We start from the raw sequence: 230,686 nt of genomic DNA on the forward strand, positions 1-230,686 counted from the left end.
CCAAAACGGATCGTTGATCGCCAAAGAACCGGGAACGACTTTCGCCTACGCCCTGAACAAACTGCAAGACCGTGGTAAATTCTTCATTGGACCACAAACTGAAGTTTACGAAGGTATGGTGATTGGCGAAAACAGCCGTGCCGACGATATCGTTGTTAACGTAACCCAGTCGAAAAAGCTGACCAACATGCGTGCATCTGGTTCTGACGACAAAGTGAAACTGGCTCCTCCAATCGTATTTAGCTTGGAAGAAGCGCTGGAATACATCGGTAACGACGAGTACCTGGAAGTAACACCGGAATCCCTTCGTATGCGGAAAATCTTCCTGAAAGAAGCGGAACGTAAACGCGGTGGTAAAATCAATTTCTAAGAATTGAAACTGAATCATATAGAAAAACACTCTGCAGCATTTGCAGGGTGTTTTTTGTTTTAGGCGGACAGCAACTTCAATTCGCCTCAAAAGTTTCTGCAGTTTCTTGTAAACTTTTGAAATGAATATCGTAAATTGATTATACGTTGACTAAACGTAATGCGCCCGCCGCATTGTAATCTGTGGTATTCTCTAAAAAAGCAGACCCGACTGAGCGAATCAGACGGGCCTGTGTTTTTTATTCGTTTTCATCAATCTCTCCATCTGCGATCGGAGGATCATCATCGAAGTTCTCGTCTTCGTCAAACTCTTCGGTTTCTTCAAATTCTTCCGACGCCAATAAGTCTTCAGTCGTTTCCCGAACCTCTTTTATCGGTTTCAAATGTGGTGGAATATCTTGTGGTTGGTCATCCGAGAAATACGGGAAAACGTCAACAATCGGGCTCAGTGCCATCGAAGTCGTGTGGTAAGGAACCAGGATATAAGAAAGCCCTTCCTCCAAACGTTGGAAAGCTTCTTTGAAATCATCAGCCGCTACCAGAAAGTAGTTGTTAATCTTCTTCTCTTTACCGGCTTTCTCGTCAATTGTCACAATCGCGATACGCGCTTTGTACCAAAACTCACCGCTCTCGGCCGGGAAGATTTCAATGACATTTGATTTCTTGATATTGTCGATCTGGAACTCACCGCGGATAATCTGCTGCATTTGCTGAATGATCCGGGCTTCCGCATCGGTGAACGACACGGCATCAACCAAAAAGGACTCGCCCACTTTCTTCTCGCGACCATCCTGGTCGACTTTCACGTATTTAACTTTTACTTCAAACCAAGTTTGCATGCTATTCTTTTTAAATCAGCTCACAAAGATATTTTCTTTGCCGACTAAGCTCCGTTTTTTCGCCATTAATTCTCCAAAAAGTTGAAGATTCTCTAAGCCCAATTCACTCAAAATTGTGTCGCGCAAAAATAAGTAGCTGAACAGCAGATCAAAAGATTTGCCTGCTTCTGAGGGTTCAGTAAATTAGTAAGGCCATACAGCAACGGACACTGACTATCAACCTAAATACACGACTTATGATTATTGGAGTCCTGAAAGATGCCGAGCCCGAACACCGGGTGGCGCTGATCCCCGAAAACGTGAAATCACTGCTCGCGCGGAAAGTCTCGGTGCTGTTGGAACAAGGCGCCGGAACCAATGCTTTTTACCCTGACGAAAGCTACATCGAAGCAGGTGCAACAATCCTGACGAGAACAGAAGTACTCGAAAAATCGGACCTGCTCGTTCAAATTTCAGAGCCCGACGAAACATTGATTGCCACGCTGAAAACAAACCAGGTTTGGCTGAGCGAGTTCAAACCGCTGTGGCATAAAAATCTTGTCAACGCATTTCTGCGAGCGGGAATTTCGAGCTTCAGCATGGATGCCGTTCCGCGGACGACCCGCGCACAGGCCATGGATGTGCTTTCGTCGATGGCAACCATTGCCGGCTACAAAGCAGTTTTGGATGCAGCCAGCCACCTCCCCTCTTTTTTCCCCATGTTTATGTCGGCCGCAGGTACCATTCGCCCGGCCAATGTATTGATTTTGGGAGCCGGAGTTGCCGGTCTGCAAGCGATTGCCATTGCCCGAAAATTGGGAGCGCAGGTCGAAGCCTTCGATGTTCGCTCTGCCGTAAAAGAAGAAGTGATGAGTTTGGGCGCCCGTTTCGTGGAAGTGGAAGGCGCCAAAGAAGATGCCGCGGCCGGAGGATACGCCATTGAACAAACCGAAGAATATAAACGCAAACAACAGGAAGCCATCGACCAGCATGCTGCAAAAGCAAACGTGGTAATCTGTACGGCTCAAATCCCGGGTCGAAAAGCCCCACTGCTAATTTCGAAAGAAGTCGTTGCACGCATGCAACCGGGTTCAGTCATCATCGATCTGGCTTCATCAACAGGCGGCAATTGCGAACTGAGCGAGGACAACAAATCCGTCGTTCATCATGGTGTCACCATTATCGGCCAATCCAATTACCCGGCACAAATGCCCAAAGATGCCAGCAAAATGTTTGGCAAAAACGTCTCCAATTTCCTCGACCTGCTAATCACCGAAGACGGACAGATGAGCCTCAACTTCGACGACGAAATTGTCCGCGGAACCTGTATCACCCACCAGGGAGAAATCATCAACGAACGTGTCAAATCAGTAATCGACTAAATCATGGAAGCCATATTACAGTTTTTCTTTACTTACAAAGAAGCCATTTTCATTATCGCCCTCTCCGTTTTTTTGGGTATTGAAGTCATTTCCAATGTACCCTCTGTCTTGCACACTCCCCTCATGTCGGGCGCTAACGCTATCAGCGGTGTCATCATCATTGGAGGAATTATTTTGGTTGGACACGCCGATGCCTCGCGCCTTTCGCTCGAACTGGTTCTCGGAATTCTGGCTGTCATCTTCGGCACCCTCAACGTAGTTGGTGGTTTTGTGGTGACCGACCGGATGCTGGAAATGTTTAAAAAGAAGAAAAAATAGGAGGGCACATGAATCAGGTAATCGGAACGCTAAACGGAGCGCCCTTCACGATGGGCGAAACTTTACTGGAACTAAGCTATTTGGTCGCTGCTCTTTTATTTGTTTTTGGGTTGAAGTTGCTTAGCCATCCGGAAACGGCCCGCCGCGGAAACCTTTGGGCTGCCGGGGGAATGTTCCTGGGGATGCTCACGACCTTGCTTCTGCATAAAACCGATAGCGGAACTCCCATTCCCATGGCCAATGTCTGGATTATTTTAGCGGCTATTGGCGTTGGCTCCGTGGTAGGATGGATTGTGGCCCGAAAGATTAAAATGACGGCCATGCCACAGCTGGTTTCGTTTTACAATGCAACCGGTGGTGCCGCCTCCATGCTGGTCGCCCTGCTCGAATTCCCCAACGCGAATATGAGCAACAAAGGATCGGTTTTAGTCACACTGCTGGGGATGATTATCGGCGCCGTTGCATTCAGCGGGAGTATGATAGCTTACGGCAAGCTGGACGGCAAAGTCGGCGACATTCGCTCCGGATTGATGAAATACGTCAATATACTCTTGATGCTCGTCACCTTTGGGCTGGCCATCTGGATGCTCTTCTCTGGCCAAACACCCGCCGACCTGAATTGGGCCATTTACCTGTTGATGGTTCTATCGCTCCTTTACGGTGTTCTCTTTGTTATGCCCATTGGCGGTGCCGACATGCCCGTTGTCATTTCCCTACTAAACAGTTTTACCGGTATTGCTGCGGCCATGGCGGGTTTCATTTACCACAACCAGGCCATGATTTTGGGCGGTATTTTAGTTGGTGCCGCCGGAACAATTTTAACCGTTTTGATGTGTCGTGCGATGAACCGCTCATTGCTGAATGTGATCATTGGAGCATTTGGCGGCGGACCATCATCAGCAGCCAAAGAACAGGGTGAAATGAAAGAAATGACCTTGAGCGATGCTGCCATCCTGATGAGTTATTCTCAGTCTGTAGTGATCGTTCCCGGTTACGGCTTAGCGGTTGCGCAGGCACAGCACGTTTGCCACGAGCTGGACACACTGCTATCCAACAAAGGCGTCAACGTTCGCTACGCCATCCACCCGGTTGCCGGACGCATGCCGGGGCACATGAATGTTTTGCTGGCCGAGGCCGACGTTCCTTACGGACAACTGGTGGAAATGGACGCCATCAACCCCGACATGCCCAATACCGATGTGGTAGTCGTTATCGGAGCCAACGACGTAGTCAACCCAGCGGCCATTACCGATCCGGGGAGCCCCATCGCCGGGATGCCGATTATAAAAGCGCATGAGGCTAAAAACATTATCGTCATGAAGCGGGGACGCGGAAAAGGCTATGCGGGTATCGAAAACGAACTTTTCTTCGGAGAAAAGACGCGTTTGCTATTTGGTAATGCCAAAGACACCCTGCAAAAATTGGTAACCGAAATTAAAAGCTTATAATTGATGCAGCATTTCCATCTTAGTCGATGGAAATGCTGCCTATCAATCAATCTCATCCTATGAAATGTATCCTTCAAACGCCGACAAACAAACTGGACAACAGCATCGATTTTTACTCCAGGTTGAACTTCGAACTGATCGAGCTCAACGAAAAAACCTTGTTTTCCGACGGGAAAGTCATCATTCAGGTGAACCCCGAGCGACATGCACGAGCAGGCCTGAAAATCTGTGCTGAAAGCTGGCGCTCGGTTGCCGATGAGTTGGAAGAACTAACGAATGTCATTCAAACCCCAACAGGTTTTCTGTTAGCCGATCCATCGGGTTGCAAAATCTATTTAGAAGAATGCTACACGCCCCTCAACTACGATTTGTCGTCCATCCCACCTTCAGTGCTGGGCAACTTCTCTGGCCTGAGTCTTGAAACAACTGATTTCAAAAAGTCGGCTGCCATTTGGCTGAAACTGGGTTTCAAAATTGTCGCCGGATCACCCGAACACGATTGGATTAGCTTGATCGGGCACGATGGATTTGTTGTATCGATCCTAAAAATCCTGAGTTGTCCGCACCTTTTCTATAATCCATCAGTCAGTTATTTCAACGGAACCGAAAACCCGAAAATCATTCAAAGGATACGCGATCTCGGTGTTCCTATCCAGGAAGAAATCACCGTTTTTAACGACCAGGGAATTGTCGACAACATTATCATTGTCGATCCCGGTGGCGTGGGCTTCTTCATTTTTAGCGACTAAAGAGGGTAAAAAAAGCCCAATGAAATCATTGGGCTGAATATTTCCTTTCGAATAAGCTACTTACTGTATAACGGACTTCTCTTAATCAGATATTGCAAGGTGGCCTGGTAAGCATCTTCTGTTTGCCAAAACGACCGTCGCGCCTGAGACGAGATGTTCTGTCCGTCGCTGGTGTATATTTTCACATCAACCTGCGTTTCGAACTGCTCAGTTGACGAACTGGAACTGCTGGAATAAGTACTTTTCTTGTTTTTTTCATCATTCTTCTTGGTTTCCGTACTCGTACTACCATAGTTTGTAGTGCCTTTGTAATCAACCAATATTGATCCCACAACAACGTATTCAGCACCTAAAATCTGGCAAAGTTCCTCCGGCAAAAATCCATCTATATTGCTGTGATCAATCCCTTGGCGAGCCAAATATGCATTGGTTTTCAACGGATCCTGAAGCGTGAAACGCGGGGCAAATTTGAGCAACAGGTTGTAACAATCAGACTGGACCTTTTTACTCAGCTTTTCATCCTTAGCGCCACCTTCACCGATGTACGAAAATGGCAACACTGCAACCAAATTTCGCTGAATATCCATCCCTCCTTGATCTGGCGCCGCAGCTTCTACAGTACTCACTTCATTGAATACCTGTGTTCGGCCGCTCGCAAATTGAATCTTGTTGATATCTGCCTTCTTCACGGAATAAGTCAACGTCTCGCCTTCGTATACGAATTTAACTTCGTCTCCTTCAATCGCTGTGACTTTCCCTTTCATTTCCTCGCCATTCAACTTCGTAATAATGTCTACAGATGACTGTGCAGAAACGGTCGCGGTAAAACCAGCGACCAAAACGAAAATAAAAAATATCAGAATCGCATTTTTCTTCATGTCTTTCATTTTAATAATTTCATATTCCTCAGTAAATTACAAAATTAGCGACAACAAGTCAACGCTTTTCGACGTAGCAAGATCAAAAAGTATCTATTAAACGACTACTAATTTTCATTTTAACGCTAACTGTAAAAAACGAATTATGAAACAAAACATGGGTGTTGCGGACAGATTGATCCGCGTAGTTATTGCAGCAATCATTGCTGTACTTTATTTCACAGGAACGATCTCCGGCACAATTGGTATTATTTTATTGATTCTGGCGGCAGTTTTCGTCCTAACGAGTTTAGTTCGTTTTTGCCCCCTTTATAAGCCAATGGGAATAAACACATCAAAAAAGAAAGCATAAACGCCACGCTGTAAAAGAAAAGATCCGGCACTTTGAAAAGGCCGGATCTTCTGTTCGGATATTTTTGTAATCGATCTAATTCTCGGAAACAGACTCGTCAGCGACAGGTGCTTCTTCAACAACTGCTTCTTTTACCGGAACGTTCTTGAGGGTCTCAACCATGAAATCCCAGAATTTCGCAACCGATGGGATATTTACTTTCTCATCAGGCGAGTGCGGGAAGCGAATTGTCGGACCGAAAGAAATCATATCCCACTTCGGATAAGTACCTCCCAAGATTCCACATTCCAGCCCGGCATGAATGGCTTTAATCTCCGGGATTTTACCATACTTCTGCTCGTAAACCGCTTGCATGGTTTTCAGAATTGGTGATTCCATATTCGGGTTCCAGCCCGGGTAAGCTCCGCTGAATTTCACCTTAGCACCAGCCATTGAGAAGAGGGCTTTCATGCGTTGTCCGAAATCAGCTTTCACACTGTCGATGGAACTACGCATCAGGAAAGCCAATCTGATTGTTTTGTGTTTCGCGTCGGATTTCACAACGGCCAGATTAGACGAGGTTTCCACCAGCCCCGGCATACTGTCTGACATCCGAATGACACCGTTCGGGCAAGCCAAAATCGATTTGGTCAGACGCAACTGCGTGCGCTTGTCAATCAACTTCGAGATCACATCTTCCGGCTCAAGGACAATCTTCATATCCGGTTCTCTCAGCTCAAATTCAGCCTTGATTTCCTTTTCGAGTTTTGCCACCAACTTGGTCAGCTTGTCCCATTTCTTCTTTTTCACTGCCAATAAGCCAAATGCCTCACGAGGGATCGCATTCCGAAGGCTTCCGCCATCAATGCTGATCAGTCGGGCACCGCACTTCTCAAAGGCCATGTTCAGGATACGGAAAAATACTTTATTGGCATTTGCCCGTTGCAGGATGATATCCATACCCGAGTGGCCGCCTTTCAGACCAGTCACGCTCAACCGGCCACCGATGAAATTCTTCGGCATTTCCTTCTTCTTGAATTCAAACTCGACTGTCAGGTCTTCACCGCCGGCACAGCCAACGTACAATTCGCCTTCGTCTTCCGAGTCGGTATTCAGCATGATTTCACCTTTCATGACACCGGCTTTCAGCCCTTCGGCACCGTCCATGCCGGTCTCTTCGGTTGCAGTAAACAAAGCCTCAATCGGCCCGTGTTCCAACGATGTGGAAGCCAATACGCCCATAACAGCCGCTGCACCAATCCCATTGTCGGCACCAAGCGTTGTGCCATTGGCTTTCACCCAATCCTCGTCGATGTAAGTCTCGATTGGATCGGTTACAAAGTCGTGTTCCTTATCGCTGTTTTTCTGCGGCACCATATCCAGGTGAGCTTGAAGAATCACACCTTTTTTGTCCTCGAAACCGGGAGTTGCCGGCTTGCGGATGATGATGTTTCCTGCTTTATCTTTCGTTGTTTCCAACCCCAGGTTCACGCCAAAGTTGTAGACGTATTCCTGTACTTTTTCTTCGTGATGCGATGGACGCGGAATTTGCGTCAGCGCATAGAAATTTTCCCAAAGCGCCGTGGGCTCGAGCTTGCTAATTTCGTTACTCATTGGGTTTCAAATTATTTTATATTTTCAGACTGCCAGATTCTCAGATTACCGGACAAGACTTATCACCATCTTCCAAACTGGCTCAACAATTTAGTTCCGTACATTCGGAACTAACAATTCAACATTTTCACTCAAATCCGGTTCAGATTATTTTGTGCTTATACTTTTAATCGCACCTGTTTCGGGGTGAAAGAGGATATGATGGGTTCCATCGAGCAATTCTTCGGGAACGGATAAAACAGTTCCATACTGCGCAATATCCAAACGGGTGAAGGCCATCAGGCTGACACCATTCATCAGTCGCAGCTCAGCCTTGCCTGGTGTTCGGTAATAAACTTCGCTCGAACTTGCCGCTGTCGACTTCAATTTGCTTTGCGATGCAGCCAAGCCATCCAGTTTTTTCAGCTCAATTTGCATCGGCTTTCCACTTAAATCGGTTTTTGGAAGCACCCCTTTGGTATCCGAGAAACGGAAAACCACCTCTCCCGAGGCCGAATTATTGTCGGGAATGAAATCGAAGGTATAGTGATAAGTCCCGGTGTAGCTTTTTCCAATGAACAGCGAAACGTATTCGTCTTCGAGCTTGCCCAGTTCTTCAACCATCACATTGTAGGCTTTGCCATCAGGTAATTGCTCATCGTATCCGTTCGCCAATGTTTTGAAACGACGTTTGCGCAACTTTGTTACCGTGTGGGCAGCTTCCTGCGCTTTTTCCTGCAAAGTTTTCGCAACCAGCACATTTCTGGAAGTCGAGTCCGGTTTCTCGAAGAACGGATTCATCGACAAATCTTTAAATGGGAAATCAGGCACAGGTTGATCTTCCAGGAACGTTGTTACGGGGGCAGCCATCGCTGTCGATTCTGACTGTGCATTAATTCCGGCAATGACTCCTTCCGGCGTTAAGCTAACCAAAGCTCCGGCCCAACCTTTGGCTTTGTAAACGCAATCCGGATCCGGCTCGCTGAAAGTTTCCACCTCCACTCCGGTAATTGTCCATTGTTCGCGATCGGCCATCGGCGCATTCTTCAATCCCAGCATCGCTTCGGCAAATTGGGCATATGGCCCGGCAAAAAGCTTCTCCCGGGTTGCCGTTACGTGTATCCGGATTCCTGTTCGCGGGAGGCTGTAAACGACTCCGTCAGTCATTGCGGGAGCCGTATTCTTATCGCTTCTTTGTGCCTCGGTTTGCAGGCAAATACCAGCGAGCAGAAAAAATAAAATGAATCTGAATTTCATGGTCTTCGTGTTTAATTTCATGGTTCTGTTCTCTTTGTTTTCGATCAAGAGAAATTTGAAAAAGGATTTTTAATCTCAGAATACTAAAATTTTCATTTTAACATTCGGCGAACCCAAAAGTAATGAATCGGGAATCAAATGCGCTATCAATTGATTTAAAATTGTCGGTCATTCGCTTTCGCCTATCAGCGAAAATCCTGTCAATCGTCATCCCCTGCCCTTTTACAATCTAATTTATTCAAAAGTCTTTTAGTTGACAGAACGCCTTCCCTAGGTTTTCAGTGATGTCTCCCGCGATCAACGACTCGTATCCATACGATTGGGCTGCCAGGTCACCAGCAAGGCCGTGCAACCAGACCGCCAATAAAGTAGCTTCCACCGCCGTGTAGCCTTGCGCCAACAGCCCCAAAACAATACCGGTCAGCACATCACCGCTACCGGCGGTGGCCATTCCCGGGTTGCCGGTAGTGTTGAAACAAACGTTACCATCCGGAAAGCTCACACTGGTAAATGCGCCTTTCAACGCGACTACGACTTTGTATTTTTGAGAAAACTCCCGCTGCAATTGCAATCGCGTGTACGAATCGGCAAAAGGCCCGACCAGCCGCTCAAACTCTTTTGGGTGTGGTGTCAGCACGGTATGTTCGGGCAACAGCTCGTACCATTCCGGGTGAGCAGCCAGAATATTGATCGCATCGGCATCGATCACCAATGCCCCAGGTTTTGCCAACAACAATTCACGCAACGCCCGCTGCGAGTTTGGCTTTGTGCCGATTCCGGGCCCAATACCAACTGCCGAAAACTGCTCTAACTTCGGAAACTCGGTGAACATCAAATCCGAAGCGTCGATGGAGCACATGGCTTCCGGAACGGCCGTCTGGAGAATCGGCGCACCCGAGTGCGGCACATGCGTGGTCAGTAAACCCGTACCGGAGCGCAAGCAAGCTTTTGATGCCAACACGGCGGCTCCCATTTTTCCGTAGGCTCCGGCAATCAACAAAGCATGCCCGTAGGTTCCTTTGTGCGAAAAGCGCGCGCGACTCTTCAGCTTCCCCGCTACAAAACCAGCGGAAGCAAAACCATAGGGCGTTTCGAATTTGGATATGGCTTCGGGGTGAAGACCAATCGGCAGCACCTCCCATTCGCCCAAAATGGCTTCGTGTTCAGGAAAGAAGAAACTGAGTTTCGGGAACTGGAAAGTGAGCGTGAAGTTGGCCCGGATAACATGATCCAGATTATTGCTTGAATTGTCTTCTGCAAACAAACCACTCGGGATATCGATTGCCAGAATTTCGGCCGAAGAATGATTCAAATAAGCAACGAGTTCAGCGGCAACTCCCTCCAACGGCCGATTTAAGCCAGAGCCAAATAAACCATCAATGATCAAAGCGCCGGATTCAACTTCAGGGAAATCGCTTTCAACCTGCATATACGAAACCCCAACTTTGCCTTGTTCTTTCAAACGCTCTTCATTTACCTCCGGTGATCCTTTCAGCGGCTTTCCAAAGTCGAGTATGAAAACGGAGCAGGAATAATCGTATTCAGCCATGAGACGCGCAATGGCCAGTGCATCGCCGCCATTGTTGCCTGGACCAACGAAAAACAAAAGCTTCCGTTCGTTCGAAATGCGCTGAATCATCCAGTTCACGATTTGCAGCGATGCCCGTTCCATTAAATCGATATCTGCAATGGGTTCATTTTGGATGGTAAATTCATCAATCGAAGCAATCTGTTTACTTGAAAATATCTTATTCATAAAATCTCGCTTTAAACTTTTTTGCAGCCTTTCTGCGTCCTGTTGATCTGAATCCCAATTGCTGAAACCCCGAAGAATAAAACCGAATATTTCTATCAAAATTCAGAAAATTATCTCGAAATTCGAACATTATACGGCAGAAGAATGTCAAAAGCATGACAAGATTCAACAAATTGTTTATCGATAATTGATACTTTTGCTGGCTATAAAACAAAATTATTCGGAAAATATGAGTGTAGATAAGAACAAAGCTTTCTTTGGACATCCACTTGGTTTGTCAACGCTGTTCGCCAGTGAGATGTGGGAACGGTTCAGTTACTATGGCATGCGTGCCTTGCTGGTACTTTTCCTGACTGCAACATTCGCCTCCGGCGGATTTGGAATGAACGAACAGGATGCCTTCACCATTTATGGTATTTTCACCGGTTTGGTTTATGTGACTCCAATTATCGGCGGTATTCTGGCCGACAAGGTTTTGGGGCAACGTAAGTCGATTTACATCGGTGGCTTGACAATGGCAACCGGACAGTTCCTGCTGTCGGCAAGTGCGTGGATCCACGGAAGCGATGTTGATTTGGAATTCCGACAAACTTTATTTTATGCAGGTTTGGGTATTCTGATTGCCGGTAACGGCTTTTTCAAACCCAACATCTCGACGATGGTTGGTGAATTATACGACAACAACGACCCACGCAAAGATGGTGGTTTCACCATTTTCTACATGGGGATTAACCTTGGAGCATTCCTGTCGCCGCTGGTAGCAGGTAAGCTGGGGGAGCAAGTTGCATGGCAATACGGGTTCCTTTCAGCCGGTGTCGGTATGGTGATCGGAACCATTTGGTTTTTCCTGCGCAGTCATACGCTGGGGCACATTGGTATGCCTCCGAAAGTAAAAGCTGAACGCGTTCGTTTGGTTGTGAAAGACTGGTTCGGCATTCTCACTTACTGGGGATGTGTTGTCGCACTGATTTTCGGTGTAATCCTCGGATGGAGCGCACTTCCATCAATGGTAACAACCATCATTATCTACGTACTTGCGATCGGTGGTGTCCTCATTCTGGCAACAAATATCTTCAAAGGCACATCGGGTAAAGCTGAATGGTCAAGAATTGGTGTAATCCTCATCCTGGCTTTGTTCAACATTTTCTTCTGGGCCGGATTCGAACAAGCTGGTACAACATTTAATATTTTTGCCCGCGACAATACTCAGCGTATGATCGGTAGCTGGGAAATCCCGGCAACCTGGTTCCAATCGATCAACGCGATCTACATCGTTATTTTTGCACCAATCTTCAGCGTGCTTTGGACTATTCTGGACAAACGCAAACTGAATCCGAATACACCGATGAAATTTGCCTGGGGTATGATTTTCCTCGCAACCGGTTTTGTGGTAATGGCTTTAGCCTTTACTCGTTCAACACATGGCGACGCTGTTCGTTTGGTTAGCCCGCTTTGGTTATGCCTGGTTTATATGCTACACACATTCGGCGAACTTTGTCTTTCTCCAATCGGACTTTCAATGGTGACCAAATTATCGCCTCCGAAACTTGTATCTACCATGATGGGAATCTGGATGGGATCGTTTGCTGCAGGTAACTTCGTGGCTTCGCAAATGAAAGCAATCTCGCTTAAATTGCAAGAAGCGATGGGTGCTGACATCCAGGTATTCTGGATGATTGCCATCCAGTCGGCTATCATCGCTGTTATCCTCGTTATTTTATCACCGTGGCTGAAGCGCATGATGCACGGTATCAAATAAGAAATCGCTCAACACACTGCATACAAACCCGGTCCAATTCGACCGGGTTTTCTTTTTCCACTAAACCTGATCTACAACAGCATAAGTCGAACAAGTAGATTTTTCGCGTATATTTATTTCAAACATTTGTCCGTTTAATCTAAAATTAAGACTTATGGCAAAAGTGGTTGTTCTCGGTGCCGGAATCTCGGGCCACACCGCCGCATCGTTCCTCAAAAAGATGTTGGGAAAAAAGCACGAGGTTGTTGTTATTTCGCCAAACAGTTATTACCAGTGGGTTCCTTCAAACATATGGGTGGGCGTTGGCCGAATGACTGTTGAACAGGTTCGGTTTCCGCTAAAAAAAGTATACGACAAATGGGGTATAATCTTCAAGCAAGCCAAAGCATTGGAGTTTTATCCGGAAGGCGATTCGCAGTCCGAGTCTCCCTTTGTTACGATTGAATATGTTGCAAACGAACAAAAAGGTCAACACGAAAAGGTAACATACGATTACCTGGTCAACGCCACTGGCCCAAAATTGAACTTCGATGCAACGCCGGGACTAGGCCCCGGAAAGTTCTCATATTCCGTTTGTGCATACGATCATGCAGCCCATGCCTGGGAAGCGTTGCACAAAGCGATGGAGGCCATGAAAGCCGGTAAAAAGCAGCGCCTGCTAATCGGAACCGGGCACCCAATGGCCACTTGTCAGGGTGCAGCGTTTGAGTATGCGCTGAATATTGCTTTCGAACTGAAACGTGCAAAACTAAGCCATATGGCTGAAATCACCTGGATTTCCAACGAATACGAATTGGGCGATTTCGGCATGGGTGGCGCCTTTATCAAACGCGGCGGATACGTCACTCCAACCAAGGTCTTTACGGAATCCGTGCTAACCGAAAATAACATTAAATGGATCAAACGGGCTGGCGTAACAAAACTGGAAGAGGGCGTGGCACATTACGAGACTCTGAACGGCGAACAAAAAACCGCGGAGTTTGATTTTGCCATGTTAATTCCGGCATTCAAAGGACAGGATTTCAAAGCATTCTCGAAAACCGGCGACGACATCACGTCGAAGGTATTTGCCGCAAACGGATTCATGAAAGTAGACGCCGATTACACCCCTCGGGACTATGAAGACTGGAGCATCGCAGACTGGCCCCAAACCTACCAAAGTCCCGCTTACCCGAACATGTACGCCACCGGCATTGCTTTTGCGCCTCCTCATGGAATCTCAAAACCTATGAAAAGCCCTTCAGGTCTTGCCATCACTCCAGCACCTCCAAGAACCGGCATGCCATCGGGTGTTACAGGCAAGATTGTCGCTCAAAATATCTCACACTTCATCAAGCACGGCGGAACAGAACACAAACATACCGCGAGCATGGGACGGATGGGTGCTGCCTGTATTGTCTCGGCGGGCTACAGCATGACAAAAGGCCTGGGTGCTACGATGACCGTTTCACCGATTGTGCCCGACTGGCAGCGATTCCCCGACTGGGGACGCGATATAAAAGCAACTGTGGGTGAAGTTGGTCTGGCCGGCCACTGGATCAAACTTTTCCTGCACTACATGTTTATTCACAAAGCCAAAGGCTACCCGTTCTGGTGGCTTCTTCCAGAATAATTAAAACAGACAACCATGGAAAATAAAAAAGAAATAAAAGCTTACAAAGACGAGTTTTACCCTCCGGTTCCGACCAAAGCAACTAAATACTGGCGTACGAATTTCATCTACCAGATATACAAGTTTTTGAGGCTGAACTACAAGATTATGAGAATTGTAGTGAAAGGCCATTCTTAGTTTTATGGATTTATACTGAAAAAGGGGCATCAGATTTCTGATGTCCTTTTTTCCGGGGAAAATCAGTCCACGCAAAGCCGCGAAGCAGCAAAGCTGTTCGTTACTATTCTATTGAGCAGCTACGAATTGAAAACCTGACAAATTGTGACAACAGCACAACAGTCTTCCGGAAAACATGCAACTTTCATCCCTTTTGGTATCCTGCCAGAATCATGATCTTTTTTTCTAAAACCCATTGATGGAATTATAAAAACGCAACTGCTTTTCGAGCACTTCTACTTTTTCCATTTTGAATCCCTTTTTTGCAGCATGCTGCAAGGGTTGGCTGTAAATCGCATCAATCTCCATCGGGCGTTTGAAGTCGTAATCCAGTTTCATACTCGGTGCGTAGGGTGTCATTTTCGCCGTCATTTCGATCATCTTATCAGCGAACTCCCGCTTCAGCGAAACACCGCAAGCATTGGCTGCATCAATCACCTCGTACATCATCTCATGGGCCAGTTTCCGGCTCGAGTCCACGTTCATGATTCGATCTGTTGTTGAATTCAGAACAACCGTCAATCCGTTGAAAGGAACATTCCATACCAACTTCTGCCAGCGGGCAAAATACAGATCTTCTGCAATCTGGCAAGGCACTCCTGCCTGTTTAAAATCTTCTCCAACCTTTTCCAACACCGACTTGTCTTTCAAATTATAGGATCCTAAGATTAGTTTACCCAAATCGAGGTGATGAATGTGGCCGGGACCAATTTTATTGGAACAAATGAAAGCCAGGCCACCTGCAATTTGAATATCCGGCATCATCTCTCTCAGTTCATCTTCAATCCCCAAACCGTTTTGGATCAAAATGACGACACTATTCTCATGCAGCAAAGGCTGAAGAAGCGACTTCAGAAGCCCGTTATTGGTTGTTTTCAGACATACCAAAACTACGTCTGCTTTCGGCATTGAGCTGGTCGAATTGTAGGCTGCGACCGGCTTGAGCAAAAAATCACCGGAAACGGAATCCACACGCAAACCCTGCTGTTTTACCTGCTCATAATCCGAATTAAAAAGGAAGTCAACCTGTTTACCTGCTTCAGCAAGTTTCCCGCCATAGAAACCTCCTAAGGCCCCTGTTCCAACTACTGCATAACGAAGATCCATCATGTCATTTAATTTTACACAAAATTAGTCGCCACCTGTCGCAATGCCCAACCACAAACTGCAAAATTAATGGTTCGTAACACAAACTTATCGCCATAAAAAAAGGGAGCCCATCGGACTCCCTTTCATATATCTCAAATTAATCGAAATTAATCAGCAATAGGTTTCATCGGATCTGCACCTAACGAACCTTTCAATTCATCCAGGTATGAAGGGCTACTAACCGATTCCAGTTTCGTTTTGGCCAACGCTAATTTTGAAGGCAAGTCCAAACGAACAGCTGTTGCGGCGAAGTTTTTGCGGCTCAAAATATCTTCGATATAAGCCACGTTTTTCGTCCACAATGCAACATCGCGTTTTTGTTTTTCAACCAGGCGAGCTTTGTACCAGTCACTGCTCAAAACAGCTTCAGGTGTAAACATTTCGCGAATTTCCGGATCATTGCGGTCTTTTCCTTTGTAAGTTCCGTCGATCATGATGTGTACCAACGCTTTCAACGGTGGGCACAACAGCTCAACAGATCCGTCCTTGATCAAACCTTCGGCCACACGTTTTTGAGTGATTGAAAGGTTGTCGATTGACGCAACGAACATTTCCATATCCTGCAATTCAGGACGCAACATGTCTTCGCTGAATACAGCATCCGGTTTACTGAAGATACGAGCCATGAAGTTCTTCACGAATTTCACGGTAATCCGGTAACCCAACAAGCTGGCGTCTACTTTGCGACCTTTGTAGTCAAAGTCTTCCACTTTTTCCATGTAACCGTTTTCGATCAGGAATTTCGGATCGCGTTCTTCAACAGACATACGACACCAGATTTCCGGGATCAACAAGCTCACGTCGTGATCAACTTTGTATTTTGGTCCAACGTAACCGGCAGCAGTACTGAAACCACCGTATCCGGTCAGGATGTACGACAGGAACGCGTTGTTCAGGTCGGTTGACGGCAACAGGTTGTTGAACGGTCCTTTGGTCAAAGCACCTTCTGAACCGAAACCGGTTGTAGATGGAGATTTACCAGTGATTGAACACATGAAATCGATGAACAATTCTGGTAATTCCTGGTAGTGGATCGGGCTGTAAACGGCCAACGGCGGAACGTTGTTCTCAGGCTCGGCCGGGTTATTCCGACGTCCTGGCAATACAGCGTTAACCGGTTGGTACAACGGTTGATCCAGCGGAATTTTGCGGAAGATACGTGAAGTAATCTCACCAACATATTTTTCCATCGGGTCTACCAGGTCAGGACGCGTTTGCAGGTATCGTGGGTTTTTCGACGGCTTACCATTCACCAAACGCGGTTCAGACGGAACCACCAAATATTCAGGAGAATCACTCTCCAGGAAGTTATTGATAATATCTTTTACAGGCTGTGTGTACAATTCGAAACCAATCGCATCGTCCTTGATTGCTTGTACTTCAGCGCGAGTCAACGGTTGGAAGTTCGATGTAAATGTACCCGGGCTCGACAGGTCTTTTTCGCCTTGTTTGTCGTATCCTTTGATGATACAGTCATCAGGACGCTGGAACAAACGAGCCTCACAGTTTTTCACGATTTTAACGCTCGGGTTTTTGTATTCCGGGTTCAGTTTCGGAAGTTTCGCCGCACTCAATACAATTGAAGCAGTGATGTCATCTTCAACCTGAACTTTTGCTGATGGGTTGAAATCCTGACGCATCAGGAAGATCCGCCATGAACCATCTTCTTCGTGACCAACACGTAAGTAGTTCGACAGCAATTTGCTGCTTTGGAACTTCAACTCGTTACCCGGTGTACCATTGATTTTGTCAACCGAGAAAAATTTACGCCAGTCAGCATCCCATTCTTCTGTAAAGTTACCTTTGATAACGTAAATCAACACTTTGATACGTTGTGGCAACGAAGTCAACCAGTCGTTGTATTCGTCTGTATAAAGTTCTGACGGAGTCAACAATTTGATTACAGATCCCAATGAACGACGCGGGCTCAAAATGTGACGTGGTTTGTTAACCGAATAGTCTGCAGGAACTTTAAAACGTTTTGAAAAGTCGTGAGCCATGATTTTTTCAACCATGTCCAGGTCTTCGTTCAAATCGCCAACGATGTACGATCCTTGAATCATCGCATCTTTGATCGATTTTGAAATTTCCGATTTACCACCACCAGAAACGGTACATGGCTTGTGGCACAAAGTTCCTTCAGCGTATGTTCCGGTCAGGTGCCACTTCGGTCCTTCCAAACGTTTTTTCATTTCAATCCGATAACCGTTCGGATAGATATAGTATTTGTATGGCAACAGTTTGATTGACTTTTTCTCTCCACCTTGTTTCCAGCTGATAGACTGGCTTGACAGGTCGAAAACAGCATCTTCCGGCACATACAGTACATTCGAGTGATTTTTATCGATCGCATAACCTTCCGGTTGCAGATCGATCAGGTCGGCAAACTGGTAAATGAACGAAGCGAAGTTCATTCCGTTTGCAGGAATACGTTCGTCCAGGTAGCATTTTTCACCCAGGTTGTAGCTACGGTAAGCAATCGCACCACCAGCGTGTTCTTCTTCAGCGTAACCAAACAGGTTAGCCGAGTAGCTGATCATGGTTTTCACTTCTTTTTTACAGTAACCGTAGTAGTTGTCGGCGATGATCGTGATAACAACACCACGCTCGTCACGGCAAGTAATTTTGAATGCGCTGCCGTCGTTGTATTTTTCGTCTTCCGACTTCCAGCACATGCTGTCGCGACGTTGACGTTCGGTTGCATTGTCGTAATGCGGCAGACCCAATTCTTTCTTCGTCAACTGAGTCAGGTGAGTCGCCAGGATCACACAGCCAGTGTGGCCGGTCCAGTTTTCAGGAGCCAGAGCTGCATCGTTTTCCGGCAAGAAAGGATCGCCAGCGTTTCCGAAGATAGACTCAACGAAATCGAGGTTAGAAACCAGTGAACCCGGTGCAAGGAAAGCAACTTCCATAGATTTTTCGCGGATGACTCCCGGCACTTCAGGCACAACGATCGGACGCAACATCAGGCTTACAAACAATTCAGCCGGTTGTTCCAGATTTGCAGTAAATGGCAAACGCATTAAATCTTTAGGTGGATTCAAAGCAGCTTGCAACAACTTTGTGAACGTTGCTTTTGGCACTGCTTTTTTATCATCAGGAATTGGCAAACCGCCTTCGACCACGTGGAAAACACCTTTCGTAGTACGACGGTCTTCCTTCGGGTTGTTCAAAACTCCCTGAGCTGTACGGTAAGTTTTAATGATGTCGGTCTCGTGATAATCTGCTCCCGGAGGAATAGAAATGATACGAGCCAAACCGTAACGGTCAAGGATGAAAGGATTCTCAGGCCAGTTGATGGAATTATCACCCGGAACATCACTTAGGTACGAATCCAGGAATTCCCGGATACGCGTGCCCATCGGCGACGTATTATTGGATAACAAACGTGATTTGATGTTATAGTTATTCAATAAGGGTTTTGCAATTTCGATTAAATCTGTTTTGATTCCGGTATTGCAAGTGGGATAACCATCGGCTGCCAGTTTCAGGTTGATGTATTGGATCTTCTTTTTCTCTGACACCTCTGGCTCATTCAGTTCCAAGCCAATTCCAAAGGTTCTGTTTACAGTCATGGTTTTTGTTTTATAATGATTGATATGATTTGTATCATCAGGAATAATGTCCAACTCAGTACTTACTTCAGAATTCCGGGGTGAAACCTAGTATTTGAACTACGTTTTCGAATTGGATAAGTTCCTAATGAGTGAATGAAAGCCATTTTTACTTTCGCCCACCAAAAATAGCTGAAAAAAAATGCCACGGGAGGTTTGTCTCCCTCCCGCAAATAAGCTTAACACAAAAATTACACCGCCCTAACAGTTGTAATTATATACCTATTAATAGCTTTCGGCGTGCGTCTCAGTGCTTCACATCGACCAATGCCGAATCGATTATTTTTCCAACAATATCTTCGTCGAGCAGGGTACTGATGTCGCCTAAATTGGTGGCATCTCCCTCGGCGATTTTACGCAGAATTCGACGCATGATTTTTCCACTTCTGGTTTTGGGCAAACCGGGAACCAATTGAACCAAATCGGGTCGGGCAATAGGCCCGATGATTTTGCTAACCCCTTCTTTGATACTTTTACGAATCCCTTCTTCACCACCGGTGGATAGAATGGGACAGACAACGAAAGCGTAAATTCCTTGTCCTTTAATGGCGTGCGGATAACCCACAACTGCCGACTCGTTAACAAGCGGGTGCTCATTGATGGCATTTTCAATTTCGGCGGTACCCAAGCGGTGACCGGAAACATTGATTACATCGTCAACGCGTCCCAAAATCCGATAATAACCATCTTCATCCCGACGAACGCCATCGCCGGTGAAGTAATAGTTTTTGAAACTGGTGAAGTAAGTATCCCGAAACCGATCGTGATCTCCCCAAATTGTCCGTGCCATTCCCGGCCACGGAAACTTGATACACAAATTTCCTTCAACCGAATTTCCTTTCAACTCCTTGCCTTCATTATCGACAATAACAGGAAAAACTCCGGGCAGTGGCAACGTAGCAAAAGATGGTTTTGTTGGAGTAATCCCTGCTAATGGAGAAATCAGCACACCTCCGGTTTCGGTTTGCCACCATGTGTCAACAATCGGGCACCGGTTTTTCCCAACATGGTCGTGATACCAGTGCCAGGCGTCTTCATTAATTGGTTCACCGACCGTTCCGAGTACTTTCAGCGAGTCCAGCCTCTTCCCTGCCAAATACTCGTTACCAAGCGATAATAATGAGCGGATTGCTGTTGGAGCCGTGTAAAACTGATTCACTTGGTGCTTGTCCACAATATCCCAAAAACGACCGGCATCGGGCCAGGTAGGAATACCCTCAAACATGAGCGTTTGAGCACCGTTCAGCAACGGGCCATAAACAATGTAGGAATGGCCGGTAATCCAGCCAATATCGGCGGTGCAGAAATATACATCGCCGCGACTGTACTGAAAAACATTGCGGAACGTATAGGCCGTGTAAACCATGTAACCTCCAATGGTATGTAAAATACCTTTTGGTTTACCGGTTGATCCCGATGTATATAAAATGAAAAGCGGATCTTCTGCATCCATTTCCTCAGCCGGGCAATATTCATCCTGTCCATCGATGATGTCGTGCCACCAAATGTCGCGGCCCCCGACCATTTGAATATCGCATTTCGTGCGTTTTAACACAACAACCGATTCAACAACCGGGCATTGTTCGATCGCTTCATCAGCTATTTCTTTCAAAGGTGTGATTTTGGATCCACGATAGCCACCATCTGAAACCAATACGACTTTAGCACCTGCATCGTTGATACGATCGGCCAGCGACTGCGCCGAGAACCCGGCAAAGATGACGGAATGAATGGCGCCAATCCGGGCACACGCAAGCAACGCAATGGCCAGCTCGGGAACCATTGGCATGTACAAAGCCACCCGGTCGCCTTTCTTCACGCCCAAACTTTTCAAGGCATTTGCAAACTTATTGACCTCGACGTAAAGCTGCCTGTACGTAAGCGAAATAGCCTGCTCATCTGCATCATTGGGCTCCCAAATGATCGCCGTATTGTCGCCATGGGTGTATAAATTCTTTTCAAAAATACTCTCTGTAATATTCAGCTTCGCACCAACAAACCAGTTGATCCGGGGTTCTTCAAAATTCCAATCGATTACCTTATCCCAGCGTTTCCGCCAATACAGACATTCAGCCTGTTGTTCCCAAAAATCTTCCGGATTTGAATAACTCTTTTGGTACTCGTGAAAATACCCCCCCAAAGTGTGAATTTTGTTGATCATTTTATTTCTGTTTATTGGTTTGAATTCATGCTGAAAGAAAATCTACACTTTCCTCTTCTAATTTAAACTTAATAAAAATAAGAAAAAAGCAACAATAATAATCTCCTCGTTAAGAACGGTTTTTAGCCTTTGGCATATGTCCTTCAACAATTTTACACTTCAGTGATTAGCTTTCTGAAACGATGAATTCATGCGATACCTCTCGGGCCCGAAATGGCACCGAGAGGTATCGCGAGAGCCTGTTTCCTATTGCACAGCATCAAAAGATTTCGGAACTTGGATAAAATAAACTCCGCTATCTGCTAGTTTATTTAAGAAATAACCGCGTGAATGAGGGACAACTGAAACGTTAGACTAATGATGCTATGAGAAACATTGATCGTTCCAAACCTGTATTGGTTACAGGCGGCACCGGTTATCTTGCTTCATGGATTGTAAAAATGCTTTTGGAAGAAGGCATGACAGTTCACACAACCGTGCGAAGCCTGAGAGATGAGAACAAGTTCAAACATCTCCAAAAAATCCAGCACCAGTCTCCAGGACGTCTAAAACTGTTCGAAGCCGATTTGTTAATCGACGGATCGTTCGAAGATGCCATTGATGGCTGCGAACTGATTATTCACACTGCTTCCCCATTTCAACTAACCGGGGTTAAAAACCCGGAAAAAGAACTCATCCAACCGGCTGTGCAGGGCGTGAGAAACCTTTTCTTCTCAGCCGGCGAATCAAAATCGGTGAAAAAAATCGTGTTGACTTCGAGTATTGTAGCCATGGTTGGCGACACCATCGAAATCAACAATCTTCCCGATAAAAAAATAGACGAGTCATGCTGGAACACCAGCAGCAGCCCCGAATATCAACCCTACCCTTACTCAAAAACCATTGCCGAGCAGGAAGCCTGGCGACTGGCCGAAAAACTGAATAACTTTGATTTGGTAGTCATTAACCCTGGCCTGATTTTGGGGCCATCTCTAAGCCAACGAAGTGACTCAACAAGTATTTCGTTGATGATTCAGCTTTGTTCCGGCAAATTCAAAAGAGGAGTACCTTCGGGAGCACAGGCTTTTGTTGATGTTCGGGATGCGGCAAGAGCACACATCAAAGCTGGATTCTTGCCCGACGCGACTGGCCGCCACCTGGCAGCTGCTCACCTGAAAGATTTCCTCGACGTGGCAGAAGTTATTCGGGAACAAAATCCGGATTACCCGCTACCCGACAAATATGTACCGAAGTGGTTGTTCAAAGTAGTGGGACCTTTCCTTGGATATTCCCGTAGATTTGTCTCTCGGAATACCGGGTTCGACTTTGCATTCGATAATTCGTACGCAAGACATGATCTTAAAATTGATTTTATGCCTTTTGAGCAAACCGTTCGCGATCACTTCAGCCAGCTGGTAGGAGACGGATTGATCCCGCATAAAAATTAAATTCGGATGAAAGCTTTGGTTATTGGCGCAACAGGATTGGTAGGTGGTGAATTAGTAAAGGCTTTACTGACCAAAGACGAATTCAGCGAAGTTGTTGTTTTCGGGCGAAGGGAAACCGGTTTGAAGCACCCAAAACTCCGGGAAGAAATCGTCAATTTTAACCAACCTGAGAATTGGGCTTCCAAAGTAAAAGGCGACGTCCTGTTTTCCTGCCTGGGAACAACAATAAAAAAAGCTGGCAGTCAGGAAAACCAGTTTAAAATTGACTACACTTTTCAATACACAACGGCCGAAGCAGCTGCGAAAAACAACGTCGCCCAGTACATTCTGGTTTCGTCAAGCGGAGCAAAAGCGAATTCGTCCATCTTTTACAGCCGTATTAAGGGCCAGTTGGAAGAAGCCATTCTGCAACTTCCTTTCCGTAAAATTACGATTCTTCGACCATCGTTATTATTAGGCGAACGCAATGAAAAACGCGGCAGCGAAGCCTTTGCGCAAAAAATCATGCCTGCAATTACCCGTTTTATTTTCAAAAAATACCGCCCAATCCCGGGTGCAACTGTTGCCCGGGCCATGATCCAAGCGGCTCTCCACCCAAGCAAACAAATCGTTTTTGAGCTCGACGAAATATTCCGACTCGCGGAATAATTCAGCTCAAATACAACCGGCCATTTGTGCAGAACTTACCCAATTGACAAATATTAACAGATAGAAAGTTTATCTTCGTACACGGTATATCAACCAAACACCCGATTGTGCGTTGTTAAACTAGAACAAATCATACTCATCATGTACATTGGATTACTACATCTTCACAACACGTTACGCTGGATCATTTTACTGGCCGCATTAATTACTTTATTAAAATATTTTATAGGCTGGTTTAGTCAAAAACCCTGGGAAAAGTCGGACAACATATTGGGAGCCGTTTTTACCGGCCTCATGGATCTTCAGTTCCTGACTGGTATTATCCTGTACGCTTTCGTTAGCCCGGTTACACAAGCCGCCTTCCAGGACTTTGGAGCCGCTATGAAAAATGCTGATTTGCGATTTTACGCCGTCGAACATTCGGTCATGATGCTTATTGCTGTAGTGCTCGTTCATATTGGCCGCATTAAAAGCAAAAAAGCGGCATCAAGCAAATCGAAGTTCGCCAGTTCGCTACTCTTCTTCGGCATCGCTTACATTATCATTCTCGCCGCAATCCCCTGGCAACGGGTGGTCGGTTAAAAAAATACGAAAGGCTGTCAACTTCCATCGACAGCCTTTTCTTTTTGCTATTCTGGTTCAGTTAAAATTTCAGCCTGATTCCCGCATTGGCGTAAAAGGAGCGTTGCTTACCAACATCAATTGCCTGTACATCCTTGCTGACATCGGTCAACGACCATTCGTAGGAAAGATCCAGGAATAGAATCCAGACGTCAACTCCTGCCCCTGCAAAAACGCCCCAGCTCGTTTTTTCAATACTATCTTTATCGATATCATCACTCGTGCCGGTGACAAAGAAACCAGACGCGCCTCCAAATACCCGAACATTAGCCAGCGACTCATTGTTCCCCAGCACTCCAAGTCCAACAGCAACAGGAACCCGGATTCCTTTAATTTTTGCTTCCACATCTTCGTCCGTCAATGTAGCATTGCTTGCAATCGGCAATCTCACAGATTTTGTAAAACCGGCACTCGCCGCAGCATCAGTATTTCCGTTATCAATCAAATCGCCACTGCTGTCAAACGTTAGTTCAGTCGATTTTGTCACATAGTATATGCCGGGCTCAAAATAGAATTTATCGCCAAAAACGATACTTCCCCCGAACTGTCCGCCAACTTTTCCTTTTGAGTCACCACCATCTATTTTACTAAAATCCGTTGCCGCCAAACCAAGCCCTAACTTCAGCTCCTGTGCGTCGCACCAGCCAGTCATGGCCACAGTCGCAAGGATTAAAAAAATAACATTTTTCATAATCGTCAATTTTAAAGTTTGCATTGAAAATCCTGTTTACAGATTCAATTTACGATAAAAATGTCCGAAATTAAATACTTTTTGATAAGCAACAAGAACACAACAAACACGTATTCAATAATTAAAACTAACTCAATACTAAATAATTTAGATCAACACCAACAACAACCGAAGAGTTCCAGACGCTTTTAAGATCCGCTCTTTGTTTTGTGATTCGCTTTATTATCACTAAAATTACCCGGCTAAACTGTACGAAATGAAAATAGTTCTTGTCGCTCTTTTGGTATTTTTGATTAACCTTCCTTTTGGCGCACTAAGGGGTCGCGAAAAGAAATATTCGTTTAAATGGTTCCTCTACATCCACCTTCCGATTCCGTTTGTCGTCTTGCTTCGGATCTACAGCGACATTGGTTTTGCACTTTACACCTACCCGATCCTGATTGGTGCATTTTTCGGTGGACAAATGATCGGACGTAAGTACATACGACTGACACCCAAGGGAAAAATCCTCGACACAAATAAAGAATAGTGACCATAACAACTATCCGACACTAACTCAATTCGGTATTGGTAGGCTTACTTTTTCTTTTTGATCTCCTCAATTCGCCCGGAATAAGACATCGTTTGGCGATTTGTACTGTTGATATCAAGCGAAGTGGAGCCATTTTCGAAAATCAGGAAGCGATAGGTCAGGTTATCCGAGCCTTGTTTCACCTCCAACTCAATTTGGTGCCCCTTCTTGACATCCGGCTCCTTGTAGCTGTCAATAGTTGATGTGAAATTGAATGGCGACGAGGTAGAGCCGTAATCGGCCACATAGGCGCGCCCATAAAAAGGCAAGTATGAAACGATGGTGTCTCCCTTTAGCTCAACACTATAACTAGTTATCGAAACAGATTTTCCACGCGCTGTGTATGCTCTGTCGGGAATGAATTCAAATCGCTTGGTTTCAATCATTTTCTGAGTCAGCTCAACCTGCAAAGCTTCCCGTTCCGCCTTCAGCTCTTTCCGACTTTTTTTCTCCGCTTCCTGCGCATTTACCACAAAGGCCGAGAATAATATCACGAGTAATAGTACCACATTTTTCATCGTCAATATTTTTAATTGTTTACTCCGAAATAACACTTCAATCTTTTAACAGACCTTCCTTCTGAAGCTGTTCCACAATCAGGCTTTCGTAACCTTTAAACCAGCTATCCAAATCTGTCGGTTCGAAAGCGCTGGATTGAATTGACCACAGCAAATCCTCACTCGCCGTGTCGTAAAAGTTCGTTTCAAAAAAATAGGTCGTTTCCTGCGTCACATAACCGGGATCATAAATCTGACTGTAACGGTAATTGTAATAAGGATAATAGCTACCGTAATAACGGAACCGATAAGGTGGCAACGGCGCAACAACCGTTCCCTGAACATAGTGCGACTCCGTTTTAGTATCCAATTGCGACAAAGTCAGGATGCCATCGCAACCTGCCTTTTTAATAATCGCCAGCTGCGCCTCTTTCGACAACTCCTCATCGGCCGTAAAACCGGATGGGAACCAATCTGAACTTTTCTCGGCCATGTGTCCCTTTTGCCGAATAGCCTGAACCATCTTTTCTTCAACTGCAAACCGCTGTGCTTTATTCGGAACCAGGGCTACCACAAAAACAGACTTATAAATTTCGGCCGGCATTCCACCATCTTTCATCCAAGTACTGGTTATTTTCTGAGAGCTCGAACAGCCAAGCATGAAAAAAGAAACAAACAAAAAAGTCATTAGTGAGCGTATCGCTCTGAAAGGGTTTTCTTTTTCACTAATCGTTGTCAAGTTTAAATATTGAAGTTAAGATTCGATTTATTCAAGCTGATATTCTCATCCCAGCTCTTTTCGGGAAGCAGACAATTCCTTACATTTAGTAAGCAATTCAGAACACGACTATTGCAATTCCCGAATGGGACCATTTTGAATTTCACGTTACTAGTGAGTCACCTAGTAAATTTATGAAATGTTAAGCTCTTAGAAAAGAGCCAGAAAGAAGAAAAGGAATCTTTAATCGTGCTTCAATCTATTTTAGCCTCGAAACTTAAATTCAACCGTCTTGAAAACAAAACGCGTATTACTAAAAATCACCTTCACCTTACTCCTGCAGCTTGGTGTTTGGGGAATTTGTTCTGGTCAAGTCGCCATCTTACTGCTTCTGTTTGGCGATCAATTAGCGTCAGAAGAACTTCACCTTAGTGTTGATGGAGCAATCAATATCTCAAACATATCCAATCTCGACCAGGGATCTACATTTTACGGACTAAATTTCGGTTTGGGCCTACATGCCAAGCTTAGCGATCGTTGGCAACTAAATCCGCAGTTCAGACCCCTCTCGCAGAAAGGAGCCCGAAACACGCAGCCTCTTGTCGATCTCCCAACGGAGTTCTCGGAACACAAGACGAAAGTCAAATTAAACTATATCGAAATCCCGGTGATGATCCGATATTCCGTGACACCAGACTTTTTTATTGCAATTGGCCCTCAAATTAGCTTCCTAACCTCCGCCAATCAGTTCACCGATGGCAGCTACAACAACGGATCAGATGCTACGCTACGAATAAATGTGCAAAAGTTTTTTAAAACAATCGATTACTCGTTTCCGATCGAAGCTGGCTATTGGCTGGAGTTGAAAAGCAAAAATTCGACCTCAACAATGAACGTGAACCTATTTGCGCGATACTGCCCGGGCTTAATGGCAATAAACAAAAACGACAAACTTGGGATGGATTCAAAAGTTTCGACCTTTCAAATCGGGGTGAGCTTCCCGTTTATTAAAACACAGGCATCAATACAATAGCACAGACAAAAACTTAACCGCGAAACCCGGTAAAACAGAACAATGGGCAAAAAGCAACTCCTATTATTGATTTCTCTTTTGTTACTCTGTTTGTTTAAAGTAGAAGCACAGGACGGGCACCAATGGACGCAACAATTTGGCTCCGGCTCTATGTTTCTTGGAGGCTCTGTAATTGGCAGCGTTAGCGACTTGGGAGCCGTCTATTACAATCCGGGACGGCTATCTGAAATTGACGAGCAAATTATTGTGTACTCCGGCAATATATACGAAATCAGCGTCCTCAAAGTCAAGGACCTTATCGGATCGCAGGGGTACAACGAGAAAAAATTCAGAGGAGTCCCCAACCTCACGGCCGGTACTTTTAAACTCCCTTTTTTAAATGGCCACAACTTCGCCTGGGCGGTGCTGTCCAAAAGCGATTCTGAACTCGACATGGAACTGAAAGATGATCAATTTGGTGATGTTTTTACGTCGATCCCCGGCGATGAATACTTCAACGCCACCTTGAACATCAAAAACAAACTACGGGATACCTGGAGCTGCTTAAGCTGGTCGCACCCGCTGGATGACAAAACAAGTATTGGCGTAACCGCTGTCTACAAACACCTTTCCTCAACCAAAGGCCTTTCATCGGACATGGCTGCTATGGACGAAAACACAACAACTGCAACCTACGCTTACAGCAGTCGGGTCGATTTTAAATTCAACGGGCTACTCTGGAAAGCCGGTATAGCCCGAAACTTCAAAAATGGCCATGTCGGCCTGACGATCCTCACTCCTACCCTCAAGATAAGCGGGAAAGGAAAATACCGTTACGAAAACTTTGCATCCGGATTGGAGAATTATACCGAAATCGATGACATTTACGGACTAAGTAACCAAAAAGATCTTCCGGTAACCTACCGATCTCCCTGGGCAATTGGCTTTGGAATCTCCCAAAACATCAAACAAAACCGGGTTCATTTCGGAATGGAATGGTATAGCCACATCGCAGAATACAGCATCCTTCGGGCGAATCCATTTACCATTCAAAGCTCCGGACAAAATATGGATTTTGAATTAATCGATCAGCATAAAAGCATTGTCAACTTTGGCCTCGGGCTTGAGCTGTATGTTTCAGAGAAGTTGAAGTCCTTCGCGAGCTTTTTCACCGATTTTAATAGTTTGAAACCACTCGATGAAAGCTCTTTACAACAGTCACTATTCAATCCAATACGAGCCAATTATTATCACCTGGGAGGCGGATTTCTGCTAAAACTAAAAGGAACAAGTATTTCCCTCGGATTATCACACTCGGGAACGAGAAGCAAATTGAGTCGGCCGATTACCTTCCCCGAATTTAGCTCGGCCAATTACGATCACGAAAACAACACACGCATTATCTGGAACCGATGGCGAATCATGTTTAGTTTATCGGTACCTATCTTCAAAGACATTCAGCAAAGATTAGGCTTTTAGGCAACAAGCAAGTCTCCTTCTGGGAATATTCAAAAACAAAAAGAGGAACACTTTTCAAGTATTCCTCTTCGATGTGGGCGGTGAGGGAGTCGAACCCCCGAACACTCCCGATATAAAATCGGGATGCTCTGAACCAACTGAACTAACCACTCATCAACCTACTTTAGTCGACTTGAACAAAGCCGTTCAATCATCTTTCTGCTTTTCCACTTTTTTAGTTGTCGCTCCCTACTGAAGGCAGTTTCCTTATCTGAATATTCTTCAAAATAAACAATCCGCCATGGCTGACCTTTTGATGTGAAACCAGAATGTGCAGCATTATGACGCGTCAAACGTCCTTCTAGATCTGAGCTAGCCCCAACATAATACCGGTCCAAGCTTTCCGAATAAAGAATATAACAGTAACACATCAACTAAAAATACAAAAAGGAAATCTATTTCAAGTATTCCTATTTGCCAGCGACTTACATGGGAATCGCCACTAAAATACTTCAAATTGAGAATCAGGATACAATGAACTGTTTTGACAAAACGGTTCTTCTTAGCTTCAAACGTTCCGATACATTACAAATATCAGAACAGTTGTTTCGACCAATCACAAAACAAAAAGAGGAACACTTTTTCAAGTATTCCTCTTCGACGTGGGCGGTGAGGGAGTCGAACCCCCGAACACTCCCGATATAAAATCGGGATGCTCTGAACCAACTGAACTAACCACTCATCAACCTACTTTTGTCGACTTAAACAAAGCTGTTCAATCATCTTTCGGCTTTTCCACTTTTTTAGTTGTCGCTCCCTACTGAAGGCAGTTTCTTTATCTGAATATTCTTCAAAATAAGCAATCCGCCATGGCTGACCTTTTGATGTGAAACCAGAATGTGCAGCATTATGACGCGTCAAACGTCCTTCTAGCTCTGAGCTAGCCCCAACATAATACCGATCCAAGCTTTCCGAATAAAGAATACAACAGTAATACATCAACTAAAAATACAAAAAGGAACTCTATTTCATGTATTCCCTTTTGCCAGCGACTTACATGGGAATCGTCACTAAAATACTTCAAATTGAGAATCAGGACACAATGAACTGTTTTGACAAAACGGTCCTGCTTAGCTTCAAACGTTTCGATACATTACAAATATCAGAACAGTTGTTTCGACCAATCACAAAACAAAAAGAGGAACACTTTTTCAAGTATTCCTCTTCGATGTGGGCGGTGAGGGAGTCGAACCCCCGACCCTCTGGGTGTAAACCAGATGCTCTGAACCAACTGAGCTAACCGCCCGATTTTGTTTTGAACGTTTTCCTTTTTAGCCGGAAAAGGCTTGGTTCTTATCTCAACTTTCGCTGGATAAACTTTGGGAAAACTAACGAAAGTTTTCCTCGATGGTGGGCGGTGAGGGAGTCGAACCCCCGACCCTCTGGGTGTAAACCAGATGCTCTGAACCAACTGAGCTAACCGCCCGATTTCCTAGAACTGACGCCCTTTTCAGAAAGGCGTTGCAAATATATATCCTTTTTTGATCTTCCAAAAAAAAATTGCAAAAAAATTAAGAAAAATAATCGGCCACCACAAAGGTACTACCCCCAACAAACACGAGATCATGCGGTTGAGCCACCTCTAAAATTTCGGCAACCGCAGCCTTCACATCGGGAATTACCTTCCCTCGCAGCCCGGCAGCTTCAGCTTTGCCCGCAAGCTCGTGTGCATCGAGTGCCCGAGGGATGCTGGCCTGGGTAAAAACATAATGCGCTTCAGACGGCAAAAGCGCCAACACGTCATCAATGCTTTTATCGTTAACCATCCCGATAACCATGTACAATTCTTTCCAGGCAGTCAGACGGATCTGCTCCACAATCTGACGAATGCCCGCTTCATTGTGCCCCGTATCGCAAACAACCATCGGATTTGTACCTACAATCTCCCAACGGCCACGCAGCCCCGTATTGATCACCACCTGTTTCAAGCCGGCATAAATTGCTTCAGTCGAAATGTTCCAATCCGCGTCATTCAAAAGCTCAATCGCCTTTAACACGCCTGCCACATTTCGTCGTTGATAGTTGCCCAGCAAATCTGCTTCCAGCTTTTCGAGGTGCAACTCGCCATTCCTGTGAAAATTGAAACGCTGTTTACCATCCGTTGTCAACATGCTGTAATCAGCCGAATATTCCTTATCGGCAAAATAAATCGGGGCTCCGACTTCCGATGCTTTCCGGGAAAACACCTCGTTGTATTCATCGTTGCTTTCGGAAATAACAACCGGAATATTGGATTTAATCACCCCTGCTTTCTCGGCTGCAATCAGCGGTATCGAATTTCCCAAAAGCGCTGTATGATCCAGACTGATATTGGTTATCACCGCTAGCTCGGGGGTGATGATATTGGTTGAATCCAAACGACCTCCCAATCCAACTTCAATCACAGCCACGTCAACTTTGGCTTGCTGAAAATACCAGAAAGCCATGGCTACCGTAATTTCAAAGAAAGAAGGCTCGAGTTTTGCTGTTCGGTTAAGCTCTTCAAACTGCCCAACAAAATCAACTACGCTTCCTTCCGGAATCACCGCACCATCCACCCGAATGCGCTCCCGGAAATCAACCAGGTGCGGCGAGGTATACAGGCCGACTTTATAGCCGGCTTCCTGCAATACAGAAGCTAACATGTGCGACACAGAACCTTTTCCATTGGTTCCGGCAACATGGATGGTTTTAAACGATCGGTGCGGATGTCCGTAGATTTCATCCAGTACAAGCGTATTTCCCAAGGTGTTTTTATAGGCCGCTGCTCCGGTGCGTTGGAACATCGGCAGTTGACTGTATAAATAGTCTAATGTTTCGCTGTAAGTTTTCATTTTCTCAATCAATCACTTAAAGATTCGTTATCCACAACTGTCAATAACTACTTAGCATCTTTTGACATTTATCACGGAACGAATCATCGATTTTTTCTACATTGTAAGCACAGACACTAAATTGTTAGCTTATGGCAGGCCGCAAACAAACAAAGATCTTCGTGCTTGACACGAATGTGATCTTACACGATCACAACTGCATTTACCAGTTCAAAGATAATGATATCGTTATTCCGTTAACGGTATTGGAAGAACTGGACAAATTTAAGAAGGGGAACGATCCGATCAACTTCCAGGCGCGTGAATTTGTGCGAGTGTTGGACGACATTGTCGGTGAGAAGTTGTTTAATGGCGGCATAAAGCTCGGCGCTGAGTCGGGAAAACTGATTATCGCTACCGGGAAACCATTCTCGGACACCTTGAAACAATCGTTCAAGGAAGACATTCCTGACCACCGGATTTTGGCTGTCGCCGATTTCTATACCAAAGACAACCCCAAACGACCTACAATTCTCGTAACCAAGGACATTAACCTGCGCATGAAAGCCAAGTCGCTCGGTATTATGTCTGAAGACTACGAGAATGACAAAATCAAGGACCCGCAGGTTTTTGAAAAGTCGATCACCGAGATTGAAGGCTACAAAGACAATTTGATTGACAGCCTGTACAATGAAGGCTACTTCCCGTTCTCCGAATCGGGTTTGGAACCGGCTCCGGTACCGAATGAATACTACATTTTAAAAGGAAACAAGTCGAGTGTTTTGGCGCGCTACGAAGCTGCCAACGACCGCATTGTACGTGTCGAAAAGAAAGTGGCTTACGGCATCAAGCCTCGAAATGCAGAGCAGACATTCAGCTTGAATTCGCTGCTGAACCCGGACATTAAGCTGGTTTCGCTAAGTGGTAAAGCCGGAACAGGTAAAACTCTACTTGCCCTGGCTGCTGCATTGGAACAGCACAAAATGTACGAGCAAATTTTACTAGCTCGTCCAATTGTTGCGCTGAGTAACCGCGACCTGGGTTATTTGCCTGGCGACGCGACTGAGAAAATCAGCCCCTACATGCAACCGCTGTTCGACAACCTTACGGTCATCAAGCACGCATTCAACCCGCGCAGCCAGGAATACCAAAAGATTGAGGAATTGCTAAAAGAAGAACGGCTGATCATCACGCCGCTAGCATACATCCGTGGACGTAGTTTGTCGAATGCTTTCTTTATTGTTGATGAAGCACAGAACCTCACGCCGCACGAGATTAAAACAATCATCACCCGTGCAGGCGAAGGTACCAAAATGGTTTTCACCGGCGATTTGCAGCAGATTGACTCTCCTTACTTGGACATGAAGTCGAACGGTTTGGCTTACATGACCGACCGCATGCGCAAGCAGGAATTGTTCTCGCATGTAAACCTGATCAAAGGGGAACGAAGCTACTTGGCGGAATTAGCCAGCGACTTGTTATAGAAAAAATCCACTCAAATAATTTTACACAAAAAAGCCCGGCCAAAAGCCGGGCTTTATCAATCTATGCTACAATCAGGATACTTAATTTCTCCTGCTTCTTTCTGTCCTGCTATCACTTCGTGAGCTTGTTCTGCTCGAACTAGCTTTGGCTTCCTTGGGTTTCGAAGAAGACTTCCTGGAAACGGATTGTCCCGAAGAACTGCTACTTCTACTTACGTTTGCGTTGTTACTTCTGCTACTTGATGTGGATTCAACTTTCCGAGTTGACCGGGAAGATGAATAACCTGAGTTCGTTGAAGACGAAGTTCTTGAATTCGTTTGTTTTTTCACGCCTGAATTACCGGAACCGGAATTAGTTGTTTTCGTCTCGCTGCGCTGATAAGTCGAACGACTTTGCCCGGTTGTAGCAGGCTGAGTGCGGCTGGAATTACCATTTCCGGAACTACTGCTCTGATAAGTTCTTTTTTGCTGACTACTTGATGATGGTGTCGCAGTAGTCGAACGTGTACTCTTCGTGCTCGTAGCTGTTTTGTTGCTCGTTCCGGGTGAGGTACTATTTCTTTGCGAATAACTTGGACGCGAATTACTTGTTGTACCTGATGAATTTCCCCGGGCGCGTTGTTCATTCACCGACCGATTCCGGTTCATCTCATACTTATTGGAATAACCCGAATTGCGGGACGAGAATGAACGATCGGGGTGCTGCTGTCCGTAATCGTTACGGCGAACAGAGTGCTGAATCTCAATCGCTCTCGGACTGCGACGACTTTGACTGTAATGGTACGTATTCACATGATAGTCGACATGGACATGTAAATGTTTGTGATACCTATATGTTGGCAAACAGGCATAACTGCGGTAACGTGTCGGGTAATATCCCCAGTAGTAAGGCGAATGCCACACAACGTACGATGGACGGAAGAACCAGGCAAAAATCAACGGTGTATTCAGGTACACAGGTTCAACAATGTAGTGCGGACCATACAAATACGGATCTCCGACTACCTGAACATAGAGTGTATTACCCGTTTGACGGCCGACATCAATTGTGGCCACATCCTGAAATATGTTACGTCCCAAAACAGCCTGAATTGTTACCGAATGAATTCCGTATTCATAGAGCTCAACAACCCGCAGGTAGTCAACATATCCGTCGTTATTCAAATCGAGGTTCGAAACCTGTATGCGCGGATCATTCAACTTCTCTTCAAACTCCTCCAAATTTCGCGACTCTCCAAAAAGATAAGAAACTGCTTCCAGATCCAGATTGTCGCTTATGTCGTAGCCAACTGAGCTAACACGGTAGTTTTGGGCTGAAGATCCCAATGCGGCGAAAACGCCGGCAATTACGAGGATTATTAATTTTGTTTTCATGGCCTTCAGAATTTGGTTTGACTTTGTTTAACTTTTTGTTCTCTTTCACTTACTCTGAAAGTAAGGCTTATAACTTTTCAACATTATCTTAAGAACTCGGTCGATAATTATCTTCTGATATCAAACTGACAAATATCATACCTTTTCCTCAGCCACACATACTCACCGTCAAAAAACAGCCTAATACAGGCACTCAATACACTGATTACATTCATTTTGAATGACAATAAAAATTTAACACGAATTCAAAAAAACTAGATGTCACTATTATCAATATTCGTAAAACGAGAATATAAAGCTAGAATATTCTATTCCGGAAATATTGCATTTTAATTAACTATACATAAATTTGAGTAAAACTAATTTACCTCTATACATCACGACCCGAATGAAAAAGAATACTTGTGTGCTGCTTTTTATGATCCTTGCGATTTTCCCCAAACACGGGTGGAGCCAAACTGAATCAACCTTCGAAATCAAAGGGAAAACGCGTGTAGTTGTTGGAATGAATGATGTTCAAGAACGAACCGTTGATGCAGATTCGATCTTGATTGACCATTTGATCATTCGGGAATTTCGCAAAAACGGAAGTCTGTTCACCTCATCATCGTATCGATTTTCAGGGCGTTCATTCAGTTTATCCAAACTGTACACCTACCGTGAAAATCGCTCATTAGAATTAGATGGCGAAAGTCGTCTGTATTCACCCGAAGGTTCACTAATATATCTGCAAACCTACCGGGCTGACACACTAAACGCTCAAACATTCTTTTATGAAGACGGGAACAAATGGGCGCTGATTTCGGGCAATCAATATGTCAGAAACGGATTACTCGTGATGTGGTATCCGAATGGAATCCCCAGTTTCAAAGGCCACTATAAAAACAATTTGAAAGACGGCTTTTTTCAGAGCTATGATGAAAACGGAACACTTCTAAAGGAAGGAACTTACAAATCCGGCAAACTAATCGATGGTGAGCCAGTGGTTCAGGACATTGTTTATGAATATCCCGACACCAAAGCCACATTTGAAGGTGGAGTCGGGAAATTAAATGACTATTTGATCGAGAAAACCCGGGATTGGCCGGAAATCAAACAATTAGATTCATCAACCCGTTACAACAAAAATGTTTCCATCAATATTGGTAAAAAAGGGGAAATACTTTCAATCGACTTTTCAGGCCTTCCGACGGAATTCTCCGACTTGTTACTGAAAGCATTAGCCGACCTACCAGCTTTTAATCCTGCTACGGTTGAAAATGTTCCTGTTAAAAGTATTGAAAAGTTCGCTTTCGAGATGGACACAAGCGGAATAAGTTTAGGCTTACCGTATCATTTTAGAATCGTCACCGAGAAAACCGCTACCGGTCAAAAAGGTGACGTTTACTTTCTTGTTGAAGAAATGCCGGAATTCCCGGGGGGAGATCTGGGAGTGCGAAAATTCATCGCGCAAAATTTGAGGTATCCGGTAGAAGCTCAAGAAAGAGGCATACAAGGGAAAGTGTATGTTAGTTTCATTGTCGACGAATCCGGCAAGGTTTGCAGCATTAGTGTCGCCAAAAGCGTTCACCCAATTTTGGATGAGGAAGCAATGCGGGTTGTAAGCGAAATGCCGCTTTGGAAACCCGGATATCAAAAAGGCGAACCAGTCAAGGTTAGCTATACGATACCAATCACCTTTTTACTGCAATAATCCTTCAAAATAAAATAACAGTAGAAATTTGGGCATCACGCTGCTTTAACCGATTTTCGGGAAAACTATTTTTTCGATTTATGGATTTACAACATATCTGCTCCGAGATCGGCGATTTGGCTCGCCAAGCCGGTCAATTTATCCGCGAACAACGTTCACAAATCACCAACGACGATATTGAACTGAAGGGCAAAGCCAGCCTGGTAACTTACGTTGACAAAGAAGCTGAAAAAATGATTGTCAGCCGACTGCGCGAGTTATTACCCGAAGCCGGGTTCATTACTGAAGAAGGAACAGCCACAGAAAGCGGCGAAGCGTACAAATGGATCATCGACCCGCTGGATGGAACAACCAACTTTATCCACGGCATTTTTCCGCATTCGGTATCCATCGCGCTCACCAAAGACAATGTTCCGGTTGCCGGCGTGGTTTATGAAATCGGTCAGAATGAATTGTTTTCGGCCTGGGCAAATGGCGGTGCTTATCTCAACGGTCAACCCATTTCGGTTTCTAAATCGGCGAAACACGAAGACGTGCTTTTGGCCACCGGATTCCCCTACTACAATTTCGAAAAGCTGAACGAATACCTAAAGGTGCTCGAGTTTTTCATGATTGAAACAAGAGGCATGCGTCGCATGGGATCAGCAGCAGTCGATTTGGCTTATGTGGCTTGCGGACGATTCGATGGCTTCTTCGAACATGCGCTTCACGCCTGGGACGTTGCTGCCGGTGTATTATTGGTGCAGGAAGCGGGCGGAAAAGTGACCGATTTTAAAGGCGGCGACAATTTCCTGTTTGGAAAAGAATTGGTTTCGGCCAACAGCAATTATTTCCCGGCTTTCTTTGCAAAAATAAACGAACAGCTGGGCTAAATTTTCCGTTGCTCTGCTTGGGCATACTGCCGCAATCACCTAAATTGCAGGAAAAAGCAAATCATGGCCGACAAGGAAATTGCACTGCTTAAAGCACAGGTCGAAAAGCTAAATCAGAAAAGCTTCGACCTGGAAGCATGGAAAAACCAAACCCTGTTGTTTCTGAACCGGATTTTCGGGGCCTCTCATCCGATCGTGAAAATGATTCTGGATCTCCGCTACGATTATTCCAGCTGGCATTTGCGTGATGCTACCGGCAACGAGAAGTCGGACGATCCCGTGAAAATGCAGGCCCGCGAAATTCTGGATGCCGCCATCATGGAACTGGAAACACTGGGACTTCCGGGCCAGGCCGGGAACGCAGACAAAGCAACAGAACTGTTACAACAGGAAATGACCGGCAAGCAATGGAAAGAACTGGCCGACATTTTAGCGGACAAAACAGAAAATCAGACGGCAGAGATAAAAGAAAAACTGGGACAGCTTAGCAAGGAACAACTCATTGACATTGTTGCCGGAATTTTGAATTCCTGACTATCTTTGGCGGAATGGAACACGCGCAAATTGCAATTGTCATTTTAAACTGGAACGGGGAAAAGCTACTTCCTCAATTTTTGCCATCGGTCATCCAATACAGCCAACTGGAAGGTGCTGAGATCATTGTTGCCGACAATGGTTCTACAGATCAATCGATGACACTGCTTGAAGAGCAATTCCCCGAAGTTACCAGACTTCAACTTCCCGAGAATTACGGTTTCGCCCGTGGCTATAACGAAGCACTGCGCCAAATCGACGCCAAATATTACATCCTGCTAAACTCGGATGTGGAAGTTACCGAAGGCTGGCTGGAACCGATGATTTCGATTTTTGAGAAAGACAATACGGTCGCTGCTGTTCAACCCAAAATTTTAAGCTGGCACAACAAAGATGAATTCGAATACGGCGGTGCTGCCGGAGGTTTCATCGACAAGCTCGGCTTCCCGTTTTGCCGCGGTCGCGTGCTGAATGTCGTTGAAAAAGACAAAGGTCAGTACAATGACGAAGCCAATATTTTTTGGGCGAGTGGTGCCTGCCTGGCAATTCGCGCAAGCCTCTACCACAAAGCAGGGGGCTTCGATTCCGACTTTTGGGCACACATGGAAGAAATCGACCTTTGCTGGCGCCTGAAAAACTTCGGCTATCAAATTCGGTACACCCCTTACAGCCAGGTTTATCACCTGGGTGGTGGAAGTTTGCCTTACAACAACCCGCGCAAACTGTTCCTAAACTTCCGCAATAGTTTGTTCATGCTTTACAAGAATTGTCCGCCCAACAAACTAGTTAAAGTACTGTTTGTCCGCATGATATTGGATGGCATTGCTGCTTTCAAGTTGTTGACTGAGGGGAATCTAAAAGGGATTTCGGCGGTCTTCAAAGCACACTGGGCTTTATATAAAAACTGGACCCAATTGAAAGCGAAACGCCGGCGACTAAAAACCGAAGCAGCACCCAGTTGGCACCCCGAAATTTTATACAAAAGTATCATCTGGAAATTCTATATCGAGAAGAAACGCACCTTCACCGAATTGGTGAAATAGGCGTTAGGAATGCCGGATACTCGGATAGCTGGATAAAAAGAAAAAGAGCCTTTTCCGAAACTGTCTCCCAAGAACGTCTTCTTGATCTGACAATCCGAAAATCCAACAATCCGAAAATCCATCTTTTGTAAATTCAGCAGACAGATTGTATATTCAGTAAAATTTTCAATCGCATGAAACAAGCGGTCATTAATGCCTTCTACGTCGATTCGAGTGCCAAAAAGGTTGATAAGATCGACGCCTACGCCATCCCCGCCTTAAAAAAGGACACCGACTATATTTGGCTTCAACTGGATTTCAGTGCCACGGAAACCCGGAGCTTAGTTGAAAGTCTGCATGTCAATGAATTTTGGATTTCAGCCTTGGTAAAAGACGATTCGCGCCCAAGGGTGGAAATTGCGCCCGAGGAACTGTTACTGATCGTTCGCGGCATTAACCTGATAAAAGGTGAAAAGCCCGAAAATATGATCTCGGTACGCATCATGGCCAGCAAAAACCTGATCATCACAACCCAAAAGAAAAAGCTGAATGCCATCCAGTCGATTTTGGAAGACATGGAGCAGAACAATCCACCCAAAAACACAGGCGATTTTATTGTCCGGTTGAACGAGCGCCTGGTTTTCAACATGAGCGATGTGATGGAAGATATTGAGGAAGCGGCCATCTCGATGGAAGAGTTGGTGATGGAAGAAGATGGTAACGACGACCAAAGCAAAGCCGAATTGTACAATCTTCGCCGGCAAATCATCCAGATCAAACGATTCCTGATTCCACAGCGCGATGCTTTAAATAAATTGCAGATTGAGAAAACCAGATGGATGACCAGTAAACAACAATTGCGATTGCGAGAGGTGAGCGACTACCTGATGCGCTACCTCGAGATGCTGGAGGCCGCGCGAGAACTGGCTTCCGTCAGCCAGGAAACGCTGATCAACCGTTCCAACGAGCAGATTAACAACCGCATGTACCTGCTTTCTATCATTGCGGCACTGTTCCTGCCGTTGAGCTTTTTCACCGGTTTGCTCGGGGTCAACCTTTCCGGTATTCCCCATGCCGAGAATCATTATGCTTTTTCAGCTTTCGTGGTCATTTTATTGGTGGTGGTAGCCTTTCAATTTTGGTTTTTCCGAAAAAATAAATGGCTATAAAACGAAAAACCCTGCCACACAACAGGCAGGGTCTTCAACTAACTAAACCTAAACTAAAACCAAATTTGAAAATTTACTAATGTCTTTTACGTCAATTCATTTAATGAATTTCAATCATTCGTGGTTCGTGCGATTTATACTCCTCTCGTTTTGGCAAACTAACGGTTAAAACGCCATTTTTGTGGTTTGCTTCAATCTTGTTCGCATCAACGCCGTCAGGCAATTGGAATGAACGGCTGAATTTGGAATAATTAAACTCACAGAATACCACCTTGCTGTCTTTTTCTTCTTTTTTCTCTTCTTGTTTTTCCGAAGAAATGGTCAGCAAATTATCTTTTAAATCGATATGGAAGTCTTTTTTGTCCAAACCAGGAGCGGCCAGCTCAATTTCGTAATGGTCTTTTTTGTCATACACATTCACATTTGGACTGCTGTTCCATCCTGATTTTTCAAAAAAATCGTTCCATACATCTTTACCGAAAAACTCATCAAATAAACTTGGTGTGTTTCTGTTTGATCTTACAAATGGTAACATAACTTTGTCCTCCTATCAATTAGTTAAACATTGATTTTTTGTTTTCTGACTATCAACTATCAAAGGTTGCTCCAAAGTAGTTTTACGCAGTTTCAGGCTGAAAATTTGCAAAATCCAATGTCATTTTGACGGAGAAAAAGACATTTTTTCAGAATTCAACTTACTGATAATGACATACTTTCCGAACAGATCATTTTCAGCATGTCGAAATTTGTTTGAATATTCGATGATTTTTGTTTTAACTTTGCCCCCTATATGCAATGGGGTGTCCTAATATTACGGACTGAGATCATACCCAAAGAACCTGATCCGGGTAATGCCGGCGTAGGGAGGGCGCAAGAAGGGAACACGTATTCCTACCTCATTGGTTATTTATTAACCAAACTTTCACTCAAAAAATGAAAAAAGTATTTTTTCTGCTGGTCATGTTGAGTCTGACCACCTTCACTTTCGCACAGTATTCGATTTCCGGTGTGGTGATGAATGAGAAACGCGAAGTATTGCCAGGAGCCAATGTTGTTTTGGCCGGAACGTACACCGGAACCGTTGCCGACTCGAACGGAAAATTCGCAATCACCAATTTGCATTCGGGAAGTTACGAGCTTCTGATCTCATTTATTGGCTACGAGAAAACAAGCCAACCCGTCAAGTTGGAGAAAAGCAACCAAACGATCACAGCTATACTGAAACAGTCCGGCATTATGACGGAAGAAGTCATGGTTTCGGCAACACGTGCCGGCGACAAAACGCCGGTGGCCAAAACTTCGGTCGACCGAACAACTATCGAAAACCGAAACATGGGCCAGGACATTCCCTACTTGCTGACGATGACACCTTCGTACGTGGCAAGCTCGGATGCCGGAGCCGGCGTTGGTTATACTGACTTCCGTATTCGTGGTACTTCAGCCAACCGTATCAATGTAACGGTAAACGGCATCCCGATGAACGATGCCGAGTCGCACGGAACTTACTTTGTGGATATTCCCGACCTGGCTGGTTCAATCGACAACATCCAGGTGCAACGTGGTGTGGGAACATCTACTAACGGTGCTGCTGCTTTTGGCGCAACCATCAACCTGCAAACCACAACACTGAACAAACAAGCGTATGCCGAAGTAAAAAGCTCTGCCGGCTCTTTTGGTACCTTCAAAAACTCGGTTGCTGCCGGTACCGGACTGATGGGTAAATTCGCTTTCGACGTGCGTTTGTCCAAAGTTTCTTCCGATGGCTTTATCGACCGCGCCACTTCTGACCTCAAATCGTTCTTCGTTTCGGGTGGCTACTATTCCGAAAACACCATTCTGAAAGTGAATATTTTCTCGGGATTTGAGGAAACGTACCAAGCCTGGTATGGCGTACCTTCTGTCAAACTGAATAATGACACCGAAGGAATGCAACGCTACCTGGATCACTGGCTGTGGTCGGGATCGGAGCGCGAAAACCAAAAACGTTACGATGATCTGATCAACTCAGACGCTCGCACCTACAACTTTTACACTTACGAAAACGCTGTTGACCACTACCAACAGGATCATTACCAACTGCACTTCTCGCACAAGTTCAATGAATACCTGAACTTGAACGCGGCACTGCACTATACCTACGGACGTGGCTATTACGAAAACTACGAGTACGACCAGGATTATGCCGATTACCAAATGACAGCTCCGGAGGGTATTGATGTCACCGACATGGTTGTGCGTAAGTGGTTGGATAATGACTTTTACGGTTCAACTTACTCGTTAAACTACGACGACGGGAAAAATGCCTTCACCTTTGGCGGTGGTTACAACGAGTACGACGGTCGTCACTTTGGCCGGGTAATTTGGGCTCAATACATGGGCGACAACCTGACAGTAACCGATTGGTATGGTGGCACCAGTGTTGACAGTGAATTTGAATGGTACCGTGGAAAAGGCATCAAAAAAGACTTCAACCTATTTGGAAAATACAATCTGCAACTGAACGAAGCGTTGAGTTTCTACGCCGACCTTCAATACCGCCACATTGATTACAAGATTACCGGCATTGAAGATGATTTACGCGACATCAGTCAAAAGCACAAATTCGATTTCTTCAACCCGAAAGTAGGCCTTTATTACAAACCGAACGCCGGAAACGAAGCCTACATCAGCTTTGCCCGTGCGAACCGCGAACCCAACCGCAGCAACTTTGTCGACGCCGATGAAAACCACATGCCGGTGGCAGAAACACTGAATGATTTCGAGGCTGGCTACACCCACCGCACCCGCAACTACTCGATTGGCGCCAACCTTTATTATATGCTTTACAAAGATCAGCTGATCCAAACCGGAGAACTAAACGATGTGGGTTCGGCGATTATGGTGAATGTTGACGACAGCTACCGCGCCGGTATCGAACTGATGGGAGGACTGAAAATTACCCGCAGTTTGAAGTGGGATGTGAACGCCACCTTCAGCCAAAACAAGATTAAAAACTTTACCGAGTACGTGGACAACTGGGACTACTGGTACGACATGGACAACGAGCCCTATCAATATGTTACCGACCTTGGAAGAACCGACCTGGCTTTTTCACCCAACGTGATTGTGAACAGCCAGCTGAGTTTTCTCCCCGTCAAGGATTTATCAATCAGCCTGCTGTCAAACTACGTGAGCGACCAATACATCGACAATTCATCGAGTGAAGATCGCAAGCTGAACGCGTGGTTTGTGAACAACCTGAAGATAGATTACACGATAAAAGGAAACTTATTTCAGGAAATTAAATTACACCTGATGGTGAATAACCTGTTCGACGCGGAATACGAAAGTAACGCATGGGTTTACTCGTATTACACGGGCGGAACCCGTTATAAAATGGACGGTTATTTCCCGCAGGCGGGAATCAACTTTTTTGCCGGAATTGATTTCAAGTTTTAATTAGAGATGCAACCCTCGGAATTACTCCGGGGGTCGCTTTTGATATATCGAATTGTCAATAATGTGCGGGAAATTTGACGAAAAATTCCGGGAACTATTTATCCGGAACGACCTGAAGGATTTTGCTTTCTTCGACGTCGAAAAACAGCGGTGCGACGACTACTTTCGGGTAGCGTTTCCGAAGTCGTTCAACCTCGCACAACAAAAACTCAACAGCGTCGCCGATCTCAAAAAACGGCGATAAGTTATCGAAATGCGAGCTGGCATTCTCCGCTTTCCACCCGGCATTTTTCACCATTCCGGCAACAAAAGCGTCTTTCTGATCGTCGAGTTTTGCCATTCCACAATGGCTGTGACCAATGAGTGCAATCGCGCGAACACCGCCAACTCCGATGGCATACGAAACCTGGAATTCGTGAAAAAACAGGTTTGCTCCCCCCGATCGAATCACGTAAGCAAAGTTCTCGGGAATCCACAAACTTTTTCGGTTGTCCATACACATTCCAATCAGCAGCTGCGCCTGGTCGTAATTACAAAAAGTCTTGTTCAGGTTATGGTACTCCAACAGCAGGCTGATCGCCGTATTCCGATATTCCGGCAGAATATCCTGCTTTGAATTAACCTCAATTAGTCTCGCCATTTCTTTTTAATGCTTGGTCCCCTTTCAAACCCGCGAGCCCAAGTAAAAGTTCATGTCAACCTCAATTTTCCAATTCTTAAAAACAGCTTTTTATATTATTTTTGAAAAAAACTTCGAGATGGCACAAGACTGGAAAGATAAGTTGGGGATGGCTTTTTCAATTTCCCCGGATTCGCAAAACGAAAACAAGGAAGAAAAGCAGGAAAAAACACCTTCTATCCCGGCGAACAAACAAACGTTATATGTTGAATTGGACAAGAAGGGCCGCAACGGGAAATCGGCAACGCTTGTTACCGGATTTGAGGGAACTGATGACGAATTGAAGGAATTAGCGCGCAGGCTAAAAACACAATGTGGCGTCGGTGGCTCAACCCGCGACGGCGAAATCCTGATTCAGGGAAACTTTCGCGATAAAGTTATTCAAATGCTGCAAGCTGAAGGCTACAAAACCAAGCGAATCGGCGGATAAAAACTATTGGCTAATCATGGATGTTGCCATGGTATTTTCGGCTACAATTTTGACCTGCTTGGGCTGAAGTTCGTCTTCCATCGTGGGTGCCTGAATATAATCGGCGCTTTCGGAAACGCGCACCCGAACCGAATCGGAGATCGCAAATTTAGCTGAAGCCATTTGCTTAAATTCCTGGTCGCTGTACAACTCCTTGAAAAAATTGGCCCAAACCGGCAAAGCGGTGTAAGCACCTTGCCCGTATCGCAAACTACGGAAATGAACTGCCGGGTATTCGGCGCCCACCCAAACTCCGGCAACCAAATCGGGGGTAAATCCAACAAACCAACCGTCGGCCTGATTCTGTGTAGTTCCGGTTTTTCCGGCAATCTCGCCTTTCAATCCGTAACGATATCGCAATGATCTGGCAGTTCCGCGATCGACCACATTCTTCATCATCTCAACAATCGTCTCCATACTTTCGCGTGATGCAATGGAGTCTCCCTTTGCTGTTGTGTTGGTATTTGCTGCGTACAATAACTCACCATTCCGATCGGCAACCGATTTAATCAACTGCGGTTTAACCGGTACGCCCATATTGGCAAACGACTGGTAAGCCCGAACCAGCTCAAACAATGACAACTCTGCCGTGCCTAAAGCCAGCGAAGGAACATGCGGCAAACGCGTTTCGATACCAGCGTGCTGAGCTAACTGGCAAACGTTGGAAATACCTGTTTTCAGAATCAGGTTGGCGCTGACCGTATTCACCGAATGTGTCAATGCCCCTTTCAGCGTGTACATGCCGCCATATTGATTATCCGCATTTTTCGGGGTCCAGTTGTCGTAAGCTGCATACGAAACCGTGTCGTTTACAAACAGATCATCCGGGCCGTAGCCATGCTCCAGTGCTGATAAATAAACAAATGGTTTAAAGGTAGAACCGACCTGACGTTTCGCCAACACGTGGTCGTACTGAAAATGCTTGTAGTTGATCCCGCCCACCCAGGCTTTGATTTCTCCGGTACGACTGTCCATCGCCATAAAACCGGCGTTCAGCATCCGCAGGTTATGCAGCACAAGTTCTTTCGGCGACATCAAACTGTCTTTTTCGCCGTTCCAGTCGAAAACCCGAACCATCTTCTTTGTTTCCTGTTCCTCTTTTGACATTCCTTTCAACTTTTGCTCAGCCAGACGTTCCAAATCCGATTTGCGATTCCAGCTATCTCTCGCCAGTTCCCGGTTCAGCACTTTCTGAATTGAAGCCAAATGCTTGTGCACCGCATTTTCTGCATAAAACTGCATCTTTGAATTGATGGTTGTGTAAATTTTCAGGCCATCGGCCTCCAGGTTGTATGAAGCATCTTGCGAATTATTTACTTCTTTAATAATGTCCTGCAATTCTGTTTTTAAGTGAGCTCTCAAATAAGGTGCGATCCCGTTCGAGTTGCTCAGCAAGGTGTAGTTTAATTCGACCGGCAATTCCGACAGCGAATCTTTCTCTGCCTCACTCAAAATGTCGTATTTGGCCATCTGCCCCAGCACTACGTTGCGGCGTTCCATTGCCCGATCTCCATGAAGGCGGGGACTGTAATAACTCGGCCCTTTCAACATCCCTATTAAAAGTGCGGCCTCCTGTGCATTCAATTTTTCCGGCGATTTGCCGAAATAGCGGAATGCACCAGCCTTCAACCCATAAGTGTCTTCCCCGAAAGGAACGGTATTTAAATAAAGTACCAGTAGTTCTCGTTTGGTGTAAATGCGTTCCAACTCGTAGGCCAAAACCATCTCGCGCAATTTATTGATAACGATGGAGCCAAACATGTAATCCTGACGCGGATAAAGGTTTTTGGCCAACTGCTGCGTGATGGTACTTCCTCCCCCGGAATTTGGGTCACCCATCAAAATGCTTTTCACAAAAACGCGTCCCAAACTTCGAAAGTCGATCCCATGGTGACTGTAGAACCGAATATCCTCAGTTGCTAAAAGTGCCTGAATGATACTTTCGGGGATTTCATTTGGATACATATCCAAACGGTTCTGAATATAGAACTTGCCCATCAAAACGGAGTCTGCGGTGTACAGCTCTGTCGCAAGAGGATGATCAATGGTCATCAATTCCCGTTTGTCGGGCATCGGACCAAAAACTTCAAGTTCAATTAAAGCAATGGTGACAAAAAATGCCAAACTTGAAGTTACCAGGAGAGCCAAAAAGAAACCGGCTGTGATCGTCAACAATTTGTTGTTCCGTCTGATCAGGTAACGCCAACGGATACTCAATTTTCGGAGAATAGGATGGGATGTTTTCATAGCAGGGGGTGTTTATTCGTTGTAGTATTCCAATGCTTTCGGTAAATGTTCGTTCAGTGCTTTAATCCGGTTTTTAGGATCCGGGTGAGTTGATAAGAATTCGGGGACGCCCGATTGAGAAGATTGCAACATGCGCTCCCAGAACTTCGGTGCTTCCCGCGGGTCGTAACCGGCCATCGCCATAAAATAGAGGCCCATTTCATCGGCTTCGCTTTCGTGACTACGGCTGTACGGTAGAATCACACCCAATTGTGCCCCCGTCCCGTAAGCCAGCATTGCCAGGCTCGTGGTTTCAGTTTTCTGCGTGGCAAGCGCTTCTGAAAGCGCGACTCCTCCCATTTGTAATGCCATTTCCTGAGACATGCGTTCGTTTCCATGCTGAGCAATGGCATGCGCAATTTCATGCGACATTACGACGGCAATCCCATTCTCATCTTCACAAACAGGCAAAATTCCGGTGTAAAAAGCTATTTTTCCACCAGGCATACACCAGGCATTTACTTGGGGGCTCTCGATCAGGTTGAACTCCCAGGCGTAACCTTCGATTAAATCTTCACGACCAATCTTTTTCAAATAATCCTGAACTGCCGAGGCAATTTCGGAGCCGACATCGCGAATAGAGTTGATTGCTTCTGTGTTGTTTGATAATTGTGAACTGTCGAGCACGGCATTGTAGTTTTCAGCAGCCAGCGATTGCATCTCCTCGGCTGGGATGAGCGACAGTTGTTTGCGGTTGGTAAGCGGGACGGTACTGCAGGCCATCATGAAACCCGCCAGCACCACAAGTAAAATTGTTTTCATAGGTGTTTGTTTCTGTTTCCGCTTTCCAATAAGCGAAGGTTGTGCCACACTGTGTTCGCACAACCCACAAAAGCCCAAAACACCTTTATTTACAACCAATTAAGAGATACACCTTCTATCCGAATGAGAACTGAGGAAAACAAGCATTCCTCAAAAAACTGACGACAACGATACACATGTTGTAGAAAACCGAAAATATGCGAGGAGGACACCACAACTGGGTATGATTTTTGTAATTTAACCTAATCATTCTTTTCATTAAAGTATAAACTATGAAAATAAAACTACTTTTTCTCTTCCTACTATGCTCCGCCGCGGTGCTGGGGCAAACTTCGAAACTGGAGCAAGAAGTACTCATCAAGGAATACGAACAATCCAAAAGACAAGAGAAAATTGCCTCCAAAATGCAGGACTGGGCTTCAAAACTGGATCGTTTCGGTGCATACCCTGATCTACCGATCACGCCCGAGGGAGATGTTTATTACTCCCTACTTGGCGAATTCCCGGCCATAAAAAAAGCCGATATTTTTGACCGGGCACTCGAGTGGATGGCCATCCACAACGAACTTTACCCAAATTCAATTTATCAAAATCCGGGAAATGGAAAGATCATTTTTCACTACAGCCTGCCTCTTTCCAATTTGACTTCGCTCAACTACACCTGCATCATCACCATTAAGGACTATAAATTGTTATTCGAAGTACTTGATATCTCTTTCCAAGAGTTTGTCCCGGGTCACTATGCCGGAGAAGAGTGGATTGCAGACCGAACCGTTACCAAAAAAATAACTGAATTCTACCCGATCACGATGAAAGATGAATCAGAGTGGTCAAAAACACTGAACATGTTTAAAGCATTCAACGATCATGTGAGTGAAAACATGAATAGCCTTTACGATTATATTTCGAATGCAAACGCGACTGATTTTTAGAAATAGAAAAAGCCACCCGATGGGTGGCTTCTCTGCATATATTGGTTGGTTTTTTACTTGAAACGCTTGGTCAACGCGTTTAGGTCGAAACGTAAATTCAACTTTGAACCCCCTCCGTTTCCGTTTTTGGTAACAGCATAAATATCGTCGATCAAATGCTGGTATTTCTTCACCACATAATTCCGTTTCAGTTTTAGAGTTGGTGACAACTCACCGTTTTGCGGCGACCATTCTTCACAAACCAGCTTGAAACGTTTAATTTCTTCGTGCTCGCCCAGGGTCTTGTTAATTACAGCAACTTCTTTTTTGTACTGCGCAACTACCTCGGGCACCTGCACCAACTCCTGGTTATCGCGGAAGTGAATTTTATGCTGCGAGCACCAATCGTGCAAATAGTCAAAGTTGGGCGAAATCAGCGCGCTGGCAAACTTCTCATTTTCACCAATCACCATCGCCTGTTCAATAAAGAAAGACTCCTTCAGTTTGTTCTCAATCATCTGTGGCGCAATGTATTTTCCACCCGACATTTTGAACATCTCTTTTTTGCGATCAGTAATTTTCAGGTATTTGCCTTCATCCAAAAAACCGATATCACCGGTATGGAACCAGCCTTCTTCATCGATTACCTCGGCCGTCAGTTCAGGTGCTTTGTAATAGCCCAACATCACCGATGGTCCTTTACACAGAATCTCGCCGTCGTCGGCAATTTTCACGGTGACTCCATCCAGAATCGGGCCGACAGTACCTATTTTCATTTCGCCACTCGCCGGGTTGTTCACCGCAATAACCGGCGAAGTTTCGGTCAGCCCGTACCCTTCCAAAGTGTACATGCCTGCCATACCCAACACCCGGGCAATCCGAGGTTGCAGCGCAGCTCCGCCCGACACAATGTAGGTGATGTTATTCCCCAAAGCTTCGCGCCACTTAGAGTAAACCAGTTTATCAGCCAGTTTGATCTGTGCCGCCACAATGGGGTTGTATCGCTTGTTGAATTCAAAATGACGCGTGAGGTGCAAGGCCCAGAAATAAATACGTTTTTTCATGCCGGTCAAGTCGTTTCCTTTCGAAACGAAACCGTCGTACACACGCTCCAAAAGACGTGGAACCGAGTTAAACATGTGCGGCTTGATTTCTTTGATCGCATTCACAATCTGCCCCAGGTTACCGACGTAATAAATTCCCATTCCTTTATATTGAAAATGGTAATTTACACTACGTTCGTAAACGTGGCACAGCGGCAAAAAGCTAATTACGCGGTGATCTTTACCCAAATCGTGCATGGTTGCGTGGGAAGAAAAATTCGCAACCAGGTTTTCGTGCGAAAGCATTACTCCTTTAGGCACACCGGTTGTTCCCGATGTGTAAATCAGTGTTGCAACATCCTGCGGACGAACCGACTGGCGAATTTCAGCTAAGGCTGATAATAATTCCTTTTCAGCTTGTTTACCCAACTCCAGGATTTCGTTGAAGTTCCGACAGCCGGCAACATCGTCAAATGAAAAGAGGGATTTTATTCCGCCGATCTCTTTTGCGATCGGCTGCAGCTTTTCGAAAAGCTTTTTATCGCCCACGATTAAACACTGCACTTCGGCATGTTCCAGAATGTATCGATATTCATCATCGCCAATGGTGGGATAAATCGGCACATGCACCATTCCGGCCATCCCCAGTCCCATATCGGCAAAATTCCATTCGGGGCGGTTGCTTGTTACGGTGGCAACTTTATCTCCGGTTTTCAATCCCAGGGACATCACCCCAAGCGCAAATAACTTCGAGTTTTCAGCATATTCTGCGGTCGAGTAGGTATACCAACCCGATTCATTTTTTCCGGCCAAAGCATCTTTGCGCGGAAAATCCTGCACGATGCGATCCAGTATATCAAAAGTCCGTGTAACCTGAAATGTCATTATTTCAATCTAAATTAATCCCTTAAATAACCGGGCAAAGATAACATTTCAGTTTAACGGAAAAATTGATTTTGTGCTGTTATACACCAGCTAGCATCGTTTCCGGGGCAAAAATGCCGTCCTAATTGGTCTCCGTTTCGTATTTCTTATGCTTGCCGTAGGCTACAAGTATCAGTAAAATGAGTGCCAGGGCAGAGGCGTAAACCGCCCAATGTACACCATCAACACTCCCCTTTCCGTACGAGTGCATCCCGCTGAGGAAATAGTTAACACCGAAGTAGGTCATAAGTACTGAGCTGAAACCGATCACCGTTGCCACGTTGAAATTGAACCGCCCGCGCAACCCGGGTATAAACCGCATGTGAACGATGAAAGCGAAGATAATCACGGTAATCAAAGCCCAGGTTTCTTTCGGATCCCAGCCCCAATAACGGCCCCAGCTTTCGTTGGCCCAAACACCTCCGAGAAAAGTACCAATGGTCAACATATATAAGCCAAGTGTTGCCGACAATTCGCCTATTGTGGAAAGCTGGTCGGTAAAATGAAGGACATTCTTTTTGTTCTGTTCCCGCAGCAAAGCGTACAAAATGAGCACCAGCATGCCCAGGAACGAACTAAGCCCGATAAAACCGTAACTGGCCGTAATGACCGCGACATGGATAAGCAGCCAATACGATTTCAAAACCGGAACCAAATGCGTGATTTCGGGATTCATCCAATTCAAATGAGCCACAAACAGTGTAATCCCGGTCAGGAACGCGGCAGTCCCCAGCACCATCGGGTATTTGCGGCCAAAAATGATCCCGGCCAACATCGCCGCCCAGGCCACATAAATCATGGACTCGTAGCCGTTGCTCCACGGTGCATGCCCCGAAATGTACCAGCGAACAATTAGCCCGACGGTGTGTACCAGAAAAGCTAAAAAGATCAATCCACCAAAAGTGTATTTTACCGGATTGCTCACCGCCTTCTGTCTGAAAATATTCACCAAGAGGATGGTCAGCAAACCAATTCCCAACAGCAAATACCAGGGAAATACTCTCTTGAATGGCTGATATTGATTGTAAAATAATTCGACTTCTTTTTTGCTATCGGAAGGCAGAATCTCTGCGCCGAACTTCTGCTGGAAATTGGCAATGGTTGCCATGATCTGCCGTGGCTGAATATCGCCACCGGGATTCAACGACTCGCGCAACAATTTGAAACTGTTCGCTACAAACAGCGAATCCCCCCGCGGGTAGCCGGTTGGATTGCTGCCAACGGCATACCAGGCATCAGCGTGATTAACCGGCGGAAAGAAGGTGAAAAACTCGCCATTGAAGACCATAAAACAGATATTCACCCGCTCGTCGACAGCCAAATAATCTTTATCCAGCTGCGTGCGGAAAGCCGGCATTTTATTGTAAGCAGCCTGTACCTGATCCAGAATCCGGTAATGACCTCCTTCGTCGAAAAAATCGACCACCGTTGCAAATTTATTGCCAATTCCCAACTCTGCTACCACTGACTTCTCCACCTTGACGATTGGAATCGTACGCCAAAAATCGGGATACAGGTTCATGCTCAACACAACTTCATCTGCCGATTTTCCTTCAAATGAAGATTTGCGGGTCAGTTTGCGCAGAATTTCATTGTTCAAAGTCGACATCGGCTCAATCCGACCGTCGTTACCGTGCACCCACAATTCGGAGAAATCGCTCACCAAATCTTTGTCCAGTCCCGGAAGACCATTCAATGTCGCATTTTCCGCGCGGGCTGGTGAAGTAACAAACATCATCAAAACCACGATACCAGCGACACCCGCTTTATTTAAATCTTTCAGGTGACGAACCAAATATTGGAAATAAGAATGCTTGGCAAACAAGGCGATAATCATACCGATTGCCATCAGCAAATAGCCCAAGTACGTAATTGCAGTTCCCCAAAAGTCTTTGTTTACCGAGAGCACGGTTCCCATCTCGTCCTGATCATAGGACGACTGGTAAAAGCGATACCCCCGGTATTTCAGGGTATTATTCATAAAAATCCGATAATTCTCATTCACCCCCTTTGTCTCATCTATCAACTTTATTTCGCTGGCAAACGATGAAGGGCTGTCGGAACCAATGTAACGATCCAACTGAAAATCGTCGAGGTAAAGCGAAAATGGCAGTTTAATCAATTCAGACCCGTAGGAGATTTTCAAAGGCGTGTTCCCCACCTTGTAAGTCAACGGATCGCCAACTTGTCCCGAACGTCCAAACACATTCAAGGTCGCCATCCGATCGCCGTCAGAAACTTCTAAAATCACCACATCTTCTGTCGAATTCCCCTGGCTATCCTTGCTAACGCGAACCAAGGCATGCGGGTAAAATTTCTTCACCAACATTAAGTAATTGTCGAACGCATAGAGGTGCATCGGCAAAACCGGCTGCCGGCTTCCGGCGGCCATTGGGATGGGCTCCGATCCGGTCATGCTACGAATCTCCAAATCGCGATCTGTTGTAATATATAAATCATCACCATCCTGATCAAAATGGATGTTCGCTTCGGGGCTGAAACCAACCGTCATTCCCCCGAGATTCACCGTTTCGCCGGGCTTGAACAAAAAAGGTTGCATGCCCTGCCCCGCCGAAACAACAAAATCAACCATCGGCTCGCCCGACGGATGATCGACCGGTGTTTTCACCGCATTCTTTACAAAGCCTACTGATTTTAGTTTAATCCTGTGCCCTTCAACCTCAACCGACTGGCTGTAATTCCCCGACCGAAGTTCCGAAAACAACACCTTCGTTTTCAACTTCTTATCCGGCGTTTCAATGGTCAGGTAAGTATCAGTAGACACGATCGAGTTGGAACTGTGTCCCTCGCGGATGTGCATCACGCCCTCGAAACTAATATAGCGGGTAATGGCTGCACCAATCACAATTATGACAAAGGAAATATGAAAAAGCCCGACTACAATTTTGCGCCGGGTATACATTTTATAGCGAAGAAAATTCACCAGGAGGCTGAAGCCGAGTAGCAACAAAACCAACTCGAACCAATGCGTATTGTAAATAATGCTTTTGGCAGCCTCGGTTCCGTAGCTACTTTCGGTAAACGTAGCCACCGCCATAGAGATCGCAAAAACCAACAGCAAAAATCCCATAAACGGCATGGACGTCAGGAACTGATAGATTTTTTTCATAAGGGTTGATATTTATTGGGATGAAAATAACATTTTTGATTTCAACATAAAAAAGCGGGCAGTTCAGCACGCTTCAAGTTAAACAGTTTTTTACCGCTTTAGTTGACAAGCTTTTTTAGTTCACAGCCCAAAAGCTTTTCCGTCATACATAGAAACCGGCAACAGCCTTGTTCCAATGCCTATCAGCTATTCAGAAAACCGAGTCCTTATGTTTTAAAACTTGTAAACAGAAGGAAACAGGCAAACCAATTTTCAGAAATTTGCTTTTATTGTACCTTTTTATTGTCAATGTAGAATTGGCGTGAAAGACAAAATGAAAAACCATGAGACTTACATTTAATCTGCACTACTATACCACCCTTGGTCAACAGATTTTTTTATCCGGTTCGTATGATGAATTGGGCGCTTGGGATCCTTTCAAAACAATCCCGCTGGAAAGCAAGCCCAATGGGTTCTGGGAAATTTCCCTAGATTTGCAACCGTCGGACGAACGGCTGGAATACAAATACTTCATGCTCGACACCAGTGGTAACAAACACTGGGAATGGGGCAACAACCATTTTATCGACTTAAAAAGTCATCCCCAACACGATTTTTACATTGCGGATAAGTGGAACAACCCTTCGCCGGCAGAAAAAATCCTGTACAAAGCCTCGTTTCAGAACGTCATCATGAAACCGGGAAAAAACAAAGCGCCGATTGCTGATTTGGAAGATGACCGCATTTTTCAACTCCGCATCCGTGTTCCGCGAATCGGAGGCAACTACAAAGTATGTGTTCTCGGAAATCAGAATCAAATGGGGAACTGGGACCGGGCCAAACCGCTGATACTTGAATGCGGCGATGATTTCCCGGTCTGGTCGGGCCAAATCAATCTGGATGAACTGCACTTTCCGATTCACTATAAATTTGGCATTTGGGATGTCAGGGAAGAGAAAATCGCAACTTTGGAAGAAGGTTTTGACCGGGAACTTGCCGGAATACCGGAGTTACCAGGCCGGGTTGTTTTCGTGAAAACCGACCGGAATTTTCGCTACCCTTTGGGAAACTGGAAGGGTGCCGGTGTGGCCGTTCCGGTATTTTCGCTTCGAAGCGGAAATAGTTTTGGATCCGGCGATTTTACCGACCTGATCGACTTTATCGACTGGGCAAAATCAGTCGGCATGAAGATGGTTCAGGTGCTGCCCGTCAACGAAACGGTAGCCTCACACAACTGGCTCGACTCCTACCCTTACAAATCGATTTCCGTGATGGCTCTTCATCCGATCTACCTGAACCTGGATAAAATCGGGCGTCTCAACGATCCCAAATTGATGGAGGAATTTGCAGCCCATCAGGAGCAGTTGAATCAGGAGATCCATGTTGATTATCCGGAAGTACACCGCCTAAAATCGCGCTACTACAAACTGATTTTTGATCAGGATGGCGAGAAGCTTTTCAACTCGAACAGTTTCAAACAATTCTTCCGCGCCAATAAAGACTGGCTGGTTCCTTACGCTGCTTTTGTTTATTTGCGCGATCAGTTCAAAACACCGGATTTCCGCCAATGGGGGGACTTCCGACGATATGACCGCTATAAAATTGAGGCACTGAGTGAGCCCGGTGCTCCGACCCGCGACGATGTTGTTGTGCACTATTTCATTCAATACCACCTGGACAAACAATTGAAAGAAGCGGCCAACCACGCCCGGAAAAACGGCATTATCTTGAAAGGCGATATCCCGATTGGCATCAGTCCGAACAGTGTTGAAGCCTGGACGGAGCCACACCTTTTCAACCTGGACTCGCAAGCCGGTGCCCCCCCGGACGATTTTGCCGTGAAAGGACAAAACTGGGGATTCCCAACCTACAACTGGGAGGAAATGGCGAAAGACAATTACAGCTGGTGGGTTCGTAGAATGCAAAAAATGACGGATTATTTCGACACCTACCGCATTGACCACATCCTCGGATTCTTCCGAATTTGGGAAGTACCAAGCGATTCAGTTGAAGCGCTGCTGGGACATTTCAACCCGGCCCTGCCATTATCGGCTGAAGAAATTGAAAGCCACGGCATCCGATTCGATTACGAACGTTTCACCCAACCGTACATCCGCCATCATTTGCTGGTTGAGCGATTTGGCGAAGAAACAGAACAAATTATCGCGCAATATCTCGATGATTTGAACAATCAGAAATACCGGTTAAAAGAACAATTCGATACGCAACAAAAAATCAACACTCATTTCCTGAAGGGGATTGAAGAAGAAGATCTGGACGATGAGAAACGGAAAATCCGCGACGGGCTTTTCGACCTGGCAGCCAACGTTATTTTGGTGAGTACGGGCTACAACCAGTGGCACCCAAGAATCTCCATGACCAAAACCAGCTCGTTTGATGAATTGGATTACTGGACCAAGGAGCGATTGACAGAAATCTACAACAACTATTTCTACAAACGCCACGAGGAATTTTGGTACGCTAAAGGCATGGAAAAACTACCAGCGATAACAACGGTTGGCGACCTGTTGGTTTGCGGCGAAGATTTGGGCATGATCCCGGCCTGCGTACCGAAAGCAATGGACGAGTTAAATATCCTGAGCCTGGAGATACAGCGAATGCCCAAAGACCCGAATAAAAAGTTCGCGCATCCGGCCGATGCTCCGTACCTGTCGGTTTGCACAACGTCGACCCACGACATGTCGACCATCCGCGGATGGTGGGAAGAGGATCGTGCCAAAACACAACTTTTCTACAACCAGGAACTGGGCAACTGGGGAGCAGCTCCCTACTTTGCCGAGCCCGAGATTTGCCAGCAAATCGTCACCCAGCATTTGTATTCACCGGCCATGTGGGTCACCCTTCCTATTCAGGATTTGTTGGCAATGGACAGTGAATTGCGCTGGGACGAAACGCAGCAGGAACAAATCAACCTGCCGGCCAACGTTCGGCACAAGTGGCGCTTCCGCATGAAGCAAAGCATTGACGAACTGAAAAAGGCGGACAAGTTCAACGAATTGCTCCGTTCGTTAATTAAATCAACCGGTAGAAATTCAGACTATTAACCGACTTAAAATAAACAGAGGGCCTTGCCAACGCGAAGCCCTCTGTTCTTATAATGATTCAGGGATTTACACCCGAAAAGATTTATTCTTCAATCTCGCCGATAAAGACACCAGACACATTCCAGGCACTGAACATGTTCCCTTCTCTTTCCCCTAACGGGATGTACACTTTGATACTGTGTTTTCCGGGAGTCAAGTTATCCACCGGCGTAAAATACGGGTGCGAAACTGTTCCGGGACACCAACCAGAGCGGCTATAATCAGACGATGACAAACCGTTCCAGAAATTACCCGAAGCCGGGTTTGAAGCGCGGTAAGTTCCACAATCAACTCGCCAGGGCGTGAAACTGAAGAACGGCTGATTATCGATGAAAAGCTCATTCTTTTTAGGCACAAACTCGTCGCCGCCACCCCAGCCACCATGACCGGTTGTGATGTAACGGAAAGTCACATTTTTAACTCCCGCAGGAACTTCGAAGTCCACCGTAAGCGTATCGCTGGCAAACATGGTTCCATATTCCTGACCTGCCATTTCCATCACGTTGGTTGTATTGAAAACCGGCTGCACCCAATATTTTTTAGCAGGCTTTTCCGAAACTTCCTGTTCATTCAGGTAATATTTCAGATTCAGGCTCACTTTGTGCCCGCCACCGTCGTAGTTGCCAACAAACACACCTATCCAGCATTCGTTTTGAAGCACCGGCAGGAAGTCGCTCACATCTTCTTTGTAAGTCACCGAGTCCGCCCAGGCAATACCAACATCACGCTTGTCATTAAAATGATGAACACCAAAAGGTGTAAAGAAACGCATCAGTTCGATCAGCGGATCAAAGTCATTGGTTTCGACGACACCCTGATAAACTTTACCTTCTTTGCTGGTGTATTTCGGCAGCGAATCAACGCCGTATTTCAATCCATCGAGGAAGCTTTGCGTTTTGTCAACAGGAACAACAAAAACAGATCCCGTACGGTCGTAGGCATCACCATTCGATTGCTCGGTCACTTCGGCAAAGATAGACGTGCCATCCGGTACCTGTGGCAGTTTCACGCGTTTCAACACAACCGTACCACCTGCAAAACGATACAGGGAATCAGTGTATTCCCCTTCTGGATTTTCAATTTTACCACCCCAATTAATTTGTTGCTTTTTGAAAACCGGCACTTCTTTTACGAAAGCATCTGCTAACCGACGGCTGAATTCGACGTCATCAACACCAATTCCCATATCAGCAGGTATCATTTCGGGAACTTTCTTTTTTCGATAAAAATCGATGTTTGTTGCTTCCCATCCCGAATTGCCGTTGCGAACATACCGCATGACCACCGCTCCCGGGAAAGGGAAATACAGCATCGGTGTTGCCTGCAAACCAGTCTTGGTGGTTACCCACAATTCAATTTTATTGGAAAATGAAGTGCCAACATACTTTTGGCATTTGTAACCCAAAATTTTCACCGGGTCTCCTTCGGGCTCAAAGCCTTTGAGCGATCGAAAACGATTCGTTGTAAAATAGCTTTGGCCATCCATGAAGGTAGCCTGACGAATGATAACTGAATCCGGATATGCCAGGTAATTCACCTGTTGGGGTACTTCCGGGATCAAATTCTTCCCCGACTGATCGACCCAACTTTTGGCAATACTATCCGTGTATTCGACAATCAATTTGTCGCTGTTTGAATCAACCTCGCCATTGCGCCAGGCGGAATATTCAATTCGTCCACTCTTATCAACTGTTATGCCCATCGCATAGCCGAGGGTACAAACCCCAATCAGCAGCAATAAAATTCCTTTTCTGTACATCGTATTTAATTTGTTCGCTCTAAAAATAACTGAAAGCTTGCAAACATTCAATTACAAAAAAAGGAGAAGTCGGACATTATTGAAATGATCAGCAAAAAAGCGAGTTCTATTGAGCGCTCTATTGAGATTCATTTAAGGTGACACACTCAATAGCTAAAGGTTGAAAATATAGCCCAAAGAAATCCGGAAGTAGGAAGAATTGGAGTACGATTCGCCGTCGCCGATGGTTTGCGGCAGGTTGTAATTATAGGAAACTTCGAGGTCGAAGCTCTTCCAGCTCAGGCTTACAGGCAACTGCAGCTGGATATTCAGCAGACCAAACACATCCTTGTAATAAGTTGAAACTTCCGTTTGGGTAATTTCGTCAACATAAGCCTCGTTCAGCAAAAACTCAGCAGCTTCGGATCCCCAAAACAAACTGACCTCCGGCTCCAGTCGCAGGTAGTCGTAACGGCTAAATTTGATTAAATTCAGATAGGCATAAACATCCCAGGACAGTTGTTGTCCGAATTCCTGGCCCATCAATAACGAACCATCCAGGCGGGTTCCCAATGATTTCGATTTAAGCGTGATGCCCGCATTCAGACTTGAATTGTACAAGGCATCGAAATCGGGATCGTCAACATTAAACAGGAAATAATCCAGGGAAGCGCGATAGCGTAAAAACTTGATTTTTTTGAATCCTTTGCCAAAGCCGGCGCTGAAAACTGTTGTTCGGTAACCGGGATCGAGCTGACTGTACCAACTACCGGAAACCCCGGCAAAAAAACCGATTGAGTGCATGTAGTACAATTGTCCGGAAAAGTTATACTGATCGGTCCCGATTTCGCGTCCAGCGAAATACGTTTTGCTGTTGTAGTTAGCACCGGCGTACAGAAACTGGAAATTCTTTTTCCCGCTAAAAAGATCGTACAATTCATCGTCGCCGAACAGCACATCACTTAAAAGAGAATCGATCCTTGTAAACCGATCCTTCTCCAGAATATCTGTTCGTTGGGCGATTGCCGGCAACACCAGTACAAATACTAACCCGATCAATAAACCAATTCGTTTCATCTCGCCTACTGTTTAAATGTCATCCCACATTTCGATATGTTGATTCCTTAGGAGCCTCAAAAAGTCTGCGTCCCGGCAGACTCATTCTTCATAGTAATTCAACATTGAAAAAAGATGAAGCCACCAATCGGCGGCTCCATCATCAGTAAAGATTAGTTTCCCCCTTTACCGTTGCCATTACCACTGCCGCTTCCCCCGGCATTTTCAGATCCCTGTTGCTTCGCTTCTTGTTGTGCTGCCTCTTGAGCTTGTTCCTGAGCCTGTTCCTGACTTTGTTGTCCTATCTGCTGACGAACTTGTTCCTGAGCAGCTGTCGCATTCTCGCAAGTTTCGCTTTGTCTCAGCTGTTGACGAGCTTGTTTCATTTGCTCGCTGCTGATGCTACTGCGGAATTGCTGACGATTTTCTTCACGAATTTGCTGTTGCGCTTGTACCATTTCCAATTGTTCTTCGGAAAGCGTTGCCATCAGCGCTTCGCGTTTTTGTTCGCGGGTCATTTCTGTGTTTTCCAGAATCGCCATTTGTTCTTCGGTCAGGGTTGCCCTGAACGAATTGCGAAACTGTTGTGCACTTTCCTGATTTGCCTCCATCAGAGTCACCTGTTCGTCGGTCAGGTTAACATTCAAACGATCACGGGTTTGAAGTTTATCCTGGTCTTGATCCTGATCTGGTTTCGTCTCATCACAAGATCCGTCTTTCAACTGGTCTTTTGTCTGCAGTTTAGTTTGATCCTGGATGGGTGTTTCGGTTTGAGCAAAAGCTGCGGGAGCAGTAAACATGATTGCTAAAACCAATGATGCGATTGTGCGTGCGATTGTTTTCATAACTTATTCCTTTTAATATTTTACTGATTCAATTCCGAATGCTAACCGCACAAAAGTTCGTTTACCCTACCTTTGGTTAAAAATTTTGCAAAATTTTATTTTTGAGTGGGTGAGAAGGCTGAAAATGAGATGGGAAGATTCGACTGGGCGGAATTTATGCAACGATTAGACTTCAGGAAAACACATCCTAAAGATTTGTCTAACGTCATCCCGAATTCGTTTCGGAATCTTTCTCTAAAATGGAAGAGATGCAGAAACCGTGTCTGACGCCAGGCAGGAAGTCCAGCATGACGAAACAGAGCTGACTAAAACGCCAGTTTCAGAAACATTACAGGAGTAAACGGAACGGCTTCGGCCGATACATTTAAAGTGGCATCCTGATCGTCGGGGATGCGCACAAAGTTGTCGTATTTTAGATTCTCATAGTTAAAGACATTCAACACCGAAACACCAAATTCCAAACCATATCTCTGTCGGGTCACCCGATAACTCAGAGCAACATCAAGGCGGTGATAATCCCTACCGTCAACCGAAGGATCGTCGAGCAAGTCGGGAAAACCGGATCCAAACACATAGTTTGCGGAGAAATAAATAGGTTTGAAATTGATTAAAGCAGCCGCTTTCAGTTCGTGTCGCTGGTCGTGCAAAGCCCGCAAATAAACCTCGGGATCGAAATACGAAAAGTGTTCTTTCGTCTCGCTCAGTGTATAAGCCAACCAAAACGAATGCCCTTTCCAATCTTTTTTTAGGAATAAATCAAGCCCCGAAGTCTTTGCATCTCCCTGGAAAAGCCCGGTTCCCTCTTGTGTTTCCACAAAGCGACTCAAACCCTTGGTATGTTTTCGGTAAGCTTCAATGCTAAACAGGTACCCGTTTTTATGCCAGCTCAGCCCCAAAATCGATTGCTGCGACCAAAGCACCGGAATATCATCATCGTTGCAAATCGTCCATAGATAGCGGAAGTTTCCGAGAGGATCGACCACCGAGGTATGTGAAATATACTGCCGGTAAGTTCCCCACGAAGCACTCAGCTTCCAGGCGTCAGTCAATTCGTAGCCTGCTGAAATCCGGGGTTGAATATCGACCCGATTCAAGTCAAAAGGTAGATCAGCCCGAACACCTGCTGTTAACCTTAGCTTTTGAGTAATCGAAAGATGATCTTCCAGATAAGCATTCAGGCGGGATAGTGAGTATTTTTCGTGTGCCAGGTTAACCGCAAACGAGTCCTCCTGAAAATGAATATCGTTTTGAACAACTCCCATTCCAAATCCAAGCCGGTGAACCGGTGAAAGCGACAGGTGGTTTTGTAGTTCCAGCCGAAATTCATCAATCTTGTTTTGGTTGTAATCGTCGGTATCTGTAATCCAACTGGTTGAAGAACTTGAGCCGGAGCTACTGGTGCTGCCACCTTGTCCATTGCCATTCCCGCCGCTGCCACCACTACCATCGCTCCCGCCATTCTGTCCGGCCGATTCGCGTAAATTCGTGACCTGCGTTTCCAGCGACGAGTAAGCAGCTGTTAACTCCGACCGTAGTCCGCCATTCCAGGCCTTGCTGTAGCGAGCCGAAGCACCGTATTGCTGGTTCTGTTCCTCATCCTCATAAGACAGCTGATTGCGCTGGCTTTGGGTTTCGTACTCCAAGCCGTAAACGTAGCGGTCGCGTCCGGTAAACAGGCTCAGACTGTAAAAATCGGCATCTCCGGTACGTCCCGAGAATTTGACATTGAAATCCCTGAAATTGTAATCAGGATAAACGTACCGGTCAATCGAACTTCCACGCCCGGAATTGCCGCTGGTTCCCAAAGTCAGCTGGTTTTTATCGTAAAGCTCGTAATAGGTTTGCCGCATCGCTACGACCAGTGAATTCTTTGTTCCCAACGGTAAACTGAGCCAACCATTCATCGTCATATTGTTTACGCTGAGCTGCAGCTGCAAATCCTCGGTGCTTCCATTCACACCGGTTATCTGCACAATTCCGCCCACGCGCCCTCCGTACTCGGCCGAAAATCCACCTTTCATCACACGAATGTCCTTCGCCATAAAGGGGTTCACCGCACTGATGTTGTCGTTGAAGTTCTTCATGCCAAACAGCGTGAAACCATCGAATAACACCTGGCTTTGCCCGGCATAACTTCCGCGTATAATCAGGTCGTTGGATTGCTCGCCAGCCGCCAGAATCCCCGGTTGCAAGCGCAACAGGTTGAAAACTGAATTATCGCCGTAACCCGGCAAGCTCCCGGCCACCTGGTGATTCAAGCGAATTTCACCGGCTTCCTGCCCGATTTGTTCCGACCGAACTACGGAGAGCCCTTCAACCCGGATTTCCTTCAACTTGAATAATGATGGATTTAACTTGAAAACCTGATTATCGGCTGCTGCAACAGTGGTATCCTGTGGAAAAAATCCCAAATAAGTGAGACGAACCTGAAAGATACTGTCACTCAGCGAGCGAAAGGAAAAAGTACCGTTGTGGTCGGTACTCATCCCTTTCCCGTTGAGATAAATGTGCGTGTATGGTAAGGTTTCTCCTGTGGTGGCATCCTGAACAACTCCTGAAATATGAAAGGCCTTTATGCTCCTGTCCTGCTGCGAACTGTAAATCAGAAAAACATCTCCCGACTTTTCGTAGGCCAGCGGAAGATCCTTCAGCAGGTAATCCAATGCTTGCGGCAACCCTGAAAACGATTGGTGAACGGTGATTTTGTAACTCGACAACCTGGCATCATCAAACGAAAACTGAAAATCGTACCGATCGCGCAAATCCAACAAAACCTCGTTCAGGGCTGTTTCCCTGTACTGCAAATCGAGCTGCTGACTGTAAGCGAATATGCCCGACAGCAAAAGACATAGCAGAAGGACAAATGTTTTCAATTCAGGTTAGTTGCTTTTTTCAATCCGGAACACGCCCGGTTGTTCTTCTGTAAATTTAAGACTAAACGGCCGACAAACATAGCCAAGAACCTGTTTCACATCAGTTTGCTTCTCAAAATTACCGCTATATGTGAAATTAATTCCGTTATCTACATGAAAGGTAACCTTATATTGACGTTCAATTTCATCAAACACTTCCTGAATTGGTCTGCCTGCGAAAACAAACCGGTTAGTAATCCAGGCAATCGATTCCGAAGCTACTACCGTTGACTTTGTCAATTCAGCACCTAACAATTCTGCCTTTTCGTTGGGCGACAAAACAACTTGTTTCTTTTCATCCGTTGTTGAAACCTGAACTTTGCCGGTCAAACAAGTAACGCGGTAAGCATCATCGCGTGCAAAGATGTTGAAGCTTGTGCCCAGTACTGCTGTATTTCCTTTTTCAGAAGCAACCACAAAACGACTTCCTTTTTGCACCTCGAAATAAGCTTCTCCGTCCAGCTCTACTTCACGTGAAACCTGCCACCAATACGGATGCCAAGTTAGTTCAGATCCGGCGTTCAACTGCACTTTCGACTGATCAGGCAGTTCAACCAACCGATGCTCACCAGCCGAAACGATTGCTGATTCGGTGTAGAAACGCATAAAGGCAGTTGTTCCCAAGAGTAAAACAAACACCGCAGCAACGGCCCATTGCCAAGTCGAACGATTCAAAGCGATCACTTTCGCCGGTCGCTTCTGTTCCGTCAACTGACTTTCCATCTTCGTCCAAATATCTTCTGCCGATGATTCCCATTTGACGGTCACCTTCGAATTCAGCTCCTCCAGTTTTTGCCAGTTCGGGCTCGATGAATCACTATGTTTTGAATTTGTTTTCATGATCAACTCAATTTCATTTTTAATTGGCTTAAAGCCGCGCTCATTCGTTTCTCAACCGCTTTAACACTTAGCTCCAGTCGCTCAGCTATTTCGTGGTATTTCAGCCCATCCAGCCGGCTCATGAGAAAAACAGTTCGTTGTTTGTCCGACAGCCCGGCGAGTGCTTCCTCGTAGCGACTCTTCAACTCGTCGTATTCCAATTGTTCATCGGGAGACTCTTCTGTGAAATCCAGCTTTAGCTTTTTCTGGTACTCCCACTCGACCTGCTGGTGGCGGTATCGGCTAACAAACAGATCGGAGGCCATTTTGTACAGTAAGCCGGAGTTTTCTTTGGGCTGATAAGCAACCTGCTTTTCCCAGAGTTTCATAAACGCTTCCTGAGCAATATCGGTCGCCAACTCCCGATCACCCGAGCGGTAATAAATGTACCGCCGTATGGCATCGAAATACTCGTCGAACACTAATTTAAATTCTTGCGCTGTCAACTTTCAAAACGTTTTGTCATAAAAACAGATCCTTGTAAAACTCTCCTGAAATTCAAGTGAATAATTTAAGGAATTCTCTGTTCTTTTCATGCGGATACCGCTCCAAAATCTGTTTACCCTACCTGCACGACGATAATTTTTGTAATTTCCCAACTCCAACAGAAAAAAAGATTGACCATGAAAATATTTCCGACAGTTGTACTATTGCTTCTAGTATGCCAAATAACCACCGCATGGGCAAACAGCCCTGTTGAGCACCAATCATCACAACCTTTGTGCAGCAACGATAGTGTATTGGTGGAAACCAAGCTCACTGAATTTGCGGAGGTCAAAAACCTGCCGTCGGGCGAATTGCTTGAGAAAATCGGACAAAGCTTTTTGGGAACGCCATATGTTGCCCAAACACTGGAAACCGGCAAGGACGAAAAGCTGATTGTCAACCTGCGCGAACTTGACTGTACCACTTTCGACGAAACCTGCCTGGCACTGATGCTGACGGTGAAATCGGGAGCGACCGATTTTACAGCTTACAAAAAGCAATTGGAAAAGGTTCGGTACCGAAACGGGGTTCGGGAGGGCTACTTATCTCGGCTGCATTATTTCTCGGAATGGCTTTACAACAATACTGAAAAAGGTCTGGTTACACCGTTGGACAACAGCTTTCAAACTAAAGTTGAAAAACCAATCAACTTCATGTCCTCCCACCCGGACAGTTATCCGGTTTTGAAAGAAAACCCGGAGCTGGTACCTCAAATCGCTCAGCAGGAAGAATTGATCAGCGAGCGCACACGCTATTTCATTCCCAAAGAAAAACTTCAGGCGAACGAGAAACATTTGAAGGACGGTGATATTGTAGGGCTGACGACCAGTATCGCCGGGCTGGATATTGCCCATGTAGGGTTAGTGATTTGGGTTGATGGACGCGTTCACCTGCTGCATGCCTCTTCTGCATTAGAAAAAGTAGTCATCTCCGATGTTCCGCTAGCCGATTACCTGGGAGCTAAAAAATCGTTTACCGGTATCATGGTTGTACGCCCCAATTGAATATCAAACATTTTGTAAAAAAGTTCTACTTTTGGAGCCTGAAAAGAGTTACCCATGAAAACTTTTGGTCAAAAACTTACCGTCCTCCTTTTAAAAGGAATCGCTTATCTGCCCTTTTGGGTTTTGTACGCCTTATCCGATTTCTTTTTTGTACTGATTTTTCACCTTGTGGGCTACCGCAAAAAGGTAGTCTACCAAAACCTTCGGAATTCGTTTCCTGAAAAATCAGCGGAGGAAATTGACAAGATTGCCCGAAAATACTACCGCCATTTCTGCGACCTGTTCATGGAAACAGCGAAATTCGATCGTCTCTCGGCCAAAGAACTCGACAAACACATTCGGTACGAACACCTTGAACGTTTAAATGATGTTTTCGATCAGGGCAAGGGAATGTTGTTAATCTGTTTCCACTACAACAACTGGGAATGGAATGCAAGCATGATACAATTCCTCAAGCATGATTTCCTGATGGTATTCAGCCCTATGAAAAACAACCCGTCCATGGAAAACTATGTCACCAAGATGCGCACTAAATTTGGAGCATTGAAGGTTCCCATGCAGAATGCCCCCAGGGCATCGTTCAGCTTAAATCAAGGGCCAAACTATGGCATCATGTGGCTGGCTGCTGACCAAACACCTCCTGCTGCATCGCAATATTGGACGACTTTTCTAAATCAGGAAACTCCTTTTTTCAGTGGCCCACAGAAAATTGCACTAAAAACAAACGTCCCGGTATTCTTCCACTACATCCATAAAGTGAAACGAGGGCAGTATGTGGTCGACTTCTTCGAAATGACCCCGCATCCGGTTCAGGACGGAGAACATGCTGTTCTACTGGATTATGTCGACATTGTTGAGAAACTAATCCAACTTAGACCTGAGTTTTGGCTGTGGTCTCACCGCCGCTGGAAACACAAGCGCTCGGAAGGCCAGGAATTGATTCCAAGAAACAAAACAAACCGCTTCGACAAACAAATTGATGAGATGTTTGAACGACTCAATCAAATCAAATCACTTTAAATAACGCGAAGATGAAACAGCTGTTGAAAATCCTCCTTTTACTGATATCATTTTTGGCTTGCCACACGACTGATGCACAGTCAGAAACAACTGGAAACCTGGGAAAAACGCAAGCTTATGTTGACGATGCCTGGTTTTGGGGACAGGAAACAGCAACTACACTTGAATTCAACAACAGTGCTACAAACCTGGAGGACATCCGTCGCAATTGTTTCGAAGCACTCTCGGCCATGGACAGCATCGACATGAAATTACAGCTGGCTACCTACAGTTTGGATGACGCATACTACGAAGCCAAGGATCAAGGGCAAGGCGACGCAGCAGCCAGCATCCGAAAAATAAAACCCGATTTGACCGCAGCAGCAGAGTCACTCGTTGAATCACGAAAAAACCTGGACGCCGTGTTGGACGAAACCGATTTGACAGCCATCAGCCAAAAGCTGTTCGATGCAGTTGAACGGCTGCAGGATTGCCGTCAATCGGTAAAAAACGCACAAAAGAACCTAAAAAATATCCGGAAGCAGAAAAACTAAAAGCGATCGGAAGCACCACCACTTCGCCCTTAAAACGGATATATTAATCATCTCGAAATCAAGCAACTCCTATTCCACCGGCGCCGCGAATCAAAAATGGGCATACAAATTGATTGCATGATCGGGATCGCTGCATTCTGTTTCAACAGCAACGATCATGAAACAATCATCTAAAAACAGAACACATGATACGTATTTTCATTTTTATGCTTCTCGTGGCATTGACTGCCATCTCGTGCAAACATGGCGAAAAACTCACTAAAGCAGAACAGTCTCAACAAGCAACAATAGTCGAACTGTCGCAACTACAAGGACAATGGCTCCTGAAAACCATTGACGATGAGCCGATCCAAATGCCAGAGCAAAAAGAAGCATTCCTCGAGTTCCACAGCACAGAGAGCCGTTTCTCCGGATACGCCGGCTGCAATCGTTTTGGAGGGCAAGTTGAAATGACCAACAGCGAACTATCCGTTGGAATGATTATGGCAACAAAGATGTATTGCCCGGGTATTGATTTGGAAAGCCGTCTAATGGCAATGCTTCAAAAGAGTAGCTGGAAAGTAAATCTGCTTAATGATGTTCTTGTGCTGAAAAACGAACAGCATTCGATCGAACTACAACGAAAATAACACCGCTAGAAAAAAAGAAATCCCGGCCTAAACCGGGATTTTCTTTTCCATTTTGTTATGCTAAAAAACTAAATATACAGATTATGGTAGCACGGTGTCGCCCATCAGATAGCGGTCAACTTCGCGAGCAACTGCACGTCCCTCGTTAATTGCCCATACCACCAATGATTGTCCGCGACGAGAGTCACCGGCCGCAAATACTTTCTTCAAGCTGGTTTTAAACTCACCGTACTCTGCTTTGTAGTTTGAACGGCCATCACGCTCGAATTCCAGTTCTTCAGCGATTTTGTCTTCCGGTCCAAGGAAACCCATTGCCAGAAGAACCAAGTCCGCTTCCAAACGACGTTCTGTTCCCGCAATTTCTTTCGGGTACATGCCGCCTTCTTCCGTGCGAGCCCATTCAATATTTACCGTGTGAATAGCAACCAAATTACCATTTTCGTCGCCTTCAAATTTTTTGGTCATCACCAAATACTCGCGAGGATCTTCGCCTTGTTTGTAGATCGCTTCGTGCTGACCATAGTCAACTTTCAGCGATGCCGGCCATTCGGGCCAAGGATTCACGTCGCGGTTACGATCGTTCGCTGGACGAGGCATGATTTCAAACTGTTTCACGTTCGCGCATCCGTGACGCAACGATGTTGCTACACAGTCGGTACCGGTATCACCACCACCAATTACGATCACGTTTTTACCTTCAGCTGAAATGTAGTTGCCATCTTTCAGTGCGCTATCCAGCAAGCTCTTGGTGTTAGCACGCAGGAACTCCATGGCGAAATGAACGCCTTTCAACTCGCGGCCCGGAACTTTCAGGTCACGCGGTTTGGTAGCACCATTAGCCAATACTACAGCATCGAAATCTTTGTGCAATTTCTTCGCGCTGATGTCTTTTCCAACTTCAACACCTGTTTTGAAAGTCACCCCTTCGGCAGCCAACAAATCAACACGACGCTGAACGACTTCTTTGTCGAGTTTCATATTTGGAATACCGTACATGAGCAAACCACCAACACGGTCGTCGCGCTCGAATACGGTTACCAGGTGACCGGCTTTGTTCAACTGCGCAGCGGCAGCCAAACCGGCAGGTCCTGATCCGACAACGGCAACTGTTTTACCCGTACGGTATTCAGGCGGCTCAGGTAACACCCAGCCGTTTTTGAAACCAAAATCGATGATCGTACGCTCGTTATCGTGAATGGTCACAGCTGGTTCGTTGATTCCCAATACACAACCCGCTTCACAAGGAGCCGGGCAAACGCGGCCTGTAAACTCCGGGAAATTGTTGGTATGGTGCAAACGCTCCAGCGCTTCACGCCAACGACCACGATAGATCAGGTCGTTCCATTCCGGAATCAGGTTGTAAACCGGACATCCGGAAGCACCGTTGTGCATCAATTCACCGCGGTGGCAGAAAGGAATACCGCAATCCATGCAGCGTGATCCCTGCGTTTCGCAAGTTTCCTGATCGCGCAGAACGTACACTTCGTTCCAATCTTTCAGACGTTCTGCTATCGGGCGAGTTGGATTGGCAACTCTTTTATATTCTAAAAATCCTGTAGGCTTTCCCATTTTTTCTATTCAAAAATTGAATTACTTTTCCAAAGACATATCGAACGCTGCGTCGATAATATCGTCTTCTTTTTCATATTTACCGGTGCTGCGGGCTTTTTCAATGAAGCCAAGCATGCGTTTGTAATCGACTGGAAGAACTTTCACAAATTTCGACAAGCTGTAGTCCCAGTCAGACAGAATGTACTCTGCTACGGCAGACCCTGTTTTCTCCAGGTGCTTTTCGATCATTGCTTTCAATTCAGCTTGTTCAGCAGCATCGTCTACTTTCTCCAAACCGATCATTTCCATGTTACACTTCGCGGGGAAGGTTCCGTCGGCATCAAGTACGTAAGCGATACCACCCGACATACCTGCACCGAAGTTGCGACCTGTTTTACCCAGGATCACGGCCTTACCGCCAGTCATGTATTCGCAACCATGGTCTCCGATACCTTCTACCACTACCTTCGCTCCCGAGTTACGAACACAGAAACGCTCACCGGCAATACCACGGATATAAGCCTCGCCTCCAGTTGCCCCGTAGAAACAAACGTTACCTACAATGATGTTTTTCTCGGGAACAAACTGTGCATTTTTAACCGGGTAGATGGACAAGTGACCGCCTGACAAACCTTTTCCAAAGTAGTCGTTTGCATCACCTTCTACTTCCAATTCTATCCCTTTACACATAAAGGCTCCGAATGATTGACCTGCAGAACCAGTCAGTTTGAAGTGAATTGTTCCGTCGGGCAGACCTTCGCCTTTATAAACCTTAGTTACTTCGTGCGAAAGAACAGTACCAGCACTACGGTCGGTGTTCACAACAGGGAACTCACCGTAAACTTTTTCACCTGTTTTGATGGCATTCTGTGCTGCTTCAACAAATTTCCAGTCCAGAATTTCTTCCAGTTGGTGATTTTGTTCTTTCGTTTTGTACAAGCCTTGATCGGCACCGATTGTCTCTTTGAACAAGATCGGGCTCAGATCCAGGTTTTTATATTTCCAGTGGTCCACATCGTCTTTAAATTTCAGACATTGTGACTGACCAATCATTTCTTGAATCGAACGGAATCCTAGCTCGGCCATAATTTCACGTAAACCACCTACCAGGAAGGTAAAGAAGTTCACCACATGGTCGGGATTACCGGTGAATTTGGCGCGAAGATCTTCGTTTTGCGTAGCCACACCTACCGGGCAGGTATTGCTGTGACACTGACGCATCATGATACAACCTTCAACAACCAGCGCGGCAGTTGCACATCCCCATTCTTCGGCACCCAACAAAGTTGCGATCGCCAAGTCGCGAGATGTTTTCATCTGACCGTCAGCCTGCACCGTGATCCGATTACGCAAGCGGTTGCGCACCAACGTCTGGTGAGTTTCGGCCAAACCAAGCTCCCAAGGCAAACCAGCGTGTTTGATCGAGCTTAGCGGCGATGCACCTGTACCACCGTCATATCCGGAGATCAGAACAGCATCGGCTTTTGCTTTACAAACACCGGCAGCAACAGTACCAACACCTGTTTCAGAAACCAGCTTCACATTGATACGGGCGTCGCGGTTACTGTTTTTCAGGTCGAAGATCAATTGTGCCAAGTCTTCGATTGAATAGATATCGTGGTGTGGCGGAGGAGAAATCAAACCTACCCCCGGGGTTGAACCACGCACCCGGCCAATCCAACCGTTTACTTTGTGTCCCGGAAGCTGACCACCTTCACCAGGTTTTGCGCCCTGAGCCATTTTAATCTGAAGCTCTTTGGCCTGACTCAGGTAGTAGCTGTTCACACCAAAACGTCCTGAAGCAATCTGCTTGGTAGCCGAACACATGTCGTCGCCGTTTGGCAATTTGGTGTAACGAATCGGGTCTTCACCACCTTCACCTGAGTTAGACTTGGAACCAATACGGTTCATCGCAATCGCCAGGGTCGTGTGTGCTTCCCACGAAATAGAACCGAATGACATCGCTCCAGTTGCGAAACGCTTCAGGATGCTGTCTGCCGACTCAACTTCGTCAATCGAAATAGACTCGCGATCAGAGTTGAAATCCATCAAACCACGCAAGGTGTAAGCTGCCTTGGTTTGATCATCAACAAGCTGACAATATTGTTTGAATGTTTTGTAGTCGTTTGTGCGAGTTGCCTTTTGCAACAGGTTTACTGCTTTCGGAGACAACAAGTGACGTTCGCCACCAACTCTCCATTTGTATTCACCACCAGGTTCAAGCACTTTCGAGCCACCCAAGCGAATCGGGAATCCCTGACGGTGACGCATCAAAGCTTCTTTGGCAATATCATCCAATGACAGACCTTCGATACGGCTAACAGTTCCGGTGAAGTATTTGTCGACAACTTCTGAATTGATTCCCAAAATTTCGAAGATCTGTGCACCTTGGTATGAAGCCAAAGTTGAGATACCCATTTTGGAGAAGATTTTCAACAAGCCGCCATTAACAGCCTTGATGTAATTTTTAACCGCTTTCTCTGCCGTAACAGCACCCAACTTGCCATCGTTTGCCATTTGTTTGATGGTGTCGATTGCCATGTAAGGATTCACTGCAGAAACGCCGTAGCCCAGCAAAGTTGCCAAGTGGTGTACTTCGCGAACATCACCAACCTCCATGATGATATCAGCTTTACCACGTTTACCGATACGAATCAGGTGGTGGTGTACAGCTGAAGCGACCAATACCGAAGGAATCGGCGCATGGTCGGTACTTACAGAGAAGTCAGACAACAGGATTATTGAGTAACCTTCGTCGATGGCGTCTTCAACGTAAACACACAAACGTTCCAGCTTTTTCTCCAAAGTGCCTGGTTTTCCATCGGCGTGGAAAACGATGCTGATTTTCTTGGTTTGGAAGTGCGCATGGTCAACATACGACAACTTTACCAATTGTTCGTTGGTCAGAACCGGCTGCTCAATCGCAATACGACGGCAGTGTTCCGGAGATTCTGTCAGAATATTTTTGAATCCACCGACATAGGTACGCAAGTCCATAACGATACGCTCACGAATCGGGTCAATCGGCGGGTTGGTTACCTGGGCAAACAACTGTTTGAAGTAGTTCGACAGCAATACCGGACGATCAGAAAGCACAGCCAACGGGTTATCAGCCCCCATCGAACCAATTGCTTCTTTACCGGTTTCAGCCATCGGCTTCAACAGTACTTCCAACTCTTCATGCGTAAAACCAAATGCTTTTTGACGCTTGAACAGTGTTTTCTGATCCGGCTCTTTCAATTCCAAATCAGGAATAGAAGGCAGATCATCCAGGTAAGTCATATTTTCTTTTACCCAATCACCATAAGGTTGACGGGAAATAATTTCAGCTTTAACTTCTTCATCGGAGATAATGCGACCTTGTTCCAAATCGGCCACAAACATTTTACCCGGCTGCAGACGACCGCGAACTTTTACGCTGGCGTGGTCTACATCCAATGCTCCCGATTCTGATGCCATGATCAGCATATCGTCGTCAGTTACGCAGTAGCGTGAAGGACGCAATCCGTTACGGTCGAGTGTTGCTCCAACTAAAACACCATCTGTGAAACAAACAGACGCCGGACCATCCCACGGTTCTGTCATGGCAGAATAGAATTCGTAGAACTCTTTTTTCTTTGGATCCATGTGTGGGTCGTTTTGCCAAGCTTCCGGAATCAGCATCATCAGCACATGAGGCAATGAGCGTCCGCTCAACACCAACATTTCGATGGCCATATCCAGGTTCGCGCTATCTGATGCTTTCAAATCGCAGATCGGGAAAATCATTTCCAGTTCTTCACGAGTGAACAGCGTTGATTCCAGCAGTGCTTCGCGGGCACGCATCCAGTTCACGTTACCTTTGTTGGTGTTAATCTCGCCGTTGTGAGCGATATAACGGAAAGGCTGCGCCAATTTCCAACTTGGGAACGTATTGGTTGAGAAACGAGAGTGAACCAAGGCGATAGCACTAACAGCTAACGGGTTGGTCAAATCTTTAAAATAAAGTGAAACCTGTTCTGTTGTCAACTGACCTTTATAAATAATGGTCTTGTATGAACAGGAGATAATATTTAAACCGTCGTATCCGATGCCGGCAACCGATTCACGAACCAGACGTTCTGTATATTTTCTGAAAACGAAAAGCTTACGATCGAACTCTTCAACCGTCATATCATCGGGTTTGCCGATGAATAATTGTTGCACGTAAGGTTCAGTCGCGCGCGAGTCACGACCAAGGTCAGAGTTGTCTACCGGAACTTTGCGGTATCCCAAAAACGGCAAGCCAAATTTGGTCAGGTTTCTTGAAATAATATCCTTGCATTCCGAGCGTTTTCGATCATCCATTGGAAAGAAAATCATGGCCACGCCATACTCGCCGAAAGTCGGAAGTTTGATTCCGTCCTTTGGGCATTCTTCCATGAATAGTTCATGGGGAATCTGAATTAAAATCCCAGCTCCATCCCCACTTTTAATATCATATCCGGTACCGCCCCTATGTTCCATCCGAGCCAACATAGCTAAAGCGTCAGAAATAACCCGATGTTGTTTCCGACCTTTCAGGTTAGCTACGAATCCGATCCCACAGCTACCATGTTCAAATTCAGAGCGATAAAGACCCTGTTGTTTGGGAGTTTCTAACTGCATCTTTTATACATTTATATTTTAATCACCTAAGTCTCGGGTATGCCCCCAAGACACAACAAAATCACTGAAATAGCAACAGTGATTTAAAACTATAAGCAAAACCCGCGAAAATCTTACGAAGTGAAAGCAAAAATAGCCATAAAACGAATATAATCCAACGTCGGATTTGAAAAAAGCTGTTCGAGAACATAGACCACCCCCTTTACTTTTACCTCTCAATTTCATAATAGGGTGAAATCGAACAACTTACACTACACCATTAAATAGTGTCTAAATTTGAAAAAAAATGAAATATAACGTTTTATTAACAGGATGACACTATTTCAGCAACTTAGCAATCGAATCATCGACCTTTTTAAAGTTAAATTGGGCAAGAATTGCTTTCATTTTTGCATCAATTTCAGGAAGGCACAAATTGCCTAAACTTCCTTCATGTGTATGCTTAATTTCACGACTTGGATTGTAATTCCCAGCCTGAATTTCAAGACCTACTTTTTTATAAGCATCGCGGAACGGAACGCCGTCAATCACCAACCGATTGACATCTTCTACACTATAAACGTACTTATAGCGCTCATCGTTCAAAATATTCTCTTTAACTGCGATTTCAGTCAATGCAAAATTGGCAATCTCCAGGCAATTCTTCAGATCCTGGAAGGATGGCAGGAATACTTCTTTTACAATCTGAAGGTCTCTGAAATAGCCACTTGGCAGGTTATTAACCATCAGCATAATCTCAGTCGGCATGGCTTGAATTTTATTGCAGTGCGAGCGCAACAATTCAAAAACATCCGGATTTTTTTTGTGCGGCATGATACTCGACCCGGTTGTGAGTTCATCTGGCAAACTTACAAATCCGAAGTTTTGACTCATAAAAAGGCACACATCGTAAGCAAGTTTGGAAAGTGTGGCAGCAATCGACGAAAGTGCGAAACCAACAATCTTCTCCATTTTGCCACGTCCCATTTGGGCATAAACAACATTGTAGTTCATTTGCTCAAATCCGAGCAAATCGGTTGTCATTTGGCGATCGAGTGGAAAAGACGAGCCGTAACCGGCTGCTGATCCCAGCGGATTCTGATTGGCAATCCGATAAGCAGCGTGCAATAGCAGGAAGTCGTCAGCCAAACTTTCGGCATAAGCACTAAACCACAAACCAAACGACGAAGGCATCGCCACCTGTAAGTGGGTATACCCTGGCATCAGCACATCCTTGTATTTATCGGCTTGTTTCAGCAACGTTTGGAAGAGCTGCTCACCAAGAACAACAACCTCGCGAATTTCGTGGCGGGCAAATAATTTGAGGTCCAGCAAAACCTGGTCGTTTCGCGAGCGGCCACTGTGAATTTTCTTACCAATGTCGCCCAGCTTACGGGTCAACATCGTTTCAACCTGGGAATGGACATCTTCAACGCCTTCTTCAATCTGAAATTCTCCTTTTTGAATCAGCGCGTAAATTGCCTTCAATTCACTCAACAACAACGCAAGTTCATCCTTCGGCAACAAATTGATTTCCGACAACATGGTACCGTGAGCCATCGAGCCCAACACATCAAACGGAGCCAGGTATAAATCCAGCTCGCGATCTTTACCAACAGTAAAATCTTCAATCAGTTTATTTACAGAGTAACCTTTGTCCCAGAGTTTCATTTTCGAAAATTTTGCCCAAATATACTTATTTATATTATTACAAAACCGTTTATTTTCCTTTACAAAGCTCCTTCAGGACGCGAGCCATTGAGAAAAAAGCTCAATTTTGCAGGGATATTCAAACAATCGAATGAAACAGAAGGCAGAAACAGAAAACATGAAGCAAACGTTAATTATTGCGTTTGCAATCCTGCTCGCATTAACCGCTTATTATTTCGGACTATTCATTGATCTGACAGGCGACTCTGGAAAATACGCTGCTATAGCACGCCATGTGTTCGAAAGCGGCGACTGCATCAATCTGAGAATCCACGCTGAACCTTACGACCAAAAACCACCGCTCCTTTTCTGGCTTTCGGCCCTCGGCTTCGAACTTTGGGGACTTCACAACTGGAGCTTCAAAATCTTCCCCCTGCTTTACGGCTTCCTGAGTATTTTCTTCACGTACCAGCTGGGCAAGACGCTTTACGGAAAACAGACAGGCACCTTGGCCGCCATTTTTCTTTCCACATCCGAAATCTACTTTTTGTACACTATGGATGTGCACACCGACCTGATTCTCGTCACCAACGTCACATTGGCAATCTGGCAACTGGCAGCCTACCTGAAAACCCAAAAGACTTCAAATTTCATTTTTGCGTTTGTCGCCATCGGGCTGGCCATGATGAGCAAAGGAGCCATTGGAGCAGCCATTCCTGCTTTTGCGCTGGGAACCCATTTAATTGCCAAAAGAGATTTCAAACAACTCTTCCACCCAAAATGGATCCCGGGGATCCTCATAGCTCTGCTGACTGCAACGCCGGCATTTCTGGGATTAATCAACCAATTCGGACTGGAGGGGATAAAATTCTTCTTCATCACCAACAATGTTGGCCGAATAACCGGTGAATATGCCGGAAGCAACAGCGATCCGTTCTTTTATCTTCACAGCAGCCTCTACCTCTTTTTGCCATGGACTTTCTTTTTAATCAGAGGCGTGGTTCTTGAATTTCGTCAAATTTTGAGAGAAGGGAAAGATAAATCCGAATACCTCACTACCGGGGGGATTTGGATATTCTTCATAATTGCCTCTCTCTCGAAAGGAAAAGCTCCACATTACATTTTTATGCTTATCCCGATGTTCATGGTGATTACTGCCAAATGGCTTGTCGAAGCACTTGAAAAAGGATCGCCCAAAAGAATCAAACAACTCCTTTTTGCGCAAAATACACTCAACACATTACTGCTGCTTTTCATCGGAATAGCGATGTTTTACTTGTTCCCCACACAAAAAATAATCTATCCGATACTACTAATACTTTCCCTGGCTGCCTGCCTACTCGTTTTAAAAAGCGGTTTCGGAAAAAACTACAAACTAATTTTACCCGGAGCCATCTTAATTTCCACACTAGCCGTTTTCCTCAACTCAAGCGCACTACCGAAAGCTTTCAGCTACCAGGCATCAACGAAGGCAGCAAAAATTTACAACGAAAATGCAGCACCAGCCGAAAAGATCTTTAGCTACCACTACCCGCAATACGAAATCTTCTTCTACGCCAAGTCCGATGCGATTCAACTTTATTCCTTGCATGACCTTCCAAAACTACTGCCCGAAGAAAAGTTTTGGTTACTCACAACCGAAGCCGGCAAGGATAGCATTCAATCGAATCCGGATTTAAAAATTATTGCAGAACACCCCCTAAAAAACAGGGGTATGAATCGCGCAGGTCTCCAATTTATCCTTCCGTCCTCCCGCGAACGCTCGCTGGATACCGTTTATTTAATTGAAGCCAAAACGAACGAACAGATCCAATGAATGTGAATTAATTTACCATATTTATTTTACAATACACAAATAAATAACCCAACTAGTACACGCCTTTAAATTGTACCCCCTGCGCTGTTAAACTGTCGCTATTTCAGCAACAAAAAGCACTTCGTCTACAAACGCACACAGGTCACTATTGAAAACCAAAATGATTTGCGCTATGAAAGAAAAAGACGAATTGTCTACAAAAAGGCGATTAAAAATGAAAGAAATACAGAATTAACCCCACATTTCTACTTTTAGACAACCGATTGCCTTTTCAAACTATTTTCCAAATTCCGGAGGAGCAGTTTCTACAAAAACATTACAAATTATCACAATACCCCTTCACAGAGACACCTTTTGTAGTAATTTGACACTTTTCATGCTGTTTTGCCATCTTTTTATAAGGGTTCGAATGTTAATTTTTTATTAATTTGGGGAACACCCCCTGTTTTTTACAACCACCGTATCAAAATATCGATACTTTTGAACTCGGAGACAAAAATAAAAGGGGCCCTTTCAAAAATTCGAGCATTTTAAGAGATCACACGTTAAAGCAAAACCAAACAAAATTTTTTATCTAAAAAGTTCAGTTAAACCCTTAAATTTTCACATCATGAAAAAGACTTTCAAAACACTTTTAGTTTTTGGACTTGCTGTTATTTTTGCTTTAAACGTTCAGGCACAAGACGAAGAATCAAAATGGAGTCTTGGTTTGGATTTGACCAGTACATACGTATGGCGTGGTACGTCTTATAGCGGACCATCTATCCAGCCTTACGTTGAGTATTCATCAGGTATTTTCACCATGGGTGCATGGGGTTCTCAAGGTTTCGACGGATTCCAAGAGATGGATCTTTATGCTTCTTTGGGATTTGACTTCGGTTTAAGCCTTGGCGTTACTGACTATTATTACCCGGGAACAGACTACGGTAATAAAATGTCACACTCCTTCGAGTTAAATGCAGGTTATTCTATTGGCGCACTTAGCCTTTCAGGTAACTACATTTTCGCAGGCGAAGGATCTGTTGGTGATGACCTTTATTTCGAAGCAGGTGTTACAGTTGGTAAAGTTGACTTATTCGTGGGTGCAGGAGACGGCTGGCACACTACAGACACTGAGTTCAACCTGTGTAACGTTGGTATTTCTTCATCTAAAGAAATCAAAATCACTGATTCATTCTCACTTCCAGTTTCAGGTTCTTGTATCTGGAATCCGGATTCAGAACAATTCTACATCGTAGGTACTATTTCTTTCTAAGAAAACAAATTACAGATTTTAATGAAATGACCATGATTGGACTACCAATCTGGGGGAGCTACCAATCATGGGCATTCCATGTGACACAAAAAATATAAACTAATATCACATGAAAAAGATTGAGGCAATTATTAGAAAAACCAAATTCGACGAGGTAGTTGAAGCACTTCACGAAGCTAATATCGAATTTTTCTCCTATTGGGATGTGCGCGGTGTAGGCCAGACACGTCAAGGACGTGTTTACCGCGGTGTTGCTTACGACACAAGCTCTATTGAAAGAACAATGATTTCTCTTGTTGTGCGTGACAAAAATGTTGAGAAAACAGTTTTGGCAATTATGAAAGCCGGTAGAACCGGAGAAATCGGTGATGGTAAAATTTTCATCTCAAGCATGGATGAATCTTACCGAATCCGTACGGGAGAATTTGGAGACGAGTCATTATTCATTAAAGGTAAAGAAGAATAAAAATATTAGATCATGGAAGATACTTTACAAGGCCTACAAATAGGTATAGACAACATGTGGTTGCTGATTGCGGCATTCATGGTAATGTTCATGCAACCTGGTTTTGCGATGGTAGAGGCTGGTTTTACCCGCTCTAAGAACACCGCAAACATCTTAATGAAAAACATGATGGACTTCTGTATTGGTTCATTGTTGTATTGGGCAATTGGTTTCACCCTGATGTATGGTGATTCAATTGGCGGAATCATTGGTACTCCGGATTTGTTCTTCATCAGCGAAGGTTTCGGAGACAACTACTCTGATTATGCTGACCTGTTCTTCCAAACTGTGTTTGCTGCAACTGCTGCAACAATTGTTTCGGGAGCTATGGCAGAACGTACAGAGTTCATTTCATACCTTATTTTCTCAATCTTCATCACGTTGTTCGTGTACCCAATTTCAGGTCACTGGACATGGGGTGGTGGCTGGTTGAGCGAGCTTGGCTTCCACGACTTCGCCGGTTCATCAATCGTACACTCTTGTGGTGGATGGCTTGGTTTGGCTGGTGCTGCGATCATCGGACCTCGTATCGGAAAATACAAGAAAGACGGAACTCCAAACGCGATTCCTGGTCACAACCTGGCATTAGGTGCCTTGGGTGTGTTCATCCTGTGGTTCGGATGGTTCGGATTTAACCCTGGTTCTCAGTTGGCTGCTGCTGGTACTGACAACGCTGTTGCTATTGGTCACATCGCTGTTACTACTAACCTGGCTGCTGCTGCCGGAGCCGTTACTGCAATGATCGTTGCTTGGGTTCGTTACAAACGTCCTACTTTGTCACTGACATTGAACGGTGCATTGGCTGGCTTGGTTGCCATTACCGCTGGTTGTGATGCTGTTGACCCGATCGGTGCCGTATTCATTGGTATCATCGCTGGTTTCGCATTGCCATTTGCTGTTGAATTCTTCGATAAAGTATTGAAAATCGACGACCCTGTAGGTGCTGTATCAGTACACGGTGTTTGTGGTGCTATCGGTACTTTACTGGTTGGTGTATTCTCAACTTCAGAAGGTCTGGCATACGGTCACGGTGTTCACGCACTGGGAATCCAGGCAATTGGCGTATTAACATTCTTCGTTTGGGCATTCGGTACAGGTGTTATCCTCTTCACAATTTTGAAGAAAATCGGTATCCTGCGCGTTTCAGCTCGCATCGAAGAAGAAGGATTGGATATTTACGAGCATGGAGAAAGTGCCTACAATTAATAATTTCTTCAGCCTTTAAGTCTGTAGCTTTCTCAAGGGTCTGCCATTGGCAGACCCTTTCTGCTATATATGAAATAACAAAAAAGGATGTCAACCGATTCGCTGACATCCTTTTTCTATTTTTAACGGGTTGAAAATTCTACGCTGTAATCTGAAGATCTTTCAATAGTGCAACGTAAGTTTCAAAACCGTGCTCAATTTCTGAAATCAAAATGTATTCGTCCGCCGTGTGGGAACGGGCACTGTCACCAGGACCAATTTTAATTGAAGGGAACGGCATCACGGCCTGATCCGATGTTGTTGGCGATCCGTAGTAAGTCCGTCCAAGACTTAATCCACGCTGAACAATCGGGTGTGCTACCGGTATTCCGGACGAATTCAAACGGGTTGAACGAGGCGTTACATCAGCCTGAACCAATTCGCGAATAATCTCGCAAGCCCGCTGATTCGAATAAAACTCATTCGTCCGAACATCAACAACAAACGAACAATTGTCGGGCACGACATTGTGCTGATAGCCGGCCTGAATTTGCGTGATCGACATTTTCACTTCGCCCAGAACCTCTGAGACTTTCTCGAATTTGTAATTCCGAAGAATCGTGATATCGTCGATTGCTTTGTAAAGTGCATTTTCACCTTCATTACGGGCAGCATGTCCTGCACGACCGTGTGCCACACAATCCAGCACCATCAAACCTTTTTCGGCAATAGCCATCTGCATCTGCGTTGGCTCCCCAACGATGGCCAAATCTATCTGCTCCAGTTCTTCAATTAAACACTCCATACCGTTTGGGCCGGAGATTTCCTCCTCAGCCGAAGCAGCAAACATTAAATTGTAGGGTAAATCGTCCGATGCATAAAAATGAACGAACACAGCAAGCAACGTCACCAGCGAAGCACCGGCATCATTGCTCCCCAATCCGGTCAGTTTTCCATCAATCAACTCGGCTCCAAACGGATCCTTGGTCCAGTTTTTTACCGGCTTCACGGTGTCGATATGCGAATTCAACAAGATGACTGGCTTGCCTTCTTCCCAATATTTATTCCTGGCCCAGGTATTCATTCCCTTAACCTGGTAAGTAACAGACTTCGATGTCAAAAAATTGCGGACCAAACGAGCAACCGGCTCTTCTTCCTTGCTAAAAGAAGGCGTTTGAATCATCGTCCGCAGCAGTTGAATATATTCTTCCATCCAATTAAGTTAAAGTAACAAATGTAATAATGTTTGCGAAAGTAATGCCCGAAGCGTCGGCATCGCCTCCGAAACGATTAAATAACCATCACATTTCATAAAAGTTTCGATTTGGAGAACCATTCGCTTTCCAAAATTGATTTCGATCCGAAAATAAACTTTATCTTTGTTCGTAATTTACCGAACAGAAATATAAGGTCGATGAGCTATTCCGTATTTACAGATGAACAACAACAAGCAGCCCGGTTTGCCAAGGCAATGGGACACCCGGTGCGCATGTATGTATTGGAATTGCTCAATAAACAAAGCTGTTGTTACAGTGGCGACTTGTCGGACATTCTGCCAATTGCCAAATCGACGCTCTCGCAACACCTGAAAGAACTGAAAGACGCAGGACTGATCCAGGGTGAAATAGAAGCGCCCAAAGTGAAGTATTGCATCAACAAAGAAAACTGGGCTAAAGCTCAGCAGTTATTCAAAAATTTTTTGGACTACTAAAAAAATTTTAACCTACTTGTTCGTATTTCTGCGAACAACGAATAAAAACCAAAGATCATGGAAATCAAAGTACTTGGAACCGGCTGCAAAAAATGTAAAACGCTGGAAGAAATCACCAAACAAGCAGTCATTGAAGTCGGCATAGACGCGAAAGTCGTTAAAGTTGAAGACATGCTCGAGATTATGAAATTGGGCGTCCTGACAACACCGGCACTGGTGATCGACGGCAAGGTTGTACTGAAAGGACGAGTTCCTTCAATTATGGAAGTGAAAGAACTAATCACAAAATAAACCGACCATGAAAAAGACCTTCATCACTCTTGCAATCATTTTTATCGCTCAGTACGTTAGTTACGCACAATGTTGCGATAAGACATCCGAAACAAAATCAGCGACAAAAACATGTTGCTCTAGCGACTCAGTCGCAACCGAAGCGGCCGTTACAACCTACTATTTTCACACAACGCGCCGATGCGAGACCTGTATTGCCGTTGAAGCCGTCAGCAAAGAAGCTATTCAGGAATACACCAAACTGAAAGTGCCGTTCACCTCAATCAATATTGAAGACGAAAGCCAGAAAGCGTTAATTGAAAAGTACAAGGCTAGCGGCCCAACTTTAGTAATTGTAGGTAACGGAAAGACTGTCGACCTTACAACTGTCGCATTTATGAATGCCGGCACCAATCCGGAAAAACTAAAAGCAAAGATTAAAGAAACGATTGATTCCATGCTGTAAATGGAAACGCTGCAAAACATACTCGAGAATTCGCAAATCCACCTGTTATCGGCATTTATCTTGGGGCTCATGACGGCTATCAGCCCATGTCCGTTAGCGACCAACATTACGGCAATCGGCTTTATCAGCAAAGACATCAAAAGCCGGAAACGGGTATTGTTTAACGGAATGACCTATACCGTTGGCAGAGCGGTTTCGTACTCTACAATCGGCTTGCTCTTTTTCTTTGGAGCCAACCAATTTAAACTTTCCGGTTTTTTGCAGCAATGGGGCGAAAAGCTACTGAGCCCGCTTTTAATTGTCATCGGTCTGTTTATGCTTGGCGTGTTCTCCATCACGATTCCCGGCGTGAACAAACTCACAGAGAAAGTCGAATCGCAGGCACAAAAAGGTTATTGGGGAGCTTTCCTGCTGGGCCTTGTATTTGCACTGGCTTTTTGTCCCTACAGCGGCGTGCTGTATTTTGGCATGCTCATCCCAATGACGATCAGCAGCCCGCAAGGCCTTTTTCTACCCATGATTTTTGCCCTGGCAACCGGTATTCCAGTTATCTTATTCTCATGGATCATCGCCTTCAGCATGAATTCGATCGGAAAAATCTACGACCGAGTGAAGCTCGTCGAACAGTGGTTCCGCAAAACAGTCGCCTTCGTTTTTATTGCCGTCGGTATTTACTATTTCGTTTCAATTTATCTTTAAAATTCAGTCGATGAATATTAAACAACTCAGTCACACCGAAAATACAAACAATTGGCTCATACCAATCTTACTGCTGCCGGTATGGCTGTTGCTATATTTCAACTTGCAGCCAATCGCCGACTTCCTGATTGATCGACTTTTCCAGATGAATCCGGGGACGCACCTGACCGAGTCAATCCGCTTTTTCGTGTTTGAGGTGCCGAAAGTAATGTTGTTGTTGGTGCTCATCATTTTTATCGTTGGTGTTGTTCGAAGCTATTTTTCGCCTGAAAAGACACGAAAATTACTGGAAGGAAAATCGCTTTTCACCGGCAATATCATGGCGGCTGCATTGGGGATCGTTACCCCATTCTGTTCGTGTTCGGCCATTCCGCTGTTCCTCGGGTTTGTAGAAGCAGGTATTCCTATCGGCGTCACCTTTTCATTTCTGATTGCCGCTCCTTTGGTAAACGAAGTAGCCTTGGTTTTACTAATCGGGCTATTTGGCTGGAAAGTAGCGCTAATCTATGTTTCAACAGGTTTGCTCATCGCCATTTTTTCGGGCTGGATTATTGGTAAACTGAAGCTGGAAAAATATGTGGAAGAATGGGTATTCCAGGTAAAAACCAACCGCGAAGACTCGGGAAACGAACGAATTCCCTTCTCCGAACGCATTAAAACCGGCATTGAAACGGTCAAAGAAATTCTTGGAAAAATCTGGATATACATCCTCATCGGTATTGCCGTGGGCGCCGGAGCACACGGTTATGTACCCGAAGATTTGATGGGCTCCATCCTTGGAAAAGGAAACTGGTACAGTGTTCCTTTAGCAATCCTTGTTGGCGTCCCGATGTACTCAAACGCTGCAGGAATCATCCCCATTGTCAGTGTGCTCATCGAAAAAGGCGTTTCGCTCGGAACGGCACTCGCCTTCATGATGTCGGTTATTGCGCTTTCGCTGCCCGAAATCATTATCCTGAAAAAAGTACTGAAATGGCAATTAATTCTGACCTTTGTCGGTATCGTTGCCACCGGCATTTTAATAGTCGGATTCCTCTTCAATTTGTTGATTTGATCAGCAATAAATGTTCTAACCACGCTCACTCAAAACCAAAAACGAACCAACATGAAATCCGTATCAATGGGCTTTATCGGTGCCGGAAGGATAACCCGGATTTTTCTCCAGGCATTCAGCAACCGATCAATCAGTCTAAAGAACATCACCGTTTGCGACACCAGCGAATTGGTGCTGCATGAACTTCAAAACCAGTTTCCGGAGATTTGCGTAACCAGGCACCCACAAGACTGCACCAAACAGGATATTATTTTCCTTGCACTTCATCCGCCTCATGTCATGGGCGCTTTGGAATCGATTAGAATGATCGTTAATACCAGCAAATGTATCGTGTCGCTGGCCCCGAAAATCAGTATGGCAAAGATGTCAGAACTCCTTTCAACCCTCAACTTGGCACGAATGATCCCGAACGCAACCTCGTTTATCAACAGTGGCTTCAACCCTATTTGCTTTCACCCCGATTTCGAGGAGACTAAAAAGGAAGAACTGTTGGATTTATTCTCCGCTCTGGGCAAGACCTTCGAAACCGACGAGCAAAAACTAGAAAGCTACGCCCTGGTTTCGGCCATGCTTCCAACTTATTTTTGGTTTCAATGGAACGAGCTACAAGTCATTGCCCAGCAATTGGGGCTCAGTGAAGATGAAACAAACCGAGCACTTCATGAAACAATTGCTGCAGCCAACGACCTGTATTTTGATTCAGGGCTGACCAGCAAAGAAGTCATCGATTTAATACCGGTGAAACCGATTGCTGAAAACGAGGATTACATCAAAAACTGTCTGCGCGAAAAAATAATCGCTCTCTTCGAGAAGATCAAAGCATAAAAAAATGTCCGGGAGGCTCATCCTAACGGGCCTTCCGGACATTTAGTTTGTTACAACGGATCCGCTAACTTACTTCTTTGCAACCAGTGGTTTTCCGCTTTTCAGAATCTCGCGACCAGCCAGGTCATTCAGAATGGCAGCTGCCATCATATACCAGGCCGATAAAGCACATACGATCAACACAACCGCAGCAACGGTATTCATTACCGGAAAGCCAAAATGGCCCAGATCAAGCAAAATAAATCCAGCCAGCAGTGTTGTGAAAGTCACAAACATGGCTGTGTGGATAAAGAATGATCCAACCCAGAAAATCGCCGTAATCAGCGTCCAGGCAACCAGGTAAAAACCAACATCGCTATGTGTTGAAGGGTAAACATTCAAATGATTCAGAATCCAGATAATTCCCAAACCAATCCAGAATGAGCCATAAGCAGAGAAAGCAGCAAAACCAAAGTTATTGCCCATTTTGTGTTCCAAAAATCCGGCAATCAACTGTGCTGTGCCACCAAAAATAATTCCCATTGCCAAAATAGGACCAAGACCTACCCAGCCCAAATTGTGGAATTGTAATAACAGGGTTGTCAAACCGAAACCTCCGAGTCCAACAACTGCTGGATTACCTAACTTAGTGTTTTGCATACGTTTATGTGTTTACTAAAAATGAGAGCGCAAAAATAAATATATTTTCGTGCGCGCAAACGGGTAAGCAAAATATTCGTTGATTCGAAAGTCAATTTAGTTTCATTATAAAGTAAAAAATCAATAGACTACAAAACACAACCAAACCTGACCTATTTGTTAACTTAAACCCCACTAATCAATCATTACTCTATTTATTCGGCCAGCGACGAAGAAATCTGTCTATATTCGGATAAAAATCAAAAATCCATCACCATGACAGAAGCAGACATCAAGGTAATCCAAAAATCATATACCGAGATTAAAAATACCTTACCCCGACTGGGAAAATACTTTTACAACCGCGCGAACGACATCGGTTCCGACTTAGATCCGCTTTTCGCGGAGGACAGAGCAAATCACGGTGCTGCATTTGCCGCTATTTTCGCTAAAGCAGTCGATTCGCTTGAGAATCCGGAAGCGATGCTCCCAGAAATTGAAAGAATGGAAGCCAAACTGAAATACTTCAATTTTAAAGCTGATGCGCTGAACACGATCGGTGTTATTTTTATTGATACGCTGTCGTTCGGTTTCGGAAATAACTTTACTCAAGACATCATCGACCCTTGGGTGAAGGCCTACAAAACATACGCTGCGATGTTCTTCACCAAATAACTCGACCGGCGACTCTACTGTTGAGATTTTAATCAAATTTTAATGACGCATTTATACGTCCAATACTTTTATGACGTATTTTTGCGTCATTATTATTTGATCATGACATCACCCAAACTGGAATTATTCGACGAAGAGCTGCAGACTGCTGCAGGCTACTTTAAAGCACTCGCCCACCCTGCCCGACTGGCTATTTTGAAATACCTGGCCGAGTCGAAAGTGTGTATTTCCGGCGATATTTCCAATGAACTCCCACTCAGTCGCACCACGGTCAACCAACATTTGGCCGAGCTAAAAAACATGGGCCTGATAAAAGGAACAATCGATGGTGTGAAAGTAAACTACTGCCTCAATCCGCAGAAAATAGAAGAACTCAAAACCGTCATGAACGACTTTCTTTCCGGAATTGAATTGCCAAAGAATTTCTCGTGCAAATAATAATCATCAACGCAATTCAAAAACAAGTGTAAACACATCTAATAAGCATACAAAATGAAAGTTTTAATTCTGTGTACCGGCAATAGCTGCCGCAGCCAAATGGCTCATGGTTTCCTGCAGTCGTTCGATCCGAACATCACTGTTTGTTCTGCCGGAACTGAAGCCTCAGGAAAATTGAACACCAAAGCTGTTCAGGTGATGAAAGAAGCCGGAATCGACATCAGTGGACATACTTCTGATTCTGTATCGAAATACCTGAACGACGAATGGGATTATGTGATTACCGTTTGCGGCGGAGCCAATGAAAGCTGCCCGGCCTTCATCGGTAAAGTTAAACACCGTCTGCACATTGGCTTCGACGATCCTTCGCACGCTGTTGGTACCGACGAATTTATCATGAGCGAATTTTACCGCGTGCGCGACGAAATTAAAGCAGGCTTTTACGATTTCTATTTGAAAAACATCAAGAATGAGCAGTAACAAGCGACTTTCTTTTCTAGATCGTTACCTCACGTTTTGGATCTTGACAACCATGCTCGCCGGCGTGGTCATCGGTTACCTTTCACCAGAGATCAGCAACTTTTGGAACAGTTTCCAAAGTGGTTCTACCAATGTGCCACTGGCTATCGGTTTGATCCTGATGATGTACCCGCCATTGGCCAAGGTTCGCTACGAGGAATTGGGACGTGTATTCCGAAACGTGAAACTGCTGGGAATATCGCTGGTGCAAAACTGGGTGATCGGGCCGCTACTGATGTTTGCGCTCGCCGTTCTTTTTCTGCGTGATTACCCTGAATACATGGCCGGAGTGATCCTGATTGGACTGGCGCGTTGCATTGCCATGGTGATTGTTTGGAACGACCTCGCTGGCGGAAACCGCGAATACGCAGCCGGATTGGTGGCTTTCAACTCGATCTTCCAAATCCTGTTTTTCTCGGTATATGCGTGGGTATTTTTGGGAATCCTGCCCGACCTGCTTGGCATGCAAACCTTCCAGGTTAACATTACCATCGGTCAAATTGCAGAGTCGGTGTTGATTTACCTCGGCATTCCGTTTGCCGCCGGTTTCCTCACCCGGTTCAGCCTGATCCGCATCAAAGGAGAAGAGTGGTACAAAGAGAAATTTATCCCAAAGATTAGCCCAATTACCCTGATTGCGCTACTATTCACCATCTTTGTGATGTTCTCCCTGAAAGGCGAATACATTGTGAAAATCCCGATGGATGTGGTGCGCATCGCTATTCCGCTGGTGATTTACTTCGTTATCATGTTCGTGGTTTCTTTCTTTATGGGTAAGAATTCGGGCGCCGACTACGAGAAAACAGCGACGATCTCGTTCACTGCTGCCTCCAATAACTTCGAGCTGGCTATCGCCGTGGCAGTTGCCGTATTCGGCATCAACTCTGGTGAAGCTTTTGCTGCAGTCATTGGGCCACTGGTAGAAGTTCCGGTCTTAATCTCGCTGGTCAACCTGGCCTTCTGGTTTAAGAAAAGATACTTTGCGACCGCATAGAAAAATCAAAACGATACAGAAAAGCTGCTTTTACGAAGGCAGCTTTTTTTGTTTCCGACCGCCCTACCCCGCAATGAGTAAGAGGCGCATTCATCTTGTATGAAAAGTGAAAACTAATCTGAGGCATCTCGCAACAGCAAGTAACCTCAATCCTAAACCACAAACAAAATGAATAAACGAAACTCGTTGCTTTTACTACTCTCCCTGTTTGCAGCTTTGGTAACACATGCCCAAGACTGGCGCCCGAAACAAGCGCAGTTGATGACTTCCTTTGCAAACGATGTCAACCCGGAGCAGGTGCTACCGGAATACCCGCGCCCCCAACTCGTTCGCCAAGAATGGTTAAACCTGAACGGCCTGTGGCAATACCAACCAGGCACAGGACAATCGGAACCGCTTCCTTCAGGTCAACTCTCCGGTACCATACTGGTCCCTTTTGCTGTCGAATCAGCACTATCCGGAGTCATGGAACACCATCCCCGTTTATGGTACAAACGAAATTTCAGCATTCCGACCGAATGGAGCGGTATGCGACTCATTTTACACTTTGGCGCTGTGGATTATGAAGCTGAAGTCTTTGTAAACGGACAAAGCATCGGCACCCACCACGGCGGTTACGACGCTTTCAGCTTCGACATTACCGATTATCTGTCTGACGAAACAGACCAGAAACTGGCTGTTCGGGTGTATGACCCAACCGACTCTGGGGGCTTCCCTCGAGGAAAGCAAACCTGGTATCCCGGCGGAATCATGTACACCTCTACAACCGGTATCTGGCAAACAGTTTGGCTTGAACCGGTTACAGAAACACATATCGAAACCATCAGGCTGACTCCTGATATCGATCAGTCTATTCTAAAATTGACAGTCAATACAAAAGGGAATGCTAGCGGCCTTTCCATCTCTGCAAGAGTTGAAGATCAGGGAAGCCCGGTAACAACAATTGCAAGCAATGCTAACCAGGAAATTTCGATTGAAGTACCAAATGCCAAACTTTGGTCCCCTGATAGTCCATTCCTTTACGATTTGAAAATAACTTTATCAAAAGACGGAGAACCAATTGACTACGTTGGCAGCTACTTTGGCATGCGAAAGATATCGGTTGAGTCGGAAGATGGGTACCGCAAATTGTACCTTAACAACGAATTTTTATTCCAGATGGGCCCACTGGATCAAGGTTTTTGGCCCGATGGATTATATACCGCCCCAACTGACGAAGCTTTACGCTACGATTTGGAGAAAGCCAAAGCCTTTGGGTTCAATATGGTTCGGAAACATATCAAAGTTGAACCGCAACGCTGGTACTATTGGGCCGACAAGCTGGGCTTGATGGTTTGGCAGGACATGCCGTCGGTCAACTCATACACCAGCAATCCACAGCCCATCGACCAATATGCTTACGAAAGCGAATTGACTGAACTTGTTCAGGAACACTGGAACGCTCCATCGATTGTTATGTGGGTGGTGTTTAATGAAGGTCAAGGGCAACATCACACGCCTGAACTGGTGCAAAAAGTAAAGAACCTTGATCCTTCGAGGTTGGTAAACCAGGCAAGCGGTGGCAACTTCTTCGGTGTTGGGGATGTGCTCGATGTACACAGCTATCCGCCGCCTGCTTGTCCCAAAAGTTCAACTCAGACGCTGGCATGTGGCGAGTACGGCGGTGTTGGCTACAAGATTCCGGGGCATATCTGGGATGGTAGCTTCTCATACGTCATGGCAAATACGGAGGAAGAACTCCTGACCTACTACGAAGATTTCATTGACCAACTCACGATCTTCAAATCCAACTCAGGTCTAAGCGCTGCTGTTTACACGGAGATTACCGACGTTGAAATCGAGTTGAACGGCCTGATGACCTACGACCGAATCATCAAATCAGATGTTGATCGCATTTACCAGGCCAATCGGAAAGTAATTGAAGAAGATCTCTTTTTAACCGAAGTCGTTCCGAATTCATCAAACAGTGCTCAAAGCTGGAAATACACTTTCAACCCTCCCGCAAGCAACTGGAACCAATCCGATTTCGACGATAGCAACTGGTCCAGCGGTTCTGCCGGTTTCGGAACGGAGGGTACACCAGGCGCAGTGATCAGAACGCTTTGGAGCAGCGATGATATCTGGCTCCGTAAGGAAGTGCAAATAGGTGATCTGTCGGCCAAGAATCAGGAAAATCTGGTACTCACCATTCACCACGATGAAGATTGTGAGGTTTACATCAACGGAGTTTGGGCTGCCAGTTTAAGCGGCTGGACAACAAGCTACGTCACGACCCCCATTTCAGCAGAAGCTAAAAACGCGATTGTCAGTGGCACCAACACCATCGCCATCCACTGCAAACAAACCGCCGGAGGTCAATACATCGACGCGGGAATCAGCATCCTGAGCTCCGAGAAGATCGGGTCGATCTCGACATCAACGAACGATATGAAACAAGAATCAGGGCAATATTTATTCCCGAACCCAACCCTGAATACGGTTCATTTCTCGCAACAATTGCCAGCCGAATCACAAATATCAGTCTATAATAATCAGGGCAGTGTGCTCAAACAATTAAGCGGCGCACTCAGTCAAATTGATGTTTCCACTTTTCGCCCGGGTTATTACCTGATTAAAGTGAACGACAATTGCCAGCAACAGCGGTTCCGTTTTCTGAAGTTGTAGTTGAATCCAAACAAAAGACAAAAGCTTTTAGAAACAGATTGCCCGGGTGACCATTGTCGCCCGGGCAATCTTACAAATATCCTGGTTGGTCTATCCCTTTACTTTAGAGTTTCCGCTTGGCAACTCCTTCAAAAGTAATCTTCACCGGTTTGATAAAACCATCTGAGTCAAATTCAACTTTGTCGATACAAGTAACACGGTGGTCTCGCCCGGTATCGCCGAGCGGTCGACGGTGATAAACAATGTACCAATCATCGGTTCCGGGAACATTGATCATCGAGTGATGACCGGCCCCCGTGGCCACCTCCGGGTCTTGCTTCAGAATTTTTCCAATCCGCTTAAACGGACCAAAAGGCGAGTCGGCAATTGCGTAGGCTACGCTATAGTCCGGGCCGCCCCAGCCGCCTTCCGACCACATGAAATAATATTTTCCATTCCGGATAAACATAAAGGGCCCCTCAACATATCCTTCGGGCGTAATTTCCTTGAAGTAGCTTCCGTCAGCGTAAGGCTCGAAACCTGTAAAATCATCCTTCAACCTGACGATATTGCAGTGTTGCCATCCACCGTAGATCATGTAATACTGACCGTCTTTATCGTGAAATACAAACTGGTCAATCGGCTGTGCCCCGTTGTAAAACTTATCCAGCAAAGGTTTGCCCAGGTAATCTTTATACGGACCTTCGGGCTTATCAGCCACGCCAATGCCAATACCGCCTTCCTGCTGGTCGTTCTGAATATCGTTAGCCGCAAAAAAAAGGAAATACTTGCCGTCCTTCTGCACAATAGCCGGCGCCCACATCGCACGATTCGCCCACTTCACGGCCGTCGTGTCAATCACATGCTCATGCTTCGTCCACTTTATCAGGTCAGGCGAAGAATAGCAATCCAGAAACACCTGCTCCTCGTAAAGTGCCGAGTAAGTTGGAAATATCCAATATTTGTTTTCAAATATTGCTCCTTCCGGATCGGCATACCAGCCCGGAAAAACGGGGTTACCGGATGTTTTCTTTCCCTGCGAAAACGCTGTAGCCGAGAGTACCATCAGCAAAATATATAAAATGTTTTTTTTCATCTTCTTTAAGTTTGATTTTCAGAAATGTGAGATCATGGATTCAAATAGACCGTCTTCCCGGTTTTTGCAGACTCGCGCGCTGCATCCAGAATTTCAACGACCTGAACATTATTCTTCAGGCTGTACAAGCCAAATTCTTCCGGCTTTATTTTCCCGTGAATGACGTCGGCGAAATAGGCAAACGGATCTTCAGAAACAGCCACATCTTCGGATGTCACGGTCACTTCTTCTGCCTTTTTCATGCCTTGGGTTCGAATGTTCATCTCGTAGTTATCGCTTGTTTTAATGTAGCCGCTGACACCGTAAATTTCCATGTCTTTCCGGTTGAAGGGCCAGTTCCACGATGCCTGAATAATGCACTGCGATTCGGGATACGAAACAATAATCGTTGCCTCGTCATCCACCTTCGGATACACCTCCGGTTTAAACTGCCGCGTGACTGCTGTAACTGAAACCGGTTTTTCGCCCTTTGTCAGGGCTGTCATGATATTTGCCCCGTAGCAACCAAAATCGACCAGCGCACCGCCACCATTCAACACAGGGTCGGTCAGCCAACTCAGGAAAATAGAGTCACAGCCAATCTCCGCCGGCCCCTGGTGCCCATCATGAATAACGACCTTTCGCATCAGACCGGTGACTTCTCCCTCACGAACTAACTCGATCGATTTGGCCGTGGTTGGATACCAGGATGTTTCGTAATCCGTTAATAAATGAATCTTGTACTTTTCGGCCAGTTCCTCCATGCGTGTGGCGTGTTCCATGCTCACAGCCAGCGGCTTTTCAACCATCACGTCGATACCGCGGGGAGCACAAGCCTCCACAACTGCCAGGTGATCGTATACCGAGCCAAAAGCAACTACAGCGTCGGGCTTGGTTTCATCCAGCATTTTCCCCAAATCGGCATAAATTAAGTCTGTGGAAACTTTAAAATGATTGGCCAGATTGACGGCTAACTCCTGGTTGGGGTCACAAATTCCGACCAATTCAAAGTCTCCCTTGTCCGGTCTTCCGAGTATGAACGAAATGTGACCGTGCGTCATTCCGGCAACAGCCAGTTTGATCGGCTTTTGTGCACTCAATCCTTCGGAAAACAGCAGCGCAAAAACGATCAGTAGATATTTAATTTTCATGTGATCGGTACTGGGTTATTTGGCAACAAATGATAAAAAAAACAGTCTGGCAGCTGAGACTTTACCTCAAATTGCCAGACTGCTTGTATTCTTATTGTTTTTCTTTCGAGAACGAATAAGGGAAGTCTTCGTCTTTCGTCCCTCGTTCCTTGTTCGGTTCGTCTCCCATTTCATAGGAGATCTTCGCTCCCTTCATCAGGTCTTCGTATTTCAGGAAGTTCTTGTCGTAAGTCTTTCCATTCATTTGCATCGACTCCACATAGCGGTTTTTGCTGCTGTTATCCGGTGCATCGATTTCTACGGTTTTACCATTTTCGAGCGTTACCGTGATCTTCTTGAAGAGCGGTGCTCCGAGCACATACTCGTCAACAGCAGGCGTTACCGGGTAGAAACCCATGGCCGAGAACACATACCAGGCCGATGTTTGCCCGTTATCCTCGTCTCCGCAATAACCGTCAGATTGAGGTGTGTACAAACGATCCATCACTTCGCGTACCCAATACTGGGTTTTCCAAGGCTGGCCGGCATAATTGTACAGGTAAATCATATGCTGAATGGGCTGGTTACCGTGTGCATAGTTGCCCATATTCATGATCTGCATCTCACGGATTTCGTGGATCACCTGACCATAGTATGAATCGTCGAAAATTGGCGGAACCACAAAGACTGAATCCAACATGCTGGTAAACTCTTTCTTGCCTCCCATCAGGTCAATCAGTCCCTGCACGTCGTGGAAAACCGACCAGGTGTAATGCCAGCTATTTCCTTCTGTAAAGGCATCACCCCATTTAAACGGGCTGAATGGCGACTGGAAGGTACCGTCTTCGTTTTTACCACGCATCAGTTTCGACTCCGGATCGAACACATTCTTATAGTTCATGGCACGCTTAGCAAAGATGGCAATTTCCTTTTTCGGTTTTCCCAACTCTTTACCCAGCTCGTAAATACAGTAATCAGCAAAAGCATATTCCAGCGTGCGGGCTACGTTCTCGTTGATGCCTACATTGTAAGGCACATAACCCAGCTTATTGTAATAATCGTAACCGTAACGGCCAACTGAATGTACAGGCCCCTCGTGAGTCGTATTTTTCACCACGGCATCCCATAATGCATCAATATCATAACCGCGCAGGCCTTTCAAGTAAGCGTCGGCGACAATCGTTGCCGAGTTCGAGCCGATCATACAATCGCGGTGGCCCGGGCTAGCCCATTCCGGCAAGAAACCACTTTCCTTGTAGGCATTTGCCAATCCCTCCTGAATTTTCTCGTTCAACGATGGGTACATCAGGTTGAAGAAGGGGAATACAGCTCGGAAGGTATCCCAAAAACCATTGTCGGTAAACATGTAGCCCGGCAGAACTTCGCCGTTATAAGGGCTGTAATGAACGACTTTACCATCAGCATCAAACTCGTAAAACTTACGCGGAAAAAGCATCACACGATAAAGACACGAGTAAAAAGTTTTCATTTGGTCATCTGTTCCACCGGAAACTGCAATACGGGATAATTCCTTATTCCAAATGTCAGCACCTTTTGCTTTCACCTGGTCAAACGAGTCATCACCCAATTCTTTCAGGTTCAATTCAGCTTGTTCGTAGCTAATAAACGACGAAGCCACACGAGCACAAACCTGCTCACCTTTTTTCGTTTTAAATTGAAGTGCGGCACCAACATGATTGTCTTTCAATTCGCTCACACCTTCAATAATCTTGTCGGTGCTCCAAACATCACTTTCAGTGAAAGGTTTGTCGAAGACAATCACAAAATAGTTTTTGAAGTTATCGGGTACACCGCCGCTGTTTCGGGTGGTATAACCGATGATTTTTTGCTCTTCAGGGATGATTTTCACATACGATCCACGGTCGAAAGCATCAACAATCACCCGTGATTCATCTGTTTCGGGAAAAGTGAAACGGAACATCGCAGCCCGTTCGGTTGGTGTAATTTCCGTCACCACATCATAGTCCGCCAGATACACTTTGTAGTAATTTGGCTTCGCAATCTCCGCTTTGTGCGAAAACCAACTGGCGCGTTCCTCGCCTTTAATTTTCAGTTCGCCGGTCATTGGGAACAGCGAGAACTGGCCGTAATCGTTGATCCACGGGCTGGGCTGATGGGTTTGTTTGAATCCCTGGATTTTATCAGCATCGTAGCCGTAAACCCAACCATCTCCCATGTTGCCGGTTTGAGGGGTCCAAAAGTTCATACCCCACGGCAAGGCAATTGCCGGGTAAGTGTTTCCATTCGAAAGCTTGAATTCCGAATCCGTTCCCATCAAAATATTCACATAATCGAGGGGAGTAGTATCCTCCGCACGCGCGGTGTGTCCGCACACAGCGAGAATTACAAGCATAAACATTGATAACTTTCTGATCATAGCTAATAGCGTTTTATAAATAATTGATTTAGGTTAAAAAGACGTTGCCGAAGTTCAGGTGTCCGATACTCGTTCAGGCAGAATACAATAATAGCACAATTCGAGTAATTTATAAAGCACAAATTGTCATTTACTGAGATTCATACCATCATCTACTACCACTTAATTCAACCTCCTTTTATTTCGTCAACTATTACTGTTTAAAATCATTTTATGTACTAAAAAATAAGTGCTTTAGCCGAGCAGGTCGACTTTTCCTTCGTTAACCAGTTTCAGAATCAGTTCGCCAAACAGGGTATTGGCCCAGGCAAACCAGCTTCGCGAGAAATTGGTCGGATCGTCTTTATGGAACGTCTCGTGCATAAAACCGGTGTCAGCGTCCGTATCTCGTAGTGTTTTCACACACCAGGCAATTTCAGCATCATCGTCGCTGGTCATTGCCCGCATGATGATGCTCATCGGCCAAACCATATCGTAGCCCACATGCGGGCCACCGATGCCTTCTGCAGCCTTCCCTTTAAAGAAGTAAGGATTGTCTTCACTCCACACCAGCTTCCGTGTATTTTTGTAAATCGAGTCATTTTCCTCAACGCATCCCAGGTAGGGCAATGCCAGCAAACTCGGCACATTGGCATCGTCCATAAACGTATGGTTGCCAAAACCGTCCACTTCAAAAGCATACACTTTGCCGTACTTCGGGTGTTTCACAATCGCATATTTCCGAATGGCGGCCTCAACCTCGTCAGCCAAAGTCAAACAACCAGCGGCAAAGCTCGAGTCGCCGGTAACTTTGTTGCTGATTTCTGCCAATTGCCGTAACGAGGTTACTGCAAACAAGTTCGATGGAATCAGGAATCCGTAAGTTACTGCATCGTCCGACGGACGAAATGAAGAATTGATTAAACCGACCGGTTTCAATGGACGACCGTAGCCATGGTTGGAAAGCGTATCGAGCTGACGGGTTGTTTCGCGCTCAAACTTGTAAGGTCCCAAACCGCTTTTCCGCTGCTGCACTTTAAAGGTATCAACAATGCTCGCAGCCGCTTTTTGCCAATCGGCATCAAAAACCGTATCGTCGCCCGTCGTTTTCCAGTAATGGTAGGCCAAGCGAACGGTGTAGCAAAGCGAGTCGATTTCCCACTTGCGCTCGTGCAAACCTTGTTTCATATCAGTTTGGTCGCTCATCCATTCTACCTTTTCTTCTTTTGTTTTATTGAAGGCATTCGCATAAGGATCGAGCAAAACGCACTGTGTTTGCCTGTAAATAACTCCAGCCAGCAGTTTTTTCAATTCCGCATCTTTGTTTGCCAATGGCAGGTAGGGCCAAACCTGGGCCGACGAGTCACGCAGCCACATAGCGTGAATATCGCCGGTAATCACAAATGTATCGGGCTTGCCGTTCAGCATTCCAAACTCGACCGTGGTATCAAGGGTATTCGGGAAACAGTTCTCGAACATCCAGGCCAGCTTCGGATCCTTCAGTTTTGCTTTGGTGGCTGTAATCGCATCTTCTACAGCCTTCGAACTAAAATTTCGTTTCGCGAGCGGTGGCCGGTTCGAAACATAGTCAGTTTTCGACGTTGTTCCCCAAACGCTCCCGGTTCCGGCAATCGCCAGCCCAGCAACAGTTAATCCGCTGGCTTTCAAAAAATTTCTTCTACTTGTCATTTGTCAATATTTTCTGGTTTGAATGGTCTGTTTTGTTGACTGAAATTTTCAGTGTCCCTCCTTTTTTCAACTCATTGTAGGAGATAAAATAGCCTTTGATTTCTTTGTCATCATAAGTAATTCGACTGATTTTTAGCCCAGTTCCTTCTTTCGCAATAGTACACACGTTTTCGCCCAAGGTCAGTTCTGTTTTGTCAAACAAGGGAACCGCAACCAGGTAATCCGGATCAGCCGGGGAATACGAGTAAATTCCTATTGCTGAGAGAACATACCACGACGACATTTCGCCGGCATCGTCCATGCCGCACAAAGCCAGACCGTGTTCACCCATGCCGTAAAAATGGCTCATGATGCTATCGAGTATGGCCTGCGATTTTTCCTGTTTATCGACGAAATAATACAGAAACGGGAAACTGTGGTCGGGTTGATTGCCGTGGCAATATTGCCCGATGAACGACGACACATTTCGTGCGATGTAATTGTCATTCCAGGGAATTGAGAACAGCGAATCGAGCTTGTTCTCAAAGGCGGCTTTGCTCGAGTACAAAGCAATCAAACCGGGCGTGTCGTGCGGTGCAAAAAACGACGACTGCCAGGCATTAGCCTCGCGGTACATATACTCGTAGTAAGGATATTGCGGGTTGAAGTTAGACACAAAATCGCCGTTTTCGAGCTTTCCGCGCATCAGCCCGGTCGAAGGGTCGAACATGTTTTTATAGTTTGAAGTGCACTTCATCAGCATCCGATAATTGACAGTATCTCCCAATTCTTTGGCCAGCAAAGCCACCGCGTAATCGTCGTAAGCGTACTCCAAGGTTTTGGTCACCCCTGCTTTCGCTTTTGTTTCCACATGCGGCTTTTCAACCTTGGGGGTAGAAATGTATCCCTTCTCCATGTATTCGGTAATGTAAGGTCGTGTTCCGCCTTCGACCGTAGCGTTTCGGAGCAGCAGATTATAAGCGCTTTTCACATCGTAACCGCGTAATCCACGCAAGTACGATCCAGCAATAAACGCTGCCGCATGGTCGCCGTGGAAGAAAGTGGGCATAAAACCGCTTTTCTCGCCGCGATCAATCATCGACTGAATCACGTCATTCGTCACATCAGGCTCCAACATACTCAGCAAAACCAACTTATTGCGATAAGTGTCCCAAATTGACGGGAGTGTATAATAACGGAAATCTTTTTTAACAACCTCGTGGTTTTCATCGGTAAACTCGCCGTTGACATCACTGCGTAACGCAGGCCACAGGAACGAGCGGTACAAACTCGAATAGAACAGCATCTTCTCTCGCTCCGTTCCGCCGGTTACCCGAACTTTCGAAAGCAACTGCTCCCAGGTTTCCGACGCTGCTTGCCGCACTTCGTCAAAGCTTTTCCCCGCAAGTTCGGCATCCAGGTTCATTTTTGCATTTTCGGAACTTACAAACGATAAGCCGATTTTCAGTTCCAGCGGCTCATCCGAGTCTTCGAACGAAACAACAGAAATCTCCTTTTCTCCTTCTTTCAGCGTTTCGATAGTTGTAATCGCCAGGTTCGTTTCGGCATAAAAACACACCTTATCACCCGTTTGTTGAAAGCCTTTGAAAGCATTCGTGCCGGCTTGTTCCAACTGCCAATCACGAATATGTTCGTTCGAACGGGCTAGGTTCAAAACCAGTTTCTTCGCCCCTCCTTTCGCATAGGTGTATTTGTGGTAACCACAATGCGTAGTTGAAGTCAATTCTGCATTCACCTGGTAGCGTTTGAGGAAAACCCGGTAGTACCCGGGATGCGCCTCTTCGTTATCGTGACTAAAACCCGACCCAAAATTCGTAGCCGTAAAATCGCCGGTAACCGGGAGAATAGGTATGTGACACAGATTCCAGTGCCCTTTATTGGTATGGGTGAACGCGTAAATGACGGTATCCTCGTACTCGTAACCGGCACCGCTTCCGAACTCCGTAATCGGGCTCAACTGCACCATAGCATTCGGTAGGGCTGCTCCGGGATAGGTCAGTCCTGCCCAGACGCGCCAATCTCGAGGCGGCTTATAGCCAACATCCACACTATCCGCTAAAGGGGCAGTCCCTAAGAACGGGTTCACACAATCCGTTAATTGTTTGGGTGATTTCGTGCAACTAATAAAAATTAGCAGCGACAAAACCACTCCAATTCTGAAATTTATTGTTTTTGTTCTTCTCATTGATTCTGGTATTAAAAAAGAAAAGAGCACGTCACGAAGCCATACTCTTTCCCTTAATATTGATCAGCTTGAGATTTCGAATCCAAAATAGAAACCCTTACCGTTAAGAGTGAACCTCACTTGATCAGTATTGCGAACTACTACACTTAAACTACTACCAGTAATACCTGCAAAGGGCATGAATTACTCACGCCCTCGCGGAAAAATATCAATTGCCTTCGCTTTCTTCAAGCACAACTTCTCCAGAGGGTCGGGAAATTTGCTTTCCGGCTGGAATGGCGATACCAAAATTTGGGGTTCCATCGGCTTTCCAACTAAAGGGTTGCATCCGCACATCGCGTTCCCAACCGGGCGTTGTACTTTTTTTCGAGTGATAGACAATCCAGTCTTCTGTCCCATCAGGAGATTTTACGAAAGAACAGTGTCCTACTCCGTAAACCAAATCGTTTCCTTCGAATACGGGTCCTTGCTTTTTCCAGTTTGACGGATCCAATAAGTTTCCATCGGGATTGATCAGTTGTAACATCCCCTGGCGGTATTCAACCAACCACGATTCGCGGCAGGAATAGACGATAAAGACTTGGCCTTTGTGAATCAAAGCCTCCGGACCTTCGTTCAGATTGAGAGGCCCGCCAGTTTCCCAGCTTTCTTCCGGCGACGAAAGTAAAACCCGGGTCCCTTTCAATGTCCATGGATTTTCCATCTCCTGGATGAACAGATGTTGCGGTGTTGCATCGGTGTCCATCTGCTCTTTCCAGCCCGACCAAACAGCATACAGCTTACTGTTATGCTCAAATACCGTCATATCAATTGCCCAAACATTGCTGGCCGGATCATCCGGATTATCGCCCGTATAAAGCATCCCCATGTCTTCGTAATTACTGAACGGATCATCGGTTTGGGAGCGCAACACGCCGGTACGCTGGTGAATGAACGGAGGGCCCGAAACACCAGCCGCATAATACACATACCAATGTCCATCAACGAAATGAACTTCAGGCGCCCAAACACAATTGCGATTCCAACCGCTTGAAGGAGCCGTCCAAATGGCTTTCTTTTCACCTAATTTCGTCATGTATTTTGAACGCGAAAGAACGATGCTGTTATTTTGCGAGTAACAGTAAATGTATTCGTCGCCTTGCTTCACCATCCAGGGATCGGCTCCGTCCCAAACGGGATTGATAAAAGTGGTTTTCACCTGGCTTTCCGGTTCGCCTGCTTCAGCAGACTCGCTGCTGCAAGCGAACGACAAACCAACTAATAGCGCGACTGTTCCGAGGTATTTTTTCATTTTATGCTGTTTTTAAGTTTAGTTAGTCAATGCGGGAAAAGCTGAAATCCGCAGACGAGCTGCCCCCATGGGAATCAGTATAATATCCACCGTTTTCTCGTTCGTCTTTGCAGGATACAGCGGGAGCACATCAACCAAACCATATTGATCAATTCCCCACCCCGGGATTATCTTCCCTTTGGCCTCGATTTCAATCGGTACATTTCCCACGGAGAATGGGTAATTATCGGCCGGCCACGCTTTCTTCACAACTTTCAACGAAGAAGTCAAATTGTCTTCATCCAGTAATAAGCCGTAGTTCCAGTCCGACTTTGGCTCGATCTTGAAAGCCGGCCATTTCTCGGGATCAGCATTTTTCTGCCACTTTGAATCATTAATCGCCGAAGCCGTACTGCTGATTTTTTCGTAATCTTCATCAATCTTCAAGGAAAAGGTTAGCGGACCGTAATCGACAGAAATGCTGTTCTGATTGGCCTGCCAGTTTCGGCTATTTAGTTCCATTGGCAAATCTAAAGTCAGTTGGTCACCATCTTTCCATTCGCGATCAATCTTCAGGTAAGCACCGGGCTGAGATCCGACATTCAACTTTTTACCGTTCAAAATCACCGATGCATTTTTGCACCATGCCGGGATACGCAGATAAAGCGGGAATTGTACTTTTGACTTCATGCTTAAGTTGAAGCGAACCCGCTCCTCAAACGGATAGTTTGTTTCCTCAAGGAGAGTCACTTCCGTTCCGTCACCGACTTTCGCAGTTGTTTTGCACGAATTGTACATCACAGCAGCCAAACCATTGTCATTACTAGCCATCACCAGGTTTTGAATGTAGTACGGAATCGCATGCCCATGGTTGTGCTGGCAACACCGGCTGCTAAACGGGTTCATCGTTAGGAAAGGTCCTTCGTTAGCAATGCCCGGCGCATGGTTCTGGTCATCGGCTGTTACGCCGTTGGGGCAAGTAATGTAGCGCAGCGCTTTCATATCGGGCGTGAAAGCTGCCGGGAAGCTGTTGAACAGAACATCCTCGCAGTTGTCGGCCCAAAGCGGATCGCCAGTTAGCCGCATTAAGATTCCATCCGAGGTCATCTGCTCGGCAAAGCCGCAAGTTTCTGTGCCTTGTCGAGGGTCGATGTAGCCCATTCGGGCATTTTCGTCCGAGCCAAACATGCCACCGGGAACCTGTCCAAAGGTGCGTCGAATCAGATAATAGTCATTGTAAGTCGCCTGCAAATCGGTCGAATCAGCCGACTGTAAAAACCAGGTTGCCGGCTCGCGGAAACATTCAGCGATATTCACATTGTGCCAGTTGGGCAAAGTCGATTTTTGCGTCCAGTCAGCCGTATTTCGGTGAATCTTTTCAGCCAGTTCCAGCAAAAACTGATCACCTGTGATATTGTACAACCAGTAAACGCTGTAGAGATTGTCGCCGCCACGACTATTTTCCCAGTAACTGGACAAAAACTGATCATCGGGAACGTCAAATTCAAATTGAAAATATTTTTTCATGAAATCGAGTACACGGGCATCTTTGGTGTATTCGTAATAATTCTGTAGGGTGAATAAAACGACCATGTTCGACCAAAAATCGAGGTTTCCGTTCCCGGACCGTACTTCAGGCCCAAACCAGCCATTTTCACGTTGGCTGTTTAAAATACCTTCGATCCAAACCATAGCCTCTTTTTTCATATCGGCATCGTCCAGCATAAAAGCCATGTCCGAATACCCACGTAACCAGTAGGGAACTTCCTCCCACCCGTGGTCGCCACCTTCCGACAACCAGGCATTGTTGTCTTTTTCAAGCCAGGCACTTATCTCGCCTAAATGACCACATAAGCCGTCTTTTTGCAACTCCAGCATTTTCAAAATCCAGCCTTTGGGCTGAATACTTCCGAGCGGTAGTTTGATGAAATGCGCGGGTTGCAATGGAGACCGATTACTCAAATAAAACTCGTTTTGTCGGTTTATATCCGGACGCTCAACCGAGCTCACTTCATCTTTGCTCGTTTGAAAGGCTGTTAACATGACAAGTAGACCGCCAACGATGAAAAGGAGATATCTTTTTTGAAACATGTAGTTTAGGTTTAGGAAATGGTTTAGGTTCAGAATTGCGATAATCAGTCCGGTAACGACCGACTATCGCAATTCAGGATATACATTGGGAGTACAGGTTTATTCCAACAGTTTAATGAAATAACCACCAACAACAGAGCGCGCCTGAAAACCAACTTGCTTGGCATCCGGGGTTTCGTACCAGTCGCTCATCGGCACGCGATCCGGCGTGTCGGTCACATATTGATGAACCGGATCAATAAACTTCTCAAAAGTTTCTTGGTCACCAGCCAAAGTTGCTGTCCAAACAATCCAGTCAGATTTGGTGTACGTTCTGCGATTATCCAGTGGCAGGCCATATTTATTTTGCTTGGTCAAATAATACGCAATTTCTGTCTCCGCTACTTCCGGCGGGAAAATACCAAGATTCATCAGCTTGTCCCAAACCAGGTTGTACTTTTGGCTCCAGGTTCCCGGCTGGTCAAAAGTCAGGCGGTAGTGATCGCCGTCTTTCGCCATGTCAACCCATTTCGCCGCCATGCTTTTCGCTTCCGACGTATATTTTTCGGCCATCTCTTCTTTACCCAACATTCTGGCCATTTTACCGTAGCTTGCAATCCCCATAATCGCTTTTACCGAAAGGTTAACGTTGTGGGCAAAGTGTCCGGCAAAGTCATCGGTACACAATTGGTTTTCCGGATCGAGTCCATTCTCCAATAGGTAGTTCGCCCAAACGGTCAGTACATCCCAATGTTTAGCTGCATAGTCGGCATTGCCTTCCATCTCGGCAATTGCGGCCGTGAGGATAACCATGTTGCCACACTCTTCAACCGGCATATCGCCGCCATAGGTCTGGCCATTTGCCAGCGGGTATGTACCAACATCGTGCGCTGCAAAAGGCTTCGCCCATTTGCCACTTTCCGAATAATAGAAAATCGGGTTGAGCATGCCTTTCAGCAAGTCAGGATTGTATTTCAGGAATAAGGGAGCCGACGGGTAAGTTACGTCAACAGTACCAATCGATCCGTTACTGAAGTTTTCTTTCGAAAGGAACAAAATGTTGCCCTCGGTATCTTTCACCAATTTGTGAGCTGCTATCGACTGACGGAAAGCCAACACACACAAATCAGCATAATTTTTACCACCGGCAGCCAGCGTTTCATTCCACAAACCATTGTCAAAATCCACGCAGCGTTTCATCACCTTGTCATGTTCGGCTGATGCTGCCTGCAATGCATCGTTAATTGTTTTTGTGCCGTTTTCAGTCCACCAGGCTTTCAGGTTGTTGCCAAAATATTGAATCGATTCCAAATCATCGTAAGCAATCATGACGTAGCCGGTAGACGCATCTTGTCCAACTGATCCCAATTTTTCAATGCACACCATTGCCGGCATCTTTTTAGTCATTTTGGCTGTCATAGTCTCAGGACCTTCCAGCGTTCCGTTTTTAATAAAGGTCGCTTTGGAATCGAAATAATCTCCTATCGCCAGTGTTGTGTTCTCCGTTTTTTTGGCAGCCAAATACACATAGCCCCAGTCAATGCGAACGTTGTCGCCTTTCTTCTGCAGGACGGGTTGCTCGGTTGTCCCCGCTTTTACAAAACCGATATTTCCGGTTTCGCCCTTGCTTACTTCTACCTCCTGGCTCACTTCGTTAACAGCCCATTGGGGAGTCGTTTCAAAATAGACTTGCACATCGTGTTTGGCCCCATCATTCGAGTTCACCTGATAGTTGATGTAATTTACCGGACGCGAAAGAAGATTCAAATCATCGGGCAGCAATGGAGATACAAATTGAAGTTTCAAATCAACCGGCCCGCAGGTAAAGCTGTAATTGGTTTGTGTTGCTGAAAGAGCAACTTTGTTTTGCACGGCTGTTTGGGCAAAGATGTCTTTCTTTTCGCTTTCCTGGAACAATCCAAAATCGACATAACCGCCGCCTGTCCTGTTATGACAATGAGCTGCGATCACATTCGCTTCGCCCTCGTTCAACAACGAGCGATCAATTTTTAATACCACATTGTTATGCCACTCATATTGGGTTGCAACCAATTGGGTACCGTTCAGATATAATTCAAAAATATCATCGTGCGAATATATCAAATAGATATCGCCGCCTGGCAAATCAGTCGGCAAGTCGAATGTCCGGCGCACCCAAATATCTTTTGTATCCCAAACTGTTTTTAACGATGGCATCTCAGGCGTTCCAAATGCACCTTCGCCTGTCTCCCATTTTTTGTCGTTGAAGCCTGGCTTCTCCCAACCTTCTTTGGGTTCGCTAAACGTATATTGTCCCTCCCAACTCTCGTAATTGGCCGATGGCAAAACAGGTACCCAAGGCACATCAATCTGGCCTAGGAACCGATAAACTTCTCCATCCACGCGAATCGCACCAATCAGCGAATGCGTTTTACCGGTCCAGTGCCGAACGGGCGAATCGTACAAGTTGTCGCTTTCTGACCAGGCGCTCGTATACGGATCGATGGTAATTAACGGATAAGCAGGTGCCCGCAGCTCTGTGGTCTGGCTTTCAATCAACTCCTGCGAATTCGAGCACGAGAAAAAAGCCAATAGGCTGACCACTAACAAGAATAGCGGACAAAAAATGTTTCTTTTTTGCATGATATTTTTGAGTTAAAAAGCTTTCTCCGGCTGTCTCGGCAGAAAGCGAAGTGAATAATTCTGTTTTCTATTTTATTTGATCAACCTGTTGAAGCAACAGCAACAGGTCATCCGAATTGTCGAATTTTATTTTATTTGCTTTCACAAACGGCTTTAAGTTCTTATCCGGAAATATTTTCTGGGCCTCCTTCAAACTGTTTATCCGCCCGTACTTTTCATTAACCAAAGTCCAAAACGAATCGTCTGATAACACACGATAGTCCTTTCCAATTTCCAATTCGTAAACTTTACCGCTTGAATACACATTCGAAATGTTATCCACGGCGGTGGTCTGGGAGTTTCCGAAACCCGTCGACTTTCCGGCGGAAATCAACTTGCTTTTATATTGTACAAACAAGGGATATTTTTCCCCACCCTCACATTCGAAAAAAATGCCATCGACCGGAATAAACTTACGCTGAGCAATCAGAATGCTGTCGATACTCGTTACATTAGCTATGGCTAAAAACTTTCCGTTTTCAACAAAAACCATTTCTTCAGTCAACTTATTGAAATTCAAATCCGACTTTTGCTGCAAACCAGTTTTAAAGAAGATCGTTGCCGACTTGAATTCCGGAAACAAATAGTGTCCATCGTTTTGGGCTGCCCACGAAAATGAAAGCACCGCTAGAAGAAAAAGCGTCAGGAGCATTCTAAATTTAACCATGAGCGTTTCCTTTTTTAGTAAAAAAGGCGTGCTGTCCAATTGCACAACACGCCTTTAAGACAAACTTCTATTTTATATTTTGAACCAATGAATAAATTGCCTCGCGACCGGAGATTTTAACACCAACACGGGCGTTCAAAGTCGCATTGCTTAAGACATCATCCGAGAGAGTCATTGTCATGGTGATCTGTCCCGTTCCGGGGTCAGTCAGGTCGACACGCTGGATTTGCGCTGTTTCATCAACAAAACTCGTCTTGTTGACAACCAGTATAGCTCTTTCTACAGATTGCGAACCGGAAACCTGCGCCACATTAAAGGTAGCCGTAAGGGTACTCCCTGATAAACTGAAGTTTTCGTTGGAAACGGTATAGAACGGAGTCACCGGGTAATCCACCGTTGTACTTCCCTTTACAGTTACCACAACTGTGTCCTGAGCACTAACCCAGGGGCCGTTTCCGCTTTTGGACACCAGTTTGTAAGTGCCATCAAACAGACTTGCACTAAAGCTTCCGTCCTGCGTCAGGTACACCGGAATTGAAGTATACAAATCGTAACCATCCTGCCACAATTCGAGCTGCACGGCACTACCGGTTCCTTTTACACCGATCGCCTCGCCGTTGTACACAACCTTTCCCATTAACATGGATGAAGGTTCGTCGTAGTTGTCTTTACCACACCCTGCAACCAAAACAGCCAGAGCGAAAATGAGAATATAGAATTTATTTAATCGCATAATCGTTTCAATTTTAGGTTTATTGATATGGGTTTTTAACCAATTGCGGGTTACGGTTAATCCAATCCTGATCGATGAAGTTATAGTAGTTCTTCATCTGGAAATACCTCGGATAAACGCTCATGTGAGCTTTTTGCTTATCGAACACCCACTTGCCGTCGTTAGGGTTACCCGGTTCATTAATCAAATAAGGGAACAGTGCATAATGTGTAGCTGTAGGATCACCTTCGATACCATTCCAAAGAATGTGTGCTTTACGCCAGCGTTTCAAATCCCAGTAACGGTGATTTTCAAATGCAAACTCAACCCGGTTTTCATTGATGATATCATCCAGAGTCACCGACGAAAGCGACTGAATGCCTGCGCGAGTGCGGATCTGGTTGATGTACTTAACGGCATTGGTTTGATCACCCAACTCCATAGCAGCTTCAGCAGCAATCAATACTGACTCGGCATAGCGGAAGTTCACAAACCACATTTCGCTACCGCGACCACGCGTACCTGCGCCAACTGTTTCATCCAAAAACTTACGAATACAGAAGCCTGTTTTGTTCACGTTCTGATCGTTGCTGGTTGTTGGTCCGTCCTCTGCTGTAATCACCAGGCCGTCATCATCTTTCGAACCGATATTATCAACAATATCTGTCCACACACCGTCAACCAGATGCTTTTGTCCTGCCTGGAAAACAATGTCTTTTCCTTTAAAAGAAGAACCGCCATAGATTACAGTTCCCCACAAACGAGCATCCTTGTTTGCGTAAATATCCTGTGGTTTGTCGTAGAAAACATAGTCTCCTTCTGTATCCATGGTTGCCAATTCTCCGTCCCGATCATTGGTGTATTCATACGCTTCGACCAAATTCAGAATCGGCGTAATAATGGTCCCGTCCATATCTTCACGAATTGAACGCGGAATATTGCGTGTCGTAAACTGGGTAGTCTGCCCCGGATAGATGTAATCGTTGGTCCACATTACTTCCACATTGTTGTCCTTCACACTGGTTGTTTCGTAGAAATTGCGGGCTTTGTCGTCCAATTGGTCCTGCAACATGTAAGGACTCTCGTCGATAATTTGCTTAGCCGTGTTGTAGGCTATCTGATAGTATCCTTCAGACAAAGAAGCAGGAATTCCGACTTCATTACCTGATGTCATAATCGGATCAGCTAACTCGTTGTTGTATTTAGACAAAGACGCTGCATAGATGGCAGCACGAGCTTTCAAGGCCAAAGCCGTCCATTTATTTACACGTGCCGAATTCGTTGTTTTATCTCCTGGTAGCAAGTCAAAAATAGCATCACACTCACTGATTACATAATCGTAACTTTCTGCTTCAGTCGAACGTGGAATTTGAAGCGGTGCTACATCCATCCCCTGGTTGTACTCGAATACTTCGTCGCCAACAATTGGCATACCTCCCATGCAACGCACCATGTTGAAATAGGTCCAGGCTCTCAGGAAACGAGCTTCTCCCTCAATCTGACTGCGTTGATCTGTTGTAAGATCAGCCGCCGCATCAGAGCGAATTCCTTCCAAAAACTGGTTGATGTTACGGATCAGGCCGTAATCAAAAACCCGCCAATGCGCGTCACCAAAATTTTGGGTGTAGTCCGGGCCACCGCTCGAATTACAAGCTTCGTCCAGGTAAATGTATTGCCAATCGTCGCCAATACGTTGTCCCCATTTTACGCGTCCGTAGTAGTTCGCCAAAACCGACTGAATCATGTTCCAGTCTTTGAACACTTCTTCGTTGGTTAAGATATTATCCGGACTTTGATCCAACATATCACTGCAACTGGAGAAGAACCCCAGCCCAAGTCCGATGATTAGAATTATTGAATATATTTTTTTCATGTCAATCTCCTTTTTTAGAATGTCACATTAACACCTACGCTAACCACTCGGTTAGTAGGATATGTTACGCCTGAACCACTAGTAATCTCTGGATCAATCCCGTTCAGATTATCAATTGAGAATACGTTTTGAGCCATCGTATAAACTCTCGCTTTCGATAACCCAACTTTCGATAGAACATTTTTTGGAATATTGTAGCCAAATTCAACGTTCTTCAACTTGACATAGCGACCATTAATTTTCCAGAAATCACTGTTCCAGTAATTGCTGTGACCTCCGTTTCCAACAATCAATGTCGGGTATTTCCCGGGGATCAATTCACTATCCGGGTTTGTCGGATCTGACAATCTCCACTGATCTTCCATGTAGAATTGCGGGTTGTTACCGCCATCGTGGAATGGGTTTTTCGCTTCCCAGTTATATTCGAAGGTATATCCCGTGGCACCGGTAAAGTCAAGTGCTAAATCGAAGTTTTTCCAGGCAAAAGCGAAATTTATACCGAAGTTCAAAATCGGAGTCGATCCCTGACGGAAACCAATTGGACGTTCGTCCATACCGTTAATCATTTGGTCACCATTCACGTCCTCGTATTTCAAGTCACCTGGGCGAAGCGTTTTGTTTCCTTGTCCGTCAATATCAACATCGTAGCTTGCAATCTCTTCCCAGCTTTGGAACTGGCCAATGCAATGGTATCCCCAGTTGATGTATCCGAAACGTTCGTTGATTGTACTGCGGTACTGGTTCCAGGAGTTCCCGAAGCGGGGTTTATACTGATGCCAGTCGTACATACGTGCATAAGTAAAGTTACCACCAACACTGTAGTCAAACTCGCCTATCTTGCTGCTGAATTTAATAAAGCCGTCCATACCGCGTGTTTTGTCTGAATTGAGGTTCTCGTTTGGTAGAGAATATCCTGCTTCAGCCGGAATCAGCACATCATAGCGGGCTGCTGGCAAACCATCACGCTGGCGGTCGAAATAGTCGAGACTACCAACCAACTTGTTATTAAACAAACCAAAGTCAACACCAATATCCAGGATTTTTGCTTTAATCCAGGACAAACTGGTTACCGGCAAACCGCGAGGCTGAGCACCATTGTAATAAGCACCATCCAGAGTGGCACCACCACTTCCGTAGTTGTAACCGCTCATATAATCGAAAGCACTGTAGCCGTCTACATTATCATCTCCTAATAAACCATAGGAAGCACGAAGCTTGAAGTCGCTCACTTTACTCATCACCGAAGAGGATTTCCAGAAGTTCTCTTCAGACATACGCCATCCCACAGATCCGGATGGGAAAAATCCCCAACGGTCATTCGGAGGGAACTTCCAGGAACCATCGTAACGGGCTGAAAATTCGAATAGGTACTTTTGCTGGAAATTGTAGTTGAAACGACCAACGTAACCTAAACGAGCCTCGGTGTTATCGCCGTCGTCATTGAAAGTATCCATTGTTTCGTAATCCAACAGATGCAGCGAATTTGATTCCGGACGGGTATGAATCCAGAAGCCCGGCGTTTTACGTTTATAGGATTCGGCAGCCACAACAGCATTCACGCTGTGATCGCCAAATATTTTGGCGTAGGTAAGCTGCCCCTGCGCCATGATTTCTTCAACCTGACGGATATCCCGCTCCCTCCAGGGATTGTCCATACTGAAAATGACAGGATAAGTATCAGTAGCCTCATCGTAATCATAAAGCTTGTACGTGTATTCCTGGTTATCCATCCACTTTGAAGCAAAGTAGTAACCGAAAACACCTTTGGCACTCAATCCGTCGGCAATTTCATATTCGGCATCAAAGTTCAACTGCATGACACGCCAGGTTTCTTTGTATTGACCAGCCAAATCATAAGTCAGCATACCAAAGTTCGTCTCGTTCAGCGCTGATGTTTTGGTTGGATATTTCGGGTTGTCGTTTGCAAAAGGACGGGCGGTCGGCAAGTTGCGGTAGATCGCAAACAAGGCTTGCCAAGTATCGTCACCACCAGGCACACCAGGGTGTTTGCGGGTTTCGATACGGCCGTTCATTGAACCACCAACTTTAAAGCGGTCGGTGATATTGGCATCAATATTCATCTGGATGTTGGTACGGTAGAAACCACCGTAATTCAAAATCGCAGCTTTTTGCGACAAGTGGTTCAGCGACAGGTAATAGTTAATCTTCTCAGATCCACCAGTCGTGTTCACACCTACATAATCCTGCGGAGCAGTAATCAATACATAGTCGTACCAATCCCATGGGCGATAGCCTTTTTCTGTTCCTTCTTTCCATTTGGCCAAATCCTCCATGGTATATTTGGGAGTACTTCCGGTAATCGCGTCCGACTGGATATAACTGCGAATGTAGGTTTCAACATTGGCCGGACGTGGAAATTTGAACATCTTCTGCCATCCGTGGTAAGCATTAACATTCACTGTATTTTTCGTATTGCGACGACCTTTTTTGGTAGTCACCACAACCACACCATTCGCCGCTTTTACCCCGTAGATTGAAGCAGATGCATCTTTCAATACCGAGATACTTTCAATATCGTTAAAGTCGAGGTTGTTAAACTGACCTTCATCTTTTTGCACACCATCGATCACGTACAAAGGCGTTCCCATGTTACGGATCTGGATGCTGGTGCTGCTACCGGGACGACCATCAGACTGGCGGCTGTTAACCCCGGCAATCTTTCCAACCAGTGCTCCTGAAGTTGTTGGTGACTGTGAGCGTTTCAAATCTTCAGCACCAACAGACGAGATCGCACTGGTCAGGGATTCTTTCTTCTGGATACCAAAACCAACGGCAACCACTTCTTCGAGCCCGATTGAACTTTCCTGCATCACCACATCAATGACCTCCTGGTTACCGATTGGCATCTCGACTGTTTCCATTCCGACAAACGAAAAGACCAAGGTTTTCACTCCCGGCTTCAGGGTCAGGCTGTATTTACCATCAGCATCGGTAATGGTTCCAATCGTAGCTTCCTTGGCAGCAATGGCAACTCCCGGCAAGGGAACGCCACTTTTGTCGGTGACCGTACCCAAAACCACGCCAACCTGTTGATAGGCCGCTTGCTTTCCGGTGGTCGTTAGCACAACCAAATCATTGTCTAAAATTTTGTATTGGATATCGGTTCCGTCGAAAAGACGTTCCAAAATAGCTTCCACATCGTCATCCTTCACCGTAAAGTCGACCTTTTGATCAATATCAATCAGATCGTCGTTGAAGAAGAAGCGAAACCGACTTTCATTTTCAATGGTCGTAAAAACTTGTCGAATACTCTTGCCCCGATAGTCCCCGCTGAACTTGGTGTTCTGCGAGTAAACCGACGCGTTGACCTGAAAAAGCAAAGCCAGTATAAATACGGCAGTTAGTTTCATTACAAGCAGTGTTTTTTTAAGCTTCCCCCTTGCAGGGAAAACAAATCCATTTAGATTTTTTTTCATACATTTGGTTTGTTAAATGATTCACAATTCAATGCTTGCAATAGCCGTCACACTTTGCAGCATTGATAAAATTTAACTCGAACATTTTTCAACGAAGGGATCTGATGGGCAAATCAGGTCCCTTTTTTTTAGGTTTACTTTTTGCTTATAAAAACGGTTTTTCCTTTTATGCTGTAACTAATCGGCGAAGAAATCCGAATCACTTCCATCACCTGGTCAATGCTCTCGTCTTCGAGCACACCCGTAAAGTGATAATTCAGGATCTCGCTTTGTTCCAGTTTGATTTGAACATCATATTTCCGCTCCAGAATCTTAACCAGGTCTTTAAACGTCACTTTTTTAAAGACAAGCCGGTCATCTTTCCATGAAGTGTATAATAGGGGGTCGTTGTTGGGGCTAATTGTTAAACGGGGCTGACCATTTTCGCGAGCTACGTCCCTGCTCTTGTAAAAAGTCGACATGAATTTCGGATTCAGGTAAGTATCGTCAGCGATGTTCACATCCCGATGTTCCAGCTTCACTTTACCTTCCACTAAAATGGTTTCAATGGTCTCTTCATCCGGGTAGGCTTTTACATTGAATTCGGTGCCTACGGCTCGAACCTGGAAACCATAGGCGTCAACAACAAAGGGTAGTTTCTTATTTTTAGCAACTTTAAAATACCCCTCGCCTTCCAGACTCAAATCCCGGTTATCCACATTAAAACGCGTAGAATACTTCAACTTACTTCCGGCGTTCAACCAAACAACCGAACTGTCGGGAAGAGTAAGCTGAGAAATAGAGCCAAGTGGTGCTGAAACCTCGCAATAAGAAGCCAATTCAAGATGTCCTTTTTCCTCTTTGCTCAAGAAGTAAGTGACAACACCTCCAAAAACAAATGCCAGTACTACCGAGGCGGCTACCTGAATCCAGTTGAATTGGATCTTCCTGATTTTTTTCTCTTCTGAACGTTGGGACTTCTGCTTTAGAATCTGAAGATTAAGCTTCGCAAAGAGTTGATCACCATCAAAGTTTTCAATACTCGGAAATTCATCTTCTTCCAACTCCGCCATCATTCGATCCCGTAGCATCTCCGAACTGGCTCGGCCGTCTAAATACGACTGCAACTCATACAACTCTTCCAGTGAACAGTCGTTTGAATTGAACCGATCGAGCAGTTCATAAAATCGTTTTGCTATGTTCTCGTCTTTCCTCATTTGCTACTTATACAACCATCGAACAGTACCTACTCACACAAATTCCATTTTTTTCAAAAAATATTCTCGCTCAAAATGAACAATATGATTTCTAACTACTTTGCCTTGAAAAGCACAAACATTGCCAACAGGTATTCTTCTCTTAGATTCTCCTTGAGAAATTTGCTGGCCCGGTAAATCTGGTTTTCAACTGTTCGGATAGATAAGTCCAGCTTTTCTGCAATTTCACCATTCGACAGGCCTTCTTCACGACTTAGCTTAAACACGTTACGCTGCTGCTCCGGCATCTTGTCCATGAGGCCGGCTATCTTGTCCCGCAATTCGGCAAAATGAACTGCAGCTTCCGGGCTTGCAGAAAAATCGTGATTGAAATTCACCAGGTATTTTTCGTATTTCTGTCGAACAACCTGGTGTTTCAAATGATTCAGCACCTTGTTGACAGCCATGGTGTAAAGAAAACTTTTGAATGATTTATTTTCGTCGATCTCATCCCGCATCTCCCAAATACGCAGGAAAACATCCTGAACGATTTCCTCCGCCTCCGCAGTATCCTTCAGGTATGAGCATGTAAAATGAAATAGCTTTTCACTATACGCAACAAAGACTTTCTGAAAAGCCACCATATCCCCTGCCTTCAGCCGCAGAATCATTTGTTGGTCGATATGCTCAGTTCTCGTTGTCAATTAGATTAGTTTAGTCTTCTTTAAAATCCGCTTGACTTTTTTATCAAAAGTCGAAAAACACAAAAAGGAACCCACTCTCAGAACAGGTTCTCTTTATCCCTCTATTTTAGTATTTACGCTCATTCGTTCTGCTCCGATCCCACCTGGTTTAATTCAACACCGGTAATATCTACGTATTGGTCCTGTGAGCCGAGCGAGGTTACTCCCCAACGAAATCCCATGCCCCAGGGAACATAGGGAGAAGCATCGATTGAATCGGCAATCAGTTCCCAGTTTTTGCCTTTTGAAACATAGAACTGCAGTTGATCCCCGTTTCGGACACGCATTTTCAAGGAAATTAAATCGCCATAATCGCTCGATGGAACTGCTTCATATATTTTCTTCTCATTCGCCGATGTGATCCAGACTTCAATTAAATCGTGCCCGGCCGAGATTCCCACTCCCGCCATGGGTGCACCAAAACTATTATTAGTGGCGCCAATCAGCAAAATTCCACCTTGAACGTCGGTGCCGCTCATGGCCAAATCAACGGTTGCTGTCACATCAAAATCCTGCGACTTAACAGGCTGTGCCAATAAACTCCCCAACAGATCATTCTCCGTCGATGCCGCCAGCATCAGGCCGTCATCACCTGTTGCGTAACTCAGCTTTTGGGTGGCTCTCCACTGCCAATCAGGCTCTAATGCTCCGTTAAATTTGTCGCTAAAGTTGATGCGGCTATTGGTTGGATCCAAATTTTCATCTGGTTCCAGATATGGCCAGTCGTCGTCAGTCCATTGTATTTTTGCCAAAAGCCCTTCGCGCCCGATGTAATCGCCACCTACTGTTTCGTAGGCGTGGTACAATAAGTAATAATCGCCCTGCTCGTTCAGAACATCTCCCGTACCCGGGCATTTCCAATACGGTGTATCTTTCAGTATTGGGTTGGCCGGATTCTTTTCCCACGGGCCAAGGAGCCCTTTCGCCCTGGCCACTCCAATTTTATAATTACAGGCTTTATCGCAGCATGCTCCGGCGGAATACAACAAATAGAAATATTCGCCCCGACGGAAAATCGCAGGCCCTTCCGTAATCGCTTCTTCCCATTCCTGGTCATTCCGGATCAGTTCATGTTTGGGGCCGCTAACGGTTTGCCGATCTTCTGATATGGACTGAGCATAAATCACAGACGGTTTGCCGGGGAAATAAACTTCTTTCCAAATCAGGAACAGGTTACCATCCTCATCGCGCATCTCAAAGGCATCAATTGTTTCACAATCGTTGAATGTTAACGGGCCATGATCAACAAAAGGTCCTTCCGGACTTTCGGCGCTGGCAACGGCAATGGTCAGTTTGTTGTTCGACTTGATTCGGCTGGTGTAGTAAACGTATAATTTCTGCTGTTCTTCGTCGTACGAAAGTTCCGGTGCAAAAAAGTTATTCTCTGCCCAATCAGGCGCACCTCCCGGGAATACATAGGAAACCAGCTTCCAATCAATCAAATTATCCGATTTATAAATTGGGAACAATGGAGACCATTCATTACTGGTCGTCGACGCATAGTAGCTGTCGCCAATCTTGGTGATGGTGGGATTTGGATTATCACCGGGTAATACCGGATTTGCAATTTCATACGCCTTCAGATTTATCTTGCCCTGGGTACAGGCAATTAATCCTATCGTTATAAAGCTATAAAATATGAACCAGGTAAATTGGCGTTTCATCATCTCGTTATTTCCATACAATACAACAAATCGGGACGTTGACGCAAGCTAATCATTCTGTTTTATTATCCCTAAACCGTCAATCGAAAATCGATAAGGCCATAAGTCAGGATCAGTTTGGCTTAGCTAAGCTCTCGTTTTGTATTTCATACAACTTTCCGAGTCGATGTACTCACGCGGCCTACGATTTTTTTCAAATTCTTCTTTTCGACCAAAATTTCACTCCGCTAACATGAGCAAATTCCGGCCCGATCTTGTATTACAGATATCAGGAAACAGAAACCTGTAAAGCTTAATTTGAAAACCAACAAAATTTAAGAACATGAAAAGACCAACTTTGGCCTTCTTCTTCAGTCTCGTTTTAAGCTGTGCTTTTGCGCAATGGCAACCGGCAGGCGACAAAATTAAAACAAAATGGGCTGAAGAGATTGATGTAAACAATGTTTTGCCTGAGTATCCCAGGCCCCTGATCGAACGTGACCAATGGCAAAATTTGAACGGATTATGGGAATATGCCATCCTACCCGCAGGAAAAGCTGAGCCTGGCAATTTCGATGGAAAGATATTGGTTCCATTTGCGGTGGAATCGAGTCTGTCGGGCGTGCAAAAGCGCGTTGATGAAAAACAGGAATTGTGGTACAAACGCAGCTTCACCGTTCCTTCGGCATGGAAAGGAAAACAAGTGCTGCTCCACTTTGGTGCCGTCGACTGGAGAGCGGAAGTTTTTGTGAACGACATAAAAGTTGGCTCTCACCAGGGAGGTTACACCCCATTCTCATTCGACATCACCTCATTCCTCAACAAATCGAGTAATCAGAAAGTGGTTGTCAAAGTGTGGGATCCGAGCGACAAAGGTTATCAACCACGCGGAAAACAAACCAGTAATCCGGAAGGAATCTGGTACACGCCTGTTAGCGGTATCTGGCAAACGGTATGGCTCGAACCGGTGAGCTCGAAATTTATTTCGTCGGTTCGCCCAACAGCAGATATTGATCACAACCGCTTGTCAATAAACGTACTTACGGACGGAGCTGAAAAAGGCGATTATTATGAAGTTGATTTGTTCGACGGCAATCAAAAACTGCAAACGGTTAAAGCCGCAGCTGGTCTGGAAGCGACTTTGTCAATTCCAGAAGCCAAACTTTGGAGCCCGGATTCGCCGTTCCTCTATGACCTTCAAATCCGACTAATGAGCAACGGTAAAGTTGTGGACGAGGTGAAAAGCTATGCTGCCATGCGTAAAGTTTCAACCCACCGGGACGAAAATGGCATTGTACGACTGCAACTCAACAATAAGGATTTGTTCCAGTTTGGCCCGCTCGACCAGGGATGGTGGCCCGACGGTTTGTACACCGCGCCAACCGACGAGGCCCTGAAATACGACATTGAAAAAACCAAAGAATGGGGCTTCAACATGATTCGGAAGCACGTGAAAGTGGAGCCGGCACGTTGGTACACGCACTGCGACCAACTGGGAATATTGGTTTGGCAGGACATGCCTAGCGGCGACCATTCTCCTCAATGGCAACCACGCCAATATTTCGACGGAACAGAGAACAAACGTAGTGCCGAGTCGGAAGCCAACTACCGCACTGAATGGAAAGGCATCATGGATTACTTGTATGCCAATCCATCGGTTGTTTGTTGGGTGCCATTTAACGAAGCCTGGGGACAGTTTAAAACTCCGGAAATTGTGGAGTGGACGAAAAATTACGATCCAAGCCGAATCGTCAATCCAGCCAGTGGTGGTAACCATTACCAGGTTGGCGACATGCTGGATTTACATCATTATCCGGGTCCGAACATGTTCCTGTACGACGCTCAACGGGCAACAGTTTTGGGTGAATACGGTGGAATTGGCCTGGCATTGGAAGACCATTTGTGGACTCCAGACCGTAACTGGGGCTATGTACAGTTTAAAACATCAAAAGAAGTCACCGATCAATATGTGGAATACGGTGAGCAACTTTTGAAATTAATTAAAGCAGGCTTCTCTGCAGCTGTTTACACACAAACAACTGACGTTGAAGTTGAAGTAAACGGACTGATGACATACGACCGAAAAGTGATTAAAATTGAAGAAAAACGTGTAAGTGACATCAACAAAAAAATATGTAACGCACTGGATTAGTTAGTTTTTTTAGTTAGTAGAATTTGACGTTTGAAAAAGGCTGTCCGAACTGGATAGCCTTTTATCGTATGTATACGATACGTAATACGTAAGTCCAGGCAAACTAATGATCTACGAGTGACCTGTGAATGTCATATTACTGACACACGAATGACACACTGACAAAGAAAACATTGCGCTAATTTCAAATCAAAATTCAAAACCAAATTATGGATTCCCAAAACTTTTCGAAAGAAATCAAAGAGCTCAGACTTAAGAAAGGATTATCACAGGAAGAACTGGCAAGCTTGTCTGGCTTGAGTTTAAGAACAATTCAACGAATTGAAAAAGGAGAAACTAATCCGCACGGAGATACAAAAAGAAAGATTATCAATATTCTGGAAACGTACCCTGATGCCGAATTCTCCAGATCGGATGTAAGAACGAATAAAAGTAGCTTGTTAAGGAGGTTCGCAACAAATTTGGAATACTTGCTTCTCATCTTCATGTTTTCGCTGTTATCAGTTCTATTGGGCATGTTTGCCTTAAATCCTTTGTTTTTGATCTCCGGTTTTTTCATCGGGTTTATTTGCGTTATTGCCTTGGCAATTTCCTCTGCACGCGCTGTCTGGACCGATGGATGGAAAAAGGGGCTGAAATATTTTTCAATCACAGTGGGCTGTGCTTTAATCTATCTCCTTCCACTGATGCACATGACACTTGCAAGATCCGTGTCCACACAGACAATCAACGACGTAACAACAAGAATCGAGACAAACTTAATTACCGGAAAATCTGATACGACGATTACAATTACTGGCAACAAAGAAAGGATAAACGATATCAACTAACTGATGTCAGCTATCGTTTGAAGCGGTCTTTCCTTTCTTCCAATTACGAATCGATTAGTACCAAAAAAAGCTCCCAATTGGGAGCTCTTCGAAATAATTGGTTTAGTTGTACAAATACAGGTTAGTTCGTAAGCGAAAAGTCGTTCTGTAAAAATTCTCCACGCTTTGCTTCCTGCTCGGCGTAGAGAATCGGTTTTAAACGAGTAATCGTTATTTGGACGTTGTTGTTTGTGGCGTCATTTTACCGTCCAGCATTTTGATGAAATATCCGCCAACAACCGAGCGAGCCTGGAAGCCGCGGTGTTTATCGCTGTCGGTAAACACCCAGTCGGACATCGGGATTCGATCCGAAGTTTCGTTCATAAACAGATGAATGGGCGAAATAAATTTCTCGAATGTTGCCTTGTCATCGGCCAGCGTTGCTGTCCACACGATCCAGTCTGTTTTCGTGTAGGTTTCGCGGTTGTCGAGCGGAAGCCCGTATTTGTTTTGTTTACCCAGGTAGTACTGAATTTCCTTGGGAGCAATTTCTTTCGGGTAAATGTCCATGCCCATCAGCTTGTCCCAAACCAGGTTGTACTTCTGGCTCCAGGTATCCGGCTTGTCAAAAGTTAAGCGGTAATGATCGCCGGCATTCGCCATCTGTTCCCATTTGGTGGCCATTTCCCTGGCGATGTTTTTGTATTTCGCGGCCACTGTCGTCAGCCCCTGCAGTTCGGCCAAATATGAGTAGGACGCAATAGCCAGGGTCGCTTTGACGGAAAGATTGGCATTGTGTGCAAAATGACCGGCAAAGTCGTCGGTACAAAGTTGGTTTTCCGGATCCAAACCATTTTCCACCAAATAATTTACCCAGGTGGTTAACACATTCCAGTGGCGGGCACCATACTCAGCATTGCCTTCCATTGCCGCGATCGCTGCTGTCAAGATCAACATGTTTCCACTTTCTTCAACAGGCATATCACCACCATAGGTTTGACTGTTCGCCAACGGGTAGGTGCCGACATCGTGAGCAGCAAAAGGCTTGGTCCATTTTCCACTTTCGCTGTAATAGAAAATCGCGTTAAGAAGTCCCTTCGCCAAGTCTGGATTATACAGTAAGAATAACGGAGCGGAAGGATAAGTAACGTCCACCGTGCCAATAGAGCCGTTGCTGAAGTTTTCTTTCGACAAGAACAGTAAGTCACCATTCGGCGCTTCCACCAGTTTGTGAGCAGCAATCGCTTGGCGATAAGCCAATGCACACAATTCGGCATAGTCTTTACCACCAGCTGCCGTTGCTTGTTTCATCATTTGCTGATCAAATTCGGCACATCTGGTCATCAAGCTTTCGTACTCGTTATTTGCCTTAGCAAACTGACCTTCGATTGTTTGATCTTCAGCCCGGTTCCAATAAGGGCGCAGGTTTGTTCCAAAATATTGAATCGAATAGATGTCGTCGTATCCAACCATCACTTTACCAGAGGCTGAGCTCACAGATCCCAATGAACGCGTGACCGACAATACATCGTTAAGTCCATTAACTTTCGACTTCTTGCCGGAACTATTTACAAAATTGTTTCTTAAAGTTGATTCGCCTCCAATCCCGTAGGCCGTGTTTTCTTTTTCCGACACCAGGTAAAAATAGCCCCAGTCAATACGCAAGTCATCACCGCGCTTTGCCAGCACATCTTGAGTCTTGCTTCCGGATTTCAAGTAAACCAGACCATCTTTCTCAAAGCTCTCCGCTTCGGTCTCTTGTGTTGGCTGATCAACGGCCCAGTTTGGTGAGGCTTCGAAATAGAGCTGAACGTTATGCTTTTTGCCATCGGTTGAATTGACATCGTATGAAATGTAATTCACCGGGCGTGAAACAAGATCCAGATCTTCCATCAGCAAAGGTGCCGTAAATGTCAGATTCAACTCCACCCCGCCACAGGTAAATGCATAATGAGTTTGAGTGGCCTGTACATCAACCGATGTTTGAACCGCAGTATTCGGAAAATACTTTTTCGATTCTTTTTCAACCAGCAAACCGAAGTCTAACAATCCATTTCCAACACGGTTATAGCAATAGCCTGCAATAAGGTTATCGCCTTTTTTCAACGAAGCAACCATTTCGTCCGAAAGCTTGATCCGGGCATTCTTTTGGCAAGCATTCCCGGTGTTCACTACCTCTATGCCATTGACATAGATGATGGCGTCATCGTCATGCGAATATTCCAGGTAGACATTTTTACCGCTGAAGTTTTTGTCCAGCGTTACATGCCGGCGAACCCAAATGTATTCACTATCCCAATTGGTGCGGGCAGATGGTTCATTTTGAGTCGTTCCGAAAGCCCCCGTTGCAGAATTCCAAGCGGAGTCGTCAAAGCTTTTCTGATACCAATTTTCTCCAGGTTCATTTGTCACATACTTACCGTCCCAGCCTGACTCGATGGAAGTGCTCGCAATTGATAGCAACTCCACTTCTTCGGTTCCCATAAAACGGTACAGTTCGTTGTCGACCTTGATGACACCCAACAGCGGAAACTTCTTGCCGGTCCAGTGTTTCACCGGCTCATCGTACAAATGATCTGCAAACGACCAACCGCTTGTGTAAGGGTCGATGGTGATTAGCGGAACGGCGGGTGGCCGAATTGAGTTCGACAAAGCTGACTTCTTTGTTTGTGAAAATCCGTTGACTGCTAACAGGATGAGAAGCATCCATGCAAATGATATTTTTGTCATTGTTTCTAATTATGAATGAATAATTTTCAAATTGTCTCTATTTCGCAGGTGCAATAACCTGCATCATTGCCGGGCAAGCACTCGCATCGTAAACTTCTATTGCCCCTGTTGGACAGGGATTGCCGAAATCCTTAAAAGTGAGATTCCGATCCTTATCCCGGTTTTGCCAGGCGTGGATGATATTCTTCCGAATCCACTTCAAATATTGCGGCTGATCGCAATCAATCAGTTCCGAGATGTACTGAGCAAAAATTGCGGCATACACACCTTGCTCAATCCCGTTTTCAAAAGGTAAAAACCCATGTTCGTCACACATTTCGGTTTTCACATAGTCGGCAGCCAACTTTGCATTATCCAAGCAGGAACTGTCTCGGGTGATTTTATACAGAATAACTCCCGCCCCGATACAAGTTGCCTGGTTGTACAAATGCATTTTCCAATGTGGCTCACCATCACCATGCTTCGAATCAGCCACTGCCCCCGTCGATTTATTAAGCAAATTGTTGTTCGCCCAGCCGTAAATCTCTTTCGCCTTATTCAGGTAATCTTCTTGCTGCGTGATTTGGTACAAAAGAGCCGCTGCAATTACCGTGGGATAATTAATACAAGACATCTTGCCTTTCCACTCATCGCGTTTCCATCCCCATCTCATTCCACCTTGCTCTTTATCGAACGATCCGCGCTCGTCGATCCCCTCTGATCCGTACCAAACCCGATCGAAACCCGATATGGCGAGCTCCAGGTAATGCTCATCTCCGGTCATCACATGCGCCCGACAAAGCGAAATAATCCACCACATAATGTCGTCGTAGATAAACCATTCTGTTGTGTTGTTCCAGTTAAAATTATCGTACTGCCCGCAAGCTCCCTGGTATATTTCGTCCATCAATTGCAAATACTGGGGATCGTTTGTGCGCTTGTAGGCATTCATGATCATATCCCAATAGATAGCTTGGGTCCAAATGGCAGCACGGCCTGGCCTGTCCGACAGGGCGTTGTAAACTTTAGTGTCTTTGTTGTAGAAAATCCGGTTGAAAGCATCCAGAGCCACTGTTGCGTCCCGGGATGTGTAATTCTTTACTTTTTTCCTGCTGTCTTTGCCTCCCGCATAAACCGGACTTAATGAAACACAGAAGAACAGCAATACAAACATGTACTTCATGAATTCAACTAACTAAATGCTGCTTTTGATAACAGTACTCCGTACAGCTATCCGCACCAGCGATTAAACTTTGTAATTGTGTAAAAAAGCGAAAGGAAAGACCTGAGAAAACTTAAACTGAACAAATTCACACAGCCCCAAGGAAATATTTATGTTATTTTTAAAAATTCGAGGAGACTCTATTTTACTGATTTGATGATGATAATATCTCAAACCACGTTCAGTATCCGGATGCAATATAAAGAAAAATCAGAAGGTGCAAAAACTTCAAATGAAAAAATAAAAAACCTATCCGTCAATAACGGAGAAATCTCGAAACATTTCCAACTAATGTCTTCCTCCTCCAAATCACAACAATAAAAAACTGTATAACAGAAAAATACAATAAATAAAACCTGAAAAGACGATCATTCAACTTTTCCATTCATCGGCAAAAACGCAAATGTTTACGCAAGCGTGTGAGTAGTAATCAGCAACATGTTGTAATAATTCCAAAGCAAAGAGAAAGACCTGACGATTAAATGAAACAAACAACTAATTCTAAACATCTTAATCTAAATTATGAGTAAAAATCAAACGTGTCCTATTTCAACCCAAACGGTTGAGCTAAGGCCAGAATTTTGTTTTGAAGAAAAACAGACTGGTCTCCTATTCTCTCCCTCTAACTTTTCGCGGCAAAGCGTATTTCGGAACGAAAACCTTTGCATAAAATAAACTAAACCTCTGTGTATGAATATGAAAAAATTTGCGATCAAAAGTCGTATGGCTACTTATTGGGTCATCTTAGCGTTAACTGCTTTGTGTTTCCAAAATTGTAGCGACGACGATCCAGCAGATCTGGTATCAAAACCTTACGATCCTTCCCGACCTGTCGTAGTTACAGACTTCACTCCAAAGACAGGCAGTGTGGGGCAACGATTGGTAATTTACGGTGAAAACTTCGGGAATGACCCGGAGTATATTCACGTTTTTATTGGCGGCAAAGAGGCCAAAGTGATTGGTGTTAAAGGCGAAGCGCTCTATTGCCTCGTGCCCGAAAAGGCTTATTCCGGTGAAATTGAAATTTTCATGGGTGACCTCTCGGAACCTTTGGCTATTGCTGAAAATCCATTTGAGTACGAACGCAAAATGGTCGTCAGTACACTTTGTGGCTATAAGAATGAAAGAGACGATCAGGGTTGGATCGATGGAAAATTCGACGAAGTAGCCGGATTCAGAGAACCAAGCTATATGAATTTTGACCCCGTCAATCCAAAACATCTTTACATGGCCTACGATTTTGGCCCCGGTATTTACCTGGTCAATTTTGAAGACAGCACCGTATCTCAACACTTAACTTCAGCCGCCGGAAACTGGAACCGACTGCGAAGCCTGGAATTCTCAAAAGGCGGCGATTATATGATCGTTGCGCATGACCAATGGGATCCGAACGGCATCAGCACATCAATCATGTCTCGTGAAAACGGCTTCAAAGACCCACAGATTCTAACGCAATCGCGGGCTGCCAACGGGGCATCGGTCCACCCGGTTAATGGCGAAATGTATTTCAACGGGTACGAAAAAGGAGAATTTTACCGCTTCGACCTGGAAAATTCCGTCCCGGTAGTAGGCAATACGGGCATCGGTCCGAAAGACTACGAAACACTGTTCCTGGTTCAGGACAATGGCTGGGAGTTTCGCGTTCACATTCACCCCTCCGGCAACTACGCCTATATCGTTGTGGTGAACCAGCACTACATCTTGCGCACCGACTACAACTGGACAACTAAAAAATTTACTCAACCTTACGTGGTTTGCGGCGAGCCGCGAGCTGCTGCGTGGGTTGATGGAGTGGGTTCTAAAGCCCGCTTGGATAGTCCCTATCAGGGTGTGTTTGTGAAAAACCCGGATTACGAAGGACAGGAGGATGAATACGACTTCTACTTTACAGAACAGTACAACCATGACATCCGCATTCTGACGCCAGAGGGTAAAGTGACCACTTTCGCCGGACGCGGAAGTTCCAGCATCAATTCGAACCCTTATGGCTATGTTGACGGTGATCTACGCATGGAAGCCCGTTTCGACAGACCTTCCGGAATTGCCTACAACGAAACTGAAAAGGCTTTTTATGTACTCGACCAGATGAATCGTCGCATCCGGAAAATCGCCTTGGAAGGGAATTAACCAATTAAGTAAACACACTGAATTTATGAACAAGTTTATTATCATATGCATGTTATTCTTCGGCTTTTCACTAGGTGCATTTGCCCAGGAAACCGTTGAGATAACAGGTGTCGTGACTGATACCAACAAAGAACCGCTGGTCGGGGTAAGTATCTATGTTGCTGAAGTTCCGGGCTTGGGTACGATTACAGATGGGGATGGAAATTACAAGATTAAAATTCCCGAATATCAACGATTGACCTTCTCGTACATCGGCTACGACAAAGTTGAAATACAAATTAAAGATCAACGCGTGGTCAATATTGTATTGGAGGAATCTGAAAACAGTGTTTTGGACGAGGTGGTTGTAACCGGTGCCGGGGTTCAGAAAAAACTCACCGTAACGGGCGCTATCACCACCATTGACACGAAAGATCTGAAATCCGTTCCTTCGTCAAACCTTTCGAACGCACTGGCCGGTAACGTTCCGGGGATTATGGCGATGACCACCTCGGGACAACCCGGCAAGAATGTTTCGGAATTCTGGATTCGCGGTATTTCAACCTTTGGAGCCAGTTCCGGCGCCTACGTTTTGGTTGACGGATTTGAGCGCGACCTGAATGAGTTGAACATTGAAGATATCGAGTCTTTCTCAGTCTTGAAGGACGCTTCAGCAACGGCCATTTATGGTTCGAAAGGTGCGAACGGCGTTGTTCTCATCACCACCAAAAGAGGTAAAGCCGGCAAGATCAACATCGATGCAAAAGTTGAAACATCGTACAACACACGCACAATTACCCCCGATTTCGTTGACGGGATCACTTATGCCAACTTACTGAATGAATCTCGTTTGACCCGTAACCAGGCGCCAATCTACCAACCCGAAGAACTGGAAATCCTGCGTTTAGGCCTGGACCCCGATTTGTATCCGAATGTCAACTGGAAAGACCTGTTGCTAAGAGACGGCGCCATGAGCTACCGCGCAAACCTGAACATTAACGGTGGTGGTTCAACCGCTCGTTATTACGTTTCGGCCAGCTATGTGCAAGAGCAAGGAATGTACAACACCGACTCCTCGCTGAAGGACGACTACGATACAAACGCCAACTACGAACGCTGGAACTACCGTTTGAACACCGATATGAATATTACCAAAACAACCTTGCTGAAAGTTGGAGTTTCAGGCTCTTTGGCCAAACGCAACAGTCCGGGATTGGGTGATGATGATGTATGGGGTGAACTTTTCGGCTATTCGCCAATTAGCACTCCTATTCTGTATTCGAATGGATATGTTCCGGCTCTTGGAACCGGCAACAGAACGAACCCATGGGTAGCCGCTACACAAACCGGCTTCAACGAAAACTGGGAAAATAAAATTCAAACGAACGTTTCGTTGGAGCAAAATTTAGACTTTGTTACCAAGGGACTTCGCTTTACCGGCCGATTCGGTTACGACACCAACAACTACAACACCATCAATCGCCGGAAATGGCCGGAACAATGGAAAGCCGAGCGTGCCCGGAATTCGGAAGGCGAACTCGTTTTCACCCATATCTCCGATCCTCAGATTATGACTCAGTCGAGCAGTTCGGCCGGCGACAGAAGAGAGTTTCTGGATTTGATGTTCAATTACGATCGCGCTCTTGACGAACACCATTTCAGCGCAACGTTGAAATATACCCAGGACGCTTTTATCAGAACTCAGAATTTGGGCGACGACCTGAAGAACGGCGTTTCAAAACGCAACATGGGGCTCGCCGGACGGGTAGCATACAACTGGAAACTCCGCTACTTTGCTGACTTCAACTTTGGTTACACCGGCTCTGAAAACTTCGCAATCGGGAACCAGTTCGGATTCTTCCCGGCCTACTCATTCGCATGGAACGTGGCAGAAGAAGGTTTTGTGAAGAACAACCTGAAATGGGTAAATATGCTCAAAATTCGTTTCTCTCACGGTAAAGTGGGTAACGACAACCTCGGCGATGAACGTTTCCCTTATCTCTACACGATGGGAAACATCAAAGGATATGACAGCGATGGAAATCCTATTTACTTCTCCGGCTATCAATGGGCCGACTACACATTCGATCGCTCCTACACCGGCATGGGATTCTCGCAAGTAGCTTCGGCAAATGTGACCTGGGAAGTCGCCACCAAAAATGACCTCGGTATCGACCTGTCGCTTTTCAATGATAAATTCATCGCCAATGTGGATTACTTTGAGGAAAAACGCGAAGGCATTTACATGACTCGAGAGTTCCTTCCAGCGATGGTTGGCCTCGAAAGTAACCCGAAAGCCAACGTTGGTGCCGTTCGTTCGGAAGGGTTTGACGGCCGCGTAGAATACAAACAAAAAGTCAGTTCCGTTGACCTGACCGTCAGAGGAAATATTACCTATAGCAAGAACGAAATCCTGGAACGTGACGAAGAGAACAATGTATATCCTTATCAAATGCAAAAAGGCTACCGGGTTGACCAAACCCGCGGACTTATCGCCCTCGGCTTATTCGAAGACTACGACGATATCCGCAACAGTCCTGAGCAACAGTTTGGCGAGTACCAACCCGGGGATATTAAATACAAGGATGTCAACGGTGATGGTGTTATCAATGATGGCGACCGCGTAGCTATCGGTTCAACCCGCAGACCAAACCTCATTTACGGTATGGGTGTATCGGGTAAATGGAAAGGTTTGGACATCAACATTCACTTCCAGGGAGCTGGCAAATCATCCTTCTTTATCGAAGGAAAAACGGTGTACACCTTCAGTGAAGGAGAATGGGGAGTTCCGCTGAAAGAAATGATGAATTCCAATCGTTGGATTGCTGCCGATATTTCGGGAGACCCGGCTACTGAAAATCCAAACGCTGAATACCCGCGCCTGAGCTTCGGTGGAAATGCCAACAACTACCGCCAATCCACTTACTGGCTAAGAAATGGTGCTTACCTCCGCCTCAAAACAGTGGATGTTGGCTACACTTTGCCTAAAAAATTCGTCAACAAATTCCGTTGCAACAGCCTCCGCATTTTTGTGGTTGGAACCAACTTACTCACCTGGTCTGATTTCAAATTGTGGGATCCGGAAATGGGAAGCAATAACGGAGAAAAGTACCCACTGGCGAAATCCATTACGCTTGGGCTAAACATTAATCTGTAAAATCGAAAAAATGAAAAGAAATATGAAGAAGACGATATCTCTTCTGTTATTCGTTGCAATCGGAACTGGATTCCTTTCTTCTTGTTCAGATTACCTGGAGTCCGACCAATACTTCAAAGACCGGATGAACATCGAGAAAGCATTCTCCAGCAAGCAATATTCTGAAGAATGGCTGGCACACACCTTTTCCGATCTGGAAAACGAATGTGCCGATGTAGCCAGTAAAGGTTACACGCCACATTGTTTTGCCGACGACATGTACTATGGCGACCGCGATGGTGATTACGACACCAAGGACATCGCTTCGCTTTCCTATAATGAATTTCATACCGGCCTGTATTCTGAAAACGACAAACAGGATACCTGGACGCAATGTTACCGAGGTATCCGCAATGCCACAACATTCATTCAGAATATTGACATCAACAAGGAAATGACTGCGGAGGAAATCGCCGACTACAAAGCACAGGCTCGTTTTGTAAGAGCTTACTATTACTGGTTGCTTTTACGCAAATACGGACCGATTCCACTATTGCCGGAAGACGGGATTGACTATACTGAGAGTTACGACGACGTGGCGACTCCCAGAAGTAGCTACGAAGAATGTGCCGATTACATCGCCAGCGAGCTGGTACTTGCAGCCAAAGATTTGGCTCAAGGCAGGGACCGCTTGTCGATTGCACGCCCAACCCGTGGAGCTGCTTTAGCTACCCGCGCCAAAGTTCTTTTGTATGCAGCTTCGCCCCTGGCTAACGGAAATACCGACTCTTATGCCATGGAACTGGTCGATGATGAAGGACGTCAACTTTTATCGACAAACTACGACGAGGAAAAATGGGCCAAAGCTGCAGCTGCCGCCAAAGATGTGATGGAACTGGGCGTGTATGAACTGTACACCGCAAGTTTCCGTGCTACTGGAAACTCTTCATACCCGGCGACAATTGTTCCACCTTACTATGCTGATTTTTCTGAAAACAACTGGCCTGAAGGATGGAAAGATATCGATCCATTCGAGTCTTACCGTTCTGTCTTCAACGGCACTGTTGGAGCCGACAACCCGGAGCTAATTTTTACCCGCGGAAACAACGGCGGAGAAAAAGGGCAAGCAATGGTTGCACACCAATTACCTCGTGTTGCCAATGGCTGGAACACCCACGGGATTACTCAAAAACAGTGTGATGCTTACTACATGAACGATGGTACAGACTGCCCCGGCAAAGACAAGGAAATTGGGCGAGGCGACGGCAGTGATCGCTTAAGCGGCTATGTAACACAGGAAGATCTTGATGCGGGTATGTACAAACCACTGGCAACAGGCGTATCTCTTCAGTACGCCGACCGCGAACCTCGTTTCTATGCGTCGGTTGCCTACAACGGTAGCGTATGGCACCTGGAAAACGAGCCGGATAGCTGGAATAAAGAAAAACAAGTATTCTACTACCGCGGCGACGGTAACGGCTATACCAATACCATGTTCTGGCTTCGCACAGGTATTGGCGTAATGAAGTTTGTCCACCCGCGCGATACATACCGAGATGGCGCCATTGGCCTCATTGTTCCGAAACTGGAACCAGCAATCCGTTACGCTGAAGTACTTCTGATTTATGCTGAAGCGTTGAACGAGCTAACCGGCACCTACAATATTCCGGCATGGGATGGTTCTGCCACTTACGCCATTAGTCGTGATGTGACTGAAATGAAGAAAGGTATTCGTCCAATTCGTATCCGGAGCGGTGTGCCTGACTACACAGCCGATGTTTATGCCGATCAGGATTTGTTCCGCACGAAACTGAAACGCGAACGCCAGATTGAATTGATGGGTGAAGGTCACCGCTACTACGATCTGAGACGCTGGAAAGATGCTCCGGTTGAGGAGTCGCTGCCAATTTATGGTTGCAATATTCTGATGACCAGCGAGCAAAAAGACCTGTTCCATACCCCGGTGGCAGAGTTCTCGCTTCAATCTACATTTTCCCGCAAAATGTGGTTCTGGCCAATCAAACACAGCGAACTGAAGCGCAACAAACGCTTGACTCAGAACCCGGGATGGACTTATAATGATTAATCAAAATCCGAAAGTGTATATGAAAAAAATATATCGAATGCTGCTTTTCGTGCTGGCCGGACTATCCTTGTTCAGCTCATGCAACGAAGAATGGAAAGACGAGCAATACGAACACTACGTGTCTTTTAAAGCCCCTTTAAACAGCGAAGGTGTAACACGTATTTACGTGCGATACAAACACGACGAAAGTACCAACTTCAAACTTCCGGTAATTGTCAGCGGATCGACCACAAACGACAAAGCGATAACCGTGAACGTCGCCGTTGACCCCGACACACTGGCTACGCTGAACATCGAACAATTCCAAAGCCGTACCGATCTTTATTACGAAGAATTGGAAAGCAGTTATTTTTCGATGCCTTCAACTGTCGATATCGTAGCCGGCGAAAATACTGGTCTGCTGGATATCGATTTTACCCTGCAGGACATTGACCTGGTCGACAAATGGCTACTGCCGCTGACGATCGTTGAAGATCCATCGAACAGTTACGTCCCACACCCTCGCAAGAACTACAAGAAAGCGCTGCTGCGTGTGATGCCTTTTAACGATTACTCTGGGACTTACAGTGGTACAGCACTGAAAACATTCCTCAGAGGTTTCGAGGGAGATGCAGCTATTGTGAAAAGTGATGTTCCGGTTTATGTTGTCGATGATAACACAGTTTTCTTTTATGCCGGCACAATTGACGAAAAGCGTACCGATCGTCGTAATTACAAGATTTACGCATCGTTCGACGAGCAAACCAAGCAAGTAACGTTAACATCTGACAATCCGGATATGGAATTCCAGGTCAACGGCACTCCCGTATTTACGGTTGAAGAAACAATGGATGCCACCCGCCCCTACTTGTTGCACCGCTACGTTACAATTAGCAAAATCGATTATTACTTTACCGACTACACATCGGTTCCGAATGCGACAATTGGCTATACCGTGCGGGGATCATTGATCCTCGAGCGCAAGATCAACACACAGATCCCTGACGAAGATCAGGCTATCGAGTGGTAGTCGAATCTTTATCGAACAGAAAAAGCGTTGCAACAAACTTGATGCAGCGCTTTTTTATTGGATGGAGGTCAAACAAAAAGAGGGGTTCATCGTTTGATGAGCCCCTCTTCGATATAATTTTGAAAGCTTAGTTCGCTGCCGTTTCAGCCGGACTCATCAACACCTCAACAGTTGTTGGATTATCCAAAACCTTTTTGGCCAGTGCTGCCACTTTTTCAGGGGTAACACCATCAAGCAAAGCTTTATACTCGTCGTCGTTGTAAATTTTATCTCCTGTTTGCAGGTAGTCCATAATGTCGCGCAACCAGTAACGGTTTGTTTTCACTCCCTGCTCACGCATACTCATGATCGAAGCTTTTACCTCGTTGAATTCCTTCATGTCGATCTTACCTTCTTTCAACGCTTCAATTTCCTGAAAAACAACCTCCATGATGCGATTTGCTTTTTCCGGATTGGTATCAAAGCTGATGGTTACTGCAAAACGGTTTTCAGGTAGCGTTGAGAAACCGCCACTTGCGCTAACACCGTAACTTCCGCCTTCTTCCTCGCGAACGGTTACCAGGTAACGTTTCGACAACAATTGACCGATATAATACATAGTCAACTTCGTATCAGCCTCTTGGTCTAATTCGCCTGACATTTTCAGGTAAACAGTCGTTTTGGGCGTATTCATTGGGCGAACCACGTTGCGAGTTGTCTCGCCTTCCTTCGGATTCATGTGATGATCAACATAGGCTTCCTGCTTACCGGTACTTGGAATATTACCAATGTAAGTTTGAATAGCAGGCAACATACTTTCGTTCACATTTCCAACAAACACGAAAGTGAAGTCGGCCGCATTCGAGAAACGTTCCTTGAAAATTTCACCGGCACGGTTCATATTCAACATGTCCACATACGACTGATTCATCAGCAAAGTACGCGGGTTGTAATTGGTTGAAACCAGTGAAATGGTATCGCGCATCGCCTTGTTGTTATCCGCAGCTGCATTTTTCAGATATGCTTCGTACTGGTTGATAATGTTGTTATAAGCGTTCTCATCAACACGAGCATGTGTGAAGTACAAGTAGATCAACTGCGTCAACGTTTCGAAATCTTTCTGATTTGTCGATCCGCCAAATCCTTCAGTCAACTCACCAATCGATGGTTGAATGCTGACGATTTTACCAGCCAGTTTTTTGCTCAGGTCGGTTGCTTTAAAATCGCCCAAACCTGAAGACTCAATCAGGTCAACGGACAAACCGGCAGAAGCCAGATCTGCCTGGTCAACCAATGAAGAACCTCCCCAGCTGTACGCTGAAAACAGGATTTCATCCTTTGCCAAATCTGTTGGGTACAGCACAACGCGCGCACCGTTAGCCAACACATAGCCGGTTGCTCCTTCCAAACCTTCAACCGCGAAAGTTTCATTCACCGGAACCAGTTTCAAATCTTCAGCTACCAATGGTTTACCGGCATCTGCCTCAACGTAAGGTTCCAGTTTCTCAGCATTGACTTCGGCAATCACTTTTTCAAAATCTTCCAGACCAGGATAAACAGCTCCTTCAGTTTCAGGACCGGTTACCGTGATCACCTGGTTTTTCCCGGTTTGAATTTTCTTGATCGCTGCATTCACATCTTCCAACGTAATACCGGCCAAAATCTCTTTTTGCGTTGCCAGCTCTGTTTCCGGCGTTACAAACGGCTCTGCTTCCAGGAAGTAGTTGTACAACTGCTCTGCCCAATCGTTATTTTCAACTTTGTCTTTATTCGCTACAAAGTTTTCGTATTGGCTTAACGTATTTTCTTTCGAACGGTCAAGTTCCGACTGTGTAAAGCCGAAGCGGTAAGCACGTTGCCATTCTGTGTACACCTCGCGGAAACCATTCACTTCCTGACCCGGTTTTGGTGCAAGGAAAAGGATGAAATTTCGTTGCAAGCGAGCTACATCCGAGTACAGGGTTTGTGCACCCAACACATTTGTTTGGTTGTTCTGTACGTATTCATTCAAACGGTTATTTACCATCGAGAATATCAGCGAATTAATGCGTTCGTCGCGCAGGTACTTTTCGTCTTTCACCGCTGGTTTATCCGATGTTTCGTAGTACATGATACGAACGTACTTTTCTTCTTTATCGGTTGCCAAACAGAAGTAAGGCTCTTTGTGATCGGGGATGCGATCATAAGTGCGTTCGGCACGATCTTTCTTCAACGGAATTTCAGAGAAAATTGCTTTCACTTTCTTCTCCATTTCCAATGGGTCGATGTCGCCAACAATTACAACAGCCTGCAGGTCGGGACGATACCATTTGTTGTAATAGTCGCGCAAAACCTGGTATTCAAAGTTGTTGACAATATCGATATCACCGATCGGCATGCGTTCGGCATATTTTGAACCTTTAAACAAGGTTTGCGAAGTTTGTTCGTGAATGCGATAAGAAGGAGTTCTGCGTGTTCTCCACTCTTCGCGAATAACGCCACGCTCAGCGTCGATCTCGTCCTCCTGCAACGACAAAGCACCAGACCAGTCGTGCAGAACGTACAAACATGAGTCGATCAACCAAGGTTCTTCATTGGTTGGAACATTGCTCAGGTTGTACACCGTTTCATCATATGCGGTGTAGGCATTAATGTCGGCACCAAAGCGCACGCCGTATTTCTGAAGCATATCCAGAAAACCCTTTCCCGCAAAGTGTTCCGTACCGTTGAAGGCCATGTGCTCCAGGAAGTGCGCCAAACCTTTCTGGCTGTCATTTTCCTGCATCGACCCAACGTTTTGGGGGAAATAAAAACTTACCCGGTCTTTCGGGAACTCGTTATGCATGATGTAGTAGTGCATTTTATTGGGCAACACACCACTCACCACGTTTTCATTCAACGGAATGGTTGTACTCATTTGCGCCTGCGAGGCCAAACTAAAGCACAACAGAAAAAGAAACATAAAAGAGAATCGGATCAATTTCATTTTAAATGTTTTATATTCAAAATACTACAATAAAAAACTACTTAGATTGCTTGTTTTCGCGAATGATAGGTATCGGCAGTTGACAGAATATTACAACCTGAAACGTAAATAAATCTTAAATTTCTTCGAAATCAGATTCGATTGATCGGACTGAAATGGCGAACAAAACCCGTTAAATCTGCGAATTCAGCCCAAACCTATTTTTATATTGATCTGACTTGAATTTCAACAATGATTTTCCTTAACTTCAATCCGTTAAAAAAAAGCGACGCTTATTGAAAAAAACTATCTTTGGCGCGCAATTAAAATTAACCCTATTAAGAACTCTTATTGACCAGTTAGAAGAATGAGAAAATGGCGCATTGAGGACACCGAAGAACTCTACAACATCAATGGTTGGGGAATCAACTATTTCTCTGTTAACGAGAATGGGAACGTGGTTGTAACACCACAAAAAGGAGGACCTCAGGTAGATTTAAAAGAATTAATTGACGAGTTGCAACTGCGTGATGTTGCCTTGCCGGTACTAATTCGCTTTCCGGACATCCTGAATAGCCGGATTGAAAAAATGACAAACTGCTTCAAAATTGCAGCAAAAGAGTACGACTACCAAGCGAACAGTTACCTGATTTACCCGATTAAGGTAAACCAGATGCGCCCCGTTGTGGAAGAGATCGTCAGTCATGGTCAAAAATTTAACATTGGCTTGGAGGCCGGTTCAAAACCCGAGCTTCACGCAGTAATTGCCATCAACACCGACAGCGACTCGCTGATTATTTGCAACGGTTACAAAGATGAGGACTACGTTGAACTGGCTCTGCTGGCTCAAAAGATGGGACGTCGGATTTTTATCGTTGTTGAAAAGCTAAACGAGCTGAAGCTGATCGCTAAAATCGCTAAGCGACTTAAAATAAAGCCCAATTTAGGTATTCGTATTAAGCTGGCCAGCAGTGGTAGCGGGAAATGGGAAAGCTCGGGCGGCGATGGCAGCAAATTCGGGCTGACGTCTTCTGAAATTTTGGAAGCGTTGGACTATCTGGAACGCAACAACCTGAAGGATTGCCTGAAACTGGTTCACTTCCATATTGGTAGCCAGGTGAATAAAATTCGCCGCATCAAAATTGCTTTGCGCGAAGCATCGCAGTTCTACGTGCAGCTTGCCAAACTGGGCTTCAGTGTTGAGTTTGTCGATATTGGCGGTGGCTTGGGAGTTGACTACGACGGTACCCGATCGGCCAACCGCGAAAGCAGCGTAAACTACAGTATCCAGGAATATGTGAACGACGCCATTTCTGCTGTTGTTGATGCTGCCAATAAAAACGGCATTCCGCATCCGAACATCATTACCGAATCCGGACGTTCGTTGACAGCCCATCACTCGGTGCTGATTTTCGAAGTGCTGGAATCAGCAACTCTTCCGACTTGGGACGAAGAGGTTGAATTGAAAGATACTGACCACGAATTGGTAAAAGAGCTGTACGACATTTGGGATAACCTGAATGGCCCAAGAATGTTGGAGGCCTGGCACGACGCGCAGCAGATCCGCGAAGAAGCGCTCGACCGTTTCAGCCTTGGCTTGCTCGATCTGATTACCCGTGCCCAAGTAGAACGTTTGTTCTGGTCGATTGCTCTTGACATCGATAAAATGGTGACCAAAATGCGTCACTATCCGGAAGAGTTGGGATCGTTGTCGAAGCTGCTTTCCGACAAATATTTCTGCAACTTCTCATTGTTCCAGTCGTTACCCGACAGTTGGGCCATCGACCAGTTGTTCCCGATCATGCCGATTCACCGGTTGGATGAAAAACCGGATCGTTCGGCAACTCTGCAGGATATCACCTGCGACTCGGATGGAAAGATCGACAACTTCATCTCAACCCGAAATATTTCGTACGATTTACCTGTACATACCCTGAAGGCAAAAGATCCCTATTACATCGGTGTCTTCCTCGTTGGTGCTTACCAGGAAATTCTGGGTGACTTGCACAACCTGTTCGGTGATACCAACGCGGTGCACGTTTCGGTTGACGACAAGACCTACAACATCGACCAGGTGATTGACGGGGAAACTGTTGCCGAAGTACTCGACTACGTACAGTACAACCCGAAAAAGATGGTTCGCCAGGTAGAAACATGGGTGACAACATCTGTTAAATCAGGCAAGATCTCGGCAGAAGAAGGAAAAGAATTCCTTTCGAACTATCGTTCCGGCCTGTACGGATACACATACCTTGAATAAAACTGAATACAAACCAGTTATACCAACAAAGGCCGTTCAAAATTGAATGGCCTTTTCTTTTGACTTTTCGCATTAAATATTGGTCAAATTTGATTCGAATCTAACCTATTTCGGACCTGGTTGTTATACCTTTTATGCAGAAAAAGAAATCCCGAGCAATGAAAACAAAATTACTTCTGTTCTTCGCCATTCTGATATTGAATTTTTCCGGCAGCACCCGTTCGCATGCAACCGGATTGAAAACCCTGTGTCGGCTGCCTGAAAAAGTGCAGGAAACCAGTGGTATTGAATTAACCGGCAAAAACGAAGTGTGGACTCTAAACGACAGCGGCGGAGCAGCAGAACTGTACCTTTGCGATACCTTGGGAAATTTGGTTAGAACAGTAAAAATAAACGATGCGGAAAACCATGACTGGGAAGATATAACCCAGGATGACCAGGGGAATTTCTACATCGGCGACATGGGAAACAACAACAACGACCGGGAGAATCTTCGAATTTATAAAATTCCGAACCCATCATCGACTACTGCGTCTTCAGTGGACGCTGAGAAGATAAAATTCACCTATGAAGATCAAACCAAATTTCCTCCGGGCGATGACAATCTGAATTATGATTGCGAGGCTATTATCTGGTACAACAGCAATATTTATCTTTTCACAAAAAACAGGTCAATACCGATCAAAACATCGGTATACAGAATTCCGGATCAGCCGGGCGAATATGTTGCCAAAAAACTGGCCACCTTCGATACCGCAGGGTCGAATACGAACGAAACAGATATTTACAGTTACTGGATCACTTCGGCTGATATTAGTCCGAACGGGAAACAGCTGGCATTGCTGTCGCACGACCGGATTTGGGTTTTCTACAATTTCTCGGACGATAATTTTTTCGGTGGCGACTACAAAGTTTACGAGCTGGAAACCAGTACGCAAAAAGAATCTATCTGCTTTGCCGATAACTCAACATTATACTTGACTGACGAATACTGGAGCACTTTCGATATTGGCCGAAACTTGTATGTTTTAACCATCAGCACCCCGTTTAGCACCAGCACTTCCGACCTGTCGAACTCGACCGAAGAGAAGTTCAGCATTACCCCTAATCCTTTCACTCAAACCCTGAAAATCGCCGGCACCGAACTTCCCGGCTATCGTCTGCAATTAATGGATCCCCAAGGACGCTTGTACCGAACACTGACCCCGGATGACGTTAGCCTGACCGTTAATTTGGGCAACCTACCCAACGGGCCATATTTGCTCAAATTCACAGATAAAACAACCGGCTATTGCTGGGCCGAGAAGCTTCTGAAACAAGAATAAACACGTGCCGCAAGACGGTCACTCTCAAGATAAATATCTAATTTGGTACTTTCCAGAACAACCGGTTGCGACCGAATAAAGTCAATGAAAACATGGAAGAAATTGAAAATATAGAATTAACCTATCTGACGCTGGATGACTACGATGAGCTGAAGCAAGCCATGATCGAGGCTTACAAGAAAATGGAGGATTCTTATTGGGATAAGAAGCAAATTTCGATGCTCATTAAAAAGTTTCCGGAGGGTCAGATAGCAATCAAAATTAACGGGCAATTTGCAGGTTGCGCATTGTCAATTATAGTTGATTACCAGAAATTTGAGAACGGGCACTCGTACAACCAGATTACCGGCAATTATTCGTTCAATACGCACGACCCGTCGGGCGATATGCTCTACGGGATTGAGATTTTTATCCGCCCACGGTACCGGGGTTTGCGCCTGGGACGTCGCCTTTACGATTACCGTAAAGAATTGTGTGAACGACTCAATCTGAGAGGAATTGCCTTTGGCGGCCGAATCCCGAATTACCACAAGTACTCGAAAGAGATGACTCCGAAGCAATACATCGAAAAGGTACGTCGAAAAGAAATTCACGACCCGGTACTGGATTTCCAAATATCGAACGACTTCCACCCTGCCCGAATTTTAACCAACTACCTGGTGGGCGACAAAGAATCGAAAGATTACGCCGTATTGCTGGAATGGGATAACATTTACTATGAGAAGCCCTCAACCAAAGCAACGACCATCAAGAAAGTGGTTCGCCTGGGATTGGTGCAATGGCAGATGCGCCCTTATAAAGACATGGAAGAAGTGATGCAGCAAGCCGAGTATTTCATCGATGCGGTGTCGGGCTACCGGTCTGATTTTGCGCTCTTCCCCGAGTTTTTCAATGCCCCGCTGATGGCTGAGAACAACCATTTGTCGGAACCTGAAGCCATCCGCGAGCTTGCCAAATACACTGAAACGCTGGTTTTGCGGTTTTCGGAATTAGCCATCTCCTACAATATCAACATTATTACCGGCAGTATGCCCGAGTTGGTCGACGGTGTCCTCTACAACGTGGGCTACCTCTGTAAACGCGACGGTGCTGTCGAGCGTTTTGAGAAACTGCACGTAACACCCGACGAAGCCAAAGTATGGGGATTGCAGGGCGGCAGCCAGCTGCGCACTTTCGACACCGACTGCGGCAAAATCGGCATCCTGATTTGTTACGACGTGGAGTTCCCCGAGTTGAGTCGCCTGTTGGCACTTGATGGCATGGACATCCTTTTTGTGCCCTACCTCACCGACACGCAAAACGGTTATTCTCGGGTTCGATTCTGCGCGCAGGCCCGTGCTATCGAGAACGAATGTTATGTGGCAATAACCGGTAGCGTTGGTAACTTACCCAAAGTTCACAACATGGATATTCAGTATGGCCAGTCGATGGTATTCACGCCTTGCGACTTTTCGTTCCCGGCCAACGGAATTAAGGCAGAAGCAACGCCGAACACCGAAATGATCCTCATTGCCGATGTCGACATTGATATGCTGCGTGAGTTGAACCAGTTTGGAGCGGTTCGCAATCTTCGGGATCGCCGTACCGACATTTACCAACTGAAGATGAAATAGACCGGGCACATGGGGTGAGGGATGACATCTCTTGTACAGATGTCATCCCTCAACACTTCGTCTACCCTCTCAATGCAAACGGTGACCATGACCTTCGAACAAAATTCCTCTTAGTTTTGTATTTTGGAGAATCAAAAACTCCAAACTCAACCATGGAACCAATTATCGACCACATTCAGATTACCGTAAAAGATTTGGCAAAAGCCGAAGTGTTTTACGATGCCCTGTTTCCTTTGCTGGGCTTCGACCCGAAACGGAAAGTAAAAGCCCACATTGCAGAACACGATTTCGATGTTATCGAATACAGCCACCCGAAGCTGGCTTTTGCGATTACTTCGCCACGGCAAGCTTTTAAAGATGAAGCTGTTCACCGCCGTAAACCCGGAGCACTGCATCATTTAGCGTTTAAAGCCGAAACACGTGCCGAAATAAACCAATTATACCAGGCTCTTCTCCGCATGCAAGCAACCGTTGTGACTGCTCCCCAATTGTACCCCGAATACAGCCCGGATTACTACGCTGTCTTTTTTAAAGATCCCGACGGAATTAAGTACGAACTGGTGTGTACCAAAAACGAAAGCTGAAGAATCGCGCCCTTTCAGCAAACTTCTGTACATTCGCGCTTGTTACAAACTGCAAAAATAGATTCATGCGAAAACTGACAGCTTTTGTTTTTACAACGCTCAACGGATATTACAAAGGAGAAGGCGATAATATTGACTGGCACAGCAACGGCCTCGAGGAAATTGAATTTGCGCAACACAAACTGCAGGAAGGGAAAACCTTGCTGTTTGGACGCAAAACCTTCGAAATGATGCGCAACTTTTGGGTAAGCCCGATGGCCTACGAATTGTTTCCAACGATTGCCTTGCGCATCAACCAGACCGAAAAACTCGTTTGCAGCAACAGCCTTGAAAAAACCGACTGGAACAATACCACGATTATCAATGGCGATATGATTGAAAAGCTGAAAGCATTGAAAGAAACCGAAGGTGAAGACATAACCCTGATGGGAAGTGGAAGCCTTTTGTCGCAGTTAGCCGAAGAAGATCTGATTGATGAATACGAACTGATGATTGACCCGGTACTGATCGGCAAAGGGGATACCCTTTTCGATGGCCTGACTCGTGAATTGCATCTGCAAATGACCGACGCCCGCCTTTTCCGCGAGAGCGGTACTTTATTGTTGTACTATAAAAAAGTGTAATCCAGTTGAGAGTTGACGGTTGACAGTTAGGAGTTTCAAGTTCGGCTCTTTACCCTTCGCTCTCTGCCCTTATCCCTTTGCCCATGAAAAAATACAAAACCTTCGAAACCGAACGACTACGGATGCGTCCGACAACCGAAGCCGATGCTGATTTCATCTTCGAGTTGATGACCTCCCCGAAATGGCTGACTAACATTGGTAGCCGTGGATTGGAAACGCCCGATGATGCGGCAAAATATGTTCGCGAACGCATGCTGGCTCAGCTCGAACGACTGGGCTTTGGCAATTACACCATCCTGCGTAAAACCGATGGGGTGAGAATCGGGGTTTGTGGTTTGCATGATCGCGAGGGTTTGGAAGGAGTTGATATCGGCTATGCATTCCTGGAAGAATACGAAGGAAAAGGATACGCCACCGAAGCAGCTCTACGAATCAAACAGGCGGCTTTTGAAGATTTTCTGATAACCGTTCTGTACGCCATTACTACGCACAAAAATGTGGCATCGCAACGCGTACTCGAAAAGCTGGGCATGCATTGGGAGAAAACCGTTAACATGCCCAACGATCCGGAAGAGCTGCGACTGTACGAATTATCCGTAGAGGAATACTCGAAGTAAAGAGGCTCGTGCAAACTTGTTTTAAATCTTCTTCTAGTTGTTTGCCAACAAAGTGCAGAAAGGTAACCCTCAGTTAGTTTAGTCGGTAAAATAGCGCATGATCACCAAATTTATTCTATTGGCTGTTTTCGGAATTGCAATGGCTCATGTTGAGGGTGTTGTTGTGGTGTACTTGCGAAAGGCTGTCGGTCTGCTGGAGCCTGAGGCTGATTCACCCAAAGTCCTCGAGCAAATACCTAAAAGATTAGTAAAAATCGAAATGACGCGGGAGGCGGCAACGATTGTTATGCTGGTTAGCTTGGCTATTTTAACAGGAGAAGGCTGGCTTGAACAACTGATGATTTTCCTTTGGACTTTCGCGTTCTGGGATATGTTCTATTACGTCTCTCTGTACGCTGTCATCAAATGGCCACCCAGTTTAAAAACAACGGATGTGTTGTTTCTCATTCCCCGCCCTTGGATTGCGCCAGTTTGGTTCCCGGTGACGATTTCATCGTTAACGACCTTATTAATTGGTGCATTATATCTGTTTCCTTTTCTTTAAAAATAAAGCCGACTCTTAAACGAGCGAGTCCTTAAAGCTTCCCTGGTCAATCCTGATCGCATTTTTCTCAAAACACCCCTAAATAATCTCAACTCCAAATAGGACTTTCGTCGCTATTCGGTGTCATTAACTTGAAAAACCAGTAACAAGAGTGCCCGAATTGAAAATCGGCCTGGTATTACTGACCGGACAAATCGAATTACCAAGCTAAACCCGATACAATGAAAAAATATTTCAGTCTGTTCGCCTTGCTTTTTTGCATCCAGCTCGCATTAATTGCACAGTCCGAAAGTGGAACTGTAATAACCGATTCCATTTTTTCTCAAAATCTGGAAAATAACTATGGTGAAAACCCAACGCGAGCGGTATCAGTATACCTTCCGCCGGGCTACAATGAAAGTACAAAGCATTACCCGGTTATCTATTTCCTTCATGGTTTCACGGGCGATAACAAGGTGATGGACTACATCTCCGGCTTGCTGGATCAAGCCATTGCCACCCATCGCATAAGACCTTGCATTATGGTGATTCCTGATGAAAAGACCACCTATGACGGGAGTTTTTACAGCAATAGCGAACTCTTTGGAAACTGGGAAGATTTCACGGCCTTCGACCTCGTTAGCTACGTGGATAAAAACTACCGGACGATTGCCAACAAAGACAGTCGCGGGATCACAGGGCACAGCATGGGCGGTTATGGAGCACTAAAAATAGCGATGCTCCATCCCGAAATTTTCAGCAGCGTTTATGCCCTCAGCCCTGGAGTCCTGACAATCGTGCGAGAGTACGGTCCCAACAGCGATACCTACAGGGAACTGTCAACCGTTAAAACACAAGAAGAACTCGATAAAACCTACTTCGGGAAAGTTATTATCGCCTTCGGAAAATCTTGGACACCAAATCCCAACAATCCGCCCTTTTTCTGCGACCTGCCTTTCACCTATGAAGGTGATGAACTCATCGTTCACAAGGACATTCTTGAAAAATGGTATGCCAATATGCCTTTGTATATGATCGACGACTACCTTGATAACCTTAAAAAATTGAAAGCCATTAAGCTGGATTGGGGAAGAAATGCAGGTGATCGGTTCACCATCATGTGCAGTATGTTCAGCCAGCGTTTAGAGAATGTGGGGATCAAGCATTTTGCAGAAGAATATATCGGCACACATGTCAACAATATCTACACCCCCGATGGACGTATTCCGAACCAGATGTTGCCTTTCTTCAATTACTACCTGAACTTTGAAGAGTAAAATAAGCATATAAAAAAGCTCCGTCTCTAGTGAGAACGGAGCCTTTTCAGATTGTATTTAAAAAACTTATTTGTTCTTGATTATTCGGGTAACAAAGTTGTTCCGCCGATTTGCAATCCCGGGATATTGGTAATGCGGATTTTTGAAACACCGCGTTTAATGGCGGCAAAACTGTTGTCTAGTTTTGGAATCATTCCGGCATGAATAGCGCCGCTTTCCTGCAAGGCTTTAAATTGCGTGTGGTTCAGCGAGGCAATCACCGAGCTATCGTCTTCCGAATCTTCCAGCACACCTGGTTTCTCGAAACAGAACACCAATTCCACATCGAAATGTTCGGCAAAAGCCACGGCCGCTTCGGCAGCAATGGTATCTGCATTTACATTCAACAGGCTGCCCTGCTTATCATGCGACAAGGGTGCCAGCACCGGAATCACCTGCTTATCCAGCAGTAGGTTCAACTCTTCCACATTCACGGCAACAATGTCGCCCACATAACCATAGTCAATATCTTTCACCGGTCGTTTTACCGCCTGCATGTAATTCAGATCGGCACCGGTAATGCCAATGGCATTTAGGCCCAGCGCCTGTAATTGGGCCACAATATTTTTGTTGACGAGTCCACCATAAACCATGGTCACAACCTCCAGCATCGCCTGATCGGTAATGCGGCGGCCATCCACCATCTTGGTTTCAATCCCGAGGCGTTCCGCCATCGCGGTTGCAGAGCGTCCACCTCCGTGCACCAATGCTTTTATTCCTTCGAGTTTCGAAAAGCGGTCAAGCAAATCAGCCAATGAGTCTTTCTCTTCAACCACTTTACCACCAACTTTTACGAGAGTGAGTTTTTGCTTAGTCATAAAATGTAAAATATCGAATTCCTAAAATGTACAATATTGAATAACCAATATCCAAGTTTGAATCTTCTTCCTTGGATATTTTAAATTGGATATTCGATATTTTTTATTTCTTATCGCCGATTTGGTCCAACAATATCTTCAGTACAGCCTGAGCTGAGAAGAGGCGATTTCCGGCTTCTTCTACAACAATCGAGTTCGGGCCATCGATCACTGAGTCGGCCACTATCATGTTCCGGCGAACTGGCAAACAGTGCATGAACTTCGCATTGTTGGTCACTGCCATCTGGCGATCACTCACGGTCCAATCACGATCTTTCGATAGGATTTTTCCATAGTCGTTGTAAGCCGCCCAGTTTTTCGCGTAGATGAAATCTGCACCTTCAAACGCTTTCATTTGGTCGTATTCCGGTTTTAGGTCGCCCATGAACTCCGGAGCCAGTTCGTAGCCTTCCGGGTGAGTCACCACCAATTCGTAATCGGTCTCGCGCATCCACTCCACAAACGAGTTCGGCACAGCCTGCGGCAAAGCGCGTGGGTGCGGCGCCCAGGTCATCACAACCTTCGGACGGGCTTTGGTTTTGTGCTCTTCAATAGTCAGGTGGTCGGCAAACGACTGCAGCGGATGGCGGGTTGCCGCCTCCATGCTCACCACCGGCACTCCAGCATAGTCGATAAACTGCTGGATAATTTTTTCCTCATAATCGTCAGCTCTGTTTTCAAAGCGGGCGAACGAACGCACACCGATGATGTCGCAATATTTCCCGATTACCGGCACAGCTTCGCGGATATGTTCCGGCTTGTCACCGTCCATAATCACACCCAGCTCGGTTTCCAGCTTCCAGCCACCTTCGTTAATATCAAACACAATCACGTTCATGCCCAGATTCAATCCGGCCTTTTGCGTGCTCAAACGAGTTCGCAAACTGGAGTTAAAAAAGACGAGCAAAAGCGTCTTGTTCTTCCCTAACGATTGGTATTTGTAAGGATCTTTTTTTAATTCCAAAGCCAATTTCAAGGCTTCATCCAGGTTGTCTAAATCGTGAACCGAAGTGAAATGTTTCATATCTGTTGTTAGTTGAATTTTCTGTTAAAATGTTTTTTTTGTTGATCTGTTGAATCGTAGAACTGCCCCACCAAATTATCCCTGTCTTACTTTCAGGATGACGATTCTCGCTAATAATTAATCAATAATTATTATCAATTTCGAACTTGTCCCTCACCGTCGATCAGCCATTTGTAGCTGGTTAGTTCTTCTAAAGCCATTGGGCCGCGGGCGTGCAATTTTTGGGTTGAAATGCCAATTTCGGCGCCCAAACCAAACTGCGCTCCATCGGTAAAAGCAGTGGAAACATTGCAGTACACCGAAGAAGCGTCCACCAATTTGCGAAACAAATCCTGGAGTTGTTCATTCTCGGTAACAATGCACTCGCTGTGTTTCGAACTGTACTCGGCAATGTGATCGAGCGCCTCATCGAAACTGGATACCGTCTTCACCGACATTTTATAATCGAGGAACTCGGTTCCGAATGATTCTTCGTTAGCCCATTCCAATAAGGTTGAAGGGTAATTTCCTTCCAATGCATTGTGAGCTTGCTCGTCTGCATAAACCACCACATTGCACTCGGGCAATTTGCTGCAGATTTCAGCCAAATCACCCAACCGACTTTCGTGGATCACCAGGCAGTCGAGCGAGTTGCATACGCTTGGACGCCGGGTTTTCGAATTGAAAACAATCTCTTTGCCTTTGGCCGTATCGCCAAATTCATCGAAATAAGTGTGGCAAATTCCCGCCCCTGTCTCAATAACCGGGATGGTTGCATTTTTGCGCACAAATTCAATCAATCCTTGCGAACCGCGGGGGATAATCAAATCAACAAATCCGCGGGCATTCAGAATCTGAGCAGTCGCCTCGCGGTCTGCCGGTAGCAAAGCCAGAATATTTTTATCGATCCCATGCTTTTCCAAGACACCGTGGATCACCTTTACAATCGCCGTATTGGAGTCGATGGCGTCGCTTCCGCCTTTCAACACACAGGCATTACCCGATTTCAGGCAAAGCGAGAACACATCGAAGGTCACATTCGGACGCGCTTCGTAAATGATACCGATGACGCCAAAAGCAACCGATACCTTTTTGATGCGCATGCCATTAGGGCGAACAGTTTCGCTGAGCACGCGTCCAACCGGAGACGGCAATGAAGCTACATTGCGAATATCATCTGCGATACCGACAATACGCTCTGCCGTCAATTTCAGACGATCGTATTTCGGGTCAGCCGGGTCCATCCGTGCCAAATCTTTTTGGTTTTCAGCCAAAATTGCTTCTGTGTTTGCAACAGCAGCATCGGCGACATCCAACAAAATAGCATTGATGTTTTCGACTGACAGCAGATTCAATTTCCTGCTGGCTTTCAATGTAAGTTCCAGTTGTTTTTTAACCTCCATAATGCAAGTTTACAAAATTAAAAGTCCCCTTCCCTGGGGGAGGAAGGGGACAACTCAGAATATCTTATTAGAATTTGTTGTAGTCAACAAAAGGGGGTTATTAGAAAAGGGTATATTGAGTTATTCTGAGCTTATATATCTTTAGTTTTGGTTCAAAATTTTCTCCCCCAAAAATAAGCAATGAACGTCAATTTATCACAATACAGCTCGATTTTATTTAAAAAATTAACCTGAAATCAAACCGTGCTTTCAATCTTCAATTAAATACAAATAATCGTAGTGTACAATTGGCTTTTTATACTTGGTTCCGGCCTCCGTCTCTGCCTTCTCAGATTCGAACTGGGCTTTACCCCAACCGACCAAATTTCCTTGCTCATCGACAATCTTTACAATGTCTCCTTTTTCAAAGCTTCCTTTCACATCAACGACGCCAATCAGCAACAAACTGGTCGCCATTTCCGAGTAAAGTGCGTCGCGGGCTCCCTGGTTGATCACCAACTCGCCTTTGGCAAAACTGTCAGAATAAGCAATCCATTTTTTGACGTTGGAAGCCTTGCGTGCTTCGGCTTTGAACAAAGTGTGTTTCGCCTGCCGGTCCACCCGCAAAATATCCGTCAGAATATGGTCTTTCAAGCCACTGGCAATATGAACCTCAATTCCTTCTTTGGCTACTTTACGTGCGATCGAACTTTTCGTTAACATACCTCCGCGTCCAAAACCGGATTTCTGCTTCGAAACATTTTTCATCCAGTCCTTGTCTTTCGCGTCGATCTCTTCAATGATGTTTGACGTGGGCAACGAAGGGTCACCATCGTAAATACCCTCAACATTACTCAATATAATCAGCGCTTCCGAATTCTGCATGGATGCGATCAAGCCCGAAAGCTCGTCGTTATCGGTGAACATCAACTCTGAAACTGAAATGGTATCATTCTCATTGACAATCGGGAGAACCCGGTTCTCCAGCAAAGTAGTGATACAATTTTTCATGTTCAGGTAGTGGTCCCTGTCCGCAAAATTATCTTTGGTCGTCAACACCTGCGCGCAAACGATCCCGTGTTCGCGGAAGAAATCGGCGTAGCGATTTATCAGCTTCACCTGCCCTACCGCCGAGCACAACTGCCGGGCAGAAACGGTATCCAGCTTTTTTTGCAGTTTCAGTTCGCTGCGACCGGCGGCCACAGCACCCGATGACACCAAAATAACCTCAACTCCTTTTTGATGAAGCCAGGCAAGCTGATCGACCAAATGCGCGATGCGGGCCACATTCAATGTCCCGTCAGACTTGGTTAGAACGTTACTACCGACCTTTACGGTAACTTTTTTATAGCGTAAGCTCATAGTGCATCAGGGCTTAACCGATTTTATTATACGATGCAATCAACCCCTGAATAACAGACGAGCTAAAACCTTGATGTTCCATCTCGTTGATCCCGGTAATGGTCACCCCGCGCGGCGTCGTTACTTTGTCGATTTCGCGCTCCGGGTGATTTCCGGTATCCATAATTAACTGCACAGCTCCTTTTACAGTCTGTGCGGTAATAAATTGAGCCATCTCTGCACCAAAGCCCATCTCGATTCCGCCTTGCATGGCAGCGCGTACATAACGTAGCGCGAAAGCAGTTCCGCAAGAAGCCAAAACCGTTGCAGCTCCCATCAGCTCTTCCGAGATAATAACAGTCTCTCCCAATTGGTCGAACAACTCTTTTACCATTTCCAGGCAATCTTTCGTGTTACCATTTCCGGCAATACAAGTCATTGATTCCTGAATAGAGATCGCCGTATTTGGCATCACACGAAGAATCTTCTTATCGGCACCTGCCATTTCGGCCAGGTCCTTTAAGTTGACGCCTGCGACAATCGACACCAGAATTTTATCTGGAGTCAGCACGTCCTTCAACAGCTCGATGACGCCTTGAATGTGATAAGGTTTAACAGCGAAAATCACCAGCTCGGCAGACTTTACAGCTTCAGCATTGTCAGAAGTTGCTGCAAATCCCAAGGCTTTCAGCTCGTTTAGTTTCGCTTCGCGCGGATCGGAAATTGAAATAGAAGATGCCGGGAGATATCCTGACTTCAGAATCCCGTTAGCGATTGCACCACCCATATTTCCTGCGCCAATAATGGCAATTTTTCCGACTTTCATGTGTTCAATGTTTTATGCCGAACCGGATACGATCGTCTGTCATTTGGCATTGATTGTCATTTATTGTTTTTCGTCACAACGAATGACTATAAATGACTTCTTAAATGACAACAAATGACTGTAGCGAATCGCTCTCACAGTCCGGAGTTGTTATGCTACGCTTCCGCGTATAATTCGTTCAATACTTTTTCAAATTTAGAGATAAAATACGCTGCTTCTTCCATGGTCAAACTCAGCGGTGGCAACAACCGGATGATGTTCGTTCCCGAAACGCCGGTGAAGACTTTCTCTTCCGTCAGCAATTTTGAACGAATTTCTTTAATCGGCTCTTCAAACTCCAAACCGATCATCAAGCCGTGCCCACGAACTTCTTTGATTTGCTTGTAGCCCGCCAGTTTTTCCATCAGGTATTCACCAACTTTTGCAGCATTTTCAACCAGCTTCTCCTGTTCCATAATTTCGAGAACAGCGATGCCAGCTGCGCAAGCCAGGTAATTTCCACCGAAGGTAGTTCCCAACATTCCATACCAAGGCTTCAATTCAGGTTGAATTAACAAGCCACCGATCGGAAAGCCGTTCCCCATTCCTTTGGCAGTGGTAATCAAATCGGGCTTTACATCGGTGTATTGGAAAGCGAAAAACTTTCCGCTACGTCCGTACCCCGATTGAATTTCATCCAAAATAAGCAGTGTGCCATACTTTTTACATTGGCGTTCCAGCTCTTCAAGGAAGGCAGGATCGGGGACACGAATTCCCCCGATTCCCTGAATGCCCTCTACAATGATTGCTGCAACATCTTCAGCCTTTAAATGCAGCACTACTTGCTCAATATCGTTTAGCGGCAGGATAACCGCATTTTCTGTTTCGTTTACCGGAGCTACAATTTTCGGATTGTCGGTAATAGCCACCGCTGCCGATGTACGACCGTGAAATCCTTTATTGAAGCTGATAATTTTTTTACGTCCTGTTGCAAAAGAGGCCAGCTTGATGGCATTTTCGTTCGCTTCGGCTCCCGAGTTTACCAGGAACAACTGATAATCGTCCAAGCCGGACGCTTTGCCCAACTTGTCGGCCAATTCCTGTTGCTGCGGGATAACTACCGAGTTACTGTAAAAACCGATCTGGTTAAGCTGATCGATAATTTTTTGCACATAGTGCGGATGACTGTGTCCCACTGAAATTACGGCATGTCCCCCGTACAAATCCAAGTATTTATTGCCCTCGCTGTCCCACATGTAAGAGCCTTCAGCCTTTACTGGAGTGATATTAAACAGCGGATATACATCGAAAAGTTTCATAATTTTTCAAAGTAAAAAGTAAAAAGCTACAAGCTTCAAGTTCCGAACATCTGAAAATCCGAGAATCCAGATATCCGAAAATCTGTCTTAAAATGAAACCGGTTTTAAATTCAGCCCGGTCTTCTCGTCCAACCCAAATTGCAGGTTCATATTTTGAACAGCTTGTCCTGATGCGCCTTTCAGCAAATTATCTGTTACGCTCAAAATCATCAGTTTGCTGCCATGTTTTTCTAAATGCAAAATGGCCTTGTTGGTGTTAACCACCTGCTTCACATCCGGGTTTTCCTTCGTAACAAAAACAAACGGATGCTCGGCATAATAGCTTTCATACAGACTCACTGCCTCGTCCAACGTGCCGGCAAATTCGGTATAAGTTGAAACGAAAATGCCGCGAGTGTGATTTCCGCGCACCGGGATAAAGTTGATGGCTTTATCGTAGCCTGGTTGCAGTTGTTTCACACTTTGGGTAATCTCACCCAAATGCTGGTGTTGAAACGCTTTGTAAACCGAAACGTTACCACTACGCCAGCTGAAGTGAGAGGTTGACGACGGAGCCTGTCCCGCGCCTGTTGATCCGGTGATTGCATGAACGTGCAACTCGTCGGTGAGCAGGCCGGCTGCGGCAAGGGGCAACATTGTCAATTGGATTCCCGTTGCAAAGCATCCCGGGTTGGCAATGTGCCCCGATTGTCGGATTGTTTCGCGGTTCAATTCCGGCAAACCGTACACAAAGTCATTTCCTTCAGCTTTCAAACGGTAGTCGTGACTCAGGTCAATAATTTTGACAGTTGAAGGAATGTCATTCGCGGTGACAAACTCCTTCGATTTTCCGTGGCCCATGCACAGGAAGATCACATCGCTCAGACTAAAGTCGGGTTCAGCGACAAAAGTCAGATCAGTGTCTCCCAGCAGGTCGCGGTGCACTTCGTAGATTGGGTTACCCGCGTTACTGCTACTCTGGATGAATGCCAGTTCAGCTTGCGGGTGGTTCAACAAAATCCGGATCAATTCGCCTGCCGTGTAACCGGCTCCTCCAATAATTCCAACTTTGATTTTGCTCATCGCTCCGGACTAATATTTTTTATTGACTGAATTGTAAATTTTTAAGGATGTACCCAAAATTTTGGTGAAGCCTTTCACATCGTCGGCAGTCCAGGCTTTATTCATTTCACCGTATTCACCGAAATCAGATTTCATCAGGTCGTAAGGTGAATCGATGCCAACCAATACAAATTGATAAGGACGCAATTTCACGATAACTTTACCGGAAACTGAAGCCTGTGTGCTTTCGAGGAATTTCTCGATATCGCGCATCACCGGATCCAGGTAAAGCGACTCGTGCAGGAACATGCCATACCAAGTGCTCAACTGCTCTTTCCAGTACATTTGCCATTTGGTCAAAGTGTGCTTTTCGAGCATTTGGTGCGCTTTAATAATGATCATCGGCGCAGCGGCTTCAAAACCAACACGGCCTTTGATACCGATGATGGTATCGCCAATGTGCATGTCGCGCCCAATCGCATATTTCGATGCAATGGCTTCCAGATCACGAATGGCTTCAACCGTATTGAAGTAGCGTTTTCCGTCCACGCCTTTCAATTCACCTTCTACAAAATCGAGTGTGATTTCGCGCTCACCTTGTTCGGTCAACTGAGAAGGGTAAGCCGATTCCGGCAATGTTTTATCTGAAGTCAGGGTTTCTTTTCCGCCAATACTGGTTCCCCAAAGGCCTTTATTAATCGAGTAGGCCATTTTGCTCCAGTCGGCTTCAACTCCGTGTTTTTTCAGGTAATCAATTTCTTCCTGACGCGTCAACACTAAGTCACGTGTTGGAGTCAGAATTTTGATATCCGGCGCTAAAACTTCAAAGGTCAGGTCAAAACGCACCTGATCGTTTCCGGCACCGGTACTTCCGTGCGCCACATATTTAGCGCCAATTTTTTTCGCATATTCAATAATGGCAATCGCCTGAAATATACGCTCCGAACTAACTGAAATGGGGTAAGTATTGTTTCGCAACACGTTTCCGAAAACCATGTATTTAATACTCTTCTCGTAGTACGTGTCGGTTACATCAAGGGTAACATGTTTGGCTGAGCCCAGCTCGTAAGCTTTTTTCTCAATTGTTTCCAGCTCTTCTTTTCCAAAACCTCCGGTGTTGGCGATCGCTGTGTAAACTTCCAAACCTTTTTCTACTGACAAGTATTTTGCACAAAACGAGGTATCCAACCCGCCACTGTATGCTAATACTACCTTATCTTTCATTTTAGTTGATTTTTAAAAAAGTGATGACACAAATCCAGCATTTACTGAAAACTTACAACTTTACTAACCTTACAACCTGCCGGAACTACTGTTTAACAATTAATCCTGAAAATTCCTATGATACTTACTTGTTCCAAACAGGCCTTTTATGAAAAAAATTAATCCTGAAATGACTGCCGAACAGTGCCACCACTTATATCTTGTTTTACTCTTTTAAACACATTAAAGTTTAATTCTTTACCCCCATTCATCGATTTTGGTTTTAATTTCCCAATCATCTCGATCAAGGATATTTTCTTCGGCTTAACCTCTGCTGCTTGCTTGGCTTTTTCCCAGGCCGGGTCGAACAACATTCCGGTGCACAAACACTTGGAACGTCCGGTACGCTGCAGAATATCGTAGTTCACGCAGCTCTGACAACCTTTCCAGAAACTCTCATCATCTGTCAATTCCGAGAATGTTACCGGACGGTATCCCAACTCGTGGTTGATTTTCATCACCGCCAAGCCGGTCGTCAAACCGAATATTTTTGCATCGGGGAATTTTTTTCGCGACAATTCAAAAGCTTTCTTTTTGATCTCGCGAGCCAAACCTCCACCACGATAATCTTTTACAACGATCAAACCTGAGTTGGCAACAAAACGGTTGTGCCCCCATGATTCGACGTAACAAAAACCAGCAAACTTCTCACCATCGAGTGCTATAATTGCTTTGCCTTCGCTGATTTTAGTGGTAATATACTCATCGGTACGACGAGCGATACCAGTGCCACGCTCTTTCGATGCCGCATCGATGGTGTCGTTAATAACGGTCACATACTTCAGATGAGACTCATCTGCAACAACTACTTTTACTTCTCCGAATGTCTTCATTTCTCTACTTGCCAATCTTGTCCTGTAACTTAGGCATTATTAATACCAGACTATTTTTAAGATCCCGAGGGCTAACTCCTTCCCGCATTACCAGTAAAATGGTATCATCTCCGGCAATACTCCCCAAAATCTCGTATGGTTCTGCATTATCTAAAACGGCAGCAATGCTGCTGGCATACCCAGGTCGTGTTCTCATGACGGCCAGGTTACCGGAAAAACTCAAATCGCGAAAACCGTCTGCCAGAAAATTCACTTCATCACTCGCGTCGCGGCTTTCAACGTTCATGCCTTCCGGTATCACGTACATATAGCCCAAATCGCCCGAAGGCACTTTAGCTACTTTTAAGGCTTTCAGATCGCGCGACAATGTTGCCTGAGTCAGATCAAATCCCTGTGCGTGCAACTTCACCAACAATTCATCCTGGCTGCGTATTTCGCTGGAGGTGATGATCTGTTTTATGGCTAATTGTCTGCTAACGCGATTCTTCATTTTTGTATATATATGCAAATACACTGCAAATTTATTCATTATTTGTAAAAAACAAATTTTAATTCAGGAATTATTTCTATTTTTGTACCGGATTTAAAAAACGGGGTGTTAAGCCCTATATGAAAAAGCGATAGATTAATTTCTGAAAAAGTGAACAGAAAACATCAAAACAATAGAAAATATGCACAATGCGTTTGACCTACTTCCCGTAGACAGACGCATTTTTTTTAATCAATATAAGCGATCATAGAAATGACAGAGGCAAAAAAAGTCAGTTTGGTTTTAGAAGACGGAACCCGTTTCGAGGGCGTATCTTTCGGATATGAGAAGTCGGTTGCTGGCGAGGTAGTTTTTTACACTGCAATGACCGGTTATCCAGAAAGTTTAACAGATCCTTCATATACGGGACAGATCCTGGTATCTACCTTCCCGTTGATCGGGAACTACGGAGTACCTTCTGATGAACTCAAGAACAACATCAACGAGTTCTACGAGTCTAACAAAGTGCACATTAGTGGTCTAATCATCTCCGATTATTCTGCCGAGTACAGTCACTGGAATGCCATTAAAAGCCTTGGCGACTGGTTGAAAGAATCCAACGTTCCGGGGATTTACGGTATCGACACACGTGCATTGACCAAAATACTTCGCGTAAAAGGTTCCATGTTGGGCAAAATTGAATTTGAAGATGACGCAATTGAATTTTATGACCCGAATGCTGAAAACCTGGTAGCTGTAGCCAGCACAAAAGAAAAAGAAGTATACGGCGACGGAGAACACAAAGTGGTGTTGGTAGACTGTGGTGTGAAAAATAACATCATCCGCTGCCTGCTGAACCGCAATGCAACTGTGATCCGCGTGCCTTGGGACTACGATTTCACCCAGGAAGAATACGACGGCGTTTTCTTATCAAACGGACCTGGCGACCCTGCCAAATGCGGAACCACTGTTGAAAACATCCGCAAAGCTATCGCCATGGAAAAACCAATCATGGGTATCTGCCTGGGCAACCAATTGCTCGCCCGTGCTGCCGGAGCCGAAACTTACAAACTGAAATTCGGACACCGCAGCCACAACCAACCTGTATTACTAAACGGAACTGATCGCTGCTTTATCACCTCTCAAAACCACGGCTATGCCGTTGCTCCGGACTCCCTTCCTGCCGACTGGGAACCGATGTTTATCAATGTTAACGACGACACCAACGAAGGTATTCGCCACAAAACGAAACCTTTCTTCTCTACACAATTCCACCCGGAGGCCTGCAGTGGCCCGGTTGACACGGAATATCTGTTTGACGAATTCATCGAAAACATTGTAAAATTCAAAAAGGGCTAACAAAATATCTCAAACCAGAGAAAAAGGAGCACAAACATTAAAATTATGGTACGTTTAAACACAAGTATAAAGAAAGCAATTGTTCTGGGGTCGGGTGCCCTCAAAATTGGTGAAGCCGGCGAGTTCGACTACTCCGGTTCACAGGCACTGAAAGCCTTAAAAGAAGAAGGCGTTGAAACCATTCTGATTAACCCGAACATTGCCACAATCCAAACTTCGGAAGAAATTGCCGACAAAATTTATTTCCTTCCGGTTACGGCTTACTTTGTTGAGCAGGTCATCAAGAAAGAAAACCCGGATGGAATTTTGCTGGCATTCGGTGGTCAAACAGCACTGAACTGCGGTGTTGACTTATTCCGCCAGGGAATTCTCGAAAAATACAACATCCAGGTTGTAGGTACTCCGGTACAAAGTATCATCGACACCGAAGACCGCGAAATCTTTGCCGGCATCCTGAAAGAAATCGATGTACTGACACCACGCAGTATCGCCTGTACAAACATGGCCGAAGGTAGAGCAGCCGCTGAAAAACTGGGCTTCCCGATCATCGTCCGCGCAGCCTACACATTGGGTGGTTTAGGTAGCGGTTTCTGCAGTAACGAAAAAGAATTGGACAAACTGCTTGCAAGCGCATTCTCTTACTCTCCGCAGGTGTTGGTTGAGGAATCGCTTAAAGGGTGGAAAGAAGTTGAATACGAAGTTGTTCGTGACAAGTACGACAACTGTATCACTGTGTGTAACATGGAAAACTTCGACCCGCTAGGTATACACACAGGTGAGTCAATCGTTATTGCACCGTCTCAAACCCTTTCAAACTCAGAATACCACAAACTTCGTCAAATCGCTATTAAAATTATTCGCCGCATCGGTGTAGTTGGTGAGTGTAACGTACAGTTCACGCTCGATCCCCACTCGGAAGACTACCGTGTGATTGAGGTGAATGCCCGTCTGTCCCGTTCATCAGCCCTGGCGTCAAAAGCAACCGGCTATCCGCTGGCCTTTGTAGCAGCCAAATTAGGTTTGGGCTACGGTTTGCACGAGCTGAAAAACTCGGTTACCAAAGTAACCACAGCTTGTTTCGAGCCTGCACTGGACTACGTGGTTTGTAAAATTCCACGTTGGGACTTGAATAAATTCAGCGGCGTATCCAAAAACCTGGGTAGCTCCATGAAATCAGTTGGTGAGATCATGTCCATCGGCCGCAGCTTCGAGGAAGCCATCCAAAAAGGTATCCGGATGGTCGGCTTGGGCATGCACGGTTTCGTTGCTAACAAAGAAGAAATCACCATCGACGAGATTGATGAAGAATTGGTAAACCCGACTGACCGACGCATCTTCGCGATTGCAGCGGCCTTTGCGAAAGGTTACACCGTTGATCAAATCCACGAGAAAACAAAAATCGATCGTTGGTTCCTGCAAAAGCTGAAGAACATCGATACGCTGAAAAATACACTGAGCACCAAATCGACTATTGAAGAACTGGACGACACCTTGTTGTTGGATGCCAAAAAAGCCGGGTTCTCCGATTTCCAGATTGCTCGTTTGGTTTTGGACTGCCCGAACAAAGAAATCAACGACGGACTGTTGAAAGTTCGTGCTTACCGGAAAGCCAAAAACATCACCCCATTTGTGAAGCAAATTGACACATTGGCCGGTGAATACCCTGCTCAAACCAACTACCTGTATTTGACTTACCATGGAACAGAACATGATGTTGAATTCACGCAAGACGACAAATCAGTTGTTGTTTTGGGATCAGGTGCCTACCGAATCGGTAGCTCGGTTGAGTTCGACTGGTGTTCAGTGAACGCAATCAACACCATCCGCAAGGAAGGTCACCGCGCAATCATGATCAACTACAACCCGGAAACTGTAAGTACCGACTACGATACTTGCGACCGACTGTACTTTGACGAGCTGACTTTCGAGCGCGTAATGGACATCTATGAAATGGAGAATCCGAAAGGGGTAATCGTTTCGGTGGGTGGACAGATTCCGAACAACCTGGCGATGAAACTGTACAAGCAGGAAGTTCCAATCCTGGGTACTTCGGCTCTGAAAATTGACAACGCAGAAGACCGCAAAAAATTCAGCGCCCTGTTGGATGAAATCGGGGTTGACCAGCCTCGCTGGAGCGAACTGACCAGCATAGACGATATCTACAAGTTTATCGAAACTGTAGGCTATCCGGTGTTGATCCGTCCTTCGTATGTACTTTCAGGTGCTGCCATGAACGTGGTATCGAACCCGGATCAGCTGGAGCACTTCCTGCAAATGGCTGCTGATGTTTCGAAAGAACACCCGGTTGTAGTGACCGAGTTCATCGAGCAAGCTAAAGAAATTGAAATTGACGCCGTAGCCGATAAAGGTGAAATGGTTGCCTACGCAATCTCGGAACACGTTGAATTCGCCGGTGTACACTCCGGTGATGCCACCATCGTATTCCCACCGCAAAAACTTTATGTCGAAACGATCCGCCGCATCAAGAAGATTTCGCGCGAGATCGCCAAAGCTCTGGAGATTTCAGGTCCGTTCAACATGCAGTTCCTGGCAAAAGATAACGACATTAAAGTAATTGAGTGTAACCTGCGTGCTTCGCGAAGCTTCCCATTCGTTTCGAAAGTAATGAAGATCAACCTGATTGAAATTGCAACGAAAGTAATGATGGGCGCGCCTTACACCAAACCGGACAAATCGCTGTTCGAACTGGATTACGTAGGCGTGAAAGCACCGCAATTCTCCTTCCACCGTCTGTTGAATGCCGACCCTGTTTTGGGTGTCGACATGTCATCTACCGGGGAGGTGGCCTGTATCGGCGAAAACTTCTACGAAGCCATTCTGAAGTCGATGCTTTCAGTAGGATACAAATTCCCTGAAAAGAACGTGCTAATCTCTTCGGGCCAGGCCCGCTCGAAACTGGAATTGCTGAATAGCGCCCGCATGTTGCAGGATCGCGGATTCAACATTTACGCCACAGAAGGCACGCACCGCTTCCTGCGCGAAAATAAAGTAGACTCGACCATGTTGCACTGGCCGGACGAAGAAGATCTTCAGCCAAACACAATCGACTACCTGCGCGACAAAAAGATCGACCTGGTTGTGAATATCCCGAAAAACTATTCGAAACGGGAATTGAGCAACGGTTACAAAATCCGTCGTGCCTCAATCGACTACAACATTCCGTTGATTACAAACGCCCGCGTAGCAAGTGCATTTATCTACGCTGTTTGCAAATACAAAATTGACGATATCGCTATCAAAGCCTGGGAAGAATACAAATCGTAAATCATCCTGACTAAAAATAATAAACCCGCTTCCAATTCATGGAAGCGGGTTTTTCGCTATTATTTAACCCATTATTCATGTACCGGCGAAAGGTATTTATATACCAATCCTGCCAAAATCGCTCCAATTATGGGGGCCAGCCAGAACAACCAAAGTTGCCCCAAAGCCCAGTCGCCGACAAACAAAGCCTGGCTCGTACTACGAGCAGGGTTTACCGAAGTATTTGTCACCGGGATCGAAATCAAGTGAATCAAAGTCAAGGCCAAACCAATGGCGATGCCCGCAAAACCTGCAGGAGCTTTGGGATGTGTTGCACCAAGAATCACGATTAAGAAAATGAAGGTCATCACTACCTCGCACACGAAACCAGACAGCAAGCTGTAACCACCCGGAGAATGCTCACCATAGCCATTCGCGGCAAATCCACCCAATTCAAAACCCGGTTTCCCGCTTGCAATCGTATACAAAACAGCCGCCGCTGCAATACCACCTAAAACCTGGGCAATAATGTACGGGATCAGGTCTTTCCCGTCAAACCGACCGCCAATCCACAGCCCTACCGACACCGCCGGATTCAAGTGGCACCCGGAAATGTGTCCGATTGCATACGCCATTGTCAAAACTGTTAAACCAAACGCTAAAGCTACACCAGCAAAACCAATTCCCAATTCGGGGAAAGCGGCGGCTAACACGGCACTACCGCAACCACCCAGAACCAACCAAAAGGTTCCGATAAACTCGGCAACAAGTTTTTTCATGTTTAAATTTTTAAAGAGGATTAAGGAAATGATTCATAGAATAATATGAAAAGGTAAATATGAGATGAGATTCTTCAAATTACGACATCTATCTGACATATAAAAGATCCTGTACGTAAAACACGAAAATTAATTCGACAACAAACTCCCGAAAAATGATTTAAACATTACTTTTCAGTTTTTACAACAATTGATTAACTGTAGAATGAGTATTTTGCAGGCCCATTTATATCAAACATTTAGCTATGAAGCGGATTGTTACTTATTTCATGCAAGGCCTTGTTTTCGTGGCACCTCTGGCCATCACGATATACATTATTTTTGTGATTTTCGATTTCATTGACGGCCTGCTTCGCGACCTGCTCGCCTCGTGGACCGGTCATATTGTGCCAGGACTTGGCCTTTTGATTATCCTGGTTCTACTCACGCTGCTCGGTCTGCTGGGGGAATACATTGTCTTCAACCCTTTCAAGCGAATTTGGGAGCGTCTGCTTAACCGGGCTCCTCTACTAAAGGTGATCTACTCCTCATTGGTTGACTTGTTTTCGGCCTTCGTTGGCAAAGAAAAAAAGTTCAACAAACCGGTGCTCGTTTGTATTAACAAAGAGAACAAACTATGGAAAATCGGCTTCCTGACGCAAAAAAGCATGGAAGAACTGAACATGCCGGGCATGGTTGCCGTTTATTTCCCACACTCGTACAACTTCTCCGGCGAACTGTTTATGGTTGAAACATCTGCCGTTCAGAAATTGGACATGCCACCGGCCGAAGCGATGAAATTCGTGGTGTCGGGCGGTGTAACCCGGGTGAACTAAAAGGCTTATTTCGACCAGATAAACGAAACTAAATAGAAGAATGATTGCTCCGGAACTGTTACTCATGGCGGGTTTTCTCGTCCTTATTGTGGTTGTGTTGATGATCGACCTATTGTGGGTTGGTCGTAACTCGCATGTCGTATCGGCCAAAGAAGCGTTTATTTGGTCTGGCGTGTGGATTGGGCTTGCGTTGCTATTCTACCTGTTCCTGCATCAATGGGGACATTTGCTCCACGGAATCAACAGCCCGGAGAAACTGGCGGTGGTGCAGCAAAAATTTGCGCCCGGTCTGCGGTTTAAAACTTCCGGCTTCGAAAGTATGCTGCAGGAATACCGCAACTACATGTCGTTAACCTACATTACTGGTTATTTTATCGAAAAGACACTGTCGGTCGACAATATCTTTGTGATCCTGCTCATCCTGCGCGGCTTTTCTGTTCCGCTCGAGAACTACAAAACAGTTTTGTTCTGGGGTGTACTGGGAGCAGTAGTGCTCCGCTTCATTTTCATTTTTGCAGGTGCCGCTTTGATTCACCAGTTCGAATGGATTTTGCTGATTTTTGGCGGGTTCCTGGTCTTTCAAGGTGGAAAAATCCTCTTTCAAAGGGAAGAGGAAACCAAAGACCCGCATGATTACGCCATTGTCAGATATCTCTCGCGGCATTTCAACATTTCCAAGGAATACCACAGCAACAAATTTTGGCTGCGCCTGGATGGACGCCTATTCCTAACACCGCTATGCGTAGTCTTGGTGCTCATTGAATTCACCGACCTACTTTTTGCAATGGATTCCATACCCGCAGTATTCTCCATTTCACTCGATCCGTTTGTTGTGTTTTTCTCCAACATTTTTGCCATCATCGGGCTGCGCGCACTCTTCTTTTTAATTGCCAACATGGTCGACAAATTCCGTTTCCTCAACTATGGGGTCAGCATCCTGCTAATCTTCGTGGGGCTCAAACTATTGTTCCACACGCACCTCGACTCCATCGGTTTCAAACCGGCCTATTCACTTTTGTTTATCGGCTTGGTTTTAATTGGTAGCGTTTTATTGTCAGTCCTTATTAAACCCCGCGAAACCATGACTGATTAGGACGAAACTATTCAAAAAATACTAGTGAAACATGAATAAAGAGTAGCAACAAGTAGAAAGCCGCACGCTGCAAGATTACATAGGATTGTTTAGAGCTTGGGGCTTGGAACCCAAAACTCGAAACTCTAAACATGTCAACACTTCAACAATCCTCCTCTTACCTGTTTTTTCCGGCAATTGACCGATTGCTTTAGGCTGAAAGAATTCGTTTTCTTAAATTTGGATTTCATCATGAAAATTCTGTTTTCAAAATAGATTAAATTCAAACTCACACTTATGGAATTGTTCAAGGCAACAGAGGTTGTTAAAGACTATGCCGGTCACCGGGCACTTGATCATGTCAGCATCTCGGTCGAGGAAGGAACGGTTTTCGGGCTTTTAGGTCCGAACGGGGCAGGAAAAACAACCCTGATTCGAATCATCAACCAAATCACTGCTCCCGATTCAGGCGAAGTGTATTTTATGGGGCGAAAAACGAAGTCGACCGACATTCAATACATCGGCTACCTACCCGAAGAACGCGGACTTTATAAAAAAATGAAAGTCGGCGAACAGGCTTTGTACCTCGCTCAGTTGAAGGGGATGAAAAAACAAGATGCCTTGCGCAATCTCAAGAAGTGGTTCGAGAAGTTTGAAATACAACCGTGGTGGAACAAGAAAGTAGAAGAGCTTTCGAAAGGGATGGCGCAGAAAGTTCAATTCATTACAACAGTGATCCACGAGCCAAAGCTTCTAATTTTCGACGAACCCTTCAGCGGATTCGATCCCATCAATACGAAGCTTCTGAAAAATGAAATCCTCAACCTGAAAGAGCAAGGAGCAACAATCATCTTTTCAACCCATAACATGGCCTCTGTGGAAGAAGTTTGTGACCACATTGCTTTGATCAACAAATCGAAAAAAATTCTGGACGGCAATATTTACGATATCAAAGAACAATACAAGCTCGGCATTTACGAGATTGAAACGCCTGAGCTAACACCGGTGAATCCGCTTTTCGCGGGTAATGGATTTGAACTGCTGGAACAGGAAATTAAAGGCAACCGCCAGCGAATCATGTTCCGCAAAGCCGATGGAGAAAGCAACCGGGAGGTCCTGCAGAAATTAACCTCGAATTTGGAGATTTCTGCCTTCCGTGAAGTTATCCCGAGCATGAACGAAGTATTTATTCAAGTTGTAGAACAAGCCAACCAAACGAAATAGCCATGAACAAATCACTGCTCATTTTAAAGCGCGAATACCTCACCCGCGTTCGAAAAAAGTCATTTATTATTATGACTTTGTTGTTCCCTTTTTTAATGGCTGCGATGACGATTTTACCAGCCTGGCTTGCCATGCAGGATGATAAAGAAGAACGCACCATCGCCGTTTACGATGCTACCGGCATTTTCCTCGGACGGTTGGACGGAAACGAATACACCAAGTTTCATTATATGCCCGAAGAGGAATACCAAAAGGCAAAATCCGACATCAAGGGCAGTCCCTATTACGCCGTTCTGTTTATTCCCCCCAATATCCTGAGCTCAAACCGGGCACAGTTATTCTCGGACAAACAGGTTACCATTGATGTAAAATCGATGATAAACGACCGATTGGAAAAACTGATTGAAAGCGACAAAAAGCAGCGTGTTATCGACGAATCCGGAATCCCTGATTTAGAGCAACAATTGGCTGCAACTCACACCAACATCAAGCTCGACACCATTAAAGTGGGCGAAAACGGTGAGACCGCGAAGAGTTCGACCGAAATAGCAATGGGCTTGGGCTATTTGGCCGGATTCATTATTTACATGTTTGTATTAATGTACGGCATGATGGTTATGCGCGGGGTTATGGAAGAAAAAACAAACCGGATTGTTGAAGTCATCATTTCATCTGTAAAACCAATGCAGCTCATGTTTGGGAAGATTGTCGGCATTGGGTTGGTTGGCCTCACCCAGATTCTGTTCTGGCTTATCATCGGCACTGCAATCGTGACCGGAGCAAAAGCCTTTTCCGGCACCGGCCAGGTTCAAGCGATTGAAACGAGCCAAAACCTAATGACCACGCCTGGAATAACCGCAGCGCAGCCTATGCAGGCGGAACAGCAGAATGCAGTGATGCAGGCTTTCGACTCGCTCAGCAATTTAAACCTGCCACTCATCTTCGGAAGTTTTATTTTCTACTTTTTAGGCGGATTCCTGATCTATTCTTCAATCATGGGAGCTATTGGCTCGGCTGTCGATCAGGATGAAGACTCGCAGCAACTGATGTTCCCGGTTATGCTCCCGTTAATCTTCTCCATCGTTATTTTATTCCCGGTTGTCAAGAATCCGGAAGGAGCCCTTGCTTTTTGGGCGTCCATGGTACCATTCACCTCTCCTGTCATCATGATGGTGCGTGTTCCTTTTGGAATACCAACCTGGCAATTAATCCTATCAATGAGTATTTTAGCGGCATCAATCGTGGGAGTAATCTGGATTGCAGGCAAAATTTACAGAACCGGAATCTTAATGTACGGCAAAAAACCCAACTTTAAAGAAATTATTAAATGGCTGCGATATCGAAATTAATTTTTCAAAAACGTGACTATTCTCAGATTTTTTATTTATAATTGTTCCAGATAAGAAAACGACATGAATAAATACTTCTTCTATATGTGCATGTGTTGCTGTATGAAAATGCAAAAGGAGGAAGGTATGTGTCTGCTTCAATAGCGATTCTATTTAAACAATCATATAGAGCCTTCCCGAAACGGAAGGCTTTTTTTATGCTTCGAAATTTTAAAACCCTATAAAATTAAAACAAATGAAAGTTAACAACATCTTGGAAACCATCGGCAACTCGCCGCTAGTTCGTTTAAATCGTCTGTTCCCTGCAGACTATGAAGTATATGTAAAAGTTGAAAAAACAAACCCAGGAGGTAGCATCAAGGATCGTATCGCGTTGGAAATGGTTGAAGCAGCCGAACGCGACGGTATCTTGAAACCCGACACCTTGCTGGTTGAGCCAACTTCGGGAAACACCGGTATTGGCTTGGCGTTGGTAGCTGCAGTAAAAGGCTACAAACTGATTTTGGTGATGCCGGAATCAATGTCGATTGAAAGACGCCGCATTTTGACAGCCTACGGCGCTGAACTGGTTTTGACACCAAAAGAAAAAGGGATGAAAGGTGCCATTGCCAAAGCGGAAGAAATCGCAGCAGAAAACCCAAATTCATGGATTCCATCGCAATTTGACAATGCGGCCAATATCGAAGCTCACCGCAAAAACACGGCGAAAGAGATTTTGGCAGATCTTCCGGAAGGATTTGACTACCTGATTACCGGTGTTGGTACTGGCGGGCACATTTCAGGTGTTAGCGAAGTTGTAAAAGCAAAATTCCCGAACATTAAAACATTTGCAGTTGAACCGGAATCGTCTCCGGTTATCAGTGGTGGAGCACCTGGGCCTCACCCAATCCAGGGAATTGGCGCAGGTTTCATTCCGAAAAACCTGTTAACAGATTTACTGGACGGAACAATCCAGGTATCGAAAGATGAAGCTTTTGAATACGCCAAAAGAGCAGCAAAAGAAGAAGGTTTGTTTATCGGAATTTCTTCGGGTGCCTCCCTGGCCGCTATCGCGAAAAAACTCCAGGAACTTCCGAAAGGTTCAAAAATTGTCACTTTCAGCTACGATACCGGCGAACGCTACCTATCAGTTGAAGGACTATTTTAAACGAACATTTCAATATAAATATGGGAAACACCCTATTAAACCAGCTCTTTTACGGGCTGGTTTTTTTATTGAATTATTTCAATGCGAGTACTTCTATTTCTGTGGAAAAACTGTGTCTGATACTAAACTCTTCTTTGTTTTAATCGTCACCCGTAATTCATCTTGCACGTAAATCAAAAGCGCATACAAGAATAAGCTAACACCCAACATCTCGAAAAATTCTTCAAACGTATAAAGCACCGCATATAAAACATCAGAACCACCGCTATCTTCAACTTTACCCCCAATCATTTCAAAACCTATAGCTCCCGCAACATATATACCTCCTGAAATCCAAAATAACGTTCTAATACGTCCTGGAATAAACGGTAAAAACTTTATCAAATAAACTACACCTACAATCGACGCGATGATTCCAAAAGGGAGTACCCACGCATAATGAAAGAATCCTGTTAGGTTAAACTTCATTTGAATTAGCCCATTCACAACTTCGTGTATTTGAGCCGATTCGTCGATTGACATATACAGAAACCCGACAGCTAATCCAAACCAATACCTTTTCAGACGACTCTCTTGACTTTGATGTACAAAACCAATATAAAAAAGCAATAATGCCGTCAACAGCAACAACATACTAGAAAAGAAAGTAGGTACGTTTGACTCTTTATTGAAGTCAAATAACTTAATATATGAATGACTCCCATCTCCCGTTGAAACCTTCAACCAAACTACTATACAGTTTGCCACTAAAAGAATTACCATGATCGCCAACAACAAACGGAAAACACGAGTCGCTTTAATCTTTAATTTCATCTTATCTCTTTTCGTTTGTTTTCTGAATAATAAAATCAAATGCAGTTTGAACATAATAGCCTGTCCAACAAACTATACCTACCCACTTTGTTCCATCTTCTGCCAAAGTATGTAAATCTCCCTTTTCCCAAAAATAAGGTTGAAGTTCATCCGCTATTACAGAAGCACCTAACATGGAAAATGCTATCAGTAACATCCCGTAATGCGTATTTTGCACAATTTTTCTAAATAAAAAAAGATGTAAACTAACAACGCCTCCAAGTAACAATACAATCGATTTCTCCCCTCCACGTATCCACGTCCCGGAGTGCTCATGTATTAAAAATAAATCATCAAACATCAGATAAGCGCTAATAATTGCTACAACCAGAAAAAAATTTAGCAATTGTCGATCTGCTAATTTTAGAAGTAGCGACGAAGTAAAAAGACAAATCGCAGCAGTGACTCCCCACAAAAAAATCCCCAATGTAGAGATAGCCCCCGCATAAAAGGGCAAATTTCCCAATGTCGTTACATCCCTTGTAAAGAAAATCAAACGAATTCCCTCCAACCTTGACGCCGCTATTGCTAGTATTAAGACAAATAAAGCAGGCACGATTGCGTACAGATATCGAAAAAGTTGATGTTTTTTCAATGTGAAAGTATTTTAGTTATTAAACCAGTCAATATCGCATTTTGGAAAGTAATCTGTTTATCAAAAACAGAATCAGGTGTACCAGTTTGCTAAAGTTACAAATTTGAAATATAACATATACAACGAAACATTTATCTTAATGAAATATTTACAATTGTTTTGCAATCTTATTTTCACAGAATCGCAACCAGCTACTTTTTTTTCACAAAAACAAAGCTATAAATTCAGGCGCAACATCTTAAATTCAAACCAAAGCTTTCAGGGAATACTTTTACTTTTGAAGAAAAAAAGCAAATGAAGCTCGCAGTCATCGACCTCGGAACAAATACCTGCAATTTAGTTATCGCTGAAATAGACGGACAGAACTATCAAATCCTCCACCAGGGAAAAGTAGGAGTAAAACTGGGCAAAGGTGGAATTAACAAGAAAATGCTCACCGCCGAAGCGTTTGAGCGTGCTGTCTCTGCATTGAAAAAGCATCAGGAAACGATTGCCCGATTTGATGCACACAAAACGATCACCATCGCAACTTCTGCTGTGCGGGATGCCGATAACAAAGCTGAATTCACGCAAGCACTATTTGATGCAACAGGCTTGGAGCTTTCCGTTATCTCCGGAGAGGAAGAAGCGCGCTTGATTTTCGATGGCGTGACGCTGGCTTTGGACCAAATACCGGCCAACAGCCTGATTATGGATATCGGGGGTGGCAGTAATGAGTTTATTCAAACTGAATCTAACAGAGTATTCTGGAAAGAAAGTTTCCCACTGGGGATGGCCCGAGTTGTGGATGGATTTAAGATTTCGGATCCTATTCTACCATCTGAAATCATCGCTATTGAAAGCTGGTTCGCATCCGGTCTAGCAAATCTTTGGAATCAGTTTAACGGAAAACGGGCGACTCAACTCATCGGCTGCTCCGGCGCTTTCGACACGCTTGCCGACCTGATAGATGATACCGCCCCAGGAACAAAAGCCCGGATTACCCAGGATATCAGTCTAAATGAATTCAATTTAATCGCCGATATGATTATTCGTTCAACCAAATCAGAGCGAGAGAAACTTAAAGCAATGGAACCTTTGCGCGTCGAAATGATCGTACCTGCTTTCATCCTCATTCGCTTAGTTTTGCGAAAACTGAATATTTCAAAAATCACACAGACCGACTTCGCTCTTCGTGAAGGCGTTTTGAAGGAATGGATTAATCGTTAAATTTGTTCTAATACTGAAAATCGCACAGACATGTCAAAAATACTCGTAATCGACGACGAACGCAGCATTCGTAATACTTTAAAGGACATCCTTGAATATGAAAAATACCAGGTAGATCTCGCTGAAGAAGGAACTGCGGGACTGGAAATGATCAAAAAGAGTGAGTACGACATCATCTTGTGCGACATCAAAATGCCGGGAATGGACGGTATTGAAGTGTTGGAAAAAATTTCAGAATCTGGAATTGATACACCTGTTGTGATGATTTCCGGACACGGAAACATTGACACGGCAGTGGAGTCGATCAAGAAAGGTGCTTTCGACTTCATTGAAAAACCACTGGATTTAAATCGCTTACTCATTACCATTCGTAATGCCATGGATAAATCAAACCTGATTACCGAGACGAAGGTGCTGAAAAAGAAAGTTAGCAAGAAATATGAGATTGTGGGTGAATCCGAAGCTATTCGAAAAATTACCGACATGGCCGACCGTGTTGCCCCAACGGAAGCACGCGTGTTAATTACAGGCTCAAACGGCACAGGCAAAGAACTCATTGCCCGCCGCTTACACGAGAAAAGTAACCGTGCGGCCCAGCCGTTCGTCGAAGTTAACTGCGCGGCCATTCCGTCTGAGTTAATTGAAAGTGAATTGTTCGGGCACGAGAAAGGCGCATTCACCTCTGCCTTAAAACAACGAAAAGGAAAATTTGAGCAAGCCGATGGCGGAACGCTGTTTCTTGATGAAATAGGCGATATGAGCCTCTCTGCCCAAGCAAAAGTTTTGCGAGCACTTCAGGAAAACATTGTTACCCGAGTTGGAGGCGACAAACCGACCAAAGTGGATGTACGCGTTATCGCGGCTACCAATAAAAACCTGAGCGATGAAATTGAAAAAGGGAATTTCAGAGAAGACTTATACCATCGTTTGAGCGTGATCTTGATAAAAGTACCTGCACTAAATGAACGTCCAGACGACATTCCGCTGTTAGCCAATCACTTTATTGAGCAAATTTGCGGTGAATACGGCATGCCGCAAAAAACGATTACCGAAGATGCGATTGAAAAGCTACAAGAGATGCGGTGGACCGGTAATATCCGCGAATTCAGAAACGTCATTGAACGACTGATTATTCTTTGCGACAAAACAATTTCCGGAGCCGACGTTGATGCATTTGCCGCACCTTTAAAATAAATCGCAAAATCCACATTCCTACAACAGTCATATTTTCAACACATTCAGAAATATTTTGCCTAAAAAATGCCCTATTCCTAAATAAATGTGAATGAATTTTAAACCAGACTAAAACATCTTTAGATTTTTGTTGTTTAGTATGACATAAAAGTTTGACGTTCTTTCACAAAAGATATTTAAAAGGTTAACCTCTGAGTGCGGTAAGTTTATTTGTTGTTGTCATGGCGTATTTTTTTAACATCTAATTCGGGTAGCGTGCCCGAAGTACTGACCGTTATTCAGAGGTTTTTTTTGTTTTTCTTTGCAGCCCTCTGCAATAAAAAGATCGAATATCTTCGATAAATCTGACTCTTGCGAATTCTTCGACTAAATAGCTTTAGAACTACTAAAAATTACATTATAATTTTAATAATTTAGGCAACTAATCGAATTGCATCCCATCCATTTCCGTGTGCAACATATCGACCAAATCGCTTATGAAAAACTGTAGTTCCTCCAGCTTGTTTCTGTATCTTTTTATAGGGATTTTTGTGGTGGTGTTTTTTTTCATGGGCTACCATCGGATATGGGATGCCGGTCCTCAATCAATTCATGCTTGGCGACAAAGTGACAGTTACGCTCAGGCATTGACTTTTTATCACGAGGATTTGTCGCTTTGGGAACCTCACTTGCTTTTTACGGGCGAAAACGGAGATCGACAGGCAATTAGCGAATTCCCTATTTTGTATTGGTTAACGGCTAAAATATGGAAAATAACCGGACCTCACCCAGCAGTTCTTCGCCTCATTGATCTGCTGCTACTTTGGTTAGGTCTGTTTTTTCTTGCCCGACTAATATATGAGATGACAAATGACTGGTATTGGTCGTCATTTACAGCACTCTTAACTTTTAGTTCTCCGGTTTTAGGTTATTATTCATTCAACTTTATACCAAACGTTCCAGCTTTCGGCCTCTCCCTAATCGGCTTGTACTTTCTTTTTCGCTTTCACCGCTACGACGAAAACACAGACCTTGCCATAGCCACTGCACTGTACATTTTAGCAAGCCTGATTAAGGTTACCGCTTTGTTTTCACTGCTTGCACTTTCAGGCTCGCTCATTTTGGTTTACTCTCGTCCAAAGACAGCAAACCGGAGGAAAATATTAAAAATCGTAGCTTCTCTTTTTATCGTGCTTGCCGTTTACCTCGTCTGGAACCGCTATGCACATTCGTACAACCAACAGCACTTAAACGGCTTGTTTAATCAGTCAATCATTCCAATTTGGGAACTAATCCCATCACAAATCTCGGAAATAGCCAATAAAGCGTACCACCATATCTTACCACAATATTTTTACCCACCAGCCTATTACATCATCATTCTGCTTTTTGTCTTTCTTGCTTTTAATTTTAAAAAGATCGACAAAGTCTGGATAAATGCAACCTTGCTGCTATTTGCAGGAATTGGATTATTCAAAATTCTCTTTTTTCAGGGGTTGGATGAACATGATTACTTTCTGACAAATACCCTGATGTTCATCCCTTTTGTATCGATCTGTATGTTTGATTTCTTTCGGAAAAAGAAACTCAATTTAAACTCGCCATACATCAAGATCCCGGCGTCTTTCATGCTGATTTTCCTGCTGAATTACAGCATGATTGTTACACGTTCACATTACAATCCGCATCAAAAAGCAGTAACCCGGAACATTCATCTTTCAAAAGCCAAACAAGACTATTGGGCCTACGTTTACTGGACCTTGGAACTACAGGACTTTCAGTATCGGGGAATTAACGATTATATGCGTGAGATTGGAATCACCTACAACGATTTGGTTATCTCGCTGGGAGACTATTCTCCTAACCGCACTTTGTGCTGGATGGAAACGAAGGGTTTTACAGACTATTATTCCTCGCACTTACCACTCCCCGAGCGAATTGAAAAATTAAAAGCGATGGGAGCCAAATATCTTGTTTACAATGAAAACGACAAAATAGATTTAACGAATGTCGATCTCGGACCACAAATTGGCCAATACAACAAAATTCAAATTTACCGGATCGCACGCTAGATCGGAGCCTTAAGCGGACGGTTATCCAGCCAACGATCGGAACCAATTGTCTGCAATACATGGGTATCGTCTCGCCGGATCATAACTTGATCGAAAATATATAATTTCCGGGGCAACACCGTGTTGCGAACTGAGATCTTCAGCGGCGGAGCATCGCGAAGGAGTTTAATCGGAATCTCAAACAACGCGCGGTCGCCATCCAAAGCTTTCAGATAATGCGGAATATCATCATAAGTATAGCCGATTGTTTTCGCTTCCTCGTCTTTTTGAAAATGCTCAACGACGAAGCGAACGGCTCCATCATCGGAGTAGTGGCGCAACCATAACGACAGCAAATACTGGTCGCCCTCCTTCCCTTCGGTAATCGTTTCATCCAGCAAGGTATTCCATTCGACTGACCTTATCGGCATTGGTATTGTCGTGGAAAAAAAGTACGCTGAGGTATCGGTTGACAAACTTGTCCCCTTGCCTGTGAATTGAAGTGAATCGAGTAACGACTTCTGATGATCGGCGTACCGTTTGGGAAAAACAGCAATACTATCCGGCGATAACGAATAGAGTTCAAAGTCGGGGCCTGAACACAAGTAAAGCGCCCCATCCAACAAACGTTGATCCGAATGCCCCGGATTAAAATCATTGGATTTCATCACTAGAAAATCCCTTCGATCCGATAAATCATCAACAAATTCGATTCGATTTAGCGGCTCCAGAAAAAGATTATAATTTCGAAAAGTTTGCGCAATAGAAGTCCTTCCCATCATCACGGCAGTCGTTGGTAATCCGGTTTTTAACGAAACCAAGAAACAGTTCTTCAGCGCATCATCGCCTTGCTGAATCCAAATATTCTCAGAACCAACGTGAAAATAAGGTAACGGAATGATTGCCTGATATTTTTGCACATCAATTTTTTCTACCCAGGCATTTTCATCCTCCTTATTTTGTTGATCTGCCAAAGCCGGAAACTTATTCTGAAGGTGTGGCGAAAGTTGATGACTTTGATACCACGCCTCAACATGCAACAATAAAAGCGCAGCCCAAATGAGAACTGTTTTCACCTTGGAAGACCGACCATTGTCGCTCCACCTCCACAAAATGGTAAATACCAAGATATTAATCACATAATAAAAAAGCCATGAGAAACGTGCTAATGCCCTCAATTGTTTTAGTGGCCCCAGGTACTCGACGATACTCTCCAAACCAGCTTTGAATGGCAATCCGAATGAAAGCAACAACGCCGCAATTCCGGCTAAAACCCAGAACGCCAAAACCCGGTCCTTTTCATTGATTTCAATCCTATGCCGTCGTAACAATTTGCCTACTCCTATCGCAATTCCAGTCAGCGTTCCTATCGTTGCAACTCCGCCAATATAAGCCCAGGATTCCCAGTCCAAATGTCGAAAAACGCCAATGTAGGCAGGAACCCACTCCCATGGTTTTCCATGTGGTAAGAAAACACTGACCGGATGTGCCAGGTAAACCAAGAAACCGTAAGGATGAGAAGGTCTGTCATTCACAAAATCCTGAGAATGGAGCAAAAACAATAAAAGAAATACCGGTAAAACATATTGAATTCCCAAGTGCGCGAATGCATTCCAAAGCGACCGTTTCGAAAATCCATCTTCGCCCCACAATCCCAACCAAAAGAACATCATCAACAGCGCAAAAAAACCGGCAAAATACATGTGCATCATACTCGCCGTAAAAACGACGATACCAATCTGCAGGCTGATTTGAAAACTTCGGGTTTGTACAAATCGATTCAATAAATAGAGAATTGCTGGAATCCATAAAATGTACGACAGCGTAAAATGCCCGGCCAACCGGTCAATCTGCGGCGAAAGAAAACAAACTCCAACCGCGACAATGGCCGAATACCACCAAGGTAATTTCAAGTCGAAAAACAGCAAGAAAAGAAAAAACGCCCCCAGTACGATCCCTGCTAACATCGACAGATTAATAATTCCAACCAGCTGACCTCGAAGATCGACCCCGTGCTTTGCCAGAAATTTGATTGGGTTAACCAGGGGATACAAATTATCGGTGAAAATAACCGACTCGCCAACAGGATAGTTCATTCCTTCGAAGTGCACATAAGTTGAATCGAAACTGGCGTGATACAGCGCTCCGTAGTACGATTTAAAGCCGTCACCCGAAGACGAAAAGTAATACTGATTCGGTGATTGAATTAACTTACCAAAATGAGCGAAGAGCAGAAGCAAGCTCAAGCCAAGTGTCAGCATTATTCCTTTCAGTTGATTATTCAAGGTGTTGTCTTTTATTACACCACAAATAAACTATATTTACAGAAACAAGCTAACCTTTGACGCCAAAAGCAAAAATATCATTGGTGATTCCCTGCTACAATGAGGAAGCAGCAATCGAATCATTTTACACCGAATTAGTTCGACAATTACCCGACGATTACCAATTTGAAATTATTTTAGTTGACGACGGCAGCAAAGATGGAACACTCAACTGTATCAAAAATCTCGCTGAGCAGGATGAGCATGTCAGTTACATTTCATTCTCCCGCAACTTTGGACACCAAAACGCGTTGAAAGCGGGCTTTGATCATGCTTCGGGCGACTGCGCGATTTGTATGGATGCTGACCTTCAACACCCTCCGGAACTCATCAAAACCTTCATTGAAAAATGGGAGGAGGGACACGATATCGTGCATTCAATTCGGACCGACGAGTCGACAATTGGCAAACGAAAAAAATACAGTTCGAAGGTTTTCTACAAAATCCTTAACCATTTCTCCGATGTGGAAATTCAAAGTGGAATGGCAGACTTTCGCTTGATTGATCGCAAGGTGCTCGATCAACTCACAAACTTTTCGGAGAACTTCATTTTTTACAGGGGACTCTTCCCTTGGATGGGCTTCCGGCAGACAAGCATCAGTTATGTGGCAAACGAACGAATTGCCGGGCAAACCAAATATACATTTGGGAAAATGGTGCGCTTCGCCTCGATCGGGCTGACCTCTTTCAGCGTAAAACCACTTCGATATTCGATTTACCTGGGCTTGCTGTTTGCATTTTTAGCTTTCACCTACCTGATCTACGCAGTGCTGGTTTACCTGTTTACCGATTGGGCCATCACTGGTTGGACATCATTGGTTGTCAGCATCATGTTTTTTGGCGGCATCAACCTGATTATGTTGGGAGTAATTGGTGAATACCTCGGGAAACTATTCATCGAAAGCAAGCGACGCCCCAACTATCTGGTCGCAGAAAGCAATCTTAACAAGCGATAGCCCGAGCACTGCAGCTGCAACTTTTCGCTGATAAACCTAATATTTCTTCAGCTTTCCGAATTTTATCGTTTATATTTGGGAGACTGATTCAAATTCAAATCATGGAGAAAATTGCCATATTTCCCGGGTCGTTCGACCCCTTTACCATCGGACATGAAAGTGTTGTACGCCGGGCCCTGCCTATGTTTGATAAAGTGATTATCATGATTGGCTACAACACCAAAAAACAATCCTTTTTCCCGCTTGAAAAAAGATTGGGCTGGATCGCCCAGGTATTTCAGGATCAACCGAAAGTTGAAGTCAGAAAACACGAGGGACTGACCGTTGATTTTGCACGCTCTGTAAACGCCAATTATATCCTGCGCGGCTTGCGAACATCTGCCGATTTTGAGTACGAACGAGCTATCGCCCAAATGAATAAAAAATTATACCCACAAATCGAGACTGTGTTTTTGCTGACCATGCCCGAACACACGCCAATAAATTCATCAATTGTACGGGATATCATTCTGCATGGAGGCGACGCCAGCATGTTTATTCCAAGCGGCTTAAACATGGACGAATTTACGATTTAACATGCGAGAACTGGTTCTTTTCATCGGAGCGTTGCTGCTGTTTGTCAACGCTGAAGCTCAAACTCAGGCTGTACGAATATTCGGAAATGCACCCGATTATGCCGGGCGAAAAATTGCCTTACAGGTCTCCAATGACCCGGTAAGCGATCATACTGAAACGTTGGTTGAGTTGAACATTCTGCCGGATGGCTCCTTTGACGAATCTGTCTTGATCAATCAAACCACCTGTTGCTTTGCGACTTTCGATCGGTGGAAAGCGGTAATTTACCTGCAACCGACACAAAGCTATGAGCTTGTTTTTCCACCCTCCCAACCATTAACAGAGCAGGAAAAACGCAATCCGTTTTTCAGAAGCTCAGAGATCGCCTTTGGCTTGAAAGATCTACCGGAAAGTGACATTAACCGGTTGATCCAGAAATTTGAATCGGCCTATAACGACGAAGAGAACCGCTACTTCAACGAGATTTTCAAAGATAAATCGACCGCGGCTGCAGACCTGATGCTTAGCGATCTGAATAGCCAGTTCCCCAAAAGTGAAAACAGCTATTTCGAAAATTACAAATTCTTCCGACTGACGGCGATTCGTTTCGCGTTGAGCCAAGACAAGACAAATTCATTTGTAAAAACATATATCGACAGAACACCCATCGATTTTAACCTGCCTCCGTTCAGGGAAATTTTCGATCAACAGTTTACCAATTTCTTCTACCAGGAAAGCAACAAAATCGGAGGCGATCAATTCCGCGTACTCGTTGGTACGGCCAACCTCTCGGGAATAGAAAATAACCTGACCAAACAAAAAGGTTGGAGTACCAAATTGAGCCGCATGGTGATTTTAAAAGGAATTAGCGATGGTTATTACCAGGCGCAGTTCAATCCGCAAACCATGCTGGTTCTGCTAGCCAAAATAGCACAAAGCGACTGGACACCCGCAGAGAAATCAACAGCTGCTTTCTTAAAAAGCAAATTGATTTTCCTGACAAAAGGCACCGCCGCACCAGATTTAGCACTAAAAACACTGAATGGTGATGCCATAAAACTAAGCTCCTTAAAAGGAAAAATGACCTACCTGAGTTTTACAACTGTCACGAATCCGATTTGCCGCCAGCACCTGGATGAAATGAAAAAGTTCGGGCAGCAATTTGCCTCGAACGTTGAATTTGTAACAGTTTTACCGGAAGCTGATTTGGCTCGAAAGGAAGTGATTTTGCAGCAAAACTGGCCGGGTAAAATTTTAATTGCCGACGACAAGGCAATCGAAACTTACCGGGTTAAAACGTTCCCAACGGCATTCCTGCTCGACGAAGACCAAACATTCATCGCCTCCCCGGCACTAAATCCATTGGATGGCCTTCAGCAACAACTAGCGGGAATTTTAAAAAACAAACGAATTGAAGAGCTTCGGAATCAGGCTAAATAAGTTGACAGTAATTCGTTGAGATTGCCGTAAGTTTCCTGCCGGACTTCATCCAGGCGTTCTTCCGGAAACCATTGTATCTCGGTGATATCTTCCTCGATTTGTGGCTGAGGGATTTCGCTTCCACTATAAATCATCTCGAACCAATAGGTTTCTTTCCATACCCAATTGTCCGAACTGGGCAAATAAGGAGAGCGGTAGATGTGAAAGGTAGACTGAAGTTGTCTGGTCATTTGCAAATTGCTGATACCACACTCCTCCTCCACTTCGCGCAAAGCAGCTTCGGCGACTGTCTCCCCGTCTTCTATTTTCCCTTTCGGCAAATCCCACTTCCCCAACCGACGAATGAAAAGAATCTCGCCCGACAAATTTCTGACAATTCCTCCGGCAGCAGGCATTTGATTCATCTTGGAGAGAAGCTCGGCAAGCAAGTCTTTTTCAATCAAACATTTAAAGATAGGTTGTTCAGCATGTTTCTGTTTATCAAGTCGTTTCAGAAGGGCAAAAAAATCATCAACGCCTTGAATTTCAACATATTCCCCAATGTTACCCAAACGTAAATTCTTGTTTTCGGGGGTCAAAAGGATCAAACACTCATTAAAAAAAACTTTGTACATTTGCTGCGAACTAAGAAAAAACATTAAATCATTATGCAAGATATCCACTTGGAAGTAACAAAAAAGCTTGTTCAAATTAACACAATAAAAATCCAACCAACAAGTCCGTTTACCTGGGCTTCAGGCTGGAAAGCACCGATTTACTGTGACAACCGGAAATTGTTGTCATACCCGGAAGCCAGAACTTTTATCTGCAAACAATTTGCGAAAATCGTTCGTGAGAAATACCCTCAAGCAGAAGTAATCGCCGGGGTAGCAACCGGAGCAATTGCTCATGGTGTATTGGTGGCTGAAGAATTGGGATTACCTTTTATCTACGTTCGTTCAAGCCCGAAAGGACACGGCTTGGAAAACCTGATCGAAGGTGATTTGAAAGCAGGTCAAAAAGTTGTGGTAATCGAAGATTTGGTTTCAACAGGATTGAGCAGTCTGAAAGCTGCTGAAGCCATCCAAACTGCCGGCGGAGCTGAAGTGCTGGGCATGTTGGCGATCTTCACATACAACTTCCCTGTTGCGAAAGAAGCTTTTGATAAAGCTGGTATTGAACTGACAACATTGAGCCGCTACCAAACATTGATTGAAGTTGCTTTGGAATCGGGCGACATCGAAGAGAGCCAGGTTGAGTCGTTGAACAAATGGCGTGAAGATCCGGCAAACTGGGGAAAATAATCCAGAAACAAACAATATCTATAAGTGCAATCCCCGGCCCTGTCGGGGATTTTTCTGTTTTATATTTTTAACTTCGAACACCAATTGAAAGGACCAAACGAAAAACTCCTTTCCAAAAAATCAGACCAATATGGGACTTCAAAAATATGTAAGCGACATTAAAACGATCGAACAAAACCACGAGATCGTTTACAACTACCTGTCGAATTTCGAAAACCTGTCAACCTATGTCAACGACGGGCTGCTGGCGAAAATGAACGAATCGGTTCCGCAAATAAAAGTTACCGATTTCGAATCCGATTCAGACTCCTGTCGGTTCAACATTTCCGGAATGGGCCAGGCTGAAATTCGAATCATCGACCGCGAGCCTCATAAAACAATTAAAATCAACAGCTCCGGCAATCTTCCGGTGGGCATCACCTTCTGGATTCAGTTGTTACCAGTCGATGCATACCAATCAAAAATCAAATTGACGTTGCATGCAGAAATGAGCATGATGATCAAAATGATGGTCAACAAGAAACTGGAAGAAGGCATCAACCAGCTCGCTGACATGCTGACAAAACTGCCGTACGCCTAATCCCGCGTCCACGGGATCTTTCAACGAAAGGCTCATTAGAAGATGATAACCAAAATTAAAATCGATCAATATTTCAGCACCCACTCGGGGTTGCCGTTGATTGATGTGCGTTCGCCGGGCGAATTCCAAAAAGGACACATTCCCGGTGCGTTCAATGTCCCGCTATTTTCAGACGATGAACGGGCACAGGTTGGAACGATGTACGTTCGCCAGTCACGCGAGAAAGCGATCGAGTTGGGTTATCGGTTTGTTACGCCGAAGTTGATCGATTTCATTACACAATCCGAACAAATTGCGCCCAGCAAAGAAGTCGTCGTTCATTGCTGGCGGGGAGGAATGCGTAGTGCTGCCTTTGCTCAGCACCTTTCCGACAATGGCTTTCAGCAGGTTTACCTGATCGAAGGTGGCTATAAAGCATTTCGGAACTTCGTGCTCAAAACCTTCGACTTCCCATTCAAACTAAATGTGCTAGGCGGTTTTACCGGCAGTGGAAAAACCCGAATCCTCGAGTCAATTCGGGAGATGGGACATCAGGTTGTGGATTTGGAACAACTGGCCAACCACAAAGGCTCAGCTTTTGGTGGCATTGGGCTGCCGAAACAGCCAAGTGTGGAGCAGTTCGAAAATGACGTATTCGAAGATTTTCGCAAACTGGACTTTTCGAAACCGATTTGGCTGGAAGATGAAAGCCACAACATCGGGCATGTGAAAATCCCGATTAACCTTTTCAGACAAATGCGGGAGCATCCGTTGCTCTTTCTGGATATTCCGAGAGAAAAACGAGCAGAGCATCTTGTGGAAGAATACGGCAAGTGCAATAATGAAGAACTGGCAAGTGCCATCGGGCGCATCCAAAAGCGTCTGGGTGGTTTGGCTGTAAAAAACGCACTTCAATACCTGGAAGAAGGAAACTATTTTGAAGTTGCCAGAATCACGTTATTTTATTACGATAAATCTTACCTCAAGGGGATGCGAATGAGGGAACAATCCAAGGTTGTCACGATCACACTAGAAGATACGGATGCCGCAAAAAATGCCGAACTAATTTTAAATCAAACAGAAAGCTATGTCTGATATAAGACTCACACAATATAGCCACGGAGCCGGTTGCGGCTGCAAAATCTCGCCTCAAGTATTGAGCACAATTCTGCACAACACGGTTGGATCAGTCACCGATCCGCGATTGCTCGTGGGCAACGAAAGTCGCGACGACGCCGCTGTTTATGACATGAACGACGGGACAGCAGTCATCAGCACAACCGACTTCTTCATGCCCATTGTCGACGATCCGTTTACATTTGGCAAAATTGCGGCAACCAATGCAATCAGCGATGTTTATGCCATGGGCGGCAAACCCTTGTTGGCAATTGCCATTCTCGGATGGCCGGTTGACAAACTGCCTGCGGAAGTGGCCCAACAAGTGATGGACGGTGGTCGTCAGGCCTGCAAAGATGCCGGAATAACACTTGCCGGCGGACACAGCATTGACAGTCCTGAACCTATTTTCGGGCTGGCCGTGACCGGACAGGTTGAATTAAAAAAGCTGAAACGGAATGACACAGCAACTGAAGGGTGTTTGCTCTACCTGACCAAACCTCTTGGCGTTGGTGTACTGACAACTGCTCAGAAACAAGGCAAGTTAAAACCGGAACATGCAAACCTTGCTCCCGACTCCATGACGAAGCTCAACACAGTAGGACTGGAGCTGGCCGAAATTGACGGAGTGAAAGCGATGACCGACGTCACCGGCTTTGGATTGCTCGGGCACCTGGCTGAAATGTGTGAAGGGAGCAATTTATCAGCAACCATCGAACTGGATAAAGTTCCGCGTCTGCCGGATGTTGATTCATATATAAATCAAAACTGCATACCGGGAGGCACACACCGAAATTGGAGTAGCTATGGCTGCAACATTAGTCTGAATGATGAGAGCGACCGGTTTATTCTTTGCGATCCGCAAACCAGCGGCGGCCTGTTGATTGCCGTCGACCTGGCAGCACAAGCGGAGGTTGAACAAATCCTGCAAAATCATCATTTTCAAACCACTCCTCTGGGCGTCCTAAAAGCAAAAGGCGCAAAATTAATTGAGGTTTTTTAAACGATTGGACATCCCGCGAGTCCAAAAAATGATTTTTGTAAAATACCGGTGAGCAATTTGCCGGAAAAACTGTTATTACAACTAAACAGCAAAAATCGGGTCAAAGCCGATTCAAAAAAAACAGGGTAAACGATTATGAAGCTATTTAAGAAAGAAGATAAAATGAGTTCGCTGGTTACGGCAAATTCAAACTTATTACCGGTCATCAATCGCTTTGGCATCCGTTTGGGTTTTAAGGAAAAAACCATCGGTGAGATTTGCCATGAACAAGATGTCAACCCTGATTTCTTCCTGGCAATTGTCAACACCTACACCGAGGAGAATTATTTCCCGGAAAAAGAATTACTTTCTTTCTCGCCGCTCCTGTTGATCGATTACCTGAAGACAACCCACAACTATTACATCGGCTACGTACTTCCCAAAATTGAGACCCTGCTCGAACGCGTCATTGCCAGCTGCAAGGAAGGTTGTACTAGTTTGAAGATGATCAGCTCATTCTACCAGAAATACAAAGCAGAACTGCTACTGCACCTGCAACACGAAGATGAAAAAGAGTTTCCCTACATTGTTGATCTACTTAAAACCCGGAAACTTCGGGAAGGACAAAAGTCGATCGCAGAATATGAAACGGAACATACCGACGTTGAAGAAAAACTGAGTGACTTAAAAAATCTTTTGATCAAATATGTTGAGCCGGGCTACAATCACAACGACATGAACGAGTTTGTGCAAGCCCTTTTTCAGTTTGAAAAAGACCTTTACGATCACGCCCGGATTGAAGATGCAATTTTGATCAAACAGGTAGAAATGTTGGAAGAAGAAATAAAAACAAACGCTGTTCAGTAATGGAAGAAAACGTATTTATTATTCATCCATCTGAAATTCTTCGGAAAGGACTCGCGTGGATTCTAAAAGAGTATTTCAAGATTGAGATTACGCAATTAAGCGAAATCAACGACATTGCTTCGTTTACCGGAATCAGTGGAAGTCTGATTATTATCATCATTCAAAAAGGGCTGGGTTTGCCGCCCGAAGTCGATGAACGTTTGCGCAGAAACAACAACCTGTATTTGGTTAGTCTCAGTGCATCTACTGATACCGAAGGCCTTACTGCCGGATATGATTACGACTTGAATGTACTGGATTCGAATCTCGAAATTCAAAAGCTAATCCAGGTGATCCGGAAGTCGGCAACAAAAGCCAAAACACAAACCTTCGAGAACGGCGACCTCACCCAACGTGAAAAGGACGTGATTCGCCACATTGCGCTTGGGTTATCGAACAAAGAAATGGCTGACAAACTGAATATCAGCATCCACACCGTTATTTCACACCGGAAAAACATTACGGAAAAACTGAATATCAAATCAATTTCGGGGCTGACTGTTTATGCAATCATGAACAACCTGCTTGACATCTCCGACATCAACCCGGAAGAACTGATTTAAACCCTGCAGAATTCCCTCATGTTTCCCCAATATCCCAACATTTAGGGATTGACCTTCAGGCTGAATCGCACGAACTTTGGAGGACAAAAGATTCAGTCATGAAGTATGAAACATTAAACGGGAAACTATTCATTTGTTCCAGCTGTAAAAAAATCCACCTCGAATTCGGCAACATTGGCATGGACTTTCAATCTGAAAAAACATTGAAAGAAATGCTGACTTACCTAAATGGCGTGAAACAAACGAGCCAAAGCTTCCCAAATCAAGACATGCCTTACCGTCGGACAATCATGATCCCTTTCGAGAATACCAATCTGAAAATTTTATTGAATGACGATGAGATTGAAGAATTAACCTCACTCTTCACTCATTTCATCGCCTTAATGAACGGAGAAAAGATAACCGTCGGGCAAAAAGAAATCCCGATGAAAATCTTCAACGGGATCTCGTCTATTCGTTTAAACTAACTTTTACTGATTCAGAACCGGCAACGATTTATTAAGCGGAACATACAGGTTCCGTTTCTTTTCGAGCAGTTTCGTTGCGAAGCGATCACCGGCTACATCAATTTTAGCCGATTTTGTTGATGCTGTTGCGGTGCCACCAATCAGGCTAATTGCCTGCGCCAGGTATGGGTCATCGGTATCACCGAAAGGATAGCGGGCACTGGAAGCTGTTATCGCATAATCAGGATCCAAACCATCTACAAAATCCGTATAACCATCCGCATTTGCGTACTTCATAACGACGGGCAACATACACCATTCGTCGTTATCATCTGGCATTACCCACATCCCGGTGTATTTACCGTAAGTTGCCTGTCCGATTTTAATGACATCCATGTATGGCTGAAGACCGATCATGGTCAATTCACTGGCAGAAGCTGTTCCTCCGGTGGTTAAGAAATACACCGTACTCAAATTCAAATTGCTTGAATTATCCTCGAATTTATAATTCAGGTAGTCTTCAAAATCAGCGTCACTTTCGAGGTAGGCCTGCAGACCGGAATTGTACTGCATTTTAACCAAGGTCTCGTGCGCCGAAACTACACTCGCCGGAGCAATTGCCGATGCCAAATAAGAGGCGGCATCAATCTCCCCTCCGGGGTTGTAACGCAAATCGACGATCAAGTCGGTAATTCCGGCTGTTTTAAATTCAGTGAAAATATCATCCAGCGACTGCAGGAATTTATCATCATCGCCGGCAACATATTCCACATAAACCAGGTAACCAACACTTTTACCATCAACATCCAGCACGGCGTGGTAAATCGCCGGATCAGTCGTCGTTTCAATAGCTGTCAATGAAAGTGTTTCTCCGGCAACTAAACTTCCGTTTGAAATAGATGCGATTTGCAGGGTGCAGGAACTAGCGCTAAAAATATTGGAATACTGTTCCGAGTAGTTGTCGGCAGTAATGGATTCACCGTTTACTTTCAAAATGACATCACCCCGTTCAAGGCCGCCAACTTCGGCAGCCGACTCGGGATAAACGTAGTCAACAACGAAGCAAATCTCTTCGTAATTTGCATCGACCCAATAGGCCGTGTAATCAAAGCCCATCGTTACCTGAACGCCACTGAACTCTGCTGCCAGCGAAGCGTAATCGTCGGTAATCCACGACCAACTGTCATCGGTGTAAAGTAACTTGCTAAAATATTCTGACGGATCTTCTTCCTGTGTTTCGTCAATGTCCGGCAGTTCATCGTTCCACAGGTAATAAAGCTCCATATTCTCTTTAATCCACTCATTCACAGCCAGTGTTTCCTCACTGACCGGATTGACAATGATCTCTTCATCTTTATGACACGCATTGAACGAGAAAAGCAGCACAACAAGAAGCGAGATAGTCGTAAGTTGTTTTTTCATTTTGAATCTCTTAATACATTATTCGGTATAAAGTAAGTCCATCTGACGGGTTGAAAACCCTACCCCATTTTCGAAGAAACCAAATGTAGGCAAACACTTTTAAATTAGATAACTCACTTCTTTAAAATGGTAGGCTCTCACATTCTTGCTTTCATCTTCGACCAGGAGCTGGCCAATCTCATTTACACCAATAATCTTACCAAAGTATTTTCCCTGATCATCTTTAAACCAGTGCCACTCATTCAAGCGGTAGAGCTTGGATACAAACAGGTCGCTGACTTCTTCGTATTCACCCTTGGCCAATTTTTGATAAAAAAGGTCAATGTGCGACAATAGCTCTTTCAGCTGTTCCTCCAGGTCACGTGTTTCCCCTGTGAGCTGAAAAAGTGAAACCGGGTTCGGCGCGTCCGAAACAAATTTTTCCTGGTTAATATTCAAACCTATTCCGATAATGGATTGAAGAATTTCACCGCGCATGATGCCATTCTCGATTAAAATTCCACAGATTTTGCGATCACCGACATACACATCATTGGGCCATTTAATCCTGACCTGATCGACAAAACGACTCAGGTAACGTTCCAGTCCCAGGCAAACCACCTTCGACAACATGTAAGATTTCTCGATCGGCAAAAAATTTGGACGGATGTAAATTGAAAAAGTGAGGTTTTTACCGGCTGCACTTTCCCACTTATTGGCCAGGTGTCCACGCCCTGCTGTCTGTGCTACTGCCAAAAAGACAGTACCCTCTTTCACCTCATTTTCACGCACTTGATCGGTGGCATAGTTATTGGTACTTGGGGTTTGTTCCAATATTATGATGCTTTGACCTATAATCTGACACTCCATTTTTGAGTTTTTTTAACAAACTAGTATAAACTATTTTTTTAATTTTCAGGTTATTACCCTTTGCAGTTAAAAACATCAAAATAAACGAAAAAATTTATCTTTGTATTTCTAATAGAAATTTATGACGAAAACGCAGACAGAGAAGGACAGTGAAAGTCGACTTAATGCAGTTATTGAAGGTATAGATCGAAAAAAGGGACTGGATATAATCAAAATTGACTTAACAAAAATAAATCACTCCGAATGTAATTATTTCATCATTTGCCACGGCAATTCCACTACCCATGTGGATGCCATAGCCCGTTCAGTAGAAGATACAGTTGAAGAAATGATCGGAGAACGAGCCTGGCATAAGGACGGCTACAAAAATTCACTATGGATTTTGCTGGATTATGCCGATATCATGGTTCACGTGTTCCAACATGAAACCCGCGACTTCTACGACTTGGAGAACCTTTGGGCAGACGGGGTAATTGAAGAAATAAATTTAGAAAACAAGTAAGCACAATGGCTGATAAAAACACAAATAAAAACAAGCAGCGTCCTAATTTGGGAAATTTCAGAGCGGGAGCCAAGCCTCCTAAGTTCAATCCTTACTGGATTTACGGGATTGTAATTGTCCTGTTTTTAGCCGTCCAATATTTTAGTTTTGGCGGTGGCCCCGTTGAGACGAATTGGCAGGAAGTAAAAAATACCATGGTGAAAAACCACGACATCTCGAAAATTGTGGTTGTCAACCGGGAAGAAGCGCAAATTTACCTGAAGGAAAGCAGCTACGAAAAATACAAAGACAAGCTGAACAAAGGTTTCAATGCCCCGTCACAAATGGGACCGCACTACTATTACACCATTGGTTCGGTTGATACTTTTGAAGAAAACCTGCGAAATGCGCAAGCTGAGTTCGCAGAAAACGAAAAAATAACGGTCGAGTACAAGACTGTCCACAACTACTTCAGCGAAATCCTGAGCTGGATTTTTCCATTCCTTTTAATCATAGGTATTTGGTGGTGGATCTTCCGCCGCATGAGCAAAGGAACCGGAGGCGGCGGTGGTGCCGGCAATATTTTCAGCGTTGGAAAATCGCAGGCAAAAGTATTCGACAAGGACTCTCGCGTTAACACAACGTTTAAAGATGTAGCCGGATTGTCGGAAGCAAAACAGGAAGTTGAAGAGATCGTAGAGTTCCTGAAAAATCCATCGAAATACACCAAACTGGGAGGTAAAATCCCGAAAGGTGCCTTATTGGTTGGCCCTCCGGGAACCGGTAAAACCTTGTTGGCAAAAGCTGTTGCCGGCGAAGCCAATGTACCGTTCTTCTCTATGTCGGGTTCCGACTTCGTGGAAATGTTTGTTGGGGTTGGTGCATCGCGTGTTCGCGACTTGTTTAAACAAGCCAAAGAAAAATCGCCCTGTATCGTATTTATCGACGAGATTGACGCCATTGGCCGTGCCCGTGGTAAAAACCCGAACATGGGATCGAACGATGAGCGCGAAAATACCCTGAACCAGTTGTTGACTGAAATGGATGGTTTCGACACCAACTCCGGAGTTATCATTCTGGCAGCTACCAACCGCGCCGATATTCTGGACCGCGCCCTGATGCGTGCCGGACGTTTCGACCGTCAGATTCATGTTGAATTGCCCGACCTGAATGAGCGTCGCGATATTTTCAAAGTACACCTTCGTCCGTTGAAACTGGCAGAAGAAGTGGAAGTTAATTTCCTGGCCAAACAAACACCGGGCTTCTCGGGTGCCGATATTGCCAATGTTTGTAACGAAGCAGCCTTGATTGCTGCCCGTAACAACCACGAGAAAGTAGGCAAACAAGACTTTTTAGATGCTGTTGACCGAATCATCGGCGGTTTGGAAAAGAAAAACAAAATCATCTCAAAAGAAGAGAAAAAACGGATTGCCTACCACGAAGCAGGTCACGCTACCATTAGCTGGTTGCTCGAACATGCACACCCGTTGGTGAAAGTGACCATCGTTCCGCGCGGAAAAGCACTGGGTGCTGCCTGGTACTTGCCTGAAGAACGTTCGATCACTACAAAAGAGCAATTGCTGGATGAAATGTGTTCGACCCTTGGAGGACGCGCTGCCGAGCAATTGGCGTTTGGCAACATCTCTTCGGGTGCTCAAAACGACCTCGAAAAAGTAACCAAGACCGCTTATGCGATGATCAGCATTTACGGTATGAGTGATAAAGTTGGTAATTTCAGCTATTACGACTCAACCGGCCAAAGCGACTTTGGTTTCACCAAACCATACAGCGAAAAAACAGCTGAATTGATCGATGCAGAAGCAAAAGCCATGATTGACGAACAATACCAACGTGCGTTGAAAGTATTGGCTGATGCGGCAGAAGGACATCACCAACTGGCTGAAAAACTGTTGGAAAGAGAGGTCATCTTCGGTGAAGACCTGGAACAGATTTTCGGTAAACGCCCTTGGCAGAAAGACGAGCTTCCCGGCAACGGAAATGCTTCAACGCCGGAAATTGGTACAGAAGAGAAACCGAAGGATGTAACCCAGTTGTAAGAAAAATCAGAAAATACAATAGACCATGTCGTCCAGAGAAAACATTTTAAACCGCTTGAAACAGGGGCGGGAAAGCCGCCCTGCCGTTACGCTTGAAAAACCGGATTTCGAAGCTCCCATCTATCACGAGCCGAAAGGCAGCCTGGCTGATTGGTTCCAGGAAAACCTGGAGTTGGTAGCGGGTAAAGTTTACCGTCCTAAGAACCTGGCGGAAGCGGTTGAAATGGTGGCCTCTTTCAAAAAAGAAGAGAACTGGACGAACATTTTCTGTACTGATCCTCTGCTGCAAAAAGCACTGACTGGGTCTGTCGACTACCAGCAAAACGATGAAGAATTTCTGAATCTTCAGGTCGGCATTACCCCCTGCGAATTTTTGGTAGCTCACCTGGGATCGGTAATGATTAGCGCCGGGGGTGCTTCGGGACGTCGCCTGCATGTTTTCCCTGAAACGCACATCGTCATTGCACACCAACGTCAATTGGTGAAGTTTTTGGATGATGCCATGGAAGCCATTCAAGCGAAGTACCACGGGAATATCCCCAGCTCAATCACCAATATTACCGGGCCAAGCCGTACCGCCGATATCGAAAAAACATTGGTTATGGGTATGCACGGTCCGAAAAAACTGATCGTATTACTTTGCGATGAACCTTTTTAAATCAAGCCGGAATGGAAACGAACTTTGTATTGGTTTTCACAACTGCAGAAGCCTTTAAAGCTGAAATAGCGAAGGAAATTCTGGACGACAACGACATCAAATGCGTGGTGATGAACCAACAAGATTCGGTGATTCCGTCGATTGGTGAAATTGAAATTTATGTGCACGAAAATGATCTGGAGCTCGCTCTGGACATCCTCAAAAAGTTGAAAAATTGAAAAACCTGCTCGTCCGGTCACTCACCGGGATTGTCTTTGTTGCGGTCATGCTTGCCAGCCTGTTTTTAGGCGAATTCACTTACGGAATCCTTTTCTTGGCCATTTTACTGGGCATGTTGTACGAGTTTTTCAACATCACCGGCTCTTTGGGATTTCAACCACACCGTTTCATAGCATCGCTGACGGGTGCATTGACTTTTGTGCTTAGTTTTCTGATAGCATCGCAACGAATCAGCCCACTGTGGTTTTTCAGCATTTTCCCTTTCATTCTGATTACCTTTGTGAACGAACTGTTTGCCAATAAAAAACATTCGCTCCAAAATATCGCCATCAGCCTCTCGGCGCTCATTTATGCAGCGTTGCCAATGAGCCTGAGCAACTACCTGGTATTCTCTAAATTCCATGGTGCCTACTCGGCTAACTTGTTTCTGGCGCTTTTAATCATCATTTGGGTGTACGACTCGGGTGCCTACCTGTTTGGTGTCAGCTTTGGTAAACATCGCCTGTTCGAGCGCATTTCCCCTAAAAAATCATGGGAAGGTGCCATTGGCGGAACATTACTAGCCTTGGGAGCGGCGGCAGTCATTGCCCAATATATCACTCAAATCTCATTGGTGCACTGGCTCATCCTCGGCTTTTTGATCGTGGTGGCCTCCACACTGGGCGACCTGACCGAATCGATGATCAAACGGCAATTTGGGGTGAAGGATAGTGGCAGCATCTTCCCCGGTCACGGCGGAATACTCGACCGCTTCGACTCCTTGTTATTTGCGATCCCTGTTTTTGTCTGCTACCTCGAAGTCTTCATTTAACTTCTTTTGAAACGTTTTCGAGCAAAGCAATGCAAATTTCCTTATTTTTGCAGCGCTTATTGCGGGAACACTTGTCCGAATGAAACAATAAATCGGTCAATTTCGCGTAAGTGTAATTTGACATTTGCTATTAAAAACGACATTTTAAAATTCATGAAATTTCATCCGGCGGGACATAAAATCATTCGTAACACATTCATCCTGGTAATCGCTTTTAACCTGATTGGTTGGCTGTTTGTTAGTCATTCATTTTTCAGTGGTTTAATCAGCCTGGCAACCTTGGTTGTGCTGGTTTTAGTTCTGCAGTTTTTCCGTTACCCCGACCGGAAAGTCGCGGTGAATCCCAAGAACATTATTTCACCGGCTGACGGTAAAGTATGTGTGATTGAGGAAACAGAAGAAAAGTTGTACCTGAAACGTAAATGCCTAAAGGTTTCCATCTTCATGTCGCCGCTGAACGTGCACATCAACTGGGTACCGGTTCCGGGAAAAGTAACTTTCTCGATGCATAAAGAAGGTGAGTTTTACGCCGCTTTCAAAGATAAATCGGCCGACGAAAACGAACGCTATTGCACCGCTTTCCAACTAGCCGACGGACGCGAAATTATGGCAAACCAGGTTGCCGGAGCCATGGCTCGCCGCATCCTGAACTTCCTGAAAAAAGACCAGCAAGTCACTCAAGATATGGAAATGGGCTTCATCCGCTTCGGATCACGCGTCGACCTGTACCTTCCGCTCGACACCAAACTGAACGTGAAACTGGGTGATAAAGTAACCGGATCGCAAACAATTATTGGAGAATTAAGCTAATGAGAACTGTTCGTGATTTCTTTTATTGGGTTCCCAATTTTATCACGGCCATGAACCTGGCTTCAGGCTGCGTGGCTGTTTTCCTGGGTATACAAGGTTATATTGGTATTGCTGCATTACTGATTGCGGCAGCCTCTGTTTTCGACTTCATGGACGGTATGGCTGCCCGCCTGCTGAACTCATACTCCGATGTTGGCAAAGAAATGGACTCGCTGGCTGATTTGGTTTCCTTCGGTGTTGCACCCGGTGCCATTTTGGTTACCATGCTGCAACTGGCCATGTTCAACGAAGTGAGACCATTGTTGGAGATTGACGCCAACTGGATGCAGTGGATCTTCCTGTTGGCGGCGCTTTTGGTACCGGTTGCCGGAGCCTTCCGATTGGCTAAGTTCAACCTCGATACCCGCCAAACAGAAAACTTCCTGGGCTTACCGATTCCGGCGAATGCACTGTTTTACGCCTCGCTGGCAGTAGTGGTTGCCTGGGGTAACAAACCAGCGCTCGAGCATATCATCCTCAACAGGTTCAACCTGTTGACCTGCATCGCGATTATTTCGGCCCTGATGATTTCGGAAGTACCGATGTTTTCGCTGAAATTTAAAAGCCTGAAATGGAAAGGCAACGAAATCCGTTTGGCATTCCTGGTATTGTGCGTGGTGATCTTTGCCGTGCTCAACATCTACGGCTTACCGCTCATCATGCTGAGCTACATCGCCATTTCACTGGTACAAAAGCTGATGGCTTAACCAGCTACAAATACGTCTTTAGCATTATTTTCAATCGATATAGAACGGCCCCAATTGGGGTCGTTTTCTTTTTTGTTTGAATGAAATCGGAACATCAAATCCATTGAATTCATCATATCAATCTGCCGTACCATCCAGTTCCAACGCAGTATGAAAAACGGAGAAAATAAGCTCTCTATTCTTTGCATAATTATTTCTTTCACTCATGATTACCTACAGTAAATAAAGCTTCCATCCGACTTATTCGAAACGCTAAATTCGAAGTATCCCAAAACCACAAAACTTTTATTATCAGCTCTAAATTGAAACAAAATCGACACCCAATTTAAATTAATTCCAACTTAATCCAACAAGCCCAAAAACATCATTGGATAAACATAAATTTGACACCAAACCATTTATATTAGCTTAATAGAACTGGAACAACTAACTCACACTACCGTTATGAACAAAAAACTTTTATTCAGTGCTCTAATGGTGCTTCTATCGCTGTACATACAAGCCCAGAGCCAGCTGCAACAGGTGGAGTTCACGAAAGACAAGAATTCCCCCAGACTGTTCTTTTCCGTCGAAGGCGGACTCTCCTACCTCACGGTAAGCGTGAAAGATGAAAAAGAAGCGATGGTCCAATCGGGCGCTGACGCCAATGACGTCGATGAGTTTTACTCCGATTTTAAACTGGGCTACCATGCCCGCGCAACGGCCGGTTTGATGTTTTCGAAAAATCTGGGAGCCGGAATCAAATACCGCTACTTCAATAGCAATGCTAAAATGATGACTTTCCTGGATCCACAGGATGGTATGAACTTGTATTACGGTGAGCTCAGCGAAAATGTCTACCTCAACTTCGTCGGAGGCAGCTTTGTTGCCAACAGAGAATTATCTGAACACTGGGCAATCGGCATCGATTACGGCGTTGGACTTACACTGCTGCACGATGAGACGGTAGCGCTCAACTACCGGATATTGACAACCGGAGCAACTTTGAGCCTTGACCTTGGCTTCCGGGCCGAATACAAAATTACACCCCGGCTATCGACCAGCGTGCAGGCCGCGCTTTATCTCGCGAACTTCAAAACGGTGACCATGGACGACGGCTACCAAAAAGAAACCATCGACCTGGACAAAGACCAGTACCTGAACTACTCGGCCATTGACCTGTCGGCCGGATTCGTCTATCGCTTTTAGCCCATCAACTAAATCAAGAACCGATGTTACACACAAAAAATAAAAATGGAAAAGCAGGCTTGCTAGCGACGATCATCATCTTGTTTGTCTTGGCATTCAACGCTTGTAACAGCGACTTCCTGGAGAACCAGGAAAACGAAAGTTACTTCTACCTCGAAGACACCGTACTAATCACCAACCTGGCACAGGAATCTTCACTTACACTACTTATCCCGGATGCCGGTAATGCCAACTATACGGTATCGATCATTCCCAAATGGCTCGAAATTGACGAGATGCAAGGCCGCTTCAATAACAATACAGTGGAGTTGCACTACACGGTCAACCAACTGCCGGAGTTCAACCAAATGGGCTTTTACCAGGGGCAGTTCGCCATACACATTGAAGGACTGGGTACCTTCTACGGCGTCATCTACTACGGAAACCTCGGCAATCCAACGATGTCAATCAGTCCTACAAGTCTCAGTCTTGGCACATCTTTATCGGCTACCGTAAGAATTACAAACAGCTCACAATCCGGAATACTCGCCTGGCAAATCAGCGATTTACCCGATTGGCTGACAACGGACCAAACCATAGGCTTCCTTTATCCGAGCGAAAGCATTGACATTACCTTCAACCGTGAGGTGACAAACGTGGAATACGGAGATTACGAGGGTACTATCAGCATCCAGAATAACTCACCAACGCCCGATTTCAGGATTCCGGTTAGCATGAAAGTTGTCGATTACAACGATCCGAATTACCTGAAGCAGATTGATGGTGATGTTGTGGATGTGGAATACAACAAAACAGCGAACCTAATGGTGTTAGCCTGCAAATCGCCGAATATGCTTCACCTTTATCAAACAGCTGATAATACCATCACATCAATCGCCCTCAACGAAACTCCGAATTGTGTGAGTATTGCCGAAGATGGCACCGGTATCCTTTTAGGAAACACCAACAGTACAGTCACAAAAATTGATGTAGCTGCCCCATCCAGCCCAACCGTTTACTCAATCGATTGTATCCCCTACGACATCGTTTACGGCTCGAACAACTGGTGCTACATAACGCCAACCGAAGACCAATGGGTTTATTTCAGAAGTATGAACCTGGAAACAGGAGAGGTCACTAAATCCGCCCAGGAATATCCCGTTTACGAGAAAACGATCATCAAAAAAATCCCGGTAAAAGATCAGTTGCTTGGTACACGCACCACTTTGTCGCCAACAGGAATTCTGCTATTCGACCTTAGTCCCGGCATTGCAAAAGAGAACGTCAACTATTGGCACGAAGGCATCGGACCATTCTGGTTCTCTGAAAATGGTGATAAGTTCTACTGCAACACCGGCAAGATTTACAGTACTCCGGAATACTCGGATGAAAATGTAAACAGCATCGATATTTCAGCGATTGGAGACTTAGGCACAAACTGGGACTATACGATTAAATGGGTAGACCAATGCGAAGCCGGGAACTCTCTCTTTGTACTTCGGCAAGGTCAGTCTTATAACAGCAATTGGGATACTTCCTATATCGAAGGTTTCAACTCCTACAATTACGTAAAAACTGGAACCTACGAACCGTACCCGGTGCTTCTGACAATTAACGGAACCGAGTCGGCTTACGACACCAGGGCAGATTATGTATTTGCATCCAAAGAAGGGACCAGCATCTATTTGGTTAAAACCACAAAAAGCACCTACGAAATAGGCAACTACTGGTCGATTGAGAAAATCGACGTCGCCGAATAAAACAAAAACGGGCCACTCAAATCCTGAGCGGCCCGTTTTCTATTTCAACTATTCTTCGTATTTCTTTTTAACGTGTTCCAACTTATCGTTGTACTTTTTCACAACGTACTGAACCAGGAAGAGCGAAACCGCAATCAACACCGGCCAGGTTAAAAATAAGAGTATCGATTTCCAGTACATGGGCAATTGTTTTTAGTATGAATGTGAATCTTCGCCGATTTCCTCAGCATCAATTTTCTTACTGTTCATGGCTTTCCAAACCCACCAGATGTAGGCCAAAACGAATGGAACAAACAACGAAACATAGCTCATCGCTGTCAGCGTAAAGTGACTGGATGACGCATTCTGAATGGTCAGTGATGACTGCAGATCGGCAATTGACGGGTAGAAGGCCGTATTGTTGAAACCGGCAACCAGCAACAACATCCAAACCACCAGCACCGTTCCGCCGCCGGCAAACCAAATACCGCTTTCACTGCCTTTCAGCAAAGTGGCTCCGATTCCCCAAAGTACACCAACAACGCCCACCAATAAAATGATGGTCACCAATGGCATAGCCAACAGGTTGTGCAGGTATTTGAAGCTTTCCATGCTAACCGTTCCGGTAGCCGGATCAACCGCGAAACCGTCCTTCAGCAACAAAGCGATCAGGAAGTACAGGAAGAACACCAAAAACGGAATGGCGTTGTAAAGCAATTGCTTTTTACTGCGCTCGTAAATATTGGCATCGTCAACCGAATTGATGAAGTACAAAGCACCCAACACGCGGGCCAGGAAGAACACAGCCAAACCAAGTGCCACATTGTGGAAAGTCAACACTGCTTCCAATCCGCGGAAAGGAGTTTCCCATTGCACGTTGTTCATCTCATTCAGGCTAAACATGGCACCGTTGAAGAATGTACCAACAGCTGTACCAACCAGGATTGTTGCAAAAGCACCATTCAATATCAGGAAGACTTCGTAGGTTTTTGCCCCCAGGAAGTTGGCCGGCTTTTTCCGGTATTCGTACGATACCGCCTGAATAATAAAGAAAAACAGGATGGCCATCCAAACCCAGTAGGCCCCCCCGAAAGAGGTGGCATAAAACAGCGGGAACGAGGCAAAGAAAGCACCACCAAAAGTCACCAAAGTGGTGAAGGTGAATTCCCATTTACGTCCCAAAGTATTCACGAGCAACGAGCGCTCCGTATCGTTTTTACCAATGGTATAAATCAACGTTTGACCGCCCTGCACGAAAGTCAGGAACACAAACAAAGCACCCAGCAGGGACACAATCACCCACCAGTATTGCTGTAACGCGAGATGTGATAAATTTTCGAACATTAGTTGTGCCCTCCTTCTTCTTTAACTTTCGGGCCAATTTTAATTTGGCGCATCATAATTTTGACTTCTGCAATCAACAGCACTGTGAAAATAGCGGCAAACAACCAGAAGGTTACCTGCACCGCGCTGGTACTGATTTTAGTAACAGCAGCCATTGTCGGCATCAAATCCTGGATAACCCAAGGCTGGCGACCAACTTCGGCCACAATCCATCCGCATTGCGAGGCGATGTAAGCCAGCGGAATGGTCCAGATAGCCAGTTTGAGGAATTTGCGGTGTTTCTCCAATTTTCCTCTGATAACGAATAAGAACGAGAGGAAGAAGAACAAGATAAAATACATGCCCAGGAATACCATGATGTGGAAGCTGTAGAACGACAGCGGCACACTCGGGATCAGGACATGCGGGTCGGTGATGTAGCCGTACCCGAAGTATTTGAAATAATTTTCCTGGAAGTCTTTAGTTTGGAACTCGGCTTTGATGGACTCGGCCAACTCGGTGTTTCCAGCTTCTTTGGCTTCTTTAAACTCTTTCAATTTTAAAATGGCAGTTTTGCCACGCTCAATCTTTTCGTGAGCCGACATGATGCCGTACTTTTCATTTCCGTCAATCAAATCGTTGATCCCGGGAACGAAGGCATTCCAGTCCATGTAAGCCATGTACGACAGAATGTTCGGGATCTCCAACTTCATATTGAAGTCCATCAGGTTTTGGTTCGATTCATCGGTGTCGGTGGTCGACATGATCCCCAAAGCGATCAAACCGGCACGTTCGCTACCGTTGTACAAACCTTCGAAAGCTGCAAATTTCATCGGCTGGTGTGTCGCAATGGTTCGCGCTGAACTGTCACCGGTGAAAATCACATAAATGGAAGACAGGAAACCGAACACTGCCGCAACAGCAATACTTTTGCGGGCAAAAACGATTTCGCGCTTCTTCAAAATAAACCAGGCCGAAATACCGATGACAAAAATGGCGGCCAGCACAAATCCGGAAGAGGTGGTGTGCAGGAACTTCTCAACAGCCATCGGCGAGAACAACACCTCCCAAAAACTAACCATCTCGTTGCGGGCAGTCTCCGGGTTAAATTGCATCCCCACCGGACTTTGCATCCAGGCATTGGCTACCAGGATCCACAAGGCAGAAAGGTTCGCTCCGATTGCGGTCAGCCAGGTAGCTGCCAAGTGTACTTTTTTGCTAACTTTCTTCCATCCAAAGAACATGATGGCAATGAAAGTGGACTCCATGAAGAATGCCAGGATTCCTTCGATCGCCAGAGGCGCACCGAAAATATCACCAACAAACCAGGAATAATTGGACCAGTTGGTGCCGAACTCAAACTCAAGGATAATTCCGGTAGCCACCCCAATGGCGAAGTTAATTCCAAACAGGGTCATCCAGAACTTGGTGATTTTCTTCCACTCCGGGTTGCCGGTCTTCACATAAATTGTCTCCATAAAGGCGACAATAAACGAAATACCAAGCGTAAGCGGCACGAAAATCCAGTGATACATGGCCGTCAGGGCGAACTGTGCCCTCGACCAGTTTACTAAAGATACGTCGATTGCTTCTAACATGCGATTTTTTATTTGGTATTGGTTAAATTATCGAGGACATGTTCACTTCGCTGCTCATCGGTGTCGAAGTTCGTTTTTAGGAAATTGGGAAAGAAAAACAACTTCAGAATAAAAAACATGATGAATAGCTTCACCAGAATGACAATCCATACTTGCTTTCCCCATCCGCTCATGTTTCTAAATCCTTCGACGTAGAAACGCCCTGTTCGTACAAGTAAATTCGGTCTGCTCATCGTATCGCTCCTCCGCTCTCAGGTTAAAATTTCCAACAACAAAGAAAACAAACAACAATGTTGGCACAATGTTGACTGATTTTTAATAGGATATTTTTATCTCTTTTTCTGTATATCAATCAATTATCTGAGATCAAAACCATTAGATAAACCGGCCGATACAGAAGTTTTTAAAAAAAAATGCCTATTTTCTATTTTAAACATTTGTTCTTTTCGTAAAGAAAAGGAATTTGTCCTTGGATGACAACCATAAAAATGGCATTTTACAACATCATTATCAACTATTCAGCAGGCAAACTGTTAAATGCACGGCAGAAATAACAACCGAAAACTAAATGACTGAGCAGCAAACCAAAACAAAGACAACCTGCATCCATTGCGGCGACGATTGCGGCAAACATCCCATTATTTGGGACGAAAAACCCTTCTGCTGCAACGGTTGTCAAACGGTTTACCAGCTATTAAACAGCAAACAGCTTGGACGTTATTACGAAATTGAAAAAGTTCCGGGCATCAAAATTGAACAGCCGGAACCTGAAGCTTCCGATAAATTCAATTTCCTCGATCTTCCGGAGATTCAGACGAAATTGCTTGACTTCAGCGACGGTGGAATTTCCAAAGTCCGTTTTTTTATTCCGTCCATCCATTGTGCCTCCTGCATTTGGCTGCTCGAAAATCTGCATCTGCTTCACCAGGGTGTTATTCAGTCATCGGTAAATTTTCCCAAAAAGGAAGTCAGCATCACGTTCAAAGACGAAAAAATAAGTCTGCGCAAATTAGTTGAGCTCCTGGCGTCCATCCATTATGTGCCAGAAATCAATCCGAAAGCGGATACGCAAGAACAAGGTTCGAAGTCAACACGCACATTATTACTAAAAATGGGTATTGCCGGCTTCAGCTTTCTGAACGCCATGATCTATCATTTCCCGCAATATTTGCCCGGCGCCAACGAACTGGAAGCTGGTTTTCGGCAGTTATTCGGCTGGCTGAGTTTTGCACTAAGTATCCCAGTCCTGTTTTACTGCGCAAGCGACTACTTCCTATCAGCCTGGAAAAGCCTGAAAAAGAAAATCATCAGCATTGATTTACCCATTGCACTGGGATTGATCACGTTATTTGTGCAAAGCACCATCGAGATTGTCAGCCACAGCGGAATCGGCTATTTCGATTCGCTCACCGGGCTGGTCTTTTTCCTGCTCATCGGCAAATGGTACCAGGGAATTACCTACGAAGCATTAACCTTTGAGCGCAATTATAAATCGTACTTCCCAGTGGCTGTTACCAAGCTCTCCGAAAACGGGAAAGAAACCATCCCATTGGAACAGCTGCAAGCCGGAGACCGAATTCTGGTGCGCAACCAGGAACTCATCCCGGCCGACGCCACCATCGTTTCCGGTCAAGGCAACATTGACTACAGTTTTGTGACTGGTGAGTCGATTCCTGTTTCGAAACAAACCGGTGATTTTGTGTTTGCCGGTGGCCGTCAATCGGGAAGCGCGGTTGAATTGTTGGTTCAGAAAGAGGTAGAACAGAGCTACCTCACTCAACTGTGGAACCAAAGCCGGGGCCAAAAACAGGATGAAGCAAGCCTGTCGAATCTGATCAACAAAGTCAGCCAATACTTCACCATCACCATCATCAGCATTGCGCTGGCAGCTGCTATCTACTGGCAATTCGCCGACAGCGCCAAATCGATTTTTGCCTTCACTTCGGTGCTCATCATCGCCTGTCCCTGTGCTTTGGCATTAACCATTCCGTTTACTTTCGGCAGCACCATGCGCCAGTTTGGTCGCAAAGGCTTCTACCTGAAAAATGCAGACGTCATCGAAAAGCTGTACCGCACAACAACTGTCGTTTTCGACAAAACAGGCACCATCACGCATGCACAATCGTCAAGGGTGCGTTTTGAAGGCAACCAACTGAAGCAGGAACAAATCGTCCTAATTCGTTCGCTCTGCAAACACTCGAGCCACCCGCTGAGCAAAACATTGTTCAACCAACTGGAGGAAGGAACTATTTGGGAGGTGGAAAACTTCACCGAGCTTCCATCACTCGGGCTCAGCGGCACGGTCAACAAATGCAAAGTGAACCTCGGATCACGCTATTTCGTGACAGGCCAAAAAGAAGGACAGGAAGAACTTCGCACACAGGTTTGGGTGAATATGGATGGCAAAACGCTGGGACATTTCCATTTCGAAAACCGCTATCGCGAAGGACTGGATGAAACAATTGACGAGCTGCATCAACATTACGATCTGCATTTGATAAGCGGGGACAACGAAGCCGAACGCGCCAACCTGTTGCCACTGTTCAAAGATCACGCCCGGCTCAATTTCAACCAATCCCCAACCGACAAATTGGCTTACGTGCAAGAGCTGCAGGCAAACGGCAAAAACACCTTGATGATCGGCGACGGACTGAACGATGCGGGAGCGCTGATGGAAAGCAAAGTGGGGCTGGTTATTGCCGACAACATTTACAACTTCACCCCAGCCTGCGACGCCATCCTGCAGGCATCCCAGTTCGGCAAGCTTGATCGTTTCCTGCAGTTCACCCGTACCAGTCTGACAATCGTCAAACTGAGTTTCGCCATCTCCTTCCTCTACAATCTGGTGGGTATTTCGTTTGCTGTTTCCGGCAACCTCTCTCCCATCGTCGCGGCCATTCTAATGCCCTTAAGTTCAGTCACCGTTGTGGCTTTTGCGACCTTCTCTGTTCGGGTTGCAGCCTCAAAAGCTATGCTGTAAAATAGCTCCGCAACTTTTTCATATTTTTTTGTTTATCTTGACAACAAAGGTTAACCTAGCTTGTTAATAGAAATTAATCGTTTGGGTGCAAAGTTTTTAACGAACCCAAAAATCATTAACTAACCAGCAAACCGGATTATGTCAGTACTATTCGTTTTAGTCATCATTGGTATTCTCGTTGCATCCGTTTTCCTGATTGCTTTTATTTGGGCTGTCCGCTCCGGACAATTTGATGACACCTACACGCCTTCCATCCGCATATTATTTGACGACCATATTTCATCCCCAACAACGGATGAACCCCAAAATGAATTAAAATCGAAACCAAAATCTACCTGAAAAACGATTGACTTATGGAATTAGAGAAGTTTATGTATGACAACAAAATTACCCGCAATTTTGCTGTAGCAACTGTTGTATGGGGAGTTGTAGGATTGTTGATGGGCTTGATTGTTGCCCTGCAAATATTTATCCCGGCGATGAACTTCAACCTGGAGTTCACCACTTTCGGACGCACCCGCCCGTTACACACCAACGCCGCTATTTTTGCGTTTGTCGGAAACGCCATTTTCACAGCTGTTTATTATTCCATGCAGCGATTGCTGAAAACACGCATGTTCAGCGACCTGCTCGGAAAAATTCACTTTTGGGGATGGCAGCTGATTATTGTTTCAGCGGCACTAACATTATTGGCCGGCTACACATCCGGTAAAGAATATGCGGAGCTGGAATGGCCGATTGACCTGGCAATTACAATTGTTTGGGTAGTCTTCGGGATCAACATGTTCGGAACTTTGCTCATCCGGCGCACCAGCCATATTTACGTGGCTATTTGGTTTTACATTGCCACCTGGGTGACTGTTGCGGTTTTGCACATTGTCAACTCCATCGAAATTCCATTCAGTGCTTTAAAATCGTACCCGGTTTATGCCGGCGTTCAGGACGCTTTGGTTCAGTGGTGGTATGGTCACAACGCGGTGGCTTTCTTCCTCACAACGCCATTTCTGGGGCTGATGTACTACTTTGTACCGAAAGCTGCCAACCGGCCAATCTACTCCTATAAACTTTCAATCGTACACTTCTGGTCTCTCATTTTCATCTACATTTGGGCGGGACCACACCACTTGCTATATACCTCGCTGCCAAACTGGCTGCAGGCACTCGGAACAACATTCTCCATCATGCTGATCGCTCCAAGTTGGGGAGGTATGATAAATGGCTTGCTCACGTTGCGGGGTGCCTGGGACAATGTTCGCCGTGACCCGATTCTGAAAATGTTTGTCGTGGGGATTACCGCTTACGGTATGGCGACCTTCGAGGGCCCGATGCTTTCGTTGAAAACTGTAAATGCCATCAGCCACTATACCGACTGGACCATTGGACACGTTCACATTGGTGCCCTGGGCTGGAACGGTTTGCTCACATTCGGTATGCTTTACTGGTTGATTCCGCGCTTGTACAATACCAAACTTTGGTCGACAAAATTGGCGAACGTACATTTCTGGCTAGCCACACTCGCTATTATTTTTTATGCCGTGCCGTTGTACATCGGCGGCATCACACAGGCCCTGATGTGGAAACAATTCACACCAGACGGCTTCCTGATATATCCGAACTTCCTGGAGACAGTCACTCAGCTGATCCCGATGTATGCGATTCGCGCGTTTGGCGGAGCACTATATGTTACCGGTATGCTGCTGGCCGTATTCAACATCGTCAAAACAGCACAAGCCGGCACCTTCCTGAAAGAAGAACCGGGCGAAGCCCCGGCACTGACAACACAGGAGATGCCCAAACAGGCGAGCGAAAGCTGGCACGGATTTTTGGAGCGCAAACCAATTCGTTTCCTCATCTTCGCCACAATTGCCATCCTGATTGGTGGTATTTTCGAAATCGTTCCGACTTACCTTGTGAAATCCAACATCTCGACTATTTCGAGCGTGCAACCATACACCCCGCTCGAATTGCAGGGTCGCGATATTTACGTGAAGGAAGGTTGTTACAACTGTCACTCGCAAATGATTCGCCCGTTCCGGTCCGAAGTTGAGCGTTACGGCGAGTATTCCAAAGCGGGCGAGTTTGTTTACGATCACCCCTTCCAGTTTGGCTCGAAACGAACCGGTCCTGATCTGGCTCGCGAGGGAGTGAAAACCGGCAAGATTTACAAGCCCAATGCCTGGCATTACAACCACTTCATTGATCCGCAAAAGATGAATGAAGCGTCGATCATGCCGCCGTATCCATGGCTCGCTGAGAAAGACATCGACCTTTCATCAACGGCTGCCAAAATTCGGGTCATGAAAAAGCTGGGCGTTCCGTATCCCGACAATTACGAGCAACAAGCCAACGAGGATCTGAAAGCACAGGCTGAGGAAATTGCCCAAAACCTTCGCGAAGCGGGCATTAAAACGGAGAGTACCAAAGAAATTATTGCACTCATTGCATACATCCAACGGTTAGGAACCGACATCATGACTCCTGAACCGACAAACGAATAAACTATGTGGAAAGAGCAGCTAAGTAATATTGAGCATGTTGAATTTTATGCCATCATCGGCTTCTTTATCTTTTTCGTCTTCTTTGTATTGATTACGATTCACACGATGAAAATGGATAAAAGCAGAACCCAGGCCTATGGCAACCTTCCACTGGATGAAGAGGACCAAAACCAAGTTGAACAGCAAAATTTCACTTTATGACAACCCAAAACAAAAAACAACAAGAATACGACGATCTTACACAGATAAAATACATTGGAGGCCACGACTATGACGGCATCCGCGAATTAGACAACCGCCTGCCACCCTGGTTGAAGTACCTGTTTTATCTGAGTATTGTTTTTTCGGTTTCTTACTTAATGCTGGTCTTTGTTTTTGAAGATGACAGTGTGATCCAGGAAAAAGAATACCAAAAAGAAATGGCCGCGGTGCACCAGGCCGAAGAGCAGGAAGCCGAGGCTGCCCCGGTTGAAAAGAAAGAGCGCACCAGAGAAGAAATGGTCGCCGCGGGACAGGTTACTTTCGAGAAAATCTGTTCGGTTTGCCACGGTAAATTTGGCGAAGGTTTGGTTGGTCCAAACATGACCGACGAATACTGGATTCACGGCGGAAGCTTTGAAAACATGAAAGAAGTTGTATTGAACGGTGTGATTGAGAAAGGGATGATTTCGTATAAAAATCAGCTTTCGAATCAGCAAATCGACGATGTACTGACCTATATCGAAAGTTTGCAAGGAACCAACCCGCCGAACCCGAAAGCACCGCAGGGCGAGAAATACTTTCCCGAAGAGACCACAGAATAACCGGTCGAAACCTGCCGGAGAGTCCATCGAAAAAACAACCAAAAAACCAGAATCAGTAATGGAGTCAAACCAAAAACCGGATCATATTCAGGATTTAACCTTTCGCGACCGAATGGCAACGGTCGACAAGGAAGGAAAGCGGGTTTGGGTTTTCCCCAAAATGCCAAAAGGAAAGTTCACGAATTACCGACGGATTGTCGCTTATTTTCTACTGGCCTTTTTCTACCTGGCGCCACACATCAAACTGAACGGCGATCCGTTGATTTTTTTAAACTTTCTGGATCGTCGCTTCGTGCTGTTGGGCCAGACGTTTTACCCGCAGGATTTCCATTTACTGGTTTTGTCATTCATCACCTTGCTGGTTTTCATCATCCTGTTTACCGTAGTTTACGGCCGCATCTTTTGCGGATGGGCATGCCCGCAAACCGTTTTCATGGAATTCCTCTACCGACCGATTGAATACCTGATTGATGGCGACCGCAATAAACAACGAGAATTGGCGCGGCAGGAAATGAATGTCCCGAAACTACTTAAACGCATTGCCAAACACACCATTTTTGTATTCATCTCCTTTTTTACGGTACTAACATTTTTGTCCTACATTATAGGCTGGCCTCAAGTTCGCATTCTTTTAGCGGGATGGCCGTTTCAAAACTTTGCGGGCTTCCTGGGAGTTGCAGCATTTACAGGGGCACATTACTTTGTTTTTGCCTGGTTCCGCGAGCAAGTATGCTCTCTGGTTTGTCCATACGGCCGGTTGCAGGGTGTGATGCTCGAGCAAAACTCCATCGTAGTTGCGTATGACTACATTCGAGGCGAACCACGGGGGCGAGGTAAAAATGAAGAAAAGGGAGATTGCATCGACTGCAAACGTTGTGTTGACGTTTGCCCAACGGGAATTGACATTCGCAACGGAACACAGTTGGAGTGTATCAACTGCACCGCTTGTATCGACGCCTGCGCTTCGGTGATGTACACCGTCAACAAGCCCAAAGGTTTAATTCGCTACGCCTCGGAAAGATCGATTTCGGAAAAGAAAAAGGAAGTAATGAATGCACGGGCCATTGCCTACTCGGTTGTGCTCGTCATTTTACTGGGTGTTGCCAGCTTTGCTTTTATGAACCGCGACGATGTTGAAACAACCATCGTTCGCACACAGGGCACACTCTTCCAGCAATACGGAGACGATGCGTTGAGCAACCTGTACGACCTGCAGATGATCAACAAATCATCGGGTAAAATTACGATGGATCTGAAATTACTGGAACCTGAAGGCGAAGTAAAAATACCCGGCGATTCGCTGATTTTGGACAAAGGAGAAGTGATCAAACGAAATGTGTTGATCATTCTGCCAAAATCAGAATTGAAGAGCTCGAACACGCATGTCATCATCGGCGTTTACCGCGAAGGACAGCAAGTGGAACAAATAAGCTCCAGCTTTGTGGGGCCGAACTCATTGGATGTAAAAAAATAACAGGGATAGGATATGAAACTCAATTGGGGAACCGGAATTGTTATTGCACTATCGATCATGGTGATCGGCATGTTGACGCTAGTCTACATTGCCACTCGCCAGGACTATTTTTTGGTTGAAAAGGACTATTACCAAAAGGGGATCAACTACCAGTCGCAGATCGACCGCATAAACAACCTGAACAAGCTTCGCGAAAAGCCTGAACTAATCCAGGAAGGGCAAAGTTTGAAGTTGCAGTTACCGGCTTGGTTTCAAAATAAGACAATCGAAGGAGAAATATTGATTTACAGCCCTGTTGATGAGAAGCTGGATAAAACCACAGCGATAAAACTGAATGAATCGCTGCAGCAAACGATATCGCTTCAGGGTACAAAACCGGGGCGTTACACCGTGAAGCTCGACTGGCAAGCAGATAGCACGCCTTACTATTGGGAACATCAAATTACAGTAGAATGACATTTGACCTGATTACACCGCTTACAATTGGCCTTATCGGCAGCTTTCACTGCATTGGCATGTGTGGCCCAATTGCTGTTGCCCTACCGCTGAAAGAACACAGCTGGATGACCAAAATTACCGGCGGACTCCTGTACAATGCGGGGCGCACGATGACCTACGCGGTAATGGGCCTGCTGTTTGGGCTGCTAGGACAGGGCATCCACATGGCTGGATTTCAGCAATGGGCATCAATCCTGCTGGGGATTGCCTTGATCATCAGTGTGCTGTTCCCATACTTTTTCAAGCAAAAATTAAACTTTACAAGCTTGGTCAGTGGCTATGCCGGTCGTTTAGTCAACAACCTCCGGAAGTACTTCAACCAAAGAAGCTACTCATCCCTGCTATTGATTGGTCTTTTGAACGGACTGCTACCATGCGGATTGGTTTATGTGGCCATTGCCGGAGCAATCAATACAAGCAGTATCGCAAACGGCGCCTTGTTCATGGCCTTCTTCGGCCTGGGAACAATCCCCATGATGCTGGTCGTTTCGCTATCGGGAAATGCCATCGGAAGCGGACTAAGGTCCAAAATACGGCAGGTTGTCCCCTACTTTGTTTTCTTGCTGGGTGTGCTGTTTATCCTGCGGGGAATGGCACTTGGCATTCCGTACATTAGTCCAAAAGCAGAGAAACTTGAACTCCATACAGAACAGGTAGATCAAGGAAGCTGCTGTCCTTAAAACCAATTTGAATAATCGATTTTAAACCTATAATACTTAACCAATTGACCATTCAGGAAAACGAAACAGCTTAATTTCAAAAAAAAGTCACTTTTATAGCAGTTGGGGTAAACATTCAACATACTTTTTGGTTTTTTATTCTGAAATTAAAAGAGGTCGATTTAACTGGAGCAAAACCAATATTCTTTATGATTGGAACAAAACAACTAAACACTAAACTAATTACCGGATTTTTTCTGTTTTTACTGATTTTACCTGCCTTTGCGCAAAATGTAACGTTCGATGGTCAAAATAATGACCCGGAAATTGGCATTGTGGAACATCTGGATGAATTTATCCCAACCGACATTTACCTGCTTGATGAAGATTCGCAAAAAGTCGTATTGACTGATCTGATCGATAAACCAACGGTTATCAACTTTGTGTACTACCGTTGCCCCGGCATTTGCAGTCCGCTGATGGAGGGACTGGCTGAAGTGATGGACAAATCGGATTTGGTTCCCGGCGTGGATTACCAGGTCCTGACGATCAGCTTCGATCCAACAGAGACTATCGATTTGGCGATCCGCAAAAAAACAAATTACCTGAACCTGGTTACCAAAAAAGAACAAATAGCCAAGGGGTGGCATTTCTTTGTTGCCGACAGTGCGAGCATCGCAAAAGCCACCAACGCAACCGGCTTCAAATACAAACGCCAGGGGAACGATTTCCTGCACGCTGCATCGGTTACCGTTGTTAGCCCAAAAGGGAAAATAACCCGCTATCTGAATGGCCTTTACTTTTTACCATTCGAGTTTAAGATGGCGATTGTTGAAGCCAATAAAGGCCAGTCTGCACCAACGATTAACAAGATTCTGCAATTCTGTTACTCGTACGATCCGGTTGGCCAGACTTATGTACTGAACGTCACAAAAATAGCGGGAACACTGATCCTGTTTATTGCACTGCTTATATTCCTATACCTGATTTTTAAACCTAAGAAGAAGAAATAACAAACAACCTAATCTATGCAAGCAAGTTCACAAATACCCCACGACGTCAATTACCTGGATTACAAGGGTAAGTACAAAGGGTTGCTGAGTTGGATTTTATCGACCGACCACAAGCGAATTGCCCTGCTGTACATGTTTTCAATGATGACATTGTTCATGGTGGGCGTTTGTCTCGGTTTGGCGATGAAACTGGAGTTGATTGCTCCGGGAAAAACCATCATGGGACCGCAAGACTACAACGCCGTTTTCACCGTTCACGGTGTAATCATGATTTTCATGATCGTGATTCCGGGTTTACCGGCTGTGTTTGGTAACTTTTTACTGCCGATCATGATCGGTGCCAAAGACGTTGCCTTCCCTAAACTGAATTTATTTTCGTGGTATGTCTATATCGCCGGAGCCGTTCTGGTTATCAGCTCCGTGCTTTTCGGAGACGGTACACCCGACACCGGATGGACATTCTACGCACCTTATAGTTTTAAAACGGGTACCAACATGCTGCCGGCAATCTTCGGTGCGTTTGTGCTTGGTTTCTCATCCATCCTGACAGGATTGAACTTCATTGTCACCATTCACCGCCTTCGTGCTCCGGGAATGACCTGGCGGAAACTTCCGCTGTTCCCATGGACGCTTTACGGTACAGCATGGATCCAATTGCTGGCAACACCTGTTGTTGGAATTACCTTGTTACTTGTTTCGCTGGAACGCCTTTTCGGCATTGGTGTATTCGATCCTGCTTTGGGCGGCGACCCGGTTCTCTACCAACACTTGTTCTGGATCTACTCACACCCCGCCGTGTACATCATGATTTTACCGGCAATGGGTGCTATTTCTGAGATCATCCCGACTTTCTCACAGAAACATGTTTTCGGCTATAACGCCATTGTCGTTTCAACATTGGCGATCGCTTTTGTCGGCTATTTCGTGTGGGGACACCACATGTTTACAGCCGGTATGAGCGGAACCGCACAATATACCTTCTCGATTCTGACCTTCCTGGTTGCCATTCCCAGTGCGATTAAAGTATTCAACTGGATCTCGACCATGTACAAAGGTTCCATCTCGTTGGAAACCCCGTTCTATTGGGCTGTTTCTTTCATTTTCGTATTCATGATCGGCGGTTTGTCGGGCCTTGTTTTAGGAGCTTTGGCGACTGATGTTTATGTGCACGACACTGCCTTTGTGGTTGCCCACTTCCACTTCATCGTTTTTGGTGGTGTTGGCTTTTCATTCTTTGCGGCAATCCACTACTGGTTCCCGAAAATGTTTGGCCGCATGTACGATAAAACCTGGGCAAACGTCGGCTGGATCTTCTTTTTCATTGGCTTCCTGGCCTTGTACACGCCGATGTTCTACCTTGGCCTGCAAGGGATGCCACGCCGTTACTACGATTACCTGGAGCAATTCCATTCTGCCAATATTTTGTCAACGCTTGGTTCATGGGTCATGACCTTTGGACTCGTAATCACTGTAATCAACCTGTTCCGCTCGGCTAAAATTGGAGAGATTGCGCCCGCCAACCCCTGGAATGGCAAGACCCTGGAATGGACAGTTCCTTCACCCCCTCCTGTTGAAAACTTTGATGTTATCCCTGTTTACGAAGAACAAGACGGACCTTACGAATACTAAAACTAAAACCTATGTCACAAGCAATTCACCATGATGAACACTACGATGCTGAGGGGTCGAAAATAGGGATGTGGCTCTTTATTTTCACGGAACTCCTGCTATTTGGCGGCCTCTTCATCATTTACTCGGTATATCGCTATATGAACCCGGATGCTTTCCACCTGGCAGCAGAAGAGCTGAACAGGACGGTTGGTAGCATCAACACGATTATCCTTCTGATCAGTAGTATGACAATCGCCATGTCGACATCGGCGTTGCAAAAAGGTCAGAAAGGAACAACGATACTTTTATTGGAAATAACCTTCATGCTGGGATTAATCTTCCTGGTTAACAAATATTTTGAATGGGGTGTGAAGTTTGACCACGGCATTTTTCCGGGCTCACAACACATGCTGGATACACTCAGTCAGGGTGAAATCCTGTTCTTTGGCTTGTACTTTGCCATGACGGGTTTGCACGCCATCCACATCATTGTTGGGATGATTGTGATTGGCTTCGCTTTGGCCGGCGTTTCAAAAGGAAAAGTTCATGCCGATCGGTCGGCACTGCTCGAAAATGCTGGTTTGTACTGGCACTTGGTCGACTTAATCTGGATCTTCCTGTTCCCGCTATTCTACCTCATTCATTAACCGTCAAAACAGAAATACGATGGAAAACGAAAAACATCATATCGTTCCGTACCGCACCTATTTCTATATATTGGCAGCATTGTTGGTTTTCACATTGTTATCAATTGAAGTGACAAGTATTGAATTAGGTGGTCTGACAGTGGCTGCAGCTTTGCTCTTTGCATCGTTGAAATCTTTCCTGGTGCTGACCTATTTTATGCACCTGAAGTTCGACAAGCCGTACATCCGCATCATGGTCGTGTTTGTACTCATGATCTTCCTGGCAGTTATTATCATCACCTTTTTTGACTACTTTTTCAGATAAAGACTATGTATATATTAGCAACAACACAGGCCTCGAATTTTGTGTCCGGCGTCGACCGGGCATTCCTGATCATTTTGAGTGTTTGCTTCTTCTTTTTGATTGGGCTTACAGTTACAATGATCTACTTCATATTCCGTTACAACAAGAAACGGAACCCGCAGGCCACACAAATTAAAGGAAGTACCACGCTGGAAATAATATGGACAGGTATTCCGTTGATTCTCGTCTTGATTATGTTCTACTATGGGTGGGCTGGTTGGGCGCCGATGAAAAAAGCGCCGGAAGACAGTTTTCAAATTGACGTTGTCGCCCGCATGTGGAACTTCACCTTTCAATACGAAAACGGTAAAAAAACAGATACCCTGTTCGTTCCAATGAATAGACCGGTGAAATTGAATCTCAATTCCATGGACGTCATCCACTCGCTTTACATTCCGGCATTCCGGGTAAAAGAGGATGTGGTTCCGGGACGTGAGAAATTCCTCTGGTTTATTCCGGAGAAAGAAGGAGTTTATGAATTATTCTGTACCGAATACTGCGGTTTGCAACACTCTTACATGTACAATTGGGTGAAAACCATGCCGCAGGAAGACTTCGACAAGTGGTACACCGACACAACGGCACAGGTTGCATCGGCAAAAGTCGATTCGCCGACCGCTGCCGGAAAACGGATCATGACCAACATCGGGTGCTTTGCCTGCCACACCATTGATGGCAACAAACTGGTAGGCCCAACCTTTAAAGGTTTGTATGGCCACGAGGTAACCGTGAAGGCTGGTGGAGAAACCAAAACCGTTGTCGCGGATGACGAATACATTAAAAAGTCTATCTTAGACCCGAATTCGGAAATCGTTGACGGCTTCAACAAAGGTTTGATGCAATCTTACCAGGGCCAGCTCAGCGACACCGAGATCTCTCAGATTATTGAATACATTAAAACATTGAAGTGAGTAAAAACAGTATTCGCGACTATATTAAAATCGTTCTTGAACTGGGCAAAGCGCGTATCTCTTTGCCCGTTGCTTTATCTGCACTAACCGGTTACGTTTTATTTTCCGGTTCAATTGGCTCCCCTGGCTGGTATCTTTTCGCTGGTGTCTTCCTGGTTTCGTGTAGCTCGGGAGCTATCAATCACTGGCAGGAATACAAAACCGACGCGATGATGCCGCGTACCAAAAACAGGCCAATACCGTCGGGCAAGGTTTCTCCGTCGTTTGCCTTGATTGTTGCTATCGCTTATTTCGTTGCCGGCAGCATTATTCTCGGGATGCATTTCTCGATTGCGGCCTGGGCTGCAGCAGTGGTAACCTTAGCCTCCTACAACGGTCTTTACACCCCATTGAAAAAAGTTACTGCTTTCGCAGTGGTGCCTGGTTCGTTGGTTGGTGCGCTTCCGCCCTACATTGGCTGGCTGGCTGCCGGTGGATCGATTACCAGTCCGCTAATCTTTTTGGTGGCTTCTTTCTTCTTTATCGGGCAGATTCCACACTTCTGGTTGTTGCTGCTCATGTTCGGAAAAGAATACAGTTTGGCCGGTTATCCGAGTTTACATGCGATCTTCTCCGAGAATCAAATCAAACGTTTAAGCTACACCTGGATATTGGCAACTATCGGTTCTGCCCTGCTAATCGCGTTAAAAGTATTTATCGGGCGGACAACCATGTTCATCCTGATGTTCTACATCTTTTACCTGCTATTCTCGTCGACTATTGAAATATTCGCTAAAAAGGACCTGCGGGTGCGACCTACGTTTTTCAAACTCAATTTTTTATACCTGTTTATGATGATCGCTTTGATCGTGGACAGTATTTTTCACCGCTCCTGAACACAATTCAGAATAACTTGTTCTTTGGGATAGAAACATCCAGATTATTACATATATTGTTTGGACAATGAAAAAGACAAGTGTTATGTTTTTAGCAGGTATTATCACAGGAATTCTAATCAGCCTGGGGCTGGTTTTCCTATTGGCTCCCAAACTGATGTTTTCAGTTAGTGAAAGTAAATACGACTTTGCGACAACCAAAGCATTAATTGAAAAGGCAACGCCGGAAAATAAATGGAGCATGCCGCACCAGTACGATCTGCAGGCAACCATGAAAAAGCACGGTTTTGACGTTAAAGCCGTAACCGTATACTCGATTTGCAAGCCAGATATTGCTGTCAAAATACTTGGGGCCGACGATAATCGTCACATCTCGGCAATGATGCCCTGCCGGATTGCCATTTACGAAAAAGCCGATGGCAAGACCTACATTGCCCGGATGAATGCAGGCTTACTTGCAAAACTATTGGGAAACGAGGTTAATGCCGTGATGGGAGATGCCGAGACCGGAAGTGAAAAAATACTGGAGCAAGTCATCAAAAAATAACCAGTAACGGTCTTACAAACAAACTAGCAACTCAAAACTTGAAACTCAAAACTCGAAACTTTAAATAACAAACCATGAAATTAAAAGCCATTCTACTAATCCTTGCCGTCGCCCTGTTTGCAGCTTGCTCAAACAGTGCCAAACAAGCAACTGAACCAACAGAAGAAGCGCCAGTAAAACCTGTTGAAGTTGTCTATCATGTTGAAGGCATGACTTGCGACCATTGCGAAGAAAGCATCCAAAAAGGAGTAACAGCACTCCCTGGTATTAGCCTGGTTGAAGCGAATCACGAAGATTCAACAACAAAGGTGATTTACGATCCTTCGAAGACCGATGAAAAAGCAATAGCTGAAGCAATCGCTCAACGAGGCTATACGGTGGTTCCGAACTGATCGTGCGGTCCAACGCCAAGATCAGAAAATCCTTCGTTACTCAAATCTTAAAAATATGAAAAGACCTGCCACTTGGTGGGTCTTTTTCGTTTTGCAATGAGGATGGTCTCCTTGAAAAATTGTAAATTGTAAAAGAAACAATTAAAACAGAAAACAAGCCATGAGAACAGCTCTTATTTTATTGAGCCTGCTGATCTTATCTGGCTCTTACAGTACAGCAGGCGAATCGAAAACAAGAAACATTACCGGTCAAATTGTTGACACCGAGACACGACAGCCACTCCCCGATGTCTCTGTCACACTGGACAATGGTAGTTTTGTATTGGGAACTTTAACAAATAGCAATGGGCAATTCACCCTTTGGAAAATTCCCAATAGTTGTAAAAACTTAGTGATTAGCGTTGATGGGTACCAATCAACGACCGTGAGTATCGAGCATATAAAAGACCTCAAGCGAGAAGACGGTACCTTGCTAATCAGTTTACAGGGCGAGAGACAGGCCGCGAAACAAATCAGCCTGAATGAAAAGGACAATGAAATCAAAAAAGATTGAATGTTTTGACAATATGCCCGAGCAAAAGAAAGGATCACGATATCGTGATCCTTTCTTTTGTTTTGAGATGTATTGAATTAAAAATGATGATGAACACTTTCTTCTATGTACGGATGGTTACGCGGGATTAAACTGGCTTTCGCCAGGTAAGTGATCACAACCAGCGTAAACAGTCCGACAAAGCCGAGCCAACTACCAATTTCCAACAAGCCAAATTTCGGTTCGTGAATGGTCGCGGGCCAGATTTCGTAATACAATTCAACATACTGACCTATCATCAGCAGTACAATCACCGGCACCATAACCATTTTACTGCGCGAATTACTTCGCGGCATCAGAAACAGGAACGGAATAAACCAGTTTAGAATGATGCTCGCGTAAAACAAAATTCCGAATGCCCCATGCCAGCGATGCACATAGTAAGAAGTTTCTTCGGGAATATTGCCGTACCAAATCAGCATAAACTGGGCAAAAGTGAAGTATCCCCAAACAATGGCCAACATGAACATGTAACGGGTGAAATCGTGCAAATGAGAACGATTAAGCACTTGCAAATAGCCATATTTGTGAAGGATAATAACGATCAAGGTAATCACTGCAGCACCGTGCTGAAACGCAGAAATAAACATCTTTGCGGCAAAAATAGTGCTAAACCAGTGAACCTGTAGCGACATCAACATATCGACCGAAAAGGCAGAAAAAGATACTGCAACTACAAATATGAAAATCCGCGACAAGTGTTCCGATTTCTGAAAATAAGCCAGGCCACCATCCGCATCTTCCTGCAATGAGACTTTCCGCATCCATTTGGTTAAAAAAATCCAGAGGCCAAAGAAAAGAACGATGCGAACAGCGAAAAACGGCAAATTCAAATACACAGATTTATGCTGAATCAAATGGTCTGTTGCGACTTCCTCCTCGTGCGACCATTCGTACAACGAATGTACACCGAAAAGTAGCAGGAGAAACAACACAGCAGCAAATGGTAAATAAGCAGCCATTGCTTCAGGGATCCGCTTAAAGGCTGCTGACCACCCCGCCTGCGCTATGTACTGAATGCTGATAAAGAACGCAGCTCCTACGGCGATAGACACGAAGTAGAAGTTATTGAGCAGGTAATTTGCCCATGCCCTTCCGGGATCGGTAAAAAAACCAAGAGCAAAGGAAACAATCCCAATAGCAATCAATCCGTAAGTGATTAACTTCAAATTCTTGGGTACTACAAACTTTTCGTCGATCATGATTATTTCGTTTTACCTGTTCAGACTAATTTTTTTGTAACTCATCGCGGATGTACAACACCGCTTTCCATCGATCATCCGGCGCCAGCATCGAACCGTGCTCAGCCATAATCCCCCATCCAACGGAGATGACGTGATAGATTTCGCCATCAGGAATGGTGCGGACTTTCTCCGAAAGCAAATTCGCCGGTGGATAGGAAAATTTTTTCGACGTGTACAACCGTCCTTGTCCATCTCCTTTATCACCGTGACAGCTCGAACAATAGATTGTAAACACTTCTTTCCCTCGTTCCAAATTGGCTGTTGTCGGCTCCAGCGGGTTGTGAAATGTCAAACCGGCTTTCACACGATCCTCGTCGGTCTTCTGAAACGGATAATGCATAAAGCCACGGGGTACAGTTCCCGCAATGGTCGGCTGCATACTTTTCCCGTCCTCGAAATTCGGGTTCGGCGTGTAAGTCTCGTAAGCCGGCGATTTGACCATATCGTCGAAGTACTGATAACCGGGGTTATTCCGATCGTGATCGCAGGAACTTGCTCCTGCAATAACGAGGATGGCGGTCAGTAATTTAATTCCTTTGTTCAGGTTCATATGTTGCTTTTTTGAGCAGATTCGTAATTATTGGCGACTTATTTGATGATCTCTGTCGCCCCGTTTTCCTTCAGTATTTTCTCAATCTCGGCTGCCTCGAATCCCGGTTCAGCCGACTTCAACACAATTACAAACTTATCGTTTGTGGCTCCGGGATGAACAATCTTTGCTGTCTTACCCGGAAATATTCTTGCTCGTGCAGAGAAAGTAAACAGCGTTGTAATGGTCACAATCAGGATGGTAGCGACAATTGTCACTACCAAAAATGATGGGAAGGTATTGAACGGCTTTCCACCGAAATTCAATGGCCAGCTGACTACGGCAGCGTAATACATTCCGCCCAAAACCGACAACGCACCGAACAAGCCATAGAAAAACGCAGCATGCGTAATGTGCGTCTTTTTGCCCATTCCTTCCAGTATTTCGTGAATGGGATACGGCGTATAAACCTCGTCGACTTTTACGCCTTTGGCTTTCACTTTCTCAAAAGCCTTCACCAAATCAAATTCGTTATCAAATACTCCTACCATGGCTTAATGATGTTCGTTAGGTTGCATTTCTTCATTAAACTTAGACACGCTCTTCACCTCAGAAACCGCAATCATTGGGATGTAGCGGAAGAACAGCAACACGCCCAGTGAAAACATCCCGAGTGTTCCAATAAAGAATCCGATCTCGATGATGGAAGGTGAATAACTTGCCCAGTTTGCTGGCAAATAGTTCTTCGTCAATGATGTGATGACGATGTTGAAACGCTCGTACCACATACCAATATTGATGAATATAGAGATGATGAACACAATCCATAATTTACTCCGCACCGTTTTGAACCAGAATAGCTGTGGAATCAAAGCATTGCAGGTAAACATCGCCCAGAACTGGAAGGCATATTCGCCCGTCACCCTGTTGTGGAAGAAGGTGTACATTTCGTAGGGAGATCCGGAATACCAGGCCATGAAAATCTCAGTCAGATAGGCTGTTCCCATGATCAAGGAGATAAATATCAAAATACGACAAACTGCATCAACGTGCGAGTCTGTGATAAAATCAGTCATATTATACAACTTTCGCATCAGAGTCACCAAGGTTAACACCATGGCGAAACCAGAGAAAATTGCCCCAACCACAAAGTATGGCGGGAAAATCGTGGTGTGCCATCCGGGTTCTACGGAAACGGCGAAGTCGGTTGATACGATCGAGTGAACCGAAACTACCAAAACGGCAGCGATACCACCCAACACGAAGCTCAGTGCTTCGAAGCGCAACCACTCTTTGGATGAGCCTGTCCATCCGAAAGCAAAGAAGCCATAAACAGCTTTTTTGATTTTCGACTTGGTGGTGTCGCGAATCGTCGCAAAGTCGGGCACCATACCGAAATACCAGAAACTAGCTGATATGAGCAAGTAGGCTGAAATCGCCACAAAGTCCCAAAACAGCGGTGAGTTAAAGTTCACCCACAACGGACCACGCGTGTTCGGGTATGGGAAAATGAAGAAGAACAACCAGGGACGCCCCATGTGCAACAACGGGAACAAACCGGCACAACCCACGGCGACAACGGTCATCGCTTCCGCTGCACGGTTGATAGCTGTCCGCCATTTTTGGCGCAAAATCAACAGGAAGATGGAGAAGGCTGTTCCGGCGTGTCCGATACCAATCCACCATACAAAGTTGATAATCGCCCATCCCCAACCGACGGTGTTGTTCACACCCCAGGTACCGATACCGGTCGAGATAGTCACGTATTTACAATACAATCCCCAACCGAACATGGCCGTGCTAATCGTCATGGCAATGTACCACCAACGGGGAGTTTTGGCATCTATCGGAGCCAGAATGTCCTGCGAAATCTTCGACAGTGACTTATTTCCGTCAATGAGCTTTCCTCTAATCGATGTCTTATACATAGGCTCTGGTTTATTTCGAATGATTAGGCTTTATTTCTGATTTTAGTTAAATATCCAACTGATGGCAACGTGTGTAACTCTTCAAGCAAATGATAATTCCGTTGATCCTTGAACAGTTTGTTGATCTTGCTTTCAGGGTTATTCAAATCGCCAAATACGATGGCACTACCAGGACATGATTGCTGACAAGCCGTTTTGATTTCACCATCATTTAGCATGCGGCCCGCCAACTTGGCTTCCAACTTTTTATCCTGAATCCGCTGAACACACATCGAGCATTTCTCAACGACCCCGCGAGAACGAACGGTTACGTCAGGATTCAGCACCATTCTGCCCAAATCATTATTTGCGTTATAATCGAACTTGTCGTTGTTCACATACTGGAACCAATTGAAACGACGCACCCGGTAAGGACAGTTGTTGATACAATATTTTGTTCCGACACAGCGGTTGTAAGCCATTTGGTTCAGACCTTCGGAACTGTGCGGAGTAGCAGCCACCGGACAAACGTTCTCACATGGCGCGTTGTCACAATGCTGACACATAACCGGTTGATGAGAAACCGTCGGATTAGCCGGATCACCGGAATAATAGCGGTCCACGCGAATCCAGTGCATAATGCGGCGATTCCGAACCTGCTCCTTCCCGATCACCTGAACATTATTCTCAGCCTGACAGGAAATGGCACAATTTCCGCAACCAGTGCACGAGTTCAAATCGATGGCCATACCCCAATGGTGCCCTTTGAATTCAATTTCTTTATAAAGTGTGACATGATGCTTTTCGCTTTCTTCATGGAATTCGTTGCCGGCATTCGGCTTCGCCAGGTACTCATCCAGGTTGGACTCGCGAACAATCGGGCGTCCTTCCATACTGTGGTGTGTCTGCGACAGCGCCAATGGGAAAGTTGCACCGGCTACGACATCCACCGAAGCATTCTCAATGCTGTATTTTCGCGAGCCATTTTCTGCCGACACGTAGCTGAAAAGATTCTTTCCAACACCATCACCAACTTTACCGGCATAAGTACGACCATATCCCAAAGCAACTGCGATGGTATCTTTGGCCTGGCCCGGCTGAATAAACACAGGCAATTCCAATCCGTTCACCGTGATCACACTCTCGTTTTCCAGTCCCTTTTCTTCGGCATAAGCCACAGGAACCGAAGCGTAATTATCCCAGCTGATTTTGGCAAGCGGGTCAGGCAATTCCTGCAACCAGGGATTGTTGGCATATTTTCCGTTCCCCAAAGCGATGCTCTCATAAAGAACCACTTCAAGACCCGATTTTGCAGCTGGCAATTTAGCGGCTGATGCAGCCAAACTGTCTCCATTGTATTCTGCCGTTTGCTCGCTTGCAGAACTGAATACACCTTTTTGAAGCGTATAATTCCAGAACAGGCGGAAATCAGCATATTCTGCTTGTTCCGGGTAGAAATCGCTTTCCCAGCTCGATTTGATGAAATCGCCGTAAGATGTCGAGTCTCCCGTCCACACCAACAGGCTTTCCTGAACATTTCTTGAATCGAACAACTTTGAAATTGTCGGTTGCGCCAAACTCAACTGCCCAACTTTCGGTTCCAGATCATTCCAGGATTCAAGATAATTGGGTTCCGGCAAAACATACTGACAAGCGCGAGCCGTTTCGTCTTTTCGTTCAGCAAAGGAAACCGACAATTTCAGGCTTCGAATTGCAGCTTCCAGTTCCGCACCGTTAGCCTGATCATAAACAGGATTTACACCCCACACCATCAATGCATCTACTTTACCAGCCAGGATATCGGCATTTAATGCAGCCATTTCTTCGTCCAGCCCTTTTTTCGTTAATAAGGCTGAATTCCATAAAATGGTTTCGCCGTAGTTTCCCAACAGTTGATTTATCGCGTTTACGAACAGCTGAATATTTTCGTCGTTGCTGCCTGAAATGACAATCGATTTCCCCTTTGCCGACAGCAGATCATCAGCCAATGCGCTGACATCAACAATAGCAGGCACACCCGAAATCTGTTCGCCACCTGTTTTAGCGGCAATAGCATTGTACAATGCCAGCACCATTCCCGCTTCTTCCGAAGGTTTTACAGGAAAGCGGACATCAGCATTTGAGCCAGTCAGCGACATGTGTGACTCGAGTTGGTAGTGGCGCAACATATCGCGCTGCCCGTCGTCCAGCCTACGAGCCGAAGTATATTGTTTGGTATATTCAACCGGAGACAACCAAGTTCCGAGGAAATCGGCGGCAAAACTCACCACCACTTTTGCTTTATCAAAACGGTAATCTGGAATCGCTCGCTGTCCGAAGCTTTTCATATTTGCATTGAGCATTCCGGACGCAGAGATCGCATCATATTGAATCCATTCCGTTCCGGGATATGCTTCCAGAAATTTTTGAATGACCTTTTTGGTAGAAGGAGAAATCACGGTTTGTGTCAGCAAAACCGAACGACCGCCAGCATCTGAAATTTCTTTCAAAGCTTTCGGAACTTCCAGGTCTGCATCAGCCCAGGTGATTGACTTACTTAAATTTTCAGGTCCTTTATTACGAGCACCATCATATAAATTGAGGATAGAAGCCTGAACACGCGCACTTGTACCCGACTGCGAAATCGGACTCAATTCATTCCCTTCAATTTTTATCGGTCGGCCATCGCGCACTTTAACAACAACGCTGCAATAATCGCCGGCATCGTAATAACTCGATGCATAGTAATTGGCTTTACCGGGTGTAATATCTTCAGGCTTTACTAAGTAAGGAATTGCCTTCTCCACCGGGCGTTTACAGCTCGCTGCAATTGATGCAGCCGCCAAACTAAAACCCAATGTTTTCAGAAAATCGCGACGCGAATTACCGCCATTGCCTCCTTCTGTTTTGTAAAGCAGGCTTTTTTGCTTGGCTTCTTCCCGGGCTTCCTGAATTCGTAAGGCCTTCGGATCTTGCAATTCTTCAAGGCTTCTCCAGTAGGTTTTCATTAAAAAGGTATTTAGTTTTTGTGTATTCAGTTAAGGTCTTCGACCTATAATCGTACGCTCTTTTTCATATTTTCGCCAAAAACGGCGGACCAAACTGCCCTTTGTCTAATAGTGGCAGCGCATACAGTCATTAGCACCAATATCCTGCGCTTTGACAGCCTGCAAATCGCCAATCTCCATTTCTTCATGCATCTTGGCGTATGTTTCGTAATAACCGTTTTCCTTGAATTTCACATCGGTTTCGCGGTGACAATTCACGCACCAGCCCATCGACAAGTCGGCGCTTTGCTTCATGATGCTCATTTCCTGCACCTCACCGTGACATTTTTGACAATCGATTTTGGCCACGCCGACGTGCTGCGCATGACTAAAGAAAACATGGTCAGGCAGGTTGTGCAGTCGCACCCACTGAATCGGCTTTTGATTTTCCACCGCATCAACGATCTTGGCAATCTCGAATTTTCCGGAATTTGTGCCTTCACGAATCAACACGTGACAGTTCATACAAAGGTTCATGGCCGGAATACCCGCAGACTTGCTGCTCTCTGCCGTGTGGTGACAATATTTACAGTCGATACCGTTTTCACCGGCGTGCACTTTGTGCGAAAATTTGATGGGTTGGTCGGGAGCATAGCCGGGAGATCGTCCCAGACGAATTGCCTCTTCGCTAACTACTTTTCCCTGGTATCCCAACGATCCAAGTAAAACGAGAACCGGGATAAAACGATATTTTATTTTTCGGAAGAAAATCAGTTCCAGAAGCGCCCAGGTAATCAGCATCCCGAAGAAAAGGAAGATTAACAGGTTGTTGATACTTGGTTTAACCGGTTTCGGTCCAGTCATTGCCATATTGTCCAAATAAGCCTTTACCGTTTTTAGGTCTTCATCTTCGATATTTATTCCGGCGTGTACCTTCGTAAGCATATTGCCAACAGGTTGCTCGATCGATGCTTTGAAAGATTCGAAATCGCGGTCAGCATATTTTACCGCAATAGCATATGCCGAAGGATTCCAGTTAAGCGTGTCGGTTGGTGTCATATTATGACAAGAGACACAAGATGGTCCTTTAAAATTGAAGGGTAGCAGTCCTTTGAAAAATCGCTCGCCTCGTTTTATTTCATCGTGAGAATGACCATCAATCAAGCCATGCTCATCGGCACTAAAAGCTGGGATAGACGAACTTAGAAGAAGCAAAAAGGTCAATACGGAAGCTAAAGTTAGGTACCTGGACACAGGTCTAGGAGGCGACGTTAGTTTCATGCGTTAAGCTTTAGTTTTATTCTTTTTACCGGGGTTTTTCAACTCAAAACTTTAACAAACTTTTTGTTTGAAGGTTTTCTCCCTTAATTTAGAAAATATTCGACTTCTTTTCGTTAATACCTGTTATACAGCCTATTCCAAATCGACTAATTTTCAAACACCTGCTTTACAACATCTTAACGAAAGCAAAATTCATCCGTGACGATATAGCACATCTATATTGTCAAAAATTTAATAAAAAGAATTGATGATCTTCTAAAGGCTTTGCGTGATTTTCCGGACAATTTTCATGTTTTCGAAAAACTCTTTCGCCACAACACGCAGAATCGTGTAAACGGGAATTGCCAAAATCATACCCATGATGCCTGCAAAACCGCCAGCGGCCATAATTACGAGAAAGATTTCCAACGGATGTGCTTTCACACTATTGGAATAGATTAACGGTTGAAAGAGAATGTTATCCACTACCTGAACGGTTCCAAAAACCAGAACCATTAGCCCAAGCAACGGCAATGTGTGCGACGAAAAGTCGGCGTGAACATTAATCGCAATGCCAATCAGCAAACCAACGACTGCCCCCATCCAGGGACCGAGGTAAGGGATAATATTGAACAAGCCGCAAAACACGCCAATTACAACAGCATGACTAAATCCGAGCCCAATAATCGTGAGCCCGAGTGTCACCATCGTTCCAACCAAAAAAACTTCAGCGAGCAGGCCAAGAAAATACCTGCGAAGTAAAAAGTGAATGGAATGCATAATACGGCTGACGTTTTCTTCGTATTCCGACGGCACCAACAACATGATCGAATCTCGGAACATGTTTTCCTCTTTTAGGAAAAAGAAGGTGATGAAGGATACCGCAAAGAAAAGCAGCAACAATTCGCCCAATGCCCCGGCAATTGTTCCAACCAAATTGGACACCTGCTCCAGGCCCAAGCGGGCACGAATCTGATTTTGGAAAATTTGAGAGAACAGCGCCTGCGTCGATTCTACGGTCTCGTTTCCGATCGTTTTCATAAACCGAACCAATGGCTCGTCGATAACATCAAAAACAGAATCGGGATTCACAGTTGAAAGTTCGCTAAATTCACTAACCAGCAATGGAATCAAGAATCGAAATGCACTGAAAACAAAGATCCAGATAACAAACAAGGTTATAAATGCACTTAAACTCTGGCTAAACCTGAATTTACCAATTTTCACCTTTGTCAAAATTCGCACCAGCGGGCGCCCCATTAACGAGAGAATCACTGAAATTAAGATGTAAGTGACCAGCGAACTGAAATACCACATCAAAAACAACAGCACAAGGGCACCAATGCCAAACAGCCAATACTTCGATTTTCCGTTTACCTGAATCATAACAAAGGATTTTATACAAATATATCACTTCTGTAAAACACAAAATGCAACTTATTTGCAGAGATCAGCAAAAATTTAAACAGCTATCCGAAGAACTGCAATCACGTTAAAAGAATAGCCATTTAACAAACTATGTTGAGCAAATTATTGATTTCAATCGACATTTTTTGATAAATTTGTTTCTAAGGGAATAATGAATGAAAAAAAATAACCTGAAAGTATTAGTCGTCGACGATGAACAGGATGCCAGAGACATCCTGAAATATTATTTGCAGGAAATCCCCGACATTGGAACAATTGAGGAGGCTTCGAATGCAGAAGAAGCGCTGTTCAAATACATTGATTTCACGCCGGATTTGGTTTTTTTGGACATCATGATGCCCGGCAGAAAAGGTGATGAGTTGATCGAACTGCTCAAACGAAAGGAGCCAAACTGCCATATTATTATCGTTAGCGCGCACAAAGAATCAGCCATCATGGCGATTCAAAACAGCGTATACGATTTTGTTTTGAAGCCGATTGATTTTGACATATTGCAGGAAAAGGTTGAAAAATACCAATACATGCTCCAAGGTAGTATCGAGGAGAAATTCAAAAAAGTTCTGAATATGGTGGACCAGGGCACTAAGTTGAAAATATCGTCCACTAACAGCCATGTTTTGATCGATCCCAATGACATTCTTTATTGCGAAGCCGACGGCTCGTACACCTACCTGGTGATGAACAACGGGATGAAAGAACTGGCGAACACCTATTTGGGGAAGCTGGAAAAAATCCTTTCGGAGCAACGATTTTACCGAATCAGCCGATCGGTTCTGATCAACCTTGAGAAGCTTTCACATGTTAACAAATCAGACAACACATGCACATTGATCGGTACTGACTTTGAAATGACCCTGAGCGGATCCAAAAAGCAAATACGCATCTTGTGTGAAATGGACTTAGAATAAGCATGGTTGAAAAAGAGATTACAGCGGTTATTATTGACGACAACGAGGACGCCATCTCGCTGCTCGAAATCTACCTGCAAGCGTTCAAGGAAATCAAGGTAGTCGACAGCACATCCAACCCTCAGCGTGGCGTTAAAATCATCAAGAAGGTACTGCCCGACATTGTCTTCCTGGATATTGACATGCCCGAAATGAATGGTTTGGAAATCGGCCAGATTATCATGGAGAGCGAGCTGAAATCGGAAGTGGTTTTTACGACAGCCCACAGCCAATATGCGTTCAACGCACTCAACATTAAACCGCTTGATTACCTCGTAAAACCTTTCGGCCCTGCTGATTTGATCTCGGTTATCAACCGCTATAAGAATAAGATGAAAGCTGAAGAGTTCGAACGCCGAATGGATTTCTTCATGCGCACCAACCGGGTAATCCCTAAGATCAAATTGACTACCCGCAGCGGAATTGTGCTGATCAATCCCGACGATGTGATGCTTATTCGTTCCGAAGGAAATTATTGCCGCGTATTTCTGAAAGATGGCAAGGAGGAGCAAATCACCCAAAACATCGTCAAAGTGGCTGAATCACTGGATTCACCCAACATTTTCAAAGCGAACCGTTCAGCCTATATCAATCTTCAGTATTTAAAACGTATTGAAAAGCGGAAACGATTGTGCCATCTGAAACACAATGATGTCGCACTGGAGGAATCAATCAACCGTCCCAGTTTGATGTATTTCGAAAAGCTAAACTGTTTCCCGATTACGTAAAATAAAAATCCCGATCACTGACTTTTACAGCAACCGGGACTCCTTATTTTATTCCGTTGAAATTCTATTTCTTCAAAAGAACGTACTCCAACACTTCACTAATTGTTTTTACAAAACGGAATTTCAGCCCTTTCAAATAAACCTCTTTGATTTCTTCCATGTCTTTTTGATTCTCCTCTGACATGATAATCTCCTTAATTCCGGCCCTTTTTGCAGCCAGAATCTTCTCTTTGATACCACCAACCGGAAGCACCCGGCCGCGAAGCGTAATTTCGCCGGTCATGGCGATACTTTTGCGCACTTTCCGTTTGGTCATGATTGACGCCAACGATGTTACCATGGTAATACCTGCCGAGGGACCATCTTTCGGAATCGCACCTTCCGGAACGTGAATATGCCAGTTGCTATTCTCGAAAACGGAACTATCGATATTGAGCTCATCCGTGTGCGATTTCAAATATTCCAGTGCCAACATGGCCGATTCCTTCATCACCTCGCCAAGGTTTCCTGTTAGTGTTAAACCACCTTTCCCCTTGCTTTGGCTCGATTCTACAAAAAGAATCTCACCTCCTTGTGCCGTCCAGGCTAAACCGGTAACGACCCCAGGGAATTCATTGCCCTGGTAACTTCCGTGTGAATATTCGAAAACACCCAAATATTCACGAATATCGCCCTCTGTCAATTCAACATTGTAAGAATCTTCAAACGCGATCTTCTTGGCAACACGACGAATGACTTTCGCGATCTTCTTATTCAGCTCACGCACACCCGATTCACGAGTGTAACGATCGACGATCAACTCGATAATCGCCTTCGGGAAGATCAACTGATCAGCTGTCAACCCATGATTTTCGAGTTGTTTTGGGATCAAGTGACGTTTCGCGATCTCAATCTTTTCTTCCAGAATGTACCCATTCACATCAATCAGCTCCAGACGATCTCTCAACGGAGGAGCAATTGTTCCCAATGTGTTTGCTGTTGCAATAAACATCACTTTCGAGAGGTCGTATTCCAGCTCAATGTAATTGTCGTGGAATTCGGTATTTTGTTCCGGATCCAACACTTCCAGCAAAGCAGATGCGGGATCACCATGGAAATCGCTTGAAACTTTATCCAACTCATCCAAAATGAAAACCGGGTTTGAGGACTTCGCCTTTTTAATGTTTTGCAGAATTCGGCCGGGCATCGCGCCGATGTAGGTTTTGCGGTGTCCACGAATCTCAGACTCATCGTGCAAACCACCTAAACTCATGCGAATATATTTGCGGCCCAATGCGCGTGCAATTGATTTTCCGAGCGAGGTTTTACCAACTCCCGGAGGACCATACAGGCACAAAATAGGCGCTTTCAAATCTTTTTTTAACTTCAAAACAGCCAAGTGCTCCAGAATCCGTTCTTTCACTTTTTCGAGGCCAAAGTGCTCTTCGTCTAACACTTTTTCAGCATGTCGCAAATCGAAATTATCCTCGGTATACTCATCCCAAGGCATCTCCAGCAAGGTTTGGCAATAGGTGTACTGTACAGAATATTCGCCGGCGGCAGGATTCAGACGAGACAACTTGTGTACCTCTTTTTCAAAGAAAGCACCAACTTCTTCTGTCCATTTCTTAGCTTTGGCAGCTTCCTTCAGATCATTGATCTCTTGCTCAATCGGATTGCCGCCCAATTCGTTCTGAATCGTTTTTATTTGCTGATTCAACAAATATTCGCGCTGTTGCTGATCGAGCTCCAATTTTACTTTCGACTGGATATCTTTCTTCAGCTCCAACATCTGCACCTCTTTCACCAAATACGAGATGGCCTGAATACCCCTCTCGCGCAAGTCGGCAACCTCTAAAAGGCTTTGCTTTTCGTCCACCTTCAAATCGGTGTTTGAGCAAATGAAATTGATGAGGAACGTTGAATTCTCGATATTCTTTACCGCGAAACTTGCTTCCGGCGGAACGTTTGATGAATATTGCGCGATCTTGATCGACAAGTCCTTCAATGACCCAACAATGGCATTGAACTCTGCTGTGTCGGCATCCGTAGTGGTATCTTCCAACAAATTCACCCGGGCTCTGAAATACGGGAATTCTTCAACGTATTCTGCAACTTCAAACCGGCGTTTCCCCTGAATGATTACCGAAGTTGAACCATCGGGCATTTCCAGAATTTTCAGGATCTGAGCGACTGTACCAACCTTGTAGAGATCCTTTTGTTCCGGATCGTCAACCGCACCGTCAATTTGCGTAACAGTGCCTAACAATTTGTCTGTTCGGTTAACCTCCTGAATCAATTTTAATGATTTCTGGCGACCAACCGTGATCGGGATTACCACCCCCGGAAACAGCACCGTGTTGCGAAGCGGTAAAATTGGCAGCACATCCGGCGCCTTAAAATTCGTCAATTCCTGCTCATCGCCGTCGGCAATAATTGGAATCAATTCACTATCATCGTCGCTTACCCCTGAAAATATCATCGTTTTAGCTACTTGTTCTTTCTTGTTTCCCATTTTAATCCTTTCAAAATAGAACCCGACAAGCTGTCAGGTTTAGACTTCATTTTCGTCCGCCATCTAATTAGGCAATCACTGTGCCACGATAACGAACAATGGTTACAGTTAGAATTTACGATAAGGCGTTGAAATATCAAACACTGCAGTCAGCAAACGCTGATCAACATCTGTCAAAACAGTAGACCGGCGAGCCATCACCTGTGCTGCGGTCCCAAACACCGTCTTCAACTGGTGAACCTTGTAACCATGCGCACCGCCATCGGAAAATGATGGTACAAACTGACGCGGGAACCCGGCTCCGTGGATATTACATCCAACACCAACAACCGTCCCGGTGTTAAACATGGTGTTGATTCCGGCCTTCGAATGATCGCCCATGATGACACCACAAAACTGCTGCCCCGTGCGTATGAATTTGTTGTCCGGATAATTCCAGACTTTTACTTTGTCGTAGGTATTTTTTAAATTCGAGACATTCGATCCTGCGCCCAGATTACACCATTCGCCCAACACTGAATGTCCGAGGAAACCATCGTGTCCCTTGTTGCTGTATCCCAACAAAATTGAATGACTGATCTCGCCCCCAACTTTGCAATAGGGTCCAATGCAAACAGGCCCGTAAATTTTAGAGCCCATGTTCAACACCGCATGCTCTCCCAACGCAAAAGGTCCGCGAATCAAGGATCCTTCCATGATCTCGGAATCCTTTCCGATGTATACCGGGCCAGAGCTCGCATTTATGATTGCAAACTCAACCTTTGCACCTTCCTCAACAAAAATATTTTCGGGAGCAACCACTTGGTTCGTCTGACTCAGAATTGCCGATGCGCGTCCGGCAGTAATAACTTTAAAATCGAGTTTAAACTGTCTTGCGCTCACCTCGTTCAAATCCCAGGCGTAACGAATACTATCCAAATCGCCGTCATATTCTTTCCAATTTACCATGGACTTCAACTCCGGAAAAGCTTTGGCTTCCATTTTAGGCAAGCGCAATGCTACGGGCACACCTTGCCACTTGATCCCTTCAAATGCCGCCAACTCTTTTACCAAAACAGCAAGTTCATCATTGGGGCAAATATGTCCCGAAACAAGGATATTATCTTCCTCCAGCTTCACCGGAAATTTTTCTTTCAGATGTGCTTCCGTTTTAAACGAAAAATCACCGGTCAAGCGATATTGCCATTTTTCGAGAATGGTTAAAATGCCCGTGCGCAGCATAGCGACCGGCCGGGTATAACACAATGGTAGTAAACAGTTACGTTGATCTGTTTCAAACAGAATAATATTCATCTCCGATTTTTTAACCTTCAAAATTAAGATAAAAAAAAAGCTCCGCGAATAGCGAAGCTTCAATTTATCGTCAGAATAATCAATTATTTCTTACGTGCATCCATGTGCTTTTGGTAACGGCTCATGAATTTGTCAACACGACCTGCGGTGTCAACCAATTTCATTTTACCTGTGTAAAATGGATGAGAACTGCTTGAGATCTCCAGCTTAACTACCGGATACTCAACGCCGTCAACTACTTCAGTTTCTTTTGTCTGAATGGTAGACTTAGTCAGGAAAACTGTTCCGTCTGACATATCTTTGAACGCTACCATACGATAACTATCTGGATGTATCTCTTTTTTCATCGCTGATCTTTATTACTACATTATTACAATCGGGCTGCAAATATACTCACAGTTACGTAATTCACAAAGCTTTTTTAACTTTTTTCAGAAACTTTTTCTGCATTGATGATTGGAGCACGCTCAAACGGCTTATTGCGGTCGAATAAATACCGCATGGTGTAATGCGTTTTCATGTGTTTTCCACCAACCGACTCGTACAGAGCAACCACTTTGGGGTTGAAATCACCGGCCCAGCTCAACTCCATTTCCTTGTACCAGTTTTTGCGGTACATCACCGGACGCAGGTGCCAGAAAATTGCCGCATCAACCCCCGAACGCTGGAACTTCGGCACAATACCGATAATCAGGCTCCTGGTACGGGTCATGGTCTTCTTCTTTTTCAACCAAAGGAATTTCAGAATTCCCCAGAAATTCAGCTTGCCTTTCATATTGACCAAAATCTGGTTCAAATCCGGAATCATCACGAATAAAGCAATTGGCTCGTCTTCGTGATAAGCAAACCAGATAAATTCCGGCTCCAGAATTGGCTTGGCTGATTTCAGAAAATCGCGCAAATCGTCTTTGTCCAATGGTTTGAAATGCTCGTGAAAACGCCATGCATTGTCGTAAACACGTGCAAAATCGTCAATATATTTTTCAGTTTTATCCCAGGAAAAATGCTCGAATTTGAACTGCGGCTTTTTAGCCACCCATTCAGCTACCTTCCAGAAACGATCGGGAAGCTCCGGCAAAGTGGTATCCAAATGGTAGCTAAACTGCTGGAAATACATTTGAAAACCATAGGTTTCGAAAAGCTTTTGGTAGTACTTCGGATTGTAGGGCATACCGAAGCCCTGCGGCATAAATCCATCAACCAGCAATCCCCAGTTGACGTAATTCTCGCCAAAATTAACAGGCCCGTCCATGGCTTCCATGCCACGTTCCTTCAACCAGTCTCGGGCTGCATCAAATAACTTGCTGGCAGCCAGCTGATCATCAACACACTCGAAGAAACCGCACCCACCGGTCGGTTGCTCAAATGCGACGGCTTTGTCGTAATTGATAAATGCAGCGATACGTCCCAACAATTTTCCATCGTCGCTTGTCAAAACCCAACGGATGGCCTCTCCGTTTTTAAAGGAAGGATTTTTCGCCGGATTAAAGGTATCTTCAATCATTCCCTCCAAGGGGGGCGCCCAGTTCTTATCTCCTTTGTAGACAAGATGTGGAACTTTGTGAAACTTCTTCCGGCTTACCGCATCATCAACCAAATGTAACTGCATGTTTCAATCTTAATTATAATGTCATTCAACGCACATTCAAAACTTTTCAAATCAAAAGCGAAGCTAGTCCATAATTATCGGTGCCCGCTTAAACTCGTTATTCGGATCGAACATATAACGTAAGGTCAGGTGGGTTTTTTCGTGATTTCCGCCAACAGCTTTAAATATCGAAATCATCTTCGGGTTGAAATCTCCGACCCAACTCAGCTCCATCTCGTTATACCAACTTTTTCTTAGCATCACCTTTCTCAGGTGATAAAAGATAGCAGACTCAATTCCAGATTTCTGGAACTTCGGAATAACGCCCATCACCAATACCCGGCACCGTGTAATCACTTTTCGTTTACGCAACCAAAGCATCTTCAGCAAATTGAATAAATTCAGCTTGCCGCTTGGGATGCGCTTAAACAACTGGTTCAAATCCGGCACCATCATAAAAAAGGCAATCGGCGTTCCTTCGTGGTAAACGAACCAAATAAAGTCTTCCTCCAGCATCATCTTGGATTCGACCAACATCTTGTTGATGTCCTCCGGATCGATGCGTTTGTAGTTATCGTGTTTCACCCAGGCTTGCTCGTAAATAGCAAGAAAATCCTGGATAAATTTTTCTTTTTCAGCAAAGCGAAACTGCTTAAACGAGTAACCCGGTTTCTTCGACATCCACTCAGCGATTTTCCAGAATCGTTCCGGCAAATCGGGACTCGTAATATCCAGCTGATAGCTGTATTGCTCGTAATAAGTCTGAAAACCGTAGTTTTGGAACAGCTTGGCATAGTATGGTAAATTATACTGCATGCCAAAACTCTGTTGCATAAAGCCATCGACCAAAACTCCCCAATTGAAGAAATTCTCGCCAATGTTGATTGGACCGTCCACGGCTTCCATCCCTTTTGTCTTCAGCCAGTCGATTGCCGAATCGAAAAGCAAGTTAGCAGCGTCCTGATCGTCAAAGCACTCGAAAAAGCCAATTCCCCCGGTAGGTTGCTCGAAACTGTACGAATAAGTGTCGGTTACAAAAGCTGAAATTCGCCCAACGACCTGCCCATTTTTTTCAACCAGCCACCGCTTAGCATCCCCGTTTTTCAGGCTGTTATTTTTTCCAGGGTCGAAAATATGCTCCACCATCATTCGAAGCGGCGGGACCCAATTTGAGTCATTTTTATAAATGGTATAAGGCAGCTCGTGAAAAGCGTCAACCGATTTTTTATCGTCTACCGGAATAATCTGCATGAGAGTTTGCTTGTATAAATCCGCCCGAAATTAATACTTCCGTGCGAAAATAAAAAGCAGGGACCGTTGGCCCCTGCCTGAAATATCTTTTTTGAATGATGTCTTTTTGTCTTAATCGCGACGCGAAGCCAGCTTTGCCAGCAAGCGCAAAATCTCGATATACAACCAAATCAAGGTCACCATCAAACCAAACGCTCCATACCATTCCATGATCTTTGGAGCACCTGCTTGCGAACCTCTTTCAATAAAATCGAAGTCAAGGATCAGGTTCAAAGCCGCAATGACCACTACGATCAAGCTGAAGCCGATACTGATGTTGCTATTGCCATACAAGAAGCCCAAATTAGCACCGAACATCCCGGCGATAAAGCTGACAAAATAAACCAGCGCAATACCACCTGTAGCAGCCAGGATTCCCATCTTCAGCTTACCACTGGCGCGCAATTTACCGTTACGGAAAAGCATCAACATGACGAAGAACACACCGAGTGTTAAAGCAACGGCACGCATGACCAAACCGGGATATTGTGCTTCGAAGAAAGCGGAGATCCCACCAAGGAACAAACCTTCAAAAACAGCATAAATCGGTGCAGTTACGTTCGAACTCTGAGGACGAAACGTTGTGATAATCGCTGTGATGAAACCACCGATAGCACCACCGATCATCCACCACTGAATGGCAGAAACGGCAGCCTCCGGGCTTGAATACTCATACATTCCAAAAAATTTGCGCCAGGTAAAAATGGCAGCAAAGAGTACGATCAACAACATGAGACCGGTTTTATTCATCGTTCCGTTGATGGTCATAACACCTGCGTCGGAGCGACTATCCAAACGATTAAAGACAGATTGTCCGAAAACCGGATTGGATGACTTAGATAAATTCATAATTGTATCAATTTTAAATTGCAGTATTGTGTAATAAAAACAATGCCAAACTAACGAGCGACAAGAAAACCTGCCGTTTTTTCACATCAATGGTTTGTTTATTGAGAACATTTTATATCTTCGCCACCGCTTTGGAGAGATGGCAGAGTGGTCGAATGCGGCGGTCTTGAAAACCGTTGATCTTCACGGATCCGGGGGTTCGAATCCCTCTCTCTCCGCATTTTTAGTCTTCCCATTCGGCAAAATCAGCCAACAGTAACGACGCCATATTCCGGGCTTGCTCCTCCTCCATCAGTTTCACTTCTTCCAGAAAATCAATGCATGATTTACGCAATTCAGCACTTCGGTTTGCCATCAAAGTCATTGTGCGATAGAACACTTGCCCGAGCTGCGGATCTTTTGCCAAAGGCGACAACACCGGGAAGAATGTCTCAAACATTTCATCAATCGCTTTTTTGTCGACCATTGCCAGACGGCCAATCAGATGCAAACCGGCATAATGCACCAGGAACTTTTTGCCGCAGCAATATTCCATGGCTTTAACAAATGCATATTTGGAGTGTACAAACAAGTTGGCAACCAACTGCTCGATGATCTCAGCCGTTTCGGTACTTTTTGTCCAATAATCCATCTGCTCCTCTCCCATTTCCTCGGGAACTTCAAGCAAAGTCGCCATGATCATGGTTTCGCGCCAGCCTTTGTTCCAAAGCTTCAACGCCAGCAAATGGTTTTTCTCGTAATTTTTGGCCAACTCGCGCAGGTGAATGATCGATGCGCCCCAGTTAATTTTGTAGTTCAGCCCCATCTTTTTCATTTGGGCTACCGTATCGCCATTCTTCAAAAGGCGAATTTTAACCAGAATTTCGCGGAATAATTTTTCCGTTGCCGGATCGTCTATCAGGATATCCATATCAGTATATTACAAACTCAACGATATAAAACAAGGACAGCAAAAATAGTGAATAAATCAGGTGGCGGGAAATATTCTGATATTTTGTCACCGGGATGTTCAACCGCGATTCGACCAGC

General features: G+C 45.2%; 193 protein-coding genes, 3 tRNA genes and 1 riboswitch (2 of these 197 only partly in view). Of the genes, 107 read left to right on the plus strand and 89 right to left on the minus strand.

All coding sequences use genetic code 11. The features are described 5' to 3' along the window. A protein-coding gene (gene typA, locus BC643_RS07870) for a translational GTPase TypA (protein ID WP_120272568.1) crosses the window boundary here: on the plus strand, positions 1 to 370 show its 3' end. Its footprint begins 1,436 nt before the window's first position; 370 of the gene's 1,806 nt are visible here — the last part of the coding sequence; the start codon falls outside the window, past its left edge; its stop codon occupies positions 368 to 370. 238 nt (positions 371 to 608) lie between these two features. On the opposite strand, the gene BC643_RS07875 is transcribed toward typA, so the two are convergent. Continuing rightward, the gene (locus BC643_RS07875) at positions 609 to 1,208 is read right to left on the minus strand and encodes a DUF4494 domain-containing protein (RefSeq protein ID WP_120272569.1); all 600 of its coding nucleotides are present in this window, start codon (positions 1,206 to 1,208) and stop codon (positions 609 to 611) included. 236 nt (positions 1,209 to 1,444) lie between these two features. On the opposite strand from BC643_RS07875, the gene BC643_RS07880 reads away from it, so the two are divergent. From BC643_RS07880 to BC643_RS07895, 4 genes are read left to right on the plus strand one after another with little or no spacing between them, the layout of a single operon-like run. Next, a complete protein-coding gene (locus BC643_RS07880; RefSeq protein WP_120272570.1) occupies positions 1,445 to 2,569 on the plus strand; it encodes a Re/Si-specific NAD(P)(+) transhydrogenase subunit alpha in 1,125 nt (374 codons plus the stop codon). Positions 2,570 to 2,572: 3 nt separating this feature from the next. Then, positions 2,573 to 2,887 carry an NAD(P) transhydrogenase subunit alpha gene (locus BC643_RS07885; RefSeq protein WP_120272571.1) on the plus strand — a complete coding sequence of 105 codons (315 nt, stop codon included), beginning with the start codon at positions 2,573 to 2,575 and terminating at the stop codon, positions 2,885 to 2,887. 8 nt (positions 2,888 to 2,895) lie between these two features. Beyond that, positions 2,896 to 4,335, plus strand: coding sequence for an NAD(P)(+) transhydrogenase (Re/Si-specific) subunit beta (locus tag BC643_RS07890; RefSeq protein WP_245994893.1), 1,440 nt, complete (start codon positions 2,896 to 2,898; stop codon positions 4,333 to 4,335). Between the two features lie 59 nt (positions 4,336 to 4,394). Continuing rightward, complete coding sequence (locus BC643_RS07895) at positions 4,395 to 5,084, plus strand: hypothetical protein (protein WP_147377167.1); 690 nt, start codon at positions 4,395 to 4,397, stop codon at positions 5,082 to 5,084. A 56-nt stretch (positions 5,085 to 5,140) separates the two neighbouring features. Here BC643_RS07895 and BC643_RS07900 read toward each other — a convergent pair whose 3' ends face one another. Beyond that, the gene (locus BC643_RS07900) at positions 5,141 to 5,962 is read right to left on the minus strand and encodes a hypothetical protein (RefSeq protein WP_170154495.1); all 822 of its coding nucleotides are present in this window, start codon (positions 5,960 to 5,962) and stop codon (positions 5,141 to 5,143) included. A gap of 145 nt (positions 5,963 to 6,107) precedes the next feature. On the opposite strand from BC643_RS07900, the gene BC643_RS07905 reads away from it, so the two are divergent. Then, positions 6,108 to 6,314, plus strand: coding sequence for a YgaP family membrane protein (locus tag BC643_RS07905; RefSeq protein WP_120272574.1), 207 nt, complete (start codon positions 6,108 to 6,110; stop codon positions 6,312 to 6,314). A gap of 75 nt (positions 6,315 to 6,389) precedes the next feature. On the opposite strand, the gene BC643_RS07910 is transcribed toward BC643_RS07905, so the two are convergent. From BC643_RS07910 to BC643_RS07920, 3 genes are all read right to left on the minus strand, one after another. Beyond that, positions 6,390 to 7,907, minus strand: a complete 1,518-nt coding sequence (locus BC643_RS07910) for an aminoacyl-histidine dipeptidase (RefSeq protein ID WP_120272575.1) — start codon at positions 7,905 to 7,907, stop codon at positions 6,390 to 6,392. A gap of 147 nt (positions 7,908 to 8,054) precedes the next feature. Continuing rightward, positions 8,055 to 9,143: a DUF4831 family protein gene (locus BC643_RS07915; protein WP_170154496.1), complete on the minus strand. Its 1,089-nt coding sequence runs from the start codon at positions 9,141 to 9,143 to the stop codon at positions 8,055 to 8,057. A gap of 238 nt (positions 9,144 to 9,381) precedes the next feature. Next, positions 9,382 to 10,899 (minus strand): NAD(P)H-hydrate dehydratase, encoded by a 1,518-nt coding sequence (locus tag BC643_RS07920; RefSeq protein WP_120274201.1) that lies wholly within the window; start codon positions 10,897 to 10,899, stop codon positions 9,382 to 9,384. A 229-nt stretch (positions 10,900 to 11,128) separates the two neighbouring features. Here BC643_RS07920 and BC643_RS07925 point away from each other — a divergent pair, with 229 nt between their 5' ends. The 3 genes from BC643_RS07925 to BC643_RS23385 all read left to right on the plus strand — a co-directional run bounded on the left by BC643_RS07925 (position 11,129) and on the right by BC643_RS23385 (position 14,447). Beyond that, positions 11,129 to 12,658 carry a peptide MFS transporter gene (locus tag BC643_RS07925; protein ID WP_120272577.1) on the plus strand — a complete coding sequence of 510 codons (1,530 nt, stop codon included), beginning with the start codon at positions 11,129 to 11,131 and terminating at the stop codon, positions 12,656 to 12,658. A gap of 154 nt (positions 12,659 to 12,812) precedes the next feature. Next, positions 12,813 to 14,270, plus strand: a complete 1,458-nt coding sequence (locus BC643_RS07930) for an NAD(P)/FAD-dependent oxidoreductase (protein ID WP_120272578.1) — start codon at positions 12,813 to 12,815, stop codon at positions 14,268 to 14,270. A 15-nt stretch (positions 14,271 to 14,285) separates the two neighbouring features. Beyond that, positions 14,286 to 14,447 (plus strand): hypothetical protein, encoded by a 162-nt coding sequence (locus BC643_RS23385; protein WP_170154497.1) that lies wholly within the window; start codon positions 14,286 to 14,288, stop codon positions 14,445 to 14,447. A 225-nt stretch (positions 14,448 to 14,672) separates the two neighbouring features. On the opposite strand, the gene BC643_RS07935 is transcribed toward BC643_RS23385, so the two are convergent. The 3 genes from BC643_RS07935 to acs form a co-directional block, all read right to left on the minus strand. Further along, positions 14,673 to 15,596: a putative 2-dehydropantoate 2-reductase gene (locus BC643_RS07935; RefSeq protein WP_211338012.1), complete on the minus strand. Its 924-nt coding sequence runs from the start codon at positions 15,594 to 15,596 to the stop codon at positions 14,673 to 14,675. A gap of 146 nt (positions 15,597 to 15,742) precedes the next feature. Beyond that, on the minus strand, positions 15,743 to 19,210 hold the full coding sequence (locus tag BC643_RS07940) for a hypothetical protein (protein WP_120274202.1): 3,468 nt from the start codon (positions 19,208 to 19,210) through the stop codon (positions 15,743 to 15,745). Between the two features lie 286 nt (positions 19,211 to 19,496). Further along, the gene (gene acs / locus BC643_RS07945) at positions 19,497 to 21,410 is read right to left on the minus strand and encodes an acetate--CoA ligase (protein WP_120272580.1); all 1,914 of its coding nucleotides are present in this window, start codon (positions 21,408 to 21,410) and stop codon (positions 19,497 to 19,499) included. A gap of 365 nt (positions 21,411 to 21,775) precedes the next feature. Here acs and BC643_RS07950 point away from each other — a divergent pair, with 365 nt between their 5' ends. From BC643_RS07950 to BC643_RS07960, 3 genes are all read left to right on the plus strand, one after another. Then, positions 21,776 to 22,837 carry an NAD-dependent epimerase/dehydratase family protein gene (locus BC643_RS07950; RefSeq protein WP_120272581.1) on the plus strand — a complete coding sequence of 354 codons (1,062 nt, stop codon included), beginning with the start codon at positions 21,776 to 21,778 and terminating at the stop codon, positions 22,835 to 22,837. A gap of 6 nt (positions 22,838 to 22,843) precedes the next feature. Continuing rightward, positions 22,844 to 23,485 carry an NAD(P)H-binding protein gene (locus BC643_RS07955; RefSeq protein ID WP_120272582.1) on the plus strand — a complete coding sequence of 214 codons (642 nt, stop codon included), beginning with the start codon at positions 22,844 to 22,846 and terminating at the stop codon, positions 23,483 to 23,485. Positions 23,486 to 23,626: 141 nt separating this feature from the next. After that, entirely contained in the window at positions 23,627 to 24,067 is a 441-nt protein-coding gene (locus tag BC643_RS07960; protein ID WP_120272583.1) for a hypothetical protein, read from the plus strand. Positions 24,068 to 24,128: 61 nt separating this feature from the next. On the opposite strand, the gene BC643_RS07965 is transcribed toward BC643_RS07960, so the two are convergent. Beyond that, positions 24,129 to 24,797, minus strand: coding sequence for an outer membrane beta-barrel protein (locus BC643_RS07965; RefSeq protein WP_170154498.1), 669 nt, complete (start codon positions 24,795 to 24,797; stop codon positions 24,129 to 24,131). Positions 24,798 to 25,053: 256 nt separating this feature from the next. Between BC643_RS07965 and BC643_RS07970 the strand changes: the two genes are divergently transcribed. Then, complete coding sequence (locus BC643_RS07970; RefSeq protein WP_120272585.1) at positions 25,054 to 25,326, plus strand: hypothetical protein; 273 nt, start codon at positions 25,054 to 25,056, stop codon at positions 25,324 to 25,326. 47 nt (positions 25,327 to 25,373) lie between these two features. On the opposite strand, the gene BC643_RS07975 is transcribed toward BC643_RS07970, so the two are convergent. Both BC643_RS07975 and BC643_RS07980 read right to left on the minus strand, forming a co-directional pair. Beyond that, positions 25,374 to 25,886, minus strand: a complete 513-nt coding sequence (locus BC643_RS07975; RefSeq protein ID WP_120272586.1) for a DUF4251 domain-containing protein — start codon at positions 25,884 to 25,886, stop codon at positions 25,374 to 25,376. Between the two features lie 37 nt (positions 25,887 to 25,923). Further along, a complete protein-coding gene (locus BC643_RS07980; protein ID WP_147377169.1) occupies positions 25,924 to 26,484 on the minus strand; it encodes a hypothetical protein in 561 nt (186 codons plus the stop codon). A 391-nt stretch (positions 26,485 to 26,875) separates the two neighbouring features. On the opposite strand from BC643_RS07980, the gene BC643_RS07985 reads away from it, so the two are divergent. Next, on the plus strand, positions 26,876 to 27,616 hold the full coding sequence (locus tag BC643_RS07985) for a porin family protein (RefSeq protein WP_120272588.1): 741 nt from the start codon (positions 26,876 to 26,878) through the stop codon (positions 27,614 to 27,616). 42 nt (positions 27,617 to 27,658) lie between these two features. After that, complete coding sequence (locus BC643_RS07990) at positions 27,659 to 29,074, plus strand: hypothetical protein (RefSeq protein ID WP_147377170.1); 1,416 nt, start codon at positions 27,659 to 27,661, stop codon at positions 29,072 to 29,074. Positions 29,075 to 29,232: 158 nt separating this feature from the next. On the opposite strand, the gene BC643_RS23750 is transcribed toward BC643_RS07990, so the two are convergent. The 5 genes from BC643_RS23750 to BC643_RS08025 form a co-directional block, all read right to left on the minus strand. Beyond that, positions 29,233 to 29,484: a GIY-YIG nuclease family protein gene (locus BC643_RS23750; RefSeq protein ID WP_120272590.1), complete on the minus strand. Its 252-nt coding sequence runs from the start codon at positions 29,482 to 29,484 to the stop codon at positions 29,233 to 29,235. A 316-nt stretch (positions 29,485 to 29,800) separates the two neighbouring features. Then, on the minus strand, positions 29,801 to 30,052 hold the full coding sequence (locus tag BC643_RS23755; protein WP_120272591.1) for a GIY-YIG nuclease family protein: 252 nt from the start codon (positions 30,050 to 30,052) through the stop codon (positions 29,801 to 29,803). A 232-nt stretch (positions 30,053 to 30,284) separates the two neighbouring features. Next, positions 30,285 to 30,359: transfer RNA gene (locus tag BC643_RS08015), tRNA-Val, on the minus strand. 102 nt (positions 30,360 to 30,461) lie between these two features. Continuing rightward, positions 30,462 to 30,539, minus strand: a tRNA-Val gene (locus BC643_RS08020). Positions 30,540 to 30,624: 85 nt separating this feature from the next. Beyond that, positions 30,625 to 31,926 carry a bifunctional folylpolyglutamate synthase/dihydrofolate synthase gene (locus tag BC643_RS08025; RefSeq protein WP_120272592.1) on the minus strand — a complete coding sequence of 434 codons (1,302 nt, stop codon included), beginning with the start codon at positions 31,924 to 31,926 and terminating at the stop codon, positions 30,625 to 30,627. 131 nt (positions 31,927 to 32,057) lie between these two features. Here BC643_RS08025 and BC643_RS08030 point away from each other — a divergent pair, with 131 nt between their 5' ends. Then, positions 32,058 to 33,389 (plus strand): PhoH family protein, encoded by a 1,332-nt coding sequence (locus tag BC643_RS08030; RefSeq protein WP_120272593.1) that lies wholly within the window; start codon positions 32,058 to 32,060, stop codon positions 33,387 to 33,389. An 81-nt stretch (positions 33,390 to 33,470) separates the two neighbouring features. Here the strand turns inward: BC643_RS08030 and BC643_RS08035 are convergent, their stop codons facing one another. After that, a complete protein-coding gene (locus BC643_RS08035) occupies positions 33,471 to 34,763 on the minus strand; it encodes a hypothetical protein (RefSeq protein WP_120272594.1) in 1,293 nt (430 codons plus the stop codon). 388 nt (positions 34,764 to 35,151) lie between these two features. Between BC643_RS08035 and BC643_RS08040 the strand changes: the two genes are divergently transcribed. The 5 genes from BC643_RS08040 to BC643_RS08060 all read left to right on the plus strand — a co-directional run bounded on the left by BC643_RS08040 (position 35,152) and on the right by BC643_RS08060 (position 40,053). Continuing rightward, entirely contained in the window at positions 35,152 to 36,456 is a 1,305-nt protein-coding gene (locus tag BC643_RS08040; protein ID WP_120272595.1) for an energy transducer TonB, read from the plus strand. 80 nt (positions 36,457 to 36,536) lie between these two features. Further along, positions 36,537 to 37,328: an inositol monophosphatase family protein gene (locus BC643_RS08045; protein WP_120272596.1), complete on the plus strand. Its 792-nt coding sequence runs from the start codon at positions 36,537 to 36,539 to the stop codon at positions 37,326 to 37,328. Positions 37,329 to 37,391: 63 nt separating this feature from the next. After that, entirely contained in the window at positions 37,392 to 37,862 is a 471-nt protein-coding gene (locus BC643_RS08050) for a hypothetical protein (RefSeq protein WP_120272597.1), read from the plus strand. A gap of 14 nt (positions 37,863 to 37,876) precedes the next feature. After that, positions 37,877 to 38,905, plus strand: coding sequence for a glycosyltransferase family 2 protein (locus tag BC643_RS08055; RefSeq protein ID WP_120272598.1), 1,029 nt, complete (start codon positions 37,877 to 37,879; stop codon positions 38,903 to 38,905). A 173-nt stretch (positions 38,906 to 39,078) separates the two neighbouring features. After that, on the plus strand, positions 39,079 to 40,053 hold the full coding sequence (locus BC643_RS08060) for a zinc transporter ZntB (protein ID WP_120272599.1): 975 nt from the start codon (positions 39,079 to 39,081) through the stop codon (positions 40,051 to 40,053). A gap of 100 nt (positions 40,054 to 40,153) precedes the next feature. Here BC643_RS08060 and BC643_RS08065 read toward each other — a convergent pair whose 3' ends face one another. Beyond that, positions 40,154 to 40,588 carry an Hsp20/alpha crystallin family protein gene (locus BC643_RS08065; RefSeq protein WP_120272600.1) on the minus strand — a complete coding sequence of 145 codons (435 nt, stop codon included), beginning with the start codon at positions 40,586 to 40,588 and terminating at the stop codon, positions 40,154 to 40,156. Between the two features lie 251 nt (positions 40,589 to 40,839). Then, positions 40,840 to 40,936, plus strand: a riboswitch (TPP riboswitch). Between the two features lie 50 nt (positions 40,937 to 40,986). Between BC643_RS08065 and BC643_RS08070 the strand changes: the two genes are divergently transcribed. After that, complete coding sequence (locus BC643_RS08070; RefSeq protein WP_120272601.1) at positions 40,987 to 43,491, plus strand: TonB-dependent receptor; 2,505 nt, start codon at positions 40,987 to 40,989, stop codon at positions 43,489 to 43,491. 94 nt (positions 43,492 to 43,585) lie between these two features. Here the strand turns inward: BC643_RS08070 and BC643_RS08075 are convergent, their stop codons facing one another. Continuing rightward, a complete protein-coding gene (locus BC643_RS08075) occupies positions 43,586 to 44,131 on the minus strand; it encodes a carbonic anhydrase (RefSeq protein ID WP_120272602.1) in 546 nt (181 codons plus the stop codon). Between the two features lie 118 nt (positions 44,132 to 44,249). Between BC643_RS08075 and BC643_RS08080 the strand changes: the two genes are divergently transcribed. Then, on the plus strand, positions 44,250 to 44,600 hold the full coding sequence (locus BC643_RS08080) for a translation initiation factor (RefSeq protein WP_120274203.1): 351 nt from the start codon (positions 44,250 to 44,252) through the stop codon (positions 44,598 to 44,600). A gap of 3 nt (positions 44,601 to 44,603) precedes the next feature. Here the strand turns inward: BC643_RS08080 and BC643_RS08085 are convergent, their stop codons facing one another. Together BC643_RS08085 and BC643_RS08090 are read right to left on the minus strand one after the other, a co-directional pair. Next, on the minus strand, positions 44,604 to 46,886 hold the full coding sequence (locus tag BC643_RS08085) for a penicillin-binding protein 1A (RefSeq protein ID WP_120272603.1): 2,283 nt from the start codon (positions 46,884 to 46,886) through the stop codon (positions 44,604 to 44,606). 12 nt (positions 46,887 to 46,898) lie between these two features. Further along, positions 46,899 to 47,687, minus strand: coding sequence for a M48 family metallopeptidase (locus tag BC643_RS08090; RefSeq protein WP_120272604.1), 789 nt, complete (start codon positions 47,685 to 47,687; stop codon positions 46,899 to 46,901). Between the two features lie 272 nt (positions 47,688 to 47,959). Here BC643_RS08090 and BC643_RS08095 point away from each other — a divergent pair, with 272 nt between their 5' ends. Next, positions 47,960 to 48,619 (plus strand): DUF4468 domain-containing protein, encoded by a 660-nt coding sequence (locus BC643_RS08095; RefSeq protein ID WP_120272605.1) that lies wholly within the window; start codon positions 47,960 to 47,962, stop codon positions 48,617 to 48,619. Positions 48,620 to 48,672: 53 nt separating this feature from the next. Here the strand turns inward: BC643_RS08095 and BC643_RS08100 are convergent, their stop codons facing one another. Both BC643_RS08100 and ccsB read right to left on the minus strand, forming a co-directional pair. Further along, a complete protein-coding gene (locus tag BC643_RS08100) occupies positions 48,673 to 50,526 on the minus strand; it encodes an AMP-dependent synthetase/ligase (RefSeq protein WP_120272606.1) in 1,854 nt (617 codons plus the stop codon). Between the two features lie 121 nt (positions 50,527 to 50,647). Continuing rightward, positions 50,648 to 53,695 carry a c-type cytochrome biogenesis protein CcsB gene (gene ccsB / locus BC643_RS08105; RefSeq protein ID WP_120272607.1) on the minus strand — a complete coding sequence of 1,016 codons (3,048 nt, stop codon included), beginning with the start codon at positions 53,693 to 53,695 and terminating at the stop codon, positions 50,648 to 50,650. Between the two features lie 323 nt (positions 53,696 to 54,018). Here ccsB and BC643_RS08110 point away from each other — a divergent pair, with 323 nt between their 5' ends. Next, positions 54,019 to 56,739 carry a 4-alpha-glucanotransferase gene (locus BC643_RS08110; RefSeq protein WP_120272608.1) on the plus strand — a complete coding sequence of 907 codons (2,721 nt, stop codon included), beginning with the start codon at positions 54,019 to 54,021 and terminating at the stop codon, positions 56,737 to 56,739. Between the two features lie 82 nt (positions 56,740 to 56,821). On the opposite strand, the gene BC643_RS08115 is transcribed toward BC643_RS08110, so the two are convergent. From BC643_RS08115 to BC643_RS08140, 6 genes are all read right to left on the minus strand, one after another. Then, entirely contained in the window at positions 56,822 to 58,537 is a 1,716-nt protein-coding gene (locus BC643_RS08115) for a PNGase F N-terminal domain-containing protein (protein ID WP_120272609.1), read from the minus strand. A 153-nt stretch (positions 58,538 to 58,690) separates the two neighbouring features. Further along, positions 58,691 to 59,593: a hypothetical protein gene (locus BC643_RS08120; RefSeq protein ID WP_120272610.1), complete on the minus strand. Its 903-nt coding sequence runs from the start codon at positions 59,591 to 59,593 to the stop codon at positions 58,691 to 58,693. Between the two features lie 152 nt (positions 59,594 to 59,745). Then, positions 59,746 to 60,417 carry a hypothetical protein gene (locus tag BC643_RS08125; RefSeq protein WP_120272611.1) on the minus strand — a complete coding sequence of 224 codons (672 nt, stop codon included), beginning with the start codon at positions 60,415 to 60,417 and terminating at the stop codon, positions 59,746 to 59,748. A 305-nt stretch (positions 60,418 to 60,722) separates the two neighbouring features. Further along, complete coding sequence (locus BC643_RS08130) at positions 60,723 to 63,290, minus strand: TonB-dependent receptor (protein WP_120272612.1); 2,568 nt, start codon at positions 63,288 to 63,290, stop codon at positions 60,723 to 60,725. 6 nt (positions 63,291 to 63,296) lie between these two features. Beyond that, positions 63,297 to 64,169: a FecR family protein gene (locus BC643_RS08135; protein ID WP_120272613.1), complete on the minus strand. Its 873-nt coding sequence runs from the start codon at positions 64,167 to 64,169 to the stop codon at positions 63,297 to 63,299. A 2-nt stretch (positions 64,170 to 64,171) separates the two neighbouring features. Continuing rightward, on the minus strand, positions 64,172 to 64,654 hold the full coding sequence (locus tag BC643_RS08140) for an RNA polymerase sigma factor (protein WP_120272614.1): 483 nt from the start codon (positions 64,652 to 64,654) through the stop codon (positions 64,172 to 64,174). A 177-nt stretch (positions 64,655 to 64,831) separates the two neighbouring features. Here BC643_RS08140 and BC643_RS08145 point away from each other — a divergent pair, with 177 nt between their 5' ends. From BC643_RS08145 to BC643_RS08160, 4 genes are all read left to right on the plus strand, one after another. Further along, positions 64,832 to 65,698 (plus strand): N-acetylmuramoyl-L-alanine amidase-like domain-containing protein, encoded by an 867-nt coding sequence (locus tag BC643_RS08145; protein ID WP_120272615.1) that lies wholly within the window; start codon positions 64,832 to 64,834, stop codon positions 65,696 to 65,698. Positions 65,699 to 65,752: 54 nt separating this feature from the next. Then, the gene (locus tag BC643_RS08150; protein ID WP_120272616.1) at positions 65,753 to 66,718 is read left to right on the plus strand and encodes a lysophospholipid acyltransferase family protein; all 966 of its coding nucleotides are present in this window, start codon (positions 65,753 to 65,755) and stop codon (positions 66,716 to 66,718) included. Between the two features lie 11 nt (positions 66,719 to 66,729). After that, positions 66,730 to 67,251: a hypothetical protein gene (locus BC643_RS08155; protein WP_120272617.1), complete on the plus strand. Its 522-nt coding sequence runs from the start codon at positions 66,730 to 66,732 to the stop codon at positions 67,249 to 67,251. Between the two features lie 185 nt (positions 67,252 to 67,436). Next, positions 67,437 to 67,880: an META domain-containing protein gene (locus tag BC643_RS08160; protein ID WP_120272618.1), complete on the plus strand. Its 444-nt coding sequence runs from the start codon at positions 67,437 to 67,439 to the stop codon at positions 67,878 to 67,880. Between the two features lie 81 nt (positions 67,881 to 67,961). On the opposite strand, the gene BC643_RS08165 is transcribed toward BC643_RS08160, so the two are convergent. The 3 genes from BC643_RS08165 to argH all read right to left on the minus strand — a co-directional run bounded on the left by BC643_RS08165 (position 67,962) and on the right by argH (position 75,707). After that, the gene (locus tag BC643_RS08165; protein WP_120272619.1) at positions 67,962 to 69,449 is read right to left on the minus strand and encodes a glutamate synthase subunit beta; all 1,488 of its coding nucleotides are present in this window, start codon (positions 69,447 to 69,449) and stop codon (positions 67,962 to 67,964) included. A 21-nt stretch (positions 69,450 to 69,470) separates the two neighbouring features. Further along, entirely contained in the window at positions 69,471 to 74,057 is a 4,587-nt protein-coding gene (gene gltB / locus BC643_RS08170; protein ID WP_120272620.1) for a glutamate synthase large subunit, read from the minus strand. Positions 74,058 to 74,375: 318 nt separating this feature from the next. Continuing rightward, positions 74,376 to 75,707 carry an argininosuccinate lyase gene (argH, locus tag BC643_RS08175; RefSeq protein WP_120272621.1) on the minus strand — a complete coding sequence of 444 codons (1,332 nt, stop codon included), beginning with the start codon at positions 75,705 to 75,707 and terminating at the stop codon, positions 74,376 to 74,378. Between the two features lie 157 nt (positions 75,708 to 75,864). On the opposite strand from argH, the gene BC643_RS08180 reads away from it, so the two are divergent. From BC643_RS08180 to BC643_RS08195, 4 genes are all read left to right on the plus strand, one after another. Beyond that, a complete protein-coding gene (locus BC643_RS08180; protein ID WP_170154499.1) occupies positions 75,865 to 77,502 on the plus strand; it encodes an ArnT family glycosyltransferase in 1,638 nt (545 codons plus the stop codon). Positions 77,503 to 78,112: 610 nt separating this feature from the next. Beyond that, positions 78,113 to 78,757 carry a TorF family putative porin gene (locus BC643_RS08185; protein ID WP_120272623.1) on the plus strand — a complete coding sequence of 215 codons (645 nt, stop codon included), beginning with the start codon at positions 78,113 to 78,115 and terminating at the stop codon, positions 78,755 to 78,757. A 109-nt stretch (positions 78,758 to 78,866) separates the two neighbouring features. Next, entirely contained in the window at positions 78,867 to 79,223 is a 357-nt protein-coding gene (locus tag BC643_RS08190) for a P-II family nitrogen regulator (protein WP_120272624.1), read from the plus strand. Between the two features lie 12 nt (positions 79,224 to 79,235). After that, positions 79,236 to 80,468 carry an ammonium transporter gene (locus BC643_RS08195; RefSeq protein ID WP_120272625.1) on the plus strand — a complete coding sequence of 411 codons (1,233 nt, stop codon included), beginning with the start codon at positions 79,236 to 79,238 and terminating at the stop codon, positions 80,466 to 80,468. A gap of 139 nt (positions 80,469 to 80,607) precedes the next feature. Here the strand turns inward: BC643_RS08195 and BC643_RS08200 are convergent, their stop codons facing one another. Beyond that, positions 80,608 to 81,660, minus strand: coding sequence for a M20 family metallo-hydrolase (locus tag BC643_RS08200; protein ID WP_120272626.1), 1,053 nt, complete (start codon positions 81,658 to 81,660; stop codon positions 80,608 to 80,610). Between the two features lie 201 nt (positions 81,661 to 81,861). On the opposite strand from BC643_RS08200, the gene BC643_RS08205 reads away from it, so the two are divergent. The 6 genes from BC643_RS08205 to BC643_RS08230 are packed head-to-tail and all read left to right on the plus strand — an operon-like array spanning position 81,862 to position 85,472. After that, positions 81,862 to 82,158 (plus strand): ArsR/SmtB family transcription factor, encoded by a 297-nt coding sequence (locus BC643_RS08205; protein ID WP_120272627.1) that lies wholly within the window; start codon positions 81,862 to 81,864, stop codon positions 82,156 to 82,158. 57 nt (positions 82,159 to 82,215) lie between these two features. Next, complete coding sequence (locus tag BC643_RS08210) at positions 82,216 to 82,449, plus strand: thioredoxin family protein (protein WP_120272628.1); 234 nt, start codon at positions 82,216 to 82,218, stop codon at positions 82,447 to 82,449. Positions 82,450 to 82,456: 7 nt separating this feature from the next. Next, a complete protein-coding gene (locus BC643_RS08215) occupies positions 82,457 to 82,894 on the plus strand; it encodes a nitrophenyl compound nitroreductase subunit ArsF family protein (protein WP_120272629.1) in 438 nt (145 codons plus the stop codon). Next, positions 82,895 to 83,593, plus strand: coding sequence for an aromatic aminobenezylarsenical efflux permease ArsG family transporter (locus BC643_RS08220; RefSeq protein WP_120272630.1), 699 nt, complete (start codon positions 82,895 to 82,897; stop codon positions 83,591 to 83,593). A gap of 10 nt (positions 83,594 to 83,603) precedes the next feature. Continuing rightward, entirely contained in the window at positions 83,604 to 84,647 is a 1,044-nt protein-coding gene (locus BC643_RS08225) for a permease (protein ID WP_120272631.1), read from the plus strand. Positions 84,648 to 84,698: 51 nt separating this feature from the next. Further along, positions 84,699 to 85,472: a pyrroline-5-carboxylate reductase family protein gene (locus tag BC643_RS08230; protein WP_120272632.1), complete on the plus strand. Its 774-nt coding sequence runs from the start codon at positions 84,699 to 84,701 to the stop codon at positions 85,470 to 85,472. 69 nt (positions 85,473 to 85,541) lie between these two features. On the opposite strand, the gene BC643_RS08235 is transcribed toward BC643_RS08230, so the two are convergent. Continuing rightward, on the minus strand, positions 85,542 to 86,111 hold the full coding sequence (locus BC643_RS08235) for an acetate uptake transporter (protein WP_120272633.1): 570 nt from the start codon (positions 86,109 to 86,111) through the stop codon (positions 85,542 to 85,544). Between the two features lie 255 nt (positions 86,112 to 86,366). Between BC643_RS08235 and BC643_RS08240 the strand changes: the two genes are divergently transcribed. The 5 genes from BC643_RS08240 to BC643_RS08260 all read left to right on the plus strand — a co-directional run bounded on the left by BC643_RS08240 (position 86,367) and on the right by BC643_RS08260 (position 91,380). Continuing rightward, a complete protein-coding gene (locus BC643_RS08240; RefSeq protein ID WP_120272634.1) occupies positions 86,367 to 86,765 on the plus strand; it encodes a globin domain-containing protein in 399 nt (132 codons plus the stop codon). 42 nt (positions 86,766 to 86,807) lie between these two features. Next, positions 86,808 to 87,203, plus strand: a complete 396-nt coding sequence (locus tag BC643_RS08245; RefSeq protein ID WP_245994895.1) for an ArsR/SmtB family transcription factor — start codon at positions 86,808 to 86,810, stop codon at positions 87,201 to 87,203. A 54-nt stretch (positions 87,204 to 87,257) separates the two neighbouring features. After that, a complete protein-coding gene (locus BC643_RS08250) occupies positions 87,258 to 87,683 on the plus strand; it encodes an arsenate reductase ArsC (protein WP_120272636.1) in 426 nt (141 codons plus the stop codon). Next, a complete protein-coding gene (arsB, locus tag BC643_RS08255) occupies positions 87,673 to 88,716 on the plus strand; it encodes an ACR3 family arsenite efflux transporter (protein WP_120272637.1) in 1,044 nt (347 codons plus the stop codon). Before BC643_RS08250 ends, arsB begins: the two co-directional genes overlap by 11 nt. Positions 88,717 to 88,884: 168 nt before the next feature. Then, positions 88,885 to 91,380, plus strand: a complete 2,496-nt coding sequence (locus BC643_RS08260) for a sugar-binding domain-containing protein (RefSeq protein ID WP_120272638.1) — start codon at positions 88,885 to 88,887, stop codon at positions 91,378 to 91,380. A gap of 103 nt (positions 91,381 to 91,483) precedes the next feature. Here BC643_RS08260 and BC643_RS08265 read toward each other — a convergent pair whose 3' ends face one another. From BC643_RS08265 to BC643_RS08335, 15 genes are all read right to left on the minus strand, one after another. Beyond that, entirely contained in the window at positions 91,484 to 92,455 is a 972-nt protein-coding gene (locus tag BC643_RS08265; protein ID WP_120272639.1) for a glycoside hydrolase family 43 protein, read from the minus strand. A 32-nt stretch (positions 92,456 to 92,487) separates the two neighbouring features. Then, positions 92,488 to 93,585 (minus strand): Gfo/Idh/MocA family protein, encoded by a 1,098-nt coding sequence (locus tag BC643_RS08270; RefSeq protein ID WP_120272640.1) that lies wholly within the window; start codon positions 93,583 to 93,585, stop codon positions 92,488 to 92,490. Between the two features lie 91 nt (positions 93,586 to 93,676). Continuing rightward, positions 93,677 to 95,962, minus strand: coding sequence for a GH92 family glycosyl hydrolase (locus BC643_RS08275; protein WP_120272641.1), 2,286 nt, complete (start codon positions 95,960 to 95,962; stop codon positions 93,677 to 93,679). 234 nt (positions 95,963 to 96,196) lie between these two features. Continuing rightward, the gene (locus tag BC643_RS08280) at positions 96,197 to 97,630 is read right to left on the minus strand and encodes a glycoside hydrolase family 125 protein (protein WP_120272642.1); all 1,434 of its coding nucleotides are present in this window, start codon (positions 97,628 to 97,630) and stop codon (positions 96,197 to 96,199) included. Further along, positions 97,620 to 99,815: a GH92 family glycosyl hydrolase gene (locus tag BC643_RS08285; protein ID WP_120272643.1), complete on the minus strand. Its 2,196-nt coding sequence runs from the start codon at positions 99,813 to 99,815 to the stop codon at positions 97,620 to 97,622. The genes BC643_RS08280 and BC643_RS08285 overlap by 11 nt, the downstream gene beginning before the upstream one ends. A 208-nt stretch (positions 99,816 to 100,023) precedes the next feature. After that, positions 100,024 to 101,106: a glycoside hydrolase family 43 protein gene (locus tag BC643_RS08290; protein ID WP_120272644.1), complete on the minus strand. Its 1,083-nt coding sequence runs from the start codon at positions 101,104 to 101,106 to the stop codon at positions 100,024 to 100,026. Between the two features lie 18 nt (positions 101,107 to 101,124). Then, a complete protein-coding gene (locus tag BC643_RS08295; RefSeq protein ID WP_120272645.1) occupies positions 101,125 to 103,176 on the minus strand; it encodes a beta-L-arabinofuranosidase domain-containing protein in 2,052 nt (683 codons plus the stop codon). 99 nt (positions 103,177 to 103,275) lie between these two features. Then, entirely contained in the window at positions 103,276 to 105,777 is a 2,502-nt protein-coding gene (locus tag BC643_RS08300) for a glutaminase family protein (protein WP_120272646.1), read from the minus strand. A gap of 67 nt (positions 105,778 to 105,844) precedes the next feature. Then, a complete protein-coding gene (locus BC643_RS08305) occupies positions 105,845 to 106,483 on the minus strand; it encodes a hypothetical protein (protein ID WP_147377171.1) in 639 nt (212 codons plus the stop codon). A 67-nt stretch (positions 106,484 to 106,550) separates the two neighbouring features. Continuing rightward, complete coding sequence (locus BC643_RS08310; RefSeq protein WP_120272648.1) at positions 106,551 to 107,216, minus strand: DUF3823 domain-containing protein; 666 nt, start codon at positions 107,214 to 107,216, stop codon at positions 106,551 to 106,553. Between the two features lie 19 nt (positions 107,217 to 107,235). After that, entirely contained in the window at positions 107,236 to 109,068 is a 1,833-nt protein-coding gene (locus BC643_RS08315; RefSeq protein WP_120272649.1) for a RagB/SusD family nutrient uptake outer membrane protein, read from the minus strand. 14 nt (positions 109,069 to 109,082) lie between these two features. Then, positions 109,083 to 112,439: a TonB-dependent receptor gene (locus BC643_RS08320; protein WP_170154500.1), complete on the minus strand. Its 3,357-nt coding sequence runs from the start codon at positions 112,437 to 112,439 to the stop codon at positions 109,083 to 109,085. Between the two features lie 200 nt (positions 112,440 to 112,639). Then, positions 112,640 to 113,701: a FecR family protein gene (locus BC643_RS08325; RefSeq protein WP_120272650.1), complete on the minus strand. Its 1,062-nt coding sequence runs from the start codon at positions 113,699 to 113,701 to the stop codon at positions 112,640 to 112,642. A gap of 95 nt (positions 113,702 to 113,796) precedes the next feature. Next, positions 113,797 to 114,384 carry an RNA polymerase sigma-70 factor gene (locus BC643_RS08330; RefSeq protein WP_147377172.1) on the minus strand — a complete coding sequence of 196 codons (588 nt, stop codon included), beginning with the start codon at positions 114,382 to 114,384 and terminating at the stop codon, positions 113,797 to 113,799. 119 nt (positions 114,385 to 114,503) lie between these two features. Further along, positions 114,504 to 116,090, minus strand: a complete 1,587-nt coding sequence (locus BC643_RS08335; protein ID WP_120272652.1) for a family 43 glycosylhydrolase — start codon at positions 116,088 to 116,090, stop codon at positions 114,504 to 114,506. A gap of 319 nt (positions 116,091 to 116,409) precedes the next feature. On the opposite strand from BC643_RS08335, the gene BC643_RS08340 reads away from it, so the two are divergent. Both BC643_RS08340 and BC643_RS08345 read left to right on the plus strand, forming a co-directional pair. Then, on the plus strand, positions 116,410 to 118,218 hold the full coding sequence (locus tag BC643_RS08340) for a glycoside hydrolase family 2 protein (RefSeq protein WP_120272653.1): 1,809 nt from the start codon (positions 116,410 to 116,412) through the stop codon (positions 118,216 to 118,218). Positions 118,219 to 118,427: 209 nt separating this feature from the next. After that, positions 118,428 to 119,048, plus strand: a complete 621-nt coding sequence (locus BC643_RS08345; RefSeq protein ID WP_120272654.1) for a helix-turn-helix domain-containing protein — start codon at positions 118,428 to 118,430, stop codon at positions 119,046 to 119,048. A 210-nt stretch (positions 119,049 to 119,258) separates the two neighbouring features. Here BC643_RS08345 and BC643_RS08350 read toward each other — a convergent pair whose 3' ends face one another. Both BC643_RS08350 and BC643_RS08355 read right to left on the minus strand, forming a co-directional pair. Further along, positions 119,259 to 121,757, minus strand: a complete 2,499-nt coding sequence (locus tag BC643_RS08350; protein ID WP_120272655.1) for a glutaminase family protein — start codon at positions 121,755 to 121,757, stop codon at positions 119,259 to 119,261. A gap of 37 nt (positions 121,758 to 121,794) precedes the next feature. After that, on the minus strand, positions 121,795 to 122,919 hold the full coding sequence (locus tag BC643_RS08355) for a glycoside hydrolase family 76 protein (protein ID WP_120272656.1): 1,125 nt from the start codon (positions 122,917 to 122,919) through the stop codon (positions 121,795 to 121,797). A 729-nt stretch (positions 122,920 to 123,648) separates the two neighbouring features. Here BC643_RS08355 and BC643_RS08360 point away from each other — a divergent pair. From BC643_RS08360 to BC643_RS08375, 4 genes are read left to right on the plus strand one after another with little or no spacing between them, the layout of a single operon-like run. Beyond that, on the plus strand, positions 123,649 to 125,085 hold the full coding sequence (locus BC643_RS08360) for an IPT/TIG domain-containing protein (protein WP_211338015.1): 1,437 nt from the start codon (positions 123,649 to 123,651) through the stop codon (positions 125,083 to 125,085). A gap of 25 nt (positions 125,086 to 125,110) precedes the next feature. Beyond that, positions 125,111 to 128,221 (plus strand): SusC/RagA family TonB-linked outer membrane protein, encoded by a 3,111-nt coding sequence (locus BC643_RS08365; RefSeq protein WP_120272657.1) that lies wholly within the window; start codon positions 125,111 to 125,113, stop codon positions 128,219 to 128,221. A 22-nt stretch (positions 128,222 to 128,243) separates the two neighbouring features. Further along, complete coding sequence (locus tag BC643_RS08370) at positions 128,244 to 130,286, plus strand: RagB/SusD family nutrient uptake outer membrane protein (protein WP_120274207.1); 2,043 nt, start codon at positions 128,244 to 128,246, stop codon at positions 130,284 to 130,286. A 19-nt stretch (positions 130,287 to 130,305) separates the two neighbouring features. Continuing rightward, positions 130,306 to 131,295 carry a DUF4973 domain-containing protein gene (locus BC643_RS08375; RefSeq protein WP_120274206.1) on the plus strand — a complete coding sequence of 330 codons (990 nt, stop codon included), beginning with the start codon at positions 130,306 to 130,308 and terminating at the stop codon, positions 131,293 to 131,295. 127 nt (positions 131,296 to 131,422) lie between these two features. Here the strand turns inward: BC643_RS08375 and BC643_RS08380 are convergent, their stop codons facing one another. Then, positions 131,423 to 134,239, minus strand: a complete 2,817-nt coding sequence (locus BC643_RS08380; RefSeq protein WP_120272658.1) for a M16 family metallopeptidase — start codon at positions 134,237 to 134,239, stop codon at positions 131,423 to 131,425. Positions 134,240 to 134,585: 346 nt separating this feature from the next. Here BC643_RS08380 and speA point away from each other — a divergent pair, with 346 nt between their 5' ends. The 8 genes from speA (at position 134,586) to BC643_RS08420 (ending at position 143,040) form a co-directional block, all read left to right on the plus strand. Then, positions 134,586 to 136,478, plus strand: coding sequence for a biosynthetic arginine decarboxylase (gene speA, locus BC643_RS08385; RefSeq protein ID WP_120272659.1), 1,893 nt, complete (start codon positions 134,586 to 134,588; stop codon positions 136,476 to 136,478). A gap of 158 nt (positions 136,479 to 136,636) precedes the next feature. Then, positions 136,637 to 137,803: a T9SS type A sorting domain-containing protein gene (locus BC643_RS08390; RefSeq protein WP_147377173.1), complete on the plus strand. Its 1,167-nt coding sequence runs from the start codon at positions 136,637 to 136,639 to the stop codon at positions 137,801 to 137,803. Positions 137,804 to 137,895: 92 nt separating this feature from the next. Continuing rightward, on the plus strand, positions 137,896 to 139,416 hold the full coding sequence (locus tag BC643_RS08395; RefSeq protein WP_120274208.1) for a carbon-nitrogen hydrolase family protein: 1,521 nt from the start codon (positions 137,896 to 137,898) through the stop codon (positions 139,414 to 139,416). A 152-nt stretch (positions 139,417 to 139,568) separates the two neighbouring features. After that, on the plus strand, positions 139,569 to 140,000 hold the full coding sequence (locus BC643_RS08400) for a VOC family protein (RefSeq protein WP_120272661.1): 432 nt from the start codon (positions 139,569 to 139,571) through the stop codon (positions 139,998 to 140,000). Positions 140,001 to 140,065: 65 nt separating this feature from the next. Beyond that, complete coding sequence (locus BC643_RS08405) at positions 140,066 to 140,623, plus strand: dihydrofolate reductase family protein (RefSeq protein WP_120272662.1); 558 nt, start codon at positions 140,066 to 140,068, stop codon at positions 140,621 to 140,623. Positions 140,624 to 140,706: 83 nt separating this feature from the next. Then, the gene (locus BC643_RS08410; protein WP_120272663.1) at positions 140,707 to 141,240 is read left to right on the plus strand and encodes a GNAT family N-acetyltransferase; all 534 of its coding nucleotides are present in this window, start codon (positions 140,707 to 140,709) and stop codon (positions 141,238 to 141,240) included. A 97-nt stretch (positions 141,241 to 141,337) separates the two neighbouring features. After that, a complete protein-coding gene (locus tag BC643_RS08415; protein ID WP_120272664.1) occupies positions 141,338 to 141,784 on the plus strand; it encodes a hypothetical protein in 447 nt (148 codons plus the stop codon). Positions 141,785 to 142,005: 221 nt separating this feature from the next. Beyond that, a complete protein-coding gene (locus BC643_RS08420) occupies positions 142,006 to 143,040 on the plus strand; it encodes an alpha/beta hydrolase (RefSeq protein ID WP_120272665.1) in 1,035 nt (344 codons plus the stop codon). Positions 143,041 to 143,120: 80 nt separating this feature from the next. Here the strand turns inward: BC643_RS08420 and argB are convergent, their stop codons facing one another. The 10 genes from argB to BC643_RS08470 all read right to left on the minus strand — a co-directional run bounded on the left by argB (position 143,121) and on the right by BC643_RS08470 (position 153,413). After that, positions 143,121 to 143,897 carry an acetylglutamate kinase gene (gene argB, locus BC643_RS08425; RefSeq protein WP_120272666.1) on the minus strand — a complete coding sequence of 259 codons (777 nt, stop codon included), beginning with the start codon at positions 143,895 to 143,897 and terminating at the stop codon, positions 143,121 to 143,123. A gap of 103 nt (positions 143,898 to 144,000) precedes the next feature. Continuing rightward, entirely contained in the window at positions 144,001 to 144,960 is a 960-nt protein-coding gene (locus BC643_RS08430; RefSeq protein ID WP_120272667.1) for an N-acetylornithine carbamoyltransferase, read from the minus strand. 134 nt (positions 144,961 to 145,094) lie between these two features. Next, entirely contained in the window at positions 145,095 to 146,342 is a 1,248-nt protein-coding gene (locus BC643_RS08435; RefSeq protein WP_120272668.1) for a glutamate-5-semialdehyde dehydrogenase, read from the minus strand. A 249-nt stretch (positions 146,343 to 146,591) separates the two neighbouring features. Further along, positions 146,592 to 147,683 (minus strand): glutamate 5-kinase, encoded by a 1,092-nt coding sequence (proB, locus tag BC643_RS08440; protein ID WP_120272669.1) that lies wholly within the window; start codon positions 147,681 to 147,683, stop codon positions 146,592 to 146,594. A 13-nt stretch (positions 147,684 to 147,696) separates the two neighbouring features. Next, positions 147,697 to 148,488 (minus strand): pyrroline-5-carboxylate reductase, encoded by a 792-nt coding sequence (proC, locus tag BC643_RS08445; RefSeq protein WP_120272670.1) that lies wholly within the window; start codon positions 148,486 to 148,488, stop codon positions 147,697 to 147,699. Between the two features lie 155 nt (positions 148,489 to 148,643). Beyond that, positions 148,644 to 149,786 carry an aspartate aminotransferase family protein gene (locus tag BC643_RS08450; protein WP_120272671.1) on the minus strand — a complete coding sequence of 381 codons (1,143 nt, stop codon included), beginning with the start codon at positions 149,784 to 149,786 and terminating at the stop codon, positions 148,644 to 148,646. Positions 149,787 to 149,873: 87 nt separating this feature from the next. Then, positions 149,874 to 150,848 carry an N-acetyl-gamma-glutamyl-phosphate reductase gene (gene argC / locus BC643_RS08455; RefSeq protein WP_120272672.1) on the minus strand — a complete coding sequence of 325 codons (975 nt, stop codon included), beginning with the start codon at positions 150,846 to 150,848 and terminating at the stop codon, positions 149,874 to 149,876. Between the two features lie 9 nt (positions 150,849 to 150,857). Then, a complete protein-coding gene (locus tag BC643_RS08460; protein ID WP_120272673.1) occupies positions 150,858 to 152,051 on the minus strand; it encodes an argininosuccinate synthase in 1,194 nt (397 codons plus the stop codon). Positions 152,052 to 152,209: 158 nt separating this feature from the next. Beyond that, positions 152,210 to 152,923 (minus strand): GNAT family N-acetyltransferase, encoded by a 714-nt coding sequence (locus BC643_RS08465; protein WP_170154501.1) that lies wholly within the window; start codon positions 152,921 to 152,923, stop codon positions 152,210 to 152,212. A gap of 4 nt (positions 152,924 to 152,927) precedes the next feature. Continuing rightward, positions 152,928 to 153,413 carry an arginine repressor gene (locus BC643_RS08470; protein ID WP_120274209.1) on the minus strand — a complete coding sequence of 162 codons (486 nt, stop codon included), beginning with the start codon at positions 153,411 to 153,413 and terminating at the stop codon, positions 152,928 to 152,930. A 252-nt stretch (positions 153,414 to 153,665) separates the two neighbouring features. On the opposite strand from BC643_RS08470, the gene carA reads away from it, so the two are divergent. Next, a complete protein-coding gene (gene carA / locus BC643_RS08475; RefSeq protein WP_120272674.1) occupies positions 153,666 to 154,751 on the plus strand; it encodes a glutamine-hydrolyzing carbamoyl-phosphate synthase small subunit in 1,086 nt (361 codons plus the stop codon). Positions 154,752 to 154,796: 45 nt separating this feature from the next. Beyond that, positions 154,797 to 158,036: a carbamoyl-phosphate synthase (glutamine-hydrolyzing) large subunit gene (gene carB, locus BC643_RS08480; RefSeq protein ID WP_120272675.1), complete on the plus strand. Its 3,240-nt coding sequence runs from the start codon at positions 154,797 to 154,799 to the stop codon at positions 158,034 to 158,036. A 71-nt stretch (positions 158,037 to 158,107) separates the two neighbouring features. Here the strand turns inward: carB and aqpZ are convergent, their stop codons facing one another. After that, positions 158,108 to 158,794 (minus strand): aquaporin Z, encoded by a 687-nt coding sequence (gene aqpZ / locus BC643_RS08485; RefSeq protein ID WP_120272676.1) that lies wholly within the window; start codon positions 158,792 to 158,794, stop codon positions 158,108 to 158,110. 245 nt (positions 158,795 to 159,039) lie between these two features. On the opposite strand from aqpZ, the gene BC643_RS08490 reads away from it, so the two are divergent. From BC643_RS08490 to cysK, 5 genes are all read left to right on the plus strand, one after another. Beyond that, positions 159,040 to 159,609: a DUF502 domain-containing protein gene (locus BC643_RS08490; RefSeq protein ID WP_120272677.1), complete on the plus strand. Its 570-nt coding sequence runs from the start codon at positions 159,040 to 159,042 to the stop codon at positions 159,607 to 159,609. A 40-nt stretch (positions 159,610 to 159,649) separates the two neighbouring features. Next, positions 159,650 to 160,702, plus strand: a complete 1,053-nt coding sequence (locus tag BC643_RS08495) for a TerC/Alx family metal homeostasis membrane protein (RefSeq protein ID WP_211338016.1) — start codon at positions 159,650 to 159,652, stop codon at positions 160,700 to 160,702. A 276-nt stretch (positions 160,703 to 160,978) separates the two neighbouring features. Continuing rightward, positions 160,979 to 161,905, plus strand: a complete 927-nt coding sequence (locus BC643_RS08500) for an ABC transporter ATP-binding protein (protein WP_120272678.1) — start codon at positions 160,979 to 160,981, stop codon at positions 161,903 to 161,905. A 2-nt stretch (positions 161,906 to 161,907) separates the two neighbouring features. Further along, positions 161,908 to 163,254: an ABC transporter permease gene (locus BC643_RS08505; protein ID WP_120272679.1), complete on the plus strand. Its 1,347-nt coding sequence runs from the start codon at positions 161,908 to 161,910 to the stop codon at positions 163,252 to 163,254. Between the two features lie 235 nt (positions 163,255 to 163,489). Then, positions 163,490 to 164,401 carry a cysteine synthase A gene (gene cysK / locus BC643_RS08510; RefSeq protein ID WP_120272680.1) on the plus strand — a complete coding sequence of 304 codons (912 nt, stop codon included), beginning with the start codon at positions 163,490 to 163,492 and terminating at the stop codon, positions 164,399 to 164,401. 93 nt (positions 164,402 to 164,494) lie between these two features. On the opposite strand, the gene BC643_RS08515 is transcribed toward cysK, so the two are convergent. Both BC643_RS08515 and BC643_RS08520 read right to left on the minus strand, forming a co-directional pair. Next, positions 164,495 to 165,214 (minus strand): peptidase M48 Ste24p, encoded by a 720-nt coding sequence (locus tag BC643_RS08515; protein ID WP_120272681.1) that lies wholly within the window; start codon positions 165,212 to 165,214, stop codon positions 164,495 to 164,497. A 1-nt stretch (position 165,215) separates the two neighbouring features. Next, positions 165,216 to 165,848: a hypothetical protein gene (locus BC643_RS08520; protein ID WP_120272682.1), complete on the minus strand. Its 633-nt coding sequence runs from the start codon at positions 165,846 to 165,848 to the stop codon at positions 165,216 to 165,218. Positions 165,849 to 166,142: 294 nt separating this feature from the next. Here BC643_RS08520 and BC643_RS08530 point away from each other — a divergent pair, with 294 nt between their 5' ends. From BC643_RS08530 to BC643_RS08540, 3 genes are all read left to right on the plus strand, one after another. Further along, positions 166,143 to 167,057 carry a Ppx/GppA phosphatase family protein gene (locus BC643_RS08530; protein WP_120272684.1) on the plus strand — a complete coding sequence of 305 codons (915 nt, stop codon included), beginning with the start codon at positions 166,143 to 166,145 and terminating at the stop codon, positions 167,055 to 167,057. Positions 167,058 to 167,087: 30 nt separating this feature from the next. Then, complete coding sequence (locus tag BC643_RS08535) at positions 167,088 to 168,251, plus strand: sigma-54-dependent transcriptional regulator (protein WP_120272685.1); 1,164 nt, start codon at positions 167,088 to 167,090, stop codon at positions 168,249 to 168,251. Between the two features lie 476 nt (positions 168,252 to 168,727). After that, positions 168,728 to 170,302 (plus strand): ArnT family glycosyltransferase, encoded by a 1,575-nt coding sequence (locus BC643_RS08540; protein ID WP_120272686.1) that lies wholly within the window; start codon positions 168,728 to 168,730, stop codon positions 170,300 to 170,302. On the opposite strand, the gene BC643_RS08545 is transcribed toward BC643_RS08540, so the two are convergent. Beyond that, the gene (locus BC643_RS08545; protein WP_120272687.1) at positions 170,299 to 172,566 is read right to left on the minus strand and encodes a hypothetical protein; all 2,268 of its coding nucleotides are present in this window, start codon (positions 172,564 to 172,566) and stop codon (positions 170,299 to 170,301) included. The two genes, BC643_RS08540 and BC643_RS08545, sit on opposite strands and share 4 nt — an antisense overlap. A 56-nt stretch (positions 172,567 to 172,622) precedes the next feature. Between BC643_RS08545 and BC643_RS08550 the strand changes: the two genes are divergently transcribed. The 3 genes from BC643_RS08550 (at position 172,623) to BC643_RS08560 (ending at position 175,556) form a co-directional block, all read left to right on the plus strand. Further along, entirely contained in the window at positions 172,623 to 173,561 is a 939-nt protein-coding gene (locus BC643_RS08550; RefSeq protein ID WP_120272688.1) for a glycosyltransferase family 2 protein, read from the plus strand. A 101-nt stretch (positions 173,562 to 173,662) separates the two neighbouring features. Further along, on the plus strand, positions 173,663 to 174,136 hold the full coding sequence (gene coaD, locus BC643_RS08555; protein ID WP_120272689.1) for a pantetheine-phosphate adenylyltransferase: 474 nt from the start codon (positions 173,663 to 173,665) through the stop codon (positions 174,134 to 174,136). A 1-nt stretch (position 174,137) separates the two neighbouring features. Next, on the plus strand, positions 174,138 to 175,556 hold the full coding sequence (locus BC643_RS08560) for a peroxiredoxin family protein (protein ID WP_120272690.1): 1,419 nt from the start codon (positions 174,138 to 174,140) through the stop codon (positions 175,554 to 175,556). Here the strand turns inward: BC643_RS08560 and BC643_RS08565 are convergent. Further along, positions 175,544 to 176,170: an NUDIX hydrolase gene (locus tag BC643_RS08565; RefSeq protein WP_170154502.1), complete on the minus strand. Its 627-nt coding sequence runs from the start codon at positions 176,168 to 176,170 to the stop codon at positions 175,544 to 175,546. The two genes, BC643_RS08560 and BC643_RS08565, sit on opposite strands and share 13 nt — an antisense overlap. A gap of 33 nt (positions 176,171 to 176,203) precedes the next feature. Here BC643_RS08565 and pyrE point away from each other — a divergent pair, with 33 nt between their 5' ends. The 7 genes from pyrE to BC643_RS08600 all read left to right on the plus strand — a co-directional run bounded on the left by pyrE (position 176,204) and on the right by BC643_RS08600 (position 181,432). Then, positions 176,204 to 176,839, plus strand: coding sequence for an orotate phosphoribosyltransferase (gene pyrE, locus BC643_RS08570; RefSeq protein ID WP_120272692.1), 636 nt, complete (start codon positions 176,204 to 176,206; stop codon positions 176,837 to 176,839). A gap of 130 nt (positions 176,840 to 176,969) precedes the next feature. After that, entirely contained in the window at positions 176,970 to 177,419 is a 450-nt protein-coding gene (locus BC643_RS08575) for an SRPBCC family protein (protein WP_120272693.1), read from the plus strand. A gap of 42 nt (positions 177,420 to 177,461) precedes the next feature. Beyond that, complete coding sequence (gene mnmH / locus BC643_RS08580) at positions 177,462 to 178,493, plus strand: tRNA 2-selenouridine(34) synthase MnmH (protein ID WP_120272694.1); 1,032 nt, start codon at positions 177,462 to 177,464, stop codon at positions 178,491 to 178,493. Continuing rightward, on the plus strand, positions 178,486 to 179,517 hold the full coding sequence (gene selD, locus BC643_RS08585; protein WP_120272695.1) for a selenide, water dikinase SelD: 1,032 nt from the start codon (positions 178,486 to 178,488) through the stop codon (positions 179,515 to 179,517). Before mnmH ends, selD begins: the two co-directional genes overlap by 8 nt. 135 nt (positions 179,518 to 179,652) lie before the next feature. Further along, on the plus strand, positions 179,653 to 180,363 hold the full coding sequence (locus BC643_RS08590) for a hemerythrin domain-containing protein (RefSeq protein ID WP_120272696.1): 711 nt from the start codon (positions 179,653 to 179,655) through the stop codon (positions 180,361 to 180,363). Then, entirely contained in the window at positions 180,363 to 180,965 is a 603-nt protein-coding gene (locus tag BC643_RS08595) for a helix-turn-helix transcriptional regulator (protein WP_120272697.1), read from the plus strand. Before BC643_RS08590 ends, BC643_RS08595 begins: the two co-directional genes overlap by 1 nt. A 98-nt stretch (positions 180,966 to 181,063) precedes the next feature. After that, complete coding sequence (locus BC643_RS08600) at positions 181,064 to 181,432, plus strand: DUF6686 family protein (protein WP_120272698.1); 369 nt, start codon at positions 181,064 to 181,066, stop codon at positions 181,430 to 181,432. 3 nt (positions 181,433 to 181,435) lie between these two features. Here the strand turns inward: BC643_RS08600 and BC643_RS08605 are convergent, their stop codons facing one another. Together BC643_RS08605 and BC643_RS08610 are read right to left on the minus strand one after the other, a co-directional pair. After that, the gene (locus BC643_RS08605) at positions 181,436 to 182,833 is read right to left on the minus strand and encodes a S41 family peptidase (RefSeq protein ID WP_120272699.1); all 1,398 of its coding nucleotides are present in this window, start codon (positions 182,831 to 182,833) and stop codon (positions 181,436 to 181,438) included. Positions 182,834 to 182,932: 99 nt separating this feature from the next. Further along, complete coding sequence (locus BC643_RS08610) at positions 182,933 to 183,682, minus strand: biotin--[acetyl-CoA-carboxylase] ligase (RefSeq protein ID WP_120272700.1); 750 nt, start codon at positions 183,680 to 183,682, stop codon at positions 182,933 to 182,935. Positions 183,683 to 183,803: 121 nt separating this feature from the next. Here BC643_RS08610 and rsfS point away from each other — a divergent pair, with 121 nt between their 5' ends. From rsfS to BC643_RS08645, 7 genes are all read left to right on the plus strand, one after another. Then, positions 183,804 to 184,184 (plus strand): ribosome silencing factor, encoded by a 381-nt coding sequence (gene rsfS, locus BC643_RS08615; protein ID WP_120272701.1) that lies wholly within the window; start codon positions 183,804 to 183,806, stop codon positions 184,182 to 184,184. Between the two features lie 5 nt (positions 184,185 to 184,189). Then, on the plus strand, positions 184,190 to 186,220 hold the full coding sequence (gene ftsH, locus BC643_RS08620; RefSeq protein ID WP_120272702.1) for an ATP-dependent zinc metalloprotease FtsH: 2,031 nt from the start codon (positions 184,190 to 184,192) through the stop codon (positions 186,218 to 186,220). 25 nt (positions 186,221 to 186,245) lie between these two features. Beyond that, positions 186,246 to 186,878 carry a LutC/YkgG family protein gene (locus BC643_RS08625; RefSeq protein WP_120272703.1) on the plus strand — a complete coding sequence of 211 codons (633 nt, stop codon included), beginning with the start codon at positions 186,246 to 186,248 and terminating at the stop codon, positions 186,876 to 186,878. Positions 186,879 to 186,889: 11 nt separating this feature from the next. Further along, on the plus strand, positions 186,890 to 187,096 hold the full coding sequence (locus BC643_RS08630) for a putative signal transducing protein (protein WP_120272704.1): 207 nt from the start codon (positions 186,890 to 186,892) through the stop codon (positions 187,094 to 187,096). Then, entirely contained in the window at positions 187,093 to 187,908 is an 816-nt protein-coding gene (locus BC643_RS08635; RefSeq protein WP_147377174.1) for a phosphatidate cytidylyltransferase, read from the plus strand. The genes BC643_RS08630 and BC643_RS08635 overlap by 4 nt, the downstream gene beginning before the upstream one ends. A 153-nt stretch (positions 187,909 to 188,061) precedes the next feature. Continuing rightward, complete coding sequence (locus BC643_RS08640) at positions 188,062 to 188,718, plus strand: phosphatidylserine decarboxylase family protein (protein ID WP_147377175.1); 657 nt, start codon at positions 188,062 to 188,064, stop codon at positions 188,716 to 188,718. Further along, positions 188,718 to 189,464 (plus strand): CDP-alcohol phosphatidyltransferase family protein, encoded by a 747-nt coding sequence (locus tag BC643_RS08645; protein ID WP_120272707.1) that lies wholly within the window; start codon positions 188,718 to 188,720, stop codon positions 189,462 to 189,464. Before BC643_RS08640 ends, BC643_RS08645 begins: the two co-directional genes overlap by 1 nt. Here the strand turns inward: BC643_RS08645 and BC643_RS23295 are convergent. Continuing rightward, positions 189,461 to 189,652: a hypothetical protein gene (locus tag BC643_RS23295; RefSeq protein WP_147377176.1), complete on the minus strand. Its 192-nt coding sequence runs from the start codon at positions 189,650 to 189,652 to the stop codon at positions 189,461 to 189,463. The two genes, BC643_RS08645 and BC643_RS23295, sit on opposite strands and share 4 nt — an antisense overlap. A gap of 256 nt (positions 189,653 to 189,908) precedes the next feature. On the opposite strand from BC643_RS23295, the gene BC643_RS08650 reads away from it, so the two are divergent. Next, a complete protein-coding gene (locus BC643_RS08650) occupies positions 189,909 to 190,652 on the plus strand; it encodes an outer membrane beta-barrel protein (RefSeq protein ID WP_120272708.1) in 744 nt (247 codons plus the stop codon). Between the two features lie 23 nt (positions 190,653 to 190,675). Beyond that, complete coding sequence (locus BC643_RS08655; RefSeq protein WP_120272709.1) at positions 190,676 to 192,391, plus strand: BACON domain-containing protein; 1,716 nt, start codon at positions 190,676 to 190,678, stop codon at positions 192,389 to 192,391. A 48-nt stretch (positions 192,392 to 192,439) separates the two neighbouring features. On the opposite strand, the gene BC643_RS23680 is transcribed toward BC643_RS08655, so the two are convergent. From BC643_RS23680 to BC643_RS08670, 4 genes are read right to left on the minus strand one after another with little or no spacing between them, the layout of a single operon-like run. Beyond that, the gene (locus BC643_RS23680) at positions 192,440 to 192,571 is read right to left on the minus strand and encodes a hypothetical protein (protein ID WP_262697248.1); all 132 of its coding nucleotides are present in this window, start codon (positions 192,569 to 192,571) and stop codon (positions 192,440 to 192,442) included. 12 nt (positions 192,572 to 192,583) lie between these two features. Next, complete coding sequence (locus BC643_RS08660; RefSeq protein WP_120272710.1) at positions 192,584 to 193,714, minus strand: cytochrome d ubiquinol oxidase subunit II; 1,131 nt, start codon at positions 193,712 to 193,714, stop codon at positions 192,584 to 192,586. Next, a complete protein-coding gene (locus tag BC643_RS08665; RefSeq protein WP_120272711.1) occupies positions 193,714 to 195,291 on the minus strand; it encodes a cytochrome ubiquinol oxidase subunit I in 1,578 nt (525 codons plus the stop codon). Before BC643_RS08665 ends, BC643_RS08660 begins: the two co-directional genes overlap by 1 nt. An 8-nt stretch (positions 195,292 to 195,299) precedes the next feature. Continuing rightward, the gene (locus tag BC643_RS08670; protein WP_120272712.1) at positions 195,300 to 195,524 is read right to left on the minus strand and encodes a DUF4492 domain-containing protein; all 225 of its coding nucleotides are present in this window, start codon (positions 195,522 to 195,524) and stop codon (positions 195,300 to 195,302) included. A 335-nt stretch (positions 195,525 to 195,859) separates the two neighbouring features. On the opposite strand from BC643_RS08670, the gene BC643_RS08675 reads away from it, so the two are divergent. The 17 genes from BC643_RS08675 to BC643_RS08755 all read left to right on the plus strand — a co-directional run bounded on the left by BC643_RS08675 (position 195,860) and on the right by BC643_RS08755 (position 211,095). Continuing rightward, positions 195,860 to 198,271 (plus strand): heavy metal translocating P-type ATPase, encoded by a 2,412-nt coding sequence (locus tag BC643_RS08675; protein WP_120272713.1) that lies wholly within the window; start codon positions 195,860 to 195,862, stop codon positions 198,269 to 198,271. Between the two features lie 138 nt (positions 198,272 to 198,409). Further along, on the plus strand, positions 198,410 to 198,610 hold the full coding sequence (gene ccoS / locus BC643_RS08680) for a cbb3-type cytochrome oxidase assembly protein CcoS (RefSeq protein ID WP_120272714.1): 201 nt from the start codon (positions 198,410 to 198,412) through the stop codon (positions 198,608 to 198,610). Between the two features lie 14 nt (positions 198,611 to 198,624). Then, entirely contained in the window at positions 198,625 to 200,769 is a 2,145-nt protein-coding gene (ccoN, locus tag BC643_RS08685; protein ID WP_120272715.1) for a cytochrome-c oxidase, cbb3-type subunit I, read from the plus strand. A gap of 3 nt (positions 200,770 to 200,772) precedes the next feature. Beyond that, complete coding sequence (locus tag BC643_RS08690) at positions 200,773 to 200,970, plus strand: CcoQ/FixQ family Cbb3-type cytochrome c oxidase assembly chaperone (RefSeq protein WP_120272716.1); 198 nt, start codon at positions 200,773 to 200,775, stop codon at positions 200,968 to 200,970. Further along, positions 200,967 to 201,572 (plus strand): cbb3-type cytochrome c oxidase N-terminal domain-containing protein, encoded by a 606-nt coding sequence (locus tag BC643_RS08695; RefSeq protein ID WP_120272717.1) that lies wholly within the window; start codon positions 200,967 to 200,969, stop codon positions 201,570 to 201,572. The genes BC643_RS08690 and BC643_RS08695 overlap by 4 nt, the downstream gene beginning before the upstream one ends. A gap of 58 nt (positions 201,573 to 201,630) precedes the next feature. Next, positions 201,631 to 203,046 (plus strand): cytochrome c oxidase accessory protein CcoG, encoded by a 1,416-nt coding sequence (gene ccoG, locus BC643_RS08700; RefSeq protein WP_120272718.1) that lies wholly within the window; start codon positions 201,631 to 201,633, stop codon positions 203,044 to 203,046. 12 nt (positions 203,047 to 203,058) lie between these two features. After that, positions 203,059 to 203,502 carry a FixH family protein gene (locus BC643_RS08705; protein ID WP_120272719.1) on the plus strand — a complete coding sequence of 148 codons (444 nt, stop codon included), beginning with the start codon at positions 203,059 to 203,061 and terminating at the stop codon, positions 203,500 to 203,502. Then, positions 203,499 to 204,224 (plus strand): sulfite exporter TauE/SafE family protein, encoded by a 726-nt coding sequence (locus BC643_RS08710; RefSeq protein ID WP_120272720.1) that lies wholly within the window; start codon positions 203,499 to 203,501, stop codon positions 204,222 to 204,224. Before BC643_RS08705 ends, BC643_RS08710 begins: the two co-directional genes overlap by 4 nt. A 188-nt stretch (positions 204,225 to 204,412) precedes the next feature. Continuing rightward, positions 204,413 to 205,216 (plus strand): SCO family protein, encoded by an 804-nt coding sequence (locus BC643_RS08715; RefSeq protein ID WP_120272721.1) that lies wholly within the window; start codon positions 204,413 to 204,415, stop codon positions 205,214 to 205,216. A 15-nt stretch (positions 205,217 to 205,231) separates the two neighbouring features. Beyond that, positions 205,232 to 206,845 (plus strand): cytochrome c oxidase subunit I, encoded by a 1,614-nt coding sequence (locus tag BC643_RS08720; protein WP_120272722.1) that lies wholly within the window; start codon positions 205,232 to 205,234, stop codon positions 206,843 to 206,845. Positions 206,846 to 206,856: 11 nt separating this feature from the next. After that, entirely contained in the window at positions 206,857 to 207,474 is a 618-nt protein-coding gene (locus tag BC643_RS08725; protein WP_120272723.1) for a cytochrome c oxidase subunit 3 family protein, read from the plus strand. Positions 207,475 to 207,493: 19 nt separating this feature from the next. Continuing rightward, positions 207,494 to 207,778 carry a cytochrome C oxidase subunit IV family protein gene (locus BC643_RS08730; protein WP_120272724.1) on the plus strand — a complete coding sequence of 95 codons (285 nt, stop codon included), beginning with the start codon at positions 207,494 to 207,496 and terminating at the stop codon, positions 207,776 to 207,778. Between the two features lie 5 nt (positions 207,779 to 207,783). Further along, the gene (coxB, locus tag BC643_RS08735; protein ID WP_120272725.1) at positions 207,784 to 208,728 is read left to right on the plus strand and encodes a cytochrome c oxidase subunit II; all 945 of its coding nucleotides are present in this window, start codon (positions 207,784 to 207,786) and stop codon (positions 208,726 to 208,728) included. Then, the gene (locus BC643_RS08740; RefSeq protein WP_170154503.1) at positions 208,725 to 209,603 is read left to right on the plus strand and encodes a protoheme IX farnesyltransferase; all 879 of its coding nucleotides are present in this window, start codon (positions 208,725 to 208,727) and stop codon (positions 209,601 to 209,603) included. Before coxB ends, BC643_RS08740 begins: the two co-directional genes overlap by 4 nt. A gap of 67 nt (positions 209,604 to 209,670) precedes the next feature. Continuing rightward, positions 209,671 to 210,150: a DUF302 domain-containing protein gene (locus tag BC643_RS08745; protein WP_120272727.1), complete on the plus strand. Its 480-nt coding sequence runs from the start codon at positions 209,671 to 209,673 to the stop codon at positions 210,148 to 210,150. Between the two features lie 74 nt (positions 210,151 to 210,224). Continuing rightward, positions 210,225 to 210,542 (plus strand): cation transporter, encoded by a 318-nt coding sequence (locus tag BC643_RS23515; RefSeq protein ID WP_211338017.1) that lies wholly within the window; start codon positions 210,225 to 210,227, stop codon positions 210,540 to 210,542. A gap of 160 nt (positions 210,543 to 210,702) precedes the next feature. Continuing rightward, positions 210,703 to 211,095 (plus strand): carboxypeptidase-like regulatory domain-containing protein, encoded by a 393-nt coding sequence (locus BC643_RS08755; RefSeq protein ID WP_120272728.1) that lies wholly within the window; start codon positions 210,703 to 210,705, stop codon positions 211,093 to 211,095. A 77-nt stretch (positions 211,096 to 211,172) separates the two neighbouring features. Here the strand turns inward: BC643_RS08755 and BC643_RS08760 are convergent, their stop codons facing one another. The 7 genes from BC643_RS08760 to BC643_RS08790 form a co-directional block, all read right to left on the minus strand. Beyond that, entirely contained in the window at positions 211,173 to 212,336 is a 1,164-nt protein-coding gene (locus BC643_RS08760) for a quinol:cytochrome C oxidoreductase (protein ID WP_120272729.1), read from the minus strand. Positions 212,337 to 212,361: 25 nt separating this feature from the next. Continuing rightward, complete coding sequence (locus tag BC643_RS08765) at positions 212,362 to 212,928, minus strand: c-type cytochrome (RefSeq protein ID WP_120272730.1); 567 nt, start codon at positions 212,926 to 212,928, stop codon at positions 212,362 to 212,364. A gap of 38 nt (positions 212,929 to 212,966) precedes the next feature. Further along, the gene (locus BC643_RS08770; RefSeq protein ID WP_120272731.1) at positions 212,967 to 213,458 is read right to left on the minus strand and encodes a DUF3341 domain-containing protein; all 492 of its coding nucleotides are present in this window, start codon (positions 213,456 to 213,458) and stop codon (positions 212,967 to 212,969) included. Positions 213,459 to 213,461: 3 nt separating this feature from the next. Continuing rightward, positions 213,462 to 214,835 (minus strand): NrfD/PsrC family molybdoenzyme membrane anchor subunit, encoded by a 1,374-nt coding sequence (gene nrfD, locus BC643_RS08775; RefSeq protein ID WP_120272732.1) that lies wholly within the window; start codon positions 214,833 to 214,835, stop codon positions 213,462 to 213,464. 23 nt (positions 214,836 to 214,858) lie between these two features. Then, on the minus strand, positions 214,859 to 217,801 hold the full coding sequence (locus BC643_RS08780) for a TAT-variant-translocated molybdopterin oxidoreductase (protein ID WP_120272733.1): 2,943 nt from the start codon (positions 217,799 to 217,801) through the stop codon (positions 214,859 to 214,861). 105 nt (positions 217,802 to 217,906) lie between these two features. After that, positions 217,907 to 219,061: a cytochrome c3 family protein gene (locus BC643_RS08785; RefSeq protein WP_120272734.1), complete on the minus strand. Its 1,155-nt coding sequence runs from the start codon at positions 219,059 to 219,061 to the stop codon at positions 217,907 to 217,909. Positions 219,062 to 219,316: 255 nt separating this feature from the next. Continuing rightward, positions 219,317 to 220,426: an AI-2E family transporter gene (locus tag BC643_RS08790; RefSeq protein ID WP_120272735.1), complete on the minus strand. Its 1,110-nt coding sequence runs from the start codon at positions 220,424 to 220,426 to the stop codon at positions 219,317 to 219,319. A 197-nt stretch (positions 220,427 to 220,623) separates the two neighbouring features. Here BC643_RS08790 and BC643_RS08795 point away from each other — a divergent pair, with 197 nt between their 5' ends. Together BC643_RS08795 and BC643_RS08800 are read left to right on the plus strand one after the other, a co-directional pair. Beyond that, positions 220,624 to 221,376, plus strand: coding sequence for a LytR/AlgR family response regulator transcription factor (locus tag BC643_RS08795; protein ID WP_120272736.1), 753 nt, complete (start codon positions 220,624 to 220,626; stop codon positions 221,374 to 221,376). A 2-nt stretch (positions 221,377 to 221,378) separates the two neighbouring features. After that, complete coding sequence (locus BC643_RS08800; RefSeq protein WP_120272737.1) at positions 221,379 to 222,143, plus strand: LytR/AlgR family response regulator transcription factor; 765 nt, start codon at positions 221,379 to 221,381, stop codon at positions 222,141 to 222,143. A gap of 64 nt (positions 222,144 to 222,207) precedes the next feature. Here BC643_RS08800 and lon read toward each other — a convergent pair whose 3' ends face one another. The 6 genes from lon to BC643_RS08830 all read right to left on the minus strand — a co-directional run bounded on the left by lon (position 222,208) and on the right by BC643_RS08830 (position 229,657). Continuing rightward, positions 222,208 to 224,637, minus strand: a complete 2,430-nt coding sequence (gene lon / locus BC643_RS08805) for an endopeptidase La (protein ID WP_211338018.1) — start codon at positions 224,635 to 224,637, stop codon at positions 222,208 to 222,210. Between the two features lie 108 nt (positions 224,638 to 224,745). Then, complete coding sequence (locus BC643_RS08810; protein ID WP_120274213.1) at positions 224,746 to 225,930, minus strand: putative sugar nucleotidyl transferase; 1,185 nt, start codon at positions 225,928 to 225,930, stop codon at positions 224,746 to 224,748. A gap of 83 nt (positions 225,931 to 226,013) precedes the next feature. After that, positions 226,014 to 226,277, minus strand: a complete 264-nt coding sequence (locus BC643_RS08815; protein ID WP_120272738.1) for a type B 50S ribosomal protein L31 — start codon at positions 226,275 to 226,277, stop codon at positions 226,014 to 226,016. 74 nt (positions 226,278 to 226,351) lie between these two features. Further along, a complete protein-coding gene (locus BC643_RS08820; RefSeq protein ID WP_120272739.1) occupies positions 226,352 to 227,539 on the minus strand; it encodes a GNAT family N-acetyltransferase in 1,188 nt (395 codons plus the stop codon). Between the two features lie 63 nt (positions 227,540 to 227,602). Next, the gene (locus BC643_RS08825; RefSeq protein ID WP_120272740.1) at positions 227,603 to 228,769 is read right to left on the minus strand and encodes a CAF1 family ribonuclease; all 1,167 of its coding nucleotides are present in this window, start codon (positions 228,767 to 228,769) and stop codon (positions 227,603 to 227,605) included. A gap of 111 nt (positions 228,770 to 228,880) precedes the next feature. After that, on the minus strand, positions 228,881 to 229,657 hold the full coding sequence (locus BC643_RS08830; protein WP_120272741.1) for a Bax inhibitor-1/YccA family protein: 777 nt from the start codon (positions 229,655 to 229,657) through the stop codon (positions 228,881 to 228,883). A gap of 133 nt (positions 229,658 to 229,790) precedes the next feature. Here BC643_RS08830 and BC643_RS08835 point away from each other — a divergent pair. Then, positions 229,791 to 229,875 (plus strand) — tRNA-Ser (locus BC643_RS08835). A gap of 5 nt (positions 229,876 to 229,880) precedes the next feature. Here the strand turns inward: BC643_RS08835 and BC643_RS08840 are convergent. Further along, positions 229,881 to 230,567: a DNA alkylation repair protein gene (locus BC643_RS08840; protein ID WP_120272742.1), complete on the minus strand. Its 687-nt coding sequence runs from the start codon at positions 230,565 to 230,567 to the stop codon at positions 229,881 to 229,883. 1 nt (position 230,568) lies between these two features. Then, on the minus strand, positions 230,569 to 230,686 hold the 3' portion of the coding sequence (locus BC643_RS08845) for a lipopolysaccharide biosynthesis protein (protein WP_120272743.1). It continues 1,184 nt past the right edge of the window; the window shows 118 of its 1,302 coding nt (coding positions 1,185-1,302); the start codon falls outside the window, past its right edge — the gene reads right to left on this strand; its stop codon occupies positions 230,569 to 230,571.

This window comes from Mangrovibacterium diazotrophicum, from assembly GCF_003610535.1.
Classification (GTDB): domain Bacteria; phylum Bacteroidota; class Bacteroidia; order Bacteroidales; family Prolixibacteraceae; genus Mangrovibacterium; species Mangrovibacterium diazotrophicum.

Excerpts from the sequence above, each read along its gene's own strand:
- BC643_RS08095 (WP_120272605.1), top strand. The coding sequence starts at position 47,960 with ATGAAAATAAAACTACTTTTTCTCTTCCTACTATGCTCCGCCGCGGTG.
- BC643_RS08405 (WP_120272662.1), top strand. The coding sequence starts at position 140,066 with ATGCGAAAACTGACAGCTTTTGTTTTTACAACGCTCAACGGATATTAC.
- BC643_RS08765 (WP_120272730.1), bottom strand. The coding sequence starts at position 212,928 with ATGAACCTGAACAAAGGAATTAAATTACTGACCGCCATCCTCGTTATT.
- BC643_RS07955 (WP_120272582.1), top strand. The coding sequence starts at position 22,844 with ATGAAAGCTTTGGTTATTGGCGCAACAGGATTGGTAGGTGGTGAATTA.
- BC643_RS08320 (WP_170154500.1), bottom strand. The coding sequence starts at position 112,439 with ATGAAACTAACTGCCGTATTTATACTGGCTTTGCTTTTTCAGGTCAAC.
- BC643_RS08275 (WP_120272641.1), bottom strand. The coding sequence starts at position 95,962 with ATGATCAGAAAGTTATCAATGTTTATGCTTGTAATTCTCGCTGTGTGC.
- BC643_RS08730 (WP_120272724.1), top strand. The coding sequence starts at position 207,494 with ATGGAAAACGAAAAACATCATATCGTTCCGTACCGCACCTATTTCTAT.
- BC643_RS08110 (WP_120272608.1), top strand. The coding sequence starts at position 54,019 with ATGAGACTTACATTTAATCTGCACTACTATACCACCCTTGGTCAACAG.
- BC643_RS08715 (WP_120272721.1), top strand. The coding sequence starts at position 204,413 with ATGATTGGAACAAAACAACTAAACACTAAACTAATTACCGGATTTTTT.
- BC643_RS23385 (WP_170154497.1), top strand. The coding sequence starts at position 14,286 with ATGGAAAATAAAAAAGAAATAAAAGCTTACAAAGACGAGTTTTACCCT.
- argC (WP_120272672.1), bottom strand. The coding sequence starts at position 150,848 with ATGAGCAAAATCAAAGTTGGAATTATTGGAGGAGCCGGTTACACGGCA.
- BC643_RS08800 (WP_120272737.1), top strand. The coding sequence starts at position 221,379 with ATGGTTGAAAAAGAGATTACAGCGGTTATTATTGACGACAACGAGGAC.
- BC643_RS08490 (WP_120272677.1), top strand. The coding sequence starts at position 159,040 with ATGAAGCGGATTGTTACTTATTTCATGCAAGGCCTTGTTTTCGTGGCA.
- BC643_RS08075 (WP_120272602.1), bottom strand. The coding sequence starts at position 44,131 with ATGGCGAGACTAATTGAGGTTAATTCAAAGCAGGATATTCTGCCGGAA.
- BC643_RS08235 (WP_120272633.1), bottom strand. The coding sequence starts at position 86,111 with ATGCAAAACACTAAGTTAGGTAATCCAGCAGTTGTTGGACTCGGAGGT.
- ftsH (WP_120272702.1), top strand. The coding sequence starts at position 184,190 with ATGGCTGATAAAAACACAAATAAAAACAAGCAGCGTCCTAATTTGGGA.
- BC643_RS08290 (WP_120272644.1), bottom strand. The coding sequence starts at position 101,106 with ATGAAAAAATACCTCGGAACAGTCGCGCTATTAGTTGGTTTGTCGTTC.
- BC643_RS08380 (WP_120272658.1), bottom strand. The coding sequence starts at position 134,239 with ATGAAATTGATCCGATTCTCTTTTATGTTTCTTTTTCTGTTGTGCTTT.
- BC643_RS08100 (WP_120272606.1), bottom strand. The coding sequence starts at position 50,526 with ATGACATTTCAGGTTACACGGACTTTTGATATACTGGATCGCATCGTG.
- BC643_RS08040 (WP_120272595.1), top strand. The coding sequence starts at position 35,152 with ATGAAAAAGAATACTTGTGTGCTGCTTTTTATGATCCTTGCGATTTTC.
- BC643_RS08420 (WP_120272665.1), top strand. The coding sequence starts at position 142,006 with ATGAAAAAATATTTCAGTCTGTTCGCCTTGCTTTTTTGCATCCAGCTC.
- BC643_RS08605 (WP_120272699.1), bottom strand. The coding sequence starts at position 182,833 with ATGAAAAAACAACTTACGACTATCTCGCTTCTTGTTGTGCTGCTTTTC.
- BC643_RS07910 (WP_120272575.1), bottom strand. The coding sequence starts at position 7,907 with ATGAGTAACGAAATTAGCAAGCTCGAGCCCACGGCGCTTTGGGAAAAT.
- BC643_RS08640 (WP_147377175.1), top strand. The coding sequence starts at position 188,062 with ATGAAATTTCATCCGGCGGGACATAAAATCATTCGTAACACATTCATC.
- BC643_RS08610 (WP_120272700.1), bottom strand. The coding sequence starts at position 183,682 with ATGGAGTGTCAGATTATAGGTCAAAGCATCATAATATTGGAACAAACC.
- BC643_RS08780 (WP_120272733.1), bottom strand. The coding sequence starts at position 217,801 with ATGAAAACCTACTGGAGAAGCCTTGAAGAATTGCAAGATCCGAAGGCC.
- ccoG (WP_120272718.1), top strand. The coding sequence starts at position 201,631 with ATGGAGTCAAACCAAAAACCGGATCATATTCAGGATTTAACCTTTCGC.
- BC643_RS07905 (WP_120272574.1), top strand. The coding sequence starts at position 6,108 with ATGAAACAAAACATGGGTGTTGCGGACAGATTGATCCGCGTAGTTATT.
- BC643_RS08755 (WP_120272728.1), top strand. The coding sequence starts at position 210,703 with ATGAGAACAGCTCTTATTTTATTGAGCCTGCTGATCTTATCTGGCTCT.
- BC643_RS08370 (WP_120274207.1), top strand. The coding sequence starts at position 128,244 with ATGAAGAAGACGATATCTCTTCTGTTATTCGTTGCAATCGGAACTGGA.
- BC643_RS08650 (WP_120272708.1), top strand. The coding sequence starts at position 189,909 with ATGAACAAAAAACTTTTATTCAGTGCTCTAATGGTGCTTCTATCGCTG.
- BC643_RS08760 (WP_120272729.1), bottom strand. The coding sequence starts at position 212,336 with ATGATCGACGAAAAGTTTGTAGTACCCAAGAATTTGAAGTTAATCACT.
- BC643_RS08705 (WP_120272719.1), top strand. The coding sequence starts at position 203,059 with ATGAAACTCAATTGGGGAACCGGAATTGTTATTGCACTATCGATCATG.
- BC643_RS08260 (WP_120272638.1), top strand. The coding sequence starts at position 88,885 with ATGAATAAACGAAACTCGTTGCTTTTACTACTCTCCCTGTTTGCAGCT.
- BC643_RS08025 (WP_120272592.1), bottom strand. The coding sequence starts at position 31,926 with ATGAAAACTTACAGCGAAACATTAGACTATTTATACAGTCAACTGCCG.
- rsfS (WP_120272701.1), top strand. The coding sequence starts at position 183,804 with ATGACGAAAACGCAGACAGAGAAGGACAGTGAAAGTCGACTTAATGCA.
- BC643_RS08495 (WP_211338016.1), top strand. The coding sequence starts at position 159,650 with ATGATTGCTCCGGAACTGTTACTCATGGCGGGTTTTCTCGTCCTTATT.
- BC643_RS08810 (WP_120274213.1), bottom strand. The coding sequence starts at position 225,930 with ATGAATATTATTCTGTTTGAAACAGATCAACGTAACTGTTTACTACCA.
- BC643_RS08195 (WP_120272625.1), top strand. The coding sequence starts at position 79,236 with ATGGAAGATACTTTACAAGGCCTACAAATAGGTATAGACAACATGTGG.
- BC643_RS08245 (WP_245994895.1), top strand. The coding sequence starts at position 86,808 with ATGACGCATTTATACGTCCAATACTTTTATGACGTATTTTTGCGTCAT.
- BC643_RS07980 (WP_147377169.1), bottom strand. The coding sequence starts at position 26,484 with ATGAAAGATGGTGGAATGCCGGCCGAAATTTATAAGTCTGTTTTTGTG.
- BC643_RS08285 (WP_120272643.1), bottom strand. The coding sequence starts at position 99,815 with ATGAGAAGAACAAAAACAATAAATTTCAGAATTGGAGTGGTTTTGTCG.
- BC643_RS07890 (WP_245994893.1), top strand. The coding sequence starts at position 2,896 with ATGAATCAGGTAATCGGAACGCTAAACGGAGCGCCCTTCACGATGGGC.
- BC643_RS08465 (WP_170154501.1), bottom strand. The coding sequence starts at position 152,923 with ATGAAGACATTCGGAGAAGTAAAAGTAGTTGTTGCAGATGAGTCTCAT.
- BC643_RS08575 (WP_120272693.1), top strand. The coding sequence starts at position 176,970 with ATGGGACTTCAAAAATATGTAAGCGACATTAAAACGATCGAACAAAAC.
- ccoN (WP_120272715.1), top strand. The coding sequence starts at position 198,625 with ATGGAATTAGAGAAGTTTATGTATGACAACAAAATTACCCGCAATTTT.
- BC643_RS08190 (WP_120272624.1), top strand. The coding sequence starts at position 78,867 with ATGAAAAAGATTGAGGCAATTATTAGAAAAACCAAATTCGACGAGGTA.
- BC643_RS23295 (WP_147377176.1), bottom strand. The coding sequence starts at position 189,652 with ATGCAAAGAATAGAGAGCTTATTTTCTCCGTTTTTCATACTGCGTTGG.
- BC643_RS08265 (WP_120272639.1), bottom strand. The coding sequence starts at position 92,455 with ATGAAAAAAAACATTTTATATATTTTGCTGATGGTACTCTCGGCTACA.
- coxB (WP_120272725.1), top strand. The coding sequence starts at position 207,784 with ATGTATATATTAGCAACAACACAGGCCTCGAATTTTGTGTCCGGCGTC.
- BC643_RS08695 (WP_120272717.1), top strand. The coding sequence starts at position 200,967 with ATGACAACCCAAAACAAAAAACAACAAGAATACGACGATCTTACACAG.
- BC643_RS08360 (WP_211338015.1), top strand. The coding sequence starts at position 123,649 with ATGAATATGAAAAAATTTGCGATCAAAAGTCGTATGGCTACTTATTGG.
- pyrE (WP_120272692.1), top strand. The coding sequence starts at position 176,204 with ATGCAAGATATCCACTTGGAAGTAACAAAAAAGCTTGTTCAAATTAAC.
- BC643_RS07970 (WP_120272585.1), top strand. The coding sequence starts at position 25,054 with ATGAAAATAGTTCTTGTCGCTCTTTTGGTATTTTTGATTAACCTTCCT.
- BC643_RS08395 (WP_120274208.1), top strand. The coding sequence starts at position 137,896 with ATGGAAGAAATTGAAAATATAGAATTAACCTATCTGACGCTGGATGAC.
- gltB (WP_120272620.1), bottom strand. The coding sequence starts at position 74,057 with ATGCAGTTAGAAACTCCCAAACAACAGGGTCTTTATCGCTCTGAATTT.
- BC643_RS08560 (WP_120272690.1), top strand. The coding sequence starts at position 174,138 with ATGCGAGAACTGGTTCTTTTCATCGGAGCGTTGCTGCTGTTTGTCAAC.
- BC643_RS07900 (WP_170154495.1), bottom strand. The coding sequence starts at position 5,962 with ATGAAGAAAAATGCGATTCTGATATTTTTTATTTTCGTTTTGGTCGCT.
- ccsB (WP_120272607.1), bottom strand. The coding sequence starts at position 53,695 with ATGAAAAAAATCTATCAGTTCCTGACGTCCATGCCGTTTATGGGATTT.
- BC643_RS08295 (WP_120272645.1), bottom strand. The coding sequence starts at position 103,176 with ATGTTTCAAAAAAGATATCTCCTTTTCATCGTTGGCGGTCTACTTGTC.
- BC643_RS08390 (WP_147377173.1), top strand. The coding sequence starts at position 136,637 with ATGAAAACAAAATTACTTCTGTTCTTCGCCATTCTGATATTGAATTTT.
- BC643_RS08030 (WP_120272593.1), top strand. The coding sequence starts at position 32,058 with ATGGCAGGCCGCAAACAAACAAAGATCTTCGTGCTTGACACGAATGTG.
- BC643_RS07895 (WP_147377167.1), top strand. The coding sequence starts at position 4,395 with ATGAAATGTATCCTTCAAACGCCGACAAACAAACTGGACAACAGCATC.
- BC643_RS08125 (WP_120272611.1), bottom strand. The coding sequence starts at position 60,417 with ATGAAAACAATCGCACGCACAATCGCATCATTGGTTTTAGCAATCATG.
- BC643_RS08160 (WP_120272618.1), top strand. The coding sequence starts at position 67,437 with ATGATACGTATTTTCATTTTTATGCTTCTCGTGGCATTGACTGCCATC.
- lon (WP_211338018.1), bottom strand. The coding sequence starts at position 224,637 with ATGGGAAACAAGAAAGAACAAGTAGCTAAAACGATGATATTTTCAGGG.
- BC643_RS08725 (WP_120272723.1), top strand. The coding sequence starts at position 206,857 with ATGTCACAAGCAATTCACCATGATGAACACTACGATGCTGAGGGGTCG.
- BC643_RS08165 (WP_120272619.1), bottom strand. The coding sequence starts at position 69,449 with ATGGGAAAGCCTACAGGATTTTTAGAATATAAAAGAGTTGCCAATCCA.
- BC643_RS08145 (WP_120272615.1), top strand. The coding sequence starts at position 64,832 with ATGAAAATATTTCCGACAGTTGTACTATTGCTTCTAGTATGCCAAATA.
- BC643_RS08065 (WP_120272600.1), bottom strand. The coding sequence starts at position 40,588 with ATGTTACCATTTGTAAGATCAAACAGAAACACACCAAGTTTATTTGAT.
- BC643_RS08185 (WP_120272623.1), top strand. The coding sequence starts at position 78,113 with ATGAAAAAGACTTTCAAAACACTTTTAGTTTTTGGACTTGCTGTTATT.
- BC643_RS08050 (WP_120272597.1), top strand. The coding sequence starts at position 37,392 with ATGGCCGACAAGGAAATTGCACTGCTTAAAGCACAGGTCGAAAAGCTA.
- BC643_RS08070 (WP_120272601.1), top strand. The coding sequence starts at position 40,987 with ATGAAAAAAGTATTTTTTCTGCTGGTCATGTTGAGTCTGACCACCTTC.
- nrfD (WP_120272732.1), bottom strand. The coding sequence starts at position 214,835 with ATGTATAAGACATCGATTAGAGGAAAGCTCATTGACGGAAATAAGTCA.
- coaD (WP_120272689.1), top strand. The coding sequence starts at position 173,663 with ATGGAGAAAATTGCCATATTTCCCGGGTCGTTCGACCCCTTTACCATC.
- BC643_RS08660 (WP_120272710.1), bottom strand. The coding sequence starts at position 193,714 with ATGTTCGAAAATTTATCACATCTCGCGTTACAGCAATACTGGTGGGTG.
- arsB (WP_120272637.1), top strand. The coding sequence starts at position 87,673 with ATGAGCAGTAACAAGCGACTTTCTTTTCTAGATCGTTACCTCACGTTT.
- BC643_RS08180 (WP_170154499.1), top strand. The coding sequence starts at position 75,865 with ATGAAGCAAACGTTAATTATTGCGTTTGCAATCCTGCTCGCATTAACC.
- BC643_RS08785 (WP_120272734.1), bottom strand. The coding sequence starts at position 219,061 with ATGAAACTAACGTCGCCTCCTAGACCTGTGTCCAGGTACCTAACTTTA.
- BC643_RS08665 (WP_120272711.1), bottom strand. The coding sequence starts at position 195,291 with ATGTTAGAAGCAATCGACGTATCTTTAGTAAACTGGTCGAGGGCACAG.
- BC643_RS08720 (WP_120272722.1), top strand. The coding sequence starts at position 205,232 with ATGCAAGCAAGTTCACAAATACCCCACGACGTCAATTACCTGGATTAC.
- BC643_RS08150 (WP_120272616.1), top strand. The coding sequence starts at position 65,753 with ATGAAAACTTTTGGTCAAAAACTTACCGTCCTCCTTTTAAAAGGAATC.
- proB (WP_120272669.1), bottom strand. The coding sequence starts at position 147,683 with ATGAGCTTACGCTATAAAAAAGTTACCGTAAAGGTCGGTAGTAACGTT.
- BC643_RS08540 (WP_120272686.1), top strand. The coding sequence starts at position 168,728 with ATGAAAAACTGTAGTTCCTCCAGCTTGTTTCTGTATCTTTTTATAGGG.
- BC643_RS08200 (WP_120272626.1), bottom strand. The coding sequence starts at position 81,660 with ATGGAAGAATATATTCAACTGCTGCGGACGATGATTCAAACGCCTTCT.
- BC643_RS08120 (WP_120272610.1), bottom strand. The coding sequence starts at position 59,593 with ATGAAACGAATTGGTTTATTGATCGGGTTAGTATTTGTACTGGTGTTG.
- BC643_RS07915 (WP_170154496.1), bottom strand. The coding sequence starts at position 9,143 with ATGAAATTCAGATTCATTTTATTTTTTCTGCTCGCTGGTATTTGCCTG.
- selD (WP_120272695.1), top strand. The coding sequence starts at position 178,486 with ATGTCTGATATAAGACTCACACAATATAGCCACGGAGCCGGTTGCGGC.
- BC643_RS08300 (WP_120272646.1), bottom strand. The coding sequence starts at position 105,777 with ATGCAAAAAAGAAACATTTTTTGTCCGCTATTCTTGTTAGTGGTCAGC.
- BC643_RS08310 (WP_120272648.1), bottom strand. The coding sequence starts at position 107,216 with ATGCGATTAAATAAATTCTATATTCTCATTTTCGCTCTGGCTGTTTTG.
- BC643_RS08155 (WP_120272617.1), top strand. The coding sequence starts at position 66,730 with ATGAAACAGCTGTTGAAAATCCTCCTTTTACTGATATCATTTTTGGCT.
- BC643_RS08355 (WP_120272656.1), bottom strand. The coding sequence starts at position 122,919 with ATGAAGTACATGTTTGTATTGCTGTTCTTCTGTGTTTCATTAAGTCCG.
- BC643_RS08515 (WP_120272681.1), bottom strand. The coding sequence starts at position 165,214 with ATGAAATTAAAGATTAAAGCGACTCGTGTTTTCCGTTTGTTGTTGGCG.
- cysK (WP_120272680.1), top strand. The coding sequence starts at position 163,490 with ATGAAAGTTAACAACATCTTGGAAACCATCGGCAACTCGCCGCTAGTT.
- aqpZ (WP_120272676.1), bottom strand. The coding sequence starts at position 158,794 with ATGAAAAAACTTGTTGCCGAGTTTATCGGAACCTTTTGGTTGGTTCTG.
- BC643_RS08250 (WP_120272636.1), top strand. The coding sequence starts at position 87,258 with ATGAAAGTTTTAATTCTGTGTACCGGCAATAGCTGCCGCAGCCAAATG.
- BC643_RS08430 (WP_120272667.1), bottom strand. The coding sequence starts at position 144,960 with ATGAAACATTTCACTTCGGTTCACGATTTAGACAACCTGGATGAAGCC.
- BC643_RS07925 (WP_120272577.1), top strand. The coding sequence starts at position 11,129 with ATGAGTGTAGATAAGAACAAAGCTTTCTTTGGACATCCACTTGGTTTG.
- BC643_RS08375 (WP_120274206.1), top strand. The coding sequence starts at position 130,306 with ATGAAAAAAATATATCGAATGCTGCTTTTCGTGCTGGCCGGACTATCC.
- BC643_RS08535 (WP_120272685.1), top strand. The coding sequence starts at position 167,088 with ATGTCAAAAATACTCGTAATCGACGACGAACGCAGCATTCGTAATACT.
- BC643_RS07940 (WP_120274202.1), bottom strand. The coding sequence starts at position 19,210 with ATGACTGTAAACAGAACCTTTGGAATTGGCTTGGAACTGAATGAGCCA.
- BC643_RS08600 (WP_120272698.1), top strand. The coding sequence starts at position 181,064 with ATGAAGTATGAAACATTAAACGGGAAACTATTCATTTGTTCCAGCTGT.
- BC643_RS08280 (WP_120272642.1), bottom strand. The coding sequence starts at position 97,630 with ATGACAAGTAGAAGAAATTTTTTGAAAGCCAGCGGATTAACTGTTGCT.
- BC643_RS07965 (WP_170154498.1), bottom strand. The coding sequence starts at position 24,797 with ATGAAAAATGTTATTTTTTTAATCCTTGCGACTGTGGCCATGACTGGC.
- proC (WP_120272670.1), bottom strand. The coding sequence starts at position 148,488 with ATGAAAGTCGGAAAAATTGCCATTATTGGCGCAGGAAATATGGGTGGT.
- BC643_RS08675 (WP_120272713.1), top strand. The coding sequence starts at position 195,860 with ATGACTGAGCAGCAAACCAAAACAAAGACAACCTGCATCCATTGCGGC.
- BC643_RS08825 (WP_120272740.1), bottom strand. The coding sequence starts at position 228,769 with ATGCAGATTATTCCGGTAGACGATAAAAAATCGGTTGACGCTTTTCAC.
- ccoS (WP_120272714.1), top strand. The coding sequence starts at position 198,410 with ATGTCAGTACTATTCGTTTTAGTCATCATTGGTATTCTCGTTGCATCC.
- BC643_RS08470 (WP_120274209.1), bottom strand. The coding sequence starts at position 153,413 with ATGAAGAATCGCGTTAGCAGACAATTAGCCATAAAACAGATCATCACC.
- acs (WP_120272580.1), bottom strand. The coding sequence starts at position 21,410 with ATGATCAACAAAATTCACACTTTGGGGGGGTATTTTCACGAGTACCAA.
- BC643_RS08690 (WP_120272716.1), top strand. The coding sequence starts at position 200,773 with ATGTGGAAAGAGCAGCTAAGTAATATTGAGCATGTTGAATTTTATGCC.
- BC643_RS08085 (WP_120272603.1), bottom strand. The coding sequence starts at position 46,886 with ATGAAAACATCCCATCCTATTCTCCGAAAATTGAGTATCCGTTGGCGT.
- BC643_RS08340 (WP_120272653.1), top strand. The coding sequence starts at position 116,410 with ATGAAAAGACCAACTTTGGCCTTCTTCTTCAGTCTCGTTTTAAGCTGT.
- BC643_RS08790 (WP_120272735.1), bottom strand. The coding sequence starts at position 220,426 with ATGATTCAGGTAAACGGAAAATCGAAGTATTGGCTGTTTGGCATTGGT.
- mnmH (WP_120272694.1), top strand. The coding sequence starts at position 177,462 with ATGATAACCAAAATTAAAATCGATCAATATTTCAGCACCCACTCGGGG.
- BC643_RS23680 (WP_262697248.1), bottom strand. The coding sequence starts at position 192,571 with ATGTACTGGAAATCGATACTCTTATTTTTAACCTGGCCGGTGTTGATT.
- BC643_RS08400 (WP_120272661.1), top strand. The coding sequence starts at position 139,569 with ATGGAACCAATTATCGACCACATTCAGATTACCGTAAAAGATTTGGCA.
- BC643_RS07950 (WP_120272581.1), top strand. The coding sequence starts at position 21,776 with ATGAGAAACATTGATCGTTCCAAACCTGTATTGGTTACAGGCGGCACC.
- BC643_RS07920 (WP_120274201.1), bottom strand. The coding sequence starts at position 10,899 with ATGAATAAGATATTTTCAAGTAAACAGATTGCTTCGATTGATGAATTT.
- BC643_RS07930 (WP_120272578.1), top strand. The coding sequence starts at position 12,813 with ATGGCAAAAGTGGTTGTTCTCGGTGCCGGAATCTCGGGCCACACCGCC.
- BC643_RS08230 (WP_120272632.1), top strand. The coding sequence starts at position 84,699 with ATGAAATCCGTATCAATGGGCTTTATCGGTGCCGGAAGGATAACCCGG.
- BC643_RS08670 (WP_120272712.1), bottom strand. The coding sequence starts at position 195,524 with ATGAGCAGACCGAATTTACTTGTACGAACAGGGCGTTTCTACGTCGAA.
- BC643_RS23515 (WP_211338017.1), top strand. The coding sequence starts at position 210,225 with ATGAAATTAAAAGCCATTCTACTAATCCTTGCCGTCGCCCTGTTTGCA.
- BC643_RS08625 (WP_120272703.1), top strand. The coding sequence starts at position 186,246 with ATGTCGTCCAGAGAAAACATTTTAAACCGCTTGAAACAGGGGCGGGAA.
- BC643_RS08595 (WP_120272697.1), top strand. The coding sequence starts at position 180,363 with ATGGAAGAAAACGTATTTATTATTCATCCATCTGAAATTCTTCGGAAA.
- BC643_RS23750 (WP_120272590.1), bottom strand. The coding sequence starts at position 29,484 with ATGTGTTACTGTTATATTCTTTATTCGGAAAGCTTGGACCGGTATTAT.
- BC643_RS08505 (WP_120272679.1), top strand. The coding sequence starts at position 161,908 with ATGAACAAATCACTGCTCATTTTAAAGCGCGAATACCTCACCCGCGTT.
- BC643_RS08350 (WP_120272655.1), bottom strand. The coding sequence starts at position 121,757 with ATGACAAAAATATCATTTGCATGGATGCTTCTCATCCTGTTAGCAGTC.
- BC643_RS08270 (WP_120272640.1), bottom strand. The coding sequence starts at position 93,585 with ATGAAAATTAAATATCTACTGATCGTTTTTGCGCTGCTGTTTTCCGAA.
- BC643_RS08820 (WP_120272739.1), bottom strand. The coding sequence starts at position 227,539 with ATGCAGTTACATTTGGTTGATGATGCGGTAAGCCGGAAGAAGTTTCAC.
- BC643_RS08055 (WP_120272598.1), top strand. The coding sequence starts at position 37,877 with ATGGAACACGCGCAAATTGCAATTGTCATTTTAAACTGGAACGGGGAA.
- BC643_RS08365 (WP_120272657.1), top strand. The coding sequence starts at position 125,111 with ATGAACAAGTTTATTATCATATGCATGTTATTCTTCGGCTTTTCACTA.
- BC643_RS08500 (WP_120272678.1), top strand. The coding sequence starts at position 160,979 with ATGGAATTGTTCAAGGCAACAGAGGTTGTTAAAGACTATGCCGGTCAC.
- BC643_RS08840 (WP_120272742.1), bottom strand. The coding sequence starts at position 230,567 with ATGGATATCCTGATAGACGATCCGGCAACGGAAAAATTATTCCGCGAA.
- carA (WP_120272674.1), top strand. The coding sequence starts at position 153,666 with ATGACAGAGGCAAAAAAAGTCAGTTTGGTTTTAGAAGACGGAACCCGT.
- BC643_RS08045 (WP_120272596.1), top strand. The coding sequence starts at position 36,537 with ATGGATTTACAACATATCTGCTCCGAGATCGGCGATTTGGCTCGCCAA.
- BC643_RS08410 (WP_120272663.1), top strand. The coding sequence starts at position 140,707 with ATGAAAAAATACAAAACCTTCGAAACCGAACGACTACGGATGCGTCCG.
- BC643_RS08460 (WP_120272673.1), bottom strand. The coding sequence starts at position 152,051 with ATGAAAGATAAGGTAGTATTAGCATACAGTGGCGGGTTGGATACCTCG.
- BC643_RS08710 (WP_120272720.1), top strand. The coding sequence starts at position 203,499 with ATGACATTTGACCTGATTACACCGCTTACAATTGGCCTTATCGGCAGC.
- BC643_RS08080 (WP_120274203.1), top strand. The coding sequence starts at position 44,250 with ATGGCACAAGACTGGAAAGATAAGTTGGGGATGGCTTTTTCAATTTCC.
- BC643_RS08220 (WP_120272630.1), top strand. The coding sequence starts at position 82,895 with ATGGAAACGCTGCAAAACATACTCGAGAATTCGCAAATCCACCTGTTA.
- argB (WP_120272666.1), bottom strand. The coding sequence starts at position 143,897 with ATGACTAAGCAAAAACTCACTCTCGTAAAAGTTGGTGGTAAAGTGGTT.
- BC643_RS08225 (WP_120272631.1), top strand. The coding sequence starts at position 83,604 with ATGAATATTAAACAACTCAGTCACACCGAAAATACAAACAATTGGCTC.
- BC643_RS08565 (WP_170154502.1), bottom strand. The coding sequence starts at position 176,170 with ATGTACAAAGTTTTTTTTAATGAGTGTTTGATCCTTTTGACCCCCGAA.
- BC643_RS07875 (WP_120272569.1), bottom strand. The coding sequence starts at position 1,208 with ATGCAAACTTGGTTTGAAGTAAAAGTTAAATACGTGAAAGTCGACCAG.
- BC643_RS08770 (WP_120272731.1), bottom strand. The coding sequence starts at position 213,458 with ATGGTAGGAGTATTTGATAACGAATTTGATTTGGTGAAGGCTTTTGAG.
- BC643_RS08415 (WP_120272664.1), top strand. The coding sequence starts at position 141,338 with ATGATCACCAAATTTATTCTATTGGCTGTTTTCGGAATTGCAATGGCT.
- BC643_RS08215 (WP_120272629.1), top strand. The coding sequence starts at position 82,457 with ATGAAAAAGACCTTCATCACTCTTGCAATCATTTTTATCGCTCAGTAC.
- speA (WP_120272659.1), top strand. The coding sequence starts at position 134,586 with ATGAGAAAATGGCGCATTGAGGACACCGAAGAACTCTACAACATCAAT.
- BC643_RS08325 (WP_120272650.1), bottom strand. The coding sequence starts at position 113,701 with ATGAGGAAAGACGAGAACATAGCAAAACGATTTTATGAACTGCTCGAT.
- argH (WP_120272621.1), bottom strand. The coding sequence starts at position 75,707 with ATGAAACTCTGGGACAAAGGTTACTCTGTAAATAAACTGATTGAAGAT.
- BC643_RS08090 (WP_120272604.1), bottom strand. The coding sequence starts at position 47,687 with ATGAAAACAATTTTACTTGTGGTGCTGGCGGGTTTCATGATGGCCTGC.
- BC643_RS08745 (WP_120272727.1), top strand. The coding sequence starts at position 209,671 with ATGAAAAAGACAAGTGTTATGTTTTTAGCAGGTATTATCACAGGAATT.
- BC643_RS08205 (WP_120272627.1), top strand. The coding sequence starts at position 81,862 with ATGAGCTATTCCGTATTTACAGATGAACAACAACAAGCAGCCCGGTTT.
- BC643_RS08435 (WP_120272668.1), bottom strand. The coding sequence starts at position 146,342 with ATGGAGGTTAAAAAACAACTGGAACTTACATTGAAAGCCAGCAGGAAA.
- BC643_RS08830 (WP_120272741.1), bottom strand. The coding sequence starts at position 229,657 with ATGAATTTATCTAAGTCATCCAATCCGGTTTTCGGACAATCTGTCTTT.
- BC643_RS08210 (WP_120272628.1), top strand. The coding sequence starts at position 82,216 with ATGGAAATCAAAGTACTTGGAACCGGCTGCAAAAAATGTAAAACGCTG.
- BC643_RS08795 (WP_120272736.1), top strand. The coding sequence starts at position 220,624 with ATGAAAAAAAATAACCTGAAAGTATTAGTCGTCGACGATGAACAGGAT.
- BC643_RS08315 (WP_120272649.1), bottom strand. The coding sequence starts at position 109,068 with ATGAAAAAAATATATTCAATAATTCTAATCATCGGACTTGGGCTGGGG.
- BC643_RS08135 (WP_120272613.1), bottom strand. The coding sequence starts at position 64,169 with ATGAAAACAAATTCAAAACATAGTGATTCATCGAGCCCGAACTGGCAA.
- carB (WP_120272675.1), top strand. The coding sequence starts at position 154,797 with ATGGTACGTTTAAACACAAGTATAAAGAAAGCAATTGTTCTGGGGTCG.
- BC643_RS08345 (WP_120272654.1), top strand. The coding sequence starts at position 118,428 with ATGGATTCCCAAAACTTTTCGAAAGAAATCAAAGAGCTCAGACTTAAG.
- BC643_RS08630 (WP_120272704.1), top strand. The coding sequence starts at position 186,890 with ATGGAAACGAACTTTGTATTGGTTTTCACAACTGCAGAAGCCTTTAAA.
- BC643_RS23755 (WP_120272591.1), bottom strand. The coding sequence starts at position 30,052 with ATGTATTACTGTTGTATTCTTTATTCGGAAAGCTTGGATCGGTATTAT.
- BC643_RS08035 (WP_120272594.1), bottom strand. The coding sequence starts at position 34,763 with ATGAAAACAAAATTAATAATCCTCGTAATTGCCGGCGTTTTCGCCGCA.
- BC643_RS07880 (WP_120272570.1), top strand. The coding sequence starts at position 1,445 with ATGATTATTGGAGTCCTGAAAGATGCCGAGCCCGAACACCGGGTGGCG.
- BC643_RS08115 (WP_120272609.1), bottom strand. The coding sequence starts at position 58,537 with ATGTACAGAAAAGGAATTTTATTGCTGCTGATTGGGGTTTGTACCCTC.
- BC643_RS07975 (WP_120272586.1), bottom strand. The coding sequence starts at position 25,886 with ATGAAAAATGTGGTACTATTACTCGTGATATTATTCTCGGCCTTTGTG.
- BC643_RS08240 (WP_120272634.1), top strand. The coding sequence starts at position 86,367 with ATGACAGAAGCAGACATCAAGGTAATCCAAAAATCATATACCGAGATT.
- BC643_RS08335 (WP_120272652.1), bottom strand. The coding sequence starts at position 116,090 with ATGATGAAACGCCAATTTACCTGGTTCATATTTTATAGCTTTATAACG.
- BC643_RS07990 (WP_147377170.1), top strand. The coding sequence starts at position 27,659 with ATGGGCAAAAAGCAACTCCTATTATTGATTTCTCTTTTGTTACTCTGT.
- BC643_RS08450 (WP_120272671.1), bottom strand. The coding sequence starts at position 149,786 with ATGAAACTTTTCGATGTATATCCGCTGTTTAATATCACTCCAGTAAAG.
- BC643_RS08590 (WP_120272696.1), top strand. The coding sequence starts at position 179,653 with ATGAAGCTATTTAAGAAAGAAGATAAAATGAGTTCGCTGGTTACGGCA.
- BC643_RS08305 (WP_147377171.1), bottom strand. The coding sequence starts at position 106,483 with ATGGTTAAATTTAGAATGCTCCTGACGCTTTTTCTTCTAGCGGTGCTT.
- BC643_RS07885 (WP_120272571.1), top strand. The coding sequence starts at position 2,573 with ATGGAAGCCATATTACAGTTTTTCTTTACTTACAAAGAAGCCATTTTC.
- BC643_RS08060 (WP_120272599.1), top strand. The coding sequence starts at position 39,079 with ATGAAACAAGCGGTCATTAATGCCTTCTACGTCGATTCGAGTGCCAAA.
- BC643_RS08655 (WP_120272709.1), top strand. The coding sequence starts at position 190,676 with ATGTTACACACAAAAAATAAAAATGGAAAAGCAGGCTTGCTAGCGACG.
- BC643_RS07935 (WP_211338012.1), bottom strand. The coding sequence starts at position 15,596 with ATGATGGATCTTCGTTATGCAGTAGTTGGAACAGGGGCCTTAGGAGGT.
- BC643_RS08815 (WP_120272738.1), bottom strand. The coding sequence starts at position 226,277 with ATGAAAAAAGAGATACATCCAGATAGTTATCGTATGGTAGCGTTCAAA.
- BC643_RS08530 (WP_120272684.1), top strand. The coding sequence starts at position 166,143 with ATGAAGCTCGCAGTCATCGACCTCGGAACAAATACCTGCAATTTAGTT.
- BC643_RS07960 (WP_120272583.1), top strand. The coding sequence starts at position 23,627 with ATGTACATTGGATTACTACATCTTCACAACACGTTACGCTGGATCATT.
- BC643_RS08645 (WP_120272707.1), top strand. The coding sequence starts at position 188,718 with ATGAGAACTGTTCGTGATTTCTTTTATTGGGTTCCCAATTTTATCACG.